We start from the raw sequence: 163,229 nt of genomic DNA on the forward strand, positions 1-163,229 counted from the left end.
AGCAGCTCTTTGGGGATTTTGGGCAGGTCACGCAAGGGTTTCTTTTTGGTTGGCATACATGCACCTCTTACTCATGTTATGCCCGAACACAAAATTTCTGACACCCTCTCGAAGCCGAACTGCACAAGGCCAGCGACGGTGGCCATGCCGTTGCCACCTATGTGCTTGGCAACATGGAAGAGGCCCGCAAGATTCTGCAGCCTGGGCAATATGTGGCCAAGCATGCTCAGGCCTGCGCCCTCTACCAGCTCGCAGCCGATCAAGGTCTGCTTGCCGGTGCGGTAGCGGTACTGCGTGACTGCGACCAGGGCTTCGTGCGTTTCCAGTTCGACGACCCGCAGTCGCTGCGCATGCGTGAGCAGTTGCAGGCGGCGCTGGACAAGCCTGACCCCTTTGAGCAGGAGTACCCACTACCGGCCTTGAACTCACTGTGCTTCAAGTCGTTCAAGCCCCCTGCGTTGGACACACAGCGGCCGCTGGGCACGTTCACTGAGAGCATGAGGCCGGTGCAGTTGGAGCTGGACCAGTTCCGAGCCGACGCCCATTATCTGCTGGCGATCAAGGGGGACTCGAAAACGCCGATGTTGCGCGAGCATTACAAGAAGATGCTGGCCCTGACAGGTGACTGCCTCGACCCCTTTGGGTTGGCTCACATTGATGAGGTGGAGCGTAAGAAAGCCGCGCAGCACTGATGCGAAGTGGCCTGGCGGGCCTCATCGCAGGTTACCGGTGGGGGTGTGGAATTGGCGTAGTCTACCAATTCGGTGTGTCTAGCGTGTGGGGTGGTGATGGTTGGTGGGTTTCACGCCTTGCTAGTCAGTTAGCCTCTCGCCATTCCTTGGCAAGGCGCGCCAGATAACGCATAGCAGTGTCATCACGAGCTTTGGTATGCGCATCTGGCCAGAAAAAAGCGAGCAACAGGTATCGATCCTCGTACAACTCGCCAGGCACATACAGTAACGCAGCATCCTCTCCAGGCTTGCCCTCTTTGCAAACCCTATCCCGCTGCGGGACATTTCTGGGGAAGACGGCGGGCGGAATTCGTATATGGATGTGCATCATGCAGGCTTGGAGTGCCAGAGGCGGCTGTGTGTAGGGTACGTCGCGTCCAAACAGGGAGGGAATGGATTGCCGTCCAGACTCGATGTAACGCTGGAATTCGCTTTTCAAGCGCCTGGATAAGCCAGGATGCTTTGCGTCGATGGGGGCGAAAAAGGCTTCAAATGTCTCAGGATGGAAAGCAACCTCAATCGACATCCGTTTGCCGTTACCTTAGGCCAGGTGGCCGAGCCTGAGTGTGGTGTGGTCAGCCAGGTCTCGAAGACCCTCGCCACTCAACTCACTCCGGAATACGTCCGGGGTGACGGAAAACTGTTGATAGAGCCCATGGATGGCAACCATTCTGGTGCGCACCTTGGCCACCGCTCGGCGTAACGCCAAATGCTCGCTGTTAAACACTTCGGGTACGTTGGCACCTTTCAGGTCGTTTTCCAACTGCCTCACGGCCTTGAGCAACTCGATGTTCTTGAGGTACTTGCCTTCGTCGAACGTATCTGCATTCACAAGAGCGGCAACGGTTTTTGCGTAGATTGAATCCAGCTTGAGCCATCCCTCAGTGACGTTGGCTATGACGCTGCCAAGATTCGAAAGGCCCGACGCAGGCGCGCATGCTTCACGAACCTCACGAGTGCCGGCTTGGCGCGAAAGGGTGGAGTAGTCACCGACCAACGCGAGCGCGGCGACGATGAGCGCCGGTGCTGCCGCTTTGATTGCCATGTGAACCTCCATTTGCCCAGCGGATTCGCTGAATTCGGAAGGCGATTATCGACCTCAACGAGCGAGAGTCAATGGATGGCGCGCCACGAAATTGTAAAAACGATAAACATGGCGCTTCGGGCTACTGCAGTAGAACCGTGCGATAAGGCTGGGGTTCAGCCCCTCAGCCAGCCCGCCCTGATCGGCACCGCCATCAGGCTGCGATAGCAGCGCTCCGCCAGCTCGGTGACAGGCCGGCCGATACGTTGCCAGACTGGCGAGAACCCTGAGTAAACCAAGAACGAAACGACCATCCCACTCACCATGTCGAGCGGGAAGTGCACGCCCAGGAACACCCGCGCCCAGGCGACACTGAGCCCGGTCAGCAGAATGATCACGCCCCAGCCCGACAGGCCATCCAGCAGCAAGGTCAAGCCGATGCAGCCGAACACGGTCATGTGATCGCTCGGGAAAGACGAATCAGGTGCGTGCAGCATCCACGTGTGCCCCAAGCCGATCATGAACGGCCTTGGGTGCGGCCAGACGGCCCAGATCACCTGGTTGACGACCAATGCAATCACTGTAATCAGCGTCGCCTTGAGCACCAGTCTGCGTTCTCCACGGTGCCCCCACACCCAGAAGCCCAGCATCAGCACGGGAAGCAGAAAGATCAGCCCCTTGGCAATACCAATGGCGAGCAGGACCAGCCAGTGCGGCGTGTCACTGCCGGCGTTGATCAGCAGGAAGAGGGAGCGGTTGAATGCTTCGAATTCGCCCATGGTGTGTTGCCCCGCCGCGCGTTCAGACGCTGTATTGATTCAAGTAAAGCTGCTTGCATGCAGTGCGCAGCGACTGGATAAAGAAAAGGCCGAAGGCGTGATCAGGGACCTCGCCATCGGCCTTCAGAGCGGTGCATAGCCGTCCGCTCGTTACTGCTGGGAATTGGCCGCAGTCTGTTGAGTCTGCTCCGCCGTGTCCTGCGGTAGCTGGTCGAACTCATGCAACCCATCCTTGCGGTACGGGTCGCCAATCCAGCGTGGCGTTGGCGCGAACTGCGCGTTCACCAGGCTCTTGGCCGGCTCGTACTTGTCGTAGCTCAAGCCTGCCAGGTCCGACAGTGTATGAATCAGGTGCGAGCTGCTGTAGGCACGGTTGGCCATCGACTGCAGGTCCCGCGGGTGCTCGGCCTGCCAGCTCGGTGAAGTCCACAGCAGGAACGGTACGGTGTACATCGGCCGGGTCGGCGCGCCTTCGTTACGGCCCAGGCGGTCGTGGTTGCCGGAGCTGTATACGTCTTCGCCGTGGTCGGACAGGTACAGCAGGAAGCCGTTGGGCGTGGTCGCCGCATACTGCTTGATCAGGCTCGACACCACGAAATCGTTGTAGCGCACGGCGTTGTCGTAGAAGTTGTAGGTTTCCACCTGGTCATCGGTCAGTGCAGCCGGCGCACCTTTGCGATCGGTGAAGTGCTGATAGGCGTCCGGGTACCGGTAGCGGTAGTCCATGTGCGTGCCCAGCAGGTGGACGATGATGAGCTTCTTCGGCGCCGGGTCCTTCAGGGCCTTGTCGAACGGTGGCAGCACCACTTCGTCGTACTGGCTGGCGTTCTGGTTGCGCTGGTTGTTCAGATACACCTGCTCGTCGGTCTGCTGCGAGAACGTGGTGAGCATGGTGTTGCGCTTGGTCATGGTCTGCTGGTTGGTGATCCAGAAGGTCTTGTAGCCTGCCTGTTTCATCAGGTTGATCAGCGACGGGTCGGTGAGGAAGCGGTCGGGGTGCTCCTCGTCACCGAAGGTGAGGATCTGCTGCATCACCTCGATGGTGTAGGGGCGCGGAGTGACCACGTTCTGGAATACGGTCAGGCTCTTGTCAGCGGCCAGGGCATCCAGGTTGGGGGTGGTGTCGCGGTTGTAGCCGTACAGGTGCATGTGCTCGCGGGTGGTCGACTCGCCGAGCACCAGCACCAGGGTGCGCGGGGCGTCGCCGCTGCTGTCCTGCAGGTTCTGCAGGGGCGGCAGGGCGGCGTTCTGAGCCAGCAGGCTCTGCATGTTGTTCAGTTGTTGCAGGTATTGGCGGTAGCCGACCACCAGCTGCCAGGGTACGGCAGGTTCCATGCGCTGCTGCACTTTCTCCGCCGCATCGGCGAAGTTGCGTTCCTGGGTGACCATCTGCTTGTAGAACGGCAGCACCAGGTTGGCGACCAGCAACAGCACCACCACCGGGATGCGGCTGCGCAGGCGCAGGGTGACCGGGCGCACACGCGTCCACAGCAGTACGGCGCCCACGGTGTAGGCCAGCAGGCCGAGCATCAGGCCAATGCTGAAGTACTGGCTGAAGTATTCGCCCGCTTCGGCGGTGTTCGACTCGAACATCACGAAGATGACGCTTTGCGAGAATTCCTGGTGGTAGATGCCGAAGTAGCTCAAGCCCACCAGCGAGGCGGCCCACAACACCACGCCGATAACGGCGGCGAGGGTGCGGGTGAGGCGTGGCAGCAGCAGGACCGGGACGAACCACAGGGTGCTGAGGAACAGGGCATCGCGGAAACCGGCGAAACCGGTGGTGCCACTGAACAGCAGAAGCGCCTGGGTGACGCCCGAGAAGTACCAGAAGAACAGCAGGAGCCAGCCCAGGCCGGCCCAGTCCACGCGCTTGGGCGCGGATGGGGATGCGGTGTTTGCCACGTGTGCCTCGTAGAACCATGGCGGCAACCAGAATGGGGGCTGCCGGAAAGGCAGAGAGGCTAGAGAGCGGATCGTGAAAATTACGTTAACGAAATATGCAAAAAGTCTTAACAAATTATTTCAGATGGGGTTTGGGTGGGTGGTTCCTACAAATGTAGAAACAGATTATTCCTCTAGCTTGTAGGACCGGTCTGAATCAGTCTTTGGGGCATTGCGGTGGGAAACTGAGCTCCCTAGGCTGGCGGTGCCGTTGCAAATTCAATGGCCAGGTCTGCAAGCCTGTGGGTTCACTAGGAATGCCACCATCAGCTGATCGCGTTTCGCGTCCGGCTGCGTTTCATGGTGGCTACGTACGGGTGATCTTCGGATCAGCCGGGGTTTCTAGTTGACCTGGTCTTGCAGGCCTGTACGTAGCCGCCACCCAATCATCTGCAAGTGAGCAGGTGGCGATTTTTTCAGTTCAACTAGAGATTTTCGCCATGCTCAAAATAGTACCTGACCCACCCTTCGTCCCCGATGCCTCCCACTACCTCGAAGACACGCTGGTCGAAGCCACCGAATACCTGCTTTGCGGCCTGGCCGTGGCCCAGCAGGCCGTCACCACGCTGCCCAAGTCACCCGCCACCGTCATGACGCTATCGATGATTCATGAGATGGAGGCCGTGCGCACGTTGCTGGAGTCGGCGATTGCGCAGGTGCAGTTAAAGCGGCCTCGGCAGGCGTACACGCTGCACTGAGGCGCTGGCCCATTCGGCTGATGGCTCGGATAGATGGGTTGCCTGGGCAACCGCATTCGCGGGTTCACCCGCGAAGAGGCCATCAGCCTCAGCAAATAATGAGGATTGAGAATGGACAAGGAACTCCCCGAAGCAACCGCCAGGCTTGGTACCACTGTCGGCTCGGCCACCTGCCTGGAAGGCGTGGCCAAAGGCAAACGCCTGTTCCGGGTCGAACCCGGCAACTGCTGCGACCACGCCATGGCGCAGGCCTCTGTCCTGATGGACTGCTCGCGCCGCGCCTCCTTCATCGGCGTGATGGACGACGAACCCGCGCTGGTCTGGGCCTCGCACTACCTGTGCGAGATGGCCAAGGCACTGATGGACGATGCGCACATGGGAATGCTGAAGGCCCACTGAAGCAGTGTGCCAGCTGCATTCGACACATTCCGCAAAGTTGCAGCCCGCCGTCGCTCGTACAAAGCGACCATAGTTCATCAGGTACTCTGGATTCACTTCACTGCTTGGCCGAGGTGCCGTTGGTCGTCTCGGCTTATCAAGGGGTAGCATCGATTCGGGTTTTGTACGATGATTTTCGTATCGACAAGGATGAGTTATGGAAATTGGCTTCAGGGAGGCCAGGCGGGCAGTGATTGCTGCTCTTGAGTGAGGCCAGTATCTGCACGTTTCTCGTGGTGATATCGAAGTGAAAAACCTGCTGGCCTCAGGGGCCGTTTCTGCCAGTGAGGTTGCCGACATCATCCGTTTCTGCAAGGGGGCCCACTACAGCAGCAGCCCTCACCACAGCGTCGCCGCTATTGAGGTCCATGTGATCAAGCGGCTGGGGTGGTACATCAAGTTCTACTTCATCGAACCAGACACCTGGTTCATCAGTGTTCACCAATGAGAATCCGATCATGAAGATCCTGTTCGAAGGGGAGACCGGCAAGGCACTTTGCGAGCATTGCCAGGCCGTGGTGCAAACGCACTACGCCCGTCGGGACGTACCGTTCAGTGATGGCCAGGGTGTAGCCAAGGATATTCTTGTGGGCGTATGCAGCCATTGCGATACCGTAGTGGCCATTCCTCCGCAATCCACGCCCGCCATTCGAGAGGCGCGCAAGCAGCAACTGAAATCCATCGAAGCGCGTTTGCCCGCGGTTTACCTCGATGTGCTGGATGCTGCCATGCATGCGGTCAGCTGCGAGGCTGGGGCAAATCTGCGCAAGCTGTTCCTCGCCCATTATTTTCAGCTGCTGGTACAGAGCCACCAGAGTGACCAGCTGCAGCCTGCGCATGAAGCTTTTATCCAGGGCCTGGAGCGGCATCGGCGCGAGTGTGGGTTAGCGCCCTCCACCTCGACCCGGCGTCTGTCGATGAAGGTTAACCCGTACATGGCAGATGATTTCATGGCACTGCAGCAGCAGACCCATATGAATCAGACCGAGCTGCTCAAGTCGGTCATCGCACGGATTCAAGCCGATGTGCTGGAGGTGAGGGACCAGAAGGTAATCCATACCTTGCAGCATCTGGCTCGGCTAGCGGTTTAAGTGTTGGCAGGCGAACAGTATTTCAGCAGCTTGCCTTGTTGCAGGCAGACAACGCTCTCAACCCTTTTCGCCATCTCGTTGAACTGAAAGCACATTTTCCCTGGCACGGTTGCTGCTCCGCTCCCTGGACTTTCTCAAGTCCTGCCAAGGAGCACCCGCATGAGCCAGCAACCGATCAAATTCGCCTACTGGGTCCCCAACGTCAGTGGCGGCCTGGTGGTCAGCACCATCGAGCAGCGAACCCGCTGGGACATCGACTACAACCGCAAGCTGGCGCAGATCGCCGAGCGCGCCGGTTTTGACTACGCCCTGTCACAGATCCGCTTCACCGCCGGCTACGGCGCCGACAACCAGCACGAATCGGTCACCATCAGCCACGCGTTGCTGGCCGCTACCGAAAAGCTCAAGGTCATCGCTGCCATTCTGCCAGGCCCGTGGAACCCGGCGCTGGCGGCCAAGCAGCTGGCAAGCATCGACCAGTTCACCAATGGCCGTGTCGCCATCAACGTGGTGTCGGGCTGGTTCAAGGGCGAGTTCCATGCCATTGGCGAGCCGTGGCTGGACCATGACGAACGCTATCGTCGCTCCGAAGAATTCATCCGGGCACTCAAGGGCATCTGGACCGAAGACAACTTCACCTTTAACGGCGACTTCTATCGCTTTCGCAACTACAACCTCAAGCCCAAGCCGCTGCAGCAGCCGCACCCGGAGATCTTCCAAGGCGGCAGTTCGCGGGCGGCGCGGGACATGGCGGCGCGGGTGTCCGACTGGTACTTCACCAACGGTAATACGGTAGAAGGGATCAAGGCGCAGGTTGATGACATCCGTGCCAAGGCCGCTGCCAACGGGCATTCGGTGAAGATCGGGGTGAATGCGTTCATCATCGCCCGCGATACCGAGGAGCAGGCGCGGGCGGTGTTGCAGGAGATCATCGACAAGGCCAACCCCGAGGCAGTGAAGGCGTTTGGGCATGAAGTGAAGCATGCCGGCTCCGCCAGCCCGGAAGGTGAGGGCAACTGGGCCAAGTCCAGCTTCGAGGACCTGGTGCAGTACAACGACGGCTTCAAGACCAACCTGATCGGCACGCCCCGGCAGATTGCCGAGCGCATTGTGGCGTTGAAGGCGGTGGGGGTGGATCTGATTCTGTCCGGTTTCCTGCATTTCCAGGAGGAAGTGGCGTACTTCGGCGAGCAGGTATTGCCGTTGGTAAGGGCGCTGGAGGCAGATAATGCAGAGGTGCAGGCTGTCGCTTGAACTGTGCAGCACTCTGGGGGCATCGCCGGCAAGCCGACGATGAGGCAGTAACATCTCATTTCCAGCGACAAGAATGCTCACACCATCAGTGTTGGCCCTGATGGTGAAACCCGTTAAGGTGTCGCCCCCAGCAAGGAACGCCGCGACCCCAGGGAGTAGTTGATGTCGCTTTTCAATCGGGCCAGCCCGCCTTTCGGCCTGCGCAATGGCAGTACTTTCACGCCTGCCCCCACGCTCGAGCCGTTGTTCGACGGTTACTCTGACCTCCAGCTCCCCGGCCCGGAAACGGTGTGGGCCTGCGGCGAAGTCGACCTTGGCCAGTCTGTACGCCTGTTGCGTTATTACCTGGACGATGAAGATTACTGGCTGCAAGTGCTGATGCACGGCAGCCAGCCGGGCGATACCGTGCTGTTCGGCTACCACAGCGCCATTGCCGTGCGCGACGAAGCGCACCGGCAGGGCCTGGTCGGCTGCCTGTCCAAGGTTGGCCTGCCGATCTACACGCATGAAGGCTGCCTCTACTCCCGCCAATGGGGCCAGGCCCAGGGGCAGGCTGAACTGGTCCAGTTCCATGAGCAGGTGGTCAGCCCGCAAGCGTGCTATGGCGTCCAGCACCTGTCGATGCTGTATGCCCGCGACACGGGCCTGATCGACCGTCGCGAATTCCTGCTGTTTTCCCTCGAAGAAGATGAGCATGGCGCGCTCACCTTCACCACCTCGCTGGGCGTCACCCTGTTCCCCACGGACTTCAACGTAACCTGACAAGGATTCACCATGCTCGACGCGCTTCGCCTGTCACTCAACGCTTCGGCAGTGACCGGTTTCATCCTCTATATCAGTGTGGCGCTGGCGCTGTTCTGGCTGTTCCAGTTCATCTACACGCGCATTACGCCCCACCGCGAGTTTTCGCTGATCCGCGAAAACAATCCGGCGGCGGCCATCGCCCTGGGTGGCTCGCTGATCGGTTTCTCGCTGCCGGCCAGCAACATCATCGCCTACAGCGTGAGCATTCTCGACTTCGTCGCCTGGGTGGTGATCGCGGCCGTGGTGCAGCTGCTCGCCTTTGGCCTCACCAGCCTGGTGCTGCGCGACCTGTCCAGGCGCATCGCCAAGGGTGAACTGGCTGCGGCCATCTACGCCGCCAGCGTGGCAATCAGCGTGGGCTTCCTCAACTCGGCCTGCATGACCCCAGCCGTCTGACGTGCAAGGAGCCCCCATGAAGCCCACTATTCGACGTAGCTCCGTCAAGCTGGTGCTGGCCGGCTCGCTGCCGCTGGCGCTGACCGCGTGCGGCCCGCAGGAAGAGCTGTACACGGTCACCCAGCAAAGCAATTACGACAGCGTTGCCGCCTGCGTCGCCGACCAGGTGCCGGAACCCGCCTGCAACGATGCCTTCAAGCGGGCGCTGGCGGATTACCAGCGCAATGCGCCGACGTTTTTCACCCAGGCGGAGTGCGAGGCGCAGTTTACCCCGGACGGTTGCCAGATCACCGTAGGTGGCCGCTACATGCCGCGCATGAGTGGCTTCGAGCTGCAGACCAGCGCTGAGGTGACGCAGTCTCAGCTCGACGCGGGTTATGCCCAGGGCGGTGGCTATGGCCATGTGGCCACTGCCGCAGTGGCCGGCATGCTGCTGGCGCAGATGGGCAACAGCGCCGGCCGTCGCTACAACGCGCAACCCTTGTATGCCTACCGCGACGGTGCAGGCCAGCGGCACGGCCTGCTTGGCCAGCGCTACGGTGCCACCGGTGGCGGCATCCAGCGCGTGAAGCAGGACGAAGAGAGCAGTAATTCTTCCAGTGGAGGCGGTGGCGGTGGCGGCTACGGCGGCTCGAGCCGCAACGAATCGCGTTCCGCGACCTCGGCCTCGGTCACCCGGGGTGGTTTCGGCGGCCAGGCTACTGCGCGCAGCGGTTGGGGCGGCAGATCCGGTAGTTTCTTCGGGGGGTAAGCATGCGCAAGGTCGAACTGGCGGAGCGTCCCGACTGGCGCACGACTGCCCTGCGCGAGGGCTTTGCCTTCCACACGATCGATGGTGAGCGTTACTGGGACGAACGTGGGTACTACCAGTTCAGCGAAGCCCAGGTGGTGGATGACCTGCAACGCCCGACCGCAGAGCTGCACGCGATGTGCCTGGACGCGGTAGGGCGCATCGTCGAAAGCGAGGCATTGATGGCGCGCCTGGCGATCCCGCCAGCCTTCTTCGACCTGGTGCGCCGCTCATGGCTGGAAGGCCAGGCGCACCTCTACGGGCGCTTCGATTTCAGCTACGACGGCAACGGCCCGGCGAAGTTGATCGAGGCCAACTACGACACGCCCACCTCCCTCTATGAAGCTGCGGCATTCCAGCTGATCTGGCTGGAAGAGCAGATCCAGCGGGGCGTGCTGCCCGCCGAGGCTAGCCAGTTCAATACCCTGGCCGAAGACCTGGTACAGGCATTTGCCGCAATGCCTGGGCATGGAGATTTTTATTTCTCGACCATCTCCGGTTCGCTGGAGGACCGCGGCACCACCGATTTCCTGCGCAAGATGGCCGAGCATGCCGGCATCCGCACCCGCCATATCGACCTGGAGGACATCGGCCTGACCGGCGAGGGCCGCTTCGTCGACCTGCAGGGGCGGGCGATTGCGCGGTTGTTCAAGTTGCATGCCTGGGAGCACATCTTCCACGAGGACTTCGGCCAGGCGATTGCAGGGTGCGACACGCAGTTCGTCGAACCTCCCTGGAAGGCGTTGATTTCCAACAAAGGCATTCTGCCATTGCTCTGGGAGTGGCATGAAGGCCATCCGAACCTGTTGCCGGCTTTTGTCGACGACCGCCCGCAGTCACCGGTCCCCAAGGGCTGGGTACGCAAGCCGTATTTCTCGCGGGAGGGGGCCAACGTGGATATCCGCACCGCCGAGGGGGAGCGGGTTTTCGAGGACGGGCCATACGATGATGCGCCCTATATCCTGCAGGGTTTTGCGCCACTGCCAAAGTTTGCTGACAGCTATACCCTGATCGGGTCCTGGGTGGTTGGTGGCAGGGCTTCGGGGATTGGCATCCGCGAGGATGATTCGTTGATTACCAAGGACAGTTCGCGGTTCTTGCCCCATGTGGTGATCGGCTGAGCAGGCCTGCAACACCCGCAAAAATCCTCAGGTCGGTTTCAGGATGCGCCTGGTCGTTCGCACACAACCTTCCGGCGCCACAAGTGCCATGCTTGTGGGATGCCCTTGAGCCCAGTGCGCGCAGACGCACGGCCATCGGCAAGGAGGCCTCCGCGCCCACGCCACCGTGACGTGGCCGGTGTGCCGCAGCAGAACACGCCGGATACCTGCCCTTCACAACAATTCAGGCAGGGGCCGTGATGCCGAGGTCCGCTGTATGCCTGATGAATTGCTTCACCTGCCGGTAATCCAGAACATCCTTGCCCGCGAGAAGGACACGCCCGGCGCGCTGTTGCCGATCCTTCACGCCATCCAGGACGCTGTCGGTTTCATCCCCGAAGCAGCTGTCCCTGAAATCGCCCACGCCCTCAACCTCAGCCTCGCCGAGGTGCGCGGGGTGATCAGCTTCTATCACGACTTCCGCACCGCGCCGCCTGCCCGCCACACCTTGCGCCTGTGCCGCGCCGAGTCCTGCCAAAGTCGAGGCAGCGAGGCCCTAGCTGCGCAGTTGCGCGAACAGCTGGCGCTGGATGACCACGGCACCAGCGCCGACGGCGCCATCAGCCTGCGCCCGGTGTACTGCCTGGGCGCCTGCGCCTGCTCGCCGGCGCTGGAACTGGATGGCCAAGTGCATGCACGGCTTACCCCTGAGCGCCTGCGGGCGCTGGTGAACGGTTGCCTGGAGGGCGAAACATGCTGAAGTTGTGCATTCCCTGTGACTCGGTCGCCCGTGCGGTCGGCGCCGATCAGGTTGCCGAAGCAATCAAGGCCGAGGCCGAGCGCCGCCAGCTGCCCATCGAGATTCAACGCACCAGCTCGCGTGGCCTGTACTGGCTGGAGCCGCTGCTGGAGTGTGAAAGCAGCGAAGGGCGCCAGGGCTTCGGCCCGGTCACCCCGGCAGACGTGCCATCGCTGCTTGACGCCCTGGCCGGTGGGCCCGGTGGCCATTCGCTGGCACTGGGCCCGGTCGAAGAAATGACCTACCTGAAAACCCAGCAACGCCTGCTGTTCGCCCGCGCCGGCATCACTCGCCCGTTGTCGCTGGACGATTACCGCGCCCACGGCGGCTTCAAGGGCCTGGAAAAGGCGGTGGCGATGGACGGCGCCGCCGTGGTCGCTAGCGTGCTTGACTCCGGCCTGCGCGGCCGTGGCGGCGCGGCGTTCCCCGCCGGCATCAAGTGGCGCACCGTGCGCGATGCCAGGCCAGGGCAGAAGTACGTGGTGTGCAACGCCGACGAAGGCGACTCTGGCACCTTCGCCGACCGCATGCTGATGGAAGGCGACCCCTTCCTGCTGATCGAAGGCATGATCATCGCCGGCCTCGCTGTCGGGGCCGACAAGGGCTACATCTATGTGCGCTCGGAATACCCCGACGCCATTCGCGTACTCAACCAGGCCTTCGCCATCGCCCGCGACGCCGGTTACCTCGGCAGCGACGTGGCCGGCAGCGGCCAGGCCTTCGACCTGCAAGTGCGGGTCGGTGCCGGTGCCTATATCTGCGGCGAGGAAACCGCGCTGCTCGAATCCATCGAAGGCAAGCGCGGCATCGTCCGCGCCAAGCCGCCACTGCCCGCGCTCGAAGGCCTGTTCGGCCTGCCCACGCTGGTGCACAACGTACTCACCCTGGCCTCGGTGCCGACCATCCTGGCCGAGGGCGCGGCGTTCTACCGCGACTTCGGCATGGGCCGCTCGCTGGGCACCATGCCGTTCCAGCTGGCTGGCAACATCCGCCACGGCGGCCTGGTGGAACGCGCCTTCGGCCTGACCCTGCGCGAGCTGGTGGAAGGCTACGGCGGTGGCACTGCCAGCGGTCGGCCGCTCAAGGCCGCGCAGGTCGGCGGCCCGCTCGGCGCCTGGGTGCCGCCCAGCCACTTCGATACCCCGCTGGACTACGAGGCCTTCGCTGCCATGGGCGCGATGCTCGGCCACGGCGGCGTGGTGGTGGCCGACGACACCCTGAACATGGCCAGCATGGCGCGCTTTGCCCTGCAGTTCTGCGCCGAGGAATCCTGCGGTAAATGCACCCCGTGCCGGATCGGCTCGACCCGTGGCATGGAGGTGGTCGACCGGCTGATTGCGACCAGCGATCTTACTGAGCGCCATGACCAGGCCCTGCTGTTGCGCGACCTGTGCGACACCCTGCAGTACGGCTCGCTGTGCGCCATGGGCGGCATGACCGCCTACCCGGTGGCCAGCGCCCTCAAGTATTTCCCCGCCGATTTCGGGCTGACCACCACGGAGGCCGCACAGTGATCAACTATTTCGATCCCGAGACCGACCTGGGCACACCCGCCCGTGAAAGCGACGTGCAGGTCAGCCTGAACATCGACGGCCGCAGCATCAGCGTGCCGGCCGGCACCTCGGTGATGCGCGCCGCCGCCATGCTCGGCACCAGCATTCCCAAACTGTGCGCCACCGACAGCCTCGAAGCGTTTGGCTCATGCCGCATGTGCATGGTGGAAATCGAAGGTATGCGTGGTTACCCGGCCTCGTGCACCACGCCGGTGTCCGAAGGCATGGTGGTACGCACGCAAACCTCACGTCTGGCCGACCTGCGGCGCAACGTGATGGAGCTGTACATTTCCGACCACCCGCTGGATTGCCTGACCTGCTCGGCCAACGGCAACTGCGAACTGCAGACCGTTGCAGGCCAGGTCGGCCTGCGTGAGGTGCGCTACGGCTATGACGGCGCCAACCACCTGGCGGAGCAGAAGGATACCTCCAACCCGTATTTCGACTACGAGCCCAGCAAGTGCATCGTCTGCAGCCGCTGCGTGCGTGCTTGCGAAGATATCCAGGGCACCTTCGCCCTGACCATCACCGGGCGTGGTTTCGAGTCGCGGGTGGCAGCGGCCGGCGGTGACAACTTCCTGGCTTCCGAATGCGTGTCGTGCGGCGCCTGCGTGCAGGCCTGCCCGACGGCGACGCTCACCGAGAAGAGCCTGGTCCAGCTGGGCCAGCCCGAGCGTGCGGTAATCACCACCTGCGCGTACTGCGGGGTTGGCTGCTCGTTCCGCGCCGAGATGAAGGGCGACCAGCTGGTGCGTATGGTCCCGGACAAGAACGGCGGCGCCAACCACGGCCACGCCTGCGTCAAGGGCCGCTTCGCCTGGGGCTATGCCACCCACCCCGACCGCATCACCAAGCCGATGATCCGCAAGCGCCTGGAAGACCCGTGGCAGGAGGTCAGCTGGGACGAGGCGGTCACCTACGCCGCCAGCGAGTTCCGCCGCATCCAGCTCAAGTACGGGCGCGATTCCATCGGCGGCATCACCTCCAGCCGCTGCACCAACGAAGAGGCCTACCTGGTGCAAAAGCTGGTGCGCACGGCGTTCGGCAACAACAACGTCGACACCTGCGCCCGGGTTTGCCATTCGCCGACCGGCTATGGGCTCAAGCAGACCCTCGGTGAGTCGGCCGGCACCCAGAGCTTTGATTCGGTGATGCAGGCCGACGTCATCCTGGTGATCGGCGCCAACCCCACCGACGCCCACCCGGTGTTCGGCTCGCAGCTCAAGCGCCGCTTGCGCCAGGGCGCACGGCTGATCGTCATCGACCCACGGCGTATCGACCTGGTCGACTCGCCCCATGCGCGTGCCGAACTGCACCTGCAGCTGCGCCCCGGTACCAACGTGGCCATGCTCAATGCCTTGGCCCATGTGATCGTCAGCGAGGGCCTGCTGGCCCAGCGTTTCATCGACGCCCGCTGCGAAACCGAAGACTTCGCCCGCTGGCGCGAGTTCGTCAGCCTGCCGGAAAACGCCCCGGAAGCCCTGGGGCCTGTATGCGGCGTGCCCGCCGAACAGATCCGCAGCGCCGCCCGGCTGTATGCCACCGGCGGCAATGCGGCGATCTACTACGGCCTGGGGGTGACCGAACACAGCCAGGGCAGCACGGCGGTGATGGGCATCGCCAACCTGGCCATGGCCACCGGCAACATCGGCCGCGAAGGGGTAGGGGTGAACCCGCTGCGCGGGCAGAACAACGTGCAGGGTTCCTGCGACATGGGCTCGTTCCCGCACGAGCTGCCCGGCTACCGGCACATCTCCAACGAGGGCGTGCGTGCCGAGTTCGAGCAGGCTTGGGGCGTGACCCTGCAGCCTGACCCGGGCCTGCGCATCCCCAACATGTTCGAGGCGGCGCTGGACGGCAGCTTCAAGGCGCTGTACTGCCAGGGCGAGGACATCGCCCAGAGCGACCCCAACACCCAGCACGTCACCGCCGCCCTGCGCGCCATGGAGTGCGTGGTGGTGCAGGACATCTTCCTCAACGAGACGGCCAAGTTCGCCCACGTGTTCCTGCCGGGCAGCTCGTTCCTCGAGAAGGATGGCACCTTCACCAACGCCGAGCGGCGCATCTCGCGGGTACGCAAGGTCATGGAGCCGCTGGCCGGCAAGGCCGACTGGGAAGCCACCGCGGCCCTGGCCAATGCCCTGGGCTACCCGATGAACTACCGTCACCCCTCCGAGATCATGGACGAGATCGCCCGCCTGACGCCGAGCTTCCACCGCGTCAGCTATGCCGAGATCGACCGCCATGGCAGCCTGCAATGGCCGTGCAACGACGCCGCCCCGGACGGCACCCCGACCATGCACATCGACCAGTTCGTGCGCGGCAAGGGGCGCTTCATGCTGACGGGTTATGTGCCCACCGACGAAAAGGTCAATGGCCGCTACCCGCTGCTGCTGACCACCGGGCGCATCCTCAGCCAGTACAACGTCGGCGCCCAGACGCGGCGCACCGCCAACACCGCCTGGCATGATGCCGACCGGCTGGAGATTCACCCCAACGACGCCGAAAGCCGTGGCATCCACGATGGCGACTGGGTCGGCATCGGCAGCCGTGCGGGGCAGACCGTGCTGCGCGCCAAGGTCAGCGAGCGGGTGGCCCCTGGGGTGGTCTACACCACTTTCCACTTCCCCGAGTCCGGCGCCAACGTGATCACCACCGACAACTCCGACTGGGCCACCAACTGCCCGGAATACAAGGTCACCGCAGTGGAGGTGGTGAAGGTGTTCCACCCCTCGGAATGGCAGAAGCGCTACCAGGACTTCAGTGACGAACAGCGGCGCCTGCTCAAGGAGCGTCGCACTGTGCAAGAAGCCGAGGTGCGCCGATGAGTAGCGACAACCTGGTCAAGATGGCCAACCAGATCGCCCACTACTTCGACAGCGAGCCAAATCGGGCGCTGGCGGTGCAGGGGGTGAGGCAGCACCTGAACAGCTTCTGGACACCGGCGATGCGCCGGCAGCTGGGGGAGTGGATTGCCGAGCATGGTCAGGAAGGGCTGGATGCCAAGGTGGTGGAGGCACTGGCCTAGGGCTTGCCTGTTCCGGCCTTTTCGCGGGCTTGCTCGCGAAAAGGCCAGTACAGGAAAAATGAAATGTCCGTCATTTATGCAAGACGAATCCCACCGCAATGCTACGCTCGCGGAAACACTCGTCACGGATAATTCCTATGGACATGAACTGGCACCAGGCCCTGCAAGAGAGCCTGAGCTGGCTTGCAATCGCCTCGTTCATCACCCTCATCGGCTTCACCGCTGCTGCTGCCCTGGCCGTGCGCTATACGCGCTGGGGCAGCCAGTTCTGGCAGCTGGCGGGGCCGTACTTCACCTTTCGGCGCAGTTGGCGCCCGCTGCTGGTGTTCGGCCTGCTGCTGGTGCTGACGCTGTTCTCGGTGCGCCTGAACGTGCTGTTCTCGTTCTGGTACAACGGCTTCTACAGCGCCCTGCAGGCCCTCGACCAGGCGGCCTTCTGGTACCTGTTGGGGGTGTTCGCGGTGCTGGCCACCATCCATGTGCTGCGTTCGCTGTTCACCTTCTACGTGACCCAGGCGTTCAATATCCACTGGCGGGTGTGGCTTACCGAGCGCCTGACCGGCGAATGGATGAAAGGCGATGCCTACTACCGCGGCCGCTTCCTGGCCGAACCGGTGGACAACCCCGACCAGCGTATCGAACTGGACGTCAGCGCGTTCGTCACCAACTCGGTGTCGCTGGCCCTGGGCGCGGTCAGCGCGCTGGTCTCGCTGGTGGCCTTTACCGGCATCCTCTGGGGCCTGTCGGCGCCGCTGACGGTGGCGGGGTACGAGATACCCCGGGCGATGGTGTTTGCGGTGTACGTCTATGTGCTGATCGCCACCTGGATTGCCTTCCGCCTCGGCCAGCCGCTGATCCGCCTGAACTTCCTCAACGAAAAACTCACGGCGAACTTCCGTTATGCGCTGATGCGCCTGCGCGAGAACGCCGAGAACATCGCCTTTTACCAGGGCGCGCCGGTCGAACGGGCAACCTTGCTCGGGCGCTTCGGCGCACTGATCGTCAACGTCTGGGCGCTGGTGTTCCGGAACCTGAAGTTCAGCGGCTTCAACCTCGGCGTCAGCCAGGTGGCGGTGGTGTTCCCGTTCATCCTTCAGGCGCCACGTTTCTTCAGTGGGGCGATCAAGCTGGGTGACGTGATGCAGACCTCCCAGGCGTTCGGCCAGGTGCAGGATTCGCTGTCGTTCTTCCGTGAGTCCTACGACACCTTCGCCCAGTACCGCGCCACCCTCGACCGTTTGACCGGCTTCCTCGATGCCAACGACCAGGCCAGTGCGCTGCCACGGGTGCTGACCAAAGACCAGCCACGGGCGCTGGAGATCATCGGCCTGCAGGTGCTGCGCCCGGACGGCCATGCGCTGATCGCCGACCTCGACCTGCGCCTGCACGGTGGCCAGGCGCTGCTGATCAAAGGGCCGTCGGGCAGTGGCAAGACCACCTTGCTGCGCGCCCTGGCGGGCCTGTGGCCGTATGCCGAGGGCGAAGTCCGGCGGCCGCTGGGCACCCAGGCGTTGTTCCTGTCGCAGCGGCCTTACCTGCCGCTTGGCGACCTGCGCACCGCCATTGCCTACCCGGCCGACAGCCAGCCGGAGGATGAAGCCCGCATGCAGCAGGCCCTGCGCGCGGTCAACCTGGCGCACCTGGCCGAGCGGCTGGCGGTGAGCTGCGACTGGTCGAACATTCTCTCGGTCGGTGAGCAGCAGCGCCTGGCGTTTGCCCGGGTGCTGTTCAACCGGCCGCAGGTGGTGTTCCTCGACGAGTCCACCTCGGCGATGGACGAAGGGCTGGAACATGCGATGTATGCGTTGCTGCGCAAAGAAATGCCGGAGACCTTGCTGGTGAGCGTGGGGCATCGCAGCACCTTGGCCGACTTCCATACCCACCGGCTGGAGGTGGACGGGCAGGGCGGCTGGTCGCTGCGCCAGCAGGAGGTGCTGGCTTAACCTGTGGCAAGCGACATTCAGGGCTGATGCTCGGCATCGAGCATCACGATCAGCTCAGCCCCTTCATTTCGCACATTTCCCACTTCCTTGCCCACCGCAAACCACTCGAACGCCTCGACCGGCAAGCACTGCTCCCGCGTCAGGCGTTCGGCCTCCTCGGCAGGCACCTCAGGGTCGATCCATGCCCGGGCATGCTCCGGGCTCAGCACCAGGGGCCGGCGGTCATGGATATCGACCATCCCCGCATCGCTCGCCGCAGTGATGATCACGAAACCATCCCCTTCGTTCGGCTCCCGCCCCGCACGCACCTCGGCCAGCGCGGCCATGAACATCGGTGCCTGGCTTTTCAGGCGAATGAAGTAAGGCTGCTTGCGCTTGGGATCGAGCGGGTCGGCCACCCACTCGTACCAGCCGTCAGCCATCACCAAGGCCCGCCCTTGCGGCCACAGGGCCTTGAAGAACTTGCCGGTGGTCACTGTCTCGACCCGCGCGTTGATCGGTGCCGGCCGCTTGCCGGTGGCCCAGAACGGCGCCCATCCCCAATGGCAGGGGTCGATGCGCAGGCCATCGGTGGCGTGGTGCAGGATCAGCACGCGGCTGCCGGGGGCGACGTTGTAGCGGCCGATCGGCACGTTGTCGTAGCCGCTGATCACGTCCTGCTCGGCGTCCAGCTCACGCAGGTAGTCGGCCAGGCCCTGGTACTGGGCGAAGCGTCCACACATGGCATGTACCCCCACTTGTCGAAATATCCTACGGCGAAATTGACCGGATACTCGCTACGGCGTTTACTGTATATGCATACAGTTTAATATCAAGGTCGTCGCATGACTTCCATCCTGGGTCCCATCACGGGCGGCAGTGTTGCCGTGCCGCGCTATCTGTTCCGTGTCCCGGCGGGCTTTCCGTCGCCTGCTGCCGACCACATGGAGCAGCCCATCTCGCTGGACGAGCTGCTCAACCTGCGCGCACCGCATATCTATCTGGTCAGGATAGACGGCGACAGCATGCAAGGTGCCGGTATCTTCGATGGCGACCTGGTGCTGGTCGACCGCTCGATCGAGGCGCGCCATGGCCATATCGTGATTGCCGCGGTCAACGGCGAGCCGCTGTGCAAGCGCCTGCAGCACGTCGCCGGGCAAGTGCTGCTGCGCTCGGAAAACCCGCGCTATGCGCCACGCTACATCATGGAGGGTGACGACTTCATGATCTGGGGCGTGGTGACCTTCAGTGTGCGCAGCCATGACCCGGCAGCCTGAACCGGCTTAGCGCAGTAGCATCACCCCAACGAGGGTGGCACCGGCACAGCCCGCCCCGACCAGGAAGGTCGCCTGGAACCCGGCGCCATCCCACAGCAACCCGGCCACCACGCTGGCCACCAGCAGCGCCACCCCGGTCAGCAGGTTGAACAGGCCGAATGCCGTGCCGCGCAGGTTGGCCGGTGCACTGTCGGCGATCAGCGCGGCGAAGATGCCCTGGGTAAAGCCCAGGTGCAGGCCCCAGGCGGCAACCCCCAGCGCCAGCCCGGCCCAGCCTGGCAGCAGGGCCAGCAACAGGTCGGCGGCGATCAGCAGGGCCAGCCCCATCATCAGCACGCCACGGCGGCCCACGCGGTCCGACAGCGCGCCGGCCGGGTAGGCCGACAGCGAATAGGCCAGGGCCATCAGCACCAGCACCGCAGGCGCCCACAATGGCGCCATGCCCATGTCCTGGGCGCGCAGCAGCAGGAATGCCTCGCTGAAACGGGCCAGGGTGAACACCATGGCCAATCCGCTCAGCCGCCAGTAGGCGGGGCCCAGGCGCGCCAGTTCCTGCAATGCCAGTGGTGAGCGTACCGGCCGCGCGCTGGGCGCCGTCTCAGGCTCGCGAACGAAGGCAACGAGAATGTACACGGCGACGAACGCCGGGATCACCGCTACCCAGAACACCGTCTGGAAATGGCTCGCCGTCAGCCACATCAGCACGATCGCCAGCAACGGGCCGAGGAAGGCCCCCACGGTGTCCAGCGCCTGGCGCAGGCCGAATGCCGCGCCACGCAGCTCGGGCGGGGTTACATCGGCCACCAGCGCATCGCGGGGGGCGCCGCGGATGCCCTTGCCGATACGGTCGACGAAGCGCGCTGCGGTCAGCCACTCCAGCCCGGAGGCCAGGGGGAACACCGGCTTGGTCAGCGCGCCCAGGCCATAGCCCAGCACCGTCAGCAGCTTGCGCTTGCCCAGGCGGTCGCTGAGCGCGCCGGAGAACACCTTGGTGATCGATGCGGTGGCCTCGGCGATGCCTTCGATGAAGCCGACGGCGACCACCGAGGTACCGAGCACGGTGACCATGTACAGCGGCAGCAGGGCGTGGATCATTTCCGAGGAGATGTCCATGAACAGCGACACGAAGCCCAGCGCCCAGACGCTGCGGGGGATCTTCTGCAGGGCCTTGGCGGTGCTGCCTGGCTCGGACTTTTCGGCGCTGCGCATCGGGAGCCTCGGTGGGGGTGTCACAGTTCGAAACTGTAGGAGCCTGTGCGCAGGATGCAAATCGGATGAGTGGCTGGAGGCATTGGCCGGGTGTTGTGATTAACTGTATATAAATACAGTATTGTTGATGCTGCCCGATGAAACCCACACCTGTTTTTGCCCTGATCGACTGCAACAGTTTCTACGCCAGCTGCGAGCGGGTGTTTCGCCCTGACCTGCAGCGCACGCCCATCGTCGTGCTCAGCAACAACGATGGGTGCATCGTCGCCCGCAGCGCCGAGGCCAAGCCTTTGGTGAAAATGGGCCAACCGTACTTCCAGGTGAAGGACCTGCTGCGTCGGCATGGGGTTGTGGCGTTTTCCTCCAACTATGCGTTGTACGGCGACATGAGCCAGCGGGTGATGACGGTGATTGAAGGCATGGTGCCGGCCCTGGAGGTGTACTCCATCGACGAAGCCTTTGCTGACCTGGCCGGCATGCCCGGCGACCTGGAGCGCCTTGGCCGCGACATCCGCGCGCGGGTGTTCAAGCACACCGGCATCCCGGTGGGGGTTGGCATCGCGGGTACCAAGACCTTGGCCAAGCTGGCCAACCACGCGGCCAAGCGCTGGTCGGTGCAGAGCGGTTGGGTGGTCGATCTGCGCGACCCGGTGAAGCGCGAATGGGTATTGAAAAAGTGCGATGTGTCGGAGGTCTGGGGCATCGGCAAACGCCTTACGGCCCATTTGCAAGCGATGGGCATCCGCACTGCCTGGGACCTGTCCCGCGCCAACCCCGGCCTGCTGCGCAAGACCTTCAGCGTGGTGGTGGAAAAGACCGCCCGCGAACTGGCCGGCACGCCTTGCCTGCAACTGGAAGAGGTCGACCTGCCACGCCAGGAAATCTGCTGCAGCCGCATGTTCGGCCAGCGCCTGACCGAGCTTGCGCCGCTCAAGGAAGCGGTGGCCACCTACGTGATGCGCGCGGCGGAAAAGTTGCGCAAGCAGCGTTCGCTGGCGCAGCGGATGCGGGTGAGTATCCGCACCGGCATGTTCAACCCCGAGGAGCCGCGCTACGCCAACGGCGTGGTGGTGCAGCTGCCGTATCCCACCGATGACGAGCGGCTGCTGACCCGCATGGCGCTGGAGGCGGTGGAACGGGTGTATCGCGAGGGGTTCCGTTACAGCAAGGCCGAGGTATTGCTGATGGAGCTGTGCCAGCGCGGGGAGGTGACCGGTGATCTGTTTATGCCGACGCAGAGCGTGAAGGCCGAGCGGGTCATGCAGGTAATCGACGGCGTTAACGGGCGCTGGGGGAGGGGGACGCTGCGCAGTGCGGCGGTGCCGGCGGCGGCGCAATGGGCGATGCGGCGGGAGTTGATGAGTGCGGGCTTTACCACGCATATGGCAGGGTTGTGGCGGGTCGCAACTTGACGCCATAAGTCTAGAAAGATTCGAGATCTGGCATTTTTTTGGCTGAGGGGTCGCTGGTATTATTTTGCCATCCTTGGGCGTTTCTGCGGCACGGGATTGGCGTCCCGTCACAGGTCCGGGCACATCCACATCCAGTGGCGGTGCTCTGCGTGTGCCAATGACTCAGGGTAATCCCATGACGACCAGCGCTCGTGAGCCTCGCGCTCTGACTGCCCAATCCCATTTCGGAGCTTGTCATGACTCCCATAAACTGATGTTTTCGGTGCACGCTGGAGTCGACGGAGAAGACGCAATGGTCTGTGCCGTCGCAGCGCTGAAGGCCGCCTACGAGACCAATGCGCTGGCATTGGAAAAGGCGAAAGAGCCAATGCGCAGCTTGCTGATTGCAACGGAAAACTCGCTGGAAAAGGGCCTGGCGTTGGCTGAGGCTGTGCTCCAAGGTCTGGAACAGGGATAGGTGATTGTTGATAGGGCCGCAGACGCGGCCCGTTCTGGTTTTGTAGGGGTTGGTGAGGCGAGGGACGAAAGCCAACTAACGGGCCTGAAGAACCTCACGAAACACGTCCGGGCGAGAAGCCGCAATGTGTAGAAGAGACCGCGCCGCCCCCGACGGCATACGCCGACCTTGCTCCCATTCTTGAAGCGTGCGCACCGAGACACCCAATAGCTCCGCAAATCTGAGCTGGGAGAGTCCAGTTCTGCTCCGAGCTTCTGCTGCTTCGGTTACTTCCACTTGATGCACAGCGCCATAGCGACCAGTCTTCACATCGCGGATGGATTCCAGCAATTCCTCACCGATGTTGCGAGTAGCATCCCGAAGCATCAGTTCTTTTTCAGTCAGGGGCATGATTAAGCTCCTTCGCAATCTTGCGCAGCACGTGCGCGGGTATGTTCTCGGTGGCGCTCTTGCAGTAGATCAGCAGAGCAACCAAAGCGCCGTTGGCGAGCTGAGCGGTGTAGATGACACGGACGGCGCCTCGCTTGCCTTTGCCGTCCAGGCTCCAGCGTACCTTGCGGCATCCGCCTGAACCGGGAATCACTGCACCTGCGTCAGGGTCGTTGGCGAGATAGCACATGAATGCCCCGTGCTCTTCCTCGCTCCAGTAGTTGGGCCATTGCCTGGAAAATAGTGGCGCTTCAATGATCGTCAGCATACTGCATCCCTACGTCTTTGACGTAGATATTTTGCGTTGCCTGCCTGAGATCAAGAAGCGGGAGGTTGTATCGAGGGGTTGCTGAGGTAGTGGTTTGGTCCGAGATTGCCGGGGCCGCGCAGCGGCCCCGGCGATCTCAAAGGCTCAACCGCACCGCCAGCGCCGCCAAAGTCGCCAGCAACACCGGCACCGTCAGCAACACGCCAACCTTGAAGTAATACCCCCAGCCAATCGTCACCCCCTTGCGCGCCAGCACATGCAGCCAGAGCAAGGTCGCCAGGCTGCCAATCGGGGTAATTTTCGGCCCCAGGTCGCAGCCGATCACGTTGGCGTAGATCATCGCCTCGCGGACCACGCCGTGGGCCTCGCTGGCCTGGATCGACAGCGCGCCGATCAGCACGCTGGGCAGGTTGTTCATCACTGAGGACAACAGCGCGGCAATCAACCCGGTCCCCAGCGAGGCGGCCCACAGGCCATGCCCGGCCAGGCCGTTCAGCACGTGGGTCAGCGAGTCGGTCAGGCCGGCATTGCGCAGCCCGTACACCACCAGGTACATGCCCAGCGAAAACACCACGATGTGCCACGGCGCCTCGCGCAGCACGCGGCGGGTCATGATCACGTGGCCGCGTGCTGCCACCGCGAACAGTACCAGCGCCCCGGCAGCGGACACGGCACTGACCGGGATGCCGAGCGGCTCCAGCACGAACAGCCCGGCCAGCAGCCCTACCAGTACCACCCAACCGACGCGGAAGGTGGCGCGGTCGCGGATGGCCAGGGCCGGTAGCTTGAGGTCTTCACTGGCGTAACGGCTGGGAATGTCGCGACGAAAGTACAGCCACAGCACCAGCAGTGTGGCCGCCACTGCCACCAGATTCACCGGCATCATCACCCCTGCGTAGGCATTGAAACCGAGGCCAAAGTAGTCCGCCGAAACAATGTTCACCAGGTTCGACACCACCAGCGGCAGGCTGGCGGTGTCGGCAATGAAGCCGGCGCCCATGACGAAGGCGAGGGTCGCGGCGGGGGAGAAGCGCAGGGCCAGCAACATCGACATGACAATCGGGGTAAGGATCAGCGCCGCGCCGTCATTGGCGAACAGCGCCGACACCGCAGCCCCCAGCAGCACCATGAAGGCGAACAGCCGACGCCCGTCACCGCGCGCCCAGCGGGCCACGTGCAGCGCTGTCCATTCGAAGAAACCCGCCTCATCCAGCAACAGGCTGATGACGATCAGGGCGATGAAGGTGCCGGTGGCGTTCCAGATGATCGCCCACACGGTGGGGATGTCGTGCAACGAGACTACCCCGGACAGCAGCGCCAGCACGGCGCCGAGGCTGGCGCTCCAGCCGACGCCGAGGCCCTTGGGCTGCCAGATGACCAGGGTCAGGGTGAACAGGAAAATAAGCGCGGCTGGGAGCATGAGTAGGGGATTCAATGATGGGGTGAGCCGACCTGGAACATCCGTGGGTCGTACATGAAGTCGTACATTTCAACCACCCGGATCTGACTCACCGCTGGGTGGCTGGGGTTGATGACGATGTTGCGTTCCAGCGGCAGGATGGCAGACGGGATGACCAGCCCAAGGTGGCTGTTCGACTTCAACCAGGCTGTGCCGAATGCCATGCTTGGGCGGTCGGCAGGCAGGCTGGCCCAGCCTTCGGGCAGGTCCGTCGCATCGACCTGCAGATACAGCGAGGTATCTGCAGGCAGCTCAAAGCAGGTGATCTTCAAGGGGACGGTGGGTTCGCCCGCCGCATGTACGAAGGTTTCCAGGCAACAGATTGCCGGTGTCATGCCCATGTATACGGCGGGCACGTCCTGATCGTTCCAGCGCCCGCCTTCGATGGCCGCGCCCTTGCCGCTCAAGTCAGTGGCGCGTTTTGCCTTCGCGATTCGCCACCCCCGCATCAGGCAACCCCACCCCATTCCAGGGCCTGCAGTACCCGGCGCACCTGCTTGGCACCGATTTCGGTTTCGCAGAGCAGGATCGGCGCACTGTCACCCAGGGCCTTGTTCGGTTTCGATAGCCACTGTGCAGCAGCGTCGCGGCTCTCGAAGACCTCCTCGGCCTGATGGGACACCGAGGCGATGCGGTCCAGGCGTTCGGAGGCGACGGTATCGAGCACTTCATGCTCCCGCACACGCCGCTCCAGCGTGGAAATCGAGGCATTGAGCAGCAATGCCAGACTGGGTTCTTCGAGGTTGAAGGTGTAGCGCACGGCACGGAAGAGGTGGGCTGAAAAGCCGCGCTTGATCTGCACCAGTCGCTCCGATTCCTTGAGTGCATAGCGGCTTGCGCTAAATGCCCAGAACTCGTCGATACCAGAACTGCGCACATCTTCTTTGGCTTTTTCGTGACGCCGTTGGGCGATTGAAGTGCTCATCACGCCTCCGTCAATTGACTAGTTTTTTTCGTCAAATGAAGTATAAGCCGGCCGGTCGCCCAATTGCACCTACCTTCGATCAGCCCAGAACGTTCAGCCGACCGTCACCCTGGCAAAGGCTTGCCGAAAGCGCAGCATGATTGGCACCATTGGCCGGCTCTAATTCAAGACATTGCGCTCGCCGAGCCACGCTTCGAAGTGGCTGAAGGTGTCAATGGCGGCCTGTACCGTGCTGGCCTGTGCTGGCGCTGCAGCCGATGCCTGGTCAAGCCGCTCCAGGAAACTGCGCCAGTAGCTGCCGGCCAGCGCCCCGTACACGTCGAGGAAGGCTGCGCCACTCTCGTGGCCGATGCCCAGGCGCTCGGCCATCGCCCGCTTGAGCACCTGGCCACCCAGGGTCGAACCCTCCAGCACATACATCACGCCCAGCGCGCTGGCCTCGTCGTGGATGGCCGGCAGTGCCTGGCACAGTGGCAGGGCGCCGATGTCGGCCTCACTCAGGTCCAGGGCCAGCAGGTCGCGGGTCAAGGTTGCGGTCTTGCGGCGTTCTGGGCCCTGATAATTGCCCAGGTGCTGCTCCAGAGGCGCATGAAAACCGTAGTAGGCCTGCAGCAGGCGGCGATAGGCAGCGCTGTCGAAGCCAGGGCTGAAGAACGGCAGGCGCGCCTCCAGCGCCTTGTGGCAGTCGCGGGTGCCCTCGCGCAGGGCGAGCAGCAAAGGGCTGCTGGGCGTAGTGGTGGGCATCGATCTGGCTCTGGTGGCATTTCGCCTAAGTAGGAGTGGCGATGCTAACCCGACGTTCCGCCTTGGCGTGAGTTTGTTGCGGTAAAAAAACGGCTGGCGTGTTAAACCAGTCTGCCAGACTTTCAGTGAAGAACACCCTGGTGATAGCCATACGCCTGACCTTGCTCTGCCACGCTCTGACCCCGGCCCAGAAATGCGGGCACCTGGCACAGCCCGACGACGGCATTTTGCCGTTGGCCATCGCGCCCTTGGCGATTACCCCAGGCATGCAGTTGCTGGCGGCGCCAGAGCGCAGAGCGCAGGAGACGGCGGCGCAGCTCTCGTCGCAGGTGCAGCGCGAGCCGGCATTGGCCGATTGCGCCCTGGGCCATTGGCAGGGCGTGTCACTCAAGCAGTTGCAGGCCGAGCAGCCTCAGGCGTTGGCGCAGTGGCTCGAAGAGCCGCTCAGCGCGCCCCATGGCGGTGAGTCGTTCGCGCAGCTGTGCGAGCGCGTGGGGGCATGGCTGATGGCCTTCGACAGGCCGGGTGAGTGGCTGGCGGTGACTCACCCTTGGGTGATCCGCGCCGCGCTGGTGACGGTGCTGGAGTGCCCGCTGGCTGCCGCGCAGCGGATTGATGTGCTGCCGTTGTCGCGGGTCGAATTGAGCTTTGCCGGGCGCTGGCGCTTGCGTCTGGGCTGAGCAAGCGCCGGTTGCCGGGTCAGAACGCCAGCTTGTAGCCGATCAGCAGCAACATGGTCGCCAGGCAAGGGCGCAGGACGCGGTCGGAGATGCGCCCGGTGAGGTGGCTGCCCAGGTAGATGCCCGGCAGTGAGCCCAGCAGCAGGTAACCCAGCAGCGACCAGTCCATGTTACCCATGCCGGCGTGGCCGATACCGGCAACCAGGGTCAGGGGGACGGCATGGGCGATTTCGGTACCGACCAGGCGACGGGTGGCGAGGAACGGGTAGAGCAGGAACAGTGCCACGGTGCCCAGGGCACCGGCACCAATCGACGTCAGGGTGACCATCACGCCCAGCACCACGCCAGTCAGCACGGTGAGGATGTTCAGGCTGCGGTCGCTGAGGTGGTAGTGGTCACCGGCGTGACGGCTGGCGAACGCTTGCAGGCGCGACTTGAACAGGATTGCCAGGGCAGTGAGGATCAGCACCACCGCCAGGCCCTGCTTGATGATGGCGTTCAGCGCCGTGGTGTCGGTGTGCAGGGTGCTGAGGAACCACAGGGTCAGGGCTGCCGCCGGCACGCTGCCGAGGCTGAGCAGGCCAGTGATCTTCCAGTCGATGTTCTTCTGCCGGGCATGCACCCAGACGCCACTGCCCTTGGTGATGGCCGCATACAACAGGTCGGTGCCCACGGCAGTCGCCGGGTTGATGCCGAACCACAGCAGGATCGGGGTCATCAGCGAGCCGCCGCCGACGCCGGTCATGCCGACGATGAAACCCACAACCAGTCCGGCAATGGTGAAACCGAAAGAACCTACATCCATACGCTACTCGACTGCCCAGCTTTGCCCGTTATCGGATGGGTGCCAGCATATAGGGAGTTTTTATAGCCAAATAGACTTGTTCGTTATTAGGTTATAACCGGGATGGCTTGTGGGGGCATGGCTGGTGATTGCCGACGCCTGCGAGATCGAGCGCCGCCCGCGCGGCGCTCGATCTGGGCCCCAACAAAAACCTCAAACCCTACGCAAAGGCCCCCTCAGATGCGGAAGCTGCCCACCAGCTGCTTCAGCCGCCCGGCCTGCTGAGCGAGTGCATCGCAATGCTGCAGGGTCTGGTTGAGGTTCACCACCCCTTGCTGGTTCAGCGCGTTGATCTGGGTGATGTCCAGGTTCAGGCTTTCGACCACAGCGGTCTGCTCCTCGGTAGCGGTGGCCACCGACTGGTTCATGCCGTCGATTTCACCGATGCGCTGAGTCACGCTGGCCAGGCGCTCGCCGGCCTGGTTGGCCACCTGCACGGTCTGCTCGCTCGATACCTGGCTGGTGTTCATGGTGTGCACCGCCTCGCGCGAGCCAACCTGCAGGCTGGTGATCATGCGGTGGATTTCTTCGGCCGATTCCTGGGTGCGGTGTGCCAGGTTGCGGACCTCGTCGGCGACCACGGCAAAGCCGCGCCCGGCCTCACCGGCCCGGGCGGCTTCGATGGCGGCGTTGAGCGCCAGCAAGTTGGTCTGCTGGGAAATGCCCTTGATCACGTCGAGGATCTTGCCGATCTCGTCGGTGCTGGCATTAAGGGTTTCGATCTGTTCGCACGATTCGCTGATGCGCTGTGAAAGCGCAGTCATGGCGTTGATCGCCTGCTCGACCACCTCACGGCCGCCATGGGCCTGCTCGCTGGCACCGCTGGCATGTTGCGAGGCATCGGCCGCATTGCGGGCGATTTCCTGGGTCGCGGCGCCCAGTTGGTTGATAGCCGCGGCCACGCTGTTGGTGCGCATGCTCTGCTCTTCGGAGCCGATGATCGAGGCGTTGGAGGCGTCGATGACTTTTTCCGACAGGTCGTGTACCAGGCGGGTGGCCGAAGAGACTTCGCTGATCGAGCTGTGGATACGCTCGACGAAGCGGTTGAACGAGCTGGCCAGTTCGCCGAATTCGTCCTTGTGCTGCACGTCCAGGCGGCGGGTCAGGTCGCCTTCACCTTCGGCGATGTCGCGCATGGCGCGGCCCATGGTGGTCAGCGGGCGCATCAGTACCGGGATCAGCAGGCCCAGCAGCACGGCGATGGCGACCACGGCGATGAGCATGGCGATGATCGCCGAGGTACGGAACTGGCTGAGTGCGGCGTAGGCCTTGTCCTTGTCGATCGACAGGCCGATGTACCACTGCGCCGAGGGCAGGCCGGCGACCGGGGCGAACGAGATCAGCCGCTCCTCACCGTTGAGCGTGACGTCCTGCATGCCGGCAGTCACGCGCAGGCCGCTGCCGGGGTAGATGTCCTTGAGGTTTTTCATCAGCTGGTCTTTGTCCGGGCTGACGATCACCTGGCCACTGCTGTCGGCGAGGAAGGCGTGGCCGATGCCGCCGAAGTCAACCGAGTTGATGATCTCGACCAGGGTGTCGAGGGTCAGGTCGCCGCCGACCACGCCGATCAGCTCGCCGTTGCGCTTGCTTTTCACCGGTACCGCGATGGTCACCATCAAGCCACCGACCGCGCCCTGGTAGGGGGCGGTGAGCACGGTCTGGCCGGCGCTGACCGCACTGCTGTACCACGGCCGCTGGCGGGGATCGTAGCCGGCCGGCATCTGTGTGTCAGGGCGCTGGGTGAATACGCCGTTGGCCTGGCCCAAGTAGGTGAAAAGGAAGTTCCGCGTGTAGGAAGGCTGCTCGATCAGCCCGCCCAGGGTCTCTCCTGCCCCTTGCTGGGCAATGTCCTGCGCCAGGTTTTCCAGCACCAGGATGCGCCCGCTCATCCAGTTCTGCACGCTGCTGGCGGTCAGCGCGCCAGCCTGTTGCACGGACGATTCGATGTTCTGGCGGAGGGTGTTGCGTTGCAGGTAATCGTTGTAGAGCGTGAACAGCGCAAAGGCCAGCACCACGACACCGCAGGCGCTGAGAAGGATCTTGTGGCGAAATTTCAGGTTCATGTTTCGAGACCTTGAGCCAAGGATGGGAAGGGCGCCGCGTGCTTGTGGCGTTAAGGCGAGTCCTGTCCTACGTGTTATCGGCTTGCTTGGTAAAAGGTTGAAACACTTAGCTATTTTCTTCCGCTCAGGTCGACGGACGGTGGGCTAGCCAGCGGCCAGCAGTTCGATCAGCAGGCGAGCGCCCTGGCGCAACGGCTGCTGCTTGCGCCAGAAGGCATGGATCGGCAGCTGCAGTTCGTTGCGGGTGTTGCGAAATTGCAGGCGCACCAGACGCCCGGCAGCGACCAGCGGCGCGACCCGGGCCAGTGGCAAGTCACCCCAGCCAAGGCCGGCTTCGACCATCTGCAGGGCCAGGTCGAAACTGTCGGTGGACCAGTGTGTGGCGCCGATCAGCGGGCGTGGGTCGAGCAATGGCAGGTCGCGGCTGCGGACCAGGATCTGGCGCACATTGACCAGGTCTTCGAGGTAGTGGATACGGCCTTCGAGCAGGGCCGGGTGGGTGGGCGACAAGGTGGCCACCAGCGATTCCATGCCGATGTGCTGGAAGCTGCGACGGGCATCGACCTGCAGGCCGGCAAAAGCCAGGCACAGGTCGGCGCGGCCGCTGTCGAGCAGGTGCAGGGCTTCTTCCTGCGGGGCGCTGAGCAACTGGATGTCGAGCAGCGGGTAACGTGCGCCGAGGCTGGCAATGGCGGCCAGCAGCGGGCGGTGGTCGATATCCGGGACCACGGCCAGGGTGAGGTTGCTTTCCAGGCCTTGGGACAGCTCCAGTGCGTGTACCTGCAGCAAGCCCAGCTGCTCGGCGATCAGCCGCGCGTGGGGTTCGAGGGCCAGGGCCTGGGCGGTGGCGCGGACCTCGCGTGAGCCGCGCTCGAACAAGGTGTAGCCCAGTTCGGCTTCAAGGTTGCCGATGGCCATGCTCACCGCCGAAGGTACCCGTTGCAGGGCGCGGGCAGCAGCGGAAAACGAGCCGCGGTCGAGCACGGCGAGAAACAGCTGGATGTTGTCGCTGGAAAAATTCATGTCAGCCTCCTGTCAGTCAATCTGAAAGCGGCTGACTTTTTCTGTCAAGCGAATTGAATCATCCTTGCGCCTCATCGCAATTCGACACATGAGGTAACCCGTGCAGGGCGTCAAACGCAAACTGGTCTACGTGACCTTCTATGAACTGATCGGCTTGTGCATGTCGACGCTGGGGCTGGCCTACCTGTCGGACACCCAGGCTTCGCACACCGGGCCTCTGGCGGTGATGATCACCACCATCGCCATGCTCTGGAACCTGATCTACAACAGCGTGTTCGAGTATTGGGAGAGCCGCCAGGCCAAGCGTGGGCGCAGCGTGGCGCGGCGGGTGGTGCATGCCGTCGGCTTCCAGCTGACCTTGGTGGTGTACCTGATTCCGCTGATTGCCTGGTGGCTGGACATAAGCCTGCTGGAGGCGTTTGTGGTGGACCTGGCGTTCATCATTCTGATCCCGTGCTACACCTTTGCCTATAACTGGGCGTTCGACCGGATCTTTGGCTTGCCGACTTCGGCCATGGCTGCTGCCAGGGCGGGAGGCTAAGGCAGGCGAATCAGCAAGGGCTCCTGTGGTGCAGGTGCTTGTCGCTGTTGCGTCTGCTGCTCCATGGACGGTTGCGGCGCAGTGGCCAGCAGGCTGTCCTCGACCTGCCCCGACAGGTAGTACACCCCCGCCAGGGCGCCGCTCTGGCGGTTCTCCATCAGCTCCTGCCACTCCTGGTTGAGCGCAACATTGAGGATGACCCGCAACTGCTCGACCATCTGCGGCTGGTCACGGTTGTGGGACATGATGCCGTAGCCGGTCGCCGCTATCGAGATCATTGCCCCGGCCACCTTGCCCACGGCGCTGGCCACGGCGCTGGCGACGCCGCGCGGGGCCAGGGTGGCGCCGAGCTTTTCGCTGGCATTGGTTGCCACGGACGACAAGCCCACGTCGGTTCTCCCGGGGCCTTTGGCGGCCTGCTTGTGCAGGTGTTCGCGCAACGCCAGCCAGGCCGGTTGCTGTTCAAGCGACTTGGCCCGCAGCAATTGATACAGCGTGGCATTGCGCGCGGGCGGTGGCCCCAGGTTGATCGCCGGGATGCGGTTCAGGCGCTGGCTGAATGCTTCGGGCGCAGCGTTGTAGCGCTGGATGATCGCCGGCAGTTGCTGGCCGAGCAGTTGCACGTACAGCTCGCAGGCACGATCGCGGATGCCCTCGGGGTTGATCTGTTCGGCCACCGGTTCGATCACCCGCTCGTGGTACTGCTCCTGCAGGTACAGCGCCAGGCGCTTTTCCGCCGGCTCGCGGCCCTCGCCGCTGTCGAGTTTGTACCAGGCCACTTTCATGGTCAGCCATTGCTGAGTCCAGTAGCCGGTGAACCAGGGGATGAAGTCTTGCTCGGTGCGTTGTTGCACCTGTTCCTTCCACACCCGCATCGAGCGCCGGGCATAGTCGTTGGCAGAGCCGGCGGCGCCAACTGAAGCCTCGATCAGTTCCTGGTCGATACGCTGCCAGGTGGCGGGGTCAAGCACCGCTGGAGGCGGCGGGGGAGGCGAGCGTTTTCCGGCGCAGCCGGCGATGGCCAGCAACAGGCACACTAGAACCAGGAATCGTCGGCTCACTCGGCTGCCTCGCGGGGAATAGAGGCTGGGTGGTCATCCGAGTATAGGGCGCGGCTCCGGGGGCTGCCGTGCAGCCCATCGGCCTTGCTCAGTCGAGGTCGAGCTTGTCTTCCAGGCGGTCGAGATGATCATCCATCAACGCCAGCGCCGCCCCCGCATCACCGGCCTCCACGGCATCGATGATCGCCGCATGTTCCTCCCAGGCGCAGTGGTCACAGCAAGGCGATTCATAACGGGCGATGATCAGCGAGGTCATTGGCACCAGGCCATTGAGGAAGCGCGCCAGCGGGGCATTCGCCGCCACTTGGGCGAGCTTGAGGTGAAACTCGCCACCCAGGCGGATGGCGGCGCAGCGCTCACCACGCTCATGGTGTTGGCGCTCGCGCTCGACCAGTTGGCGCAGCTGGCGGATCTGCGCTGGCCGTGCGCGTTGCGCGGCCAGGCTGATCAGGGTGGTTTCGGCCAGGCGCCGGGCGCTGAGCACCTGGCGTGCCTGCTCAGGGTCGGGTGCGGCCAGGTGGGCGGTGTGGCTGGGGCGCTGCACCACCACTTGCTGGTCCGACAGGCGGCCGAGCACCCGGCGGATCACCGTGCGGCTGACCCCGAAGGCATTGCCCAGGGCCTGTTCGGGCAACAGGCTGCCCGGCGGCAGGCGCTGTTCGAGAATCGCATCGAACAGGCGCGGGTAGATCTGCTCGGCCGACAGGCGAGTCTCGCCGGCGGCGAGCAGGGCAGGCAGGCGGGGGGCGGCGTGGGCGCAGGCGGTCATGGTCGCTCTCCAGGGGTCATTGGCCGGGCTGGTCGTCCGGGATGTTGAGGTGAATGCCCATGCGCTGGCCTTCGGCGAGGATGTGCTGGCGCATCTGGGCGCTGGCCTGGGCACTGTTGCGTTCGCGAATGGCGCGCACCACGGCTTCGTTTTCCTTGAGCCGTGCGGCCAGGTGCTCGGGCGAGTTGCGCAGCATGCTGGCGCTCTGCTTGAGGGCATTGCCGGTCTGTTGCACCACGCTCTGGAATATCGGGTTGGTGGTCAGTGCGAACAGCGCCTCGTGGAAGGCGATGTAGGCCTTGAATCCGGCTTCGCTGTCATCGGCTTCCAGGGCTTCGCGCATGTCCATCAGGGTCAGGCGCAGCTGGCCGATGTCCTGGCTGTTGGCCGATTGCGCGACCAGGCCGACGATGAACGGTTCGAGGGTGTAGCGCAGTTCCAGTACGTCGGCCAGGCTGGCCGCTGCGGCGCTTTCGCTGGCCGGGTCCTGGGCAGCAGCCTCGGCATCCAGCACCAGTACCCCCTTGCCCGGCAGCGCACGCACCAGGCCCAGGGTTTCCAGCACGGTCACCGCTTCGCGCAGGCTGGGGCGGCTGATGCCCAGTTGCTCGGCCAGTTCGCGCTGGCCGGGCAGCATGTCGCCGGAGCGCCACTGGCCACGGGCGAGGGCCTGGCGCAGTTTTTCCACCACTGAGTTGACGACGGTCGATGAGCTGATCACGGTTCGCTCCTGCAAGGGCCGGCGTCAGCGCCGGCCACGTTCGCTCAGAATTCCTGTTGATGGGGGTTGGCTTGCTTGCGTGGCACAGGGGCGAAGCCGGGTTTGCCATCGAGCACGTTCTGCGCACGTTCCAGGTCGATGTCCTTCTCCCAGCGGGCGATGGCCACGGTGGCCACGCAGTTGCCGATCAGGTTGGTCAGCGCCCGGCCAATGCCCATGAACCAGTCCACCGCCAGTACCAGCACCAGGCCCACCACCGGGATCGCCGGCACGGCGGTCAGGGTGGCGGCGAGGATCACCAGCGCCGAGCCTGGGATGCCGTGAGCGCCCTTGGAAGTCACCAGTGACACCAGCAGGATGGTCAGCAGGTCGGTCATCTCCAGTGGCGTGCCGGTGGCGTTGGCGATGAACACGATGGCCAGGGTCAGGTAGATGGAGAAACCGTCGAGGTTGAACGAGTAGCCGGTGGGGATGACCAGGCCGACGGTGGAACTGCCGATGCCCAGGTGCTCCAGCTTGCGCATGATTTGTGGCAGCACGGCGTCGGACGACGCGGTGCCGAGGACGATGGTCAGCTCTTCGCGCAGGTACTTGATGAACGGCAACAGCTTCAGGCCCGACACGCGCATCACGGTACCCAGCACGATCAGCACGAAGCCGGCGCAGGTCAGGTAGAACAGCGCCACCAGGCCACCCAGGTGCTGCAGCGACTCCAGGCCGTACTTGCTGGTGGTGAAGGCGATGGCGCCGAACACGCCGATCGGCGCCAGGCGCACGATCATGCCCATGATGCGGAAGATGACGTGGCTCAGTTCGTTGATCAGCCGCGAGATGCCAGCGGCCGAGTCACCCACCAGGTTCAGCGCGCTGCCGAACAGCACCGAGAACAGCAGCACCTGGAGGATGTTGTTGTCGGCGAAGGCACCGACCACCGAGGTCGGGATCAGGTCCATGAAGAACGCCGTGGCGCCATGGATGTGCTGGCCACGCTCGGCCAGGCTGCTGGCGTCGGCGCTGGACAGTTGGTCGAGGTGAATGTTGGCGCCGCTGCCGATGCCGCTGCTGAAGGCGAACACCAGGCCGATGACCAGGGCGATGGTGGTCAGCACTTCGAAGTAGATCACCGATTTCAGGCCGATGCGCCCGACCTTCTTCAGGTCGCCGGCACCGGAAATACCACTGACCACCACACAGAACACGATCAGGCCGATGAGCATCTTGATCAGCTTGATGAAGCCGTCGCCGAGGGGTTTGAGCTGCAGGGACAGGTCGGGGAAGCTGAGGCCGCAGGCGATGCCGAGGACAAGGCCGAGCACAACTTGCAGGAAGATCGAACGCGAGCACCATTTGAGCATGGGAGAGATCTCAGATCGGTGTCCTTGCTTCGGTGCCGCACGGGGCGAAAGAGCGCAGGACTTAATTATTGTGGTCTTACCGGTTTGTTCAGCGCCGAGTCATAAAAGCGCGAAAAATCCGACATTGCAAGGGTTTTTGGCCTTACCGGTCTGACCAGTTGTGGGGCATTGGTGGCTGCTGGGCTCTAGTTCGGTGCATACCGCTGCTGAGCCTGGCGGGCCATGCACGGGCCATGCTCCAAGCGTCGACCAATCCCTGAAGTGACGTAGCAATCTGCTTGCCAGCCCTCGGCCGAATCTGGATATTTTTCATAACGCTATGATTCGTAAGGATTATTTGCTTTATGTGGCTGAGTTCGTAGAATTCGCGCCTGACTGGGAAGTCACCGACAAGCAGGCTCCTGGTATTTCGAACGAATGGAGTCTCATCGTGTGCCTCAACCTGCCGGTAACGCCGGTCGAGCAACGTGGAGCGCTCAATCTGAGAGGCAGGATGCTGATGGACGACATTTATCGTGCGGCTGTGGATGCGGCCGCGATTTTTTCCGAGACCGATCTGCGCGGGTGCATCACCTACGTCAACCAGCAGTTCTGCAGCATTTCCGGCTACAGCCGCGAGGAGTTGCTGGGAGCCAATCACCGCATTCTCAATTCTGGTCTGCACGAGGCAGAGTTCTTCCTTGGCATGTGGCGCGCGCTGGCGGCGGGCAAGGTGTGGAAGGGGGAAATCTGCAACCGGGCCAAGGACGGTTCGCTGTACTGGGTCGATAGCACGATGGTGCCGCTGGTCGACCCGGCCACGGGCAAGGTGCGCAAGTACGTGTCGATCCGCTTCGATGTCACCGAAAAACGCCAGCTGCTGCATACCCTGCAGTGGCGGGTGGGGCACGATGTGCTGACCGGGCTGCCCAACCGCGCCTACCTGTCCGACTTGCTCAATCAGGCCCTGGCGTTCTCCCGCCGTGAAGAATCCCCCCTGGCGGTATGCATGCTGGACCTGGATGGCTTCAAGGCGGTCAACGACGGCTACGGGCATGCTGTCGGCGACCTGTTGCTGGTGGAGGTGGCGCGGCGACTCAAGGCTATCTTGCGCGGCGGTGACGCGGTGGCGCGGTTGTCAGGTGACGAGTTCGTACTGATCCTGCGTCACGTCGACTGCAGCCAGCAGTTGCACGCCGCCTTGCAAGGCGTGCTGAGTGCCCTGGCCGCACCCTATGTGATCCGTGAGCAGAGCGTGTTGCTCAGTGCCAGCATTGGCGTAACGCTGTACCCCCAGGACGATGAGGACGCCGACACCCTGGTGCGCCATGCCGACCAGGCCATGTACGTGGCCAAGCAGCGTGGCCGTAACCGCTACCATGTATTCGATGTGTCCCAGGAGCAGGAGCTCAAGGCCACTCACCAGACGGTGGCCCGGGTGCGTAGGGCGCTGCGGCAGGGCGAGCTGTGTCTGTACTATCAGCCTAAAGTCAACCTGCGCAGTGGCCAGGTGCTGGGATTCGAGGCTTTGTTGCGCTGGCAGCGTCCGGGGCGTGGGCTGGTACCGCCGGGGGAGTTTCTGCCGCTGGTGGAGCAGACCGACCTGATCGTGGAAATCGGTGAATGGGTGATCGAACAGGCACTGGGTCGCCTGCAGGAATGGCGGCAACAGGGGCTGCCTTGGTCGCTGAGTGTCAACATTGCGGCTCGCCATCTGCAGCGTGGTGACTTCGTGGAACGTTTGCAGCTGTTGCTGTCGGCATGTCCGCAGGTTGAACCGGCGTACCTGGATCTGGAAATCGTCGAGTCGGTGGCGATCGACAACCTGCAGCATGTCAGCCGTTGCCTGGAAGCCTGTCAGGCGCTGGGCGTGCGTTTTTCCCTGGATGATTTCGGCACCGGCTACTCGTCGCTGAGCTACCTCAAGCGCCTGCCAGCCCAGACCATCAAGATCGACAAGTCGTTCGTGCGTGACATTCTCCATGACCAGGACGACCTGGCCCTGGCGGGCGCGGTGATCGGCCTGGCACGGGCCTTTGGTCGCGAAGTGATCGCCGAGGGGCTGGAAAGTGTCGAGCATGGGCGGGTGCTGATGGCGTTGGGCTGTGAGCTGGCGCAGGGGTATTGCATTGCCCGGCCGATGCCGGCGGGTGAGGTGGTGGCTTGGGCAAGGGACTATCGGCAACCACCGCAATGGTACGATCAATCCGTGCTCACGGCTGCGGCGCCATGCACTTGATCGAAGCCAGCTCAGGATGGGCCACCAGCTTGTCGATGTGCAACGCGTCGTCATTCATCCAGCTTTCGCTCAGCACCCGGTAGTGCTCCATGTCACGGCAGCGCAGGCGCAGGCTGTAGTCGAAGTGGCCGCTGATCAGTTGGCATTCGTAGACTTGCGGGCAAGCCAGCATGGTGGCTTCGAAGGCTTTTTGCGCAGCGCGCCCGCTCTGGTTGGACAACGCCACCAGCACCAGCAGCGACAGGCCCGGGGCGAGCTTCTGCAGGTCGATGATGGCGCCGTAGCCGCGGATCACGCCGCGCCTTTCAAGCTTGCGCACCCGCTCCAGGCAGGGGCGTGGGGTGAGGTGGACCAGGTTCGAGAGTTTTTCGAAGGTGATGCGGCCGTCGTGGCGCAGCACATCGATGATGGCTTCGTCGATGCGGTCCAGCGGTGGGGCATTGGCGTCCTTGGTGTCCATGCGCAGGGCTTCTTTCCGAAGAGGGCATGGACAGGGTAGGCGTAAACCGGGGCCGCTGCGCGGCCCCAAGGTGCATCAGGCGCAGGCAGTGTCTGCCTGGTGAATCGAGCGTACGCCAACCACACGCGGTTGCAGCAGCGAATAGAGGTCTTTCGGGTTCTCCAGTTGCGGCACCAGCGCTATGTCCTGGCCAATGCCCAGCATGCGCGCAGTATCCAGCACATAACGCAGGGCCGAGTAGTCCTCCAGGGCAAATCCGACCGAATCGAACAGCGTGACCTGCTCGGCGTGTTCGCGGCCTTGGGCAAGCCCGGCGAGCACCTGCCAGAACTCGACCACCGGTGAATCTTCGGGCATCTGTTGAATCTCGCCTTCGACCCGGCTTTGTGGTTCGTATTCGACGATCACTCGCGCTTTTTCAACGATGTCACGGTGCAGCTCGGTCTTGCCCGGGCAGTCGCCGCCCACGGCGTTCAGGTGCATGCCCGGCTCGATCATCTCCGGGGTAAGGATGGTCGCACAGGCCTTGTCGGCAGTGACCGTGGTGACAATGTCGGCGCCACGTACCGCTTCGGCGACGGAGTTGGCGATGCTCAGCTTCAGGCCCGGGCGGCCGGCCAGGTTGGCCACCAGCTTGGCCGAGGCCGCTGGGTCGATGTCGTACAGACGGATCTCATCAATGCCCACCAGGGTGTTGAAGGCAATGGCCTGGAACTCGCTTTGCGAGCCGTTGCCGATCAGCGCCATGCAGCGGCTGTCCGCCCTTGCCAGGTAGCGGGCTGCCAGTGCCGAGGTGGCGGCGGTACGGATCGCCGTGGTCAGGGTCATCTCGCTGAGCAGCAGCGGGGTGCCGGTGTCGACATCGGCCAGGGTGCCGAAGGCCATCACCGTGGGCAGGCCATGGTGAGTGTTTTTTGGATGGCCGTTGACGTACTTGAAGGCGTACAAGCTGGCATCGGACACCGGCATCAGCTCGATGACCCCGTCGGGGGAGTGGTTGGCCACCCGGGCACACTTCTCGAAGGCCTGCCAGCGCAGGTAGTCCTGGCGAATGTACTCGGCCATCTCCACCAGGCAGGTGGCCAGGCCTTTGCGGTTGACCAGGCGGGCGAGGTTTTGCACATCGATATAGCGGGTCATGACGGGTCTCCTTGCGGCGACGCTTCCAGTGAGGGTTCTGGAAATATTGTCGGGCGCGGAGCGTGGCGATGCTGGCTGAAACAGGGCGGGCTGGCAGCGGGGGCGGCTGATTTTGCGCTGCTGGCAGCCGAATCGGCTGTGCTGCCGGTGGTGAACCCCAGGCAAAAAAAACGGCACCTGCCAGAGGTGCCGTTTTCATGTCACGCGGTATTACTTGTGCAGCTCTTCGGCTGCATACAGCGTGTTTTCCAGCAGGCAGGCACGGGTCATCGGCCCGACGCCACCAGGAACAGGCGTGATCCAGCCGGCGCGCGGCAGGGCGGTCTCGTAGACCACGTCGCCGACCAGCTTGCCGTCTTCCTGGCGGTTGATGCCGACATCGATGACGATGGCGCCTTCCTTGATCCATTCACCCTTGACCAGGCCCGGCTTGCCGGCGGCCACGACCACCAGGTCGGCGCGGCCGACGTGGCCGGCCAGGTCCTTGGTGAAGCGGTGGCAGACGGTCACGGTGCAACCACCCAGCAGCAGCTCCATGGCCATCGGACGGCCAACGATGTTGGACGCGCCAACGATGACCGCGTTCATGCCATACAGGTCCTGACCGGTGCTTTCCAGCAGGGTCATGATGCCTTTTGGCGTGCACGGGCGCAGCAGCGGAATGCGCTGGGCCAGGCGGCCGATGTTGTACGGGTGGAAGCCGTCGACGTCTTTGTCGGGGCGGATGCGCTCAAGCAGCAGCGAGGCGTCCAGGTGTGCTGGCAGCGGCAGCTGCAGCAGGATGCCGTCGACGGCCGGGTCGTCGTTGAGGCGATCGATCAGCTCGGTCAGCGCTTGCTGCGTGGTCTCGCTGGGCAGGTCGAATGCCTGGGAAATGAAGCCGACCTCTTCGCAGTCCTTGCGCTTGTGCGAGACATAGACTTGGGAGGCGGGGTCGGTGCCGACCAGGATCACCGCCAGGCCTGGCGTGCGCAGGCCTTGCTGGCGACGCTCCTCGACACGTTGAGCGATCTGCTTGCGCAGGTTGGCGGCGATCGCCTTGCCATCGATTAGGTGTGCAGTCATAGACGCGTGATTAACCATCGAGAAAGGAACAATAAAGAGGGCGCATTCTCGCACGACATCGCCCAAGGGCAAAGGCGGGTGGTCGGGCAAATCCTCTAACCCCTTAAATAATTTAAATTTTTTGGAGAAAGGTGTTGACGACCTGTAGGCTCGCCTATAAGATTCGCCGCACTTGTCGGGCACAGCCTAGCACTGGTTGGCGAGGTCGGGCAGAATGAGTGGTTTGGCAGTTACCTGTTAACGGCTTGTTCGGTTAGGCTTCAAGCTTAAGCGCCCGTAGCTCAGCTGGATAGAGCATCCGCCTTCTAAGCGGATGGTCGCAGGTTCGAGTCCTGCCGGGTGCGCCATTTAGGCAGCTTGGGCAAGCAAGTAAGGCTGTAATGCAATATGGTGGGCGTAGCTCAGTTGGTAGAGCGCCGGATTGTGATTCCGGTTGTCGTGGGTTCGATTCCCATCGTCCACCCCATATTCGACGAAGGCGCCTTTGATTGAATGATCTGGCGCCTTTGTTTTAAGCGTTACGCGGACGTGGTGAAATTGGTAGACACACTGGATTTAGGTTCCAGCGGCGCAAGCTGTAAGAGTTCGAGTCTCTTCGTCCGCACCATGCTTCTGTAAGGCTGTATCGCAACACTGCAACACCGCAATATGGTGGGCGTAGCTCAGTTGGTAGAGCGCTGGATTGTGATTCCAGTTGTCGTGGGTTCGATTCCCATCGTCCACCCCATATTTTTCGAAGGCGCCTTGATCGTGAGATCGGGCGCCTTTGTTGTTTCTGCGTGGCGTCAGCGTGGGGTGGGCAGTCATGCGCTGCCCAGCTGCCTGGTCAGGGGTGGGCTTGAGCTTGATCGGGTATGAGGCGTACTTCCACGCGTTGCCCTAGGGCGCGAGCAGCGCTGGCCAGCGTGGCCAGGGTCATGCCAGGGTCGTTCTGGTCCAGTGCCCGGTCGACGGCTGTGCGGCTGGTGTGCATGCGCTCGGCCAGGACCTTCTTGGAGACCTTCTGGTTCTTCATGGCTTCGGTGATCTGCCAGGCAATCACGCGCTTGAGTGCTGCGGCGCTGACTTCCTCTGTCAGTTCCTGTTCGGTGAGGAACTCGTCGAATCCGGAGCCGATGTGCGGGTTGGTCATGTGTATTTCTCCAGGGCTGCTTTGCGCTGTCGGGCGGTTTCCAGTTCGAAGGCGGGTGTTTTCTGGCTTTTCTTGATAAAGCCGTGCAGCAGTACCATCGTGCTTCCGGACACAGTGAACAGTAACGGTAGAAGCAGGCATCCAGGGTTGGTGGTTTTTCGCTCATGAAAGTGTACCAAAAAAGGTACTCCAATCAAGAAGAGCCAGAATCCGCGGGCCAGAGGCTCATTCCCCGGTAGTGGTAGGAATGTTCTGCAATTAAGTGAGATCGTTTTTCGCCCTTGCAATCCTCTGGTGGCACCCCAATAAAAGCTGTTAGATTTCAGCCGGTTGAAACACCGGCCCATTTGGCCGGCAGAGGAACACCCTGATGATTGCAAAAGAAGCCCGCCAGGCCCTGGCGTTGCAGCGCTTCGCCGAAGCCAATCCGCAACTGCTCGAGGAAATACGCGAGCTGGATGCCCATGAGCAGGCCCAGCAGATCGAGTGGGCATTCGAGGATGCTGCCGATGAGCAGGGCCTTCAGCCCTGGGAGCTGGCGCTGCAACTGATTGCCGAAAGCCCTGAGCAGCTGCGGGCCATGCGCCTTGAGACCCATCGCGAAGTGGCCGAGGCGCTGGGAATGGAGTGGGAGGAGTACTGCCAGTTCAACGAGATCGATCCTGAATAAGCGGGTCGCTTTCAAGCTGGTAGTTGTTTGACAAGGTTTTTCGGTTGTGTGCCGCCCTTTGGGGGGTATGCGGCCCTCTATATAAAGAGGCTCGGCACTTCACGGTGCGGGCCAGGCAAGTTAATCGACCGGCGTGGTTTCCCGTCGTCCCGGGTGGGGTGACTTCTGGTGCGTGACTCACTAGAATGTTCGCCCTTGATTCTGGAGTCGGGCTATCGCCGGCTAACGTCTGTGCAACGAGGAATATCCATGCAAGTTTCTGTTGAAAACACTTCCGCTCTCGAGCGCCGCATGACCATCGCCGTTCCGGCCGAGCGCGTCGAGAACGAAGTCAACAAGCGTCTGCAACAGACTGCCAAGCGCGCCAAGGTCGCGGGCTTCCGCCCAGGCAAGGTGCCGATGAGCGTGATCCGTCAGCGTTTCGAAGCCGATGCCCGTCAAGAGGCTTTCGGTGACCTGGTCCAGGCTTCCTTCTACGAAGCCATCGTCGAGCAGAAGCTGAACCCGGCTGGCGCTCCGGCCGTTGAGCCGAAGTCCTTCGAGAAGGGCAAGGACCTGGAATTCGTTGCCATCTTCGAAGTGTTCCCAGAGTTCACCGTTGCCGGCTTCGAGTCGATCAACGTCGAGCGCCTGAGCGCCGAAGTGGCTGACGCCGACCTGGACAACATGCTGGAAGTCCTGCGCAAGCAGAACACCCGCTTCGAGGCCGTCGAGCGTGCTGCGCAGAACGACGACCAGGTCAACATCGATTTCGTTGGCAAGGTCGACGGTGAAGTGTTCGCTGGCGGTTCCGCCAAGGGCACCCAGCTGGTACTGGGCTCCGGCCGCATGATCCCTGGCTTCGAAGATGGCCTGGTTGGCGCCAAGGCCGGCGAAGAGCGCGTTGTCAACGTGACCTTCCCAGAGGACTACCAGAACCTGGACCTGGCTGGCAAAGCCGCTGAGTTCACCATCACCGTCAACAGCGTCTCGGCCCCTGTGCTGCCAGAGCTGAACGAAGAGTTCTTCGCCCAGTTCGGCATCAAAGAGTCGACCCTGGAAGGCTTCCGTACCGAAGTTCGCAAGAACATGGAGCGTGAGCTGCGTCAGGCGATCAAGACCAAGGTCAAGAACCAGGTCATGGACGGTCTGCTGGCCGCCAACCCGATCGAAGTGCCAAAGGCCCTGCTGGAAAACGAAGTCAACCGTCTGCGCGTCCAGGCTGTTCAGCAGTTCGGTGGCAACATCAAGCCTGAGCAACTGCCAGCCGAGCTGTTCGAAGAGCAAGCCAAGCGTCGTGTGGTGCTGGGCCTGATCGTCGCCGAAGTGGTCAAGCAGTTCGAGTTGAAGCCAGACGAAGGCAAGGTTCGCGAAATGATCGAAGAAATGGCCTCGGCTTACCAAGAGCCTGAGCAGGTCATTTCCTGGTACTACAAGAACGACCAGCAACTGAACGAAGTTCGTTCGGTTGTGCTGGAAGAACAAGTTGTAGATACTGTTCTGCAGAAAGCGACTGTGACCGACAAGTCGGTCTCGTACGAAGATGCCGTTAAGCCAGCACAGGCTCCTGCCGCCGCTGAGTAACAGGCTTCTCTCGTAGGAAACCCCCACAAGCCAGCCTTCGAGCTGGCTTGTGCGTTATCAAGCCATGACTATTTGGGAGTGAGCGCAGGACATGTCCCGCAATTCTTATATTCAGCAGAGCTCTGACATCCAGGCCGCAGGCGGCCTGGTCCCGATGGTTATCGAGCAGTCCGCCCGTGGCGAACGTGCCTACGACATCTACTCGCGCCTGTTGAAGGAGCGAGTGATCTTCCTGGTTGGCCCGGTAGAGGATTACATGGCCAACCTGGTAGTGGCGCAGCTGCTGTTCCTTGAGGCGGAAAACCCGGACAAGGATATCCATCTGTACATCAACTCCCCGGGCGGTTCGGTGACTGCAGGCATGTCGATCTACGACACCATGCAATTCATCAAGCCGGACGTCTCGACCATCTGCATCGGCCAGGCCTGCAGCATGGGTGCGTTCCTGTTGGCTGCGGGTGCCAAGGGCAAGCGTCACTGCCTGCCGAACTCGCGCGTGATGATCCACCAGCCACTGGGCGGTTTCCAGGGTCAGGCCACCGATATCGAGATCCATGCCCAGGAAATCCTCAATATCAAGGCGCGCCTGAACGAGCTGCTGGCCTACCACACTGGCCAGGAACTCGAGACCATCAAGCGTGACACCGAGCGTGACAATTTCATGAGCGCCTCGCGCGCGGCCGAGTACGGCCTGATCGACTCGGTGTACGACAAGCGGCAACTGGCCTCCTGAACCCAGGAGCCAGAGCAGGTAGGTGCGCAAAGCGCCTACCTGCGGACTTGAAAAAGCCCGCAATTGCCTTCATCTTGTGTTGCAAGCCTACCGGATTGGATCGATCGAATGACTGACACCCGTAACGGCGAGGACAGCGGCAAATTGCTTTATTGCTCCTTCTGCGGCAAAAGCCAGCACGAAGTGCGCAAACTGATTGCCGGGCCCTCGGTATTTATCTGCGACGAGTGCGTCGACCTGTGCAACGACATCATCCGTGAGGAGGTGCAGGAAGCCCAGGCCGAGAGCAGCGCGCACAAATTGCCTTCGCCGAAAGAAATCAGCGGCATCCTGGACCAGTACGTCATCGGTCAGGAACGCGCTAAGAAGGTCCTGGCCGTAGCGGTGTACAACCACTACAAGCGCCTGAACCAGCGTGACAAGAAGGGCGACGAAGTCGAGCTCGGCAAGAGCAACATCCTGCTCATCGGGCCTACCGGCTCGGGCAAGACCCTGCTCGCCGAAACCCTTGCACGGCTGTTGAACGTACCGTTCACCATTGCTGACGCCACCACCCTGACCGAAGCCGGTTATGTGGGTGAGGACGTCGAGAACATCATTCAGAAACTGCTGCAGAAGTGCGACTACGACGTGGAAAAGGCCCAGATGGGCATTGTCTACATCGACGAGATCGACAAGATCTCGCGCAAGTCGGACAACCCGTCCATCACCCGCGACGTTTCGGGTGAAGGCGTGCAGCAGGCGCTGCTGAAGCTGATTGAAGGCACCGTAGCTTCTGTTCCGCCGCAGGGCGGCCGCAAGCACCCGCAACAGGAATTCCTGCAGGTTGATACCCGCAACATCCTGTTCATCTGCGGTGGCGCCTTCTCCGGCCTGGAAAAGGTCATCCAGAACCGCTCCACCAAGGGTGGCATCGGTTTTGGCGCCGAAGTACGCAGCAAGGAAGAGGGCAAGAAGGTCGGCGAATCGCTGCGCGAAGTCGAGCCGGACGATCTGGTCAAGTTTGGCCTGATCCCTGAGTTCGTCGGCCGCCTGCCGGTACTGGCGACCCTCGATGAGCTGGATGAGGCTGCACTGATGCAGATCCTCACCGAGCCGAAGAATGCCCTGACCAAGCAGTACGCCAAGCTGTTCGAGATGGAAAGCGTGGACCTCGAGTTCCGCACCGACGCCCTCAAGGCTGTCGCACGCAAGGCCCTGGAGCGCAAGACTGGCGCCCGTGGCCTGCGTTCGATCCTCGAAGGGGTGCTGCTCGACACCATGTACGAGATTCCTTCGCAGAAGGATGTCAGCAAGGTGGTGATCGACGAGAGCGTCATCGAAGGCACCTCGCAGCCGCTGATGATCTACGAGAACAGCGAGCCGCAAGCCAAGGCCGCGCCCGACGCCTGATTTCAGGTAAATGCCGGGTAATGGCAGCAAGCAAGAAAGGGGCCTACGGGCCCCTTTCTGCTTTTCCTATGCCAGCGCTTGTAATTTCCCATGCGTGCCCCCACATTAGGTCCAAGCATCATTTCCACCGGTTTCCGGCCATAAGGCCGCTGTAGAGGCGAAATCATGAAGACCACCCTCGACTTGCCTCTTTTGCCATTGCGCGATGTCGTCGTCTATCCGCACATGGTTATCCCACTGTTCGTGGGGCGTGAGAAGTCTATCGAAGCCCTTGAGGCCGCGATGACGGGCGAGAAGCAGATCCTGCTGCTGGCCCAGAAGAACCCTGCCGATGACGATCCAGGCGAAGATGCCCTGTATCGGGTCGGTACCGTCGCTACCGTATTGCAACTGCTGAAACTGCCCGATGGCACGGTCAAGGTGCTGGTCGAGGGCGAGCAGCGCGGTGCGGTCGAGCGCTTCACCGAAGTAGAAGGGCACATCCGTGCCGAAGTTTCCCTGATCGATGAAACCGACGCCGCCGAGCGCGAGTCGGAAGTCTTCGTGCGCACGCTGCTGTCGCAATTCGAGCAGTACGTGCAGCTGGGCAAGAAAGTCCCCGCCGAAGTGCTGTCGTCGCTGAACAGCATCGAAGAGCCTGGTCGCCTGGTCGATACCATGGCCGCGCACATGGCGCTGAAGATCGAGCAGAAGCAGGAAATCCTCGAGATCGTCGACCTGACGACCCGAGTCGAGCACGTGCTGGCCCTGCTGGATGCCGAAATCGACCTGCTGCAGGTCGAGAAGCGTATCCGTGGCCGGGTCAAGAAGCAGATGGAGCGCAGCCAGCGCGAGTACTACCTGAATGAGCAGATGAAGGCCATTCAGAAGGAGCTCGGCGATGGTGATGAAGGCCACAACGAAGTCGAAGAGCTGAAAAAGCGCATCGAAGCCGCTGGCCTGCCAAAAGACGCCCTGGCCAAGGCCCAGGCCGAGCTGAACAAGCTCAAGCAGATGTCGCCGATGTCCGCCGAAGCCACCGTGGTGCGCTCGTACCTCGACTGGCTCGTGCAGGTGCCGTGGAAGGCCCAGAGCAAGGTGCGCCTGGACCTGGCCAAGGCCGAGGAGATCCTCGATGCCGACCACTATGGCCTGGAAGAGGTCAAGGAGCGGATTCTCGAGTACCTCGCCGTGCAGAAGCGGGTGAAGAAGATCCGCGGCCCGGTGCTGTGCCTGGTCGGCCCGCCTGGTGTGGGCAAGACCTCGCTGGCCGAGTCGATCGCTGCTGCGACCAACCGCAAGTTCGTGCGCATGGCCTTGGGTGGCGTGCGTGACGAAGCCGAGATTCGTGGGCACCGTCGTACCTACATCGGCTCCATGCCTGGCCGGCTGATCCAGAAGATGACCAAGGTGGGTGTGCGCAACCCGCTGTTCCTGCTCGACGAGATCGACAAAATGGGCAGCGACATGCGTGGCGACCCGGCCTCGGCGCTGCTGGAAGTGCTCGACCCGGAGCAGAACCACAATTTCAACGACCACTACCTGGAAGTCGATTATGACCTCTCGGACGTGATGTTCCTGTGCACCTCGAACTCGATGAACATTCCGCCGGCGCTGCTCGACCGTATGGAAGTCATCCGCCTGCCGGGTTACACCGAGGACGAGAAGATCAACATCGCGGTCAAGTACCTGACGCCCAAGCAGGTCAAGGCCAACGGTTTGAAGACCGAAGAGCTGGACATCGACGTCTCGGCGATTCGCGACATCATCCGTTACTACACCCGTGAAGCCGGTGTGCGTGGCCTGGAGCGCCAGATCGCCAAGGTCTGCCGCAAGGTGGTCAAGGAACATACCGGGCAGAAGCAGGTCAAGGTCAAGGTCACCAGCGAGCAGCTCGAGCACCTGCTCGGCGTGCGCAAGTTCCGCTACGGCCTGGCCGAGCAGCAGGACCAGATCGGCCAGGTCACCGGCCTTGCCTGGACCCAGGTGGGCGGCGAATTGCTGACCATCGAGTCGGTGGTCATCCCTGGCAAGGGCCAGCTGATCAAGACCGGCTCGCTGGGTGATGTCATGGTCGAGTCGATCACAGCCGCGCAGACCGTGGTCCGCAGCCGTGCCCGCAGCCTGGGGATTGCCGCCGATTTCCACGAGAAGCACGACGTGCATATCCACATGCCTGAAGGCGCCACGCCGAAGGACGGCCCGAGCGCGGGTATCGGCATGTGCACCGCGCTGGTGTCCGCGCTGACGCAGATTCCAGTACGCGCCGATGTGGCCATGACCGGCGAAATCACCCTGCGTGGCCAGGTATTGGCCATCGGCGGGTTGAAGGAAAAACTGCTGGCTGCACACCGTGGCGGGATCAAGACGGTGATCATTCCCGAGGAGAATGTTCGCGATCTGAAAGAAATTCCTGAAAATATCAAACAGGATCTGCAGATCAAACCGGTCAAATGGATTGACGAAGTCCTGCAAATTGCGCTGCAATACGCCCCGGAGCCCTTGCCAGATGTGGCTCCGGAGATTGTCGCGAAAGATGACAAGCGCGACGGCGATGCTAAGGAAAGAATTAGCACGCATTAGTAGTTTTTGGCTGGGGGGCTTTCCTTGACAGTTTTTTCGGGGCCTTGCTATAAAGCGGCACGCTATTGTCAAACGGCCACCCGGCACAGGTTTCATCAGCTTTTCATTACATACTTAGAAACAAACTCAATAGAGAAATAAGGGGACTTAGAGTGAACAAGTCGGAACTGATTGACGCTATCGCCGCATCCGCTGACATCCCGAAAGCTGTAGCTGGCCGCGCGCTGGACGCAGTCATCGAATCCGTCACCGGCGCCCTGAAGCAAGGTGACGATGTGGTACTGGTTGGCTTCGGTACCTTCTCGGTCAAGGAGCGCGCCGAGCGCACCGGCCGTAACCCGCAAACCGGCAAGGCGATCAAGATCGAAGCTGCCAAGGTTCCAGGTTTCAAGGCTGGCAAAGGCCTGAAAGACGCCGTCAACTAAGTCGTCTTTCAGCCGGACCAGGCCTTGGCCAGGTCCGAGCACGCTGATGGCGGGCCGCAAACGTTCCCGCCTGACACGTTTGCTAAGAAAAGGCGCATCCTCGGATGCGCCTTTCTTTTATCAGGATTCTACCCACGCTCCGCGGTTGTCGACGCAGTGGTACAGCCGTTTCTGGGGGACGCATGCTGCAAAATATCAGGGACAATTCACAAGGTTGGATTGCCAAGACCATCATCGGCCTCATCGTCGTGTTGATGGCGTTGACCGGCTTCGAAGCCATCTTCAAGGCCGCCACTCACAGCCAGGACGCGGCTAAGGTGAACGGCGACACCATCAGCCTGAATGAGCTGAGCCAGGCTGCCGACATGCAGCGCCGTCAGCTGATGCAACAGTTGGGCAAGGATTTCGACCCAGCGGTGCTGGATGACAAGCGCCTGCGCGACGCAGCGCTCAAAGGTCTGATCGATCGCAAACTGCTGCTGCAGGGTGCCAAAGACGCCAAGTTCGCCTTCTCTGAAGCCGCGCTGGACCAGGTGATTTTGCAGACGCCGGAATTTCAGGTCGATGGCAAGTTCAGTGCCGATCGTTTCGATCAGGTTATCCGCCAGCTGGGCTATGGCCGCATGCAGTTCCGCGACATGCTCGCGGAAGAGATGCTGATCGGCCAGCTGCGTACCGGTATCGCTGGCAGCAGCTTCGTCACCGACCAGCAGGTTGACGCCTTTGCCCGTTTGGAAAACCAGACCCGCGATTTCGCTTCCCTGACCTTCAAGGCCGACCCGGCCGCAGTCAAGGTCAGCGATGACGAGGTCAAGGCGCATTACGAGCAGCACGCCAAGGAGTTCATGACCCCCGACCAGGTGGTCATCGACTACATCGAGCTGAAGAAGTCGGCGTTCTTCGACCAGGTCAAGGTCACCGACGAAGAGCTCAAGGCCCAGTACGAGAAGGAAGTCGCCAACCTCGCCGAGCAGCGCCATGCCGCGCACATCCTCATCGAGGTCAACGACAAGGTCACCGACGCCCAGGCCAAGGCCAAGGCCGAAGAGGTCGAGCAACGCCTGGCCAAGGGTGAAGACTTCGCCAAGCTGGCCAAGGAGTTCTCCCAGGACCCAGGTTCTGCCAGCAATGGCGGTGACCTCGGTTTTGCAGGCCCAGGCGTGTATGACCCGGCCTTCGAAGACGCCCTGTACAAGCTCAACGACGGCCAGGTATCGGCCCCGGTGCGTACCGAGTTCGGCTACCACCTGATCAAGCTGTTGGGCAAGCAGGCGCCGGAAGTACCGAGCTTCGCCAGCCTCAAGGACAAGCTGACCCGCGACCTGAAGACCCCGCTGGTCGAGCAGCGTTACGTCGACGCCAGCAAGCAGCTGCAGGATGCTGCCTACGAGGCTTCCGACCTGGCCCAGCCGGCCCAGGACCTGAAACTCAAGGTGCAGACTTCCGCGCCGTTCGGCCGCGAAGGCGGCGAGGGCATTACCGCCAACCGTGGTGTGATCCAGGCTGCGTTCTCCGAAGAAGTGATGGATGAAGGTGCCAACAGCACCGCCATCGAGCTCGACCCGGAAACCACCGTGGTGCTGCGCGTCAAGGAGCACCGCAAACCGGAGCAACTGCCACTGGAAGCCGTGGCCAAGAACATCAGCGAACACCTGGCCAAAGAGAAGGCAACTGCCGAACTCAAGACCAAGGCGGACAAGCTGATCGCCGGCCTGCGTGACGGTTCCATCGCTGCCGCTGGCGCTCACGACGGTCAGCAGTGGAAGGCTCACGAAGCCGTGACCCGTGGCCAGGACGGTATCGACCCGGCCGAGCTGCAGGCACTGTTCCGCCTGGCCAAGCCGCAAGCCAAGGACAAGCCGGTGTACGGCAGCGTGGTCCTGGGCGACGGCAGCCTGGTCGTGTTGCAGCTCAAAGGCGTCAACGAAGGTGCCGCTGCCAGCGACGACGAGAAGCAGCAGATTCGCCGCTACCTCGCATCGCGTGCTGGCCAGCAGGACTTTGCCGCCTACCGCAAGCAGCTGGAAGGCACTGCCGACATCACCCGCTACTGAGTGATGGATGCATGACGAAACAGGCCGCGCGATGCGGCCTGTTTCATTTCTACTGCCTGTAGCTAGCGCTTGACCCCCTCATAGTTGTCCAGCGTATCCCGCGCAATCTCCCGCCCCAGCGCAATCAGTTCCGGCGCCTTGTAGAATTCGAAGAACCGGCACACCCGCTTGGGCACGTTGATCAGCACGTCCGGTGGATACCCGGCAATCTTGTACTGCGCCAGCGACGTCTGCATCACCTCGAAGCTCTGGTTGATCAGGTCGAGCAGCGAGGCCGGCCCGACGTTGTCGATGATGAATGAACCGGTCGCCGACTTCGGTGCGCCTTCACGCTCGGGCGCCGCTGCGGGTTGCTGGGCCTCGGGGTCGGCCGCGTCGGCCAGCCACGGGTTGGGCGGTGCCAGCCCTTCGGCGACGATCTCCTGCTCGATGCGAATCAGCTCTTCGGCAGGCTTGCGCCGAAACGGCAGGCGCGAGCCCAGCGAGCTGAGCAGGGCGTCAAAACGCATCTTGAAAGCAGCGGGCCGCTCGATCACCGGCAACTGGTACTGCTTCTGGTTGGTTGCGTTGAGGTTGACCGCGATGATCAGGTCACAGTGGCTGGACACCACCGGTACGATCGGCAGGGGGTTGAGGATGCCGCCGTCGACCAACATGCGGTTGCCCTGCATCACTGGCGTGAACAGGCTCGGTATCGCCGCCGAGGCACGCATGGCCTGATGCAGGCAGCCTTCCTGGAACCAGATTTCCTGCTGGTTGGTAAGGTCGGCCGCGACCGCCGTATAAGGGATGCGCAGCTCCTCGATGTTCATGTCGCCGACGATCTTGCGGATCTGGCCGAACACCTTGTCACCGCGGATGGCGCCAAGGCGGAAGCTGACATCGACCAGGCGCAGTACGTCCAGGTAGTCCAGGCTTTCGATCCAGTTGCGGTATTCCTCCAGTTTGCCTGCCGCATAGATACCGCCAATCACTGCGCCCATGGAGCAGCCAGCAATGCAGGCGATGTCGTAGCCGCGCCGTTCGATTTCCTCGATCACGCCGATATGGGCATACCCACGAGCGCCTCCCGATCCCAACACCAATGCCACGCGTTTGCTCATGAGCTTTCCCCGGCTTGTGTCACTATGGTCCTACAATGCACCGAGCGTTGCCTGTGCTTCAATAAACACTCTAGGCAAAGCCTCCCGGACGCGGCACTTTTCATCCGGCCGAGCGTCGAAGAGCCATTATTCAAACTGTTGAGGTAACACTGATGAAAGTCTGGATCTGCCTTCCCCTGATTGCCCTTGCTCTCGCCGGTTGCGCGGGCAAGACGGCCTATCGGGAGAGCTGCGCAACGCAACTGGATGCGGCCTGGAAAGAGCTCGACCTGGCCAAGGCAGAAGGCTTTGCAGGTGCCGTGAGCTATTCCAAGGCGCTGTCACTGTTGACCGGCGCCAAGACCCAGCAGCAATTCGAAGGTTACGAGAGCTGCACCAACAAAGCCGAAAAGGCCCGCTTCTATATTCGTGAGTCGCGCGCCGGGCGCTGACCAAGGAGCGTTAAATGTCCGCCATGCTCGATCATGTCGTTGCCCAGTTGCTGACCTTGCAGGTGCGCCTGCTGGCCTGTCGCGAACGCCTGGCCGCGGACACCGACAGCGAGGCCCTGCACGACCTGCGTACCAGCTTGCGGCGCCTGCGCAGCCTGTTGCGGCCGTTGCGCGGGCTGCCGGGGGTGGAGCAACTGGAGGAGGCCGCCAGTTCGTTGGGCACATTGACAACGCCCCTGCGTGATCGTGAGGTGCTGGCCACCGAGCTCATCGGGCGCGGCCATGCCGAAGCCGGGCAGCGACGCCTGGCAGGGCGCGACAGGACATTCGCCAGCGTTGCCACCAGCGCGCAGCTGACCCGGGTGCTGGCGATCGTCGATGCGTTCCCGCTGTTCTTGCGCGCAGCCGATCGCGAAGGGCTGGCCAAATCGCTGGACAAGCGGGTCGACAAGCGCCTGTTCAAACAGTGGCACAAACTGCGCAAGGCCCTGCGGGACCCCGCCCATGACCGCCATCGCCTGCGTCTGCTGATCAAGCGGGTGCGCTACGGCGACGAGGCCTATCCGCAGCTCGATCATGCCGGCAAGAAACTGCAGCGCCTGTTGAAGAAGGCCCAGGGCGATCTGGGTGATTGGCATGACCGCCTGCAGTGGTTGCTGCAGGCCAAGGATCACCCTGACCTGGCGCCTTGCAAGGTCTCCTGGGAGCAGGAACTGCACGAGGCAGAGCGCACCTCCGATGTCACCCTTGATGCGCTGCAGGCCGCGCTCAAGCGGCGTTAGCCCGGCAAATGACCGATATGCGGGCTGATCGGCCGGAGTTTGCTGGCTAGTATTGGCAAACCTTTCGCTGTAGGCAGGAGCCGGCCGATGAATTTCAACCAACTGCTCGATGCCGTGCGGGCAAACCCCGACGCGGTCAGCATTCCACCCAGCTGGGCCCAGGGGCGTGCCGTGTTTGGCGGCCTGATGGCGGCCATGGTTCATGAAAGCATGCGTCTGAAGCTCAGCGATGATCGCCCGGTGCGCTCGCTGGCCATCAGCTTCGTCAGCCCGGCGGCAGCGGATGTTCCCATTCGTTTCGAGGTCGAGGTGCTGCGTGAGGGCAAGGCGGTCAGCACGTTGCTGGGCCGGGCCATTCAGGATGGCCAGGTGGTGACGCTGGTGCAGGGTAATTTTGGTGCGGGCCGGCCATCGGTGGTCGATGTTGCGGCTGCACCCGCCGTGGAGATGAAGCCGCTTGAGCAGGCGGCCCCGGAGTTGCCTTACATCAAGGGCGTCACCCCGGAGTTCATGCGCCATGTCGCCTTGCGCTGGTCGGTCGGGGGCCTGCCGTACAGTGGCAACCAGTCGCGCCACATGGGCGGCTGGGTGCGCCTGCGCGATGTTGCCGAAGAGCAGGTCAACGAGGCGCACCTGCTGGCGCTGGTGGATGCCTGGCCGCCGAGCCTGATGCCGTTCCTCAAGCAGCCTGCCGCGGGCAGTACGCTGACCTGGACCATCGAATTCATCCAGCCGACGGCGAAACTGTCAACGCTGGACTGGTGCCATTACCGTGTCGAGACCGAGCACGCGCGCGATGGCTATGGCCACGCGGCGGCAGCATTGTGGAGTGCCGAAGGGCAGCTGCTGGCCCTGAGCCGGCAGACGGTCACGGTGTTTGCCTGAGCATCACCGCCGGTGCTTGTGCCGCTCGCGCCAGGCTTTCCACCAGGCACCGCTGAGGACGAAGCGCGGGAAGGTGACGAACTGCTCGGTCAGCAGCCGCTGCACGGCGTCCTTGCGGTTGGCGAACGGTTCGGGCTGTTCGGCTTCCAGGCGATGCCCGTGGCGCTGCAGGCCCAGGCCGGCGATCAGGGCAATGACGCCGACGGCGATCTGGCCCAGGTCCAGGGCGAACAGGCCTGACAGCACCAGCAGGGCACCGAGGATGAACAGCGGCACGGCAATCAGGTGCAACACCAGGTTGGTCGGGTGCCGGTGATTGTGGTGGTAGCTACGCCATTGCCAGGCGTGCAGGTTGGTCAGTCGTTTGCTCATGGGCGGCTCCTCGCGATGTGGGTCGCGCTGTTTATTGCAAGCATGCCCAAAGCTTAGTGCGGCCCCGGTTACGGGGCCAATCGAGGCTGGCTATGGCGACTATAGCTTGAGCTGGCCGATGGCCTTGTTCAGCTCACCCGCCAGCGTCGCCAGCTGGCTGCTGGTGGTGGCCGAGCCGACGGTCTGCTGCACGGTTTCTTCGGTGACATCGCGGATGCTCACCACCGCACGGTTCATTTCTTCGGCCACCTGGCTTTGCTGTTCGGCGGCGACGGCGATCTGCGTGTTGCTCTCGCGCATTTGCGCGACCGCACCGGTAATCTCGGCCAGTGCCGCGCCGGCCTCCTGGGCCTGGCGGACGCAGTCGTCGGCCTTGTATGAGCTCTCCTGCATGAACTCCACGGCGTCACGGGTGCCGGCCTGCAGGTCGGCGACCATACGGGTGATTTCGTCGGTGGAGGTCTGCACGCGCTTGGCCAGGTTGCGTACCTCGTCGGCGACCACGGCGAAACCACGGCCCAAGTCGCCAGCGCGGGCGGCTTCGATGGCGGCGTTGAGCGCCAGCAGGTTGGTCTGCTCGGCAATGCTGTGGATGACCCCGACCACGCTGTTGATCTTCTGGCTGTCGTCGGCGAGCTGACGAATCATTTCGGCGGTTTGCTGAACGCCACTGGAAAGCCCGGAGATCGAATCCTGCACCCGGCTGACCACTTCCTTGCCGCTGCCGGCGAGGGTGTCGGCGGTCTGCGACAAGTCACGGGTGGCGCCAGCATGCTGGGCAATATGGTGCACAGTGGCCGACATTTCGTTGATCGCCGTGGCCGCCTGGTCGGTCTCGCTCTGTTGGCCGAGCATGCCATGGCGCACTTCGTTCATGCTCGCGGCCAGGCGCGCGGCACCGGAGTCCAGCTGCGCCGCAGTGTCGGCGACGGTGCTGACCACGCGGTGGTAGGTGGCCTGCATGGCATTGAAGGCACCGGCCATCTGCCCGACTTCGTCGCCGCAGGCCAGCGGGACGCGGGCCGACAGGTCGCCGGTCTTTTCCACGTGCAGCATCACGTCCTTGAGGGTGTTGAGCTGGCTGAGCAGGAAGCGGATCAGCAGCTGCGAGGCGCCGAGCATCGCCAGCATCAGGATCAGCACGCAGACGGCGTAGTTGCTGAAGCGGTCGAAGAACACCTGACGCAGGCTTGGCGCTGTTGCCAGTACGGCCAATTGCTGCTCGCCATGGCGCAGCACCTGGGCGCCGCGCAGCGGGTTGTCGCCCAGGATCCAGGCAGCCGGCAAGGCTACCCAGCCTTGTGCGTTGGCCAGGGCTTCGAGGCGCTCACCCGCGTAAGTGGGTGTCTGGCCGGGTTGCCAGGTAATCAGGTTGGCCTGGCGCGGCAGCGCCTGCCCGGTGGGCCAGGCGGCCAGCAGTTCGGCCTGGGCTTGCGCCTGGGCCTGCGCGGCATCGGCGCGTGCGCGTTGCTCCAGGTGCACCGCATACAGCACCAGCAGCAAGGTCGTGACAAAGGCCACCGCGTTGACGGCCCAGAATTTGTACTTCAGGGAAACATTGCTAAGCCAGGCACCCATGGGTAGGTCTTCTCTGAGTTGAGCGGAAACATTATTGGCAAGGTGCCATCATTGTGCCCGCACACTCGAGTAACGCTCATGACCTGGGTCAAGGAAGCTGAAAGAAGGCTTTGGCCGTGGCGCTGGTGTGTTGCGCGCAGTGCTCGATACGCTCGTTGCGATGCAGCGCCACTTCGCGCAGCACCTCGGTCAGGAATGCCGGCTCATTGCGGCCGTTTTTCGGCTTCGGCCGCAGGCTGCGTGGCAGCAGGTAGGGCGCGTCGCTCTCCAGCATCAGCCGGCCTTCGGCAATATTGCCCACCAGCGGATGCAGGTGGGTGCCGCGGCGCTCGTCACAGATCCAGCCGGTGATGCCGATGTGCAGGTCCATGTCCAGGTAGGCGAACAAGGCTTCGCGCTCACCGGTAAAACAATGCACCACGGCAGCAGGCAGGTGGTCGCGGTAATCCTTGAGGATCGCCAGCAGGCGCTCGCTGGCATCGCGCTCGTGCAGAAACACCGGCAGGCGCAGTTCGGCTGCCAGGGCCAGCTGGGCTTCCAGGGCTTTTTCCTGCAGTGGGCGAGGGGAGAAGTCACGGTTGAAGTCCAGCCCGCATTCACCCACGGCACGCACTCGGGATTCAGCCAACAGCTGGCGCAGTTGCCGCTCGCTGGTGCCATCCCATGACTTGGCGTCGTGTGGGTGTACGCCAGCCGTGGCAAACAGGTGCTGGCCGTCGCCATCGAGCTGCTGGCACAGTTCCAGTGCCTGCTCGCTGCCCTCCAGGCTGGTGCCGGTCAGGACCATCTGTACCACGCCGGCCTCGATGGCGCGCTCGACGATGGCGGCCTGCTGGTCGTGGAAACTGCTGTTGGTCAGGTTGACGCCGATATCGATCAGTTGCATGGTGCTACCTCGTGCCGCGGGGCGGCCAGCATAGCAAAAAGCGTGATATTCGGAAAAAACCAAGAACTTCAGGCGCTTGCCGTGGTCTTTTACCGTCATTTCTCACGACCGCGCGTACCACATGGCTGCCGCCCACCGACCACGGACACGATTTCGCATGCTGCGATACCTGTTGACCCTGTTGCTGATGCTTGGGCTGACCACGGTCGGTCCGGCGTATGCACGGCTGCCGGGGCCACAGCAGAACGTGCCGGTGACCACCGCCCGAGACTTGCAGCAGATCCGTAGCAGCAAGGTGCTGCGGGTGCTGGTCAACCAGAGCCGCAACAGCTCCGGAGAGATCAAGGGTGAGCCGGTGGGTATCGAGTATTACCGCCTGCGCGGGCTTGAGCATTACCTCAATGCCCGGGCCGCTGATGGCCAGCAGATCCGCCTGAAGCTCATTCCGCGGGCCAAGGAGCAGTTGCTGGGTGCCCTGCAGCGCGGCGAAGGCGACCTGGCCGCGCCGGGCGAGCTGCTTGACCCGGCCGTGACAAGCGGGGTCAACAGCAGTGCGCCGGTAGTGGACCAGGTGCCGCTGCTGCTGGTCGGGCGCAAGGGTGAGCGCAGCTATACCCGCGCCGAGCAGCTGTCCGGGCGCACGGTAGCATTGACCAGCGCCAGCGCGGCAGGGGCGGTGATCCAGCAGCTCAACCAGCAGCTGGCGCTGCGCAAGCGGGCGCCGATCAAGATCGAATGGGTTGATTCGACCCTGGCGGTGGAAGATGTGCTGGAGATGGTCCAGGCCGGTATCTATCCCTTGACCATGGTGGAGCGCCCGATCGCTCAGCGCTGGGCCAGGGTCATGCCGAACCTGCGCCTGGATAGCCGGGTGCAACTGGGGCAGGCGCAGGCCATGCGCTGGTATGTGCGGCGCGACGCGACGATGTTGCTGGCCACGGTGGATCGTTTTCTCCAAGGGTATCGGGCACCGGAAAACCAGGATGCCGCCTTCGAACGCATCTACCGGCGCCAGTACCGCGTGCACAACCCGCTGGCGCGCAAGGATCGCCAGCGCCTCGACTCATTGCGTGCGGTGTTGCAGAAGCATGGCGAGGCGCAGCAGATCGACTGGCTGAACCTGGCCGCCCTGGCTTTCAAGGAATCCACCCTCAACCCTGCGGCGCGCGGCAGCGGCGGGGCGCACGGCCTGATGCAGATCACCCCGTCGGCTGCGCAACGGGTGGGGGTCAGCGACACCGGCTCGGTCGATGGCAATGTCCAGGCCAGTGCGCGTTATCTGGCGCTGATCCGCCGCAAGTTCTTCGCCAGCCCGCAGATCAACGAGCGCGAGCGCATGGCGTTTGTGCTGGCGGCCTACAACCTTGGCCCGGAGCGGGTCCAGGCCATGCGCGCCGAGGCCCGCAAGCGCGGCCTCAACGGTAACCAGTGGTTCTTCCAGACCGAGCGCATCGCCATGGAGCAGGTCGGCATGGGGCCGGTCAACTTCGTCAACAGCGTCAACAAGTACTTCCTGGCGTTCAACCGCGAGCGCACGGCACTGGAACGGGTGGTCAGTCGCTGACAAATCGATTTTGTCGATTGTTATGTTGGGTTTTTTGCGATTTTCATATCGGCTGAATTGATTATGATGGCGCCCATCCCAACACAACATCCCGTTTTCAAGGACGCCTCGAAATGAACAACGCAATCAGCAAACTGCTCTCTACCCGTGCTGGCCTGGGCCTGAGCGTGATCCGCATCCTGGTCGGTGTGATCTTCATGGCGCACGGTGCGCAGAAACTGTTCGGCCTGTTTGGTGGCTATGGCCTGGAAGGCACCGGGCAATGGATGGAAAGCATTGGCCTGGCGCCGGGTTACCTGATGGCCCTGTTGTCCGGTAGCGCCGAGTTCTTCGGTGGCCTGGCCCTGGTGATCGGCCTGCTGGCCCGCCCGGCGGCGCTGGCACTGACGGTGACCCTGGTGGTGGCGATCTTCTCGGTGCACATCAACAATGGCCTGTTCATGTCCAACAACGGCTATGAGTTCGCCCTGGCGCTGCTGGCCGGCACCGTGGCGGTACTGATCGAAGGGGCGGGCCGCTTCTCTGTCGACCGCCTGATCGCCCGCTGACAGGTCGCAAGCCGCACGCTGCAAGCCCCAAGCCGAACGCATTTCAGCTTGGGGCTTGCAGCTTGCGGCTTGTCGCTCTAGCATACCGCTTGCGCCGATTTAAACAGCTACTTGCGGGGCGCGGGACTGGCCCTTCTCCGGGTCATCCGAAATACCGCTAAAGCGCTGGTTCGGTGACGCCTCCCACCGCTGCCCAGCGGGATTCGCGAGGCGGAGAGAAACTCCATGAGTTGTCCACGTACCAGTGTCTGTTTGAGCCCATTGCCTGCCAACCAGGCTTCCCGCACACCGCGCATCCTGCTCGGTGGCCAGCATCAGCCCACGCTCTTGCGCCATCTTGAAGGCTTGTCGCGCCGCAAGGGCCAGGCCCGCGCCTTTCTCATCCAGTTCGCCGAAGGCGCCTGCCGCCTGGAACAGTTCGGCAACGACCGCTTCGACCTGGCGGTGATCCAGGCGCCAGCCCGCGAGGACGCGGCCGAAGTCATTGGTCAGCTTACCCGCATTGCGCGCCAGGGCCTGATTACCCGACGCTGAGGAGCGCGCCGTTGAGCACCAACATTATCACCACGGAAGGTCACGAGGCCCTGAAGAAGGAGCTGGATCACCTGTGGCGGGTGTATCGCCCGGAAATCACCCAGAAAGTGACCTGGGCCGCGTCGCTGGGCGATCGCAGCGAGAACGCTGACTACCAGTACAACAAGAAGCTGCTGCGCGAAATCGACCGCCGGGTCCGCTATCTGCGCAAGCGTCTGGAGGACGTGAAGGTGGTCGCCTACTCCCCGGAGCAGGAAGGCAAGGTGTTCTTCGGTGCCTGGGTCGAGATCGAAAACGATGACGGCGAGACCATGAAGTTTCGCATTGTCGGCTATGACGAGATCTATGGCCGCAATGACTATATCTCGATCGACTCGCCGATGGCCCGGGCCCTGCTCAAGAAGGAGGAGGGCGATGAAGTGCTGGTGAATACACCCACCGGTCAAGCGACCTGGTATGTGAACAGCATCCATTACGGGCATTGAATGATGCTGGCCTCTCGCAGGTTTATCGAGGCGTCGAAGCGCCGCGAAGAGGCCAGCACTGGCGATATCAACTTTCCCGCAGAACCGCCAAAGGGCTGGCATTCAGTGCTCGTCGTGTGCCCAATACTCCGGCCCCGCCCACCAGCAGCGCCCCGACCACAGGCAATACCAGCAGCCATGGATGCGGGCTCCACTGCAGGTCGAATGCATAGCGATACAGCACCAGGGTAATCAACTCGCACCCCAGCGCCGCCAAGGCCCCACTGACCGCCCCCAGCAAACCGAACTCGATGCGCCGAGCCTTGACCAGCAATGGTCTTGCGGCTCCCAGTGCGCGCAGCAAGGCGCCTTGGCGAATGCGCTCGTCCAGCGTCGCCTGCAACCCGGCGAACAACACGGCAAGCCCCGCCGCCAGCACGAACAGCAACACATACTCGACCGCCAGGGTGACCTGGGCGAGGATGCTGCGCAGCTGTTCGAGCAAGGCATCGACCTGCAGGATGGTCACCGCCGGGAACGCCCGCGACAGTGCAATCACGTCCAGATCGTGGCCTGGGGCCAGGTAGAAGCTGGTCAGGTAGGTGGTTGGCAGCCCCTGCAGGGTGCCTGGCTGGAAGATCATGTAGAAATTCGGCTGAAAGCTGTCCCAATGCACGCTGCGCAGGCTGCTGACGCGCGCCTGGCGTTGCTCGCCACCGATGTCGAAGCTCAGCAGGTCGCCCACGTGCAGCTTGAGGCTGGCAGCCAGTTCGGCCTCGACCGACACACCGGGGATTTCATCGCCGGCAGGCAATGCCTGCCACCAGCTACCAGCGCTCAGCACATTGCCCTCAGGCAGGTCGGCAGCCCAGGTCAGGCTGAGGTCGCGTTGTACTGCCCGCTCGCCGGCGGAATCCTTGCTGACGATCTGCTGCACCGGTTGGTCGTTGATCTGAATCAGCCGGCCCGGTGTCACCGGGTACAGCGGTGCCGAGCTGGCATTCACCTCGCGCAGGCGTTGGGCGAACGGTTCGCGGTCGGCGGGCAGGATATTCAGGGCAAAGTGGTTGGGGGCGTCCTTGGGCAGTTGTGCCTGCCAGTTGTCGAGCAACTCAGCCCGCAACAGCGCAACCAGGGCCATGGCCAGCAGGATCAGGCCAAAGGCCAAGGCTTGCCCGGCAGCGGCCATGGGGTGGCGCAGCAACTGGCCAAGGCCCAGGCGCCAGGCCAGTGGCGCGCCGGCGAGTGCCTTGCGCAAGCTCTGCAAACCGAGCAACAGCAGCCCGCCCAGCAGCAGCGCGGCGATCAGGCCGCCGCCCAGCAGGGCGAAGGTCAGTAGCAGGTCAAGGCTCAGGCGCCACATGATCAGGCCCAAGGCGAGCAGGGCGGCGCCATACACCAGCCAGCTACTCGGTGGTACGGGCAGCAGATCGCGACGCAGTACGCGCAACGGTGGCACCTGGCCCAGTGCGGCCAGCGGCGGCAAGGCAAAGCCGGCCAGGGCCACCAGGCCCGTGGCGATGCCGGCCAGTGCCGGCAGCATGCCTCCGGCCGGCACTTCGGTGGGCAGCAGGCCATGCAGCAGGCGGAACAGGCCCAGTTGCGCCAGCCAGCCGAGCAGGGCGCCGGCCAGGGCAGCGGCCAGGCCAAGCATTGCCAGTTGCAGGCAATACAGCCCCAGTGCCTGGTGCCGCGACAGCCCCAGGCAGCGCAGCAAGGCGCTGGCATCCAGGCGGCGCGTAGCGTAGCGGCTGGCCGACAGGGCCACGGCCACGCCCGCCAGCAGCACGGCCACCAGGCTGGCCATGTTCAGGTAGCGCTCGGCTTTGCCCAGGGCGCCGCCGATCTGCCGATTGCCATCGCGGGTGTCGAGCAGGCGCTGGCTGGCGGCAAGGTTGTTTTCCACGGCCTGGCGATAGTGCGCGAGGGCTTCGGCATCGCCGCGCCACAGGTCGCGGTAGGAAACCCGGCTGCCGGGCTGGATGACCCCGGTGGCCTGCAGGTCGGCCAGGTTCATCATCACCCGGGGCGTCAGGCTGTAGAAGTTGTTGGCACGGTCTGGTTCGTAGGTCAGCACGCGGCTCATGCGCAAGGTCTTCATGCCGACGTCGATGCTGTCGCCGACCTTCAGCCCCAGGGCCGCGAGCAGGCGAGGTTCGACCCAGGCCTCTCCAGAGGCTGGTCCGCCCCCAGGCGTTTCCTCGGTATAAGGGGCGGCGGCACTACGCACCTGGCCGCGCAATGGGTAGGCACCATCGACCGCCTTGATGCTCGAAAGCTGGATGCCGGCATCGCCACCCACCACGCTGGTGAATTCAACGACTTGGGCATGCCTCAGGCCCAGTGCCTGGCCGGCGCTGAGCTGTTCTTCCCGGGCCGGCGCGCTGCCTTGCAGTACCAGGTCGGCGCCGAGGAACTCGCTGGCGCGCAGCTGCATTGCGCCATTCAGGCGGGCGCCGAAATAGCCGATGGCGGTACTGGCCGCGACCGCCACCAGCAGGGCAAAGAACAGCACGCGCACTTCGCTGGCGCGGATGTCGCGCAGCAGCTGGCGCAGGGCCAGGCCGCACAGGCGGGACAGCGGCATGTGCTTCATCAGGCCTCCACCGGCGCCACCAGGCGGCCTGCTTCCAGGCGAATCTGGCGCCGGCAGCGCCGGGCCAGGCGTTCGTCATGAGTGACCAGCACCAAGGTGGTGCCGCGCTCCTTGTTCAGCTCGAACAGCAGGTCGCTGATGCGCTCGCCGGTATGGCTGTCGAGGTTGCCGGTGGGTTCGTCGGCAAACAGCACTGCCGGTTGTGCGGCGAAGGCGCGAGCGATGGCGACCCGTTGCTGCTCGCCACCGGAAAGCTGGCGTGGGGTGTGGGTCAGGCGCTTGCCCAGACCGACCCGTTCCAGCAGGGTATGGGCGTGTTCGCGGGCGTCGCGTCGCCCGTCCAGCTCCAGGGGTAGCATCACGTTCTCCAGGGCATTGAGGCTGTCGAGCAACTGGAACGACTGGAAGACGAAACCGACATGCTCGGCGCGTACCCTGGCGCGCTGGTCCTCGTCCAGCGGGCCGAGGTCGTGCCCGGCGAGGATGACCTGGCCGGCACTGGGGCGGTCGAGGCCGGCGAGCAGCCCAAGTAAGGTCGACTTGCCCGAGCCCGAGGCGCCGACGATGGCCAGGCTGTCGCCCTGGGCGAGTTCGAGGGAGAGGGCGTGAAGGATGGTCAGGTCACCTTCCGCGCTGGAGACCACTTTGCTAAGGTTCTGCGCAACGAGAATGCTGGGGCCCATGGAGAATCCGATGCGAGTGTGGTGGTTGAGTGCCGGTCTGGCCCTGTATTGCCTGGCCCAGAGCGCGGCGGCGGGAACATTGCTGGTTGTTGGCGATAGTATCAGCGCCGGTTTTGGCCTGGATACCCGCCAGGGGTGGGTCTCTTTGTTGCAGACCCGGCTCAAGGACGAAGGTTTCGACGATCAGGTGGTCAACGCGTCGATCAGTGGCGATACCAGTGCAGGTGGCCAGGCGCGGCTGCCGGCGCTGCTTGCAGCGCATAAGCCGCGCCTGGTGGTGCTGGAGTTGGGGGGCAACGATGGCCTGCGCGGGCAGCCGCCGCAGCAATTGCAACAAAATCTTGCTTCGATGATCGAAAGTGCCCGCCAGGCGGGGGCCAAGGTGCTGCTGCTGGGCATGCGCCTGCCACCCAATTATGGCGTGCGCTATACCACGGCCTTCGCCAACGTCTATGAACAGTTGGCATCGGAAAAACAGGTGGCGCTGGTGCCGTTCTTCCTTGAAGGTGTTGGCGGTGTGCCGGGGATGATGCAGGCCGATGGCATCCATCCGGCACAGGGCGCCCAGCAGCGGTTGTTGGAAAATGCCTGGCCGGCAATAAAACCCTTGCTATGACGCTTTAAACGGGGCCGGCTTTCGGCTAATGTTGCGCCCCCCGTTTCGAGAGCCCCCGATGCCGCGCCCTGCCTGGTCCTTGTTTGCCTATCAACTGATCGAGCCCGATGAGCAGCTCGACCTGTTCGCTTGCCAGGAAATCCGCGTCCACCTCGTGGCCCGTCAGCTCGAACTCGGCGTGCCGGTCGACCGTACCTTGTGCGGTGGCCTGCTGCCTGCGCAACCGCGCTGGTCCGGAGTGCCTCGCAGCATCTACCGTGACGGGCGCCTGTGCGACCTGTGCCGGGCGATTCTCGATGCCCAGCGCCGCGGCATGCGGCCGGTCTGGCCCGAGCTCTGAGGTGCATTTGAGGTGCGCAATTGCGCGCACCTTTCATCAACTGAAACGCTTGTAATGCGCCAATGCCTCCCGCTTGCAGCGAGGCGGGTGTACAATCGTGCTTCTTGACTACCTTTCGAAGGATTTACCGGATGTTGCCGCGCTTTCCCGCCGTCACCCGTTGCCTGTCCCTGGCCACCCTGCTGGTAGCGGGCCCCGCTGCTGCGCTGGAACTGCCACTGCCACCACCCGGTGAAGACGTCGTTGGCCAGGTCCAGACGATCAAGGCCAAGTACGAAGACACCTTTGCCGACATCGGCACTGCCAACGACCTCGGCTACCTGGAAATGATCGCCGCCAACCCGGGTGTCGACCCGTGGCTGCCGGGCGCCGGCACCGAAATCGTTCTGCCGACCCGCTACATTCTGCCACCGGGGCCACGTGAAGGCATCGTCATCAACCTGGCCGAGTACCGCCTGTACTACTACCCGAAAGGGCAGAACGTGGTGCATACCTTCCCACTGGGCATTGGCCGTGAGGGCTGGGGTTCGCCTGTCGCGATGACCAAGATCACCGCGAAGACGCCGAACCCGACCTGGACGCCTCCCGCGTCGATCCGTGCCGAGCACGCCGCAGACGGTGACATCCTGCCGACCGTTGTGCCTGCCGGCCCCGACAACCCGCTCGGGCCATTCAAGTTCACCCTGGGCGTGCCGGGCTACCTGATCCACGGTTCGAACAAGAAGTTCGGTATCGGCATGCGCACCAGCCATGGTTGCTTCCGCATGCTCAACAACAACGTGCTGGAACTGTCGAAGATGGTCCCGGTGGGGACGCCGGTGCGCATCATCAACGAGCCTTACAAGTTCGGCATCAGTGGCGGCAAGGTTTATCTCGAGGCACATACGCCGCTGGACGATCACGGCAACCCGTCCGTTGTCGACAAGCACACGGCGGTCATCAATGCCTTGCTCAAGCGTGAAGACCTGGCCAACAACCTGCGCATGAACTGGGATATGGTGCGTGACGTGGTTGCGGCGGAAGACGGTATGCCGGTGGAAATTGCCGTGCCAGTCAATAACCAGGGTGCCGCACCCATGGTTTCGAGCATCCCCCCCGAACTGCAGTAAGCCCTTTTGCTACACCCGGGGCCCGCTCAGGTTAACAGCCTGATGCGGGCCTCTTGGTTTCCGGGGGAGGGCTTTCGTCCAGGCAATAAAAAAGCCGACCCACAAGTGGGTCGGCTCCATAACAATCCGTGAGGACTATTACTTGCGGCTGGCTTTGTCCAGCATACGCAGAGCGCGCTCGTTGGCTTCGTCAGCGGTCTGCTGAGCCTTCTGAGCGGCTGCCAGTGCGTCGTCAGCCTTACGGTAGGCTTCGTCAGCACGTGCTTGAGCGCGAGCTGCTGCGTCTTCAGTCGCAGTCAGACGAGCTTCGGTTTCTTTGGATACGCTGCTGCAACCGGTAGCCAGAACTGCGGCCAGAGCCAGAGCAGAGAATTTCAGAACGTTGTTCATCGTGTTCCCCTTCAAGGACTTTCTATTAAATAGCCATCTCTCGGAAAAGAGAAACTGGCCGGCGTACATAGTACCCATTACTTGTAGTAAGTAAACTGACAGAGCGCAAGAACTGTAAAAAAAATGTTGCTTCAGGTCACGGCGACAAGATTTGCCGGGGTTTTGTGAAAAAACCGTGTAGCGGGGGCAAGCGACTGTGGTATGGGAACTTTTTTGCTGAACTAACGGTGACTTTAACTGTCTGTCAGCGTCTTAAGCACAACAACATCCGGTTGCTGTTGCAGGGCGTGATTGCTGTTGCAGGGTGTGCAAGCTCCCGGCGTGGCTTCCTGCTACTTTTTAACGCTGGCCACCTTGAGCAATCCCGCGTGCGGCGCCTACTATTTGGGAGTGCCCGGCCAGGTCGAACGATTGTTGTCGGCTGATGGTCCAAGGGGGCAAGAGGTGGCGTTGAGGTTCCTCCGCCGGATAAACCACATCGGTTAAGGTAAGGGTCTGCCAGAAAGGCCTGCGAGGAGTAGTGATGAGTGAAGCGCTGACCATCCACCATGACCAGGCCGGTCATCAGTTCGAAACCAATGTGGACGGTCATCGTGCCTACCTGACGTACATGGACCTGGGCAAGCAGACGCTGGACATCTATCGCACTTTCGTACCCAACGCCCTGCGTGGCCGTGGGATCGCAGCAGCGCTGACCGAGAAGGCCCTCGAGTACGCCGACCAGATGGGTTACACGGTGATCCCTTCCTGCTCGTACGTGGAGCGCTACATGGAGCGTCAGCAGCGCCATTCGAGCAAGGCCTGAGCGGGCCAAATGCCAGATACGAAAACGCCGGGCAATGCCCGGCGTTTTTCATCGCGCTGAAGCTTAGCCGCGCTTGCGCTGTGGCAGTACATCCTTGAGCTTGGCGTGCATGCTGCGCAGGGTTTTCTCGGTAGCCGACCAGTCGATGCAGGCATCGGTGATCGACACGCCGTACTGCAGTTCGTCGAGGTTTTTCGGAATCGACTGGCAGCCCCAGTTCAGGTGGCTTTCGACCATCAGGCCGATGATCGACTGGTTGCCTTCGAGGATCTGGTTGGCGACGTTCTCCATGACCAGCGGCTGCAGGGCCGGGTCCTTGTTGGAGTTGGCGTGGCTGCAGTCGACCATGATGTTGGCCTTGATCTTGGCCTTGGCCAGGTCCTGTTCGCACAGGGCGACACTGACCGAATCATAGTTTGGCTTGCCGTTGCCGCCACGCAGCACCACGTGGCCATACGGGTTGCCCTTGGTGGTGACGATCGATACGCCGCCTTCCTGGTTGATACCCAGGAAGCGGTGCGGCTTGGACACCGACTGCAGGGCGTTGATGGCCACGGTCAGGCCGCCGTCGGTGCCGTTCTTGAAACCGACCGCCGAGGACAGGCCCGAGGCCATCTCGCGGTGGGTCTGCGATTCGGTGGTGCGGGCGCCGATGGCCGACCAGCTGATCAGGTCCTGCAGGTACTGCGGAGAGATCGGGTCGAGTGCTTCGGTAGCGGTCGGCAGGCCCATTTCGGCCAGGTCCAGCAGCAGCTGGCGGCCGATGTGCAGGCCGTCCTGGATCTTGAACGAGTCATCCAGGTAGGGGTCGTTGATCAGGCCTTTCCAGCCAACGGTGGTGCGTGGCTTTTCAAAGTACACCCGCATGACCAGGTACAGCGTGTCGGACACTTCCTCGGCCAGTACCTTGAGGCGCTCGGCGTATTCGTGAGCGGCCTTGATGTCATGGATGGAGCAGGGGCCGACCACCACGAACAGGCGATGGTCCTTGCCGTCGAGGATATTGCGCACCACTTCGCGGCCGGCAGTCACGGTCTGCAGGGCCTTGGCGCTGAGGGGGATTTCCTTCTTGAGCTGATCGGGGGTGATCAAGGTCTCGTTGGAGGCAACGTTAAGGTCGTCGATCGGTAAATCAGCCATCGTGTTACTCGTCAGGTCACGGGTGCCGGCCGCCAGCAATCCCCGTGCGGCCCAGCAGCAATAATGTTCGCAGCGGGGAGCCGAACCTTAGCGCGTTACAGGGGGCGCGACAATGGTATTCGCTACGTGCTGACACACTTGTGTCTGCCCAATGTGGCCCTGATGGGTGTAAAAAAGCGGACCAACTTGTCCAGGAGAATGACATGGCTTCTCGCAACCCGCGTATCGGCATCATCGGCAGCGGCGCTATCGGTGGCTTTTATGGGCTGATGCTGGCGCGCGCCGGTTTCGATGTGCATTTTCTGCTGCGCAGCGAATATGACGTGGTGCGCGAGCAGGGTCTGAAGCTTGAGCATGCCGTGCATGGCGCGTTGCAGATGCCGGTCAATGCCTACGCCAGCGCTGCCGACATGCCACCCTGCGACTGGCTGCTGGTGGGCGCCAAGGCGACCAGCAATGCCGAGCTTGCGCCGCTGATCGTCCAGGCTGCCGCAGCCGATGCCAAGGTAGTGCTGTTGCAGAATGGCCTTGGTGTGGAGGAGCAGTTGAGGGCGGCCTTGCCGGGTAACCTGCATTTACTCGGAGGCCTGTGTTTCATCTGCGTCAATCGCCAGGCCCCAGGGGTGATTCGCCACCAGGCGTTGGGTGCGGTCAACCTCGGCTATCACAGCGGGCCGGCCGAAGATGGCGGTGCGGCGATCGTTGAAGCCGGCGCCGGGTTGTTCCGTGCGGCGGGCATCGACTCCCAGGCCATGGCCAATCTCGGTCAGGCGCGCTGGCAGAAGCTGGTGTGGAACGTGCCCTACAACGGCCTGTCGGTGTTGCTGGGGGCCAGTACCACGCCGCTGATGGCCGATGCCGACAGCCGCGAATTGATCCAGGCGCTGATGGCTGAAGTGGTGCAGGGCGCTGCCGCGTGCGGGCACGAGCTGCCGGCGGGCTATGCCGAGCAGCTGTTCCGTATGACCGAGCAGATGCCTGATTACTGGCCGAGCATGTACCACGACCATGTCCAGCAGCGCCCGCTGGAGCTGCAGGCGATCTATGCCGAGCCGATTGCCCGCGCGCAGGCGGCTGGCTGCAGCCTGCCGCGGATGCGCATGTTGTATCAGGCCCTGGCCTTCATCGACCGCAGCAACCGGGCTGGCTGAATCCGCTGCAGGCCGCATCAGCAGTACGCCGGACGGCAAAGCGCGGGTTCGGCGCGCTGCTAAGCTGAAGCTTGCTCTGCCGCAACGGCAGTCGAGGAGGTCGAATGATCCGCTCCATGCTGTACGCCACCGACCTCGGTGTCTACGCACCTTTTGTCATGCAGCACGCCTTGACCCTGGCTCGCGCCTTCAGCGCAGAGCTCTACGTGATTCACGCGGTGGAGCCGATGGGGCAGTTTGCCGAGTCCCTGCTGCAGAGTTACCTCGATGAGCAGACGCTGGATGAATTGCACAGCGAAGGCGTCAACACGGTGATGGCCAATATCGAGCAGCGGGTGCTGGAAAACTTTCGTGACGAATTGGGCGAGGACGCTGACCTGGCGCTGATCAGGGCGGTGCGGGTGCGTCAAGGTGACCCGGCACAGGTCATCCTTGATCAGGCGCAGCGGCTGAGCGTCGACCTGCTGATCTTCGGCAGCCACACTGCCGGTGCCGGCGTGGATGTGCCGATTGGCCGGACGGCAGTGCGCTTGCTGCAACTGTCGCCGGTGCCGGTGTACATGGTGCCGCTCTCGCAGCACCTTGGGCGTAGGAAATTGTGAAGCTGGCAGTAGTCCGTTTCGGAGGCGCGTGTAACAAAATAGTTCTAGTTTTATTTCGAGAACCACTAATATAGTTATATCTCGTCGCTGCCTGCTGCCGCTGACTTACCGCCGATTCGAGGGAAACCTATGAAGCTTCAACAACTGCGCTACATCTGGGAAGTAGCGCACCATGACCTCAACGTCTCCGCGACGGCGCAGAGCCTGTACACCTCGCAGCCGGGGATCAGCAAGCAGATCCGCCTGCTCGAGGACGAACTGGGTGTTGAAGTCTTTGCCCGCAGCGGCAAGCACCTGACCCGCGTGACCCCGGCTGGCGAACGCATCATCAACACCGCTGGCGAGATCCTGCGCAAGGTCGAGAGCATCAAGCAGATCGCCCAGGAATTCTCCAACGAGAAGAAGGGTACGCTGTCCATCGCCACCACCCACACCCAGGCACGTTATGCGCTGCCACCGGTGATCAGCAGCTTCATCAAGCAGTACCCGGAAGTGGCCCTGCACATGCATCAGGGCTCACCGATGCAGATCGCGGAAATGGCGGCCGACGGCACTGTGGATTTCGCCATTGCCACCGAGGCACTGGAGCTGTTCGGCGACCTGATCATGATGCCGTGCTACAAGTGGAACCGTTGCGTGGTCGTACCGCAAGGCCACCCGCTGACCAAGCTGCCAAAGCTGACCCTGGAAGCGGTTGCCGAATACCCGATCGTCACCTACGTGTTCGGTTTCACCGGCCGTTCGAAGCTGGACGAAGCCTTCAACCACCGAGGCCTGACGCCGAAAGTGGTGTTCACCGCCGCTGACGCCGACGTGATCAAGACTTATGTGCGCCTGGGGCTGGGCGTGGGCATCGTGGCCAAGATGGCGGTCGACACCAAGCTCGACAGCGACCTGGTGGCCCTGGATGCCAGCGAGCTGTTCGAAGCCAGCATCACCAAGATCGGCTTCCGTCGTGGCACCTTCCTGCGCGGCTTCATGTGCGACTTCATCGAGAAGTTCGCGCCGCACCTGACCCGTGAAGTGATGGCCAAGGCCATCCAGTGCCACAACAAGCAGGAACTCGAAGAGCTGTTCGAAGGCGTCGAGCTGCCGGTGCACTGAGTACGGCAGAAATGAAAAAACCGGCCCTCGGGCCGGTTTTTCTTTGCCTGCGAATCAGGCCTTGCTGATCAGGTTGCCGGCATGCAGCCCGCATTCCTTCTGGGTCGACTCTTCCCACCACCAGCGGCCTTCGCGCTCGTGCTGGTTCGGCAGCACCGGGCGCGTGCAAGGCTCGCAACCGATGCTGATGAAGCCGCGCTCATGCAGGCTGTTGTACGGCAGTTCGAGCATGCGGATGTAACCCCACACTTCTTCGCTGCTCATCTGCGCCAGCGGATTGAACTTGTACAGGGTGCGATCGGACGTGGAGAACGCGCCGTCGACTTCCAGCGCTGCCACCTGGCTGCGGGTGCCCGGGCTCTGGTCGCGGCGCTGGCCGGTGGCCCAGGCGCTGACGGTGGCGAGCTTGCGCCGCAGCGGTTCGATCTTGCGGATGCCGCAGCATTCGCCGTGGCCATCCTTGTAGAAGCTGAACAGGCCTTTTTCCTTGACGAACGGGTCGAGCTTGGCGCGATCCGGGCTGAGGATTTCGATCGGCAGGTTGTAATGCTCGCGCACCTGGTCGATGAAACGGTAGGTCTCCGGGTGCAGGCGGCCGGTGTCGAGGCTGAACACCTTGACCTGCTTGTTCAGCTTCCAGGCCATGTCGACCAGCACCACATCCTCAGCGCCGCTGAAGGAAATCCACAGGTCATCGCCAAAATGCTCGAAGGCAAGCTTCAGGATGTCCTGCGGGGACTTGTTGGCATAGGTCGCGGCCAGGGCGGCGACGTCGAAGGGTTGGCTCATCAGGCGGTTTCCATCTTGGCTGTGGCGCTGTGCGCTCGTAATGGTGAGATGGTAACAAAAAATGGCGGGGCAGACGCCTGGTGATCAGCCTCAAAGACGCTGCAGCGTTTCCATCAGCACCCGCACCTTGGCAATCGACTCCTCGTATTCGGCCTGCCAGTTAGAGTCGGCCACGACCGCGCCGCCGCCCCAGCAACTGACCTGGCCATCCTTGACCAGCAGGCTGCGGATGGCGATGGAGCTGTCCATCTCGCCACGCACATCCACGTACAGCAGCGAGCCGCAGTACAGCGCGCGACGGGTGGGCTCCAGCTCGTCGATGATCTGCATGGCGCGGATCTTCGGCGCGCCGGTGATCGAGCCGCCAGGGAAGCTGTCGCCGATCAGGTCCAGGGCGTCCTTGTCGCGGGCCAGCTGGCCGGTGACGCTGCTGACCAGATGGTGGACGTTGGGGTAGCTCTCCAGGCTGAACAGCTCCGGCACCTTCACCGAGCCGATTTCGCAGGTGCGCCCCAGGTCGTTGCGCAGCAGGTCGACGATCATCAGGTTTTCCGAGCGGTCCTTGGCGCTGTGGCGCAGCTCTTCGGCATTGCGAGCATCCTCGGCGGGGTCGGCCGAGCGCGGGCGGGTGCCCTTGATCGGGCGGGTTTCCACCTGGCCTTGGCTGACGCGGATGAAGCGCTCCGGGGAGAAGCTCAGCAGTGCGCTGCCGTCGGCCAGTTGCTGGTAGCCGGAGAACGGTGTCGGGCAGGCTTTGCGCAGGGCCTGGTAGGCGTGCCACGGGTCACCCAGGCAGGGAGCGCGGAAGCGTTGGGTGAGGTTGATCTGGTAGCAGTCGCCGGCCTGGATATAGCGCTGCACCTGGTCGAAGGCGGCCTTGTACTGTTCCGGCTGCAGGTCGCCTTGCATTGGCGCGAGCAGCTGGAAATCGCCGCACGCCGAAGTGTCGACAGTCTCGAACAGCGCCGTCAGGCGAGCCTGCTCTTCAAGCGCCAGGCTCGGGTGGAACACCAGTTGGCTGGTGCCAAGCTGGTGGTCGCTCACCATTGCCCAGGCGTACAGGCCCAGCTGCGCATCGGGCAGCCCCAGGTCATCGCTCGACAGGCTGGGCAGCTGTTCCAGGCGGCGACCGAAGTCGTAGCTCAGGTAGCCGATCAGGCCGCCAGCGAAGGGCAGCTCGATGCCGCTGGGCAGCTGTGCTTCACCCAGTTGCGCCAGGCTGGCACGCAGGCGTTCGAGGAAGGCGCGGCCATCCTCGTCGGGCTGGGCCTGCAGGTGTTGCACGGGCCAGGCACTGAGCAGGTCGAAGCGGCCGCGTTCGGCACCGGGGCGGGCACTGTCGAGCAGGATCGCGCCGGGGGCCTGGCGCAGGCGGGCGAAATAGGCAGCGGGGTCGGGCTGGTAGGGCAGGGGGTGGAGCGTACAGGTCGGCATCAGTGTGGACGGCGATGTAAAAGCGAGGAGGGCGATTGTAGACCTGTGTAGGAAAAGCGCCTAGCTTTGGGGCGACATTAAACATCCTGTTGGGCCCGCAAAGCGGGCCCTTGGGGCTTAGCGCGGATGCACGTGCCCGAACAGGTTCTGGGTCACCCGCACACGCTGTTCGGCGTCTTCGGTGATCCCTTCTTTGGCCAGCGCTTCGATGTGCGCCTCGATGGCATGGGTACGCTGGGTCAGCCCGGTGTCGTTGGCGATCTGGATGTTCAGGCCAGGGCGGGCGTTGAGTTCGAGAATCAGTGGCCCTTTGTCCTGGTCCAGCACCATGTCCACGCCGATGTAGCCCAGCCCGCACAGCTCGTAGCAGCCGGCGGCCAGCTTCATGAAGCCGTCCCAGTTCGGCAGCTGTACGCCGTCCACCGCGTTGGTGGTGTCCGGGTGCTTGCTGATGATGTTGTTCAGCCAGGTGCCGCGCAGGGTCACGCCGGTGGCCAGGTCCACACCCACGCCGATGGCGCCCTGGTGCAGGTTGGCCTTGCCGCCGGACTGGCGGGTCGGCAGGCGCAGCATGGCCATCACCGGGTAGCCCATCAGCACGATGATGCGGATGTCCGGCACGCCCTCGTAGCTGATGCTCTTGAAGATCTGGTCCGGGGTCACCCGGTACTCGATCAGTGCACGATCACGGTGGCCGCCGAGCGAGTACAGGCCAGTGAGGATGCTCGACACCTGGTGCTCGATTTCCTCGTGGCTGATGATCTTGCCCGACACCGTGCGGTAGCGGTCCTCGAAACGGTCGGCGATCACCAGGATGCCGTCACCGCCAGCGCCCTGCGCCGGCTTGATGACGAAGTCGTTGCGCCCGCCGATGATCTCGTGAAGCTTTTCGATCTGCTTTTCGGTCTCGATGATGCCGTACATCTCCGGCACATGGATGCCGGCTGCGAGCGCACGCTCCTTGGTGATGATCTTGTCGTCGACGATCGGGTACAAGTGGCGCTTGTTGTACTTCAGCACGTAGTCCGCGTTGCGCCGGTTGATCCCCATGATGCCCCGGGCCTCCAGGGCTTTCCAGGTCTTGATCAGGCCAAACATCAGGCGTCAGCCTTCTTCAGGAATGCCTTGAAGCGCACGAGCTCGGTCAGGCGGTAGCCGCGGTAGCGGCCCATCGCCAGCATGAAGCCCACCAGGATCAACAGCACGGCCGGGAAGGTGAAGACGAAGTACACCAGCTCCGGCACCATCATCAGCAGGTGCGCCAGGGAGGCGGCGAACAGGGTGCCGATCGCCACTTTCATGGCATGGCCACCGCCGCGCTCTTCCCAGGTGATCGACAGGCGTTCGATGGTCATGGTCAGGATCACCATCGGGAACAGCGCCACCGACAGGCCGCGCTCCAGGCCCAGCTTGTGGCTGAACAGGCTGATGGCGGCAATCAACACCACGACGAAGGTCAGCACCACCGACAGGCGCGGCAGCATCTGCAGCTTCAGGTGTTCCAGGTACGAACGTAGCGACAGGCCCAGCGCGGTGATCACCGTGAACAGCACGATGCCAAAGCCCAGCTGAGTCTCGCGGAAGGCCAGGGCGATCAGCACCGGGGTGAAGGTGCCCAGGGTCTGGATGCCGATCAGGTTGCGCAGGATCAGGATCACCAGCACGCCGATCGGGATCATCACCATGATCATGAAGGTCTGCTGGGTCTGCAGTGGCAAGCCGTACAGCGAGTATTCGAGGAAGTCGGCGTCGGTGTTCTCGTCGGTCAGCTTGGCCAGGCGGATGGCGTTCATCTCGCTGTTGTTCATGCTGAAGGTGACGTTGGCTTTCTTGCCGCCATCGACGGTGATCAGGTTGTCGTCACCGGTCCACCACAGCAGGCGGTCGGCCGGCAGGCCCTGCTCGCCGGTGTCCGGGTTGAAGTACAGCCAGTCGTTGCCGTTGAAGCTGCGCAGCCACAGTTCCGGGGTCTGCGGCGTATCGGCAACCAGCCGGATGGTGTGGACCTTTTCCATCGGCACATGGGCGATCGACAGCAGCAGGTCGATGACCTGGGCCTTCTTCATCGGCGAGGTGTCACCGGCCAGCAGCAGCTTGACGTTGTCGTCGTTGAGGTTGTTGACCCGCTTGATGGTCTCGCTGACAAAGGTTTCGACGTCGGCCGAGTGCTGGCGGATCGGTGCCATCAGGGCTTCGGCGGCGATTTTCTCCGGGCCGTCGATGGCCAGGCTGTCACGGAAGGTCGGGCCCTTGATGGCGGATTTTTCGTTGCTGTAGCGCTTGGTCAGCACCAGGCGGTAGTAGAGGGTCTGGTTGCCGCTGACACGGCGTGCCGACCAGGTCACCTTGCGGTTGCCGTCGGCGCGGTTGACGCTCACCCCGTAGTTGTTGGAGATGAAGCTCTCGTTGAGGCTGACATAGTCGCGGTTCAGCGGCGGCACGAACATCTGGATCTTGACCGGGTCCTTGGAGCTGGCGACGAACTCGACCTTGGCGTCGATGTTCCACAGGTCGTCGGTCTCGTCTTCGGTCACCGGGATGCCGAGCACGAAGATCTGATAGGCCGTGACCGCCACGCCGAGCAACACCAGCACGGTGATCAGGACTTTCAGATGGAGGGTAAGAGAGCGCATCGGGGTTACTCTGCTTTGGTAGCGTCGGTGGCACAGGCAGGTTTGCCGGCCGCGTATTTAAGGCTTGGGTCGACCAGCGCGTCGAAGTGCTTGAGCGCCTCGGAGCCGATCAGCAGCGGGAACTGGAAGGCGCTGCGGTCGGTGAGGTTGACTTCGATGGTGCGTCGGGCCTGGCCCATGCAGATTTCAAGTTCGATGACCGGGCGGGCGGTGTAGGCCTTGCCGGATTCCGCATCATAGTCGCCGGCGCGGCGCTTGATCTTGCTCACGCGCGCCAGGGGGCGTTCGATGGGGTGCGAATGGGCGGCGTCGATGGCCAGGTAGAAGCGCACCCAACTTTCGCCGTTGCGCTTGAAGCGCTTGATGTCGCGGGCACTGAGCGACGCGGTCTTGGCCCCGGTGTCGAGCTTGGCGGCCACTTCCAGGTCGAGATCGCCGAGCCGGGCGTATTCGTTCAGACCGTACACGGTCTTGCCCGCCGCCTGGCCAACGGCCGGCAGCAAGGTGAGGCATAACAGCAATAATACGGGTGTAAGTCTCATAATCCTGGCGCGGTGCTGAGCTGTGCAGGGTTCGGGGCAAAGGTGACTGGCAACGACTGCGCAAGCTTCCTCGTTCATCTGTCAACAACATGAATTGATGACAAATACACTATCGGTACTCCATTGGAGGCGCGGCATTCTATCACGCCGACGTCTTGACGCCAGCGTGCCGCGATCTGACAACGCCATCACTGGGTAAGTTCGTTCTTAGACGATTGTCGACAATATTGATTTTGTCTTTGACTGTACGCCTCTGATTCGCTAGTTTCTGCTCAAGCGAAAAGCAAGGTGTCGACAATATGCTGGACCTCACCACCCCAAGCCCTGCCGAGACAGACGAAACGGAAACCTTGTCCGAGAATGTCTTCCGGCGCATCCAGGCGGCGATCGTCAAGGGTGACATTGCCCCGGGCAGCAAGATCTCCGAGCCGGAGCTGGCGCGTACCTATGGCATCAGCCGTGGCCCGCTGCGCGAGGCCATCCATCGGCTGGAGGGTCAGCGCCTGCTGGTGCGCGTGCCGCATGTCGGCGCACGGGTGGTGTCGCTCAACCACGCCGAGCTGATCGAACTGTACGAAATCCGCGAATCGCTGGAAGGCATGGCCTGCCGCCTGGCGGCCGAGCGCATGAGCCAGGCCGACATCGACGAGCTGCGGCGGGTGCTTGATACCCATGAGCGCGATGCCGCGTTCCAGGCTGGGCTGGGCTATTACCAGCAGGAAGGCGACTACGACTTCCATTACCGGATCATCCAGGGCAGCGGTAACCAGACGCTGGTCAAGATGCTCTGCGGCGAGCTGTATCAACTGGTGCGCATGTACCGCATCCAGTTTTCCGCCACGCCCAACCGGCCGCGCCAGGCCTTTGCCGAACACCACCGCATTCTCGATGCCATCGAAGGCCGTGACGGCGAACTGGCCGAACTCCTGATGCGCCGCCACATCGGCGCATCCAAGCGCAACATCGAGCGTCACTATCTGGACGCCAACAACAACAGCCCACGAGGTGAGAAATGACTGTGAAGAGCACCCCCGGTCAGCGTTTCCGCGACGCCGTTGCCGCCGAACACCCCCTGCAAGTGGTTGGCGCGATCAACGCCAACCATGCACTGCTGGCCAAGCGTGCCGGTTTCAAGGCCATCTACCTGTCCGGTGGCGGCGTTGCTGCCGGCTCCCTGGGCCTGCCTGACCTGGGCATCAGTGGCCTGGACGACGTGCTGACCGATGTGCGCCGCATCACCGATGTCTGCGACGTGCCCTTGCTGGTAGATGTCGACACCGGTTTCGGCGCCTCGGCCTTCAACGTTGCCCGCACCGTGCGCTCGATGTGCAAGTTCGGTGCTGCGGCCATCCACATCGAGGACCAGGTCGGTGCCAAGCGCTGCGGCCACCGCCCGAACAAGGAAATCGTCACCCAGCAGGAGATGGTCGACCGTATCAAGGCGGCGGTGGATGCCCGCACCGATGACAGCTTCGTGATCATGGCGCGCACCGACGCCCTGGCGGTGGAAGGCCTGAACGCTGCCCTGGACCGTGCTGCCGCCTGCGTCGAGGCTGGCGCCGACATGATCTTCCCGGAAGCCATCACCGAACTGTCGATGTACAAGACCTTCGCTGATCGGGTGAAAGCGCCGATCCTGGCCAACATCACCGAATTCGGCGCCACGCCGCTGTACACCACCGAAGAGCTGGCCTCGGTCGATGTATCGCTGGTGCTGTACCCGCTGTCGGCGTTCCGCGCCATGAACAAGGCGGCGGAGAACGTCTATACCGCACTGCGCCGCGACGGCACGCAGAAGAACGTGATCGACACCATGCAGACCCGCATGGAGCTCTACGATGCCATTGGTTACCACGCCTTCGAGCAGAGCCTCGACGCGCTGTTCGCGCAAAAGAAAGGTTGAGCCCAGCGCTCCCGAATCAGCCTGATCGCTTCCTATAACAAGTTCAAGAAAGGAGAAACACCATGGCCGAAGCAAAAGTACTCAGTGGCGCTGGCCTGCGCGGCCAGGTGGCCGGCCAGACCGCACTGTCGACCGTGGGCCAGGCCGGTGCCGGCCTGACCTACCGTGGCTACGACGTCCGTGACCTGGCCGCCGGTGCCGAATTCGAAGAAGTCGCCTACCTGCTGCTGTACGGCGAGCTGCCGACCAAGGCGCAACTGGCCGACTACAAACGCAAGCTCAAGGGCCTGCGTGACCTGCCGCAGGCGCTGAAGGAAGTGCTCGAGCGCATCCCCCGCGATGCCCACCCGATGGACGTGATGCGCACCGGTTGCTCGGTGCTCGGTACCCTGGAGCCCGAGCTGACCTTCGACGCCCAGCGCGAGAAGACCGACCGCCTGCTGGCGCTGTTCCCGGCGGTGATGTGCTACTGGTACCGCTTCACCCACCACGGCGTGCGCATCGACTGCACCAGTGACGAAGACACCCTCGGCGGCCACTTCCTGCACCTGCTGCACGGCAAGAAGCCGAGCGAGCTGCACGTCAAGGTGATGAACGTATCGCTGATCCTCTACGCCGAGCACGAGTTCAACGCCTCGACCTTCACCGCGCGGGTTTGCGCCTCGACCCTGTCCGACCTGTACTCCTGCATCACCGCCGCCATCGGCTCGCTGCGCGGCCCGCTGCACGGGGGGGCCAACGAAGCGGCGATGGAGCTGATCGAACGCTTCCAGAGCCCGCAGGAAGCCACCGCCGAACTGCTGCGCATGCTTGAGCGCAAGGACAAGATCATGGGCTTCGGCCATGCGATCTACAAAGAATCCGACCCGCGCAACGAGGTGATCAAGGGCTGGTCGAAGCAACTGGCCGACCAGGTCGGTGACACGGTCCTGTACCCGGTTTCCGAAGCCATCGACAAGACCATGTGGGAGCAGAAGCGCCTGTTCCCCAACGCCGACTTCTACCATGCCTCGGCGTACCACTTCATGGGCATCCCGACCAAGCTGTTCACCCCGATCTTCGTTTGCTCGCGCCTGACCGGCTGGGCCGCGCACGTGTTCGAACAGCGCGCCAACAACCGCATCATCCGCCCGAGCGCCGAGTATGTCGGCGTCGAACAGCGCCAGTTCGTACCCATCGAGCAGCGCTGATTAGATAAAGAGAGGCAACCCGCTTCCCGTGTGGAAGCGGGGGCAACCTTCCGAATCCTGTGACCGAGCCTGATTCCAAGATGAATACTGCATTCCGCAAGAACCTGCCAGGCACAGCCCTGGACTACTTCGATGCCCGCGCCGCCGTCGAGGCCATCAAGCCCGGTGCCTACGACAACCTGCCGTATACCTCCCGCGTGCTGGCCGAAAACCTGGTACGCCGCTGCGACCCGGCCACACTCGACGCCTCGCTGGGCCAGCTGATCGAACGCAAGCGCGACCTCGACTTCCCCTGGTTCCCGGCTCGCGTGGTGTGCCACGACATCCTCGGCCAGACTGCCCTGGTCGATCTCGCCGGCCTGCGTGATGCCATCGCCGACAAAGGCGGTGACCCGGCCCAGGTCAACCCGGTGGTACCGGTGCAGCTGATCGTCGACCACTCCCTGGCCGTGGAGTGCGGTGGCTTCGACCCACAGGCGTTCGAGAAGAACCGCGCCATCGAAGACCGCCGCAACGAAGACCGTTTCCATTTCATCAACTGGACCAAGAAGGCGTTCAAGAACGTCGACGTGATCCAGCCCGGCAACGGCATCATGCACCAGATCAACCTGGAGAAGATGTCGCCGGTCATCCACAGCGACCGCGGCGTGGCCTACCCGGACACCTGCGTCGGCACCGACAGCCACACCCCGCATGTCGACGCCCTGGGCGTGATCGCCATTGGTGTCGGCGGCCTGGAAGCTGAAAACGTCATGCTCGGCCGTGCCTCGTGGATGCGCCTGCCGGAAATCGTCGGCGTCGAGCTGACCGGCAAGCTGGCGCCGAACATCACTGCCACCGACCTGGTACTGGCCCTCACCGAGTTCCTGCGCAAGCAGAAAGTCGTTGGCGCCTACCTCGAGTTCCATGGCGAAGGCGCACGTGCCCTGACCCTGGGCGACCGTGCCACCATCTCCAACATGGCCCCGGAGTACGGCGCCACTGCCGCGATGTTCGCCATCGACCAGCAGACCATCGACTACCTCAAGCTGACCGGCCGTGATGACCAGCAGGTGCAGTTGGTGGAGACCTACGCCAAGGTCGCCGGCCTGTGGGCCGACAGCCTGGCCAAGGCCGAATACGAACGCACCCTGAGCTTTGACCTGTCGAGCGTGGTGCGCAACATGGCCGGCCCGTCCAACCCGCACGCTCGCGTCGCTACCAGCGAGCTGGCGGCCAAGGGCATTGCCGGCGCCTGGGAAGAAGTGCCGGGGCAGATGCCCGACGGCGCGGTGATCATCGCCGCCATCACCAGCTGCACCAACACCAGCAACCCGCGCAACGTGATTGCCGCAGGCCTGCTGGCGCGCAACGCCAACAAGCTTGGCCTCAACCGCAAGCCGTGGGTCAAGTCGTCGCTGGCACCCGGCTCCAAGGCCGTGCAGCTGTACCTGGAAGAGGCGGGGCTGGAAAAGGAGCTGGAGCAACTGGGCTTCGGCATCGTCGCCTTCGCCTGCACCACCTGCAACGGCATGTCCGGTGCACTGGACCCGGTGATCCAGCAGGAAATCATCGACCGTGACCTGTACGCCACCGCCGTGCTGTCGGGCAATCGCAACTTCGACGGGCGTATCCACCCTTACGCCAAGCAGGCATTCCTCGCTTCGCCGCCGCTGGTGGTGGCCTACGCGATTGCCGGCACCATCCGCTTCGACATCGAAAAGGACGTGCTGGGCGTGGTCGATGGCAAGGAAATCCGCCTCAAGGACATCTGGCCGAGTGACGAGGAAATCGACGCGGTAGTGCGTGCTGCGGTCAAGCCGGAGCAGTTCCGCAAGGTCTATATCCCGATGTTCGCCATCGAGGAAGACCGCGGGCCGAAAGTCGCGCCACTGTACGACTGGCGCCCGATGAGCACCTATATCCGTCGCCCGCCTTACTGGGAAGGCGCCCTGGCCGGCGAGCGCACCCTGCGCGGCATGCGCCCGCTGGCGGTGCTGCCGGACAACATCACCACCGACCACCTGTCGCCGTCCAACGCCATCCTGCTCGACAGCGCTGCGGGTGAATACCTGGCGAAGATGGGCCTGCCGGAGGAGGACTTCAACTCCTACGCCACCCACCGTGGCGACCACCTGACCGCCCAGCGCGCCACCTTCGCCAACCCCAAGCTGTTCAACGAAATGGTGCGCAAGGCTGACGGCAGCGTGCAGCAGGGCTCGCTGGCGCGCATCGAGCCGGAAGGCAAGGTGACCCGCATGTGGGAGGCCATCGAGACCTACATGGAGCGCAAGCAGCCGCTGATCATCGTCGCCGGTGGCGACTATGGCCAGGGTTCGTCCCGTGACTGGGCGGCCAAGGGCGTGCGCCTGGCGGGTGTCGAGGCAATTGTCGCCGAGGGCTTCGAGCGCATTCACCGCACCAACCTGGTGGGCATGGGCGTGTTGCCGCTGGAGTTCAAGCCGGGCACCGACCGCAAGACCCTGGGCCTGGACGGCAGCGAAACCTATGACGTGCTCGGCCAGCGCAAGCCGCGGGCGACGCTGACCCTGGTGGTGACGCGGCGCAATGGCGAGCGTGTGGAAGTGCCGGTGACCTGCCGCCTGGACACTGCCGAGGAAGTGTCGATCTATGAGGCGGGCGGGGTGCTACAGCGCTTTGCCCAGGACTTCCTCGAAGGGACCGCTTGAACAGGACTTGAACATGGCACATGTACCACAAGTAAAAATTCCCGCCACCTACATCCGTGGTGGCACCAGCAAGGGCGTGTTCTTCCGCCTGCAGGACCTGCCGGAAGCGGCCCAGGTCCCAGGCCCGGCCCGCGACGCCTTGCTGTTACGGGTAATCGGCAGCCCCGACCCTTATGCCAAGCAGATCGACGGCATGGGCGGCGCCACGTCGAGCACCAGCAAGACGGTCATCCTGTCGAAGAGCATCAAGCCTGGGCATGATGTCGATTACCTGTTCGGTCAGGTTGCCATCGACAAGGCCTTCGTCGACTGGAGTGGCAACTGCGGCAACCTGTCCGCGGCGGTCGGCTCGTTCGCCGTCAGCAACGGCCTGGTCGACCCGGCGCGCATTCCGCGCAATGGCATCGCCACGGTGCGCATCTGGCAGGCCAACATCGGCAAGACCATCATTGCCCATGTGCCGATCACCGAAGGTGAAGTGCAGGAAACCGGTGATTTCGAACTCGACGGCGTGACCTTCCCGGCCGCCGAAGTGCAGCTGGAGTTCCTTGATCCTGCTGCCGACGAGGATGGCGACGGTGGGGCGATGTTCCCCACCGGTAACCTGGTGGATGACCTGGAAGTGCCGGGCATCGGCACCTTCAAGGCGACCATGATCAACGCCGGTATCCCGACGGTGTTCGTCAATGCCGCCGACATCGGCTACACCGGTACCGAATTGCAGGATGCGATCAACGGCGACCCGCAGGCGCTGCAGCGTTTCGAGACCATCCGCGCCTACGGCGCCGTGCGCATGGGCCTGATCGAGCATGTCGACCAGGCTGCCGGGCGTCAGCACACGCCGAAGGTGGCTTTCGTTGCGCCGCCGAGCACCTACACTGCGTCCAGTGGCAAGGCGGTTGCGGCCGCTGACATCGACCTGCTGGTGCGTGCGTTGTCCATGGGCAAGCTGCACCACGCGATGATGGGCACCGCAGCCGTGGCCATCGGCACCGCCGCGGCCATTCCGGGCACGCTGGTCAACCTCGCCGCAGGCGGGGGCGAGCGCAGTGCCGTGCGTTTCGGCCATCCGTCCGGCACCTTGCGGGTCGGGGCCGAGGCGCGCCAGGTGGATGGCGAGTGGACGGTGACCAAGGCAATCATGAGCCGCAGTGCTCGCGTGCTGATGGAGGGCTGGGTTCGCGTGCCTGGCGATAGCTTCTAACGCACCACTGGCGCTCGGCTTTCGTTGATGGGGCTGCAAGGCAGCCCCAACTTCACAGGAGCTGGCTATGAGCGCCAACGTGGACCTGAACGACCGCCCGGACTACGACCGGGTGCTGCAAACCCTTGCCGACTACGCCCTCGGCTACCGGGTCGAATCCCCTGAAGCCCTGGACACCGCACGCAATTGCCTGATGGATACCCTCGGCTGCGGCCTGCTGGCCCTGCGCTTCCCTGAATGCACCAAACTCCTCGGCCCGCTGGTGGAAGGCACCGTGGTGCCCAATGGTGCGCGCGTTCCCGGTACCGCCTACCGCCTCGACCCGGTCAAGGCCGCCTGGGACATCGGCTGTACCGTGCGCTGGCTGGATTACAACGACACCTGGCTGGCCGCCGAATGGGCGCACCCCTCGGATAACCTTGGCGGCATCCTGGCCGTTGCCGATCATCTGTCGCAGAAACGCGTGGCTGCTGGCGAAGCGCCGTTGCTGATGCGCGAGGTGCTCGAAGCCATGGTCATGGCCCACGAGATCCAGGGCGTGCTGGCGCTGGAAAATTCCTTCAATCGCGTTGGCCTCGATCATGTGATTCTGGTCAAGGTGGCCTCGACCGCCGTGTGTGCCCGGCTGATGGGGGCCAATCGCGAGCAGATGCTATCGGCCCTGTCCCATGCCTTCGTCGATGGCCAGGCGCTGCGCACCTATCGCCATGCGCCCAATGCCGGCTCACGCAAGTCCTGGGCGGCCGGCGATGCTTCCAGCCGTGGCGTGCGCCTGGCCGATATCGCGCTGCGTGGCGAAATGGGCGTGCCAGGGGTGTTGACGGCCGCGCAGTGGGGCTTTCATGACGTCTCGTTCAGCCACACCAACAAGGACCTGGCGGTAAAACCCGCCGGCCAGTATGAGCTGCGCCTGCCGCAACCCCTGGCCAGTTATGTGATGGAAAATGTGCTGTTCAAGGTCAGCTTCCCTGCCGAATTCCACGCCCAGACGGCCTGTGAGGCGGCGGTGACCCTGCACCCGCTGGTGCGTAACCGCCTGCATGAAATAGACCGCATCGTCATCACTACCCAGGAATCGGCGATCCGCATCATTTCCAAGAGCGGCCCGTTGGCCAACGCCGCCGACCGTGACCATTGCCTGCAGTACATGGTGGCGGTGCCGCTGATCTTCGGCCACCTGGTGGCCGAGCATTATGAAGATACCTTCCATGCCAATCACCCGAGCATCGATCGCCTGCGCGAGAAAATGGAAGTGGTCGAAGATCCGCGCTTCAGTCGCGAGTACCTGGAAGCCGACAAGCGCTCGATTGCCAATGCCGTGCAGGTGTTTTTCAAGGATGGCAGCAGTACCGAGCAGGTGCTGGTGGAATATCCGATCGGGCATCGGCGGCGGCGCGAGGAAGGGATACCGTTGCTGGAGGCCAAGTTCAGGGGCAACCTGGCGACGCGCTTTGTGCGGCAGCGGTGTCAGGAGATTTTCGAGCTGTGCAAGGACCAGCAGAAGCTGGAGCAGATGACGGTGCACAGGTTTGTCGATCTGTTCGTGATCTGAGTGCCAGTACAGCCAATAAAAAACCCGGCATTTCTGCCGGGTTTTTATTGCTGCTTACAACTCAGCTTACGCCTGAACCACCGGGATCTTGGCGTTGGCAGCCGCTTCACGGAACTCGGCGATCTGGTCGAAGCTCAGGTAGCGGTAGACGTCGGCAGCCATGCTGTCGATGTCCTTGGCGTACTGCATGTACTCTTCGACGGTTGGCAGCTTGCCGATGATCGAAGCGACCGCAGCCAGCTCGGCCGAGGCCAGGTACACGTTGGTGGCGTCGCCCAGACGGTTCGGGAAGTTACGGGTCGAAGTGGAAACCACGGTCGAACCGGTCTGCACACGTGCCTGGTTACCCATGCACAGCGAGCAACCTGGCATTTCCATGCGCGCACCGGCCTTGCCGTAGATGCCGTAGTAGCCTTCTTCGGTCAGCTGGTGGGCGTCCATCTTGGTTGGCGGGGCCAGCCACAGACGGGTCGGGATACCGCCCTTGACCTTGTCCAGCAATTTGCCGGCAGCGCGGAAGTGACCGATGTTGGTCATGCACGAACCGATGAACACTTCGTCGATCTTCTCGCCCTGTACCGAGGACAGCAGGCGGGCATCGTCCGGGTCGTTCGGCGCGCAGAGCACAGGCTCTTTCACGTCGGCCAGGTCGATTTCGATGATTTCGGCGTATTCGGCATCGGCGTCAGCCGACAGCAGCTCAGGCTTGGCCAGCCAGGCTTCCATGGCCTGGGCGCGACGCTCCAGGGTGCGGGCATCGCCGTAGCCTTCGCCGATCATCCAGCGCAGCAGGGTGATGTTGGACTGCAGGTACTCGGCGATGGCCTTTTCCGGCAGCTTGATGGTGCAGCCCGCAGCGGAACGCTCGGCCGAGGCGTCGGACAGCTCGAAGGCTTGTTCGACGGTCAGGTCGTCCAGGCCTTCGATTTCCAGGATGCGGCCGGAGAAGGCGTTCTTCTTGCCTTTCTTCTCGACGGTCAGCAGGCCCTTCTGGATGGCGTAGTAAGGGATGGCATGCACCAGGTCACGCAGGGTGATGCCAGGTTGCAGTTTGCCCTTGAAGCGCACCAGGATCGATTCTGGCATGTCCAGCGGCATGACGCCGGTGGCGGCGGCGAAAGCCACCAGGCCGGAACCGGCCGGGAACGAGATGCCGATCGGGAAGCGGGTGTGCGAGTCGCCACCGGTACCCACGGTGTCAGGCATCAGCATGCGGTTCAGCCAGCTGTGGATGATGCCGTCGCCTGGGCGCAGCGACACGCCGCCACGGGTGCGGATGAAGTCTGGCAGGGTGTGGTGGGTGTTGACGTCGATCGGCTTCGGATAGGCCGCGGTGTGGCAGAACGACTGCATCACCAGGTCAGCGGAGAAGCCCAGGCACGCCAGGTCTTTCAGTTCGTCGCGGGTCATCGGGCCAGTGGTGTCCTGGGAACCGACGGTGGTCATCTTCGGCTCGCAGTAGGCACCTGGGCGCACGCCCTGGCCTTCTGGCAGGCCGCAGGCGCGGCCGACCATCTTCTGGGCCAGGGTGAAGCCCTTGCCGGTGTCGGCAGGCTGCTCTGGCTTCTTGAACAGGTCGGAAGCCCCCAGGCCCAGTTCGGCACGGGCTTTTTCGGTCAGGCCACGGCCAACGATCAGCGGGATACGGCCGCCAGCACGGACTTCGTCCAGCAGGACTTCGGTCTTCAGTGCGAAGGTAGTGACCAGTTCGTCGCTGCCGTGACGGCGCACTTCACCCTTGAACGGGTAAACGTCGATGACGTCGCCCATGGCCAGGTTGGTGCAGTCGAATTCGATCGGCAGGGCGCCGGCGTCTTCCATGGTGTTGTAGAAGATCGGGGCGATCTTGGTGCCGAAGCAGAAGCCACCGGCGCGCTTGTTCGGCACGTACGGAATGTCGTCGCCGAAGAACCACAGCACCGAGTTGGTGGCGGATTTACGCGAGGAACCGGTACCGACCACGTCACCGACGTAGGCAACCGGGAAGCCTTTGGCCTTGACCGCTTCGATCTGTGCCAGCGGGCCGACCGAGCCTGGCTGCGACGGCTCGATGCCGTCACGGGCCATTTTCAGCATGGCCAGGGCGTGCAGCGGGATGTCAGGGCGCGACCAGGCGTCCGGAGCAGGGGACAGGTCGTCGGTGTTGGTTTCGCCTGGCACCTTGAACACGGTCAGGGTGTACTTGTCGGCGATGGCCGGACGCGCGGTGAACCACTCGCCGGCAGCCCAGGAGTCCAGCACGGCCTTGGCGTGAACGTTGCCGGCCTTGGCTTTTTCGGCTACGTCGTGGAAGGCATCGAACATCAGCAGGGTGTGCTTGAGCTGTTCGGCCGCGACGGCGCCCAGTTCGGCGTCGTCCAGCAGCGCGACCAGCGTCTCGATGTTGTAGCCGCCCTGCATGGTGCCCAGCAGTTCAGCAGCGTGCTTGCGGTCGATCAGTGGCGACTTGGCTTCGCCCTTGGCCACGGCGGAGAGGAAAGCGGCCTTGACGTAGGCAGCTTCGTCGACCCCTGGCGGAACGCGGTTGGTGATCAGGTCTACGAGGAAGGCTTCTTCGCCGGCTGGCGGGTTTTTCAGCAGCTCGACCAGGCCTGCAGTTTGTTCGGCGTTCAGCGGCTGGGGCACGATACCCAGGGCGGCACGCTCTTCGATGTGTTTGCGGTAGGCTTCAAGCACAGTTATTACCCTCATCAGTGGTCCCTAAAGGGAGTCCGGGACGCTCATCCAGCATTCAATGCACCCATGCGCTGCCACGGCTTTGTGGGCCGCCCAGCCAGAGTCGCAAAGAATCCTTACAGAAGCTGCTTTCAAAGTTTTACGCCTGCAGAACGGGAGCTGATGAGGGCTGGCGCGGGCATGCGAGGGGTGCATGGCCCGGGCCAACGCCGTTCTACCGGATGAACTGTGCTCGTGACGCTTTGAAAACAGCTTCCAACGGACATTGTTGCCTTGAAAAGGCGGGATGATTCTACGGCAAAAAAAGCCCGAAGGTAAGGCAGCGATCATGACTTTAACGGGTGACCCTGGTTAGACAAAGGGCTAACATGACCCCGTGTTCCATCGCCAAGCCGTTGTTTTCCAATGTCCAACCAGTCCATCAAGACCCCTTGCGTCGGCCTCTGTTCCACGGTCTATGGAGACACGGTGTGCCGTGGCTGCAAGCGTTTCCATCACGAAGTGATCAACTGGAACGGCTACGACGACGAGCAGAAGCGCGCCGTGTGGCTGCGCCTGGAGCAGTTGCTGGTGCAGGTGATGATGGCCAAGCTGGAAGTGTTCGATACAAGCCTGCTGCGTCAGCAGTTGCAGCAGCGCTCGATCCGCTTCGTCGAGCAGCAGTCGGAATACTGCTGGGCCTACCAGCTGATCGCCCGCGGTGCGCGGATGATCCGTGACCTGGAGGCGTACGGCATGGTGCTGCTACCGGAATTTCGCGACTGGGAACTGCCGCAACTGCGCGATGCCATCGACCGTGAATTCTTCCTGCTGTCCGAAGCGCACTACCAGCGCTACATCGCGCCAGCCTTCCTCAAGCAAGGCATGCAGTGAGCGGCTTCCTGCTGCTCGGGTGAGCGCAACTTCCCTAGCGTAACGGCTCTTTCAGTCTGACCAGGAGAGTCAGCATGAGCGATTACGTATTCAATCCCCGCTTTACCTTTCTGGCCCGCTGCTGGTGGCAGGGCTCCGCTGTGCGCAGCGTCACAGCGGCGACGCCAGTGCGTGAGCGGCAGCTGGGGGCGATCTGGGTGCAGACAGGCAGCCGCGGCGCCAACGGGCACTATGACCGGTATCTGCAGGCCGAACAGGACGGTGTGTTGGAGAAGCCCCTCGACCGGTCTGATTATGCCAACCCTGGCCAGCGCTATTACGAGCTGTTCTGGTTTGGCGCCTACGCCAGGGGCAGCTATGCCGCCGACAAGCCACTGTTCTACGAGATAAGGCCGGCTGACCGCGCCCACAAAGTTTCCGACTGGGTGCTCGATTACAACGCCAGCGTGTTTTCAGGTTATGTCGGCATCTGGGAAGCCAGCGAACCGCAGGGCGTGCAGTCCAAGGCAGGTGGCGCGCGGCTGTGGCGGATCGAGGGTTTCGATCAGGAGCAGATCGGCGAGGGTGATCAGCTCTTCAATCTTCAGCTGCTCACCCCAGGCGGTGAGAAGATCCTGCGTTACACCAGCTACAGCGACCGCTTCTTCAATAGCCGAAAAGGAGAGACCGGCTTGGTGTCGATGAAGATCCTCAGCATGCCTCACCATTTCGAAGAGCACTGAGGGCATCGCCAGCCTTCGGTCCGCCAGGGCCGAAGGCTGGCCAAGGGCGGATCAGTCGCCGGTGTATTCGCAGCCGCTGGTGCAAGTCTCGTGGATGCGGACTTTGGACAGCTCCGGCATCAGCGGCTTGACCTGGTCCCAGATCCATTTGGCGATCACTTCGCTGGTCGGGTTCTCCAGGCCAGGGATGTCGTTCAGGTAGTTGTGGTCCAGCTGCTCGTAGATCGGCTTGAAGATCGCCTTGACCTCGGCGAAGTCACGAATCCAGCCGGTGTGCGGGTCAAGTGGGCCAGTCAGGTGCAGGCCGACCTTGAACGAATGGCCGTGCAGGCGGCCGCATTTGTGGCCGGCTGGGACGTGGGGCAGGCGGTGGGCCGATTCGAATGTAAATTCCTTGAAGATTTCCACGCTGTCATAACTCTGTGTGAATCAATAATGCGCGCAGTCTACCAGCATGGTCGCTACAAGGCTTGCAGGCGTTCGTGCAACCGCCCGGTGGCGATCAGCTCCAGCAGTTCATCGCCCAGCCGCTGGCTTTCGGCGATCGCCTGGTACCAGTAGCGCTTGCGGCTCGGCGCATCGCCCATGAAGCGCTTGAAGTCGTTGCGGTCCGGCAGCTTGCCGAAAGGCAGGGCGGCCAGGTACTGCGGCGAGGGGGTCATCAGCAGCACGTTCTGCAACCGTGCGGCATCACCCTTGCGCCAGGGCAGCGCCTTGTCGAACCAGCCGGGCACCACCTTGTCGGTGAAGTGCGGGTACAGCACCAGGTCGTCACCGCGGTAGGGCAGGTCGAGGTGGTAGTCGAGCAGGCCGCCGTCGCGGTAGGTGCCAGCACCTGCACCAGGAATGTCACGCACACCCTCCATCACCATCGGGATCGAGCCCGAGGCGAGCAGGGCCTGGCGCAGGTTCGCCAGGTCCAGCGGCAGGCAGCGCGAGGGAAAGTCGGTGAGGGCGTCGAGCGGCGGCGCGCTGCGCGCATCGTGCAGGATGACCCGCTCGAAGTGCCGCGCCAGGCGCGAGCGCCCCAGCAGGTTGCTGGCGATCACCGAGCCCAGGCCCATGCCCAGGCGGCCACGATGGTCGTAGGCGAGCTGGCCGTGGCTCTTTACCACCAGGATGTTCAGGCGATAGTGCGGGTTGGCGAGGATCTGCCCGTCGCGGCCCTGCAGCAGGTCGTCGAGCATGCGCTGGCAACTGCGGCTGATCTCGGCGGCGGTAACGCCCTTGGCGAAGTCCTGCTCGGTATACAGCTCGCCCAGGCGGCGAATGCCGGCGACCGGGTCGTCGAGGCAGGCACTGGCGAAGCGCCAGGAGCCGATCGAGGCACCGATCAGCGCGCGTTGGCGTGGCGCCGAGGGCAACCATTCACCAAAAAGCGCCAGGTCCAGGCCCTGGATGCCCAAGGGTTTGGGCCCACCCGCCGCACCTGGCAATACGCCCACATCGGCCGCTTGCAGGCCACCTTCGCGGATCCGCTGCAGCGCGCGCTGGCCGGCCTTGAAGGTGAGTGCAGGGTATTTGATGTGAATGGCGCTCATGACGGATCTCGCGGGCAACAAACGGGGCATTATAGGCCCTTGATGCCGCTCAGGCTGCGCTATCATGGCGCCAGCTGTTTTCAGGTTGAATTAAGGACCGCTCTTTAGTCTTAACCCCGTAGACAACTTGAACGTCGCTCAGGAGAGCCACCATGAAAACCTTGACTGCCCTGTTTACCGCCGCCGCCCTTGCCCTGGGCGCCAATGCTGCCTTCGCCAAGGACGTCCAGCCTGACGAAGTGGTCAAACTGGTCAATGCCAAGACCATCAAGTCGCTGGACGAGCTCAAGGCCACTGCCGTGGCCAAGCACCCAGGCGCCACCGTCACTGACTCGGAGCTGGAAAACGAATACGGCCGCTACATCTACAAGGTCGAACTGCTCGACACGCAGAACGTCGAGTGGGATGTCGACCTGGATGCCAAGACCGGTGAAGTGCTGAAGGACGAGCAGGACCGCTGATGATCCACTTACCCCGGCCGGCGCGATACCTGGCGTTGTCGTTGCTGGCCGTGTGCTCCCTGGCCGTTGCCCGCGACCTGGACCAGGATGAAGCCCTTAAACTGCGCCAGAAGGGCGTCATCCTGCCGCTCGAGCAATTGCTGGAAACCGCCCTGGGGCGTTACCCCGGGGCGCGCCTGCTGGAGGCCGAGCTGGAAGAGGACCACGGCCGCTATGAATATGAAGTCGAGCTGCTGACCCAGGACGGCGTGGTGCGCGAGATCAAGCTCGATGCCAGCAGCGGCGCCCTGCTCAAAGACGAGGAAGACGACTGACATGCGCCTGCTGCTTGTCGAAGACAACGTGCCCCTGGCCGACGAACTGACCACCAGCCTGCAGCGCCAGGGCTATGCCGTGGACTGGCTGGCCGATGGCCGCGATGCGGTGTACCAAGGCCAGAGCGAACCCTATGACCTGATCATCCTCGACCTCGGCCTGCCGGGCTTGCCGGGCCTGGAGGTGCTGGCGCAGTGGCGTGCCGGCGGCCTGGTCACGCCAGTGCTGATCCTCACGGCGCGAGGGTCGTGGGCCGAACGGATCGAGGGCCTGAAGGCCGGGGCCGACGATTACCTGAGCAAGCCTTTTCACCCCGAGGAGCTGAAGCTGCGCATTCAGGCGCTGCTGCGCCGTGCCCGGGGCCTGGCCAACCAGCCCACGCTGGAAGCTGCAGGCCTGCACCTGGATGAAAGCCGCCAGTGCGTGAGCCGCGACGGCGTCGACATCCAGCTCACCGCTGCGGAGTTCCGCCTGTTGCGCTACTTCATGCTGCACCCGCAGCAGATCCTGTCCAAGAGCCACCTGGCCGAGCACCTGTACGACGGCGAGACCGAGCGCGACTCCAATGTGCTGGAGGTGCACGTCAACCACCTGCGGCGCAAGCTTGGCCGCAGCGTCATCGAGACGCGCCGCGGGCAAGGCTACATCTATGCCGGGAGCAGCGGATGAAATCGATCCAGGCGCGCCTGAGCCTGGGCCTGGTCGCCGTGCTGGTGGTGGTCGGGGTGGTGCTCGCGCAGCTGACCCTGTGGCTGTTCGAGGCTGGCTTGCAGCGCTATCTGGAAAACGGCCTGCGCAAGGAAAGCGAGAACCTGCTGGTGGCATTGGTGCGCGGGCCGAATGGCCTGCAGCTGGATGAGCGGCGCATTTCCGCTGCATACCAGCGGCCTTTTTCGGGTTACTACTTCCGTATCGATTTCGACCAGGGCACCTGGCGCTCGCGCTCGCTGTGGGACCTGGACATGCCCAAACCGGCCGCGCCGGGGTTGTCCGATAGCCACGAACTGGGCCCGGAAGGGCAGCAACTGCTGGCCTTGCGCGCCGATTACCGGCGCCTGGGCCAGGACATCTCGATCAGCGTGGCACAGGATTATTCGCCGGTGCGCGACGGTTTTCGCCGCCTGCAGCAGATCGGCCTGGGCATGGGCCTGGTGGCGTTGCTGGTCGTGCTGGTGTTGCAGCGCATCACCGTCACCCGCTCGCTGCGCCCGCTGGAGCGCGCACGCCAGCAGATTGCCCAGCTGCAGCAAGGCCAGCGCTCGCAGCTCGATGCCGAGGTACCCAGCGAGCTGGCGCCGCTGGTCGACCAGATCAACCACTTGCTCAGCCACACCGAAGACAGCCTGCGCCGCTCGCGCAATGCCCTGGGCAACCTCGGCCATGCGTTGAAAACGCCACTGGCGGTGCTGCTCAGCCTGGCGTCCAGTGAGCGCTTGCAAGGCTTGCCAGAGGTGCAGGCGCAGTTGCGTGAACAGTTGGAGCAGATCCAGCAGCGCCTGGCCCGTGAGCTGAACCGGGCGCGCCTGGCAGGCGATGCCTTGCCTGGGGCGCAGTTCGATTGTGATGCCGAGCTGCCGGGCTTGCTCGCGACCTTGGGCATGATCCATGGCGACAGCTTGCTGCTGGAGCACGATGTACCGCCGGGTCTGCTGCTGCCTTGGGATCGCGAAGACGTGCTGGAGCTGCTCGGCAACCTGCTGGACAACGCCTGCAAGTGGGCCGACAGCGAGGTGCGGCTGGGCATTGCGCCCACAGCCGAGGGCTACCGGTTGTGGGTCGATGATGACGGCCCCGGCATTCCGGAAAATCGGCGCCTGCAGGTGCTGGAGCGCGGCTCGCGGCTGGATGAGCAGGTCGATGGGCACGGGCTGGGGTTGGGGATTGTGCGCGACATCGTCGAGGCTTGGGGCGGGCGCCTGGCGTTGCTGGAAAGCACCTTGGGCGGCCTCAGGGTGAGCATCGAGCTGCCGCGCAAAGTGCGCTGATCTGTGCCGGCGATGAGGCCCATATCAGCACTGCAAAAAAATTGCAGCACAGCCGCATTTTTTTGAATTAGCCCAATCTTCCCCCGCCCGGCACAATCCCCCTCAAGAAACCTTGCGGTTTCCATCTCTCCACGGACGGAGCCCCCTGTGCTATTGCATCTGCAATACGAGGCCCAGGCCACTTCGGCTGGGCTTTCTTTTTAATCAAAAAAACTACAGATCCCGATTACTTGAATGTCTGCCATGCGTTCCGAAAGTCGTCTGCAGCGGCTGTTGCCAGCCCCCCTGAATATCCCCCCCAAACAATGGTTGCGTGCCGGTATCGGCGCGTTGTTCGGCCTGTTCCTCGCCGGCTGGCTGACCAGTCTGGCTTATGGCCCGGGCATTGCCCTGCACCTGCTCGGCCCGTTGGCGGCCTCGGCGGTGCTGATGTTCGCCGTGCATTCCGGGCCCCTGGCGCAGCCGTGGCCTGTGCTCGGCAGCTATGCTCTGGCGGGTGCGGTCGGCCTGGCCATGCGCCAGGGTTTTGGCCCTGAACTGTGGGTGGCGGCCGCTGCGCTGGGGCTTTCGATCCTGGTGATGTGCCTGCTGCGTTGCCTGCACCCGCCGGGAGGTGGTGTGGCGGTGAGCGCGGTACTGGCCGACCCGGGCCTGACGGCCATGGGCGATCACCTGCTCGAACCGGTGCTGCTCAATGCGCTGATCCTGGTGGCCGTGGCCGTGATCTACAATCGCCTCACCGGCGTGCACTACCCGAAAGGCGTGGCGCCGCGCAAGGACGTGCACCACACCCACGACCCGCTGCCCAGCGAGCGTGTGGGCATCCGTGGCGCCGACCTGGATCAGGCCCTGGAAGAGTTGGGCGAATTTGTCGACGTCACCCGCGACGAACTGCAGCGCATCATCCTCGCCACCGAGCAGCACGCGCTGCGGCGCAGCCTCGGCGGCATCACTGCCGGGGCGGTGATGTCGCGCGACGTGCAGTTCGCTGCACCGGACACCACCTTGGAGCAGGCCTGGAAAATGCTCGCTGACCACCACCTGAAAACCTTGCCGGTGCTGCAGCAAGGCAAGCTGGTGGGCATTGTCAGCCTCAGTGACCTGGTGGGCCCGGCCATGCAGCGCGGCCAGTTCAGCTGGCGTGGCCTGTTTGGCCGCAAGGCCGTGCGCATGGAGCAGGTGATGAGCCGGCGGGTGGTCAGCGTCAGCAGCCAGCACCCGCTGGAACGCCTGCTGCCGCTGCTGTGCGAGCAGGGTTTGCACTGCCTGCCGGTGCTTGACGGTGAGCAGTTGGTCGGCGTGGTCACCCAGACCGACCTGGTCGCCGGCCTCAAGCGCCAGTTGCTCAGTGCTGCTGGCGGTACCTCAGATAACCGGGTCCCAGCGTTGTGACCAATCGCTGGCGCCGGCTGCCACCAGCTGGCGCAGCACCGCGAAGGCCTGCTGCAGGGCGTCGCTGTCGCGCTTGCGCGGGTAGACCAGGTAGGTCGGGTAGGTGAATTCCGGCGCTTGCGCCACGCGCTCGAACACGCCGCTCTCCAGGTAGGCCTGCACCACCCGGGTACGGAAGTAACCGCTGCCGCCCTGATCGAGGATGAACTGCAGGGCCAACGGCCCGAGGTTGAAGCTCAGCGCCGGGCGCGCGCAGTCTGGCAAGGCGGCATCATGTTGGCGGCGGAAGGCTTCACCCCAGTCGATGTAGATGTAAGGCTCGGGTTGCTCGACCCGGCGTACGCGGATCAGCTTTTCTTCCATCAACTGCTCCACCTGCAGCCCCGGGCCGTAGATCGGCTGGTACACCAGTGCAGCGTCGAGCAGGCCCATCTCCACCTTGCGCAGCAACGACTCGCCATCGCTGACCTCGCTGCGGATGGCATGGTTGGGCAGTTCGCGGTGCAGGGCGCTGACCCAGTCGAGCAGCATCGGGTTACCCAGGCTGACTTCCGCGCCCACATGCAGCACCTGCTGGCAGCCTTCGGGCAGCGGCAGGTCGCGGCGCGCCGCTTCCCAGGTCTGCACCAGCTGGTTGGCATAGCTGACGAAGGCTTCACCGTCACTGGTCAGGCTGGCACCGTTGCGGCTGCGCACGAACAGTTGGCAGCCCAGTTGCTGTTCCAGGCGTTGCACGCGGGCGGTGATGGCGGTCTGCGACACGAACAGGCGTTCGGCGGCGGCGACCAGGCTGCCGCAACGCACGATTTCCAGAAAAGTTCGGGCCTGATCGATGTCCATGAGCTGCTCTGCGGCGGTGAGGGCGGCCTATTCTAGAGGTTTTGCACCGTTGTGGGGCATTTCTGTCCTGTCTGCAAATTTGCAGGTCCGTTGTGACTTTAGTCCCATGGCGGCCCCGGTGTGGCGGGCCATACTCATTATTCGCCCTTCAATAACAACAAGTACCGGGTTTTCATCGACATGACCTACCAGCACAGCTACGCCCAATCCATTGCCGACCCTGCTGCCTTCTGGGCCGAACAGGCCGAATCCCTGGCCTGGTACCGCAAGCCCTCGCTGACCCTGCAGGACAACCCCGACGGCACCCACCGCTGGTTCGCCGACGGCCGCCTGAACAGCTGTTACCTGGCCCTCGACCGGCAGATCGAGCTGGGCCGCGGCGAGCAGCTGGCACTGATCTACGACTCCCCCGTGACCGGTGTGCAGCAGGCCTTCACCTACCACCAGTTGCGCGACGAAGTGGCACGCCTGGCCGGCCTGCTGCGGCAACTGGGCGTGGGCAAGGGTGACGGGGTGATCATCTACATGCCGATGGTGCCCCAGGCGGCCATGGCGATGCTCGCCTGCGCGCGCATTGGTGCGGTGCATTCGGTGGTGTTCGGTGGTTTTGCCGCCAACGAGCTGGCACTGCGCATCGATGATGCTCGGCCGACGCTGTTGCTCACCGCGTCCTGTGGCCTGGAGTTCGAGCGGGTGATCGAGTACAAGCCGCTGGTCGACCGCGCCCTGCAGGTGGCCCGCCATCAACCGCGCAATGTGCTGGTGCTGCAACGGCCCCAGGCCCGTGCGCAGCTGCAGGCAGGCCGTGACCTGGACTGGCAGCAGGCCTTGGCCAGTGCCGCACCGGTGGCGCCGGTCGAACTGGACGCCGGCGACCCGCTGTACATCATGTATACCTCCGGCACTACCGGCAAACCCAAGGGTATCGTCCGCGAAAACGGTGGCAACGCGGTCGCGCTTTGCTATGCGATGCGTCATATCTACGGCATGCAGGCCGGAGATGTGTGGTGGGGTATTTCCGATGTCGGCTGGGTTGTCGGCCATTCGCTGATTGTCTATGGGCCGCTGATGAGCGGCTGCACCACGGTGTTCTACGAGGGCAAGCCGATTCGCACGCCGGATGCCTCGGCGTACTGGCGGGTGGTCGAGCAGTACAAGGTCAATGCCTTGTTCTGCGCGCCGACCGCCATGCGGGCGATCCGCAAGGAAGACCCGGATGGCGAGCTGATCCGCAAGCATGACTTGAGCTCGCTGCGCCAGCTGTTCCTGGCCGGGGAAAAGCTCGATTCCAGCACGCACCAGTGGCTGGAGCGGGTCACCGGCAAGCCGGTGCACGACCACTGGTGGCAGACCGAGACTGGCTGGCCGGTGACTGCGCCTTGCGTGGGGCTGGAGGGCAGTGCGGCGCGGCCGGGTTCGAGCAACCGTGCGGTGCCGGGTTATCACGTGCGGGTGCTGGATGACGACGGGCATCTGCTGGGGCCCGATCAGCAGGGCTCCATCGTTATCGCCCTGCCGCTGCCACCTGGGTGCAGCCAGACTTTGTGGGGCGACCATGAGCGTTACCTGCAGGCCTATCTGCACACCTATCCTGGCTATTACCACACGGGCGATGGCGGTTATCTTGATGAAGAGGGCTTCGTCTACATCATGGGCCGCACCGACGACGTGATAAACGTCTCTGGGCATCGGCTGTCCACGGGTGAGATGGAAGACCTGGTTGCCCGTCACCCGGCGGTGGCCGAGTGTGCGGTGATCGGTGTGCATGACGAGATCAAGGGCCAGGTACCGCTGGCGCTGGTGGTGCTCAAGGATGGCGAGGGTATAGCCGAGGCGCAGTTGCTGGTGGAGCTGGTGGGCAGTGTGCGTGAGGAAATTGGCGCCCTGGCGTGTTTCAACCGGGTGCGGTTGGTGAAGCGCTTGCCCAAGACCCGCTCGGGGAAAATCCTTCGGGCGGTGCTGCGCAAGATTGCTGATGGGCAAGCTTATGTGCCGCCCTCGACCCTGGATGACCCGGCGGTGTTGGGGGAGATCGAGGCGGTGCTGGCGGATTTGCCACGGGCTGGCTGACGCTGTGACCTCACTGGCCTCTTCGCGGCTTCAGCCGCGAAGAGGCCGATCAGGCAATAAAGCTTTCGGGGCCAGCCTGATGTAGCTGCCCCAGCCGGCTGCGGGTGCGCATCAGGTCAGCCAGTGGCCCACCAAGGCTTTCTTCCAGTGGCCGCTTGCCGATCACGGTCACCTGCCGGTCCTGGTCATACAGCACATCCACCAGGTTGACGAAGCGCTGTTGCGCCGCCAGCGAACACTCCGCCAGGTCATCCAGCCCATCGATGATCCATTCGTCGTACTGCCCGGCCAGCACTAGGTAGTCGATCACCGCCGTGGCCTTCTCGCACAAGTCGTCAAAACCCAGCACCACGCGTCGGCCATCGATGGCCAGGGCGCGCAGCGGGCGGTTGTTCACCTCCAGCACCACCGGGTGCTCATCGGGTACGTTCAGCGCCCGGCGCTGCGCCGCATTCCCCGGCCACACATAGTGCCCCTGGGTGAAGCGCTGGTGTTCGCGGTTGGCCGGCAGGCTGCGAAAGTCGGTGTCGCCGCCCACTTCGAGCACCTCCATCGAACTGTTGATCAGGCGTATCACTGGCAGGAACCGCTCGTGGTAGAGCGGGTTGGGCAACAGCCCTTCAGGGGCGTAGTTGGAAGTCACCAACAGGAAGATGCCGCGGGCGAACAGGGCGTTGAACAGCCGGGTCAGCAGCATGGCATCGCCAATGTCATGCACATGGAACTCATCGAAGCACAGCACCTGGCAGTCACCCAGCAGCTCGTCCAGGGTGGCGCCCAACGCGTCGTCCAGCAGGCGGTGCCGGTGCATGCCTTGGTGCAAACGGGCAAAAAAGTCGTGGAAATGCAGGCGCCGCTTGGCCGCTACCGGTACCGCCTGGAAAAAGCCATCGAGCAGCCAGCTCTTGCCACGGCCGACCGAGCCATACAGATAGAGGCTGCGAGGCTGGCCTCCCTCCAGCAGACGCGCAATCTGCCCGGCCATGCTGTCGATGACCCGGCGCTGGCCCTCGCTGAGCTGATAGCCGCGGCTGTGCGCCTGGTCCTCGAACCAGCTGAGCAATTCACTCGGGTTGGACGATGCACCGCGCAAGCGCTGGCCGAGCTGGCGCAGCGGGGAAGGGATCCAGGCAGACAAAAGCTAAGCTCCTTGGGCAAAGGCAGGGCAGCGTGCAGCTTGCCCGAGGGCGGCCATTTTGACTAATAGATAAAGTGCTGGGCAATGATCGGCTGGCGAGATAGGTCGCTAGACCTTGCGCTCCAGCTGGCGCTCGATCATGTACTTCACGGCCAACCGGCGCTCTTTCAGGTGGCGCAGGTCTTCATCGACAAAGTTGCCGGCCGAGATCGATTCGGCGGCCAGCACCTGGTTGTCGATGTCCATGTACTCGTCGAGCAGGCGGTCCAGGGTCTTGTCCTGCTGGCGCCGCTGCTGGACGATTTCGCGCGGGTAGTGCAGGTCCTGGTACAGGTCGTGGGAAACGGGCATGGGGGCCTCCTTGGTCAATGCAGTTCGCTTACCTGATTGGAAGGGAGGAATGCGTTTGCGTTGAAGCGCAGCGGTATAAAAACGACGAATGGTTGTCCGACAGGCCCGCAGAATTGGCTGCGGAACACTAACTTGCTGTTTTAAAGCATTTTTTTTCACGTTGGGGGTTTACAGGCCGAATCTATGTGTTAAAGTGCCGCGCATTCCAAGACAACAACCCAGTTGTCACTCAGTTGGAATTGTCAGAGCAGCATCAGCTGCATCCGATACAGGGGCGTCGCCAAGCGGTAAGGCAGCAGGTTTTGATCCTGCCATGCGTTGGTTCGAATCCAGCCGCCCCTGCCATTTTTTTCTTCAAATATAAAATTTCTCAATCAGTGCAGGCGAACGCCGGCGCTGGATTTTGCCGTTTCTGTTTCCTGCACGGGCTCTTCGCGGTTTTACCCCGCAAAGAGCCCGTACAGGCACAGCGAATCTAACCCGCTACCCGCAGCAGCTCATTCAGTACCCTGGCCAGTTCATCGGCCAGCACCGGCTTCTGCATCACCAGGCTCCCTGGCACCTCCAGCCCATCCAGCTCCGCATACCCGGTCAGGAACACCACCGGCAGCCGCGGATAGCGTTCGCGCGCCGCCAGGGCCAGTTGGCCACCGTTGAATTCAGGCATGGCAAAGTCAGTCAGCAGCAGGTCGATATCGTCGTCCAGCAGGGCCAGCGCCTGCTCCCCACTGTGTGCCTGGCGCACCTGGTAGCCATACTGGCGTAGCACGTCACCGAGCATGTCGCGCACCAGGTGATCGTCATCCACCAGCAGCACCGTGCGGTCCCGGCCACTGTCATCGATTGCCAGGGGGGCGGTTGGCGCTACAGGGTCGATCGCCAGTTCCTGCTTCACCGCCGGCAAGTACACCGCCACCTGGGTGCCATGCCCAGGCTCGGTATCAATGCGCACACCGCCGCCGGACTGCTTGGCGAAACCGAACACCTGGGCCAGGCCCAGGCCGGAGCCCTTGCCGATGTCCTTGGTGGTGAAAAACGGCTCGAACACCTTGGCCAGCACCTCTTCGCTCATGCCGCAGCCGGTGTCACGGATGCTCAGCATCACGTACTCGCCGGGCTCCGGGTCCTCCGGGCGCTGCGGGCGGGCCTTGATGCGTGTGTTGCGGGTCGCAAGGGTCAGCTGGCCGCCGTCGGGCATGGCGTCGCGGGCGTTGATCGCCAGGTTGAGGATGATCATTTCGGTCTGGGTCGGGTCGGTCAGCGCCTGCCACAGGCTGTGGTCCAGGTCCAGGCGCACCCGGATGTTGCCGCCGAGGGTGCGACGCAGCAGTTCTTCCAGGCCGGAGAGGGTGCGGTTCAGGTTCAGCGGCACCGGCTCCAGGCGCTGGCGACGGGAGAAGGCGAGCAGTTGCGAGGTCAGCTTGGCGCCGCGCTCACCGGCTTCGCGGATATGCGTGAGGCGGCTGCGGGCCTTGTCCAGGTTGCCCTTGGCCAGGTCGCGCTCAAGGAAGCTGGCGCCGGTCAAAATGACCGTGAGCAGGTTGTTGAAGTCGTGGGCGACGCCGGCGGTGAGCTGGCCGACGGCCTCCAGCCGCTGCATCTGCTGCAGCGCCGCCTCGATACGTTCGCGTTCGGTAATCTGTTCACGCAGGCGGGTATTGGCTTCGGCCAGGCCCAAGGCGGTTTCCCGCTCGCTGGTGATGTCCCGCGCCACCACGTAGAGCAGGGTGTCTTCCGGCACCACCACCCAGGACAACCAGCGCAACTGGCCACCGGCGTGCTGGATCCGGCCAACGAAACGGGCGCTGGTGCGGCCATGGGCGAGGGCGGCCAGCTCGGTGAGCAACGCCTCCTGATCCACTTCGGGCAGCAGGTGCAGCAGCGAAGCCTGGCTCAGGCGTTCGCGGGAAAAGCCCAGGCTGGCCTCCCAGGCCGGGTTGAGGGCCACCGGGGTCAGGTCCTTGTTGAGCACCGCAAGCAAGTCCTGGGACAGCTCCCAGGCGCGGTCGCGTTCGCGGGTACGGCGCTCGACCCGTTCGCCGAGCATCTCGTTGAGCTGCCTGAGTGCCTGGGTCGCCTGGCGCTGGGTATGGATGTCCTGCAGCACGCCGGTAAACCGCGTGCACTGGCCGTCGACGAACTGGCACTGGCCGCTGCTGAGCAGCCAGCGCGGCTCCAGGCCATTGGGCTGGACAATGCGAAACTCGACCCGGTACAGGCCGTCGCTGTCCGGGCGCATGGCCTGCTCCACGGCTTCGCGCACCTTGGCCTGATCGTCGGGGTGGATGCCGGCGTAGAACACCCCAAGGTTCATCTCGGTCTCGACCGGCAGGCCGAACAGGGCCTTGCAACGGTCATCCCAGATCAGCAGGCCCTGTTGCGGCCGGAAGTCCCAGGTGCCCATGCCGGCGGCATCGATGGCAATGCGCGCGCGTGCCTCGACATCGGCCAGGGCTTCTTCCGCACGGCGCCGGCGCTGGCGCTCCAGCACTTCAGACAGGGCCCGGCGCACGGCCTTGGGCAGCAGCGGCAGGTTCTTTTTCAGCACATAGTCGGTGGCGCCCAGGCGAATCATCTCAACCGCATGTTCTTCGCCATAGATGCCGGAGAGGAAAATGAACGGTGTGTCGGGCGCCAGGCGCTGGGCGATGGCCAGCACCTCGGTACCGGAAGAGCCGGGCAGCACGCAGTCGCAGAGGATCAGGTCGAAACTGGCTTCAAGCAGGGCGTGTTCGACCCCGGCATGGTCGAATACCAGCTGCGATTGCACCTGCAACCCGCTGCGCTCCAGGCGCATCAGGGTCAGCTCGGCGTCGAGCGAGCTGTCTTCGACCATCAACAGTTTGAGCGGTGTCGGCAACATCTTTGCGGGGGCCTCAGTGGCTGCCACGGCGGTTCAGGCGCAGCGAGCCGGGTGGTGGTTCGTTGAGCACTGCCCAGAACACGCCGAGGTCGGAAATCGCCGCGACGAACTCCTTGAACTCCACGGGCTTGACCACATAGGCATTGACCCCCAGCTCGTAGGCCCGCAGCAGGTCGGGCTCCTCCCGCGAGGAGGTCAGCATCACGGTGGGTATGCTGCGCAGTTCGGGCGTGGCACGCACCACCTTGAGCACTTCCAGGCCATCGACCTTCGGCAGCTTCAGGTCGAGCAGCAGGACGGCGGGGTTGCCATCGGCACGTTCGGCGTACGTGTTGCGGCGCAGCAGGTAGTCGAGGGCATCGGCACCGTCGCGTAGAACGATCACTTCGTTGGCCAGCTGGCTGCGCTCCAGGGCCAGCAGCGTCAGCTCCAGGTCGCGGGGGTTGTCTTCGACCAGCAGGATGGGCTTGAGCATGGTAATACGGGTACCTCAGGTAGTTGCCGGGTGACGGGGCAGGGTGAAGTGGAAGCTGGCGCCCTGGTCGACCTGGCCTTCGGCCCAGACTCGCCCGTCGTGACGCTCGATGATCCGCCGCACGCTGGCCAGGCCGATCCCGGTGCCTTCGAAGTCTTCCATGCGGTGCAGGCGCTGGAACACCCCGAACAGCTTGTTGGCATAGGCCATGTCGAAGCCTACACCATTGTCGCGGATGTACACCTCGATCTCGCTCTGGTGCTGGCGGGCGCGGACTGCGATGTGGGCGGGTTCACGGCCCCGGGTGTATTTGATAGCGTTGGCGATCAGGTTGTGCAAGGCCAGGTTGAGGAATGCCGGGTCGGCGATCACCTTGGGCAGCGGCGCGATGTCCCAGATGATTTCGCGGCCTTGGTAATCCGGGGCCAGGTCCTGGCGGATGGTATCGACCAGTGCGTTGAGGTCGACATCCGACAGGCGCAAGGCCGAGCGGCCCATCTGCGAGAAATTGAGCAGGTTGTCGACCAGGCTGCCGGCGAAGTGCGCGGCTTCCTCGATGTGTTGCAGATAGCGCTTGCCGCGCTCGCTCAACGTGCGGCCCTCGATTTCGCCAAGCAGCTCGGAGTAGCCGGCGATGTGGCGCAACGGGGCGCGCAGGTCGTGGGACACACTGTAGGAAAAGGCTTCGAGCTCCTTGTTCGAGCGGCGTAGCTCGTTGGCCAGCTGTGCCAGCTCCTCGGCCTTGCGCAGCACGATACCCAGCACAGCCGTACGCAGTTCGAGCACGCCTTCGATGACCAGCGGGTCCCAAGGTTCGCAGTAGCCGCTGACCTGCTCCTGCCAGCGATCGAAGCTGTGCCGCGGGTCGAGCGCACCGTGGGCGCCAATCTGCTTGTCGGGCCGCCCGGCCCAGTCGACGGTGCGCACCTGCTCGGGGCGGAACCACAGCAGGTAGTGCGAGTGGATCTGCGAGATGGCCACTGCCAGCACGCCGCCAGCATGGGCTGCCAGCTCTGGCAGTTCATCGATGTCTCGGCGCAGGTTGTCGCTGTGGAATACCGTTTCCTCGCCGCGTTGCTCCAGCCAGTGCACCAGGGCGGTAACCTGCGCCGCAGGCGGGGTCTGGCCGATCAGGTCGCAGCGCTCGGCGGAGATTAACGCCGCGCCGCTGGCGCTGGCGAAGGCCAGCAGCACCTCGGGCAAGTCGCGCAGGCCTTCGCTGACACTGTCGTGGTCGGCCATCGAGGAAATCATGCGCACGATGTGCTGGCGCAGGTCGAGTAGCTGGCGAGTCCTGGCGTGCGATTCGCGGGTCTCGATCTGCAGTGACAGCACGCTGGCCAGCAGTTCGCAGGCCGTGCGGGTACGCAGCTCGACCGCGCGCGGCTGGGCGTGGTGGCAGGAGATCAGGCCCCAGAGCTGGCCATCGACCACAATCGACAGTGACATCGACGCCAGGGTACCCATGTTGCGCATGTACTGCAGGTGCACCGGCGACACGCTGCGCAGGGCGGCGAAACTCATGTCCAGGGGCTTGCCGGTGCGTGGGTTGGTGGCCGGCAGCAGGGGTGAGGCCCGGTAGTTGGCATCTTCGATCACGCGGATGCGGTTGACCCGGTACAGCTCGCGGGCCTGACGCGGGATGTCCGCTGCGGGAAAATGCAGGCCGAGGTAACGCGGGTAACCGGCGTCGGCCAGTTCGGCGAGCACCTGGCCATTGCCCTCGGCATCGAAACGGTAGGCCTTGACCCGGCCAAAGCCGGTGATGCGCTTGACCTGAACCACGCACTGCTGCAACAGCTCTTGCAGGGTGTCGGCGTTGTGCAGGCTGCTGACGAAACCGCGCACAATCGGGTAGTAGTCGCCCGGATCGGCCAAGTCGGCAGGCAGGCGGAAGGGTTCGAACTCAGCGATCAGTACCTGGTCGTGGCGATGGACCAACAGGCGCAGCGTGTCGCGGCAGGGCGCGCCCTGGCGCAAGCGCACATCGCCGATATGGAACGGGAAGGCCTCGTCGTTGGGCAGGCGTTCGAGCTGGGCGCGCAGGTCGAAGCTTTCGCTGACCACGTCGGCGAAGGTGCAGCCGATCAGTGCTGCGGCCGTCACCCCCAGCCAGCGTTCGACATTTTCGCTGGCCTGGAGGATGCACAGGTCGTGTTCATCCAGTGCCAGCAGAAAGCCGTGCGGCTGGATGCTGCCAGGGACCTGGATCGGCTCCTCGGCGCAGCGTTCCACAGCTGCGGCGAGTGCTTTGTCTGTCATCAATGGAAAAGCTCCTGTGATGTTCTTCCATGCCTACTACCTGCGTCGGGTGCCGGCTGTTGGCTACCGCGCACCGTAGCAGAATGTCGACCGCTTTGCCGGCTCATGGCCATTGGAGGCATGGGATGCTCAGGGGTTCGCCTGGATTGGGAAATTTCTTGCCGGCGCGCCAGCGCTTTGTCGTTAGCACAAAAGAATGGCACCCAGCCATCACGGTTCTGCCACCTGCTGCTACGCTCAGAATCACACTAGAGAAACAAGGAACATCCAGTGACGGAACGCTTTTTGGCCGCGCTGTTTGGCCTGTTGTTGAGCGGCAGTGCCGTAGCGGCGGACTTCCTGGTCGAGGTGCGGGTACTGGTGCAGCGGGGCTGCATGCTGGTCACCCAGCAGCGTGACGCGGGCGCCCAGGCCCTGGGTCGGATCGACCTGGGCACTACCGCTCGTCTGGACGGCCCGGATGCGCCATTGAGTGGCGTACTGCTCAGCCAGCGCCCGCCACGCCTCGAATGCAACCCAGACACGCCTTATCAGGTGCGCGTCGACGGTGGCCAGCACGGCGGTGTCGGCGAACTGCGTTTTCTCGCCAGCCATGACACCAAGGCCAAGCCGATCCCCTATCGCCTGTTCCGTGATGCCGCCTGGCGCGAACCCGTGGTGGTGGGTGAGCCGCATGCCGCACGTGTGCCAGGCAGCGGGTCGGTCGAGCTGCCGCTCTACGCCCGAATCGACAAGCTGGCCTGGGTGCCCCGCGCCGGGCAGTACGCCGACCTGCTCAAAGTCACTGTCACCTGGTAGCGAGGCCGCCATGCACAAGATGAACCGCACATCGATCCTGCTGCTCAGCCTCGGCCCGCTGCTGTTGCCCAGTGGCGTGGCGCATGGCACCAGCACCGGGTTCATCCAGGCCCGCCTGGTGATCAGCGCCGCCTGCCAGATCAACAGTGGTGATCAGCCGCCCGCTACGCTGGGCAACCCAGGCCTGATGGACTTTGGCCAGCGCGGCCCGAACTGGGACGCGCCGCTGCGCAGCCGGGTTGACGAGGCGGTGGGCGAGGGCAGCTTGCAGATCAGCTGCACGCCCGAGGTGAGGGCGTTCAACGTGCGCATCAATGCTGGCCTGAATGGCGACGATGGCGTGCGTCGGCTGAGCAACGGCCGCGAAATGATCCCCTATCAGCTGGCGGTCGACCCAGGTGGCAACAGCCGCTACGGCATCGGCCAGGCCCGTGCATTCACCATCAGCAGTACCGAGCAGGTCCCTGTTCCCATCTACGGTGTGGTAGTGGCGCAACCGCGCGCGCTGCCGGCCGGGCTGTACCGCGACACCCTGAGAGTGACCCTGGACTGGTAAACGACGCAAGGAGACTCCGATGCGAACGACTTTCACCCGTTGCATGCTCGCCGGCCTCGGCCTGGCCATGGCAGCTCACACCCAGGCCGCTACGGTGACCGGGACCATCACCTCGACCCTGACCCTGACCTCGGCGTGCCAGGTCAACGGCAGTGGCGGCACCTCAGGGTTGAACTTCGGTGCCCTCAACTTCGGTACCCAGGAGGCCCTGTTCACCACGGCCAACGCCCAAGTGCTGGGCGGCGGCGGCGGGGCCATGAGCATCCTGTGCTCGGCAGGCACGGTCCCGGCGATCCGCGTGCGCGCCGGGTCCCATGACGGCCAGTCGACGGGTGGTACGCGTGCGCTGGCTGATGGCGCTGGCAATTTCGTGCCCTACGACTTCTACACCGATGCCGGTCACTCCACGTTGCTGGCCATCGACGGCACCATCACCTTGCCGACCAGCACCGGCGTGGCGCAAACCGTCAACTTGTATGGCCAGGCGCGTGGCAAGGCAGGGCTACCGGCCGGGACATACACCGACACGGTGGCTGTCGAGTTGTCGTTCTGAGCCATGTTCAACGCCATGCGTGCCTGGCTCGCGAGTGGCCTGACGGGGCTCGGCATGTTGCTGGCCGCGCCCCTGGATGCAGCGACCAGCAGTACCTTCCAGGTGAGCGCGCAGATCGTTGCCGGCTGCCTGGTGGTGGGCGGGGTGACCAGCTATGGCGTGCTCGATTTCGGCACCCAGTCGGCACTGTCCACCGGCATCCTCAGTACTTCACTGGGCGGCACCACGGTGACCTTCCAGTGCACCCCGGGGGTGGCCATGAGCATGAGCCTGGACGGCGGCCAGAACAGTGCCAGTGGTACGCGCAACCTCAAGCGCACGGGCGGCACGCAGGTGCTGGCCTACCAGTTGTACCAGGACGCGGCCTACAGCCAGGCCCTGGGGATCGGCCAGAGCGTGACGGTGAGTTACACCGACGCCACGGCCATCAAGTTGCCGGTGTATGGCCGTACCCAGTTGCCTGGCACTTTGCCGGCCGGGACCTACACCGATGTGGTGCAAGTGTCGGTGACCTGGTGAACACACCAGCAGCCTAGAAAAAGAAACCAAGGAGAGTGGCATGGGGGTAGGCGCGAAGTGGGCGCAAGGTGTGATCGGTCTGTTGCTGCTGGCGAGCCTGCCGGCAGGGGCGGCCACCTCGGTGCTGATCTGGCCGATCGACCCGGTGCTGGAGGCTGACCAGAAGGCCGGCGCCCTGTGGCTGGAAAACCGCGGCACGGCGCCGGCCAGCTTGCAGGTACGGGTGTTCGCCTGGCGCCAGGGCGATTATCAGGAGCAGTTCCAGGCCCAGCGCGAAATCATCGGTAGCCCACCCGTGGCGACCATTGCCCCAGGGCAAAAGCAGCTGATCCGCCTGACCCGCACGGGCAGTTCGCCAGTCGGCCAGGAGCAGGCCTACCGCATCATCATCGACGAGATCCCCTCGCCAATGCCCACCGATACTGCCAGCCAGGGCACCACCGCAGCGATCCGCCTGCAGATGCGCTATTCGGTGCCGTTGTTCGTCTATGGCGAAGGCTTGTGGGGCAAGCCCGACCCGCAGGGCAAGCGCAACGCCGACGGCATCGGCAAGCCGCAGCTCAGCTGGCGCCCGGTGACGGTGCAGGGCAAACCCTATGTGGAAATGCGCAATACCGGCCCGGTGCATGCACGCCTGACCGATGTGGTGGTGCTGCAGGGCGGCCAGGGCAAACCCTTGGCCGAAGGCCTGCTTGGCTATGTGCTGCCCGGTGCCAGCATGCGCTGGCCGGCGCCGGTGGTGCCGAACGCGGGCAGCGTGATCAAGGGGAGGGTGAACGGCCAGGAAGTGGCCGAAGCGATCCGGCAAGGGCAATGAGCCCGCCGCTGAATGAAGGGCATGGGCCATGGAGGACCTGGCAATGGTCGGAATCCGTGTGTGAGACGGCTGTCGCGGGCTTCGCGCCGCTGGTGCCTGGGGCTGACCTTGTTCGGCCCCTGCCTGGCGCTGGCCGACGACCTGCCACCGCCGCCCAGCGAATCCATGGCCATCGCCGACGCCACGCTGTACCTCGATTTGCTGGTGAACCAGGTGCCCAGGGCTGAACTGGTAGCGGTGCAGCAACGTGCCGGGCGCCTGTACCTGGACAGCGATGTGCTGCGCAACCTCAGTATCCAGCTGCCGGGCGACCCGCAGGGTGAGCTGGCGCTGGACGATGTGCCGGGCCTGCACAGCGATTACGACAGCCAGAACCAGCGCCTGCTGCTGCAGGTGCCGCCGGCCTGGTTGCCAGACCAGCAGGTCGGTGATCGCGGCCTGTATCCAGCCACTGAGGCGCGCAGCAGCTTCGGCGCCTTGTTCAACTACGACCTGTACCTCAACGACACCGACGATGGCGGGTCCTACCTGGCAGCCTGGAACGAACTGCGCCTGTTCGACAGCTGGGGCACGTTCTCGACCACCGGCCAGTGGCGCCAGTCGTTCAATGGCGCGCAGAGCGATGCCAACCGGCAGGGCTTTCTGCGTTATGACACCACCTGGCGTTTCACCGATGAACAGCGCCTGCTCACCTACGAGGCAGGCGACTTCGTGACCGGGGCTTTGCCCTGGACCAGTTCGGTGCGGGTGGGCGGCGTGCAACTGTCGCGTGACTTTGGCGCCCGTCCGGATCTGGTGACCTATCCGTTGCCGGCCTTTGCTGGTGAAGCAGCGGTGCCGACGTCGCTGGACCTGTTCATCAACGGCTACAAGTCCAGCACCGCCGAATTGCAGCCAGGCCCCTACACCCTGACCAACGTGCCGTTCATCAACGGCGCCGGCGAGGCCGTGGTGGTGACCACCGATGCCCTGGGCCGGCAGGTATCCACTACCTTGCCGTTCTACGTCACCAGCAGCTTGCTGCAGAAAGGCCTGTCGGACTTCTCGGTGGCCGCCGGCAGCCTGCGCCGTGACTATGCCGTGGAAGATTTCGGCTACGGTACCGGTGTTGCCTCGGCCAGCCTGCGCCACGGCGTCAGCGACAGCTTCACGCTCGAAACCCATGTCGAGACTGCCGAGTCGCTGCTGCTCGGCGGCCTGGGCGGCAACATGCGCCTGGGGACCTTCGGTGTGCTCAATGCCGCCTTGGCGCAGAGCCAGTTCGAAGGCGAGAAGGGCCATCAGGTTGCCCTCGGTTACCAGTACAACAGCCAGCGCTTCGGCTTCAACTACCAGCGCCTGCAGCGGCATGGCGAATACTCGGACCTGACCCGGGTCGATACCCCCGACATGCAACTGAGCCAGCGCAGCGAACAGGTGACCCTGAGCGTCAACCTCGACCAGTACGGCAGCCTTGGCGCCGGCTATTTCGATGTGCGTGCCGGCGACGACACGCGCACCCGGCTGATCAACCTGAGCTGGAGCAAGCCGCTGTGGGGCAACAGCAGCCTGTACCTGTCGGCTAACCGTGAGGTCGGCGACAGCAACTGGGCGGTGCAGGCGCAGGTGGTGATTCCGTTCGACTTCGGCGGCACCCTGGCGGTGGGCACCGAACGCGGCAAGGACGGCGAGAGCCTGCAGCGGGTCAATTACAGCCGCGCCGTGCCGGTGGGTGGCGGCGTCGGCTATAACCTCGGCTATGCCAGCGGCAGCGACCGCGATGCCTATCGCCAGGCTGATGTCACCTGGCGCCTGCAATCGGTGCAGCTGCAGGCCGGCGTATACGGCAGCAGCGGCGAGATGACCCGCTGGGCCGACGCCAGCGGTTCGCTGGTGTGGATGGATTCCGGCGTGTACGCCGCCAACCGCATCGACGATGCCTTCGTGGTGGTCAGCACCGGTGGCTACGCCGATGTGCCGGTGCGCTACGAGAACCAGGAAATCGGCCGTACCGACCGTAGCGGTCACTTGCTGGTGCCTTACAGCAGCGGCTACTACCGCGGCAAATACGAGATCGACCCGATGAACCTGCCGCCCGATGTGCTGGCCGCCGAGGTGGAGCAACGGGTGGCGGTGCGCCGTGGCAGCGGCTACCTGCTGGAGTTCCCGCTCAAGCGCGTGCTGGCGGCGAGCATCGAGCTGGTCGATGCCAATCAGCAACCGCTGAAGCTTGGCAGCAAGGTCAGCCATCAGGAAAGCGGCAGCCAGGCGGTGGTCGGCTGGGATGGCCTGGTGTACCTGGAAAACCTGGCGCCGCACAACCGCCTGCAGGTTGCAGTGGAAGGAGGAGGGCAGTGTCAGGTCGAATTCGATTTGCCGGAGTCGGCGGGTTCGATCCCGTTGATTGGTCCGCTGCCATGCAAATGAAGCGGCTATTGTACAGTCTGCTGCTGTTGCCGGCAGGTTCTGCCTGGGCGCTGTGCTCGTCGGTGGCAACCACGCCAGCGGCGTTCGGCACGATCAACTCGACCCTGGTACGTACCACGGTGCAGAACGCTTCGAGTACCAACTCCGGGCTGCAGTGCACCGGGTCGCTGCTGAGCCTGCTCAGTTCCAACGATCATTTTTACGCGACCATCACCTCGTCTACCAGCGGGCTGGTCGGCCCGACGGGCGACGTCATTGCGTACACCCTGTACGCAGACAACAGCACCAGCTACCCGATCACACGCGGCGTTGCCTTTGACTTCGCCCGAAACGGCATCCTCGATCTGTTGGGGTTGTTGAATGGCACCACGCCCAAGTCAGTGCCGCTGTACATGAAGACCCAGGTCGGCAGCAATGTCGCGGCGGGTTTGTATCAGGAAACCCTGACCATCGCCTGGAGCTGGAACTACTGCTCCGGGATCGGTGCCGGCAGCATCTGTCTGGGGCGAGATATCGGTTCTGGCAGCCAGACGATGATCGTCAACCTGACAGTGAGCAACGACTGCCAGATCACCACACCCAGCATCAGCTTCGGCAGCGCGCCGGTGGTGGCCGGGTTTGGCACCGTTAGCCAGAGCGTGAGCCTGTCATGCACCAAGGGCAGCGCCTACACGGTGGGCTTGAATGATGGGGAGAACGTGTCGGGTGGGCGGCGGCGGATGAAGTCCACGGCCGGCAACTACCTGGCCTATGACATCTTCAAGAGCGCCGGCACCGTGCGCTGGGGTTCGCTGACCAGCGCCCGGCGCGCGAGCAGCGATGCCGATGTAAACCCCGGAAACGGAACCGGGACGGGCAGCCAGGTGTTCAACTACAACGCCAAGGTCTACACCGACCAGGCCACGCCACCCGCGGCGAGTTATGTCGACAATGTGATCCTGGATGTGGCGTTCTAACCTGCTCAGCGCAAATCGTCGACCATCTTCAACAAAGTTGCCAGCACCGCCCCGGCCAACTCCTTGGACCGCGCCCCCGACCATTCGGCCAGCGGTTCCGGTGCATCGTCATGGTCCTTGAACGGCATCTCCAGGGTCAGCGACAGGCAGTCATACGCCATCCCCACCGCATTGCACGCCAACGTGGTATTCGCCTGCCCCGGTTCGTCCCGCGTGTAGCCATGCACCGTCTGGAAGTCTGGGGTCACGCTGCACAAGGTCGTGCGGAACTGTTGTTCCAGCTTGGCCAGTCGTGGCGTGTACCCCGGGTTGCCCTCGCAGGCCGCCGTGAATACATGCGGGATTTCCTCATCCCCATGTACGTCGATGAATGCATCCACCCCGTACTGCTTCATCTGCGCTTGGGCAAAGAACACCTCCGGGCTGAACTCGACACTGGCATCCTGCCAGGCCCGGTTCAGGTCCTTGCCTTTGAAGTTGGTGCGCAGGTGGCCGAGGAAGGCGCCGTCCGGGTTCATGTTCGGGATCAGGTACAGGTCGGCTTTTTCCAGCAGCTTCTGAACGGTTGGGTCATTGGCTTGCAGCCGGTCGATCACCCCCTCCATGAACCACTCGGCCATGTGCTCGCCTGGGTGCTGCTGGGCAATCAGCCACAGCTTGCGCTTGCCCGCCGCACCATCGCCTGCGCGCAGCAGTGGGATGTCCCGGCCTTGCACGCTGCGGCCGTGGGCCAGCAGCTCGACGCCAGGGATCTGCTGGGCGCGTTCGATCAGCTGGTTGTGGCGGGCACGCGGATAGGGCTCGAAGTAGGCGAACCAGGCCTGCTCCTGCTCGGCCTTGAGCTCGAACGACAGCGCCTTGCCATCGAACTGGCTCGGCACGCGGAACCAGGTCTGTTGGTCGTAGGAGGCCACGGCGTTGTAGCCGCTCCAGGCGTTCTTGTAGGAAGACTCGCTGGCGTTGTCCAGGCTGAAGCGGTGGACCTCGCCCGGGGTGAGGCCGCTGACCTTGAAGTGGAACCACTGGAAGTGGCCGCTGTTCGTGTCCGGGCGGATGGCCAGGTGCACCTGGGCCGGGTTGCTGGCATCCAGGACCTGGATGTTGCCGGAATCGAAATCGCAGTCGATTTGCAGGGGGGACAGCTTCACGGTCATGGGCGGGCTCCTTGGGATTTGTTGTGGGGGTACTGTACACCGCTTGGGGGTGGGGCGTGTGATGAGAAGGGCTGGATCGCTTGTCTTGATCGCGATCAGTAGTTGCTTTGTAACTTGAGTAACCAAGTGTGAATGGGCTGAGGAACACCAGAGATTTCATGCTGCTCAGCTGCTGAATGCCGCGATTTCTTTGCTGTTCAGTGAATTGCGAGGTTTGGAGTTTATGGCGGGAACCAAGCTCGAAAAACGCCAGTGCTGGAAAATTCCTACAGATCTTTGGGGATTTTCCTTCAATGATTCAGCTTGTGCATCTTGCATTGATGACTAATTATTAGTGCGTCGCAATGACGCGGCACTCAATGGAGAAATTGAAATGAAAGAAGTCAAAATGGAGTCTCGTAAACTGGCCAATCTGGCTCACCTGGTCAAAAAGGCCTAATTAGGCTTTTAGGCTGATAACTAAGCGCAGAGCCGGCCTGCGCTTAGTCAGCCAGTGGAGGAATTGATGATCAGTGAAGATTGTTTTTTTATAGTGCTCGGCTCATCCCTCATTTGCTGGGATTTCAAGGCGCATAAGCAGTATGAGTTATCAGCCGCTCATGCTCGGCGCTTGATTTTTTTGATTTATAATCAGGACTGCATTGACCAGGGCTGCAAAGTTGATCAGGAGTTGATTCGCGCAGGGCTCGTGAAATCTACTCAAGAGCAATCGGACTATTGGGGGTGGGACGTACTGTCCAGAATTTTTCACTTCGGCACGAAGAATATTCCCCTGGACGATATACCTCAAGATGAGGAGGAGTGGGCGAAGCTGTATTTGGAGCATTGTGACGGTGCATGGGCGAAACCGCTGCCTATAGATTACGCGCAAGATGGAGGTGAAGCGGGTGTCTTGCTTCCTCGGAAAACGTGTGAAGGGGAACTCGAGCAAAGTCTGTGTCGTCGCTCGACTGCCAGGGAATTTATTGATGTACCACTTCGGCTAGAGATATTGGCGAAAATTCTTCAGTTTACATTGGGGTTTATAGATGGCCGCGAAGTTCCGGAGGCTAGTGGGTTGCCTGATTCCCTCCGAAAGCGCCGGTGCAGCCCATCCGGCGGGGGACTGAATTCAACTGAAGGCTATGTGCTGGTGAGAAGTGTCGAAGGGCTTGACGAAGGGATCTATTACTATGATGCCGCCAGTCATCGATTGCTTCTCAAATCTACTGACGTGCCGTCAGTGGGGCAGATGCTATCGGGGCAACATTTTGCGAATAATCTGTCCGCTGGCGTATTTTTTACATCAAGGTTCGATAAATTGTGGTGGAAGTATGAGCATTCGCGCGCATATCGCAATGCACTACTGGAAGTGGGGCACATCGCTCAGACGTTTCAGATTATCAGTACTTCCCTTGGCTTGGGGACCTGGCTCACAGGAGCGCTGTGCGAACAGGAAATAGAGCCTTTCCTAAAGTTGGAAAATTCCCACGAGCAGGTGCTTTTCTTTGTGGGTTGTGGGTACACCAGTGGTGAGGCCACACCTGAAAGCCTGAGGATGCTGTCACGCTAGGGGGCGTCGTTTGGATGAGCCAACAGAAAGAAGTAAGTCGTGCCGTCACGGTGTTCAATACGTGGGATAGCACCAGTTCCGTTCGTGCTCGCCCTTATGCATATGAACTCTCCGGACAGGATTTTCTACGGGCAGAGCCGAGCTTATGGTTTCCCGCGGCTTTAATGCCGATCATGGGGTGCCCGGGAATAGAAAATTTGCCTCTCCAGGAAGTTCGCAAGCTGCATGTCAGTCATTTGCTGTATTTCCTGGACTATACAACAGAGCTTGAGATGACTATCGTCAACAAGGCGGTCAACTGCATGGTGCATGGCGAGTTATCTATGCACTTTTCGGTGGGGGAGCGTTGTGAGGTCTTAAAGCTGTATGCTGATGAAGGGTATCATGCCCTGTTTTCCAAGGATCTGGCCGAGCAAATTGCTGGTTACCATAGGCTGGAAAGGTATCGTTCAGTTCGCTTAAAACATTTGAGTAGGCTTTTGGCTCGCTGTTCCGGCAAGTGGGAAGAACTTGCCTTGTTTGTGATGGCGTTCATTTCTGAGACCGTCATAACACGTGAGCTATCGCTGTTGGGACAGGATGACTTGAATGTGCCTGTTTTCAGCATGCTGACAGACCATTTGCATGATGAGGCCAAACATTCGGTTTTTTTTGCCGACTGCTTTGTCAAGCTGTGGGGACAGGCGTCGACCTCCGAAAGGGACTTTGTTGTAAATGCATTGTTGGTGGTGGTGCGCATTTTTTGCCGTCCAGATATTTCATTTATAAGGTTTCAGGTAAAAGATACAGCGCTTTGTCGTGAGCGTGTTGTAAATCATATTAGGCGAAACTGGCGTCGTAGGGTTACCTCTACTTTGCAATTGACTCTGAAAGCTGTAAGGCGTACCGATCTGCTCTCGAATGCATCCTACTTTCGCCAGTTGAAAAATGAGGGTTGGATCGATGAATAGACGAGACGCTTCGCAGTCCACTCGCTGTTATGTTTTATTGCTCCTCCTCATCAGTCTTCTGGGCGTGTTTCCGCTCGATGTGATATTGCCCTCTGTGCCTTTGTTGGCCCGGGACTTTGCTGTCGATGCGCAGTACATTGCCTATTCGATCAGCCTGTTCGCTGTCGGTGTCGCCATTTCGCAAACCATCATCGGTCCGCTTTCTGACCGAATGGGGCGAAAGCGCCTGCTGATTGCTGGTCTAGTGGTTTCCGTTGCAGGTGCGGTGGGGTGTATCGTCGCAACCAGTTACGAAGGCTTCATTGCCTTTCGTTTACTACAGGCGTTGGGCTGCGGGTGCTTCGTGCTTAGCCAGGCGCTGGTGCAGGATAAGTTCAGTGGCCAGCAGCGCAATGCGATGCGTATCCTGATGACCAGCGCAAGTGGCTTGTTTATTTCTTTATCGCCGCTTGCAGGCAGTGTGCTCCAGCAATATCTCGGTTGGGCAGGCAGCTTTCAGGTATTTGTAGTGCTGGCCATTGTTGTACTGGTGCTTGCCTTGAAGTTGCTGCGAGAGAAGCCGACATCACCTGGCAGTGCAGGCGTATTAGATAGTTATCAGGCTTTGCTCAAGGACCGCGCTTTTCTCGTCAGTTCGCTATTTTCTTGCTTGGCGTTCGCCTGCCATTTTTCATTTGTGGTCGTCTCCCCACTGTTGCTCATCGAGCAACTGGGCCTGACGGAGTTCGCCTTCTCCATGGTCTTTCTCGGGTATGGGCTGGCGTACCTGATCGGCGGCTTCATTGCCAGCTGGCTGAATGGCCGCATTGCGATGCAGGCGCAGGTAGGTTGGGGATTCGCACTTATCGGTCTGGCTGGGCTTGCTCTGTGCCTGGTTCTCACCCTGCATGAGCTTGGGGTTTTCAGCCTTATGCTTCCATTGGTGCTCTGTACCATCGGTACAACCATTGTGCGGCCAGCTGCAACGAGTCATGCGCTGGGGTTGCACCCGCAGCGTGCAGGTGCTGCGGCGTCGCTCAACAATACGATGCTGTTTGCATTCGGTGGGTGCGCCAGCATGCTGGTGGCTTCGATCAGCGGCAGCTTGCCGATGAGCCTGGCGCTGGGTTTTGTCGCCTGCAGCCTTACGGGCTGGTGCTTGCTTATCTATCTGAAAGGTTTAGAGCGGCGCCAGCGGGTTTGTGACTCAGGCCCAATAGCCAAACAACAGTAGCGCAGCCAAGCCCAAACCAACCGCCACCGAGCACCCACCCACCGAAATCGCCGCACGCCCTTGCCGATACCAGCCATCCTGCCCCAGCTCCCGCGCCGGGTCGAGCAGGCTGCGCCAGCGCAGCTCGGTATCGTGAAACGCCAGCAGGTGTGCAGGCGCCGCATCCAGCCAGCGGCGAAAGTCGATGCGCTCGCACGACGTCACGTCCGGGCTCTGCAGGCGCACATACCATTGCCCGGCCAGACTGGCCAGTGCATCCCCGCGTGGTTGCACCACATGCAGGGCCTGGTTCATGTTGCGTTCGATGCTGAGAAGCGGGAGGTCGAGGCGCTTGGCGATGCTGGCAAAGTCCAGCTGATCGAGGCGGTTGAGCAGGAACACTTGCTGCACACGCCGAGGCAGGCGCTTGAGTGCATACAGCAGCTCATTCTCGACAGCATGTTCGCGGGAAGGCTTGGGATGCTCAAGGGGCAGCAGCAGACGGCTCATGGACAGCTCCTTGCTCGGGGTAGGGGTGGGGGCATCGTCCTTGATGCAGAAACAGCGTAGTTAAAACGAGATTGATTCTCAAGTGCTGATTCCGCAAAGATTTGTAATGAGCGTTCACGCTCTGAAACACTTTTGCTATCATGCGCGCCATCAACGATCTTCATTAGCCTGAAGAGCCAAAAAAAATGACCCGGCAAAAAGCCGGGTCAAAAACCGTGATTAGCCTGATGAGGAGATAATCTGGAGCGACCTAAGCTCCGGGTTATCCAGCAGATCTTGCGATCAGCTGAGTGCAATAATAATAGTTATCATTTGCGAGTCAAATGAATTTTCATTTATCCGGTAAAAAAGTTTTACCGGCGCGCTTCCTTGTCCCGGCAAACGGGGCCTTTGTCCGGTATCCGGCCATCACGTTTCTCCCTTCTTCTTTTGCCTATAACCCGTTCTGCAGGGCGCGTCTGTGCTCCAGCAGGGCCCTGGCCATGTCGATCATGTGCATTAGCGCGAACGTCAGTTCGCGGGTGCTGCCTTCCTGGTGAGTGGCGGTTTCGTGGGCTGTGGCGGCGGCGCAGCGCAGCAGCTCGATGGCGTGGTTCTGGGCCTGCTCGGCGGTGACGTCTTCGTGCAGGGTCCAGATTCGGTTATGCGCGCTTGGGCGCGTGGGGTTCGGATTAAGGTAGTAATCGAGCGCGCGGCGGGCTGCTTCGCTGTCGAGATCTGTTACGTCGTCTTTCGGTGGTTTCATCCTGATACCTGCGCAGGCCAATGGGAAAGGGTTCTGCCTGAGTTTAATACCTTGGGTATTTATGTGCTTTTCTAGAAATAATACTGAATGTTTATTGAGCGCCAGAAGGCAGTCCGTATCGTGCCAGCGATGAATATGGATAAATGGATTGCCCTCGTCCGTGACCGGATGGAGGAGCTGAAGCTCACCCAAGAGCAGCTTGCCGAGCGCGTTGGCGTGTCTCAAGGCAGCGTGGGGCATTGGGTGAACAAGCGGCGCCAGCCGAAGATCGAGTCGATGAACCGTACGTTCGTCGAGATTGGCATGCCCCACTACAGCGTCAGCTTGCAGCTGCGCATTCAGGGTCAGGTTGGCGAGGAGCGTGGCATCTACGAGGTGGATGACGACGATGACGAACTCGACCTCATGCAATACATCGTGTGCTTTCGCTACCCGGTGTTGGCGTGGGATGAGCTAGGTGCCGCAGAGACTGTCGAGCCTGGTGTATTCGAACAGACGGACTACCTGGCCCAGGGCAAGGCGTTCTGGTTGACCGTGGAAAACGACACGATGAGCTCGGCCAGTGGCCGCAGTGTGCCGCAGGGCATGCGAATACTGGTGGATCCGGGGCTGGAAGTGGAGCCGGGGCGCTTGGTGATTGCCCGGCAGCCGGGCAAGACGGCGATCCTGCGTGAGCTGGCCGAGGAGGGTGGGCAGCAGTACCTGAAGGCGCTGAACCGCAGTTATCCGACGCTGGTGTGTGAAGAAGGCTGCGAGTTTCTCGGCGTGGTCGTGCGGGTGCACGGCGTCTTCTAGATTGCTGGGGCCGCACAGCGGCCCCTGTATGCCTTACTCGGCCAGTTCGACCAACACCGTCCCTTCGCTGACCATATCCCCTTCCTGACAGAACAGCGCCTTCACCGTCCCGGCTTGGGGCGCACGAATGCTGTGCTCCATCTTCATCGCCTCAAGCACCACCAGCGCGGTTCCAGCCTCCACTGGCTGGCCAGGCTCCACCAGTACCCGCACGATGCTGCCGTTCATCGGCGCACCCAGCCCACCCTGATGGCTGTGGCTGGCCTCAGCCTCGGCGATCGGGTCGAAGGCTTCGATGGCATGCACCTCGCCATCCCAGCGCAGAAACAGCGTGCCAGCGCGACGTACCGCCAGATAGCGACGACGGATACCGTCCTGGTCATGGCCCAGCTGCTCTCCATCCAGCTGCCAGGTCGAAGCGGCACTGTGCTCCAGGGCAACCGCCTGGCTTTCGCCACCACTGACCAGGTGCAGGCTGCTGCGCGCCGGCAGCCCCAGGCGCAGGCCATTGCGCGCGGCCCACGGCGAACGTGCATCGTCGGCCCGCTGGTGTGGCGCCTGGCCTTGCAGCCAGGCTTCTGCTGCAGCTTCCCAGAAGCCCGCAGGCAGTGCCTTTGGTGCTGGCAGCAACACATCCTGATGCCGGGGAATGAAGCCGGTATCCAGTTCGGCTGCGGCAAAGGACGGGTGGGCCAGGATGCGCCGCAGGAAGGCAATGTTGGTCTTCAGCCCACCAATGGCAAATTCATCCAGCATCGCCAGCAAACGCAGGCGTGCCTGCTCGCGGTCCTGCCCCCAGGCGATCAGCTTGCCCAGCATCGGGTCGTAGAACGGCGACACCACATCGCCTTCGCTGACCCCGCTGTCCACCCGGCGGCCTTCGCCGGGTGCCGACTCGCGGTACAGCGTGAGCGTACCGGTGGCCGGCAGGAATTCATTGGCCGGGTCCTCGGCATACAGCCGCACCTCGATGGCATGGCCGATCAGCGGCACCTGCTCCTGGGTGATCGGCAGCGGCTCGCCGCAGGCCACGCGAATCTGCCAGGCCACCAGATCAAGGCCAGTGATGGCTTCGGTGACCGGGTGCTCGACCTGCAGGCGGGTGTTCATCTCCATGAAGAAGAACTCGCCACGGGCATCGAGCAGAAACTCGACGGTACCGGCACCGACATAGCCAATGGCTTGGGCTGCGCGTACTGCGGCCTCACCCATGGCCCGGCGCAATTCGGCGGACAGGCCCGGCGCTGGCGCTTCCTCAACGACCTTTTGGTGGCGACGCTGGATCGAGCAATCACGCTCGTTGAGGTACAGGCAGTTGCCGTGCTGGTCGGCGAACACCTGGATTTCCACGTGGCGTGGCTTGAGCACGTACTTTTCCACCAGCATGCGCGCATCGCCGAATGACGATTGCGCCTCACGCTGGGCCGAGGCCAGGGCGTCGGCCAGCTGGCTTTCGTCCTCGACCACTTTCATGCCCTTGCCGCCACCCCCTGCGCTGGCCTTGAGCAGCACCGGGTAGCCGATGCGTTCGGCGGCGGCGCGGAAGGTATCCAGGTCCTGGGCTTCGCCGTGGTAGCCAGGCACCAGTGGCACCCCGGCGTCTTCCATCAAGGCCTTGGCCGCCGACTTGCTGCCCATGGCATCGATGGCGCTGGCCGGTGGGCCGAGGAAGATCAGCCCGGCCTGTTCGATGGCGCGGGCAAAGCCGGCATTCTCGGACAGGAAGCCGTAGCCCGGGTGGATGGCCTGGGCGCCGCTGGCCTTGGCCGCAGCGAGGATCTTGTCGACCACCAGGTAGCTGTCGGCAGCCTTGCTGCCGCCCAGGTCGACGCGAACATCGGCTTCGCGGCTGTGGCGGGCGTCACGGTCGGTGGCGCTGTGCACGGCGACGGTGGTCAGGCCCATGGCCTTGGCGGTGCGCATCACCCGGCAGGCGATTTCGCCACGGTTGGCGACCAGCAGGGTGGTCAAAGCGGGGCGGCTCATGGGCGCGGCTCCTTCTTGTCGTCGGTTTGCCAGGCGGGGCGGCGCTTTTCCAGGAAGGCGCGCAGGCCCTCCTGGCCTTCGGCGCTGACGCGGATGCGGGCGATGGTGTTTTCGCAGTAGCGGCGCAGGGCCGGGCTGAGTTCGCCGTCGTCCACTTCACGCAGCAGGTCTTTGGTGGCGCGCAGCGCTTGCGGGCTGTTCTGCAGCAGGTTGTTCACCCAGATTTCGACCTGGGCGTCCAGCTCACTGGCCGGGTACACCTCGGCCAGCAGGCCCAGCTCGCGGGCCCGCTCGCCGCTGAAACGCTCGGCGGTGAGGGCGTAGCGGCGTGCGGCGCGTTCACCGATGGCCTTGACCACGAACGGGCTGATCACCGCCGGGGCCAGGCCGATGCGCACTTCCGACAGGCACAGCTGGGCGTCTTCGGCGCCAATGGCCATGTCGCAGCAACTGATCAGGCCCAACGCGCCGCCGAAGGCCGCGCCTTGCACCACGGCGAGGGTCGGTGCCTTGAGGCGGTGCAGGGCGTACATCAGCTCGCCGAGCTCGCGGGCGTCATCCAGGTTGGTGTTGAAGTCCAGCTGCGCCGATTGCTGCATCCAGGCCAGGTCGGCACCGGCGCTGAAGTGCCGGCCACGGCCGCGCAGCAGCAGAAAGCGCAGGCTGGCGTCTTCGGCCAGTTGGTCGAGGGCGACGATCAGCTCGCGGATCATCAGCGCGTTGAAGGCGTTGTTCTTGTCCTCGCGGCTTAGCCACAGGGTGGCGAAGCCGCGGGGGTCGCGGATCACTTCGAGGGTGCTGAAATCGCTCATGGTCACATCCGGAAAATGCCGAAGCGGCTCTGTTCGATCGGGGCGTTCAGCGCGGCGGATAACGCCAGGCCGAGCACGTCGCGGGTTTGCGCCGGGTCGATGACACCGTCGTCCCACAGGCGGGCGCTGGAGTAGTAGGGGTGGCCCTGGTGCTCGTACTGGTCGAGGATCGGCTGCTTGAGCTTTGCCTCGTCCTCGGCGCTGAAGGCCTGGCCGCTGCGTTCACTCTGCTCGCGCTTGACCTGGGCCAGCACCCCGGCGGCCTGCTCGGCGCCCATCACGCCGATCCGCGCATTGGGCCACATCCACAGGAAGCGCGGGTCGTAGGCGCGGCCGCACATGCCGTAGTTGCCAGCGCCGAAGCTGCCACCGATGATCACCGTGAACTTCGGCACCTGGGCGCAGGCCACGGCGGTGACCAGCTTGGCGCCGTGCTTGGCGATGCCGCCTTCTTCGTATTTCTTGCCCACCATGAAGCCGGTGATGTTCTGCAGGAACAGCAGCGGGATGCCGCGCTGGCAGGCCAGCTCGATGAAGTGCGCGCCTTTTTGCGCAGCTTCCGCGAAGAGGATGCCGTTGTTGGCCAGGATCGCTACCGGGTAGCCGTGCAGGTGGGCGAAGCCGCACACCAGGGTGGTGCCGAACAGGGCCTTGAACTCATCGAACACCGAGCCGTCGACCAGCCGTGCGATCACTTCGCGCACGTCGAATGGCTGCTTGGCATCGGCCGGGACCACGCCATACAGCTCGTCGGCGGCATACAGCGGTGCCACTGGCGCCTGGCGCTGCAGCTTGCCGAGCTTGTGCCAGTTGAGGTTGGCGACGCTGCGCCGGGCGATGGCCAGGGCGTGCTCATCGTTGTCGGCGTAGTGGTCGGCGACGCCGCTGGTGCGGCAGTGCACATCGGCGCCGCCGAGGTCTTCGGCGCTCACCACTTCACCGGTTGCCGCCTTCACCAGCGGAGGGCCGGCGAGGAAGATGGTCGCTTGCTGGCGGACCATGATCGCCTCGTCCGCCATGGCCGGCACGTAGGCGCCACCCGCGGTGCAAGAGCCCATCACCACGGCGATCTGCGGGATGCCCAGGGCACTCATGTTGGCCTGGTTGAAGAAAATCCGCCCGAAGTGCTCGCGGTCGGGGAACACTTCATCCTGGCGCGGCAGGTTGGCGCCGCCGGAATCCACCAGGTAGATGCACGGCAGGCGGTTCTGCAGGGCGATGGTCTGCGCGCGCAGGTGTTTTTTCACCGTCAGCGGGTAGTAGGAGCCGCCTTTGACCGTGGCGTCGTTGGCCACGATCATGCATTCCACGCCTTCGACGCGGCCGATGCCGGCGATCACGCCGGCGGCTGGCACGTCTTCGCCGTACACCTCATGGGCGGCCAGCTGGCCGATCTCGAGGAACGGCGAGCCCGGGTCGAGCAGGCGGTCGATGCGCTCGCGCGGCAGCAGCTTGCCCCGCGAGGTGTGCCGCTCTTGGGCCTTGGGGCCGCCGCCCTGGGCCACCTGGGCGAGCAGGCCGCGCAGGGCCTGGACCTGTTCGAGCATGGCCGCGCTGTTGCCGGCAAACTCCGCCGAACGCGGGTTGATCTGGGTGTGCAAGGTAGCCATGTGCGCCCGTCCCCTGTGCTCAGCGGGTTTCGTTGAACAGTTCGCGGCCGATCAGCATCCGGCGGATTTCGCTGGTGCCGGCGCCGATTTCGTACAGCTTGGCGTCGCGCAGCAGGCGGCCCGCCGGGAATTCGTTGATGTAGCCGTTGCCACCGAGAATCTGGATTGCTTCCAGGGCCATTTGCGTGGCGCGTTCGGCGGTGTAGAGGATCACCCCGGCGGCGTCCTTGCGGGTGGTCTCGCCACGGTCGCAGGCCTGGGCTACGGCATACAGATAGGCGCGGCTGGCGTTGAGCTGGGTGTACATGTCGGCAATCTTGCCCTGGATCAGCTGGAACTCGCCGATGCTCTGGCCGAACTGCTTGCGGTCGTGGATGTACGGCACCACCAGGTCCATGCAGCTTTGCATGATGCCGGTCGGGCCGCCGGACAGCACCACGCGCTCGTAGTCCAGGCCGCTCATCAGCACGCGCACACCACCGTTGAGCTGGCCGAGGATGTTTTCTTGCGGCACTTCGACGCCGTCGAAGAACAGCTCGCAAGTGTTGGAACCGCGCATGCCCAGCTTGTCGAACTTGTTGCTGCGGCTGAAGCCCTTCCAGTCGCGCTCGACGATGAACGCGGTGATGCCGTGCGGGCCCTTGTCCAGGTCGGTCTTGGCGTAGATCACGTAGGTGTTGGCGTCGGGGCCGTTGGTGATCCAGGTCTTGCTGCCGTTGAGCACATAGTGGTCACCGCGCTTCTCGGCGCGCAGCTTCATCGACACCACGTCGGAGCCGGCGTTGGGTTCGCTCATGGCCAGGGCGCCGATGTGCTCGCCGCTGATCAGCTTGGGCAGGTACTTGAGCTTCTGCTCATGGGTGCCGTTGCGGTTGATCTGGTTCACGCAGAGGTTGGAGTGGGCGCCGTAGGAGAGGGCGACCGAAGCGGAGCCGCGGCTGATCTCTTCCATCGACACCACATGGGCCAGGTAGCCCAGGCCGGCGCCGCCGTATTCCTCGGCAACGGTAATGCCCAGCAGGCCCATGTCGCCGAACTTGCGCCACATGTCGGCGGGGAACAGGTTGTCATGGTCGATCTGCGCGGCGCGCGGGGCCAGCTCGGCGGCAACGAAGGTGCGCACCTGGTCGCGGAGCATGTCGATGGTTTCGCCCAGGGCGAAGTTCAGGGAGGGGTAATGCATGCTGGGGCACCTTGTTGTTCTTGAAATTGGATTACACCGTAGCCCATGGATTCGCTGGCGGATGTGCAGGGGCAGGTGTGGTTCATCACCTTTACGTTAACGTAAACCTGCCTTCGATTACTGTCAATCCGATCATCACCTTTACGTAAACGTAAATCTGCGCCAGAGTATTCCCAGCTCGCTTCAGCCGTGCCCAGAACAACCACAAGAAGGGACACCCATGAGTCAACCAAGCTACACCCGTGGCCGCCAGGACCAACCGCTGCTAACCCTGACCATCGGCCAGGCCTTCGACGCCACCGTGGCCCGCTGCGCCGATGGCGAAGCGCTGGTGGTGCGCCACCAGGGCCTGCGCTACAGCTGGCGGCAGCTGGCCGAACAGGTCGACACCCATGCCCGCGCCCTGATGGGCCTGGGCGTGAACAGTGGCGACCGGGTCGGCATCTGGGCGCCCAACTGCGCCCAGTGGTGCATTTTGCAACTGGCCAGCGCCAAGGTTGGCGCGATCCTGGTCAACATCAACCCGGCCTATCGCGTGGGTGAACTGGAGTACGTACTACGCCAGTCCGGTTGCCGCTGGCTGGTGTGTGCCGATGCGTTCAAGACTTCTGATTACCATGCCATGGTTGAGGAACTGGTACCGGAGTTGCCGACCGCGAACCTTGGCGAACTGGCCAGTGAACGCCTGCCCGAGTTGCGCGGGGTGATCAGCCTGGCGGCCAACCCGCCCAGCGGCTTCCTGCCCTGGCCGGCACTGGCCGAGCGGGCAGGGCAGATCTCGAGCGAAGCCTTTGCAGCGCGTCAGCAGGGCCTGCAGTTCGACCAGCCGGTGAACATCCAGTACACCTCCGGCACCACTGGCGCACCCAAAGGTGCCACGCTCAGCCACTACAACATCCTCAACAACGGCTTCATGGTCGGCGAAAGCCTGGGCCTGAGCGAACGCGACCGCATGGTGATCCCGGTGCCGCTGTACCACTGCTTCGGCATGGTCATGGCCAACCTCGGCTGCATCACCCACGGCAGCACCATGGTCTACCCCAACGATGCCTTCGATGCCGAACTCACCCTGCGCGCCGTGGCCGAGGAGCGCGCCAGCATCCTGTATGGCGTGCCGACCATGTTCATCGCCATGCTCGACCACCCGTCGCGCACGCAGCTGGACCTGTCGCCCCTGCGCAGCGGCATCATGGCCGGCGCCACCTGTCCGATCGAGGTGATGCGCAGGGTCATCGACCAGATGCACATGGCTGAAGTGCAGATCGCCTATGGCATGACCGAAACCAGCCCGGTGTCGCTGCAGACCGGCCCGGATGACGAACTGGAGCTGCGCGTGACCACCGTCGGGCGGACCCAGCCACAGCTGGAAACCAAGCTGGTGGACGCCGATGGCTGCATTGTTGCCCGAGGCGAGATTGGCGAACTGTGCACCCGTGGCTACAGCGTGATGCTCGGCTACTGGGACAACCCCCAGGCCACGGCAGACGCCATCGACCCGGCCGGCTGGATGCATTCGGGCGATCTGGCAGTGATGGACGAGCACGGGTATGTGCGCATTGTCGGGCGCAACAAGGACATGATCATTCGCGGCGGCGAGAACATCTATCCGCGTGAGCTGGAAGAGTTCTTCTATACCCATCCGGCGGTGGCCGATGCGCAGGTGGTCGGTATTCCTTGCAGCCGTTATGGCGAGGAGATCGTCGCCTGGATCAAGCTGCATCCGGGGCACAGCGCTACGGTTGAAGAACTTCAGGCCTGGTGCAAGGAGCGGATTGCACACTTCAAGGTGCCGCGGCATTTCCGCTTCGTTGAGGAATTCCCGATGACGGTCACAGGGAAAGTGCAGAAGTTCCTGATGCGGGAGATCAGTGTGTCGGAGATTATGGCTGTAACCTCTGGTTAAATCATGAGCTTTACTGCCCTCTTCGCGGCCACACTCGCGAAGAGGGCAGTCAGATCAGCGCGACTTTACTGCTTTCCACAATTCTTGAGCCAGGGTACTGACAGTCATACTGCTGGGTTCCAGCTTGAAGCTGGCATCGAAGTCCGATTTCAACTGCAAGGCGGCGAAGTTGAGCTTCTCTCTGTCCATGTCGACCAAGCGTGTGCCTGGCGTCGGCTCGACAATGCCCGCATCCTCCAGATACTCCATAACGTACTGCTCATACTCTTTTTGCTCAGCGGTAGTCATTACGTCCTCCATGGTGAATCTTCCTGTAGTAATGAGGAGACTCATCATCGAAACAACGCACCAACCGCGCTACTGGCAAAAATATCAGGTCCGGTCGTCTACCCTTAAGCCTTCACCGGTGGTTCATCATTCGGCGGATCCCCCACCGTCGGCGGCATGGTCGGCTTGATCGGCAGCTCGTCCGGGTCTTCCTCCGGCACGGCTGGCGGCAGGCTCGGGTCGTCGATGTTGGGGTCGGGTGTTTCCGGTGGAATTGGGATGTTCATTGCCTGACCTCGCATGGGTGAATTGAAGAGGTACTGCAGGCTCTGACCGCTGGCAGCTGCCGTTCGCTCAATTTTTTTGAACCCCATGCCTGTGCCCGGCTCTGAACCCTTACCGCCAACAGCCTGAGGGAGCAAGGTCGATGACACGAAACGAGCCCTTTGCAAGCGTGCCCGTGGCGAACGATCACCCGGACCAGGCCATCAGCCTGTCCCAGGCGCTGCTGGCGCCGCGCATCGTGATCGAAGGCACCCAACCGGTGCTCGAAGCCGGCACCTTCGCCGCCAAGGCCGTCAGTGGCCAAGCAGTCGCCGTCAGCAGCAAGGTCTACGGCGACGGCCACGACCGCCTGGCGGTGGTGCTCAACTGGCGCCACGCCCATAGCCGCCGCTGGCACTGCGTGCCGATGCAGTCGCCGGGCAACGACCTGTGGCTGGCCGAGTTCACCCCCACCGAACTGGGCCCCCACCTGTTCAGCATCGAGGCCTGGATCGACCCGTTCGCCACCTACTGCCACGATCTGGAGAAGAAGTACCACGCCGGGGTCGAGGTCAAGCTGGAGCTGGAGGAGGGCCGGCTGATGCTTGGCCAGGGTATCAACCTCAGCGAAGGCGTGCTGCGCGAGGAGATCGAAGCCCTGCAACAGCAACTGGTTTCGCTCAAGGCCGATGATCAGGTGGCGCTGCTGCTGCATCCAGATACCGCACGGCTGATGGCCGCAGCCGAACACCGCAGTTACCTGACCCGCAGCGATGAATTCCCCATCGATGTCGACCGGCCGGCAGCGCTGTTCGCCAGCTGGTACGAGCTGTTCCCGCGCTCGGTCACCGACAGCCCCGAGCGCCACGGTACCTTCAACGACGTGCACCAGCGCCTGCCGATGATCCGCGACATGGGTTTCGACGTGCTGTACTTCCCGCCGATCCACCCGATCGGCACCCAGCACAGGAAGGGCCGCAACAACGCGCTGCGCGCCGAGCCCGGCGACCCTGGCAGCCCTTATGCCATCGGTAGCGCGCAGGGCGGCCACGAGGCCATCCACCCGCAGCTGGGCACGCGCGAGGACTTCCGCCGGCTGGTCGCCGCCGCGGCCGAGCATGGCCTGGAAATCGCCCTGGACTTTGCCATCCAGTGCTCCCAGGACCACCCTTGGCTCAAGGAGCATCCCGGCTGGTTCAGCTGGCGCCCGGACGGCACCATCCGCTATGCCGAGAACCCGCCGAAGAAGTATCAGGACATCGTCAACGTCGACTTCTACGCCGCCGACGCCGTACCGAGCCTGTGGCTGGCCCTGCGTGACGTGGTGGTCGGCTGGGTCGAGGAGGGCGTGAAGACCTTTCGCGTCGACAACCCGCACACCAAGCCGCTGCCGTTCTGGCAATGGCTGATCGCCAATGTGCGCAGCCAGCACCCCGAGGTGATCTTCCTCGCCGAGGCCTTCACCAAGCCTGCGATGATGGCGCGCCTGGGCAAGGTGGGGTATGCGCAGAGCTACACCTACTTCACCTGGCGCAACAGCAAGCAGGAGCTGCGCGAGTATTTCGAGGAACTCAACCAGCCGCCGTGGTGCTACTGCTACCGCCCGAACTTCTTCGTCAACACGCCGGATATCAACCCGTATTTCCTGCATACCTCGGGCCGCGCCGGGTTCCTCATCCGCGCCGCGCTGGCGACCATGGGTTCGGGGCTGTGGGGCATGTATTCAGGCTTTGAACTGTGCGAAAGCGCAGCGTTGCCGGGCAAGGAGGAGTACCTGGATTCGGAGAAGTACGAGATCCGTCCGCGCGATTTCAACCAGCCAGGCAACATCATTGCCGAGATTGCCCAGCTCAATCGCATACGACGTCAGAACCGGGCGTTGCAGACGCACCTGGGGGTGGCGTTCTTCAATTGCTGGAACGACAACATCCTGTACTTCGCCAAGCGCACGCCCGAGCGCGACAACTACATCCTGGTGGCGATCAGCCTCGACCCGCACAACGCACAAGAGGCCAGTTTCGAGTTGCCATTGTGGGAGCTGGGGCTGGACGACAACGCCGATACCTTGGGTGAGGACCTGATGAACGGCCACCGCTGGACCTGGCATGGCAAGACCCAGTGGATGCGCATCGAGCCCTGGCACCAGCCGTTCGGTATCTGGCGTATCGAAAAGGCCCGCTAGCCCGCGCGCCCAGACAGTTGCGTGCAACCGAGGACAGAAAGGAGTCACCCATGGCCAAGCGTTCCCGCCCGGCAGCCTTCATCGATGACCCGCTGTGGTACAAGGACGCCGTGATCTACCAGCTGCACATCAAGTCGTTCTTCGATGCCAACAACGACGGCATCGGCGATTTTGCCGGCCTGATCAGCAAGCTCGACTACATCGCCGAGCTCGGCGTCAACACCCTCTGGCTGCTGCCGTTCTACCCCTCGCCACGGCGCGACGACGGCTACGACATCGCCGAATACAAGGCCGTGCACCCGGACTACGGCAGCATGGCCGATGCCCGCCGCTTCATCGCCGAGGCCCACAAGCGTGGCCTGCGGGTGATCACCGAGCTGGTCATCAACCACACCAGCGACCAGCACCCGTGGTTCCAGCGCGCCCGCCACGCCAAGCGCGGCAGCAAGGCGCGGGACTTCTACGTGTGGTCGGATGACGATCAGAAGTACGACGGCACGCGGATCATCTTCCTCGACACCGAGAAGTCCAACTGGACCTGGGACCCGGTCGCCGGCCAGTACTTCTGGCACCGCTTTTATTCGCACCAGCCAGACCTCAACTTCGACAACCCGCAGGTGCTCAAGGCGGTGATCGGGGTGATGCGCTTCTGGCTCGACCTGGGCGTGGACGGCCTGCGCCTGGACGCCATTCCGTACCTGATCGAACGCGACGGCACCAACAACGAGAACCTCCCCGAGACCCACACGGTGCTCAAGGCGATCCGCGCCGAGATCGACGCCAACTACCCTGACCGCATGCTGCTGGCCGAGGCCAACCAGTGGCCCGAAGACACCCGCCCGTACTTCGGCGAAGGCGAAGGCGATGAATGCCACATGGCTTTCCACTTCCCGCTGATGCCGCGCATGTACATGGCCCTGGCCATGGAAGACCGCTTCCCGATCACCGACATCCTGCGCCAGACCCCGGAAATCCCCGCCAACTGCCAGTGGGCGATCTTCCTGCGCAACCACGATGAGCTGACCCTGGAAATGGTCACCGACCGCGAGCGCGACTACCTGTGGAACTACTACGCCGAAGACCGCCGTGCACGCATCAATCTCGGCATTCGCCGGCGCCTGGCGCCGCTGCTGCAGCGTGACCGGCGGCGTATCGAGCTGCTCACCAGCCTGCTGCTGTCGATGCCCGGTACGCCAACCCTGTACTACGGCGACGAACTGGGCATGGGCGACAACATCTACCTCGGCGACCGCGACGGCGTACGCACGCCGATGCAGTGGTCACCGGACCGCAACGGCGGTTTCTCCCGGGCCGACCCACAGCGCCTGGTACTGCCGCCGATCATGGACCCGTTGTACGGCTACCAGACCGTCAACGTCGAAGCCCAGGCCCACGACCCGCACTCGCTGCTGAACTGGAACCGCCGCCTGCTGGCGGTGCGCAAGCAGCAGAAGGCCTTTGGCCGCGGCAGCCTGCGCACGCTGACACCGAGCAATCGGCGCATCCTGGCGTACATCCGTGAGTACACCGACGCCGACGGCAACACCGAGGTGGTCCTCTGCGTCGCCAACGTGTCCCGCGCTGCCCAGGCGGCGGAGCTCGAGCTGTCGCAATACGCAGGCAAAGTGCCGGTGGAGATGCTCGGTGGCAGTGCCTTCCCGCCGATTGGCCAACTGCCATTCCTGCTGACCTTGCCGCCTTATGCCTTCTACTGGTTCCTGCTGGCTGCCCACGACCGCATGCCCAGTTGGCACATCCAAGCTACCGAGGGGTTACCCGAGTTGACTACGTTAGTACTGCGCAAACGCATGGAAGAACTGCTCGAGTCCCCCGCCAGCGACACCCTGAACAACACGGTCCTGCCGCAATACCTGCCCAAGCGCCGTTGGTTCGCCGGCAAGGAAGGCCCGATCGACCAGGTGCAGCTGCGCTACGGCGTGCGCTTCGGCACCGCCACCACGCCGGTGCTGCTCAGCGAGATCGAAGTGCTCAGCGACGGCGTAGCGACCCGCTACCAGCTGCCGTTCGGCCTGCTGCCGGAGGAGCAGATCAACACGGCGTTGCCGCAGCAGCTGGCGCTGTCGCGGGTACGCCGTGGCCGCCAGGTTGGCCTGATCACCGACGCCTTCGTCCTTGAACCGTTCATTCGCGCCGTGTTGCGTGCCTGTCAGGACGGCGTGCGCTTGCCCTGCGGCAACGGTGAAGGCGAGCTGCGCTTCGCATGCACCGACGCGTTGGCTGGCCTGGCGCTGAGCGACGAGAGCGAGGTGCGCTACCTGAGCGCCGAACAGTCCAACAGCTCGGTGGTGATTGGCGACCGCGTGGTGCTCAAGCTGATTCGCCGGGTCAACCCGGGCATTCACCCCGAGCTGGAAATGAGCGCCTACCTCACCGCCGCCGGCTTCGCCAACATCTCGCCGCTGCTGGCTTGGGTCAGCCGCGTCAATGAGCAGGGCGCGCCGCACCTGTTGATGATCGCCCAAGGCTACCTGAGCAACCAGGGCGATGCCTGGGCCTGGACCCAGAACACCCTGGAGCGGGCCATCCGTGACGAGATGGAACCGACCCGTGCCGACCCTGAAGCGCACACCGACGCGCTGGCCGAACTCAACGGTTTCGCCGCCTTGCTCGGCCAGCGCCTGGGCGAGATGCACCTGTTGCTGGCTGCCCCGACCCACGATGAAGCCTTCCAGCCACGCCCCAGCGACGCCGACGACAGTCAGCGCTGGAGCGCACAGATCAGCGCCGAACTGACCCACGCCCTCGATCTGCTGGCGCAGCACCGCGAGCACCTCGACACCGACAGTCAGGCTCTGGTCGATGACCTGCAACAGCAGCGTGACGGCCTGGCCCAGCACATTGCCAAGCTCGCCGAACAGGCCCAGGGCGGCCTGCTGATGCGCGTGCACGGCGACCTGCACCTGGGCCAGGTGCTGGTGGTGCAAGGCGATGCCTACCTGATCGATTTCGAGGGCGAACCGGCCCGTCCGCTGGACGAGCGCCGGGCCAAACACAGCCCGTACAAGGATGTCAGCGGCGTGTTGCGATCCTTCGACTATGCTGCTGCGATGATCTTGCGCAGCGCGTCTGCGGTGGACCTTTCCGGCCCGGCGCGGCAAGCCCGGCAACGGGTTGCCCGGCAGTACCTGCACCAGTCGCGGCATGCCTTCGTCGAAGCCTATGGCCTGGCCACCGCCGCCATGCCCCACGCCTGGCAAGAGGCCGAGGGCGAGCGCGCCGCACTGGAGTTGTTCTGCCTGGAAAAAGCCGCCTACGAAATCACATACGAAGCCGAGAACCGTCCGAGTTGGCTGGCCGTGCCTTTGCATGGTCTGCATGGACTGATCAGTACCTGGGGAGAGTCATAGATGAATGCAACCACGCGTGAAAACGGCGGCCTTCGGCAACGGGACCTGGATGCCCTGGCCCGCGCCGAGCACGCCGATCCATTTGCAGTGCTGGGCCCCCACGACGACGGGCAGGGCGGCGTGTTCGTCCGTGCCTTCCTGCCCAATGCCCTGAACGTGCGGGTGCTGGCGCGCCATGATGGGCGCATCCTCGCCGAAATGGTGCAGAGCAGCCTGCCCGGTTTGTTCAGCGCGCACCTCGATGAGGCGCACCCGTACCTGCTGCAGATCGGCTGGGCCGGTGGCGAGCAGGTGACCGAAGACCCCTACAGCTTCGGCCCGCAACTGGGCGACATGGACCTCTACCTGTTCGCCGAAGGCAACCACCGCGACCTGTCCGGGCGTTTCGGCGCACAGCCGCTTCAGGTCGAGGGTGTCGAGGGTGTGTGCTTCTCGGTGTGGGCGCCGAATGCGCGGCGAGTGTCGGTGGTGGGCGACTTCAACAACTGGGACGGTCGCCGCCACCCCATGCGCCTGCGCCACAGCGCCGGGGTGTGGGAGCTGTTCGTGCCGCGCCTGGGTGTGGGCGAAACCTACAAGTTCGAAGTACTCGGCAAGGACGGCATATTGCCGCTGAAGGCCGACCCGCTAGCCCGCGCCACCGAGTTGCCGCCGAGCACCGCGTCGAAGGTGGCCGCTGAGCTGAGCCATGACTGGCAGGACCACGAGTGGATGGCACATCGCGCCGAGCGCCACGCCTACAGTGCACCGTTGTCGATCTACGAACTGCATCCTGGTTCCTGGCAATGCGAACTCGACGAGCTGGGCGAAGTGTCGCGTTACTACAACTGGCGTGAACTGGCCGAACGCCTGGTGCCTTACGTGCAGCAGTTGGGCTTCACCCATATCGAGCTGCTGCCGATCATGGAGCACCCGTTCGGTGGCTCCTGGGGCTACCAGCCGCTGTCGATGTTCGCGCCAACCTCGCGCTATGGCACGCCTGAAGACTTCGCCGCCTTCATCGATGCCTGTCACCAAGGTGGCATCGGCGTGATCCTTGACTGGGTGCCGGCGCATTTCCCCACTGATGAACACGGCCTGGCCCGCTTCGACGGCACCGCACTGTACGAGTACGACAACCCGCTGGAAGGCTACCACCAGGACTGGAACACGCTGATCTACAACCTCGGCCGCAACGAGGTGCGTGGTTTCATGATGGCGTCGGCCTTGCACTGGCTCAAGCACTTCCACATCGATGGTTTGCGCGTCGATGCGGTGGCCTCGATGCTGTACCGCGATTACTCGCGCAAGGCTGGCGAATGGGTGCCCAACCGCCACGGTGGGCGCGAAAACCTCGAGGCCATCGACTTTATCCGCCACCTCAATGGCATCGCCGCCCACGAGGCACCGGGCGCGCTGATCATCGCCGAGGAATCCACCGCCTGGCCGGGTGTCAGCCAACCGACCCAGCAGGGCGGCCTGGGCTTTGCCTACAAGTGGAACATGGGCTGGATGCACGACACCTTGCATTACATCCAGAACGACCCGGTGCACCGTACCTATCACCACAACGAGATGAGCTTCGGCCTGATCTATGCCTATTCCGAGCATTTCATCCTGCCGATCTCCCACGACGAGGTGGTGCACGGCAAGCACTCGCTGATCGACAAGATGCCCGGTGACCGCTGGCAGAAGTTTGCCAACCTGCGCGCCTACCTGACCTTCATGTGGACCCACCCGGGCAAGAAGCTGCTGTTCATGGGCTGCGAGTTTGGCCAGTGGCGCGAGTGGAACCATGACCACCAACTGGACTGGTACCTGCTGCAGTACCCCGAGCACCAAGGCGTGCAGCGCCTGGTCGGCGACCTCAACCGCCTGTACCGCGAACTGCCGGCGCTGCACGAGCAGGACTGCCAGCCCCAGGGCTTCCAGTGGCTGATCGGCGATGATGCGCACAACAGCGTGTACGCCTGGTTGCGCTGGAGCAGCCAGGGCGAGCCGTTGCTGGTGGTGGCCAACTTCACCCCGGTGCCGCGTGAGGGCTACCGGATTGGCGTGCCGTTCGGGGCGCGTTGGCAAGAGTTGCTGAACAGCGACGCCGGGCTGTATGCCGGGTCGAATGTCGGCAACCTGGGGGCGGTGCAGAGTGATGAGGTGGCCAGCCATGGGCAGCCGTTGTCACTGGCACTGAACTTGCCGCCGTTGGGGGTGCTGGTGATGAAACCGGCCTGATGGGTTGCCTGTGCTGGCCTCATCGCGGATAAATCCGCTCCTACGGGGATCACGATTGATCCGCGATAGGGCCAGACCTGCCTACCACCGCATCCGCACTCCAAGGCTGCCAATCAACCCATTGATGTCGTTGCCATCCACATCACTGCTGTAATCGGCACTGACAAACAGCGCCACCGCAGGTGTCACCCGTGCCACCAACCCCAGGCCCAATTCCACCGTGGTCGAATAGCGCGAGCTGGAGATCTTGTCGACCTGATCCAGCTTCACTTCGCTGGTGTCGTTGAAGTCATACCAGACGTTGGTCCGCACATAGGGTTCGATCCCCATGCCTTTCACCTCATAACGCCCGGACAACTTGGCACCCACCCGGCCGCTCCAGCTGGGCTGGCTGTCGAAGGCCTTCAAGGTCTCCGCCTGCACCTGGTTGCCCGGGAAGAACTGCTGATTGATCAACTGTGCCTGGGGCTCGATGACCCAGCCACCCCCCAGGCCGATCGGGTAACCGCCTTCCACCGAAAAGGTCATCGCATGGCCGCTGTCATCCAGGCGCTGGCCACTTTCGCCGCGGCCCATCACCTCAATGCGCGAACCCATGGCCACGGCATCCAGGTGCCAGCCTTGCTCATGGGTCATGCTCCAGTACACCCCCAGGCTCTCGCCACTGAGGTTGACCGCGTTGCGCTGCTGCTCGCCCAGCAATGGCCGCGCGCCATTGAAGCTGCTCTGCAGGTTGTTGTGCCCCACGAAAATCCCCGCACGGTGGACGTTGCCATCGGCGGTTTCACGCACGAACAGGTCCGGGCCGATCATCAGTTGCTGGCTGGGCGCTTCCAGCTGCTCTGGCGCCCGCGCGCCAGGTTGTGGTGTGGCGCCAGGGAACAACTGTGCCCACTGGCCGCCCGCCAGGTCGGGTGCTGGCAGGGTGTGCCGTTCGCCCATTTTCGCGCTGAAGGCGTTCAGCGTAGCCAGGTTCAGGCCGCTGGCGCTGACCGGGTCGAGCGAGGGTGTCGGCACGGTCGGTTGTTGCAGGTATGTGGGGGAGATCGGATCTTCCTGCAGTTCGAACGCGAAAGTTTCCACCGGGGTTGCCAGAAGCATCGACGTGGAAACCGCGCAGAAAATATGATCGAAGCGCAAGGGATTCGAGGTTCTTTTCATGGCGGATCTCCTCTTTTTTTTTGTTGTACAGCCCAAGGACCTGGCCTGTTGTCACGAGCTGTACGACAAAAACAGAGGGCGACCCAAACCAGCACGCCAGCTTTTGCGAGCGCGCACAAAGGCGCGAGCTAGAGGCTCGGCGCGAGTTTTTACATCTAGTGATAGTGTTCAGCTAAGGAGAGACCGGCGCTTGCGTCAAGAAAGCGTGAAAGGTCTGTTGAAACTCCGTGGCTGTCATTAACCCTTTGATTAACCGAGTTATTTTGTCGGATATAGCGATGATCGCTATTTCTGCGGCACTGGCTATGCCGAATCATTGTTACAACCTGACCTCCACAGCCAGTGGCAGATGGTCGGAAAGGTGCGTCCAAGGTTTGTGCCCCAGAATCTGCGGCGCATGGCTATCGGCGTTGCGCAGGTAGATGCGGTCCAGGCGCAGCAGTGGCAAACGCGCCGGGTAGGTGCGGGCGAGGTGGCCATGGTGGCGTTCGAACGCCTCGTGCAGGTCACGTTGCAGGCCGAGGGTGCGGTTGCCATGGGACTTCCAGTCGTTGAAGTCGCCGGCGATGATCACTGGCGCATCGGCAGGCAACGATTCGAGCAGCTGACGCAGCAGCTTGAGCTGTTTCTGCCGATGGTTTTCCAGCAATGACAGGTGCACGCAGATGGCATGCACCTTGTGCTGCCCGGGAACGTCGAGGATGCAGTGCAACAGGCCGCGACGCTCGGGGCCGGTGATCGACACGTCAAGGTTGCGGTGTTCGATGATCGGGTACTTGGACAGCAGCGCATTGCCGTGGTGGCCGTCGGGGTAGACCGCGTTGCGGCCATAGGCGAAGTCGCTCCACATGCTGTCGGCGAGGAATTCGTACTGCGAGGTCTGCGGCCAGCCGGGGTAGCGCGCGGCATGGCGGTCGTGGCTGCCGAGCACTTCCTGGAGGAACACGACATCGGCCTGGGTGCTGCGCACTGCCTCGCGCAGCTCAGGCAGGATGAAGCGCCGGTTGAAGGCGGTGAAGCCCTTGTGGGTGTTCACCGTCAGCACCCGCAGGCGTTTCACCGGCGGGGCCTGGCGGGTGCTGGCGAAACCTGGGCTGCCGGCTTCGAGGTTCACGGTGGCTCCTCAACGCTACGGATACAGGTGGGACAGGGTGCGCCTGTTCCGGTTCATTCTTCCTCGCGCTGCAACACCATCAGCAGCAACGACCGCCCCTTGACCTCGAAGGTGCTGTCGAACTGCAGGTGTGGCGGCTTGCGCATCTCCGGCCGGTCGGTGTCGATCAGGCAGCTCCAGTAGTCGCCTTCCGGCACGGCCGGCAGCAGGAACGGCACCACATCATGGTGCGCGTTGAAGATCAGCAGCATGGTCGCCTCCGACCCGGGCCGTGCGATACCACTGACCTGGGCGCGGCCATCGATCAGCATGCCCAGGCAACGGCCGTGCGGGTCTTCCCACTGCTCCACGCTCATCTCGCTGCCATCCGGCGCCAGCCAGGTCACGTCCTTGACCCCGATCGCCTCATTGTAATCCCCCACCAAAAAGCGCGAGCGGCGCAGCACCGGGTAGGCCAGGCGCAGGCGGGTCAGGCGCTTGACGAAGGCCAGCAGCGCTTCACCCTCCTGGTCCAGGTCCCAGTTGACCCAGCCGATCTCGCTGTCCTGGCAGTAGGCGTTGTTATTGCCGTGCTGGGTGCGGCTGAACTCGTCGCCGGCGACGATCATCGGCGTGCCTTGGGCCAGCAGCAGCGTGGCGAAGAAGTTGCGCATCTGGCGCATGCGCAGTGCATTGATTTGAGGGTCATCGGTCGGGCCCTCGGCGCCGCAATTCCACGACAGGTTGTTGTCAGTGCCGTCCTGGTTGTTCTCGTCGTTGTCTTCGTTGTGCTTGCTGTTGTACGACACCAGGTCGCGCAGGGTGAAACCGTCGTGGGCGGTGATGAAGTTGACCGAGGAATATGGCCGGCGCCCACGGTTGTTGAACATGTCGCCCGAGGCGGTCATGCGGGCGGCGAAGTCGGCCAGCTGGCCCTCGTCGCCTTTCCAGAAGGCCCGTGCGGTATCGCGGAAACGGTCGTTCCACTCGGCCCAGCCCGGTGCGAAGTTGCCGACTTGATAGCCGCCAGGGCCGCAGTCCCAGGGCTCGGCGATCAGCTTGACCTGGCTGAGCATCGGGTCCTGGCGGCAGGCCACGAGGAAACCGTGGCGCTCGCTGTAGCCGTCGTGATAGCGGCCTAGGATGGTTGCCAGGTCGAAGCGGAAACCGTCCACGCGCATTTCGCCAGCCCAGTAGCGCAGTGAATCAGTGACCAGTTGCAGCACCCGCGGGTGGCTGAGGTCGAGGGTGTTGCCGGTGCCGGAATCGTTGATGTAGAAGCGCTTGTCGTCGGGCATCAGGCGGTAGTACGAGACGTTGTCGATACCGCGCATGGACAGCGTCGGGCCGCGTTCGTTGCCTTCGGCGGTGTGGTTGTAGACCACGTCAAGGATCACCTCCAGGCCGGCGTCGTGCAGGTGCGCGACCATCTCCTTGAACTCGGCGATCTTGCCGCTGGCCAGGTACTTGGGGTGTGGCGCGAAGAAGGCGATGCTGTTGTAGCCCCAGTAATTGTTCAGGCCTTTGTCCAGCAGGTGCTGGTCGTTGACGAAGGCGTGAATGGGCAGCAGCTCGATGCTCGACACGCCCAGGTCCTTGATGTGCTTGAGCAGTTCATCGTTGGCCAGGCCGGCAAAGGTCCCCCGCAGTGCTTCCGGTACCGCCGGGTGGCGCATGCTGATGCCGCGGGTGTGGGCTTCATAGATGATCGTGCGCTCCCAAGGCACCTGCACGCGCTGGTCGCGGCCCCAGGTGAAGGCCGGGTCGATGACCTTGCACTTGGGCACGAAAGGCGCGCTGTCGCGCTCGTCGAACGACAGGTCCCCATCGGGGTGGCCGATGGTGTAGCCGAACAGCGCCTCGGACCATTTCAGGCTGCCGACCAGTTGTTTGGCATAGGGGTCGATGAGCAGTTTGTTGGGGTTGAAGCGGTGGCCGTTTTCCGGCTCGTAAGGGCCGTACACGCGGTAACCGTAGACTAGCCCCGGATGAGCATCAGGCAGGTAGCCATGGTAGATCTCGTCGGTGTACTCAGGCAGCTCGATGCGCTCGAGTTCCTGCTCGCCGGTGGAGTCGAACAGGCACAGCTCGACCTTGGTGGCATTGGCCGAAAACAAGGCGAAATTGACCCCCAGGCCGTCCCAGGTCGCGCCAAGGGGAAAGGGCTGGCCTTCGCGGATGCGCGTTGGGGCGACGGAGCGGGTTTTCTTTGGGGTGCGCGGGCTCATGGCAATCCTCGATTGGCCGTCATGGAGGGAATAATACGGGGACCTGCAGCGGCCCTTTCGCGGCTTTAGCCGCGAAAGTGCCGGCACGGGCTTACCCGGCAGTAGGCTTTTTCGCGGCTCTTGGCTTCTTGGTGGCCGTTGGTTTGATAGCCCCAGGCAACGCCGCAGCCTTCGGCTCGGCCGCTACCTTGGGCTTGGCCGGTGCCCGCTTGCGCGGCGCTGCCTTGGGTGCCAGTGCTTCGGCTTCGGCAAGCTTGCGTGCCATGTCCCAGTGCCGTTCCTCCTGGCCCTCTGGTTTACCTTCCGATTCCCAGATCTGGTAAGCAAATTCGCGTACTCGTTTTTCTTCGACACTCATCACGACGCTCCTGAATGCTATGCATGTTCAATCAACAGGTTGACTGGGAATTCCGCCAATACCGCGCTCAACATCAGCTCCCTTGTAGGGCTGACAGCGGCACCGCCAAAAAGTCCAGTCCAAGTGGCAGGCGACAAGGCAAACGGCAGGATCACCCGGGTGTCGTCCCAGTTCTGTGCCGGGATCAACGGTGTAGTGGCGCCGCCGAGCAGGCCGCTGGCCAGGCGCGGGGCGACGACGATGACGCGTTGCTCTTCGCCCAGGCGGGCGAAGGCGATGACCTGGTCGGCATGCCGGCCTTGCACGTTCAGGGGCAGGTAGGCGCCCCGGCGGAACAGCTCGGCATGGGCCTGGCGGCAGTCCAGCAACCGGGCGATCAGAGCCTGCTTGATGCGGCCGTCGCGCCAGTGCGCCAGCAGTTCGCCGGGCGTGGTGGCATCGTCCAGGGTGCGGCGCCTGCAAGCGTAGTCCACGGCACGGCGGTTGTCCGGGTCGACCAGGCTGAAATCCCAGTACTCGTTGCCCTGGTACAGGTCAGGCACACCCGGCACGGTCATGCGCAGCAGGCTCTGGACCAGGCCGTTGAGGGCGCCGGGGCAGGCGATCAGTTGTGCGGCATCGGCCAGCGACTGGCGCAGTTGCTGGTTTTGCCGATCCAGCAGCACACCGTCGACATAGGCGGCGCAGGCTGCCTCGTAGGCCTCGTTCGGCGCGCTCCAGCTGCTGCGCAGCTTGGCTTCGCGCAGGGCCTTCTGCTGCCATTGGCGGATGCGTTCGGCGTACTGGCGCAGCGCGTTGTCGTCGTGCAGGTCGAGGGTCAATGGCCAGCTGCCCAGCAACGTCTGCCATAACAGCAGTTCGTCGCCTGGGCTGGGCGCCACGCCGTCATCCAGTTGCTCGCGCAGCGGTGCGGCCAGCTCGCGCCAGTGCTCCACACGGCTGGCGAACCAGGGCCCGCGCTCACTCAGCACGGCCAGGCGGGCGCGGCTGTCCTCGCCACGCTTGTGGTCGTGGGTGGCGGTGGCCAGCAGGTTGTCGGGGAAATCGCGCAGACGCCGCTGGGCCTCGTTGTGGAAATGTTCGGGGCTGGCACTGAAGCGCTCGGCCTCAAAGCCCACGTCGTTACGCGACAGCAGCCGTGCCGAACGGTAGAAGGCGGTGTCCTCCACGGCCTTGGCGGCACTGGGTGCGGTGAGCTGCTGGAAGCGCACGCAGGCATGGCGCAGGTGCTTGCGTGGCCGGCCCGGTGGCATCTGGCGCCAGGGCTGGCCGCCGAGCCATTGCTCAAGCTGGTCGAGCAACGGCCAGTCGGCTTCGCCCAGGTCCTGGCGGGCATTGGCCAGGGCCTGCTGGAAGAAACGTTCGTCCTCGGCCGGGCGCCCGCAGGCGTTGAAATAGGTGCGATACACCGGGTAATGCGCAACCAGCGCCTGCAGTGCGCGGCGGATCGCGCCGAGGGTCAGGTCACGGGTCATCAGGTCGTCGCGGGCGACCTGCAACAGGGCCTGGGCTACGGACTCGCAATCGCCGGCCAGGCTGGCGTTGAGCACCAGGTGACGCGCCTGGCGCACTTCCTCGGGGAACCCGGGGCGCTCGCTGACCGTGGCCCACAACCCGGTCAAGGGTGCTTCGCCGGCCGGGTCGTGCTGCAGCAGCGACACCTGGTTCATGAACTCGTAGCCGGTGGTGCCGTCGGTAAGCCAGTCGCGGTGCAGGTGTTCATCGGCGCCGAGGATCTTTTCCACGTAGATCGGGAAGTGCTCCAGCGCGGCCTGCACCGGGCGCCTGGCGAGCAGGCTGTCGACCCGGCGACGCAGCTTGCGGCAGTAGCCGCGCGGGTCGGCCAGGCCGTCGATATGGTCGATGCGCAGGCCGTCCACCAGGCCGCGTTCGATCAGCTCGAACAGCTTGGCGTGGGTCGCCTCGAACACCACGGCACGCTCCACCCGCAGGCCGCCCAGTTCGTTGATGTCGAAGAAACGCCGCCAGTTGATGTCATCGGCGGCGGTGCGCCAGCTGGCCAGGCGATAGGTTTGGCGTTCAAGCAGCAGGTGCAGGCGCTTGAAGCCGGGTTCGCTGCGGCTGTCGAAGGCGTCCAGGGCCGACGCCAGGTCCGCGCCTTCACGCACCAGGCGCGCCAGTTCGGCGTGCAGGGGCAGGGCGTTTGCCAGTGGCTCAGGCGCCTCGCGCAGCGCGGTGAAATGCTCGGCCAGGGCCTTCAGCGCAGGCTCAGGGCTCTGCGCGAGGATCCAGCCATAATCCAGCGGGCAGATCGGGAAGCGGTGCTGATAGTGGGCGATCTGCAACAAGCCCGATTGCTTGTCGAACTGCAGCGGGATTTCGCCGTTCTTCAGCGCCGCGCCATAGTCGCTGCCAAGGAACGGTAGCAGCAACTGGCCGGCCAGCAGTGGGTCACTGGAGTGCCACTGGATGTCGAAGAACTCCGCATAGGGGCTGCGTCGGCCCCAGGCCAGCAAGCTCTGCCACCAGGGGTTGTCGGCGCCGCCCACGGCCATGTGGTTGGACACGGTGTCGAGGATCAGCCCCATGCCATGCTGGCGCAGCGCAGCCACCAGCCGTTGCAACGCTGCCTCGCCACCGAGCTCAGGGTTGACGCAGGTCGGGTCGACCACGTCGTAACCGTGGCGCGAGCCGGCGCGGGCCTTGAGGATCGGCGAGGCATACAGGTGGCTGATGCCCAGCTGGGCGAAATACGGCACCAGTGGCACGGCGTCATCGAGGCTGAAGTCGCTGTGAAATTGCAGGCGCAGCGTCGCTGTCAGTGGCTTCATCGGTCACGCTCCCAGGCTTGTTCGCGGGCCTGGGCCAGCAGTTCAAGGCGCCGTGCGGCGTCTTCGTCGTCGAGCAGTTGGCGCACCGGCGCGGCGAAGCGCCGGCGCCAGTTGGGGTGGCCGCTGGTGGTGCCGGGCAGGTTGGGCTGCTCGTCGCTGCCAAGCAGGTCTTCCAGCGGGATCAGCACCAACGGGGCGCGGGTGTGGCCGACGTAGCGGATGGCGGCATCGATCAGTGCGTCGTTGTCCGCTTGCGGGCCGTAGTTGGCTTCCAGGGTGCGGCGCAGGCCTTCGCACTCCTTCTGCCGTGCGTGGCGCCAATGCAATTCAGTGGCGGCGTCAATCAGTTGCAAGCGCTGGCTCCAGTCGATGTCGCGGCTTTGCAGCCAGCCGGCCAGTGGCGCCAGGTCGTGGGTGCCGGTGGTGGCCAGGGCGTCGTCCGGCCAGTCGAGGATCGGCTTGAAGTGGCCGGGCTGGGTCTGCTCGAAAGGCAGCACGCGCATGCCCAGCACGGCCTTGGCCGCCAGCTGCTCGCGCAGGCCTTCGGGCACGGTGCCGAGGTCTTCGCCGAGGATGATCGCCTGGTGGCGCACCGACTCCAGGGCCAGCAGGCGCAGCAAGTCTTGCAGCGGGTAGTCGAGGTAGGCGCCCTCGTCGGGCTTGCAGCCACGGGGGATCAGCCACAGCCGGCGCAGGCCCATCACATGGTCGATGCGCAGGCCACCGGCATGGGCCAGGTTGGCCCGCAGCATTTCGATGAAGGCGCGGTAGCCGTTGCGCTTGAGGCCCTCGGGGGAGAAGGCGCAGATGCCCCAGTCCTGGCCCGAGCGGTTGAGTATGTCGGGTGGGGCGCCGACCTTGAGGTTGGCCAGCAGTTCGTCCTGGCGGCTCCAGGCCTGGCTGCCGGCACCGTCGGCACCCACTGCCAGGTCGGCGATCAGGCCGATAGCCATGCCGTTGCTGCGCGCGGCGTGCTGAGCGCGTTGCAGGCTGCGTTCGGTCAGCCACTGGCAGAACGCGTGGAATTCGATCTTGGCTGGGTAGGCGTTGGCGAAGGCTTCGACTTCCGGGTGGTACGGGTCGTGCCAGGTGCTGGGCCAGTTGCGCCAGTCGGCGCCCAGGCCGTGTTCGACGGCTTGCGCCTGCAGCACTTCGAAGCGGCAGTGGTGTTCCAGGGCCTGGCCGCGGGCCTCACGGAAGCTGTCGAAGTCCTTGCGCAGCGGGTGGTCGGCCTGGCTGAAGTCCTGGTACAGCGCTTCAAGCAGGCGCAGGCGGGCGTCGGCGGCGCGGGGCCAGTCCACCAGCGGGCGCTGCTCCAGGTCTTCGAGCACCTGCTCCAGGCCACAGGCTTCGATCGCCATGCGCACGGCACGCTCGCCCAGCAGCGTGCCGGGGCTGGCGTACAGGGTGTTGAGCAGCAGGCGGCTGGACGGCGAGTAGGGACTGTAGTGTTGCTGGTCGGCGGCCGACAGGGCATGGATCGGGCTGATCGCCAGGGCATCGGCGCCGCGTTCGGCGGCGCTGCGCGCCAGTTGTTCCAGGGCCAGGCAGTCACCGTAACCACCATCGCCGCTGCGGCGCAGGCTGTAGAGCTGCACCGCCAGGCCCCAGCAGCGTGGCGGCGGTTCGCTGACGGCGTCGGCCAGGCTGTAGCAGCGCGGCGGTGCCACGGCGAGGGTGAAGCTGCGGTCGTTGATCTGCAACAGGTGATAGCCCACCGGCAGCCCGCCGGGCAGGTTGCCTTGGGCATCGAGGGTCAGGTACTGCAGGCGGTTGCTTTCCAAGGTACAGCGCACGGCGCTGCCCGGCGGGAAGTAGCGCCGCAAGGGCAGCGGCTGGTCAAGGTCGGCGGTGATCAGCGGGGGCAGGTGTTCGGCGTCCTCGGCGGCCTCCACGGCCTGCAGGCTGGCCTGGATGGCAGCCTCGTCGTCGGCGGGATGGCCCAGGCCTTCGAGGACCTTGCGCAGGACCTCGTCACTGACCTGCTGCGGCCGGTTGTTAGCGTCGATCCAGTCGCGGGCCAGCCCTACGCGGGCGGCCAGTCGGTGCAAGGCGGTTTCGCTCATGGGTGCTCCTGGCCAGGTGGAAACAGGCTGACCACGCAGCTGTAGGCGGACAGCGCAGTATCTGGGTGGGTGGTGTCGCTGCTGTCGAACAGGCGCCGTTCTGCGGCGGGCAGTGCCACTGCCTGCGGCGCGGCGGCCAGGTTCAGGTCGATGCGCAGGGTGCTGCCATCACCCAGGCGCCAGCGTGCGGTCAGGGCTTTGTCGCCCAGCACCTCCGCGCCCAGGGCGCGGCTGCCGGGCAAGTGGGGGATGATGTGACGCTGGCGCAGGTCGAGCAGCTGGTGGTAAAGGCCATGCCAGCCGGCGAGGACCTCCTTGTTTTGCGGCCGCGATGCCTCGAAGGTCTGCTGGGCATTGGGGTCGGGTATGTGTTCGCGCTGCTCGGCATCGGTGAACGCCTTGAAGTGGGCGAATTCGCCCCGGCGGCCCTCGCGCACGGCATCGGCCAACGCATCGTGGAAGTCGGTGAAGAACAGGAACGGCCGGCAGCTGCCATCGTCATCGCCCATGAACAGCAACGGGATCATCGGTGCCAGCAGCAACAGGCCGGTGGCCGCACGCAAGGCCGCTGGCGGGCACAGGCGGGTCAGGCGCTCGCCCAGGGCGCGGTTGCCGATCTGGTCATGGTTCTGCAGGAACAGCACGAAGGCACTCGGCGCCAGGTGCCCGCTGGGTTCGCCGCGTGGTGTGCCGTGGCGGTTGGCCTGGCCCTGGAACACGAAGCCTTCGGACAGGCAGCGGGCCAGTTTGTCGATGGGCTGTTCCTGATAGTCGGCGTAATAGCCTTCGGTTTCACCGGTCAGCAGCACATGCAAGGCGTTGTGGCCGTCGTCGTTCCACTGCGCATCGAAACCCTGTTCGAGCAGCGAGGCCTGGTTGTGCTCGTTCTCCAGCACCAGCCACACGTGCCGGCCAGGTTCGACGGCGGCGCGCACCCGTTGCGCCAGCTCGACCAGGAAGTCGGGCTGGTCGATGGCATGCACCGCATCCAGGCGCAGGCCGTCGCAGCGGTAGTCGCACAGCCACATCAGGGCGTTCTGGATGAAGTACTCGCGCACCTCGCGGCGGCGAAAATCGATGGCGGCGCCCCAAGGCGTCTGGCGGTCTTCGCGGAAGAACGGGCTGGCGTACTGGTGCAGGTAATTGCCGTCAGGGCCGAAGTGGTTGTAGACCACATCGATCATCACCATCAGCCCCTGGCCGTGGGCGTGATCCACCAGCGCGCACAGCTGCTCGGGGCTGCCGTAGCTGTGTTGCGGTGCAAAGGGCAGCACACCGTCGTAGCCCCAGTTGCGCTCACCGGGGAACTGGCCCAGCGGCATCAGCTCAATGGCGCTGATGCCCAGTTCGGCGAGCCTGGGCAGCTGCCGGGCGACGCCCTGGTAGCCTTCGAGCACGCCGACGTGCAGCTCCTGGATCACCGCTTCGTGCCAAGGCCGGCCTTGCCAGGGGTGCTGCCAGGCGTAGGCGCCGACATCCACCACCTGGCTCGGCCCATGCACGCCTTCGGGCTGATAGCGCGACGCTGGGTCGGCCACCTGCAGTGTGCCGTCGATGCGGTAGTGATAGCGGTCGCCGGCCTGGCACGCGGCAACCGCCGTGTACCAGCCGTCGTCTTCGGGCTGCAGCTCGATGGCGGGCTGCTGCTCCAGTTCCAGGCTCACGCTGCGCGCATCTGGCGCCCATAGGGCGAAGCGCGCCGACGTGGCGTCCAGGAGGTGTGCGCCATGTCTGTGCATCTTCGAACCCCGCTCAGTAATGGCTCAGGTGTGCCTGCTTGACCAGGTCCTCGTAGAGGCGGGCATAGGGTTCCACCGCCTGGCACCAGTTGAACGGCTGGGTCATCGACAGGCAGCGCATGGCATTGAGCAAGTCCTTCTTGCCATAGGTGTAGAAGGCGCGGCTCAGCGCTTCGCGGTAGCTCTCGACGGTCGACTCATCGAACAGGAAGCCGGTGACGCCATTCTCGATGGTGTCGGCCAGGCCGCCGGTGTTGCGCGCCACCGGCAGCGAGCCGAAGCGCTGGGCATACATCTGGCTCAGGCCGCAGGGCTCGTAGCGCGAAGGCATCAGCAGAAAGTCGCTGCCGGCGAACATGCGCCGGGCGTCGGTTTCGTTGAAACCGATGCGCACGCCAATGCGGCCAGGGTGACGCAGGGCCAGCTCGCGCATGGCCTGTTCTTCTTCCGGCTCGCCGCGGCCGATGATCGCGATCTGCCCGCCTTGCTCGACGATGTAGTCGGCAACGCCCAGGGTCAGGTCCAGGCCTTTCTGGTAGACCAGCCGCGAGACCACGGCGAACAGCGGCCCTTCGCACGGCTCCAGTTCGAACAGCTTGCGCACTTCGGCGGTATTGCGTGCCTTGCCGTCCCAGTCGTTGATGCTGAAGTTGTGCTGCAGGTGCTGGTCGGTGGCCGAGTCCCAGCTTTCGTCGATGCCATTGGGGATGCCGCCGAGCAGGCCTTGCTGGGCCTTGCTGGCCAGGAAGCCATCGAGCCCGCAGCCGAATTCCGGCGTGGTGATTTCCTGGGCGTAGGTGGCGCTGACCGTGGTGATGTGGCTGGAGTAGGCAAGGCCGGCCTTGAGGAACGACAGTTTGCCGTAGAACTCCATGCCTTCTTGCTGCATGGCATGGTCGGGGATAGCCAGCTCGGGGCTGCAGCCGCGGCTGTAGACGCCCTGATACGCCAGGTTGTGAATGGTGAACAAGGTTGGCGTGTTCAGCCCGCGCCAGTGCATGTAGGCCGGTGCCAGGCCGGCAGGCCAGTCATGCGCATGCACCACTTCGGGTTGCCAGTGGATCCTGCCTTCGCCTGCAGCAATCTCGGCTGCGGCCAGGCCCAGGCGGGCAAACCGGATGTGGTTGTCGGGCCAGTCGCGGCCGTTGTTGGCACCGTAGGGGGTGCCGTCGCGCTGGTACAGCTCGGGGCAGATCAGCACGTAGATGACCAGCCCGTCGGCCATGTCCATGCGGCCGATCTTGCACGGTGGCAGGGCCGCGTGGCCGCCGAGCTCGCCGACGATATGAATCGGGTTGTCGCTTTCCATCACCTGGCGGTAGCCGGGGATCAGCACCCGTACATCGTGCAGGTGCGCCAAGGCGCGCGGCAGCGCCGCAGAAACGTCGCCAAGGCCGCCGGTCTTGACCAGGTCGGCGATCTCCGAGGTGACGAACAGGATCTTGCGCTTGTTCGGGTTGTGCTGGCGCTGGGCGCCGGGTGCCGTGCCTGTCTTGGCGAAGTCCGGGGTGAGCGGATCGCGGTTGTCCGGGTTGAATGAATCTACGTGAGGCTCGACAGCGGCACTGATCATACTTCTCTCCGTCCCTAAGTGTTGGCAGGGTGCTGGCACCCTTGGTGTTATCTCGTGCGGGTTCTCTCTGATTCGATAGTTGCGTATAGCTATCCATGCCCCGAAGTCGTGCGCGCAGGCACAACGCGATCAGCATTCCGGCCGAAGGCGATTGGGCTGGTTGGGGTCGGGCCTTGCGAAGGAAGTCCTATTGCATTTGGCCTACTTAGTTGCTGACCCACCACCGTTTCCAAAAGTTCGACTTTTTTACGTCGCTCTTCCTCTGAGCAAATGGCGGGCCGAAACCTGAGTGTAGGAGAGCCGGAGATAAAAAGGTGACCCACTGGTCACTTTCGTTATGACGCGAGATAGACGCAAACGTTGGCGTGTGTGACCGGATATGAACAGGGCTGTTCGAGGGTGGGGCAAGGCTGTTTGACGCGTGCGCCATGGGGTGGCTGGCCAGCGTTTCATGCACCATGATGGGGCGGGATTTCAGCAGTGTGGGAGCGCGAAGCTCCCACTAGGGAAGGGGATGAATCAGAGGCTGACGATTTTGCCGTCGCCACGCGCCTGTTCCAGCAGCATGTGCAATTGAGCGACCTGCTGGCGCAGCTGGTCACGTTCGTCCTTCAACTTGCGCAGCTCATCGCGGCGCACGGAGACATAGAGGGTCTGGGTTGGAGTAGCAGGCATCAAGGTACCCATGAGCACACCTCGCGGTTTTGGCTGGTGACAGTTAAAGCGTAGACGCTTCACGCGGCGCGCATTCTGAATTCTTTCGCTGCCCATGGGAACTTTTTTGTTTAACGTTGTCACGCCGTTCGTCGCTGAACCCTCGGGCGCCGTGCTGGACTAATCTGAAAAGTTGAACTGTGTTTGTCATCCATTTCGTAAGGGGAGCATCGGCTCATGCAATTGGGAATCGTCGGGCTGGGCCGCATGGGCGGCAATATTGCAAGGCGGCTGATGCGCGCCGGCCACCGCACCGTGGTCCATGACCGTAACCGTGATGCCATCGTCGGGCTGGAAGGCGAGGGCGCCCAGGGTGCCCACGACCTTGGCGCGCTGGTGCAGAAGCTCAAGGCGCCACGCGCGGTGTGGGTGATGCTGCCGGCCGGTGAACCCACCGAGCAGACCATTGCCCAGCTGGCCGAGCTGCTGGAACCGGGCGATGCCATCATCGACGGCGGCAACACCTTCTATAAGGATGACATGCGCCGTGCGGCCGAACTGGGCAAGCGCGGCCTGCATTATCTGGACGTCGGCACCTCCGGCGGTGTGTGGGGCCTGGACCGTGGCTACTGCATGATGATCGGTGGCGAGACGGCGGTGTTCGAGCGCCTTGAGCCATTGTTCAAGGCACTGGCACCAGGCGTCGGCGACATTGCGCGCACCCACGGCCGCAGCGGTGAGCACGCCCGTGCCGAGCATGGTTATATCCATGCCGGCCCGCCCGGCGCCGGGCACTACGTGAAGATGGTGCACAACGGTATCGAATACGGCCTGATGCAGGCTTACGCCGAAGGTTTCGACCTGCTGCGCAGCAAGGGTGGCAACGAACTGCCGGAAGACCAGCGCTTCGACCTGAACGTGGCCGAGATCGCCGAGGTCTGGCGCCGTGGCAGCGTGGTCACCTCCTGGCTGCTCGACCTCACCGCCGATGCGCTGGTGGCCGACCCGCAGCTGGCGCAGTTCAGTGGCTCGGTGTCCGACAGTGGCGAAGGCCGCTGGACCATCGACGCCGCCGTCGAACAGGCGGTGCCAGTACCGGTGCTGTCCAGCGCGCTGTTCGCCCGCTTCCGCTCGCGCCAGCAGCAGGGCACCTATGCTGACAAGATTCTCTCGGCCATGCGCCTGGGCTTCGGTGGCCACGTCGAGAAAAAAGATTGATGACCAAACAGACCATTCCTGCTGCTCCGCCCTGCACGCTGTTCCTGTTTGGCGCCAACGGTGACCTGGTCAAGCGCCTGCTGATGCCGGCGCTTTACAACCTCAGCCGTGACGGTTTGCTCGACCGCAACCTGCGCATCGTCGGCGTTGACCACAACCCGGCCACGGCCGATGAATTCGCCGAGCGCCTGCATGCCTTCATGCAGGCGCGCGACAAAGGCGGCGAGGGCGCTGCCAAGTGCCTCGACGAAACGCTCTGGGCACGTCTGGCCAAGCACCTGGACTACCAGACCGGAGACTTCCTCGACCCGGCGACCTATGCGGCGTTGGCCAAGCGCATCGAGAAAACCCGCCACGGCAACGCCATCTTCTATCTGGCCACTTCGCCGCGTTTCTTCCCCGAGGTGGCTCAGCGCCTGGGCGAAGCCGGGCTGCTCGACGAGTCGGCCGGTGGCTTCCGGCGTGTGGTGGTGGAGAAGCCCTTCGGCACCGACCTGGCCAGTGCCGAGGCGCTCAACGCCTGCCTGTTGAAAGTGATGAGCGAGCGGCAGATCTACCGTATCGACCATTACCTGGGCAAGGAAACGGTGCAGAACATTCTGGTCAGCCGTTTCTCCAACGGCCTGTTCGAGTCGTTCTGGAACAACCACTACATCGATCATGTGCAGATCACCGCCGCCGAGACGGTCGGTGTCGAGACCCGCGGCGCGTTCTATGACACCACCGGTGCCCTGCGCGACATGGTGCCCAACCACCTGTTCCAGCTGCTGGCGATGGTGGCGATGGAGCCTCCGGCGGCGTTTGGGGCCGATGCCGTGCGAGGCGAGAAGGCCAAGGTGATCGGTGCCATCCGCCCCTGGACGGCGAAGATGGCCCTGAAGAACTCGGTGCGGGGTCAATACGTGGCAGGCAAGCAGGGCCGCAAGCCGCTGCCGGGCTATCGCCAGGAAAGCAACGTCGCCCCCGACAGCCAGACCGAAACCTACGTGGCGCTCAAGGTGATGATCGACAACTGGCGCTGGGCCGGGGTGCCGTTCTACCTGCGCACCGGCAAGCGCATGAGCGTGCGCGACACCGAGATCGCCATCTGCTTCAAGCCGGCGCCCTACGCGCAGTTTCGCGAGTCGGAGCTGGAGCGGCCCAAGCCCAATTACCTGAAGATCCAGATCCAGCCCAACGAAGGCATGTGGTTCGACCTGCAGGCCAAGCGGCCGGGGCCGGAGCTGGTGATGGAGAACATCGAGCTGGGCTTTGCCTACAAGGACTTCTTCAAGATGACCCCGGCCACCGGTTACGAAACGCTGATCTACGACTGCCTGACCGGCGACCAGACCTTGTTCCAGCGGGCCGACAACATCGAGAACGGCTGGCGCGCGGTACAGCCGTTTCTCGATGCCTGGGCCCAGGGCGGCGAGGTGCATGAGTACCCGGCGGGCGAGGATGGCCCTGAAGCTGGCACTGAGTTGCTGACTCGCGACAAGCGTGAGTGGCACAAGTTGGGGTGACGCCATACAGGAGGTGCAATGCCCGCCCACATCGAAGACTACGCCCTGCTCGGCAACTGCCGCAGCGCCGCCCTGGTCAGCCGCGACGGCTCGATCGACTGGTTGTGCCTGCCGCGCTTCGACGCCCCGGCGGTGTTCGCCGCACTGCTGGGCAACGAAGAGAACGGCCGCTGGCGCGTGGCACCCAGCGACCCCGTCGAGCACACCAGCCGCCAGTACCTGGGCGACACCCTGGTGGTGGAAACCACCTGGGTCACCGCCAGCGGCCGCGCCCGGGTGCTCGACTTCATGCCGCTGGACGAGGTCAACTCGGTGGTGCGCATCGTCGAAGGCCTGTCCGGCGAGACCAACTTCGAAATGGACCTGGTACTGCGCTTCGACTACGGTCGCAGCGTGCCCTGGGTAGAGAAAATCGACCCGCTGACGCTCAGTGCGGTGGCCGGCCCCGATCGCGTGATCCTGCGCAGCAGCGTGGTACCCCACGGCCTCGACCACCACACCGTCGCCCGTTTTCGCGTGGCTGCAGGCGAGCGCCAGATCTTCAGCCTGCGTCACCAGCCCTCGCATTTGCCGGTGCAGCCCGACTGCGACATCGACCAGGCCCTGCAACACACCCTCAGGCACTGGCAGGCGTTTGCCGACCGTTGCCCTGAAGTGGGCCCCTACACCGGCCTGGTGCGCCGCTCGCTGCTCACCCTCAAGGCCATGACCTACGCGCCCACTGGCGGCATCGTCGCAGCGGTCACCACCTCGCTGCCCGAACGCATCGGCCATGAACGCAACTGGGACTACCGCTTCTGCTGGCTGCGCGACGCCACCATGACCTTGCTGGCATTCATGAACCTCGGTTACTTCGATGAAGCCCAGGCCTGGCGTGAGTGGCTGCTGCGCTCGGTGGCCGGCAACCCCGAGCAGATGCAGATCATGTATGGCCTGGCCGGCGAGCGCGACCTGCAGGAGTACACCTTGCCGTGGCTGGCGGGCTACGAACACTCGCAGCCGGTGCGGGTCGGCAACGCGGCTTCCGAGCAGGTGCAACTGGATATCTACGGCGAACTGGCCGATGCCATGACCCAGGCGATCAAGGGTGGCCTGCCGCGCCACCCGCGCAGTGCGGCGATCTCCCGGCTGATCCTGCCCTATGTCGAGCGTATCTGGCGCGAGCCTGACGAAGGGCTGTGGGAAGTGCGCGGTGGCCGTCAGCATTTCGTCCACTCCAAGGTCATGGCCTGGGTCGCCTTCGACCGCGCGGCGGGTCTGGCCGACACCACCGAGGAAGGCAGCGAGCAGGGCCGACACTATCGGCAGGTGGCCGACGAGATTCATCGCGAGGTCTGCGCGCAAGGGCTCGATGCTGGCGGCCAGCACTTCGTCCAGGCCTATGGCTCGGCCGAGATGGACGCCAGCCTGTTGCAGATCGCCCTGACCGGCTTTCTGCCAGTGGAGGATCCGCGCTTTCAGCGCACCCTGGCGCAGATCGAGCAACGGTTGCTGAAGAACGGCCTGCTGCTGCGCTACGACAGCGACAGCTGCAGCGACGGGCTGACCCCAGGGGAGGGCACGTTCCTGGTGTGCTCGTTCTGGTTGGCCGATGTGTACGTGCTGCTGGGGCGCGAGGCCGAGGCCCAGGCGCTGTACGAGAAGCTCACCGGCCTGTGCAACGACGTCGGCCTGCTGGCTGAGCAGTACGACCCGGCCGGCAAGCGCATGCTCGGCAACTTCCCCCAGGCGTTCAGCCATATCGGCATCATCAACACGGCGCTGAACCTGCATCGGGCGCAATGCCCGGTGCGCGATCGGGCACGATGTGGCTAGCGAAGAATTTAGTGTGTGACGCATTGCGTCACACATGATACTTTGATTCGTGTGATGTATGGGGTCACACTATGCCGCACTCCCAAATGGACACGGCGAGCTACCCATGATCATCAGTTTTCGACACAAGGGACTGCGATTCTTTTACGAAACGGGCAACACCCGAGGTATTCAGGCCACTCATGCAAAACGCCTGAAGCGACAGCTGCAATTTCTGGAACGCGCCATCATCGCGCAGGACTTGAACCTGCCAGGTTGGCAACTGCATCCGCTCAAGGGGGAGCTGTCGGGCTTCTGGTCAGTGAGTGTTTGCGGCAACTGGAGGCTGATCTTTCGTTTCGTGGGTTCGGATGTCGAATGGGTCGATTACCTTGATTATCACTGAACAGGAGGGCTGATCATGCCTTTGCACAATCCGCCACATCCCGGCGAAACCTTGCGTGAGGATGTATTGCCAGCGCTCGGCCTGACGGTAAAGGCTTTCGCAACGCATCTGGGATTTTCTCGAGAAGCGCTTTCGCGGGTACTGCATGGCCGTGCGGCCATGTCGCCAGACCTGGCGCTGCGTCTGGAAATGGCAGGTATCAGTACCGCTCGGATGTGGCTCGCCATCCAGGCCGACTATGACATCTGGCAGGCCCGCCATCGTCAGCAGCCCGTCATCGCCCGGTTATTTCAGGCGGCCTGATTCAATCGGGGGAAAGTACCGGAGTAGACTAGGGCAACCCCCATTCGGCAAGGAGCACGCATGAGCGTTCGTGGCCACGATCGGCAGATCGACAACATCGAGTTCAACGTCAGCGACATCGCACGGAGCAAGGCTTTCTACGGTAGCGTGTTCGGCTGGCGCTTCACCGACTACGGGCCGACCTATACCGAGTTCAGCGATGGGCGCTTGACCGGTGGCTTCACCACTGGCGAAGCGGTGCGGCCGGGCGGGCCACTGATCATCCTTTATGCCGACGACCTGGAAGGCACGCAACAGCGGGTCGAGGCCGCCGGATCGACAATCAGTCGGGCTACCTTTGCCTTCCCGGGTGGTCGCCGTTTCCATTTCATCGACCCGGACGGATACGAACTTGCTGTGTGGACGGCCCAAGCCTGATGGCCAACCACAAGATCGAAATTCGCCGTCGCAATATCGAGAAGATCCTCGTCGCCGCAGAAAAGGTGTTTGCCGAAAAGGGTTATGGCGCCACCTCGATGGGTGACATCGCCGAGCAGGCCGAGCTGCCGCGTTCCAACCTGCATTATTACTTCAGTACCAAGGACGAGCTGTTCCGCGCAGTGCTGCAGGACCTGCTGGATGTGTGGAAGCAGGACGCGCTGTGCTTCGAGAACTTCGACGACCCGCGGGTGGTGCTGACCAGCTACATCCGCGCCAAGATGGGCCATTCGCGTTCACGGCCGCTGGGTTCGAAGATCTGGGCCGAGGAGATGCTGCATGGGGCGCCGGTGCTGGGGGTGAACCTGGCGGAGAGCCTTGTGCCGTGGGCGAAGCTCAAGGAGGACAAGATCCGTCGCTGGGTGACGGAGGGGCGCATCCTGCCGGTGGAGCCTTCGGCGCTGCTTTACATGATCTGGGCGTCGACCCAGCACTATGCCGACTTTGGTTACCAGGTGGCGTTGCTCAACGAAGGTGAGCCATTGTCCGACAGGGCGTTCGAAAGTGCGGTGCAGACGGTGACTTGTGTGATCTTGCGCGGGATCGGGCTGGAGCCATGAGTGAACGGGGCCGCTGTGCGGCCCCAATGGCTTCAACCAGCCTCGCGGTACGGGTTGCGCGGATCCTGCGTCCAGTTCAAGTAAGGCTTACCGGTATCCTGCGCGACCATCTCGATGCAGTTCTCCACCGGGCAGGTGATCTGGCACAGGTTGCAGCCCACGCATTCGTCCTCGATCACGCTGTAGGCATGTGTCCCATCAGCCTTCAAGGTGCTGGCAATCGCCTGGTGCGAAGTATCCTCACAGGCAATATGGCAACGCCCACAGCCAATACAGGCCTCCTGGTCGATATGCGCCACCGACTTGTAGTTGATGTCCAGGTACTTCCAGTCGGTGGTGTGCCCCACGGCCTGCCCGCGGAAAGCCTCAAGGTTGCGGTGGCCGTGCTGGTCCATCCAGCGCGCCAGGCCATCCTGCATGTCTTCGACAATGCGGAAGCCATGCAGCATCGCCGCCGTACACACCTGCACCGCACCGCTGCCCAGGGCGATGAACTCGGCAGCATCGCGCCAGTTGCCGATCCCGCCGATGCCGCAGATCGGCAACCCGCGGGTTTCCGGGTCGCGGGCGATTTCGGCGACCATGTTCAACGCAATCGGCTTGACCGCCGAGCCGCAGTAGCCGCCATGGGTACTCTGGTCGCCGACGATGGGGTGGGCGACCATGCGGTCCAGGTCGACGCTGGTGATCGAGTTGATGGTGTTGATCAGCGACACCGCATCCGCGCCGCCGCGATAGGCTGCCCGGGCCGACTGGCGAATGTCGGTGATGTTTGGCGTGAGCTTGACGATCACCGGCAGCGAGCAGTGCATCTTGCACCAGCGGGTGACCATCTCCACGTACTCCGGCACCTGGCCGACCGCCGCGCCCATGCCGCGCTCAGGCATGCCGTGGGGGCAGCCGAAGTTCAGCTCGATACCATCGGCGCCGGTGGCCTCCACCAGCGGCAGGATGAACTTCCACGACGCTTCCACGCACGGCACCATCAGCGACACGACCAATGCGCGGTCGGGCCAGTCCTTCTTCACCTGGGTGATTTCCCGCAGGTTGATCTCCAGTGAGCGGTCGGTGATCAGCTCGATGTTGTTGATGCCCTGCACCTGGCGGTTGGGGCCGTAGTGCGCGGAATAACGTGACGACACGTTGACCGCCGCCGGGTCCTCGCCCAGGGTCTTCCAGACCACGCCGCCCCAGCCGGCCTCGAAGGCGCGGACCACGTTGTAGGCCTTGTCGGTCGGTGGCGCGGAGGCCAGCCAGAAAGGGTTGGGTGCCTTGATGCCGGCGAATTCGATGGACAGGTCGGCCATTTACGCTGCCTCCACGTTGAGCATGAGTTGGGCATGGATGGCTTCGGCGGCCAGCTTGCCGTGTTGCACGGCCTGGACGGTGAGGTCCTGGCCCAGGGCGGTGCAGTCGCCACCGGCGTACACGCCTGGGAGGCTGGTGCGCAGGTTGTCGTCGACGCGGATGCGCTCGCCGTCGCGCGCCAGTTGCGCGGCGACCGGGTCGCCGAGGCTGGCGTCGTCGAAGCGCTGGCCGATGGCCTTGAAGATGGCGTCGGCGGCCAGCTCGAACGTTTCGCCAGTGTCGCGCAGGCGGTCGTCGGCCAGTTCGGTACGCATGAAGCGCATGCCACGCACGTGGCCGTCGTCATCAAGCAGCACGGCGTCGGGGCGGGCCCAGGTATGCAGGCGTACCTGGTTGGCCTTGGCGATGTCCTGCTCATGGCCAGTGGCGCCCATGTCGGCGAAACCGCGGCGGTACACCAGGTTGACGTCGCGGGCGCCCAGGCGGCTCATCTGCACGGCCATGTCGATGGCGGTGTTGCCGGCGCCGATCACCAGGCAGCGTTCGGCCAGTGGCAGTTGCGCAAGGTCGTCGGCCTGGCGCAGTTCACGGATGTACGCAGTGGCAGCCAGCAGGCCGGGGGCTTCTTCGTCGGCCAGGCCAAGCTGGCGCACGGCGTTCAGGCCCAGGCCGAGGAACACTGCGTCGTACTGGTCGCGCAACTCGCCCAGGCCAAGGTTGGCGCCCAGGCGCTGGCCGTGACGGATCTCGATCCCCCCGATGCCGAGCAGAAATTCCACTTCGCGCTGGGCGTAGTCATCGACCAGCTTGTAGCGGGCGATGCCGTACTCGTTGAGGCCGCCGGCCTTGTCGCAGGCCTCGTACACCACCACATCATGGCCGTGCATGGCCAGGCGATGGGCGCACGACAGCCCGGCGGGGCCGGCACCGACCACGGCGATGCGCTTGCCAGTACTGGGCGAGCGCTTGAACGGGTGCTCGCTGAAGTGGGCATTGTCCAGGGCGTAGCGTTGCAACTGGCCGATCAGTACCGGGGCGCATTCCTGGGCATTGTTGCGCACACAGGCTTGTTGGCAGAGGATCTCGGTGGGGCACACGCGGGCGCAGCTGCCGCCGAGGATATTGGCCGACAGTATGCGCTCGGCGGCACCTTGCAGGTTCTCGTCGCTGATGCGGTGGATGAACGAGGGAATGTCGATTTCGCTCGGGCAGGCGTTCACGCAGGGGGCATCGTAGCAGTACAGGCAGCGGGCGCTCTCGACGGCAGCCTGGCGGGCGGTGAGGGGCGGCGCCAGGTCGCTGAAGCGCTCGGCCAGTTGGTCGCTGCCGGCACGCGGGCGCGGCAAGTGGTTCAGGGCATCGATCACGGTTGTAGCCTCTCTTTTCTTTTTGGTTGTGGCAGTCAACGGCAATACGGCGCCGCCCGGCCTCTGAGGGCCGGTACGGCAATGCGGGTCAGGTCAGCGCTGAACGGGTGTCGGGCGCTGTTGCTCGGCGCGTCGGCCCAGCACCTCGTACACCGAGGGGTAGGCCGGGCGCTCCACGTAACGACCGGCGCCAGGCTCGGCGCGCAGGTCGCCATCGGCCCAGAGCACCTTGCCCTGGCTGATGGTGTGGCTGGGGATGCCGCGTACGGTGCGGCCTTCGAAGATGTTGAAGTCGACCCGCTGGTGGTGGGTCTGGGCGGAAATGGTGCGCGTGCCCTGCGGGTCCCACAGCACCAGGTCGGCGTCGGCGCCGACGCGGATGGCACCCTTGCGTGGGAACAGGTTGAAGATTTTCGCGGTGTTGGTCGAGGTCAGCGCGACGAACTCGTGCAGCGACAGGCGCCCGCTGTTGACCCCGGCGTCCCACAGCACCGCCATGCGGTCTTCGATGCCGGCCGTGCCGTTGGGGATGCGGCTGAAGTCGTTGCGGCCCATGGCCTTCTGCTCGGCGCAGAAGCAGCAGTGGTCGGTGGCGGTGGTGTGCAGGTTGCCCGATTGCAGGCCGCGCCACAGCGCCTCCTGGTGCTCGCGCGGGCGGAACGGCGGGCTCATCACATAACCGGCGGCGGTCGCCCAGTCCGGGTGGCGGTAGACACTGTCGTCGATCAGCAGGTGGCCCGGCAGCACTTCGCCGTATACCGGCTGGCCTTTGGCCCGGGCGTAGGTGATTTCGTCCAGCGCTTCACGGCTGGAGATGTGTACCACGTACAACGGTGTGCCAATGGTCTCGGCAATGCGGATGGCGCGGCTGGCGGCTTCGCCTTCGACTTGCGAAGGGCGCGACAGCGGGTGCGCTTCCGGCCCGGTCAGGCCCTGGGCCAGCAATTTTTGCTGCAGGTGGTAGACCAGCTCGCCGTTCTCGGCGTGCACCGTGGGCACGGCGCCCAGCTGCAGGCAGCGCTCGAAGCTGGCCACCAGGGTGTCGTCGGCCGCCATGATGGCGTTCTTGTAAGCCATGAAGTGCTTGAAGCTGTTGACCCCATGTTTGCTGACCAGCTCGCCCATTTCTTCGGCGACTTGCTCGCTCCACCAGGTGATGGCGACGTGGAAGCCGTAGTCGGATGCACTCTTCTGTGCCCAGCCGCGCCAGGTGTGAAAGGCCTCCAGCAGCGATTGCTGCGGGTTGGGGATGACGAAGTCGATGATCGAGGTGGTGCCACCGGCCAGCCCTGCGGCGGTGCCGCTGAAGAAGTCCTCGCTGGCGACCGTGCCCATGAAGGGCAGCTGCATGTGGGTGTGCGGGTCGATGCCGCCGGGCATCAGGTAGCGGCCGCTGCCGTCGAGGATCTCGCAGTCGGTCGGGGCTTCGAGGTCTTTGCCGATGGCGCGGATCTGGCCATCGACACACAGCACATCGGCGGGATAGCTCTCTTCATGGGTAACCACGGTGGCGCCACGGATCAACAGGGACATGCCGTCTTCCTCGCAGGCTGACCGGTCTGTGCCGGTTCTTGAAGTTGTTATGTGCCAGGGGCTGAAGGCGGCGTGTTAATCCTGTCAGGCCTGACAAGATTGGAATTTAGATGCAGTTTCAGGATTGTTCAAGAAAATAATTTATATGCTTATAGCTCTAATAACTAATTGATAATTAACGATTAATTGTTGAAATCACCAAAATGGTGAGGCCTTTCACCATTTTGACGCACTTGACAAGAAGCCAAATTGGTCAAGATTTTCCATGCAAAATCAGCTGCTTGATTACTGGCTTCGAGGCGCAGGCCGCGCCGTTGAAAAACCAGGCTGCACCAGTTTGAAACCTGTTGCAGGGGCCAAGGCCGGCCCAAGGCGGCGCAAGCGCCAGGCGAGGGGATAACCGTGCCCGCGCCTGCCGCGCAACAATGCTATGCAGATCAGTTGTTTACCTCCGGTCGGTGGCGGCCGGCCGGGTAGGCGCAAGCCAACCCGGCACGCAATTTGAGTACGGCCACAACCGCCAGGCCGGGCCGGAGGAGCAGTACTGGTGGTGTGTGTACTCCGGCCATCGCGTTAGCCCGATGAGCAAACAACTAGAAGAAATCTGGAGAAGGCCCCATGCAACAGAGCAGATCGGAAGTGATCGAGCAGGCAGGCCTGTTCGAGCTGTCCGCAGGCAGTGACGTCCTCGACAGCCCGCGCTACAACCACGACATCGCGCCGACCAAGGTGCACCAGCGCACCTGGAACAAATGGCACATCACCGCGCTGTGGGTGGGCATGTCCATCTGCGTGCCCACCTACACCCTCGGCGGCGTGCTCACGGCTTACTTCGGCCTGAGCGTGGGCGAGGCGCTGCTGGCGATTCTGCTGGCCAACCTCATCGTGCTGATCCCGCTGACCCTCAACGCCTTTCCGGGTACCCAGTACGGCATCCCGTTCCCGGTGCTGCTGCGCTCGTCGTTCGGCATCCTCGGCTCCAACGTACCGTGCCTGATCCGCGCGGTGGTGGCCTGTGGCTGGTTCGGCATCCAGACGATGTTCGGCGGCCTGGCCATCCACCTGTTCCTCGGCTCGATCTTCGACGGCTGGAAGGCGCTGGGCGGTACCGGCGAGGTGATCGGTTTCATGATCTTCTGGGCGCTGAACCTGTGGGTGGTGCTGCGTGGTGCCGAGTCGATCAAATGGCTGGAAACACTGTCGGCACCGCTGCTGGTGGCGGTCGGTTTCGGCCTGCTGTTCTGGGCCTTGCCGCACATGTCGATGAGCGAACTGCTGGCGCAGCCACCCAAGCGCCCGGAAGGCGCCAGCGTGGTCGGTTACTTCTGCGCCGGGCTCACTGCCATGGTCGGCTTCTGGGCTACCTTGTCGCTGAACATTCCGGACTTCAGCCGTTATGCGAAAAGCCAGAAGGACCAGATTCTCGGGCAGATCTTCGGCCTGCCGCTGACCATGTTCCTGTTCGCCTCGCTGGGCGTGGTGATGACCGCAGCCTCGGCATCGCTGGTGGGCGAAACGGTGTCCGACCCGGTCACCCTCATCGGCAAGATCCACAGCCCCGGCTGGGTGGCGCTGGCCATGGCGCTGATCGTGATCGCCACGCTGTCGACCAACACCGCCGCCAACATCGTCTCGCCGACCAATGACTTCCAGAACATCGCCCCGCGCCTGATCGGGCGCAGCCGCGCGGTGTGGCTGACCGGTTTCATCGGCCTGGCGCTGATGAGCCACGAGTTGCTGAAGAAACTGGGCTGGATCGTTTCTGACCTGAGCCTGGAGAGCGTCTATTCCAACTGGTTGCTGGGCTACTCAAGCCTGCTCGGGCCGATCGCCGGGATCATGGTGGTGGACTACTTCCTGATCCGCCGCCAGCGCCTGGACCTGGCCGGGCTGTACCGCGACGACGTGTACCCAGCATGGAACTGGGCCGGTTTCGTCGCGTTCGCCTTCCCGGTGGCATTGACCGTGCTGGCCATCGGCAACAGCAGTTTCAGCTGGTTCTACGATTATGGCTGGTTCACCGGGTCGCTGCTGGGCGGGGCGCTGTACTACGCCCTGGGCGGTATGGCGGTGCGCGGGCCGGCGATCGCGCCAGTGCAAACCAATAAAAATGCCTGAGGAGAAACACCATGAGCCAATCCCAGCATGTCCTGAAATCCACCGAGCGCCACGTCGACGGCGCACGCCTGTGGCAATCGCTGATGGAGCTTGCCCGTCTCGGCGCCACCGCCAAGGGGGGCGTGTGCCGGCTGGCCCTGACCGACCTTGACCGCCAGGCTCGCGACCTGTTCGTCCAATGGACCGAGGCTGCCGGTTGCAGCGTCAGCGTCGATGCAGTGGGCAACATCTTCGCCCGCCGCCCGGGGCGTAACCCCAAGTTGCCACCGGTGATGACCGGCAGCCATATCGACACCCAGCCAACCGGCGGCAAGTTCGATGGCTGTTTCGGCGTGATGGCCGGGCTGGAAGTGCTGCGTACCCTCAACGACCTGGGCATCGAGACCGAGGCCCCATTGGAAGTGGTGGTGTGGACCAACGAAGAAGGCTCGCGTTTTGCGCCCTGCATGATGGGGTCGGGTGTGTTCGCCGGCAAGTTCACCCTGGAAGAAACCCTGGCCAAGCGTGATGCCCAGGGCGTGTCGGTCGGCGAGGCGCTGAACGCCATCGGCTATGCCGGCCAGCGCGCGGTGCTCGGGCACCCGGTAGGCGCCTACTTCGAAGCGCATATCGAACAGGGGCCGATCCTTGAGGACCAGGCCAAGACCATCGGTGTGGTGCTCGGTGCCCTCGGGCAGAAGTGGTTCGACCTGACCCTGCGCGGCGTCGAAGCCCACGCCGGGCCGACGCCGATGCACCTGCGCAAGGACGCCCTGGTGGGCGCCGCAGCCGTGGTCGAAGCGGTCAACCGCACCGCCCATGCGCATCAGCCGCACGCCTGTGGCACGGTCGGTTGCCTGCAGGCCTACCCCGGCTCGCGCAACGTGATCCCGGGGGAGGTGCGCATGACCCTGGACTTCCGCCATCTGGAAGGCGACCAGCTGGATGCGATGATCGCCGAAGTGCGCGCGGTGATCGAGGCGACCTGTGCCAAGCATGGCTTGAGCCATGAACTGATCCCCACGGCAGACTTCCCGGCGCTGTACTTCGACCGCGGTTGCGTCGATGCCGTACGCCAGTCGGCGCAAGCACTGGGGTTGCCGCACATGGACATCGTCAGCGGGGCAGGGCATGACGCGATCTTCCTGGCCGAGTTGGGGCCGGCGGGGATGATCTTCGTGCCTTGCGAGAATGGCATCAGCCACAACGAGATCGAGAACGCCACGCCAGAAGACCTGGCGGCGGGTTGTGCCGTGTTGCTGCGGGCCATGCTGGCGGCGTCGGAGGCGATCGCCAGCGGGCGGCTGGCGGCATAGCAACGCTCTGACCGGGGCCGCAAAGCGGCCCCGGCGATCTCAAGGCGAAACGGCCACCAGGCACCCATCACGCCCGATATGGTAACGCTGCAGGTCCTGCGCCAAGGTCAGATGCCCGCTGTAGTGAGCCAACGCTTCATCACGCACATCATCGATGCACGGGCTGCGCTTAGGATCCCCCTGATACCGCGCACTGAAATGCGTCAACACCAGATTACGCACCCCGGCCGCTTCAGCAAACTGCGCCACTGCCGCCGCCGTGCTGTGGCCAAACGTATTGCCACTGCGCTCGACGATGGGCCGGGTATAGGTTGCCTCATGCACCAGCACATCTGCGTCCCTGGCGGCCTCGGCAAGTAATTCCGGGTTGTCGTTATCGCCACAGACGATCACCCGCCGCGGTGGTCGAGAGGCTTTCAGGTAGTCTCGCGGCTCAAGCTGCTGCCCGTCATGCTCGACCGCCAGGCCCTTGGCCAGGTCACCCCACAACGGCCCACGCGGGATCCCTTCGGCCTCCAGCCGCTGAATGTCCAGGCGTGGTTCAGGGTTGAGTTCGGTAAACACGAAGCCAACGCTCGGCACTCGGTGCGACAGCTGCACGGTACTGACCTGGATGTGCTCGCTGTGCCAGTGCCCCAGGTGCTCGACCGGCAACAGGCGCAGTTCGAACGGCAGGTAGGTTTCGCTCGCCGCCAGGCTCAGGCGCACCCAGTCCTGCAAGGCGGCGGGCAGGATCAGGTCCAGTGGTTCGCTGCGCCCGCCCATCCCGGCACTGGCCAGCAGCCCCGGCAGGCCGAAGCAATGGTCGCCATGCACATGGGTGATGAAGATGCCGCGCAAGTCACGTACCGAGAGCGAACTGTGCAGCAGCTGGTGTTGAGTGCCTTCGCCGCAATCGACCAGGTACCAGTGTTTGCCGCTGGCTTCGATGACGGCGGTGGCGCTGACATTACGGGCTTTGGTGGGCACCCCGGAGGAGGTGCCCAGAAACTGCAGGTCCAATGTTTTGCTCCATGCGTGGGGGAGCCACACCTTAGACGGAATGCTGCAGGGCGTCGATGCTCAGGGCTCGGCAGGGGCGTCCTGACGCCAGATCAGCTTGCTGGTGTCGTAGCCCTGCTTCTGGGCCAGCGCCAACAGCTGGTCGCGGGTCTGGTCGGTGATTGCCGGCGTGCGCGACAGCAGCCACAGGTATTCGCGGTTGGGGTGGCCGACCAGTGCCACGCGGTAGTCCTTGTCGTGGTACAGCACCCAGTACTCGCCCTTGGTCAGCCCCGGCGCCAGGCGGCTGAACCAGTTGTCGAAGCGCACCCAGAGCTTGTCGGTACGGCCCGGCACCTGGGCTTCGGCGATGCCGCGGGCTTCGTTCAATGCGCCGTCCTTTTCCTTGCAGCGGTTGGTCACGTCGATGCGGCCATCCTCGCGCAAACCGTAATGGGCTTCGGACTGCACGCAGTTGCGCTGGAAGAACATCGGCAGGCGCGCCAACTCGTACCAGGTCCCCTGGTAGCGGTGCAGGTCGACCTGTTCGGTGGTCGGTGGCGCGTGGTGATCGTCGTTGGAACCGACGCAGCCCATCAGGGCCAGGGTCATGCAGGAAAGCATAAGGGCCTTGCGCATCGCCATGGCAAACCTCCTGTCAGCGAGTGTGGGGCTACTTTTGATTGGATGCGGGTAGGGTGTAAAAGTTGTATTGGTTCGCTTTGGCATTTGCAGGAGGGTGTCAGAAATTTTGTGTTCGGGCATAACATGAGTAAGAGGTGCATGTATGCCAACCAAAAAGAAACCCTTGCGTGACCTGCCCAAAATCCCCAAAGAGCTGCTGGA

148 protein-coding genes, 5 tRNA genes and 1 pseudogene are annotated in these 163,229 nt (G+C 63.5%); 85 read left to right on the plus strand and 69 right to left on the minus strand.

What is annotated here, in order from left to right; genetic code table 11:
• The first annotated feature begins 173 nt into the window (after positions 1-173).
• Positions 174-692 (plus strand): hypothetical protein, encoded by a 519-nt coding sequence (locus tag ABE528_RS11035; protein WP_346652949.1) that lies wholly within the window; start codon positions 174-176, stop codon positions 690-692.
• A 124-nt stretch (positions 693-816) separates the two neighbouring features.
• Here ABE528_RS11035 and ABE528_RS11040 read toward each other — a convergent pair whose 3' ends face one another.
• From ABE528_RS11040 to ABE528_RS11055, 4 genes are all read right to left on the minus strand, one after another.
• Positions 817-1,257, minus strand: a complete 441-nt coding sequence (locus ABE528_RS11040) for a type II toxin-antitoxin system YafO family toxin (RefSeq protein ID WP_346652950.1) — start codon at positions 1,255-1,257, stop codon at positions 817-819.
• 15 nt (positions 1,258-1,272) lie between these two features.
• Positions 1,273-1,776, minus strand: coding sequence for a hypothetical protein (locus tag ABE528_RS11045; RefSeq protein ID WP_346652951.1), 504 nt, complete (start codon positions 1,774-1,776; stop codon positions 1,273-1,275).
• Between the two features lie 155 nt (positions 1,777-1,931).
• Positions 1,932-2,534 (minus strand): phosphatase PAP2 family protein, encoded by a 603-nt coding sequence (locus tag ABE528_RS11050; protein WP_346652952.1) that lies wholly within the window; start codon positions 2,532-2,534, stop codon positions 1,932-1,934.
• 150 nt (positions 2,535-2,684) lie between these two features.
• Positions 2,685-4,439, minus strand: a complete 1,755-nt coding sequence (locus ABE528_RS11055; RefSeq protein WP_346652953.1) for a phosphoethanolamine transferase CptA — start codon at positions 4,437-4,439, stop codon at positions 2,685-2,687.
• Positions 4,440-4,918: 479 nt separating this feature from the next.
• Here ABE528_RS11055 and ABE528_RS11060 point away from each other — a divergent pair, with 479 nt between their 5' ends.
• From ABE528_RS11060 to ABE528_RS11125, 14 genes are all read left to right on the plus strand, one after another.
• Entirely contained in the window at positions 4,919-5,176 is a 258-nt protein-coding gene (locus tag ABE528_RS11060) for a hypothetical protein (protein ID WP_346652954.1), read from the plus strand.
• 111 nt (positions 5,177-5,287) lie between these two features.
• Positions 5,288-5,575, plus strand: a complete 288-nt coding sequence (locus ABE528_RS11065) for a DUF3077 domain-containing protein (RefSeq protein ID WP_346652955.1) — start codon at positions 5,288-5,290, stop codon at positions 5,573-5,575.
• Between the two features lie 286 nt (positions 5,576-5,861).
• Positions 5,862-6,062 (plus strand): hypothetical protein, encoded by a 201-nt coding sequence (locus ABE528_RS11070; protein ID WP_256669193.1) that lies wholly within the window; start codon positions 5,862-5,864, stop codon positions 6,060-6,062.
• 10 nt (positions 6,063-6,072) lie between these two features.
• A complete protein-coding gene (locus ABE528_RS11075; RefSeq protein ID WP_152956167.1) occupies positions 6,073-6,705 on the plus strand; it encodes a hypothetical protein in 633 nt (210 codons plus the stop codon).
• A 159-nt stretch (positions 6,706-6,864) separates the two neighbouring features.
• A complete protein-coding gene (sfnG, locus tag ABE528_RS11080) occupies positions 6,865-7,959 on the plus strand; it encodes a dimethylsulfone monooxygenase SfnG (RefSeq protein WP_346652956.1) in 1,095 nt (364 codons plus the stop codon).
• Between the two features lie 162 nt (positions 7,960-8,121).
• Positions 8,122-8,721 (plus strand): DUF2491 family protein, encoded by a 600-nt coding sequence (locus tag ABE528_RS11085; RefSeq protein ID WP_346652957.1) that lies wholly within the window; start codon positions 8,122-8,124, stop codon positions 8,719-8,721.
• A gap of 12 nt (positions 8,722-8,733) precedes the next feature.
• Positions 8,734-9,159: a DUF350 domain-containing protein gene (locus tag ABE528_RS11090; protein ID WP_346652958.1), complete on the plus strand. Its 426-nt coding sequence runs from the start codon at positions 8,734-8,736 to the stop codon at positions 9,157-9,159.
• Between the two features lie 16 nt (positions 9,160-9,175).
• Positions 9,176-9,910 carry a DUF1190 domain-containing protein gene (locus ABE528_RS11095; RefSeq protein ID WP_346652959.1) on the plus strand — a complete coding sequence of 245 codons (735 nt, stop codon included), beginning with the start codon at positions 9,176-9,178 and terminating at the stop codon, positions 9,908-9,910.
• Positions 9,911-9,912: 2 nt separating this feature from the next.
• A complete protein-coding gene (locus tag ABE528_RS11100) occupies positions 9,913-11,070 on the plus strand; it encodes a glutathionylspermidine synthase family protein (protein ID WP_346652960.1) in 1,158 nt (385 codons plus the stop codon).
• Positions 11,071-11,326: 256 nt separating this feature from the next.
• A complete protein-coding gene (locus ABE528_RS11105) occupies positions 11,327-11,809 on the plus strand; it encodes a formate dehydrogenase subunit gamma (protein ID WP_346652961.1) in 483 nt (160 codons plus the stop codon).
• Positions 11,803-13,362: an NADH-ubiquinone oxidoreductase-F iron-sulfur binding region domain-containing protein gene (locus ABE528_RS11110; protein ID WP_346652962.1), complete on the plus strand. Its 1,560-nt coding sequence runs from the start codon at positions 11,803-11,805 to the stop codon at positions 13,360-13,362. Before ABE528_RS11105 ends, ABE528_RS11110 begins: the two co-directional genes overlap by 7 nt.
• The gene (gene fdhF / locus ABE528_RS11115) at positions 13,359-16,229 is read left to right on the plus strand and encodes a formate dehydrogenase subunit alpha (RefSeq protein ID WP_346652963.1); all 2,871 of its coding nucleotides are present in this window, start codon (positions 13,359-13,361) and stop codon (positions 16,227-16,229) included. Before ABE528_RS11110 ends, fdhF begins: the two co-directional genes overlap by 4 nt.
• Positions 16,226-16,429 (plus strand): formate dehydrogenase subunit delta, encoded by a 204-nt coding sequence (locus ABE528_RS11120; RefSeq protein ID WP_152956162.1) that lies wholly within the window; start codon positions 16,226-16,228, stop codon positions 16,427-16,429. The genes fdhF and ABE528_RS11120 overlap by 4 nt, the downstream gene beginning before the upstream one ends.
• 137 nt (positions 16,430-16,566) lie before the next feature.
• Positions 16,567-18,372, plus strand: a complete 1,806-nt coding sequence (locus tag ABE528_RS11125; protein WP_152956161.1) for an ABC transporter ATP-binding protein/permease — start codon at positions 16,567-16,569, stop codon at positions 18,370-18,372.
• A 17-nt stretch (positions 18,373-18,389) separates the two neighbouring features.
• Here ABE528_RS11125 and ABE528_RS11130 read toward each other — a convergent pair whose 3' ends face one another.
• Positions 18,390-19,094: an SOS response-associated peptidase family protein gene (locus ABE528_RS11130; protein WP_346652964.1), complete on the minus strand. Its 705-nt coding sequence runs from the start codon at positions 19,092-19,094 to the stop codon at positions 18,390-18,392.
• A 102-nt stretch (positions 19,095-19,196) separates the two neighbouring features.
• On the opposite strand from ABE528_RS11130, the gene umuD reads away from it, so the two are divergent.
• Positions 19,197-19,628: a translesion error-prone DNA polymerase V autoproteolytic subunit gene (gene umuD / locus ABE528_RS11135; RefSeq protein WP_152956159.1), complete on the plus strand. Its 432-nt coding sequence runs from the start codon at positions 19,197-19,199 to the stop codon at positions 19,626-19,628.
• A gap of 6 nt (positions 19,629-19,634) precedes the next feature.
• Here the strand turns inward: umuD and ABE528_RS11140 are convergent, their stop codons facing one another.
• The gene (locus ABE528_RS11140) at positions 19,635-20,837 is read right to left on the minus strand and encodes an MFS transporter (protein ID WP_346652965.1); all 1,203 of its coding nucleotides are present in this window, start codon (positions 20,835-20,837) and stop codon (positions 19,635-19,637) included.
• 137 nt (positions 20,838-20,974) lie between these two features.
• Here ABE528_RS11140 and umuC point away from each other — a divergent pair, with 137 nt between their 5' ends.
• Entirely contained in the window at positions 20,975-22,249 is a 1,275-nt protein-coding gene (gene umuC / locus ABE528_RS11145; protein ID WP_346652966.1) for a translesion error-prone DNA polymerase V subunit UmuC, read from the plus strand.
• Positions 22,250-22,424: 175 nt separating this feature from the next.
• A complete protein-coding gene (locus ABE528_RS11150) occupies positions 22,425-22,706 on the plus strand; it encodes a hypothetical protein (RefSeq protein ID WP_346652967.1) in 282 nt (93 codons plus the stop codon).
• Positions 22,707-22,781: 75 nt separating this feature from the next.
• Here the strand turns inward: ABE528_RS11150 and ABE528_RS11155 are convergent, their stop codons facing one another.
• From ABE528_RS11155 to ABE528_RS11180, 6 genes are all read right to left on the minus strand, one after another.
• The gene (locus ABE528_RS11155; RefSeq protein WP_346652968.1) at positions 22,782-23,096 is read right to left on the minus strand and encodes a helix-turn-helix domain-containing protein; all 315 of its coding nucleotides are present in this window, start codon (positions 23,094-23,096) and stop codon (positions 22,782-22,784) included.
• Positions 23,083-23,403 (minus strand): transcriptional regulator, encoded by a 321-nt coding sequence (locus ABE528_RS11160; protein ID WP_346652969.1) that lies wholly within the window; start codon positions 23,401-23,403, stop codon positions 23,083-23,085. The genes ABE528_RS11155 and ABE528_RS11160 overlap by 14 nt, the downstream gene beginning before the upstream one ends.
• 136 nt (positions 23,404-23,539) lie before the next feature.
• Positions 23,540-24,823, minus strand: coding sequence for an arsenic transporter (locus tag ABE528_RS11165; RefSeq protein WP_346652970.1), 1,284 nt, complete (start codon positions 24,821-24,823; stop codon positions 23,540-23,542).
• Between the two features lie 11 nt (positions 24,824-24,834).
• The gene (locus ABE528_RS11170; RefSeq protein WP_346652971.1) at positions 24,835-25,329 is read right to left on the minus strand and encodes an RES family NAD+ phosphorylase; all 495 of its coding nucleotides are present in this window, start codon (positions 25,327-25,329) and stop codon (positions 24,835-24,837) included.
• Positions 25,311-25,787: an antitoxin Xre/MbcA/ParS toxin-binding domain-containing protein gene (locus tag ABE528_RS11175; RefSeq protein WP_346652972.1), complete on the minus strand. Its 477-nt coding sequence runs from the start codon at positions 25,785-25,787 to the stop codon at positions 25,311-25,313. Before ABE528_RS11175 ends, ABE528_RS11170 begins: the two co-directional genes overlap by 19 nt.
• Before the next feature lie 159 nt (positions 25,788-25,946).
• Positions 25,947-26,531 carry a biliverdin-producing heme oxygenase gene (locus ABE528_RS11180; protein WP_346652973.1) on the minus strand — a complete coding sequence of 195 codons (585 nt, stop codon included), beginning with the start codon at positions 26,529-26,531 and terminating at the stop codon, positions 25,947-25,949.
• 140 nt (positions 26,532-26,671) lie between these two features.
• On the opposite strand from ABE528_RS11180, the gene ABE528_RS11185 reads away from it, so the two are divergent.
• Positions 26,672-27,211, plus strand: a complete 540-nt coding sequence (locus ABE528_RS11185) for a histidine phosphatase family protein (RefSeq protein WP_346653040.1) — start codon at positions 26,672-26,674, stop codon at positions 27,209-27,211.
• 19 nt (positions 27,212-27,230) lie between these two features.
• Here ABE528_RS11185 and ABE528_RS11190 read toward each other — a convergent pair whose 3' ends face one another.
• From ABE528_RS11190 to ABE528_RS11200, 3 genes are all read right to left on the minus strand, one after another.
• Entirely contained in the window at positions 27,231-28,016 is a 786-nt protein-coding gene (locus tag ABE528_RS11190; protein WP_346652974.1) for a sulfite exporter TauE/SafE family protein, read from the minus strand.
• Positions 28,017-28,231: 215 nt separating this feature from the next.
• Entirely contained in the window at positions 28,232-30,118 is a 1,887-nt protein-coding gene (gene mcpA, locus ABE528_RS11195) for a methyl-accepting chemotaxis protein McpA (protein ID WP_152958754.1), read from the minus strand.
• Positions 30,119-30,262: 144 nt separating this feature from the next.
• A complete protein-coding gene (locus tag ABE528_RS11200; protein WP_152958753.1) occupies positions 30,263-31,141 on the minus strand; it encodes a LysR family transcriptional regulator in 879 nt (292 codons plus the stop codon).
• 100 nt (positions 31,142-31,241) lie between these two features.
• Here ABE528_RS11200 and ABE528_RS11205 point away from each other — a divergent pair, with 100 nt between their 5' ends.
• A complete protein-coding gene (locus ABE528_RS11205) occupies positions 31,242-31,682 on the plus strand; it encodes a PACE efflux transporter (RefSeq protein ID WP_346652975.1) in 441 nt (146 codons plus the stop codon).
• On the opposite strand, the gene ABE528_RS11210 is transcribed toward ABE528_RS11205, so the two are convergent.
• From ABE528_RS11210 to ABE528_RS11225, 4 genes are all read right to left on the minus strand, one after another.
• The gene (locus ABE528_RS11210) at positions 31,679-32,743 is read right to left on the minus strand and encodes a hypothetical protein (protein WP_346652976.1); all 1,065 of its coding nucleotides are present in this window, start codon (positions 32,741-32,743) and stop codon (positions 31,679-31,681) included. The genes ABE528_RS11205 and ABE528_RS11210 overlap by 4 nt on opposite strands.
• A gap of 88 nt (positions 32,744-32,831) precedes the next feature.
• Positions 32,832-33,512 carry a GntR family transcriptional regulator gene (locus ABE528_RS11215; protein ID WP_152958752.1) on the minus strand — a complete coding sequence of 227 codons (681 nt, stop codon included), beginning with the start codon at positions 33,510-33,512 and terminating at the stop codon, positions 32,832-32,834.
• A 16-nt stretch (positions 33,513-33,528) separates the two neighbouring features.
• Positions 33,529-34,233 carry a FadR/GntR family transcriptional regulator gene (locus ABE528_RS11220; protein WP_346652977.1) on the minus strand — a complete coding sequence of 235 codons (705 nt, stop codon included), beginning with the start codon at positions 34,231-34,233 and terminating at the stop codon, positions 33,529-33,531.
• A gap of 44 nt (positions 34,234-34,277) precedes the next feature.
• Complete coding sequence (locus ABE528_RS11225; protein WP_346652978.1) at positions 34,278-35,588, minus strand: C4-dicarboxylate transporter DctA; 1,311 nt, start codon at positions 35,586-35,588, stop codon at positions 34,278-34,280.
• A gap of 499 nt (positions 35,589-36,087) precedes the next feature.
• Between ABE528_RS11225 and ABE528_RS11230 the strand changes: the two genes are divergently transcribed.
• Entirely contained in the window at positions 36,088-37,806 is a 1,719-nt protein-coding gene (locus tag ABE528_RS11230) for an EAL domain-containing protein (protein WP_346652979.1), read from the plus strand.
• Here ABE528_RS11230 and ABE528_RS11235 read toward each other — a convergent pair.
• The 3 genes from ABE528_RS11235 to folD form a co-directional block, all read right to left on the minus strand.
• The gene (locus tag ABE528_RS11235) at positions 37,781-38,266 is read right to left on the minus strand and encodes an Lrp/AsnC family transcriptional regulator (protein WP_152958748.1); all 486 of its coding nucleotides are present in this window, start codon (positions 38,264-38,266) and stop codon (positions 37,781-37,783) included. The genes ABE528_RS11230 and ABE528_RS11235 overlap by 26 nt on opposite strands.
• Positions 38,267-38,341: 75 nt before the next feature.
• Complete coding sequence (locus ABE528_RS11240; RefSeq protein WP_346652980.1) at positions 38,342-39,406, minus strand: ornithine cyclodeaminase; 1,065 nt, start codon at positions 39,404-39,406, stop codon at positions 38,342-38,344.
• Between the two features lie 210 nt (positions 39,407-39,616).
• Positions 39,617-40,471, minus strand: a complete 855-nt coding sequence (folD, locus tag ABE528_RS11245) for a bifunctional methylenetetrahydrofolate dehydrogenase/methenyltetrahydrofolate cyclohydrolase FolD (RefSeq protein ID WP_054883547.1) — start codon at positions 40,469-40,471, stop codon at positions 39,617-39,619.
• A gap of 270 nt (positions 40,472-40,741) precedes the next feature.
• Between folD and ABE528_RS11250 the strand changes: the two genes are divergently transcribed.
• The 4 genes from ABE528_RS11250 to ABE528_RS11265 all read left to right on the plus strand — a co-directional run bounded on the left by ABE528_RS11250 (position 40,742) and on the right by ABE528_RS11265 (position 41,198).
• Positions 40,742-40,818: transfer RNA gene (locus ABE528_RS11250), tRNA-Arg, on the plus strand.
• Positions 40,819-40,861: 43 nt separating this feature from the next.
• Positions 40,862-40,937: transfer RNA gene (locus ABE528_RS11255), tRNA-His, on the plus strand.
• A gap of 56 nt (positions 40,938-40,993) precedes the next feature.
• Positions 40,994-41,078: transfer RNA gene (locus tag ABE528_RS11260), tRNA-Leu, on the plus strand.
• Between the two features lie 44 nt (positions 41,079-41,122).
• Positions 41,123-41,198 (plus strand) — tRNA-His (locus ABE528_RS11265).
• A gap of 99 nt (positions 41,199-41,297) precedes the next feature.
• Here the strand turns inward: ABE528_RS11265 and ABE528_RS11270 are convergent.
• Together ABE528_RS11270 and ABE528_RS11275 are read right to left on the minus strand one after the other, a co-directional pair.
• On the minus strand, positions 41,298-41,603 hold the full coding sequence (locus tag ABE528_RS11270; protein WP_346652981.1) for a Fis family transcriptional regulator: 306 nt from the start codon (positions 41,601-41,603) through the stop codon (positions 41,298-41,300).
• A pseudogene (locus tag ABE528_RS11275) lies at positions 41,600-41,728 on the minus strand (type II toxin-antitoxin system RelE/ParE family toxin); the annotation flags it as partial. The gene ABE528_RS11270 and the pseudogene ABE528_RS11275, both read right to left, overlap by 4 nt.
• Before the next feature lie 245 nt (positions 41,729-41,973).
• Here ABE528_RS11275 and ABE528_RS11280 point away from each other — a divergent pair.
• The 7 genes from ABE528_RS11280 to ABE528_RS11310 all read left to right on the plus strand — a co-directional run bounded on the left by ABE528_RS11280 (position 41,974) and on the right by ABE528_RS11310 (position 51,002).
• Positions 41,974-42,273 carry a DUF6388 family protein gene (locus tag ABE528_RS11280; protein WP_346652982.1) on the plus strand — a complete coding sequence of 100 codons (300 nt, stop codon included), beginning with the start codon at positions 41,974-41,976 and terminating at the stop codon, positions 42,271-42,273.
• Between the two features lie 249 nt (positions 42,274-42,522).
• Positions 42,523-43,836, plus strand: coding sequence for a trigger factor (gene tig / locus ABE528_RS11285; RefSeq protein WP_152956347.1), 1,314 nt, complete (start codon positions 42,523-42,525; stop codon positions 43,834-43,836).
• A 91-nt stretch (positions 43,837-43,927) separates the two neighbouring features.
• The gene (gene clpP / locus ABE528_RS11290) at positions 43,928-44,569 is read left to right on the plus strand and encodes an ATP-dependent Clp endopeptidase proteolytic subunit ClpP (RefSeq protein ID WP_003250240.1); all 642 of its coding nucleotides are present in this window, start codon (positions 43,928-43,930) and stop codon (positions 44,567-44,569) included.
• A 108-nt stretch (positions 44,570-44,677) separates the two neighbouring features.
• Positions 44,678-45,961, plus strand: a complete 1,284-nt coding sequence (gene clpX / locus ABE528_RS11295) for an ATP-dependent Clp protease ATP-binding subunit ClpX (RefSeq protein ID WP_016394423.1) — start codon at positions 44,678-44,680, stop codon at positions 45,959-45,961.
• A gap of 165 nt (positions 45,962-46,126) precedes the next feature.
• A complete protein-coding gene (lon, locus tag ABE528_RS11300) occupies positions 46,127-48,523 on the plus strand; it encodes an endopeptidase La (protein ID WP_152956348.1) in 2,397 nt (798 codons plus the stop codon).
• Positions 48,524-48,675: 152 nt separating this feature from the next.
• Positions 48,676-48,948: a nucleoid-associated protein HU-beta gene (gene hupB / locus ABE528_RS11305; protein WP_003250246.1), complete on the plus strand. Its 273-nt coding sequence runs from the start codon at positions 48,676-48,678 to the stop codon at positions 48,946-48,948.
• 182 nt (positions 48,949-49,130) lie between these two features.
• Complete coding sequence (locus ABE528_RS11310; RefSeq protein WP_346652983.1) at positions 49,131-51,002, plus strand: SurA N-terminal domain-containing protein; 1,872 nt, start codon at positions 49,131-49,133, stop codon at positions 51,000-51,002.
• A gap of 62 nt (positions 51,003-51,064) precedes the next feature.
• Here ABE528_RS11310 and ABE528_RS11315 read toward each other — a convergent pair whose 3' ends face one another.
• Complete coding sequence (locus ABE528_RS11315; RefSeq protein WP_152956350.1) at positions 51,065-52,105, minus strand: patatin-like phospholipase family protein; 1,041 nt, start codon at positions 52,103-52,105, stop codon at positions 51,065-51,067.
• A 152-nt stretch (positions 52,106-52,257) separates the two neighbouring features.
• Between ABE528_RS11315 and ABE528_RS11320 the strand changes: the two genes are divergently transcribed.
• The 3 genes from ABE528_RS11320 (at position 52,258) to ABE528_RS11330 (ending at position 54,203) form a co-directional block, all read left to right on the plus strand.
• Positions 52,258-52,536 (plus strand): hypothetical protein, encoded by a 279-nt coding sequence (locus ABE528_RS11320; RefSeq protein WP_152956351.1) that lies wholly within the window; start codon positions 52,258-52,260, stop codon positions 52,534-52,536.
• 14 nt (positions 52,537-52,550) lie between these two features.
• Entirely contained in the window at positions 52,551-53,318 is a 768-nt protein-coding gene (locus tag ABE528_RS11325; RefSeq protein ID WP_346652984.1) for a CHAD domain-containing protein, read from the plus strand.
• Between the two features lie 87 nt (positions 53,319-53,405).
• A complete protein-coding gene (locus ABE528_RS11330; RefSeq protein ID WP_346652985.1) occupies positions 53,406-54,203 on the plus strand; it encodes a thioesterase family protein in 798 nt (265 codons plus the stop codon).
• Positions 54,204-54,206: 3 nt separating this feature from the next.
• Here ABE528_RS11330 and ABE528_RS11335 read toward each other — a convergent pair whose 3' ends face one another.
• The 3 genes from ABE528_RS11335 to ABE528_RS11345 form a co-directional block, all read right to left on the minus strand.
• Positions 54,207-54,575, minus strand: a complete 369-nt coding sequence (locus ABE528_RS11335; protein WP_152956354.1) for an Mpo1-like protein — start codon at positions 54,573-54,575, stop codon at positions 54,207-54,209.
• A 99-nt stretch (positions 54,576-54,674) separates the two neighbouring features.
• Complete coding sequence (locus ABE528_RS11340; protein ID WP_152956355.1) at positions 54,675-56,153, minus strand: methyl-accepting chemotaxis protein; 1,479 nt, start codon at positions 56,151-56,153, stop codon at positions 54,675-54,677.
• 88 nt (positions 56,154-56,241) lie between these two features.
• Positions 56,242-57,039, minus strand: coding sequence for a TatD family hydrolase (locus tag ABE528_RS11345; RefSeq protein WP_346652986.1), 798 nt, complete (start codon positions 57,037-57,039; stop codon positions 56,242-56,244).
• A 157-nt stretch (positions 57,040-57,196) separates the two neighbouring features.
• Here ABE528_RS11345 and ABE528_RS11350 point away from each other — a divergent pair, with 157 nt between their 5' ends.
• From ABE528_RS11350 to greB, 4 genes are all read left to right on the plus strand, one after another.
• Positions 57,197-58,603 (plus strand): transglycosylase SLT domain-containing protein, encoded by a 1,407-nt coding sequence (locus tag ABE528_RS11350; protein WP_346652987.1) that lies wholly within the window; start codon positions 57,197-57,199, stop codon positions 58,601-58,603.
• A gap of 113 nt (positions 58,604-58,716) precedes the next feature.
• The gene (locus ABE528_RS11355; RefSeq protein ID WP_152956358.1) at positions 58,717-59,151 is read left to right on the plus strand and encodes a DoxX family protein; all 435 of its coding nucleotides are present in this window, start codon (positions 58,717-58,719) and stop codon (positions 59,149-59,151) included.
• Positions 59,152-59,376: 225 nt separating this feature from the next.
• Positions 59,377-59,685: a hypothetical protein gene (locus ABE528_RS11360; RefSeq protein ID WP_346652988.1), complete on the plus strand. Its 309-nt coding sequence runs from the start codon at positions 59,377-59,379 to the stop codon at positions 59,683-59,685.
• Between the two features lie 11 nt (positions 59,686-59,696).
• Positions 59,697-60,170, plus strand: coding sequence for a transcription elongation factor GreB (gene greB / locus ABE528_RS11365; protein ID WP_152956360.1), 474 nt, complete (start codon positions 59,697-59,699; stop codon positions 60,168-60,170).
• A 67-nt stretch (positions 60,171-60,237) separates the two neighbouring features.
• Here the strand turns inward: greB and ABE528_RS11370 are convergent, their stop codons facing one another.
• On the minus strand, positions 60,238-62,745 hold the full coding sequence (locus ABE528_RS11370; RefSeq protein ID WP_346652989.1) for an FtsX-like permease family protein: 2,508 nt from the start codon (positions 62,743-62,745) through the stop codon (positions 60,238-60,240).
• Positions 62,745-63,428, minus strand: coding sequence for an ABC transporter ATP-binding protein (locus ABE528_RS11375; protein ID WP_152956362.1), 684 nt, complete (start codon positions 63,426-63,428; stop codon positions 62,745-62,747). Before ABE528_RS11375 ends, ABE528_RS11370 begins: the two co-directional genes overlap by 1 nt.
• Positions 63,429-63,438: 10 nt before the next feature.
• Between ABE528_RS11375 and ABE528_RS11380 the strand changes: the two genes are divergently transcribed.
• From ABE528_RS11380 to ABE528_RS11390, 3 genes are all read left to right on the plus strand, one after another.
• Positions 63,439-64,044: an arylesterase gene (locus ABE528_RS11380; protein WP_152956363.1), complete on the plus strand. Its 606-nt coding sequence runs from the start codon at positions 63,439-63,441 to the stop codon at positions 64,042-64,044.
• 58 nt (positions 64,045-64,102) lie between these two features.
• Positions 64,103-64,384 (plus strand): hypothetical protein, encoded by a 282-nt coding sequence (locus tag ABE528_RS11385; protein ID WP_027919636.1) that lies wholly within the window; start codon positions 64,103-64,105, stop codon positions 64,382-64,384.
• A 131-nt stretch (positions 64,385-64,515) separates the two neighbouring features.
• On the plus strand, positions 64,516-65,493 hold the full coding sequence (locus tag ABE528_RS11390) for a L,D-transpeptidase family protein (protein ID WP_152956364.1): 978 nt from the start codon (positions 64,516-64,518) through the stop codon (positions 65,491-65,493).
• Positions 65,494-65,631: 138 nt separating this feature from the next.
• Here ABE528_RS11390 and oprI read toward each other — a convergent pair whose 3' ends face one another.
• Positions 65,632-65,883, minus strand: a complete 252-nt coding sequence (gene oprI / locus ABE528_RS11395) for an outer membrane lipoprotei OprI (protein WP_003259780.1) — start codon at positions 65,881-65,883, stop codon at positions 65,632-65,634.
• Positions 65,884-66,406: 523 nt separating this feature from the next.
• Between oprI and ABE528_RS11400 the strand changes: the two genes are divergently transcribed.
• Positions 66,407-66,688, plus strand: a complete 282-nt coding sequence (locus ABE528_RS11400; RefSeq protein WP_008095521.1) for a GNAT family N-acetyltransferase — start codon at positions 66,407-66,409, stop codon at positions 66,686-66,688.
• 63 nt (positions 66,689-66,751) lie between these two features.
• Here ABE528_RS11400 and ABE528_RS11405 read toward each other — a convergent pair whose 3' ends face one another.
• Positions 66,752-67,828, minus strand: coding sequence for a 3-deoxy-7-phosphoheptulonate synthase (locus ABE528_RS11405; protein WP_085674649.1), 1,077 nt, complete (start codon positions 67,826-67,828; stop codon positions 66,752-66,754).
• 203 nt (positions 67,829-68,031) lie between these two features.
• On the opposite strand from ABE528_RS11405, the gene ABE528_RS11410 reads away from it, so the two are divergent.
• From ABE528_RS11410 to cysB, 3 genes are all read left to right on the plus strand, one after another.
• Positions 68,032-68,979 carry a putative 2-dehydropantoate 2-reductase gene (locus tag ABE528_RS11410; RefSeq protein ID WP_346652990.1) on the plus strand — a complete coding sequence of 316 codons (948 nt, stop codon included), beginning with the start codon at positions 68,032-68,034 and terminating at the stop codon, positions 68,977-68,979.
• Positions 68,980-69,083: 104 nt separating this feature from the next.
• Positions 69,084-69,581 carry a universal stress protein gene (locus tag ABE528_RS11415; RefSeq protein ID WP_152956366.1) on the plus strand — a complete coding sequence of 166 codons (498 nt, stop codon included), beginning with the start codon at positions 69,084-69,086 and terminating at the stop codon, positions 69,579-69,581.
• A 129-nt stretch (positions 69,582-69,710) separates the two neighbouring features.
• Complete coding sequence (gene cysB / locus ABE528_RS11420) at positions 69,711-70,685, plus strand: HTH-type transcriptional regulator CysB (protein ID WP_027593928.1); 975 nt, start codon at positions 69,711-69,713, stop codon at positions 70,683-70,685.
• Between the two features lie 54 nt (positions 70,686-70,739).
• Here the strand turns inward: cysB and ABE528_RS11425 are convergent, their stop codons facing one another.
• The 5 genes from ABE528_RS11425 to ABE528_RS11445 form a co-directional block, all read right to left on the minus strand.
• Complete coding sequence (locus ABE528_RS11425) at positions 70,740-71,474, minus strand: phosphoadenylyl-sulfate reductase (RefSeq protein ID WP_346652991.1); 735 nt, start codon at positions 71,472-71,474, stop codon at positions 70,740-70,742.
• Positions 71,475-71,564: 90 nt separating this feature from the next.
• The gene (gene pabB, locus ABE528_RS11430; RefSeq protein ID WP_346652992.1) at positions 71,565-72,908 is read right to left on the minus strand and encodes an aminodeoxychorismate synthase component I; all 1,344 of its coding nucleotides are present in this window, start codon (positions 72,906-72,908) and stop codon (positions 71,565-71,567) included.
• Positions 72,909-73,025: 117 nt separating this feature from the next.
• Positions 73,026-74,006: an alpha-L-glutamate ligase-like protein gene (locus ABE528_RS11435; RefSeq protein ID WP_152956369.1), complete on the minus strand. Its 981-nt coding sequence runs from the start codon at positions 74,004-74,006 to the stop codon at positions 73,026-73,028.
• Entirely contained in the window at positions 74,006-75,541 is a 1,536-nt protein-coding gene (locus tag ABE528_RS11440; protein WP_027919646.1) for an inactive transglutaminase family protein, read from the minus strand. The genes ABE528_RS11435 and ABE528_RS11440 overlap by 1 nt, the downstream gene beginning before the upstream one ends.
• A 5-nt stretch (positions 75,542-75,546) precedes the next feature.
• Entirely contained in the window at positions 75,547-76,083 is a 537-nt protein-coding gene (locus ABE528_RS11445) for an ATP-dependent zinc protease (RefSeq protein ID WP_152956370.1), read from the minus strand.
• Positions 76,084-76,382: 299 nt separating this feature from the next.
• On the opposite strand from ABE528_RS11445, the gene ABE528_RS11450 reads away from it, so the two are divergent.
• The 6 genes from ABE528_RS11450 to prpD all read left to right on the plus strand — a co-directional run bounded on the left by ABE528_RS11450 (position 76,383) and on the right by prpD (position 84,601).
• Positions 76,383-77,099: a GntR family transcriptional regulator gene (locus ABE528_RS11450; protein ID WP_152956371.1), complete on the plus strand. Its 717-nt coding sequence runs from the start codon at positions 76,383-76,385 to the stop codon at positions 77,097-77,099.
• Entirely contained in the window at positions 77,096-77,986 is an 891-nt protein-coding gene (gene prpB / locus ABE528_RS11455; RefSeq protein ID WP_346652993.1) for a methylisocitrate lyase, read from the plus strand. The genes ABE528_RS11450 and prpB overlap by 4 nt, the downstream gene beginning before the upstream one ends.
• A gap of 62 nt (positions 77,987-78,048) precedes the next feature.
• Positions 78,049-79,176: a 2-methylcitrate synthase gene (gene prpC, locus ABE528_RS11460; protein ID WP_346652994.1), complete on the plus strand. Its 1,128-nt coding sequence runs from the start codon at positions 78,049-78,051 to the stop codon at positions 79,174-79,176.
• 80 nt (positions 79,177-79,256) lie between these two features.
• Positions 79,257-81,845, plus strand: coding sequence for a Fe/S-dependent 2-methylisocitrate dehydratase AcnD (acnD, locus tag ABE528_RS11465; protein WP_346652995.1), 2,589 nt, complete (start codon positions 79,257-79,259; stop codon positions 81,843-81,845).
• A gap of 13 nt (positions 81,846-81,858) precedes the next feature.
• Positions 81,859-83,049: a 2-methylaconitate cis-trans isomerase PrpF gene (prpF, locus tag ABE528_RS11470; RefSeq protein ID WP_346652996.1), complete on the plus strand. Its 1,191-nt coding sequence runs from the start codon at positions 81,859-81,861 to the stop codon at positions 83,047-83,049.
• A gap of 67 nt (positions 83,050-83,116) precedes the next feature.
• Positions 83,117-84,601: a 2-methylcitrate dehydratase gene (gene prpD / locus ABE528_RS11475; RefSeq protein WP_346652997.1), complete on the plus strand. Its 1,485-nt coding sequence runs from the start codon at positions 83,117-83,119 to the stop codon at positions 84,599-84,601.
• A 66-nt stretch (positions 84,602-84,667) separates the two neighbouring features.
• On the opposite strand, the gene acnB is transcribed toward prpD, so the two are convergent.
• Positions 84,668-87,277 carry a bifunctional aconitate hydratase 2/2-methylisocitrate dehydratase gene (gene acnB, locus ABE528_RS11480; RefSeq protein WP_346653041.1) on the minus strand — a complete coding sequence of 870 codons (2,610 nt, stop codon included), beginning with the start codon at positions 87,275-87,277 and terminating at the stop codon, positions 84,668-84,670.
• Positions 87,278-87,682: 405 nt separating this feature from the next.
• Between acnB and ABE528_RS11485 the strand changes: the two genes are divergently transcribed.
• On the plus strand, positions 87,683-88,150 hold the full coding sequence (locus ABE528_RS11485; protein ID WP_152959235.1) for a DUF1289 domain-containing protein: 468 nt from the start codon (positions 87,683-87,685) through the stop codon (positions 88,148-88,150).
• Positions 88,151-88,224: 74 nt separating this feature from the next.
• Positions 88,225-88,872 (plus strand): hypothetical protein, encoded by a 648-nt coding sequence (locus ABE528_RS11490; protein ID WP_346652998.1) that lies wholly within the window; start codon positions 88,225-88,227, stop codon positions 88,870-88,872.
• A gap of 51 nt (positions 88,873-88,923) precedes the next feature.
• Here the strand turns inward: ABE528_RS11490 and queD are convergent, their stop codons facing one another.
• Together queD and ABE528_RS11500 are read right to left on the minus strand one after the other, a co-directional pair.
• Complete coding sequence (gene queD, locus ABE528_RS11495; RefSeq protein WP_051097763.1) at positions 88,924-89,280, minus strand: 6-carboxytetrahydropterin synthase QueD; 357 nt, start codon at positions 89,278-89,280, stop codon at positions 88,924-88,926.
• A gap of 53 nt (positions 89,281-89,333) precedes the next feature.
• Entirely contained in the window at positions 89,334-90,413 is a 1,080-nt protein-coding gene (locus ABE528_RS11500; RefSeq protein WP_346652999.1) for a patatin-like phospholipase family protein, read from the minus strand.
• 152 nt (positions 90,414-90,565) lie between these two features.
• Between ABE528_RS11500 and ABE528_RS11505 the strand changes: the two genes are divergently transcribed.
• From ABE528_RS11505 to ABE528_RS11525, 5 genes are all read left to right on the plus strand, one after another.
• Entirely contained in the window at positions 90,566-90,874 is a 309-nt protein-coding gene (locus tag ABE528_RS11505) for a PepSY domain-containing protein (RefSeq protein ID WP_346653000.1), read from the plus strand.
• Positions 90,874-91,188 (plus strand): PepSY domain-containing protein, encoded by a 315-nt coding sequence (locus ABE528_RS11510; protein WP_152959231.1) that lies wholly within the window; start codon positions 90,874-90,876, stop codon positions 91,186-91,188. Before ABE528_RS11505 ends, ABE528_RS11510 begins: the two co-directional genes overlap by 1 nt.
• A 1-nt stretch (position 91,189) precedes the next feature.
• Positions 91,190-91,858 (plus strand): response regulator transcription factor, encoded by a 669-nt coding sequence (locus ABE528_RS11515; RefSeq protein ID WP_346653001.1) that lies wholly within the window; start codon positions 91,190-91,192, stop codon positions 91,856-91,858.
• Entirely contained in the window at positions 91,855-93,174 is a 1,320-nt protein-coding gene (locus ABE528_RS11520; RefSeq protein WP_346653002.1) for a sensor histidine kinase, read from the plus strand. Before ABE528_RS11515 ends, ABE528_RS11520 begins: the two co-directional genes overlap by 4 nt.
• A gap of 234 nt (positions 93,175-93,408) precedes the next feature.
• Entirely contained in the window at positions 93,409-94,566 is a 1,158-nt protein-coding gene (locus tag ABE528_RS11525) for an HPP family protein (RefSeq protein ID WP_346653003.1), read from the plus strand.
• Here ABE528_RS11525 and ABE528_RS11530 read toward each other — a convergent pair.
• Positions 94,540-95,406: a LysR family transcriptional regulator gene (locus ABE528_RS11530; RefSeq protein ID WP_152959227.1), complete on the minus strand. Its 867-nt coding sequence runs from the start codon at positions 95,404-95,406 to the stop codon at positions 94,540-94,542. The two genes, ABE528_RS11525 and ABE528_RS11530, sit on opposite strands and share 27 nt — an antisense overlap.
• A 180-nt stretch (positions 95,407-95,586) precedes the next feature.
• On the opposite strand from ABE528_RS11530, the gene ABE528_RS11535 reads away from it, so the two are divergent.
• A complete protein-coding gene (locus tag ABE528_RS11535; protein ID WP_152959226.1) occupies positions 95,587-97,476 on the plus strand; it encodes a propionyl-CoA synthetase in 1,890 nt (629 codons plus the stop codon).
• A 49-nt stretch (positions 97,477-97,525) separates the two neighbouring features.
• On the opposite strand, the gene zapE is transcribed toward ABE528_RS11535, so the two are convergent.
• Both zapE and ABE528_RS11545 read right to left on the minus strand, forming a co-directional pair.
• Entirely contained in the window at positions 97,526-98,614 is a 1,089-nt protein-coding gene (gene zapE / locus ABE528_RS11540) for a cell division protein ZapE (RefSeq protein WP_346653004.1), read from the minus strand.
• A gap of 108 nt (positions 98,615-98,722) precedes the next feature.
• Positions 98,723-98,965, minus strand: coding sequence for a hypothetical protein (locus ABE528_RS11545; RefSeq protein ID WP_152959224.1), 243 nt, complete (start codon positions 98,963-98,965; stop codon positions 98,723-98,725).
• A 270-nt stretch (positions 98,966-99,235) separates the two neighbouring features.
• On the opposite strand from ABE528_RS11545, the gene ABE528_RS11550 reads away from it, so the two are divergent.
• A tRNA-Gln gene (locus ABE528_RS11550) sits at positions 99,236-99,310 on the plus strand.
• A 130-nt stretch (positions 99,311-99,440) separates the two neighbouring features.
• Here the strand turns inward: ABE528_RS11550 and ABE528_RS11555 are convergent.
• From ABE528_RS11555 to ABE528_RS11565, 3 genes are read right to left on the minus strand one after another with little or no spacing between them, the layout of a single operon-like run.
• Entirely contained in the window at positions 99,441-101,828 is a 2,388-nt protein-coding gene (locus ABE528_RS11555; protein WP_346653005.1) for a response regulator, read from the minus strand.
• A gap of 13 nt (positions 101,829-101,841) precedes the next feature.
• Positions 101,842-102,303, minus strand: a complete 462-nt coding sequence (locus tag ABE528_RS11560) for a response regulator (protein ID WP_152955930.1) — start codon at positions 102,301-102,303, stop codon at positions 101,842-101,844.
• A 15-nt stretch (positions 102,304-102,318) separates the two neighbouring features.
• Complete coding sequence (locus ABE528_RS11565; RefSeq protein ID WP_346653006.1) at positions 102,319-104,568, minus strand: ATP-binding protein; 2,250 nt, start codon at positions 104,566-104,568, stop codon at positions 102,319-102,321.
• 267 nt (positions 104,569-104,835) lie between these two features.
• Between ABE528_RS11565 and ABE528_RS11570 the strand changes: the two genes are divergently transcribed.
• The 7 genes from ABE528_RS11570 (at position 104,836) to ABE528_RS11600 (ending at position 111,170) form a co-directional block, all read left to right on the plus strand.
• Complete coding sequence (locus ABE528_RS11570) at positions 104,836-105,363, plus strand: spore coat U domain-containing protein (protein WP_346653007.1); 528 nt, start codon at positions 104,836-104,838, stop codon at positions 105,361-105,363.
• A gap of 19 nt (positions 105,364-105,382) precedes the next feature.
• Positions 105,383-105,919 carry a spore coat U domain-containing protein gene (locus ABE528_RS11575; protein WP_152956137.1) on the plus strand — a complete coding sequence of 179 codons (537 nt, stop codon included), beginning with the start codon at positions 105,383-105,385 and terminating at the stop codon, positions 105,917-105,919.
• Positions 105,920-105,938: 19 nt separating this feature from the next.
• Complete coding sequence (locus ABE528_RS11580) at positions 105,939-106,472, plus strand: spore coat protein U domain-containing protein (RefSeq protein WP_152955932.1); 534 nt, start codon at positions 105,939-105,941, stop codon at positions 106,470-106,472.
• A 15-nt stretch (positions 106,473-106,487) separates the two neighbouring features.
• Positions 106,488-106,991 (plus strand): spore coat U domain-containing protein, encoded by a 504-nt coding sequence (locus ABE528_RS11585; protein ID WP_346653008.1) that lies wholly within the window; start codon positions 106,488-106,490, stop codon positions 106,989-106,991.
• A 40-nt stretch (positions 106,992-107,031) separates the two neighbouring features.
• Positions 107,032-107,808, plus strand: a complete 777-nt coding sequence (locus ABE528_RS11590; RefSeq protein WP_152955934.1) for a molecular chaperone — start codon at positions 107,032-107,034, stop codon at positions 107,806-107,808.
• A gap of 165 nt (positions 107,809-107,973) precedes the next feature.
• Positions 107,974-110,214, plus strand: a complete 2,241-nt coding sequence (locus tag ABE528_RS11595) for a fimbria/pilus outer membrane usher protein (protein WP_346653042.1) — start codon at positions 107,974-107,976, stop codon at positions 110,212-110,214.
• Positions 110,205-111,170, plus strand: a complete 966-nt coding sequence (locus ABE528_RS11600; RefSeq protein WP_346653009.1) for a spore coat U domain-containing protein — start codon at positions 110,205-110,207, stop codon at positions 111,168-111,170. Before ABE528_RS11595 ends, ABE528_RS11600 begins: the two co-directional genes overlap by 10 nt.
• A gap of 5 nt (positions 111,171-111,175) precedes the next feature.
• Here ABE528_RS11600 and ABE528_RS11605 read toward each other — a convergent pair whose 3' ends face one another.
• Positions 111,176-112,324 (minus strand): M14-type cytosolic carboxypeptidase, encoded by a 1,149-nt coding sequence (locus tag ABE528_RS11605; protein WP_346653010.1) that lies wholly within the window; start codon positions 112,322-112,324, stop codon positions 111,176-111,178.
• Between the two features lie 505 nt (positions 112,325-112,829).
• Here ABE528_RS11605 and ABE528_RS11610 point away from each other — a divergent pair.
• The 3 genes from ABE528_RS11610 to ABE528_RS11620 are packed head-to-tail and all read left to right on the plus strand — an operon-like array spanning position 112,830 to position 116,039.
• Positions 112,830-113,876: a SagB family peptide dehydrogenase gene (locus tag ABE528_RS11610; protein WP_346653011.1), complete on the plus strand. Its 1,047-nt coding sequence runs from the start codon at positions 112,830-112,832 to the stop codon at positions 113,874-113,876.
• 14 nt (positions 113,877-113,890) lie between these two features.
• Positions 113,891-114,826, plus strand: a complete 936-nt coding sequence (locus tag ABE528_RS11615) for a diiron oxygenase (protein ID WP_346653012.1) — start codon at positions 113,891-113,893, stop codon at positions 114,824-114,826.
• On the plus strand, positions 114,819-116,039 hold the full coding sequence (locus ABE528_RS11620) for an MFS transporter (RefSeq protein ID WP_346653013.1): 1,221 nt from the start codon (positions 114,819-114,821) through the stop codon (positions 116,037-116,039). The genes ABE528_RS11615 and ABE528_RS11620 overlap by 8 nt, the downstream gene beginning before the upstream one ends.
• Here the strand turns inward: ABE528_RS11620 and ABE528_RS11625 are convergent.
• Both ABE528_RS11625 and ABE528_RS11630 read right to left on the minus strand, forming a co-directional pair.
• Positions 116,013-116,528: a DUF4880 domain-containing protein gene (locus ABE528_RS11625; RefSeq protein ID WP_346653014.1), complete on the minus strand. Its 516-nt coding sequence runs from the start codon at positions 116,526-116,528 to the stop codon at positions 116,013-116,015. The genes ABE528_RS11620 and ABE528_RS11625 overlap by 27 nt on opposite strands.
• 433 nt (positions 116,529-116,961) lie before the next feature.
• Positions 116,962-117,273, minus strand: a complete 312-nt coding sequence (locus tag ABE528_RS11630; protein WP_152955940.1) for a hypothetical protein — start codon at positions 117,271-117,273, stop codon at positions 116,962-116,964.
• Between the two features lie 87 nt (positions 117,274-117,360).
• Here ABE528_RS11630 and ABE528_RS11635 point away from each other — a divergent pair, with 87 nt between their 5' ends.
• Positions 117,361-118,068, plus strand: coding sequence for a LexA family transcriptional regulator (locus ABE528_RS11635; protein WP_346653015.1), 708 nt, complete (start codon positions 117,361-117,363; stop codon positions 118,066-118,068).
• Positions 118,069-118,101: 33 nt separating this feature from the next.
• Here the strand turns inward: ABE528_RS11635 and ABE528_RS11640 are convergent, their stop codons facing one another.
• From ABE528_RS11640 to ABE528_RS11655, 4 genes are read right to left on the minus strand one after another with little or no spacing between them, the layout of a single operon-like run.
• Entirely contained in the window at positions 118,102-120,054 is a 1,953-nt protein-coding gene (locus ABE528_RS11640) for an acetyl/propionyl/methylcrotonyl-CoA carboxylase subunit alpha (RefSeq protein WP_346653016.1), read from the minus strand.
• Positions 120,051-120,866 carry a gamma-carboxygeranoyl-CoA hydratase gene (locus ABE528_RS11645; protein WP_346653017.1) on the minus strand — a complete coding sequence of 272 codons (816 nt, stop codon included), beginning with the start codon at positions 120,864-120,866 and terminating at the stop codon, positions 120,051-120,053. The genes ABE528_RS11640 and ABE528_RS11645 overlap by 4 nt, the downstream gene beginning before the upstream one ends.
• A 2-nt stretch (positions 120,867-120,868) precedes the next feature.
• Positions 120,869-122,476, minus strand: a complete 1,608-nt coding sequence (locus ABE528_RS11650) for a carboxyl transferase domain-containing protein (protein WP_346653018.1) — start codon at positions 122,474-122,476, stop codon at positions 120,869-120,871.
• Positions 122,477-122,495: 19 nt separating this feature from the next.
• Positions 122,496-123,659, minus strand: a complete 1,164-nt coding sequence (locus ABE528_RS11655) for an isovaleryl-CoA dehydrogenase (RefSeq protein WP_152955945.1) — start codon at positions 123,657-123,659, stop codon at positions 122,496-122,498.
• Positions 123,660-123,879: 220 nt separating this feature from the next.
• On the opposite strand from ABE528_RS11655, the gene ABE528_RS11660 reads away from it, so the two are divergent.
• Positions 123,880-125,562, plus strand: a complete 1,683-nt coding sequence (locus ABE528_RS11660; RefSeq protein ID WP_346653019.1) for an AMP-binding protein — start codon at positions 123,880-123,882, stop codon at positions 125,560-125,562.
• Between the two features lie 54 nt (positions 125,563-125,616).
• On the opposite strand, the gene ABE528_RS11665 is transcribed toward ABE528_RS11660, so the two are convergent.
• Complete coding sequence (locus tag ABE528_RS11665) at positions 125,617-125,850, minus strand: hypothetical protein (RefSeq protein ID WP_152955947.1); 234 nt, start codon at positions 125,848-125,850, stop codon at positions 125,617-125,619.
• Between the two features lie 104 nt (positions 125,851-125,954).
• Complete coding sequence (locus ABE528_RS11670) at positions 125,955-126,116, minus strand: hypothetical protein (RefSeq protein WP_178120061.1); 162 nt, start codon at positions 126,114-126,116, stop codon at positions 125,955-125,957.
• A 140-nt stretch (positions 126,117-126,256) separates the two neighbouring features.
• Here ABE528_RS11670 and ABE528_RS11675 point away from each other — a divergent pair, with 140 nt between their 5' ends.
• From ABE528_RS11675 to glgB, 3 genes are read left to right on the plus strand one after another with little or no spacing between them, the layout of a single operon-like run.
• Positions 126,257-128,275 (plus strand): alpha-1,4-glucan--maltose-1-phosphate maltosyltransferase, encoded by a 2,019-nt coding sequence (locus ABE528_RS11675; RefSeq protein WP_346653020.1) that lies wholly within the window; start codon positions 126,257-126,259, stop codon positions 128,273-128,275.
• Between the two features lie 50 nt (positions 128,276-128,325).
• A complete protein-coding gene (gene treS / locus ABE528_RS11680; RefSeq protein WP_346653021.1) occupies positions 128,326-131,643 on the plus strand; it encodes a maltose alpha-D-glucosyltransferase in 3,318 nt (1,105 codons plus the stop codon).
• A complete protein-coding gene (gene glgB, locus ABE528_RS11685) occupies positions 131,644-133,854 on the plus strand; it encodes a 1,4-alpha-glucan branching protein GlgB (RefSeq protein ID WP_152955950.1) in 2,211 nt (736 codons plus the stop codon).
• 81 nt (positions 133,855-133,935) lie between these two features.
• Here the strand turns inward: glgB and ABE528_RS11690 are convergent, their stop codons facing one another.
• The 9 genes from ABE528_RS11690 to ABE528_RS11730 all read right to left on the minus strand — a co-directional run bounded on the left by ABE528_RS11690 (position 133,936) and on the right by ABE528_RS11730 (position 147,551).
• The gene (locus tag ABE528_RS11690; RefSeq protein ID WP_152955951.1) at positions 133,936-135,015 is read right to left on the minus strand and encodes an autotransporter outer membrane beta-barrel domain-containing protein; all 1,080 of its coding nucleotides are present in this window, start codon (positions 135,013-135,015) and stop codon (positions 133,936-133,938) included.
• Positions 135,016-135,334: 319 nt separating this feature from the next.
• Positions 135,335-136,129, minus strand: coding sequence for an endonuclease/exonuclease/phosphatase family protein (locus tag ABE528_RS11695; RefSeq protein WP_346653022.1), 795 nt, complete (start codon positions 136,127-136,129; stop codon positions 135,335-135,337).
• Between the two features lie 53 nt (positions 136,130-136,182).
• The gene (glgX, locus tag ABE528_RS11700; RefSeq protein WP_346653023.1) at positions 136,183-138,336 is read right to left on the minus strand and encodes a glycogen debranching protein GlgX; all 2,154 of its coding nucleotides are present in this window, start codon (positions 138,334-138,336) and stop codon (positions 136,183-136,185) included.
• Between the two features lie 91 nt (positions 138,337-138,427).
• A complete protein-coding gene (locus ABE528_RS11705) occupies positions 138,428-138,697 on the minus strand; it encodes a DUF2934 domain-containing protein (RefSeq protein ID WP_346653024.1) in 270 nt (89 codons plus the stop codon).
• A 14-nt stretch (positions 138,698-138,711) separates the two neighbouring features.
• Positions 138,712-141,486 (minus strand): malto-oligosyltrehalose synthase, encoded by a 2,775-nt coding sequence (locus tag ABE528_RS11710; RefSeq protein WP_346653025.1) that lies wholly within the window; start codon positions 141,484-141,486, stop codon positions 138,712-138,714.
• On the minus strand, positions 141,483-143,552 hold the full coding sequence (gene malQ, locus ABE528_RS11715; protein WP_346653026.1) for a 4-alpha-glucanotransferase: 2,070 nt from the start codon (positions 143,550-143,552) through the stop codon (positions 141,483-141,485). Before malQ ends, ABE528_RS11710 begins: the two co-directional genes overlap by 4 nt.
• Positions 143,549-145,291, minus strand: a complete 1,743-nt coding sequence (gene treZ / locus ABE528_RS11720; RefSeq protein ID WP_346653027.1) for a malto-oligosyltrehalose trehalohydrolase — start codon at positions 145,289-145,291, stop codon at positions 143,549-143,551. The genes malQ and treZ overlap by 4 nt, the downstream gene beginning before the upstream one ends.
• A gap of 13 nt (positions 145,292-145,304) precedes the next feature.
• The gene (glgA, locus tag ABE528_RS11725; RefSeq protein ID WP_346653028.1) at positions 145,305-146,864 is read right to left on the minus strand and encodes a glycogen synthase GlgA; all 1,560 of its coding nucleotides are present in this window, start codon (positions 146,862-146,864) and stop codon (positions 145,305-145,307) included.
• A gap of 519 nt (positions 146,865-147,383) precedes the next feature.
• Complete coding sequence (locus tag ABE528_RS11730; RefSeq protein ID WP_346653029.1) at positions 147,384-147,551, minus strand: DUF6026 family protein; 168 nt, start codon at positions 147,549-147,551, stop codon at positions 147,384-147,386.
• Between the two features lie 204 nt (positions 147,552-147,755).
• Between ABE528_RS11730 and gnd the strand changes: the two genes are divergently transcribed.
• The 7 genes from gnd (at position 147,756) to ABE528_RS11765 (ending at position 153,781) form a co-directional block, all read left to right on the plus strand.
• On the plus strand, positions 147,756-148,736 hold the full coding sequence (gnd, locus tag ABE528_RS11735; protein ID WP_346653030.1) for a phosphogluconate dehydrogenase (NAD(+)-dependent, decarboxylating): 981 nt from the start codon (positions 147,756-147,758) through the stop codon (positions 148,734-148,736).
• Complete coding sequence (gene zwf, locus ABE528_RS11740) at positions 148,736-150,241, plus strand: glucose-6-phosphate dehydrogenase (protein WP_346653031.1); 1,506 nt, start codon at positions 148,736-148,738, stop codon at positions 150,239-150,241. Before gnd ends, zwf begins: the two co-directional genes overlap by 1 nt.
• An 18-nt stretch (positions 150,242-150,259) precedes the next feature.
• Positions 150,260-152,056 (plus strand): glycoside hydrolase family 15 protein, encoded by a 1,797-nt coding sequence (locus tag ABE528_RS11745; protein WP_346653032.1) that lies wholly within the window; start codon positions 150,260-150,262, stop codon positions 152,054-152,056.
• Positions 152,057-152,162: 106 nt separating this feature from the next.
• A complete protein-coding gene (locus ABE528_RS11750; RefSeq protein ID WP_152955961.1) occupies positions 152,163-152,441 on the plus strand; it encodes a type II toxin-antitoxin system RelE/ParE family toxin in 279 nt (92 codons plus the stop codon).
• Between the two features lie 15 nt (positions 152,442-152,456).
• A complete protein-coding gene (locus tag ABE528_RS11755) occupies positions 152,457-152,744 on the plus strand; it encodes a HigA family addiction module antitoxin (RefSeq protein WP_152955962.1) in 288 nt (95 codons plus the stop codon).
• A 60-nt stretch (positions 152,745-152,804) separates the two neighbouring features.
• Complete coding sequence (locus ABE528_RS11760; protein WP_152955963.1) at positions 152,805-153,161, plus strand: VOC family protein; 357 nt, start codon at positions 152,805-152,807, stop codon at positions 153,159-153,161.
• Complete coding sequence (locus ABE528_RS11765) at positions 153,161-153,781, plus strand: TetR/AcrR family transcriptional regulator (protein WP_346653043.1); 621 nt, start codon at positions 153,161-153,163, stop codon at positions 153,779-153,781. Before ABE528_RS11760 ends, ABE528_RS11765 begins: the two co-directional genes overlap by 1 nt.
• 32 nt (positions 153,782-153,813) lie before the next feature.
• On the opposite strand, the gene preA is transcribed toward ABE528_RS11765, so the two are convergent.
• The 3 genes from preA to hydA form a co-directional block, all read right to left on the minus strand.
• A complete protein-coding gene (gene preA / locus ABE528_RS11770; RefSeq protein ID WP_346653033.1) occupies positions 153,814-155,088 on the minus strand; it encodes an NAD-dependent dihydropyrimidine dehydrogenase subunit PreA in 1,275 nt (424 codons plus the stop codon).
• Positions 155,089-156,456: an NAD(P)-dependent oxidoreductase gene (locus ABE528_RS11775; protein ID WP_346653034.1), complete on the minus strand. Its 1,368-nt coding sequence runs from the start codon at positions 156,454-156,456 to the stop codon at positions 155,089-155,091.
• A gap of 93 nt (positions 156,457-156,549) precedes the next feature.
• Positions 156,550-157,989 carry a dihydropyrimidinase gene (hydA, locus tag ABE528_RS11780; protein WP_346653035.1) on the minus strand — a complete coding sequence of 480 codons (1,440 nt, stop codon included), beginning with the start codon at positions 157,987-157,989 and terminating at the stop codon, positions 156,550-156,552.
• Positions 157,990-158,607: 618 nt separating this feature from the next.
• Between hydA and ABE528_RS11785 the strand changes: the two genes are divergently transcribed.
• Both ABE528_RS11785 and ABE528_RS11790 read left to right on the plus strand, forming a co-directional pair.
• Complete coding sequence (locus tag ABE528_RS11785) at positions 158,608-160,107, plus strand: NCS1 family nucleobase:cation symporter-1 (protein ID WP_346653036.1); 1,500 nt, start codon at positions 158,608-158,610, stop codon at positions 160,105-160,107.
• Positions 160,108-160,118: 11 nt separating this feature from the next.
• The gene (locus tag ABE528_RS11790) at positions 160,119-161,402 is read left to right on the plus strand and encodes a Zn-dependent hydrolase (RefSeq protein ID WP_346653037.1); all 1,284 of its coding nucleotides are present in this window, start codon (positions 160,119-160,121) and stop codon (positions 161,400-161,402) included.
• Positions 161,403-161,441: 39 nt separating this feature from the next.
• Here ABE528_RS11790 and ABE528_RS11795 read toward each other — a convergent pair whose 3' ends face one another.
• Positions 161,442-162,404: an MBL fold metallo-hydrolase gene (locus ABE528_RS11795; RefSeq protein ID WP_346653038.1), complete on the minus strand. Its 963-nt coding sequence runs from the start codon at positions 162,402-162,404 to the stop codon at positions 161,442-161,444.
• Positions 162,405-162,464: 60 nt separating this feature from the next.
• On the minus strand, positions 162,465-163,028 hold the full coding sequence (locus ABE528_RS11800) for a lipocalin family protein (RefSeq protein ID WP_346653039.1): 564 nt from the start codon (positions 163,026-163,028) through the stop codon (positions 162,465-162,467).
• Positions 163,029-163,229 lie beyond the last annotated feature (201 nt).

Origin of the sequence: Pseudomonas sp. TWI628 (assembly GCF_039673865.1) — a bacterium.
GTDB lineage: Bacteria > Pseudomonadota > Gammaproteobacteria > Pseudomonadales > Pseudomonadaceae > Aquipseudomonas.

Excerpts from the sequence above, each read along its gene's own strand:
- ABE528_RS11035 (WP_346652949.1), top strand. The coding sequence starts at position 174 with ATGGAAGAGGCCCGCAAGATTCTGCAGCCTGGGCAATATGTGGCCAAG.
- ABE528_RS11040 (WP_346652950.1), bottom strand. The coding sequence starts at position 1,257 with ATGTCGATTGAGGTTGCTTTCCATCCTGAGACATTTGAAGCCTTTTTC.
- ABE528_RS11045 (WP_346652951.1), bottom strand. The coding sequence starts at position 1,776 with ATGGCAATCAAAGCGGCAGCACCGGCGCTCATCGTCGCCGCGCTCGCG.
- ABE528_RS11050 (WP_346652952.1), bottom strand. The coding sequence starts at position 2,534 with ATGGGCGAATTCGAAGCATTCAACCGCTCCCTCTTCCTGCTGATCAAC.
- ABE528_RS11060 (WP_346652954.1), top strand. The coding sequence starts at position 4,919 with ATGCTCAAAATAGTACCTGACCCACCCTTCGTCCCCGATGCCTCCCAC.
- ABE528_RS11065 (WP_346652955.1), top strand. The coding sequence starts at position 5,288 with ATGGACAAGGAACTCCCCGAAGCAACCGCCAGGCTTGGTACCACTGTC.
- ABE528_RS11075 (WP_152956167.1), top strand. The coding sequence starts at position 6,073 with ATGAAGATCCTGTTCGAAGGGGAGACCGGCAAGGCACTTTGCGAGCAT.
- sfnG (WP_346652956.1), top strand. The coding sequence starts at position 6,865 with ATGAGCCAGCAACCGATCAAATTCGCCTACTGGGTCCCCAACGTCAGT.
- ABE528_RS11085 (WP_346652957.1), top strand. The coding sequence starts at position 8,122 with ATGTCGCTTTTCAATCGGGCCAGCCCGCCTTTCGGCCTGCGCAATGGC.
- ABE528_RS11090 (WP_346652958.1), top strand. The coding sequence starts at position 8,734 with ATGCTCGACGCGCTTCGCCTGTCACTCAACGCTTCGGCAGTGACCGGT.
- ABE528_RS11095 (WP_346652959.1), top strand. The coding sequence starts at position 9,176 with ATGAAGCCCACTATTCGACGTAGCTCCGTCAAGCTGGTGCTGGCCGGC.
- ABE528_RS11100 (WP_346652960.1), top strand. The coding sequence starts at position 9,913 with ATGCGCAAGGTCGAACTGGCGGAGCGTCCCGACTGGCGCACGACTGCC.
- ABE528_RS11105 (WP_346652961.1), top strand. The coding sequence starts at position 11,327 with ATGCCTGATGAATTGCTTCACCTGCCGGTAATCCAGAACATCCTTGCC.
- ABE528_RS11110 (WP_346652962.1), top strand. The coding sequence starts at position 11,803 with ATGCTGAAGTTGTGCATTCCCTGTGACTCGGTCGCCCGTGCGGTCGGC.
- ABE528_RS11120 (WP_152956162.1), top strand. The coding sequence starts at position 16,226 with ATGAGTAGCGACAACCTGGTCAAGATGGCCAACCAGATCGCCCACTAC.
- ABE528_RS11125 (WP_152956161.1), top strand. The coding sequence starts at position 16,567 with ATGGACATGAACTGGCACCAGGCCCTGCAAGAGAGCCTGAGCTGGCTT.
- ABE528_RS11130 (WP_346652964.1), bottom strand. The coding sequence starts at position 19,094 with ATGTGTGGACGCTTCGCCCAGTACCAGGGCCTGGCCGACTACCTGCGT.
- umuD (WP_152956159.1), top strand. The coding sequence starts at position 19,197 with ATGACTTCCATCCTGGGTCCCATCACGGGCGGCAGTGTTGCCGTGCCG.
- ABE528_RS11140 (WP_346652965.1), bottom strand. The coding sequence starts at position 20,837 with ATGCGCAGCGCCGAAAAGTCCGAGCCAGGCAGCACCGCCAAGGCCCTG.
- umuC (WP_346652966.1), top strand. The coding sequence starts at position 20,975 with ATGAAACCCACACCTGTTTTTGCCCTGATCGACTGCAACAGTTTCTAC.
- ABE528_RS11150 (WP_346652967.1), top strand. The coding sequence starts at position 22,425 with ATGACGACCAGCGCTCGTGAGCCTCGCGCTCTGACTGCCCAATCCCAT.
- ABE528_RS11155 (WP_346652968.1), bottom strand. The coding sequence starts at position 23,096 with ATGCCCCTGACTGAAAAAGAACTGATGCTTCGGGATGCTACTCGCAAC.
- ABE528_RS11160 (WP_346652969.1), bottom strand. The coding sequence starts at position 23,403 with ATGCTGACGATCATTGAAGCGCCACTATTTTCCAGGCAATGGCCCAAC.
- ABE528_RS11165 (WP_346652970.1), bottom strand. The coding sequence starts at position 24,823 with ATGCTCCCAGCCGCGCTTATTTTCCTGTTCACCCTGACCCTGGTCATC.
- ABE528_RS11170 (WP_346652971.1), bottom strand. The coding sequence starts at position 25,329 with ATGGGGTGGGGTTGCCTGATGCGGGGGTGGCGAATCGCGAAGGCAAAA.
- ABE528_RS11175 (WP_346652972.1), bottom strand. The coding sequence starts at position 25,787 with ATGAGCACTTCAATCGCCCAACGGCGTCACGAAAAAGCCAAAGAAGAT.
- ABE528_RS11180 (WP_346652973.1), bottom strand. The coding sequence starts at position 26,531 with ATGCCCACCACTACGCCCAGCAGCCCTTTGCTGCTCGCCCTGCGCGAG.
- ABE528_RS11190 (WP_346652974.1), bottom strand. The coding sequence starts at position 28,016 with ATGGATGTAGGTTCTTTCGGTTTCACCATTGCCGGACTGGTTGTGGGT.
- mcpA (WP_152958754.1), bottom strand. The coding sequence starts at position 30,118 with ATGAACCTGAAATTTCGCCACAAGATCCTTCTCAGCGCCTGCGGTGTC.
- ABE528_RS11200 (WP_152958753.1), bottom strand. The coding sequence starts at position 31,141 with ATGAATTTTTCCAGCGACAACATCCAGCTGTTTCTCGCCGTGCTCGAC.
- ABE528_RS11215 (WP_152958752.1), bottom strand. The coding sequence starts at position 33,512 with ATGACCGCCTGCGCCCACGCCGCCCCCCGCCTGCCTGCCCTGCTCGCC.
- ABE528_RS11225 (WP_346652978.1), bottom strand. The coding sequence starts at position 35,588 with ATGCTCAAATGGTGCTCGCGTTCGATCTTCCTGCAAGTTGTGCTCGGC.
- ABE528_RS11230 (WP_346652979.1), top strand. The coding sequence starts at position 36,088 with ATGGACGACATTTATCGTGCGGCTGTGGATGCGGCCGCGATTTTTTCC.
- ABE528_RS11235 (WP_152958748.1), bottom strand. The coding sequence starts at position 38,266 with ATGGACACCAAGGACGCCAATGCCCCACCGCTGGACCGCATCGACGAA.
- ABE528_RS11240 (WP_346652980.1), bottom strand. The coding sequence starts at position 39,406 with ATGACCCGCTATATCGATGTGCAAAACCTCGCCCGCCTGGTCAACCGC.
- folD (WP_054883547.1), bottom strand. The coding sequence starts at position 40,471 with ATGACTGCACACCTAATCGATGGCAAGGCGATCGCCGCCAACCTGCGC.
- ABE528_RS11270 (WP_346652981.1), bottom strand. The coding sequence starts at position 41,603 with ATGACCAACCCGCACATCGGCTCCGGATTCGACGAGTTCCTCACCGAA.
- ABE528_RS11280 (WP_346652982.1), top strand. The coding sequence starts at position 41,974 with ATGATTGCAAAAGAAGCCCGCCAGGCCCTGGCGTTGCAGCGCTTCGCC.
- tig (WP_152956347.1), top strand. The coding sequence starts at position 42,523 with ATGCAAGTTTCTGTTGAAAACACTTCCGCTCTCGAGCGCCGCATGACC.
- clpP (WP_003250240.1), top strand. The coding sequence starts at position 43,928 with ATGTCCCGCAATTCTTATATTCAGCAGAGCTCTGACATCCAGGCCGCA.
- clpX (WP_016394423.1), top strand. The coding sequence starts at position 44,678 with ATGACTGACACCCGTAACGGCGAGGACAGCGGCAAATTGCTTTATTGC.
- lon (WP_152956348.1), top strand. The coding sequence starts at position 46,127 with ATGAAGACCACCCTCGACTTGCCTCTTTTGCCATTGCGCGATGTCGTC.
- ABE528_RS11310 (WP_346652983.1), top strand. The coding sequence starts at position 49,131 with ATGCTGCAAAATATCAGGGACAATTCACAAGGTTGGATTGCCAAGACC.
- ABE528_RS11315 (WP_152956350.1), bottom strand. The coding sequence starts at position 52,105 with ATGAGCAAACGCGTGGCATTGGTGTTGGGATCGGGAGGCGCTCGTGGG.
- ABE528_RS11320 (WP_152956351.1), top strand. The coding sequence starts at position 52,258 with ATGAAAGTCTGGATCTGCCTTCCCCTGATTGCCCTTGCTCTCGCCGGT.
- ABE528_RS11325 (WP_346652984.1), top strand. The coding sequence starts at position 52,551 with ATGTCCGCCATGCTCGATCATGTCGTTGCCCAGTTGCTGACCTTGCAG.
- ABE528_RS11330 (WP_346652985.1), top strand. The coding sequence starts at position 53,406 with ATGAATTTCAACCAACTGCTCGATGCCGTGCGGGCAAACCCCGACGCG.
- ABE528_RS11335 (WP_152956354.1), bottom strand. The coding sequence starts at position 54,575 with ATGAGCAAACGACTGACCAACCTGCACGCCTGGCAATGGCGTAGCTAC.
- ABE528_RS11340 (WP_152956355.1), bottom strand. The coding sequence starts at position 56,153 with ATGGGTGCCTGGCTTAGCAATGTTTCCCTGAAGTACAAATTCTGGGCC.
- ABE528_RS11345 (WP_346652986.1), bottom strand. The coding sequence starts at position 57,039 with ATGCAACTGATCGATATCGGCGTCAACCTGACCAACAGCAGTTTCCAC.
- ABE528_RS11350 (WP_346652987.1), top strand. The coding sequence starts at position 57,197 with ATGCTGCGATACCTGTTGACCCTGTTGCTGATGCTTGGGCTGACCACG.
- ABE528_RS11355 (WP_152956358.1), top strand. The coding sequence starts at position 58,717 with ATGAACAACGCAATCAGCAAACTGCTCTCTACCCGTGCTGGCCTGGGC.
- ABE528_RS11360 (WP_346652988.1), top strand. The coding sequence starts at position 59,377 with ATGAGTTGTCCACGTACCAGTGTCTGTTTGAGCCCATTGCCTGCCAAC.
- ABE528_RS11370 (WP_346652989.1), bottom strand. The coding sequence starts at position 62,745 with ATGAAGCACATGCCGCTGTCCCGCCTGTGCGGCCTGGCCCTGCGCCAG.
- ABE528_RS11375 (WP_152956362.1), bottom strand. The coding sequence starts at position 63,428 with ATGGGCCCCAGCATTCTCGTTGCGCAGAACCTTAGCAAAGTGGTCTCC.
- ABE528_RS11380 (WP_152956363.1), top strand. The coding sequence starts at position 63,439 with ATGCGAGTGTGGTGGTTGAGTGCCGGTCTGGCCCTGTATTGCCTGGCC.
- ABE528_RS11385 (WP_027919636.1), top strand. The coding sequence starts at position 64,103 with ATGCCGCGCCCTGCCTGGTCCTTGTTTGCCTATCAACTGATCGAGCCC.
- ABE528_RS11390 (WP_152956364.1), top strand. The coding sequence starts at position 64,516 with ATGTTGCCGCGCTTTCCCGCCGTCACCCGTTGCCTGTCCCTGGCCACC.
- oprI (WP_003259780.1), bottom strand. The coding sequence starts at position 65,883 with ATGAACAACGTTCTGAAATTCTCTGCTCTGGCTCTGGCCGCAGTTCTG.
- ABE528_RS11400 (WP_008095521.1), top strand. The coding sequence starts at position 66,407 with ATGAGTGAAGCGCTGACCATCCACCATGACCAGGCCGGTCATCAGTTC.
- ABE528_RS11405 (WP_085674649.1), bottom strand. The coding sequence starts at position 67,828 with ATGGCTGATTTACCGATCGACGACCTTAACGTTGCCTCCAACGAGACC.
- ABE528_RS11410 (WP_346652990.1), top strand. The coding sequence starts at position 68,032 with ATGGCTTCTCGCAACCCGCGTATCGGCATCATCGGCAGCGGCGCTATC.
- ABE528_RS11415 (WP_152956366.1), top strand. The coding sequence starts at position 69,084 with ATGATCCGCTCCATGCTGTACGCCACCGACCTCGGTGTCTACGCACCT.
- cysB (WP_027593928.1), top strand. The coding sequence starts at position 69,711 with ATGAAGCTTCAACAACTGCGCTACATCTGGGAAGTAGCGCACCATGAC.
- ABE528_RS11425 (WP_346652991.1), bottom strand. The coding sequence starts at position 71,474 with ATGAGCCAACCCTTCGACGTCGCCGCCCTGGCCGCGACCTATGCCAAC.
- pabB (WP_346652992.1), bottom strand. The coding sequence starts at position 72,908 with ATGCCGACCTGTACGCTCCACCCCCTGCCCTACCAGCCCGACCCCGCT.
- ABE528_RS11435 (WP_152956369.1), bottom strand. The coding sequence starts at position 74,006 with ATGTTTGGCCTGATCAAGACCTGGAAAGCCCTGGAGGCCCGGGGCATC.
- ABE528_RS11440 (WP_027919646.1), bottom strand. The coding sequence starts at position 75,541 with ATGCGCTCTCTTACCCTCCATCTGAAAGTCCTGATCACCGTGCTGGTG.
- ABE528_RS11445 (WP_152956370.1), bottom strand. The coding sequence starts at position 76,083 with ATGAGACTTACACCCGTATTATTGCTGTTATGCCTCACCTTGCTGCCG.
- ABE528_RS11450 (WP_152956371.1), top strand. The coding sequence starts at position 76,383 with ATGCTGGACCTCACCACCCCAAGCCCTGCCGAGACAGACGAAACGGAA.
- prpB (WP_346652993.1), top strand. The coding sequence starts at position 77,096 with ATGACTGTGAAGAGCACCCCCGGTCAGCGTTTCCGCGACGCCGTTGCC.
- prpC (WP_346652994.1), top strand. The coding sequence starts at position 78,049 with ATGGCCGAAGCAAAAGTACTCAGTGGCGCTGGCCTGCGCGGCCAGGTG.
- acnD (WP_346652995.1), top strand. The coding sequence starts at position 79,257 with ATGAATACTGCATTCCGCAAGAACCTGCCAGGCACAGCCCTGGACTAC.
- prpF (WP_346652996.1), top strand. The coding sequence starts at position 81,859 with ATGGCACATGTACCACAAGTAAAAATTCCCGCCACCTACATCCGTGGT.
- prpD (WP_346652997.1), top strand. The coding sequence starts at position 83,117 with ATGAGCGCCAACGTGGACCTGAACGACCGCCCGGACTACGACCGGGTG.
- ABE528_RS11485 (WP_152959235.1), top strand. The coding sequence starts at position 87,683 with ATGTCCAACCAGTCCATCAAGACCCCTTGCGTCGGCCTCTGTTCCACG.
- ABE528_RS11490 (WP_346652998.1), top strand. The coding sequence starts at position 88,225 with ATGAGCGATTACGTATTCAATCCCCGCTTTACCTTTCTGGCCCGCTGC.
- ABE528_RS11500 (WP_346652999.1), bottom strand. The coding sequence starts at position 90,413 with ATGAGCGCCATTCACATCAAATACCCTGCACTCACCTTCAAGGCCGGC.
- ABE528_RS11505 (WP_346653000.1), top strand. The coding sequence starts at position 90,566 with ATGAAAACCTTGACTGCCCTGTTTACCGCCGCCGCCCTTGCCCTGGGC.
- ABE528_RS11510 (WP_152959231.1), top strand. The coding sequence starts at position 90,874 with ATGATCCACTTACCCCGGCCGGCGCGATACCTGGCGTTGTCGTTGCTG.
- ABE528_RS11515 (WP_346653001.1), top strand. The coding sequence starts at position 91,190 with ATGCGCCTGCTGCTTGTCGAAGACAACGTGCCCCTGGCCGACGAACTG.
- ABE528_RS11520 (WP_346653002.1), top strand. The coding sequence starts at position 91,855 with ATGAAATCGATCCAGGCGCGCCTGAGCCTGGGCCTGGTCGCCGTGCTG.
- ABE528_RS11525 (WP_346653003.1), top strand. The coding sequence starts at position 93,409 with ATGTCTGCCATGCGTTCCGAAAGTCGTCTGCAGCGGCTGTTGCCAGCC.
- ABE528_RS11530 (WP_152959227.1), bottom strand. The coding sequence starts at position 95,406 with ATGGACATCGATCAGGCCCGAACTTTTCTGGAAATCGTGCGTTGCGGC.
- ABE528_RS11535 (WP_152959226.1), top strand. The coding sequence starts at position 95,587 with ATGACCTACCAGCACAGCTACGCCCAATCCATTGCCGACCCTGCTGCC.
- ABE528_RS11545 (WP_152959224.1), bottom strand. The coding sequence starts at position 98,965 with ATGCCCGTTTCCCACGACCTGTACCAGGACCTGCACTACCCGCGCGAA.
- ABE528_RS11555 (WP_346653005.1), bottom strand. The coding sequence starts at position 101,828 with ATGTTGCCGACACCGCTCAAACTGTTGATGGTCGAAGACAGCTCGCTC.
- ABE528_RS11560 (WP_152955930.1), bottom strand. The coding sequence starts at position 102,303 with ATGCTCAAGCCCATCCTGCTGGTCGAAGACAACCCCCGCGACCTGGAG.
- ABE528_RS11575 (WP_152956137.1), top strand. The coding sequence starts at position 105,383 with ATGAACCGCACATCGATCCTGCTGCTCAGCCTCGGCCCGCTGCTGTTG.
- ABE528_RS11580 (WP_152955932.1), top strand. The coding sequence starts at position 105,939 with ATGCGAACGACTTTCACCCGTTGCATGCTCGCCGGCCTCGGCCTGGCC.
- ABE528_RS11585 (WP_346653008.1), top strand. The coding sequence starts at position 106,488 with ATGCGTGCCTGGCTCGCGAGTGGCCTGACGGGGCTCGGCATGTTGCTG.
- ABE528_RS11590 (WP_152955934.1), top strand. The coding sequence starts at position 107,032 with ATGGGGGTAGGCGCGAAGTGGGCGCAAGGTGTGATCGGTCTGTTGCTG.
- ABE528_RS11595 (WP_346653042.1), top strand. The coding sequence starts at position 107,974 with ATGGCCATCGCCGACGCCACGCTGTACCTCGATTTGCTGGTGAACCAG.
- ABE528_RS11600 (WP_346653009.1), top strand. The coding sequence starts at position 110,205 with ATGCAAATGAAGCGGCTATTGTACAGTCTGCTGCTGTTGCCGGCAGGT.
- ABE528_RS11605 (WP_346653010.1), bottom strand. The coding sequence starts at position 112,324 with ATGACCGTGAAGCTGTCCCCCCTGCAAATCGACTGCGATTTCGATTCC.
- ABE528_RS11610 (WP_346653011.1), top strand. The coding sequence starts at position 112,830 with ATGATCAGTGAAGATTGTTTTTTTATAGTGCTCGGCTCATCCCTCATT.
- ABE528_RS11615 (WP_346653012.1), top strand. The coding sequence starts at position 113,891 with ATGAGCCAACAGAAAGAAGTAAGTCGTGCCGTCACGGTGTTCAATACG.
- ABE528_RS11620 (WP_346653013.1), top strand. The coding sequence starts at position 114,819 with ATGAATAGACGAGACGCTTCGCAGTCCACTCGCTGTTATGTTTTATTG.
- ABE528_RS11625 (WP_346653014.1), bottom strand. The coding sequence starts at position 116,528 with ATGAGCCGTCTGCTGCTGCCCCTTGAGCATCCCAAGCCTTCCCGCGAA.
- ABE528_RS11630 (WP_152955940.1), bottom strand. The coding sequence starts at position 117,273 with ATGAAACCACCGAAAGACGACGTAACAGATCTCGACAGCGAAGCAGCC.
- ABE528_RS11635 (WP_346653015.1), top strand. The coding sequence starts at position 117,361 with ATGTTTATTGAGCGCCAGAAGGCAGTCCGTATCGTGCCAGCGATGAAT.
- ABE528_RS11640 (WP_346653016.1), bottom strand. The coding sequence starts at position 120,054 with ATGAGCCGCCCCGCTTTGACCACCCTGCTGGTCGCCAACCGTGGCGAA.
- ABE528_RS11645 (WP_346653017.1), bottom strand. The coding sequence starts at position 120,866 with ATGAGCGATTTCAGCACCCTCGAAGTGATCCGCGACCCCCGCGGCTTC.
- ABE528_RS11650 (WP_346653018.1), bottom strand. The coding sequence starts at position 122,476 with ATGGCTACCTTGCACACCCAGATCAACCCGCGTTCGGCGGAGTTTGCC.
- ABE528_RS11655 (WP_152955945.1), bottom strand. The coding sequence starts at position 123,659 with ATGCATTACCCCTCCCTGAACTTCGCCCTGGGCGAAACCATCGACATG.
- ABE528_RS11660 (WP_346653019.1), top strand. The coding sequence starts at position 123,880 with ATGAGTCAACCAAGCTACACCCGTGGCCGCCAGGACCAACCGCTGCTA.
- ABE528_RS11665 (WP_152955947.1), bottom strand. The coding sequence starts at position 125,850 with ATGACTACCGCTGAGCAAAAAGAGTATGAGCAGTACGTTATGGAGTAT.
- ABE528_RS11670 (WP_178120061.1), bottom strand. The coding sequence starts at position 126,116 with ATGAACATCCCAATTCCACCGGAAACACCCGACCCCAACATCGACGAC.
- ABE528_RS11675 (WP_346653020.1), top strand. The coding sequence starts at position 126,257 with ATGACACGAAACGAGCCCTTTGCAAGCGTGCCCGTGGCGAACGATCAC.
- treS (WP_346653021.1), top strand. The coding sequence starts at position 128,326 with ATGGCCAAGCGTTCCCGCCCGGCAGCCTTCATCGATGACCCGCTGTGG.
- glgB (WP_152955950.1), top strand. The coding sequence starts at position 131,644 with ATGAATGCAACCACGCGTGAAAACGGCGGCCTTCGGCAACGGGACCTG.
- ABE528_RS11690 (WP_152955951.1), bottom strand. The coding sequence starts at position 135,015 with ATGAAAAGAACCTCGAATCCCTTGCGCTTCGATCATATTTTCTGCGCG.
- glgX (WP_346653023.1), bottom strand. The coding sequence starts at position 138,336 with ATGAGCCCGCGCACCCCAAAGAAAACCCGCTCCGTCGCCCCAACGCGC.
- ABE528_RS11710 (WP_346653025.1), bottom strand. The coding sequence starts at position 141,486 with ATGAAGCCACTGACAGCGACGCTGCGCCTGCAATTTCACAGCGACTTC.
- malQ (WP_346653026.1), bottom strand. The coding sequence starts at position 143,552 with ATGAGCGAAACCGCCTTGCACCGACTGGCCGCCCGCGTAGGGCTGGCC.
- treZ (WP_346653027.1), bottom strand. The coding sequence starts at position 145,291 with ATGCACAGACATGGCGCACACCTCCTGGACGCCACGTCGGCGCGCTTC.
- glgA (WP_346653028.1), bottom strand. The coding sequence starts at position 146,864 with ATGATCAGTGCCGCTGTCGAGCCTCACGTAGATTCATTCAACCCGGAC.
- ABE528_RS11730 (WP_346653029.1), bottom strand. The coding sequence starts at position 147,551 with ATGGGTACCTTGATGCCTGCTACTCCAACCCAGACCCTCTATGTCTCC.
- gnd (WP_346653030.1), top strand. The coding sequence starts at position 147,756 with ATGCAATTGGGAATCGTCGGGCTGGGCCGCATGGGCGGCAATATTGCA.
- zwf (WP_346653031.1), top strand. The coding sequence starts at position 148,736 with ATGACCAAACAGACCATTCCTGCTGCTCCGCCCTGCACGCTGTTCCTG.
- ABE528_RS11745 (WP_346653032.1), top strand. The coding sequence starts at position 150,260 with ATGCCCGCCCACATCGAAGACTACGCCCTGCTCGGCAACTGCCGCAGC.
- ABE528_RS11750 (WP_152955961.1), top strand. The coding sequence starts at position 152,163 with ATGATCATCAGTTTTCGACACAAGGGACTGCGATTCTTTTACGAAACG.
- ABE528_RS11755 (WP_152955962.1), top strand. The coding sequence starts at position 152,457 with ATGCCTTTGCACAATCCGCCACATCCCGGCGAAACCTTGCGTGAGGAT.
- ABE528_RS11760 (WP_152955963.1), top strand. The coding sequence starts at position 152,805 with ATGAGCGTTCGTGGCCACGATCGGCAGATCGACAACATCGAGTTCAAC.
- ABE528_RS11765 (WP_346653043.1), top strand. The coding sequence starts at position 153,161 with ATGGCCAACCACAAGATCGAAATTCGCCGTCGCAATATCGAGAAGATC.
- preA (WP_346653033.1), bottom strand. The coding sequence starts at position 155,088 with ATGGCCGACCTGTCCATCGAATTCGCCGGCATCAAGGCACCCAACCCT.
- hydA (WP_346653035.1), bottom strand. The coding sequence starts at position 157,989 with ATGTCCCTGTTGATCCGTGGCGCCACCGTGGTTACCCATGAAGAGAGC.
- ABE528_RS11785 (WP_346653036.1), top strand. The coding sequence starts at position 158,608 with ATGCAACAGAGCAGATCGGAAGTGATCGAGCAGGCAGGCCTGTTCGAG.
- ABE528_RS11790 (WP_346653037.1), top strand. The coding sequence starts at position 160,119 with ATGAGCCAATCCCAGCATGTCCTGAAATCCACCGAGCGCCACGTCGAC.
- ABE528_RS11800 (WP_346653039.1), bottom strand. The coding sequence starts at position 163,028 with ATGGCGATGCGCAAGGCCCTTATGCTTTCCTGCATGACCCTGGCCCTG.